Genomic DNA, 222493 nt, shown 5'->3' with positions numbered 1-222493 from the left:
AACGAGGCGCGCGACCAGATCTGGCAGGAACTGCTCACGATCCTGATGGACAAGCACGACGGCGACGTCTCGCCCGACCTGCTCCGCAAGGCGCTGCTGCGGGACAGGGAGCTGCTCACGGTCTTCAACAAGGCATGGCCGCTGATCGAGGCGGCCGACCTCGTCGGAGACCTGTGGTCCGTACCCGCCTACCTCCGGATGTGCGCTCCCTGGCTCAGCCCTGACGAGGTTCGGGCGCTGCAGCGCGCGGACGCCCAGGCGTGGACGGTGTCCGACCTGCCGCTCCTGGACGCGGCCCGGCAGCGGCTCGGCGACCCGGAGGCGGCGCGCCGTAAGCGTCGGCATGACGCCTCTCTCGCCGCCCAACGTGAGCAGATGGACAAGGTCGTCGACAACCTGCTCGCCGCCGATGACGACGGTGAAGGGCTGGTGACGATGCTGCGCGGGCAGGACGCGAAGGTCTCTCTGGTCGACGAGACCGTGCTGCCCAGCATCGAACCGGACCTGCTCGCCGGCCCGTTCGCGCACATCGTCGTGGACGAGGCTCAGGAACTGACCGACGCGGAGTGGCAGATGCTGCTGCTCCGATGCCCGTCCCGCAGCTTCACCATCGTCGGGGATCGCGCCCAGGCCAGGCACGGCTTCACGGAGTCGTGGCAGGAACGGCTCGAGCGGATCGGGCTCGACCGGATCAATCTGGCCTCCCTGAGCGTCAACTACCGGACGCCGGAAGAGATCATGACGGAGGCCGAGCCGGAGATCCGGGCCGTGCTCCCGGACGCCAACGTGCCGACCTCCATCCGCCGCGGCGACGCCCCCGTCGTGCACGGGTCCGTCTCGGAGCTGAGCTCCATCCTCGACAGCTGGCTCGCCGAACACGCCGAAGGGATCGCGTGCGTCATCGGCGATCCCACATTCCGTACGACGTCCCGCGTCCGGTCGCTGACCCCGGAGCTGTCGAAGGGACTCGAGTTCGACCTGGTCGTCCTCGTCGACCCGGAGGCGTTCGGCGAGGGCATCGAAGGAGCGGTCGACCGCTATGTCGCGATGACCCGGGCGACCCGGCAACTCGTCATCCTCACGAGCTCCTGAGGTCGTGGCTGATGACGATCTTGCCGAAGCCGCCACCCGCCTCGCAGTAGCGGTACGCCTCGTGGACGTCCTCGAACGGGAACACCCGGTCGAGGACGGGACGCAGCCGGTGCGTGGCGACCGCGCGGTTGACCTGGAGGAAGTGGGCGCGGCTGCCGGTCGCCACCCCGCGCAGCACCGCGCCCGCCCCGAACAGCAGCGCCGGGTCGACCGGCCGGGCGCCCTCGGCACCGGACAGCCGGTAACCGACGAACGCCACCTCGCCGCCGAAGGCCACCGACTTCAGCGACTGCTCCAGCGGCCCCGCCGGGTCGATGACGCGATCGGCGCCGACGCCGTCGGTGAGTGCGCGGACCTCCGCCGACCACGACGGGTTCGCCCGGTAGTCGATCACCTCGTCGGCGCCGAGCTTCCGCAGCCGCTCCGCCTTGTCCGGGCCGGACGTCGTCATGATCACCCGGGCGCCGCACAGCTTGGCGAACATCAGCGTGAACAGCGACACCCCACCCGAGCCGAGCGTCAGCACGGTCTGGCCGGGCCGTGGGACGCCGCCGGAGGTCAGCGCGTTCCACGCGGTCACGGCCGCCAGCGGCAGCGCCGCCGCCTCCTCGTACGACAGGTGCTCGGGGATGGGCACCACGCCGTCCTCGCTCAGCACCGCGTACTCGGCCAGCACACCGTCGGTCATGGTGCCGAGCTGGGCGGCGTTCTCCAGCAGGAAGGGCCCGTCCTGCCAGCGCGGGAACACGGTGGCCGCCACCCGCTCGCCCGGCCTGACCCGGGTCACGTCCTCGCCGACGGCCACGACCTCGCCCACGCCCTCGCAGCCGGGCACGACGCCGGGCCTGATCGGCAGCGGATAGTCGTTGGCCAGCACCATCAGGTCGCGATAGCCCAGCCCGTTCGCACGGATCCTGACCACGACCTGCCCGCGCCCCGGCGCGGGCTCGTCCCGGTCCTCGACGGTCAGCCCGGCGAGCCCGCGTCCCGGTTGCAGGTGATAGCTCTTCATCGCACGTCCTTCCCCCACGCTTCGGGTACGTGAGGATCCTCCGGGCGAGCCATGACATTGGACAATTCCCCTCAGGGAATCGCTCACGATTGCCAGGCTTTGCGGAAGCTCAGCCGGGCCCGCGCCAGCCGGGACTTGACCGTGCCCACCGGCACCGCCAGCAGCCTGGCCGCGGTGGCCTCGTCGAGCCCTTCGACATCGCGCAGCACCAGCACGGCGCGGTGCTCGGGCGTGAGCCGTTCCAGCACGTCGCGGATGTCCACCGCGCCCTCCACGTCCTGCCGCGACGGCAGGTCGCCCGGCTCCGCGGGACCGACGCGGTTGTCGCGCCTGGCGATCCTGACGGCCTCTCTCACGGCGATCGCGCGCGCCCAGCCGTACAGCGCGTCGGGCTCGCGCAGCGCGGGCAGGTTGCGGAAGACGGCGATCAACGCCTCCTGGACCGCGTCCTGTCCGCTGTCGAGCGCGATGGGCCCGCAGATCCGGCCGAGGTACGGCGTCAGCTCGCGGAGCAGGTCGTTCATCGCCATCGTGTCGCCGCGCTGAGCGGCCACAACGAGCGCCGCCGCGCTCATCGGGCCCGCTCGGCGACCCGCGCCGCCAGCCGGGCCAGGGCCTTCTCCCCGGCCGTCCTGACTCCCAGGGGCACCAGCGCGCTACGTCCGGGCACGCGGATGCCGCCGGTCTGCGCCACCAGCGTGCCTTCCGGAACGGCGGTCGCGGCCAGGCCGACGAGCAGGAACCTGCTCTGCATCCAGCACCAGCCGGGCCGCAGGTCGACGTCGAAGCGGGCGCGCATGCCGTACTTGCTGCGGGCCTCGGCCACCAGCCGCCCGCCTCCGTCGTCCGCGACGATCCGCAGGCGCCGCATGTCGGGCTCGAAGGTGCCGAACTCCCGCTCCAGGTCGCCTGCCACCTCCCAGACCAGCTCGAAGGGGTCGGGAAGAATCCGCTCGGCGACCCGCGCACCGGGCACGCCGGCGGCGAGCACGCGCAGCCGGCGCACCGGGTCCAGGTCGGCAACAGGCCAGTCCATGTCTTTCCAGAGGCGGCTCGGGGGCAGAAGGTTCCATGGAACCATCGGCGAGTTCGCCGCCTCTTGGAGGGCATGAACATCTCACGCCCCGGCGCGTTCGCGGCCGCCGTCCTGCTTCTCGACGCACTCGTCCATCTGTTCTGGGTGGTCCGGCCCATCGCCGACCCCCGGGCGCTCTCGCTGGCCGTCCTCAACGCCGAGGTGCCCTTCACCCCACGGGTCCTGCTGCCGCTCATCCTCGTGCTGAGCGTGGGGGCCCTGTCGGTGGCGGCGGCCTCCGGAGGGCGGGGCGGATGGCCGGCCAGGGCGGTCACCATGGCCGTGGGCGCCGGTGTGCTGGTGCGCGGGCTTGTCGGCCTGGTCTGGGCCTTCGGCTTCGGTACAGACACCGCAAGCCCGTTCTACTGGCTGAACCTGTTCCTCTACACCCCTGTCTGCCTGGCCATGACGCTCGCGGTCGGCATCGTCCTGGTGCGCGCTCGGCGGCCGGTGAGCATCAGCTCATAGCAGGCGTCTCTGTACGACGTCGGCGATGACGGCGTTCACCACCTTGCCGACCTCCTCCGGCTCCAGCGCGACGCCGTCCCGGCCGGCGAACAGCAGGTGCCCGGCCCCGATCAGGGAGAGCGCCAGCGCCTCCACGTCGGCGTCGGCCGCGATGCGGCCCAGCTCGCACTCCTCGTTCAGGTACGCGGCGATCATGGCCACGGCATCCGTCAGGACCGGGATGCCGAAAGCCGGCCGGGCCCGCGACAGCCGGGCCCGCAACTCATCCCGGAAGATGACGAGACCGACTATCGCCACGGCGACCGAGTCGAACAGGTCCGTCAGCGCCCCGGTCAGGTTGCCGGCGACGTCGCCGGTCCCGGCGGAGGCGCGAAGGGCGGCGGCCTGGCCCTCCAGCCGGGCGATGCGGTCCTGAACGAGCTCGGCGAGGAAGGCGTCGAAGTCCTCGAAGTGCCGGTGCAGGACACCCTTGGCGACGCCCGCCTCCGCCGTGACCGCCCGGCTGGTCAGGCCGGGCGCCCCGTCCCGGAGCAGGACGCGCTCGGCGGCCTCGAACAACTGTTGCCGCACATCCCGGAGGGCCACTCCAGTCGGCATCGCCCGTCCTCCTTCACAAGCCTTCACCCACCCTCGCTCACCCCTCACCCGCCCTTCGCCAGCCCTTCGCTCACCGCGAACGGCTGCCCGGTTGTCGAGTGGGCGCCTGCCCACTATGGTGGGCGCATGCCCACTTTATCGCAGGAGCACCCAGAGCCGTCGCGGAACGAGCCCCATAAGGCCAGGCAGATGGCGGAGTCGTTCGGCGTCGACGCCGAACGCTACGACCGGGCCCGGCCCGAATATCCCGACGCTCTGGTACGGCAGATCATCGCCGCCAGCCCCGGTCTCGACATCGTCGACGTCGGCTGCGGCACCGGCATAGAAGCCCGCCAGTTCCTGGCGGCCGGGTGCAACGTGCTGGGTGTCGAGCCGGACATCCGGATGGCCGAGTTCGCCCGCCGTACCGGGATCGAGGTCGAGGTGGTGACGTTCGAGGAATGGGACGCCGCCGGCCGTACCTTCGACGCGGTCGTCGCCGGGCAGTCCTGGCACTGGGTGGACCCCGTCGCGGGCGCCGCCAAGGCGGCGCGGGTGCTGCGTCCCGGCGGCCTGCTGGCGGTGTTCGCGCACGCGTACGACCCGCCGCCCTTCGTCGCGGAGGCGTTCGCCACCGTCTTCCGGAAGGTGGCGCCCGACTCGCCGCTCAGCGCCGGACCGCCGAGGCCGGCCCAGGACGTCTACCAGGCGATGTTCGCCCTGTTCGCCGACGGCATCCGGAAGGCGGCCGCGTTCGGCGAGCCGGAACAGTGGCGGTTCGACTGGGAGCGGCACTACAGCCGCGACGACTGGCTCGACCTCTTGCCCACCACCGGCGCGCTCACCCAGCTCCCACCGGACCAGCTGGCCGAGGTGCTGGCGGGCGTCGGTGCCGCCATCGACGCGATCGGCGGCGGCTTCACCATGGCCTACACCACAATGGCGATCACCGCGTCGCTGAACCCCCGCTAGGGTGCACCTCCGCACACACCTCGAACAAGCCCGGATACGCCTTGACGCCGGGTACGCGCTGCCCGGCTGGGGTGAAGTTCCGGAAGACGGCACGGTAGGACTCGACGTCTTCCCACAGTGCCACGTTCACGTACTGGAAAGTGCTGTCGTTCATGCCGGTGACCAATACCTCACCGAGCGCCTCGGCACCCTGGCGCTGATCGGCGAGATCCAGACCGCGCCCGTGATCCGGGTCATCAAACGGGCCGGCCTCCGGCCCTGACCACCCAGGCTCGGGACTCGCGCATGATTCCCCTGCCGTCCCGGTAAGGGGCGGCTATGGTGCGCCTTACCCGATTTGATCTAGGTCGCAGGAGCGCGCGGACGACGCGCGGATCGGCGAGGTGTACGGCACGGCCGCCCGTATCGCGAACCCGGACAAGCGCCTGTCGTACGGGTACGGCAATGGCGGCGGGCTGCTGGAGGCGTCCTACACGCTGCGGGGGCGGAGTAGCGCTCATCGGGCGACATATTCAATAGGGCACCACAGCAGAAACGCCGTACAAGGCGGCCTGCACGATGACGATCCTGGTGGCGATGCGAAGCACAATCAGTTTCCAGTAGAGCGCCTGAACCGCCCGGTCCAACTGTGCCGACTTGGACGCGGCGCGCTGCTCACTGGGGCTGGAGAGGTCCAGCAGAGATTTACCGGTGCTGGGCCGGCGCCAGATCCCTAACAGACAAATGATGGCGGCCACGGGGGCGCACGCTTGCGACACCAGGCCCGTCCCCGCCGATAGGAAGCCGGAAAAAGCCGTCTGGTTGCTTAGCCGAAAAACAGCACCTGTTCCTAAGATGACGAGCGCACTCACCGTATCCGCATAGAAAATGGTCCGCCGAATGCGGGCGATATCTGAAGACGGCGGGAGGATCGGCCGGACCATGAGCCGACGGTAACACGCGGGTAGCAAATGGGGCCGAACCATTTTTACCGCGGTCTAGGCGGTCGAGACGGCGACAATACCGCCTCGACCGCTTTCGGAGCGCGATGGTTGCCGAAGCGGTCCTGGGTCGGCGGTTCGAGCGTGAGAGGGTGGCCGATCACTCGCCTTTCCAGCGAGCCGTCCCGCTGCCGGTAGAAGCTCTCGCCACCCGAGGTGGTGCCCACGTTCGAGCACCGGGTCCGGCTCTGGCCGGCCGCCCGGCCCCGGCGTGCCGATCCACGGCCAGGCCGGCAGGTGCATTCCGGCGCTCTCCTTGACCGGCTCCACCGTGCCGCAACCGGGGGGAGCGGTGGAGACTCCGCCCGAGCGCAGGGAAAAAACGATCTTGTCGTTGACCAAAACTGTCGCACGCGGAAGCCATGGCCCGCGCCGAGTCTTGCATGACCATGCGAACCAATGCATACTCTTGTCTCATGTCCAAGGTTCTCACCTCCCTGCCCACCGGCGAGCGGGTCGGCATCGCCTTCTCGGGTGGTCTCGACACCTCGGTCGCCGTCGCGTGGATGCGCGACAAGGGCGCCGTCCCGTGCACCTACACCGCCGACATCGGCCAGTACGACGAGCCCGACATCGCCTCGGTGCCCGGTCGCGCGACGACGTACGGAGCTGAGATCGCGCGCCTGGTCGACTGCCGCGCGGCGCTGGTCGAGGAGGGCTTGGCCGCGCTGACCTGCGGCGCGTTCCACATCCGATCGGGCGGGCGGGCCTACTTCAACACCACCCCGCTCGGCCGGGCGGTCACCGGGACCCTGCTGGTCCGGGCGATGCTCGAGGACGACGTGCAGATCTGGGGCGACGGCTCGACGTTCAAGGGCAACGACATCGAGCGGTTCTACCGCTACGGCCTGCTCGCGAACCCCCACCTGCGCATCTACAAGCCCTGGCTCGACGCGGACTTCGTGTCCGAGCTGGGCGGGCGCAAGGAGATGTCGGAGTGGCTGCTCGCCCACGGCCTGCCCTATCGCGACAGCACCGAGAAGGCCTACTCGACCGACGCCAACATCTGGGGCGCCACCCACGAGGCCAAGACCCTGGAGCACCTCGACAACGGCATCGAGACGGTGGACCCGATCATGGGCGTGCGGTTCTGGGACCCCACGGTCGAGATCCCCACCGAGGACGTGACCATCGGCTTCGACCAGGGCCGCCCGGTGACGATCAACGGCAAGGAGTTCGCCAGCCCGGTCGACCTGGTGATGGAGGCCAACGCGATCGGTGGCCGGCACGGCATGGGCATGTCGGACCAGATCGAGAACCGGGTGATCGAGGCCAAGAGCCGCGGCATCTACGAGGCGCCCGGGATGGCGCTGCTGCACGCCGCGTACGAACGGCTGGTCAACGCGATCCACAACGAGGACACGCTGGCGAGCTACCACAGCGAGGGACGGCGGCTCGGCCGGCTGATGTACGAGGGCCGCTGGCTCGACCCGCAGGCGCTCATGGTCCGGGAGTCGCTGCAGCGCTGGGTCGGCACGGCGGTCATCGGCGAGGTGACGCTGCGGTTGCGGCGCGGTGAGGACTACTCGATCCTCGACACGTCCGGCCCGGCGTTCAGCTACCACCCGGACAAGCTGTCGATGGAGCGTACGGAGGACTCGGCGTTCGGGCCGGTGGACCGGATCGGCCAGCTCACCATGCGCAACCTCGACATCGCCGACTCGCGCGCCAAGCTGGAGCAGTACGCGAGCCTCGGCATGCTCGGCCCCACCCATCCCGCGCTCATCGACGCCTCCCAGACGCCCTCAACCCCGCTGATCGGCGACATGCCGCAGGGCGGCGCCGAGGCCATCGCCTCACGCGGCGAGGTCTCCGAGGACGAGGAGATGCTCGACCGCGCCGCGATGGAGCTCGGCAACGACTGACCGGCTCGCCGAGATCGCGTTTCGGACCATGCCCTAACATGATCTTCGCGTAACCCCGGTATGAAGGAGACACATGTCGCGTCTACGTGCCGCACTTCTCACGACAGCCATCGCGGTCATGGGCGTCAGCGTGCTCAGCACCCCCGCACAGGCGGCCGGCTGGGTGTACATCGGCGTCTACACCACCAAGTCCAAGTGCATCGACATGGGCCAGCAGTATGTCCGGGAGGGCTTCAGCCAGTACGACTGCACGGGTAGCCCCGGCTACTACCCCCTTTGGGTTCGGTAGCACTCGCACGGTCATGGTCGCCGTCTCCCGCAAGGGAGGCGGCGTTCCGTTCAGGTGCGGTAAGAGGCGGTCAGATCCGCTCGGCCAGTTGCCGGGCGAGGGTCAGTCCGGTGAGGACCGGATTGACCGATCCGACCGTCGGGAACAACGACTGGTCGCAGGCATAGGCGTTCCGCAGGTGATGGAAGCGGCCCACCGGGTCGGTCACCGAGGTGGCGGGATCGTCGCCCATCCACAGCGTGCCGGATTCGTGGTAGGTCGTCCCGAGCCCCCGATGCCATTCCGGGAACGGCCGGTCCAGGGGGAACGGCTGCGCCTGCCACACGTTGTCGTACAGGTACTGGATCTGGTCCGGCGAGCCGGAGACCGCCTGGGCGATGGCGAGCGCCGCGCCGTCCATGGCCTCCCAGACCTGCTCATCCCGCGGATCGAGCGTGAGGTGCAGGTAGGCGCGCGCTATGCCGTACTCGTCGACCTCGTGCGGGCTGAGATTGATCCAGCTCTTGTCCGGGTCCGGTATCTCGCTCGTCCGGTCCCCGTGCATCTCGCCGACGCAGCGCAGCGTGACGGTGATCCAGTCGGGATCGGTGTTGGCCAGCTGCCGTTCGAGCAGGTCCATGTCCGGGAGCATGCGGAACAGGAGCTCGTCGGATCCGCCCTGGCTCGTCGACGCGGTGATCTGGATGTGGAAACGGCCGGCGGGCACCAGGCCGCGTAGGAGCAGCGCGCCGGTCTGCACGTGTTCGGGCAGCGGGGGCAGCGCCGTACGGCGGATCCGGACGGTGAAGTCGCTGCGTACGTGCGCCATCAGATTGCGGCCCATGAGCGGGGTGGGGAACGAGCCCAGGGCGAGCCGGGTGGTCTCCACCGCGCTCGCGGCGAGGATCACCGCACAGTCGGGGGAGATCTGCAGGGACTCCGGCCGTCCGGCGGCGTCGACGTCGATCCCGGTCACCACACCGTCGACAGCGTGCGCCCGGAGGACGTGTGTCAGGGGCACCACGAAGAGCCGCCGGTCCGCGTCGCGTCCCCCGGAGGCGGCCACATCCTCGCGGACCGCGTCCATGAGCATCGGCAGGCCGCTGTACTTGTCGAAGCTGAACAGGCCGGACACCGGTGAGTCCCCCTGCACCGCGAGCGGTGCGACCTCGGCGCCGCGATCGCCGATGCCGGTCTCGAACCCCGGTGTCACGGCGGTGGCACTCGCGAACGCCTCGAACAGCGTCGTATAGAGGTCTCCCGCGATGAAATCGGTCGCGGGCACGACGCCGATCTCGCTCTCCACCTCCAGGTAGGCGCTCTCCAGGTACGCGGCCGTCGACGCCGGCCAATGCCGGAGATCGTCCGCCGTCAGCCGGGGGCACCAGCCTCCCCAGTAGAGGGACTTGCCGCCGGTGCAGTACGCGAGCCCGGGAAAGTCGACGTTGCCCCGCCACGGCAGCCCCCACACCAGCTCCCGGGGCACCCGCGGATCGGCGCCGGGGGCGATGGGCGCGGGGACGTTGAGCCCGATACGGCCGAGGTTCTGCACGTGCTCGGGCACCAGGTAGGGGCCGGCGTCCAGCAGCAGCACCCGCTTGCCCGGGTGCCGCCGGTAGATCTTGGTCGCGCAGTACGCCCCGTACATCCCGCCGCCGACCACCACCGCCGAGAACGGCGGCCCGCCGCTGCCCGTCGCCTCCTGCCAGGTGCTGCAGAAGAAGCGCCCGAGAACATCGAGCGAGAAACTGGTCTTCTGGACGTCCACCGGCTGCCCGGAGGGGACGAGTTCGGGGAGTGCCATGGACGAAGTAGACCCCGCGAAAGTCCTTCCCGCAATCCTCCGCGCCGCCGTTTCACCGCGCCGCCTCAGGTGCGGGCTGCCTGATCGAAAAGCTACCTGAGCGCGTCCACCGGCTCCATTCTGGCCGCCCGCAGCGCCGGGTACAGGCCGGCGAGCAGCCCGACCACGGCTCCGGCGATGGGCGCCCCGATCGCCAGCCGTACGTCCAGGAGCGGCGTCCACTGCTTGGCGGCCGAGACGGCGACGACGGCGACCACGCCGACGCTCGCGCCGATCACGCCGCCCGCGAGCCCGATCAGCGTCGACTCCAGCAGGAACTGCGCGGCGATGTGGCGGCGAGCCGCGCCCAGCGAGCGGCGCAGGCCGATCTCGGCGACGCGCTCCATCACCGTGACGAGCGTGACGTTGGCGATGCCGACCGCGCCCACCGCGAGCGAGACCAGGCCGAGGATCAGGAAGAGCGCGTTGACGTCGTCCTGCGCCTGGTCGCGCGCCCGGGTGGGGCTGGGCGGGGCGATGACCTGCAGCTGGTCGCCGTTGCCGGGGGAGAGCGCGTCCGGCGCCTGCCCGGCGATCAGGTCGGCGGCGCCCAGGCTGGTGTTGACCAGCACTCTGGTCACGTCACGCAGCCCGAACTGCTTGCCCACCGTGGGCGGCACGATGACGGCGCTGCTCAGGTTCCGTTCGCGGCGCAGGTCGCCGAGGATGCCGATGACCGTGTACGCGTGCTTGCCGATGAAGATCGCCGGAGCCCGGTCGAGATCGGTGACGCCGAGCATCTTGGCCGCTTGGTCGCCGAGCACGGCCACCCGGTCCGCCCGCTTGACGTGGCCGACGTCGTAGAACCTGCCCTGCACGATCCGGCCCCTGGCGGCCTCGGGCAGGCCGGTCGTGGCGGCCAGTACGGTCAGGGTCTGCGTGGTCACCCTGGCCGGGTCGACGAGGTCGTTAGAACGGACGGAGAGGTTGGAGCTGTCCTTGGTCTCGGCCACCGCCGCGGCGGAGACCACCCCGCGCAGCCGGGTCACCCGGTCGAGCGAGTCCCAGGCGACCAGCGGCCCGTTCGTGCTCTCGGGCACCTCCACCGTGATGGCCGTGGCGACCAGCTCGTCGAAGCGCCCGACGATCTGGTTGCCCGCGGTGGCGGCCACGCCGAGCGTGATGACCAGCGTGGTGATGCCCAGCACGGTGCCGAGCGTGGTGAGCGCGGAGCGCACCGGCCTGGCGAGCATGCCCGCGACGGCCTCGCCGACGAGATCCCGTACGTGCATCACGCCTCTTCCACCAGCACGCCGTCGGTGATCCGCACCCGGCGACCGGCGCGCGTGCTGACCTCCCGCTCGTGCGTGATGACCACGATCGTCAGCCCCTGCTCGCGCAGCTCGTCGAACAGGTCGAGCACCGCCTCGGTGTTGCGGCTGTCGAGGTTGCCGGTGGGCTCGTCGCACAGCAGCAGGGACGGCTCGCCCATCAGGGCCCTGGCCATGGCCGCGCGCTGGCGTTCGCCGCCGGACAGGCGGTCGGGCAGGAAGTTCACCCGGTGGCCGAGCCCGACCCGCTCCAGCGCGCCCAGTGCCCGCTCCCGCCTGCCCTTACGCGGGTGGCCGCCGTAGATCTCCGCGAGCATCACGTTCTCCACGACGCTGCGGTGGGCGAGCAGGTGGAAGGACTGGAAGACGAAGCCGATGCGGTCGCCGCGCAGTTCGGTCCGCTCGCCGTCGCGCAGGGTAGTGGTCTCGGTGCCGTCCAGGCGGTAGCTGCCCGAGCTGGGCCGGTCCAGCAGGCCCAGGACGTTGAGCAGCGTGGACTTGCCCGAGCCCGACGGGCCGACGATCGCCAGGTAGTCGCCGCGCGCCACCCGGAACGAGACGTCGTCGAGCGCGCGGACGGGCGGCTGCGCGGGGTAGTCCCTGCACACGGCGGTCAGCTCGATGACCGGCTCGGGCACCGCTGAGCTGGTTGATGCGACGCCAGGCTCAGGCACCGCTGACCACCACCCGGTCGCCGGCGTTGAGCGCGCCGGTGACCTCGACGTTCCCGTCGGCGGTCAGGCCGGTGCGGACCTCGACCTCCTTGGTCTTGTCCGTGGCGTACTCCACTTGCACGCGCGCCTTGCCGTCGGCCCCTGTGACGATGGCGGCCACCGGGACCACCAGCACCGGCTCCTCGGTCGCCCCCACCGTCACCCTGGCCGTGACCGTGGCGCCCGACTGGCCCTTGAGCCCCTTCGCCGAGCTCGGCGTGAGCAGGACCGGCTGCGTGCCCTCGGCGCCCTTCTCCTGGCCGGGCACCGTGGCCTTCTCGCCGACCGCGGTGAGCGCCGCCGGGTACGTCTTGCCCGACTCGAGCTCGATGACCGCGCTCATGCCCGTGCGCAGCAGGTCGGCCTCCGCGTTCTCGACCGATCCCGTCACCATGAACGTCGAGCTGGTCACTGTGGCGATCTCCTTCTCGACGGCTTCGCCCGCCTTCACCGCGGCCTTCTGCACCCGCGCGGGCAGCTTCGGCAGGAACACGATCTCGCCCGGCGGAATCGCCGTGCCGTAGGTCCGTTCGAACTCCGCCAGCAGCGACCTGGCCGCGCTCACGTCCTTGGCCGCGTCGGCCACCTTGAGCTTGGTGGGGGAGAGCCGCCGGGCCTGGCGCAGCGCCTGCTCGGCCGTGACCAGCCCGTCCTTGGCCGTGCGCTCGGTCTTGCGCAGCTCTTCCAGCAGCTTCTCGCGGGCCTGCCGCGACTCCTCCTTGATCCGGCCGTACGCCTCCTGGGCCTGGTCCAGATCGGCCCTGGCGTTGCGTACCTTCAGCTCCAGCAGGCTCGTGTCCTGGGTCGGCTGAGGCGCGGCGGTGGCGGTGGGCAGGGCGGTCGAGGTGGCGGTCGGGGCGGCGGTCGGCTGCGCCCTGGCGGCGCTGAGGGCCTGCTCGGCTTCGAGCAGCTTCTCCTCGGCCGCGCGTACGGTCGCGTCGGCCGCCGCCAGCTTGGCGTCGTCCTCCGGAGTGAGCCGCTGCCGCTCGGCCTCCTTCAGCGCGGCGCGCGCCGACTTCAGGTCCGCCTTGGCGTTGGTCAGCTTGACCTTGAGCGGGAGTACGTCACGCCCCTGGTCGAGCGTGTTCTGCTCGGTCGCCAGGGTTTCCCGCGCCATCTGTACGGCCTTGCGCAACTGGTCGTGGGCCTGCCGGTCGGCCAGCGTGGGCTGCTGGGCCTCGTACCCCTTCTTCTTGTACATCCTGGTGACGGCGGCGATCGTGGCCCGGTCGAACACCCCCGAGGTAGGACCGCCGTACCCGAGCCTGCGCAGCGCCTTCTGCAGCTGCTTGACGTCCTTGCCCTCGGTGCCCGGCCCGATCGTGCGGTGCATCGGCACCGAGCCGCGCAGCGCGAACACCGGGCGGCCGTTCACCTCCATGAACGCCGCGCCCTCCGTCAGCCTGCCCTGGCGCGGCGCCCGGGTGACCCGCTGCAGCTCCGAGGTGCCACCGACCACCCCCGCGAGGGTGATCGGCAGCGGCGAACCGTACTCGAGCGTGCCGCTGACCACGACCGTGCTGACCAGCTTGCGACGCTCGACGGCGGCGGTGACGAGCGACGCCTTCGGCGCGGTGCGGCGGGCGGCCTCGTCGGCGGGGGAGCGCAGGCGGGTGCTGACGACCCAGCCGGCCGCGGCGATGGCCACGACGCCCGCGATGACGAAGGCGAGCAGCCTCCGGGGGGACTTCATCGGGCCGTCTGGGACGGCTGTGGCGCGTTCTCGGCGGTGCCCCCGCAGCCGCCGAGTGCGACCAGCGCGGCCGGCGCCACGACAGGAGCAAGAGGGGATCTCTTGGGCATGGCAGAGGACCATATTACGTTTAACAGAGCATGGTCAATCCAGCGCGTGCCGCCGCTGCCGGTAGGGCGCGAACGCCGTCGCCAGGGTCAGCACGACGAGCACGCCCCAGTAGGCGAGGTGCTGCCTGGTCAGCTGGTCGCCGTGCAGGCCCAGGTCGCCCGACGTGACCACCAGGTAGATGCCCGAGGCCAGTGCCCAGCGCGGGTCGCGGGCCAGGTACGCGCCCGCCACGGCCAGCCCCAGCGCCACCACTTCGACCGCCATCTTGCTCAGGCTGATCGGGAACGGCGTGTCCTCCGGCAGCCACGACGGGCCCGCCCACGCGGCCGCCAGCGCCGCCACCAACCACCACCACGACCGGACCCGTGGCCGCTGCCGCCGCCAGGCCAGCACCGCCAGGCCGGACAGTGCGACCCCGTAGCCCACGGCCACCGCGAGCGGGCTACTGGTCTCGAACAGGGGATGGTCTGCGAGTGGTGACGGGTAGACCGGCAGGAGGGTGAGGTCCAAGGGCTGCCAGCCGCCGGCGATGGAGACCGCCTTGACGCCGGTGGCGAGAGTGAGCAGGAACGCCGTCCGCGTCCACCCGCGCATGATCGCCAGCAGCGCGAGCGCAGACAGCAGCGTCCACAGCGGCAGCGAGCCCGTGAACGGCAGCAGCGCGGCCAGGTTCACCGCCGACACCGCCGTGACCCCGAGATGCAGGCCGTCCGCCCACGCGGTGCCCGTCGCCTGATGGGTGATGCGGGTGCGCACGCCGCCCAGGAGCAGTCCCCACACTTCCCTGAGTACGGGGGCGGACTGTCCTGGAGCGGCCGATTCGAGCAGGACGTCGAGTAACTCGTCGCCGTGCGCCATGCGGTACTGCCTCGGGTAGGCCAGCAGCAGCCTGCGGTAGCGCCGTTCGAGCGCGGTCATGCGGTCAGGCGGCGGACGAGGGAGGCGAACGTGGTCGGCCGCAGGACGAGGGACGCGGCCTCCTGCATGCGTCTCGCCTCGGCTTCGACCAGCGCCTGGCCCTCGTCGGTGATCCGGAAGTAACGCCGGTTGCGGCCGTTGACCGTCTCCTCGCGGTCCACGGCGATCACGCCTCGCTCGTTGAGCCGCTCAAGGATGCCGTAGAGGGTGCCGACAGAGGGCTGGACCCGGCCGCCGGACAACTCCTTGATCGACTTGCTGATCGCGTGTCCGTGCAGCGGTCCGCCGCGCAGCGCGGTGAGCACGAAGTACATCGGCTCGCTGACTTCTGAGGTTCCCCTGGGCATGGGACGAGATTATTCCGTTAAACGAAGCGTGTGCAACGGCTAGAGCGTCCGGTACGCGGTCAGCCAGCTCTGCCCGGCGCACAACCGTTCCACCTCCTCGGCCGGGAGCCAGTCGGCCCGCGTACTCTCCGACCCCAGAGGGGGCCGTACGGCGGGCCCCGGCGAGTCGAGCCGCGCCTGGAACATCACCAGATTCGTCAGCGCCCCATAGCGGTACCCATCAGGCACCGGCCCCGCCAGCTCGATCCGCAGCCACGCGAAAACAGACAGCTCATCGGCCGCCAGCACCAGCCCGGTCTCCTCGGCCAGCTCGCGGACGACGGCGTCCACGGGGGACTCGCCGGGTTCGAGGTGGCCGCCGGGGATGTCCCAGCCGCGTCCCGCCCGGTCGACGCAGGTCAGCAGCATCCTGTCGGCGTCGTCCCGTACGACGGCGAAGGCCGTGGTGATCTGGCCGGTCGGCGGCAGCCGGGAGGACAGGACGACCTCCAGCCGGTGCGCCACCGGGATCCATGGCACGGTCTCCGTCGCGATCACTTGATCCATGGTCTATTTCACCCCAAAACGGATGACAAGGCATGATCGGTGGTAACTCCGGAAGATTTGGCAACGCTCTGTATATGCTTCGTTACCTAACGAAACAATGGACGATCGCGGTCCCGTTGCTGGCGCTCCTCGCTCTGGCCCTGTCATGGGGTCGCGTTCTCCCGCCCGTCCTGGTGATCATCGTGGCCGTGCTGCTCGCCGGCGCCGTCCTGGCCGCCGTGCACCACGCCGAGGTCATCGCGCACCGGGTGGGCGAGCCGTTCGGATCGCTGGTGCTGGCCGTGGCCGTGACGGTGATCGAGGTGGCGCTGATCGTCAGTCTGATGATCTCAGGTGGCGAGCATTCGGCGTCACTGGCCCGCGACACGGTGTTCGCCGCGGTCATGATCACCTGTAACGGCATCGTCGGGCTCTCCCTGCTCAGGGGAGCGCTCCGGCGAAAGGTGGTGGTCTTCAACGCCGAGGGCACGGGAGGCGCGCTGGCGACGGTGGCGACGCTCAGCACGCTCAGCCTCGCGCTGCCGACCTTCACGACGAGCGCCAAGGGGCCCGCCTTCTCCGCCGCGCAACTCGGGTTCGCGGCGGTGGTGTCGCTCCTGTTGTACGGGCTGTTCGTGCTGACCCAGACCGTACGGCACCGCGACTACTTCCTCCCGGTCACCACCGAGGCGGCCGCGGGTGCGCCCGCCACCGCCGAGGAGCACGCGCCGCGGCCGTCGGCGCGGGACACCATGATCAGCCTCGGGCTGCTGCTCGTGGCCCTGGTGACGGTCGTCGGCCTGGCCAAGGTCGAGTCGCCGGTGATCGAGCTGGCGGTCTCCTCGGCCGGGCTGCCCCAGGCGGTGGTCGGCGTGGTGATCGCGCTGCTGGTGCTGCTGCCGGAGACCATCGCCGCCGTCCGCGCGGCCAAGCGCGACCAGATCCAGATCAGCCTCAACCTGGCCCTGGGCTCGGCGATGGCCAGCATCGGGCTGACGATACCGGTCATCGCCGTTGCCTCGATCTGGCTGACGGGGCCGCTCGTGCTCGGCCTCGGCGCCACGCATCTGGTGCTGCTGGGGCTGACCTTCGTCGTCACGACGCTCACCGTGGTGCCGGGGCGGGCGACGTTGCTGCAGAGCGGCGTGCACCTGGTGCTGTTCGCCGCGTTCCTGTTTTTGGCGATCAGCCCCTGAACATCACACTCCCCGGCGCATCGCCCGGTTGCCCAGCCAGAGGCCGAGCGCGGCGATGAGGCAGGCGGCCGCGGTGCCGTACAGGATGGACAGGTTGGTGAGGTCGCCCGCGAAGAGGGCGCGTTGGGCCTCGACGATGTACGAGATCGGGTTGAGCTGTCCGACGGCCCGCAGCCACGCGGGCCCGGTCTCCACCGGGAGCAGCACCCCTGACAGCAGCAGGACCGGGAAGAGCACCACCTGGGTGACCACGTAGAACAGGTTCCCGCTGGGGGCCGACTTGATCGCGAGGACGAACGAGAGCGCCCCCAGGCCGACGCCCAGCACGATCAACATCGCGAGCCCGGCCAGCACGCCCGCCGGATACAGCCGGAAGCCCAGCGGGAGCGCCAGCAGGATGATCAGCACGGCCTGGCAGAGCAGGACCGCCATCTCCTTCATCGTCCGGCCGACCAGCATCGCCGTACGGTTCAACGGGGTGACCATCAGCCGCTCCATCGAGCCGCCCAGCAACTCGACCAGCATCAGATAGCCCGACGACATGGGCGCCGTCAGGGACATCATGACGAGAATGCCCGGCACGAACCACTGCCACGACGAGCCCACCGCCCCGTCGAGCAGCGAGCCGAACAGGAACAGGAACAGCAGCGGCTGCCCCATCGAGAACAGCAGCCCTGCGGGCTCGCGCAGCGCGGGGGTGATTTCGCGGGTGAAGACCGTCGCGGTGTCACGTAGGAATGTCGTCATCGGTGAGGCTTCTCCCGGTAAGAGTGAGGAACACGTCGTCGAGGGTCGGGCGGGCGGTCTCGGCGGTGGCGACCTTGACGCCGATCGCCTCCAGGGTGCGCAGATATTCGGGCAGGGCCGTGGCCGCGTTGGCGACGCGCAGCCGCACAGTCGTGCCTTCGACCTCGACCGCCGCCTCGCCGGTCATCCCGGCGGCTGTGGCCGCTTCCTGCTCCGTCGCGGTGGTGATCGTGATGCGGTCGCCGGCCAGGTCGTTCTTGAGTCCTTCTGCCGTGCCGTCCGCGATGATCCCGCCGTTGTCGATGATCACCACGCGTTCGGCCATGCTGTCGGCCTCTTCGAGGTAGTGGGTGGTCAGGAAGAGCGTCGTGCCGTACGCCTCACGCAGCCGCAGGATGTGCGACCAGACCTCGGCGCGGCTCTTGGGGTCGAGGCCGGTGGACGGCTCGTCGAGGAAGAGCAGTTCCGGGCGGTGGACGAGGCCGAGCGCGATGTCGAGGCGGCGGCGCTGGCCGCCCGACAGCGTGCCGGGCTTGCGGTGGGCCAGCGGCCGCAGGTCGAGCAGGTCGAGCAGCTCGTCGGCGCGCCTGCTCGCCTCCGCGGGGGCCAGGCCGTAGCAGCGGCCGTGGGTGACGAGTTCGTCGCGGACGCGGAAGTTCTCGCCGGCGCCGTTCTTCTGGCCGACGTACCCGATGCGGGCGCGTACGCCGGCGGGGTCGTGGGCGATGTCCCGGCCCGCCACCGTGGCGGTGCCGGAGGTGGGTGGCAGCAGGGTGGTCAGCATGCGGAGGGTGGTGGATTTTCCGGCGCCGTTCGGGCCGAGGAAGGCGACCAGCTGGCCGGCCTCCACATCGAGATCGATGCCGCGTACGGCCTCGACGGCCTCTTTCTTCAGCTTGAACACTCGGGTCAGTCCCCGGGCGTGGATCATGGTCGTTCTCCTCCGGGCATGGCGAAGAAACCCCAGGTCGGGGGCTCGATTGAGGATCGGGACCAGCTTGAGCCAGATAAAGCCGGTTTGGCAAACGTGAAAGTGACGTTCATAAACGGTCCTGACCTGCGAAAACGCCATCTCGTACACACCCTGTGGATGACCAATTTCCGGCCGCTGAAATGCGGTTTTATACCGATATAAGAAATTTCTTGCGAGGCCGCTCGGCGCTCCGCGATGATCTCCCGCGTGAAACGTCTGTTGTTGTTGGCGGCGGTCGCCACGGCCGGGATGACCGGCACCGCGTGGGCCGCCGACGGGGTCGCCGGGGTGGACGTCAGTAACTGGACCGGCGAGGTCGACTGGCCGGCCGTGGCGTCCGGCGGCGGGAAGTTCGCGTTCGTCCACGCGACCGAGGGGACCGACTACCGCAATCCCTCCTTCGACGTGCAGTACGACGGCGCGGCGGAGGCCGGGTTGCTGCGCGGGGCGTACCACTTCGCACAGCCGCACGAGTCCGACGGCGCCGCCCAGGCCGAGTTCTTCCTGCAGAACGGCGGGGACTGGAAGATCGACGGGCGGACGTTGCCCGGAGTGCTCGACCTGGAGGAGAACCCGTACAAGGACAAGAACGGCAAGGACGGCTGCTACGGCCTGTCGCAGAAGGACATGGTCGGCTGGATCAAGTCGTTCACCGCGAAGTATCGTGAGCAGACCGGCCGCCGGGCGATCATCTACACGACCCGGGCCTGGTGGCAGACGTGCACCGGAGACTCCGGCAAGTTCGGCGCCCACCCGCTGTGGCTGGCCCGCTGGGGCGGCGATCCCGGTGAGCTGCCCAAGGGCTGGGAGCGGCACACGTTCTGGCAGTCCGCCGAGAAGGGCACGCTGGCCGGCGGCCAGAACTCCTTCAACGGCTCGGAGGACGAGCTGGGGGAGCTGGCCAACCCGCCCGCCGAGGTGACGGTCTCCGGCCTGGCCAGGAACAGGAAGACGTACACGGTCACCGTGTCCAACACGGGACCGGTCACGGTCACGCACGTCAAGGTGTCCGGACGCGCGTTCGGCGGCCAGCGGGTGGTGCGGGCGCCGGGCTGCGACTTCAGCGGTACGGCGGTGCGCTGCGACGTCGCCGAGCTCCGGCGCGGCCAGAAGACGACGCTGACTTTCACCACGAACGCGAAGACCAAGGGGAAGGGCAAGGTCGGCATACGTGTCGCGGTCGGCTCGGTGAACCTCACTCTGACGGCCCGATAAACCGGCCCGCCCGCCGGGCGAGCAGTCGGGTCACCCCTCGGGCCGCCCGCCGAGACCCATCGGTCTGCTCGCCGGGCCGCCCGATAAAGCAGAATAAATCCCGATGCCTAGGCTGCGAGGGTTAGCGGCGGGATCGGGATGGCGTTGGGTGGCGATCGCCCTCGTCCTGCTGACCGCCACCGCGTCGGTGCCGCTCCTGCGGTTCCCCGCCCCTTCGGCGATCGTCAGAATCGCGTACGAGATCCAGCGGCGGGGCGTCGTCTACTCCTGGGGAGGCGGCCACGGTACGGATCCGGGACCGTCGAAGGGCACCTGCCTGGGCTACCGGGGAAAGACGCGGCCCTGCCCGGCGGCGAGGACACGGGGGCTCGACTGCTCGGGTTTCACCAGGTGGGTGTACGCCCGAGCCTTCGGCGCCGACGTACTCGGCCCCGGCACCACCGACGCCCACGTACGCAGGCTGCGCCGGGTCGGCTCGGCCGAACCAGGCGACCTCGTCTTCTTCGGAAAGATCACGAAAAACACCATCAAGACCCACCACGTAGGCGTCTACCTGGGCCACGGCAAGATGATGAACGCCCCCGAGACGGGAGCCTCGGTACGCGTCGACGACATCCGCCGGATCAAGGACCTCGCGGGCTTCTACCGCTACTGACCTCACCCGGCCATTCGCCAGGCATCCGTGCTGCCTCAGTACTCCCGAAGGGGGTATCGCCGCGCGGGGGCTTCGGCGGCGACGGACCGTCTTCCTCCGCTCTCCCGAGGGCGGTATCGCCCCGCAGGGAGCCCGGCCCCGACGGGCCTTCCTTTCTCTCCCCCGAAGGGGATTCCCTCCTCTAAAAGGCCCCCAGCCACCTACGGACCGTCGCAGGGATCGAGCAGGTCGGGTGACGAAACACCCGAGCGGAGCCGGCGTGGGCACCGCGGTAGCAACTCGGTATGGCGTGTAACGCATGTCGCGTAGCGAAAATTGAGAGACCCAGGAGCTACTGTGTGCCGCTATGGACAGGCGATGGGTCGGGATAGACGGCTACGAGGTCGTTCTCGCCGAGCGTGACGGGCGAGAGGTGCTCCGGGTGCGCAGGGACGGGGTTCCCGTGGCCGACTGCGTGTCGGTCGCGGAGGTGGCCCGGCATGTCGATCTGGCCGATCTCTGCGAGGTGGTGGAGCTGCCGTTCCAGCGGGGTTACGAGGCGGTCAGCTAGTGGGGGCGACGAGTTCGCGTCATCGTTGAGGGCCGTGTATGGTTACACCTGTCCGCAGCGCCGGACAGGCCCCTATAGCTCAGTCGGCAGAGCGTCTCCATGGTAAGGAGAAGGTCAACGGTTCGATTCCGTTTGGGGGCTCGCACGCTGACAAGGCAAAACGCCCACTCCAAGATTACTTGGAGTCGGGCGTTTCTCGTTGTGCGCGATCCTTGCGCGGTGATCTTTGGTGTCAGCCGCGCCGCGTCCGCAGTTCGACCACCGGGGCGGCTGACGCGAACGGCTGGATGGGCTCCCCGCAGCCGTCACGAAACGGGGCCGGGATTTCCGCCAGCATCGCCATCGGCTGCGGAGGCCAGGTGTTCCTCATTCACGTCAGCCGCCCGAACTTCGCCGCGGTCCGCAGGCAATACATCCTGTTTCTTGTTCTCATCGGTGTCCTTCTCCCCAACGTGGTCGGCCGATTATCAGGCGCCTGGCACTGGAGTACCGACCTCCGTCGCCATCAGCGCCTCCGCCCGCTCTGGCAAGCCCTCTACCAGGCCGCACCCGAGATCGCGCTGGTTTCCCCCCGCACCGGCCCTCCTCGACGCCATCGATCCGCGCAACGTGCCCTTCCGGCTTTACCGGCGGGTCATCGAGATCCGCGACGGCCAACTCGCTGTACGCCCCTACGCCCACCCGGCCGCCTACGAACTCGCCACTCGTCTCAGCCGCCAAGCCGGACTCGTGGACGACGCCCTAGACGCGACTGTCGAGGCCGCCGTGCTGTCCACCGCGATCATCGCCAAGGCCGCCGATCGGCAGTGCCCTCCCAGCTGCGATCTCCCCCCGATCCCCACCCGGGATCACCCGCACCTCGTCGGCGAAATCTCCTGGCTGACCAAGGTCGCTCACGCCCTGCACGGCTCGCCCATCGGGGCCACAACAATCGCCCAACTCCAGCCGGTCTTGCCGCGCGGATAATCGCGCTGACCCCGGCGGACTGTAGGGTTTGCTGTCAGCTGACTGCCTCCGCCGTCGCTCGTACGTGCGTCTCATCATGTGCGATTTTGTGCGCTGCACCCCGGCTGCTAGGCTTACTGGCTGGCCAGCCCGGGCGAGCTGGCCGATTACGTATGTGCTCCCCAGGTCAGGTATCCTCTACGGGCCGGGGTCGTTCGTCCGGCTCAAAGGCGGAGTAGCTCAGTCAGGCAGAGCAAACGGCTCATAATCGTTGTGTCGCCGGTTCAAGTCCGGCCTCCGCTACTGCCCCTCCCCAGGTCGCCGACCTGGGCTTGGGCATGTCCCAGTCCCAAACGTAGAAAGGCACTCCCACGTGGCTGCCACCGACGTTAGGCCGAAGATCACGCTGGCCTGCCAGGAGTGCAAGCACCGCAACTACATCACGCGGAAGAACCGGCGCAACGACCCGGATCGGCTTGAGCTGAAGAAATACTGCCCCAACTGCCGCTGCCACCGCGCGCACCGCGAGACCCGCTAGCTCTTTTCCGAGCGCGGTCTCGTCGGGGGCATTCTCCTGGCCATACCCAACGCACAACCGGCGTCCTGCTACGGGGCGCCGGTTTGTCGTGTCTATTCGCCGTCACGGTGACGCAATCTGCCAGCCGTCGTGGCAGCAGTGGTCCACCGGCCGTCCCGGCGGGCAATCTGCCAGCTGTCCGGTGGGAGCATCCTCCGGTCGTTCTGGTGGCGGGAGTCGCCAGCTGTCATGGCGGCAGCATCCACCGGTGGCTCCGGCGGGAGTGTCCACTGGTTGTTCTGGCGGGTAATTCGTCGGTCCTCATGGCCGCAGCATTCACTGGCCGCCTGGCGGTGGAATTCACCGGTCGTCCCTGCGGCAAAGTCGTGGTCATCCCGGCGACAGCCGAACCTTGTTCTGTTAGCGTCTGCGTAACGGACATGCGAGGGAGCACAGATGGCCTTGAACCGCGACTTCGTGGGCCGGACGTACGCGTCCAAGTCCTCGTACGAGGTCAGCCGGGTGAAGATCAGGGAGTTCGCCGCCGCGATCGGCGACGGCAATCCGATCTACCGAGACCGGGACGCCGCCCAGGCCGCCGGGCATCCCGATGTGGTCGCGCCGCCGACCTTTCCCATCGTGTTCAGCCTGCAGAGCGGTGGTGAGGCGCTGGCCGACCCTGACCTCGGCCTGAACCTGGCCATGGTGGTCCACGGCGAGCAGCGTTTTGAGTACGTACGCCCCATCTACGCCGGCGACGAGCTCGTCACCAGCTCCACGATCACCGACATCCGCAGCGCCGGGCGCAACGAGCTGCTGACGGTGCGAAGCGACATCGCCACGGTCGCAGGTGAGCCGGTCTGCACCACGTACAACACGATCGTCGAGCGCGGAGGGGCGGCCTGAGATGACTGCCACGGTGAAGTACGACGAGATCGAGGTCGGGTACGAGATCCCGGCCATCGGCTACGACGTCCGCAGGCTCAACCTGGTGATGTACGCGGGGGCGTCGGGCGACTTCAACCAGATCCACTGGAACGAGCGGTTCGCCAAGGCGGTGGGGTTGCCCGACGTCATCGCGCACGGCATGTACACGATGGCGCAGGGCGGCCGGTTCGTCACCGACTGGGTCGGCGATCCCGGCGCGGTGGTCGACTTCGGGGTGCGGTTCTCCTCGATGGTGGTCGTGCCCGACGACGACGAGGGTGCGACGATCACCATCAGCGGTGTCGTGGAGCAGAAGCTGCCGGACAAGCGCGTGGTCGTCGCGCTGACGGCCAGGGCGGGCGACACCCGGGTGCTGTCCAAGGCCCGCGCGGTGGTCCAGCTCGCGTAGCGCGGTGTTCAGCTCGCGAGGGCGATGAGCCCAGCGGGATGAGCTCGGCGCGATGATAGGCGGGGCGGCTCTCGGGTACGCGGGACCCTATGAATACAGCTCCGCACCAAGGCAGGATCTGGCCCACGGTCGAATCGATCCCGGTCTCCGCGGTGACCGACAAGCCGCCCGGCCACCTGGGTCCCGTCAGGACCGAGGACGTGGCGGGCGCCGTAGGCACGGGCCGCGACACGACCGGCGGCGCGGGCGCGGCGACGGGTGTCGGCACCGCGGGGGCGAGAGGCGCGGGTGCTCGCGCCAATCCCGCCGCCGAGCTGGGCTTCTCTGGTGACCCCGAGCAGCGGGGCGACCCGGACGACGACATGCTGCACGCCCAGCGCGTCTGGGACGGGAGCCTGGCCGCCAACCGGCTCGACGAGGCGGGCGTCGCCGCCGAGCGGCAGCGGGTGGCGACCGCCGACGTCACGGCCTCCGTGAGCCTCATCGTCGACGGCCGGCCGGAGGACGTACGGGCGTCCATAGAGTCGGTGCTCGAGCACACCGGCGCCCACGTCCTGGCCCTCGACCTGGGCGACGTGGACGGCTCCGGTGAGGTGCTGCACGAGCTGGCCCTGCGCCATCCGGACCGGATCACCGAGTGGCGGGTGGCCGAGACCCCGCACTGGCGGGGCGGCTCGGCCACGTGGGGTGCCTGCCGGGCCAAGCTGCTGCACCTCGACACGTCCGAGGTGCACGTGCTGATGGACACCTCGATCGTGCTGTCGGGCGACGCGCTCACGCCGCTCGTCGCGGCGGTCGCGGACGGCGCGGTGGCGGCGGGCTGGCACGGCCTGGAGCGACCGGCGGACGGGCTGGAGCGACCGCCGATCGGCACGGGGTGGCACGAAGCGGGACCGGGGCGCGTGCGCGCGTTGCGTGGCGACCTGATGGCGGTACGCAGGTCTGCCGCGATCGGCGCGCTGCCCGAGGACGCCCGAGACGGTGAGAACGCCGACCTGGAGTTCTCGCTGGCCCTCAAGGGCGAGCTGGTCGTGCCCTCCGACCGCCTTCCGGTACGCCGCCTGCGCGACCATGAGGCGCCCCAAGGGTGAATCCCGGCGAAAGTCCGACAAGGTGCTGGGCATGCCGAGGGCCTCATAAGCTTGTGCCCCATGGAGAACCTCGCGCCGTACACCACCCTGGGGCTGGGCGGCCCTGCCCGCGAATTCGTCGAGGCCAGTACGGCGGAGCACCTCGTCTCCCTCGTGGCCGAGGCCGACCGGCAGGCCCAGCCCACCCTGGTGCTGGGCGGCGGGAGCAACCTGGTGGTCGCCGACGAGGGGTTCGACGGGCTGGTCATCCGGGTCGTCACCCAGGGCGTGTCCGTCTCCCGTGAGGGCGACGAGGTGCTGGTCACGGTCGAGGCGGGCGAGGACTGGGACGGACTGGTCACTCGCGCGGTGGCCGAGGGCTGGTCCGGCATCGAGTGCATGTCCGGCATTCCGGGGCTCGTGGGCTCGACCCCGATCCAGAACGTCGGCGCCTACGGCCAGGAGGTGGCCCAGACCATCAGGTGCGTACGCGCCTACGACCGCAGGACGCGGCAGGTGGTCGACCTGGAGGCGCGGCAGTGCGGCTTCTCCTACCGTGACAGCGCGTTCAAGCGGGATCTGGCGCGGCATGTGGTGCTCGGCGTGACGTACACGCTCGACGTCTCGGAGCTGTCGGGTCCCGTGGCCTACCAGGAGCTGGCCACCCGGCTCGGCGTCGAGCCGGGCGCCCGCGTGCCGCTCGACCAGGCGCGTCGAGCGGTGCTGGAGCTGCGGCGCGGCAAGGGCATGGTGCTCGATCCGGCCGATCCCGACACCCGCAGCGCCGGGTCGTTCTTCACCAACCCGGTCCTGTCGGCCGCCGAGGCCGAGAAGCTGGCGGCGCGGGCCCCCGGTCATCCGCGCTGGGACATGCCGGACGGCGCGGTCAAGGTGTCCGCCGCCTGGCTGATCGAGCAGGCCGGCTACCGCAAGGGTTACGAACGCGGGCCGGTCCGCATCTCCACCAAGCACACGCTGGCCCTGACCAACCCCACCGGCGCGGGCACCACGGCCGACCTGCTGCTGCTGGCGGGGGAGGTGCGTGACGGGGTGCTGGAGAAGTTCGGCGTCACGCTCGTCAACGAGCCGGTGCTGGTCGGCTGCTCGCTGGAATAGGTCCCTGAGGGCCGCTGTTATGGTTGTTCGGAATTACCGAAGGGGAGTAGTCCCAATCGCGTGATCGACATGCTGGCGCGCTTGCGCGCCCGGTCACGCGGGCCTGTACGGGCGGACGAGACCTTCGGCCTGGTAGCTATGGATCAAGACGCTACCGGGCCGAAGTCGTGCCCGAAAACTCCCTGGGTGCCTGCTTCCGGCTCGGTCGCGCGGAAGAGGACAGTTGGAAGCGTTCTGGATCAGCCTCGCGGTCATTTTCGTGGCCGAGATGGGGGACAAGAGCCAGCTCATGGCGATGACGTTCGCCACCCGTTTCAAGCCTGGGCCGGTGCTGGCCGGCATCACGATCGCGACGACCGCCGTGCACCTCGTCAGCGTCGCGGTGGGCGGGCTGATCGGCGACGCGTTGCCCACCACCGCCATCTCCGTCGTGGCCGGCCTCGCCTTCCTGGGTTTCGCCCTGTGGACGCTGCGCGGTGACGAGCTGACGGAAGAGGAGTCGCGCAAGGCCCGGCGCACCACCAGGAACGCCGTGGTCGCGGTGACGGTGGCGTTCTTCCTGAGCGAGCTGGGTGACAAGACCATGCTGGCCACCATCACGCTGGCGACGCAGCACGGCTGGCTGGGCACCTGGATCGGGTCCACCGTGGGCATGGTCGCCGCCGATGCCCTCGCGATCGTGGTGGGGCGCCTGCTGGGCAAGCACCTGCCGGAGAAGGCGATCAGGTATGGGGCCGCCGCGGTGTTCGCGATCTTCGGGGTCGCGCTGCTGGTCGACGCGGTCGTCTAGGGCGGTGACCGCACGGGGTCCCCGGAGGTTCGTGACACGACCGTTTCGGCCCCTGTGGCGGTCTGTGGTGGCTGCGGTCCCTTGGGATACCCCCTCCGGGGGAGCGGGAAGAAGCGGGCCCCTCGGAGGATGCCCCTGCGGCGGAGCGGAAGAACGGGTAGCGGGCGAGGGCGCCTCTAGCGGCGTTCGATGAGGACCTGGAGGCCGTCCAGGACGCGCTCAAGGCCGAACTCGTAGGCGTGGTCGGCGCTGTAGGCGGCCTGGTGGGCGGCTCCGGCGGCCGCGCCGACCCGGCTGGCCGTCGGGTAGGCGGCCTCGTCGGAGAGGCGGGCGAGCAGCGGAGAGCTGACGGCCCACCACTGCTCGTCCGTCATCGCGTCGTTCTGGGCGGCCCGCTGGTCGGCGGCTGAGCGGGCGGAGGCGTGGACGAAGCCGAGCAGGTAGGTCAGGGCGGCGTCCATCTCCACGTCGCCCAGGCCGAGCCCTTCGAAGGCCCGCAGCTCGTGCTCGTACTTGGCCAGGACCCCCGGGCCGAGCGGCGGGCGTGTGGTGGACACGGCGAGCATCCACGGGTGTCGTTCGTACAGCGTGAGGTTGGCCCGCGCCACCGCCTCCAGCCGCGCCCGCCACGGCAGGTCCGCGAGGTCGGGGCGCGGCATCTGGCCGAGGACCGTGTCGAGCATGAGGTCGAGCAGCTCGGCCTTGCCCGGCACGTACGTGTAGAGCGACATCGTGCCGATCCCCAGCGCCTGGGCGACCCGCCGCATCGTCGTGGCGTCGAGGCCCTCCTCGTCGGCGACGGCGATCGCGGCGGCGACTACCTCGTCGACCGTGTGGCCCTGACGTGGCCCGCGCTGCGCCGGCCGCGCTCCCGGCCGCCTCCAGAGCAGCTCTATGGTGCGGGCGGGGTCTCCGGCGCTGGTCCGGGCGATCGTGAGCGGCACATCATCCATCTTCTCACTCAGCATAACTCCGTACATAGTACGATGTACTGCGTACGGAGTTACTCGAGATCGAGGAGTGGCGTTGCAGGCGTCCCGTATCCAGATCATCGGCGCGCGCGAGAACAATCTCCGCGACATCTCCCTGAGCATCCCGAAGGGGCAGATCACCGTCTTCACCGGCGTATCCGGGTCCGGGAAGTCGTCCATTGTGTTCGACACCCTGGCCGCCGAGGCGCAGCGGCAGCTCAACGAGACCTTCACCAGCTTCGCCCGCAACAGGCTGCCGAAGTACGGGCAGCCGGACGTCGACGTGATCGAGAACCTCTCCGCCGCGATCGTGGTCGACCAGAAGCGGCTCGGGGGCGGCTCGCGTTCGACCGTCGGCACGATCAGCGACATCTACTCGCTGCTGAGACTGCTGTTCTCGCGGGTCGGCAAGCCGTTCGTCGGCTACTCCAACGCCTTCTCGTTCAACGATCCTCAGGGCATGTGCCCCGAATGCGAGGGTCTGGGCAGGACGGTCGCGCTCGACCTCGACGTCTTCCTGGACAGGTCCCGGTCGCTGAACGAAGGTGCCCTCCTGCACCCGCACTTCGCGGTCGGCACCTGGTACTGGAAGATCTACGCCAACTCCGGCCTGTTCGACAACGACAAGAGGCTGGCCGACTACGACGAGCGGGAATGGGCGACGCTGCTGCACGGCGCCCAGGCCAAGGTGCCGCTGGAGTGGCAGGGCGGCACGATCAACTCCAGCTACGAGGGCGTGGTGGAGCGGTTCACCCGCCTGTACATCAAGAAGGACGTCGCCGAGATGTCCGAGGCCAACCGCCGGCTCTTCCAGGAGTACGTCACGACGGCCACCTGCGCGCTGTGCGCGGGCACCCGGCTCAATCAGGAGGTGCTCGGCTGCGAGATCGACGGCTTCAACATCGCCCGGCTCGCCGCGATGGAGGCCACCGAGCTCGTTGAGGTGCTGGCCGGGTTCACCGACCCGGTGGGCGCTCCCGTGGTGGCGAGCCTGATCGAGCGGGTGCGCGACCTCGTCACGATCGGCCTCGGCTACCTCAGCCTCGACCGCGAGACCGCCACGCTCTCGGGCGGCGAGTCACAGCGCGTCAAGATGGTGCGGCACCTCAGCAGCAGCCTCACGGACATGATGTACGTCTTCGACGAGCCGAGCGTCGGGCTGCACGCGCGCGACGTCGAACGGCTCAACACGCTGCTGCGCAAGCTGCGGGACAAGGGCAACACGGTCATCGTCGTCGAGCACGACCCCGAGGTGATCAGGATCGCCGACCACGTCGTGGACATCGGCCCCGGCGCCGGGACACGCGGCGGGCAGGTGGTGTACGAGGGCACCGCGGCGGCGCTGCCCGAGGCGGACACCATGACCGGCCGGTACATGAAGCAGCGACTACCCCTGAAGACCGGCTACCGGCGCCCCACGGGCGCGATGACGATCGCCGGCGCGAACACGCACAACCTGAAGGACGTCACCGTCGACATCCCCGCCGGCGTGCTGACCGTCGTGACGGGCGTCGCGGGATCCGGCAAGAGCACGCTGGTCAACGACGTGTTCCTGAGCCGCCACCCCGATGCGGTGGTCATCGACCAGTCGGCCGTCAGCGTCTCGCGCCGCTCCAACCCCGCCACCTACACCGGGATGCTGGACGAGATCCGGCGGCTGTTCGCACGGGCCGGCTCGGTGAGCGCCTCGCTGTTCAGCCCCAACTCCAAGGGCGCCTGCCCCGCCTGCCAGGGTCTCGGCGTCATCTACACCGACCTGGCGTTCATGGACGGGCTGAAGTCGACCTGCGAGGTCTGCCAGGGGCGGCGCTTCCGGCCGGAGGTGCTGGAGCACAAGCTCGACGGGAAGTCGATCAGCGACGTGCTGGAGATGACGGCGGCCGAGGCGTTCGCGTTCTTCCCGCAGCCGAAGCTCAGGCGGGTGCTGCGCGCGGTCAACGACGTCGGGCTCGACTACCTCACGCTCGGGCAGCCGCTCAGCACGCTGTCGGGCGGCGAGTGCCAGCGCATCAAGCTGGCCACTGAACTGCACAAGAGCGGCACCGTGTACGTCCTGGACGAGCCGACCACCGGCCTGCACATGTCGGACGTGAAGCGGCTGCTCGACATCATGGACCGGCTCGTCGACGCCGGGAACTCGGTGGTCGTCATCGAGCACAACCTGGACGTGGTCAAGAACGCCGACTGGGTCATCGACCTCGGGCCCGAGGGTGGCGGGCAGGGCGGCCGGGTGCTCTTCGAGGGCACGCCGCGCGACCTGCTGGCGGCTGACGGCTCCCACACCGCCGAGTTCCTTCGCCGGGACCTGGCTGCCTGGGGGAGTGGGTCCGTTACGCCACCGTCTCGACTCCTGTGACGTCCGTCGTGGCTGGGGTCCTTCGGGGGAGGAGAAGAAGACGGTCCGTCGTGGTGGGGGGTCCTACCGAGTCAGTAGGGAGAGGCGGTGTGCGGCCGCCGCTGCCTCGCCGCGGGTGGTCACGCCCAGTTTGGCCAGGATGTTGGACACGTGCACGCTGACGGTCTTGGCCGAGATGAACAGCTCGCCGGCGATGTCCCGGTTCGTACGGCCCAGCGCCACCAGCCGGAGCACCTCCGTCTCGCGCGGCGTGAGCAGCTCGGGGACGGTCGCCTGCTGCTGGACGACGCCGACGCGCCGGGAGAGCGCCTCGATCTCGTCGATCAGCGGCGTCGCCCGCAGCGCGGCGGCCAGCGGCGCGGCCACGGCGAGGCGGGTCGCCGCGCCCTCCCTGTCGCCCGACCGCGCCACTGCGGTGGCCGCTCTGACGAGGGCCTTGGCCTGGTTGTGCGGGCGCTTGAGGCGTTCCCAGGCGGCCGCGGCCGCGTCGAAGTCGCGCGAGTACGTCAGTTTGTACGCCTCCGCCACCGGCCCGCTGACCTTGAGGTTCGCGGCCACCCTGGCGGCCTGCTCGCGCACCGCGCGGACCCGGTCGGGCTCGGCGTCCTCGGCCGTGTCGCAGACCAGGGTGACCAGGGCCAGCCGCCGCCAGCCCAGCATGGCTTTGGGGGACTGCGACGACGGGGACTGCGACGACAACGACAGGATGCGCTCGGTCACGGCCAGCGCGGCCAGCGACTCGCCCTTGAACAGGTGCCAGCCGATGCGCAGCCGGGTGCTGTTGGTGATGTCCTGGAGGAACTCCTCGGGCCGCTCCTTGAGCACGCCCAGCTCCGCCAGGATGCCTTCGACGACCGCGAGCTCGCCCCTGGCCAGCGCGATGTCGGCGCGTACGCGGAGCAGGTGGTTGTAGGTGCGCAGCACGGGACCGAAGCTGAGCGCCTGAGCGAGGGTCTCGAGGGCCTCGTCCCAGCGGCCGATGGCCTCCAGCGCCTCGGCCCTGTTGAGGAGGATGAACAGCCCGTTGAGCCGCATCCGGCCGTACTGCTTGGCCAGCTGCCAGCCCTCGTCGGCCAGCGCGAGCGCTTCTTCGGAGCGCCCGAGGTCGCTCAGCGCGTCGATGTTGTTGCCGATCGCCCGCGCGATGAGCCGTCCCGAGTTCTCCTGACGGCCCATTTCCAGCGCCCGCAGGTTGGTGGCCAGCGTCGCCTCTGTGTCACCGTCGATCGAGTGGCCGAGCGCCAGGTTCAGCAGGAGGTCCCCTTCGAGGCACTTGTCGCCGAGGTCCCGGCACAGGCGCAGCCCCTCTTCGATGAGCCGGGTGCCCTCCTTGACGTCGCCACGGAGCATCAGGTGCTGGCTCATCGGCATGATGACGCTCGCGCGGGCCAGGTTCGGCTCGGGCACCAGACGCAGCGCGTGCTGGAAGTCGTCGAGGACGCCGGTCTTGCCCTTGTAGATCTTGAGGTTGGCCCAGCGCACGATCAGCGTGGCGACCCGGGCCGGCTCCCGGGTCTCGTCGAGCTGCGACAGGGCCGCCTTGACGAACTTGATGCCCCGGTCGAGCTCGCCGCCCGCGAGGGCGGCCTCACTCGCGCGTTCGAGCACCGCCGTGTGGTCGGCGCCGATGCGCTCGGCCGCGTCCGGCACCCGGTCCCACAGCATGAGTACGCGTTCGAGCAGCGGGATCGCCTCGGTGTAGGCGAAGGCCACGAACGACTTCTGCGCCGCCTCCCAGGCCGAGATCAGCGCCCAGAGGTCGTTGCGCGCGCCGTACCAGTGGTGGGCCAGCTCCACGGCGGCCCGGCCCGGCGGCACCAGCTTGCGGTCGCGCGAGATCTCCTCGGCGTAGCGCGAGTGCAGCCGTTGATGCTCACCGGGCAGCAGCTCGTCGTGTACGGCCTCGCGGATGAGGGAGTGCCGGAAGACGTAGGCGCGGTTGTCGGCGATCTGCAGCACGTTCCCGGCGATGGCCGACCGCAGCGCGGCCTCCAGCTCCAGGTCGGACAGGCCGCTGACCGCGGCGAGCAGGGCGTGGCCGACCCTGATGCCGCCCGCGGCGGCGATGCGCAGCACGCGCTGGGTCTCCTCGGGCAGCCGCTCGACCGAGCCGAGTATCAGGTCCTGCATCGACTCGGGGAACGCGCAGTCCTCGCCGCAGTCGAGCAGGGCCTCGACGAACAGCGGGATGCCCTCGCTGCGCTCGTAGACCTTCTGCACCTTGGGGTAATCGGGGTCGCTGCCGAGGATCCCGGCCATCTGCAGGGCGACCTCGTCCCTGGACAGGCGGGGCAGGTCGAGCCTGAGTACGCCGCTGACCCGGCCCAGCTCGGCCAGGACCGGCCGGAGCGGATGCTGCCGGTGCAGGTCGTCGGAGCGGTAGGTCATGACGATCAATATCTGCGCGGTGCCGAGGTTGCGGCTGAGGAAGGCGATCAGATCGCGGCTGGACCGGTCGGCCCAGTGGATGTCCTCGATGAGCAGGATCGTCGGCCGGTTGCCGGCCAGCCGTTGGAGGAGCGTCAGGAACTGCTCGAACAGACGTGCCCGGCCCGTGTCGGTCTCGCCGTCGCCGCTGGGCTCGCCGAACTCGGGGAGCAGCCGGGCCAGGTCGCGTTCGGCGCCGCCCGGCAGCAGCGCGGCGATCTGGGTGGTGCCCTGCTCCCTGACCAGCTGCCTCAGGGCAGCCGTGAACGGCGCGTAGGCCAAGCCCTCCGTGGAGAGCTCGACGCACCCGCCGTACAGCACATGAGCCCCGCTCCGCGCCGCCTGCTCGGCGAAGCGCTGTACCAGCCGGGTCTTGCCGACTCCCGCCTCGCCGCCGACCAGCACGGCTGTCGCGGCGCCCTTCCGGGCCTCGTCGAAGGCTTGAGAGAGGGTCGTGAGCTCCTCTTCCCGCCCCACGAAGACGGGACTTACCGAACGTCCCAGCATGTCGTCCAGCATGTCATGCCTCACCAGTCGCTTTCGACGCATTTAGGGCAGGTTGACGGGCGGCTTGGCCCGCTGGGGCGCTGGCCGCGACGGGTCCCCTGGGGTTCGTCACGAGACCGTCTCGATTCGGATACCGCCTTCGAAATGGGGAGGAAGGCGGTCCTAGGGAGGGACGGTGGCCCGGCCGCGAGGGAGGTTGCGGCCGGGCGCTTGTGGGGCGGTCATGAGGAGCGGCGCTTACCGAACACCGAGCGGCGCTCGGACTTGTTGCCCTCCTGGGCCTCGCGTACCTGACGGTGTCGCGCGGCCGCCTGCTGCAGCTCGTTGACGTGGCTCTTCATGATCTGGTATTCGATCTCGGGACTCATGATGGTGTGTCTCCTTCTTGTTTCTTGCTGACACTCTTAAGGTTCGGGCTAAGGCCCCTACCGCCACATCGGGCGGATGCCCTATCTCCCGGGAAACTCCAGGCCAGGGAGTACTTAGGAGGCGCGCCTATGCCGCCTTATAGATCCGGTTTGGACGTAGCCCACCTGGTCGGCGATCCTGTGGAGGTGTCAACTGTGACTACCTCGCTCGCCGACGTCGGCTCGTCCGGCGCGACGCTGCGAGCATTCCTGCACGGCCTGCCCGGTGTCGACCGGGTCGGCGCGGACCAGCGAGCGGCGATGCTCGGCACCCGCTCCATCAAGACCAGCGCCAAGGCCATGGCGATCGACCTGGCCATCTCGATGGTCGACCTCACCACGCTCGAGGGCGCGGACACGCACGGCAAGGTCCGTGCGATGTGCACCAAGGCGACGCACCCCGGCGAGGGAGCGCCCCGGGTGGCCGCCGTCTGCGTCTATCCCGACCTGGTGGCCGTGGCCGCCGGCGCGCTGCGCGGCTCGGGGGTGAAGGTCGCCTCCGTGGCGACCGCCTTCCCGAGCGGACGCTCCTCGCTGGAGGTCAAGGTGAGCGACACCGCGCTCGCCGTCGCCGCGGGCGCCGACGAGATCGACATGGTGATCGACCGCGGCGCGTTCCTGTCCGGCGACTATCTCAAGGTGTACGAGGAGATCGTCGCGGTGAAGGCCGCCTGCGGCTCCGCCCACCTGAAGGTGATCCTCGAGACCGGCGAGCTGTCGACCTACGACAACGTACGGCGGGCGTCCTGGCTGGCGATGCTGGCCGGAGCCGACTTCATCAAGACCTCCACCGGGAAGGTGGCCCCGGCCGCCACGCCGCCGGTGACGATGATCATGCTGGAGGCGGTGCGCGACTTCCGTGACGAGACGGGCCGGCAGGTCGGCGTGAAGCCGGCCGGCGGCATCCGCACCACCAAGGACGCCATCAAGAACCTCGTGCTGGTCAACGAGACCGCGGGCGAGGACTGGCTGTCGCCCGACTGGTTCAGGCTGGGCGCGTCGTCGCTGCTGAACGACCTGCTGATGCAGCGCCAGAAGCTCACGACCGGCCGTTACGCGGGCCCCGACTACTTCACCTTGGACTGATGATGGCGAGCTTCGCATACGCACCGGCGCCCGAGTCGCGCGACATCGTCGATCTGAAGCCGTCGTACGGGCTGTTCATCAACGGCGAGTTCGCGGACGGTTCGGGCTCTCCCTTCAAGACGATCAACCCGGCGACGGAGGAGAAGCTGGCGGAGGTCGCCACGGCCTCCGCCGACGACGTCGACCGGGCCGTACAGGCCGCGCGCAAGGCCTTTGGGGTCTGGAGCGCGATGCCGGGGGCCGAGCGGGCCAAATACTTGTTCAGGATCGCCCGCATCATCCAGGAACGCGCCCGCGAGCTGGCCGTGCTGGAGTCGCTCGACAACGGCAAGCCCATCCGCGAGTCGCGCGACGTGGACCTGCCGCTCGTCGCCGCGCACTTCTTCTACTACGCCGGCTGGGCCGACAAGCTGGAGTACGCCGGGTTCGGCGCGGACCCCCGGCCGCTCGGCGTCGCCGGGCAGGTCATCCCGTGGAACTTCCCCCTGCTCATGCTGGCCTGGAAGATCGCCCCGGCGCTGGCCTGCGGCAACACGGTGGTGCTGAAGCCGGCCGAGACCACGCCGCTGACGGCGCTGCTGTTCGCGGAGATCTGCCAGCAGGCCGACCTGCCGCCCGGTGTCGTCAACATCGTCACGGGAGCGGGTGAGACCGGCGCCGCCGTGGTCGCCCACCCCGACGTGAACAAGGTGGCCTTCACCGGCTCCACCGAGGTCGGCCGGATCATCGCCCGGACCGTCGCGGGCACCGGCAAGAAGCTCACGCTGGAGCTGGGCGGCAAGGCCGCGAACATCGTCTTCGACGACGCCGCGCTCGACCAGGCCGTCGAGGGCGTGGTCAACGGCATCTTCTTCAACCAGGGGCACGTGTGCTGCGCGGGCTCCCGGCTGCTGGTGCAGGAGTCGATCCAGGACGAGCTGCTGACGGGGCTCAAGCGGCGCCTCGGCACGCTGCGGCTGGGCGACCCGCTCGACAAGAACACCGACATCGGCGCGATCAACTCGGCCGAGCAACTGGCGAAGATCCGCTCGCTCAGCGACCTCGGCGAGCAGGAGGGGGCCGAACGCTGGTCGCCCGCCTGCGACCTGCCCGACAAGGGCTTCTGGTTCCCGCCGACCGTCTTCACCGGCGTGGCCCAGTCGCACCGCATCGCCCGGGAGGAGGTCTTCGGCCCGGTGCTGTCGGTGCTGACGTTCCGCACCCCGGCCGAGGCCGTGGAGAAGGCCAACAACACGCCGTACGGGCTGTCGGCCGGGATCTGGACGGAGAAGGGCTCGCGCATCCTGTGGATGGCCGACAAGCTCAGGGCCGGAGTGGTCTGGGCCAACACGTTCAACCGGTTCGACCCGGCCGCGCCGTTCGGCGGCTACAAGGAGTCCGGATACGGCCGCGAGGGCGGGCTGCTCGGGTTGGAGGCCTACCTTGATGTGTGAGCACCGTCGTTCCCGCCGGGGCATTCGGCGGGCGCAGGCCACGCGCGGCCACGCCTTCGCCCGCGCCGGAAGGCCCGTACGCACCGGCTGGTACGCCCACCGCTGCGGGGTGAGCCGGTGCGGCCAGGTCTTCGTGCCGGTCGAGATGTCGGAGGAGACCATGCGGAGGGGGCGCGGCGATGAGTAGGTTGGCCGTTCGCAAGACGTACAAGCTGTACATCGGCGGGGCGTTCCCGCGCTCCGAGAGCGGGAGGTCCTACGCCGTGACCTCGCCCAAGGGCGACTTCCTCGCCAACGCGTCGCGGGCCTCCCGCAAGGACGTGCGTGACGCCGTGGTGGCAGCGCGCAAGGCGTTCCCCGGCTGGTCGGGCGCCACGGCCTACAACCGGGGCCAGATCCTCTACCGGATCGCCGAGATGCTGGAGGGCCGCCGCGCGCAGTTCGCCGAGGAGCTGGGCGGCGGCAAGAAGGCGGCGCTGGAGGCCGTGGACGCCACGGTCGACCGGCTGGTCTGGTACGCGGGCTGGTCGGACAAGATCGCCTCCGTGCACGGCACGGCCAATCCGGTCGCCGGCCCGTACTTCAACCTCTCCTCACCGGAGCCCACGGGCGTCGTCGGCGTCGTCGCGCCCGAGGACCCGCTGGTGGGGCTGATCTCGGTGATCGCGCCGGCGATCGTGACGGGCAACACGTGCGTCGTGATCGCCTCCGAGCGGACGCCGCTGCCGTCCATCACCCTGGCGGAGGTGCTGGCCACCTCGGACCTGCCGGGCGGCGTCGTCAACGTCCTCACGGGCCATCAGCAGGAGCTCGCGCCCTGGCTGGCGGCCCACATGGACGTCAACGGGCTGGACCTGACCGGTGTGTCCGACGCCGACCTGGCGCTGACCTGCGAGCAGGCGGCGGCGGAGAACCTCAAGCGGGTCCTGCGCCCGTCGCCGGACGAGGACTGGCGGGCGGCCCCGGCCCTGACCCGTATGACGCGTTTCCTGGAGACGAAGACGGTCTGGCACCCGATGGGGGTCTGACCGTCAGGCCGGTGGGATGTCGGCGTTGAGCCGGAACAGGTTGCCGGCATCCCACACGGCACGCACCTGGTCGACGGCATGGCGCATCCAGAAGCCAAAGAGATGGATTGCCTGGCTGCTAGCATGATTTGTTATGGAGCTGCGCCAGCTTGAGTACTTCGTGGCCGTCACCGAGGAGGCCGGCTTCACCCGCGCCGCGGCCCGGCTCCACGTGGCCCAGCCCGGGGTGAGCGCGCAGATCCGGCAGCTGGAGCGGGAGCTGGGCCAGCCGCTGTTCGACCGCTCGGCGCGACAGGTGCGCCTCACCGAGGTCGGGAAGGCCGTGCTGCCGTACGCGCGGGCCGCGCTCGCGGCGGTAGCCAGCGCCCGGCTGGTCGTCGACGAGATGACCGGGCTGCTGCGCGGGCACGTCGTGATGGGTGCCGTCTCCGCGCCCTCCGTGCTCGACCTGCCCGGACTGCTGGCCGACTTCCACGAACGGCATCCGGCCGTGGAGATCTCGCTTCAGGAGTCCGATCCGGAGAGCCTGATCGAGGCGGTGCGGGCGGGGCGGATGGACCTCGGGCTCATCGGCATCGGATCGAGCGTGCCGCCGGGGCTCGACGCGCAGGTGGTGGTCGACCAGGCATTGGTGGCAGCCGTCGGGCTCACTCACGATCTGGCGGTGAAGCCCGCCGTCACCCTTCCGGAGCTGGCGGATCGGGCGCTGATCTGCCTGCCGCGTGGCACCGGCCTGCGGGCCGCTCTCGACGAGGCGTGCGCCGCCGCCGGGTTCACGCCGCATGTCGCCTTCGAGGCCAGCGAGCCGTACGTGCTGGGGCAGCTCGCCGCCAAGGGGCTCGGCCTGGCCGTGCTGCCCGAGTCGGCGGTCGCCGCCGCGAAGGACGACCTGCACGTACTGGAGATCACCGAGCCGCGGCTGCGCGGCCGGATGGCGCTCGTCTGGCGGGCCACGGGACCATCGGGGCCTGCCGCGCGAGCGTTCATCGACCACGCCCGCCGCCGACTGCCCGACTTCAGCTGATCGGACTGTCAGTTCGAGAAGCCGCGCGGCCGGACCGGTGGGTGCGCGGCCGACAGCTGGGCGGCCAGGCCGAGGAGTTGCGGTTCGCCGCCGGGTGGGGCGATGAGCTGGACGCCGATCGGCAGGCCGCTGGAGTGGGTGGCGATGGGGACGGTGAGCGCGGGCCAGCCGCACATGTTCCAGGCGCCGGTGGCGGGCGCGTACCTGACGTTGGCCAGCACGTTGCGTGCGAACCCGCGCTTGCCCCAGCGGTCGGCCTTCGGCGGAATCGTGGCCAGCGTCGGCGTGATCAGCACGTCGGCGTCACCGAACCACTGGTCGGCGCCGTAACCGTGCCAGCGGGCGCGGCCCCGCTCGCCGTCCAGCCGGAGCGCGTGGAGCACCCGGCCCGCGCGGGCCAGCGCGCGGGTGCGTGGTTCCAGGCGTCTGCGGTCGAGGCCGGTGGCCGCTCCGGCGGCGCGGGTCAGCCAGGTGGCGAGCGTAGCGGGGCCGAGCGCGGCCGGCAGGCGCCGGCCGTGCTCGACGACCGTGTGCCCGGCGATCCTGAGGGTCTCGGCCGCCGCGCGTACCGCCGCCTGGAACTCCCGGTCCATCGGCAGGCCCGCCGGGAGCGGCTGCGGGGCGTAGGCGACGCGCAGGTCGAAGGGCTCCGGGGTCTCGTGCGGTGGCCGGGGCGCCCATACTTCGTCGTCGTCGTCCGCCCAGACCGAGCGGAGCATGCGCGGCCGGGGCTCGATCCGCTCGCCGCCGCGCCAGGACTCGGCCAGGCCCTCGTCGGCGGCCAGGACAGAGAGCATCAGCGCCAGGTCGGCCACGTTCCTGGCCAGCGGGCCGTTCTCGGTGAGGCCGCCCCAGTTCTCCGTCGGCGGTGGTACGAGGCCCGTGCCCGGCTTGATGGCGAACACCCCGCAGCACGCCCCGGGAATGCGCAGCGAGCCCATCCCGTCGTTGCCCAGCGCCACCGGCACCATCCCGGCCGCCACCGCCGCGGCGCTGCCCGCCGAGGAGCCGCCGGCCGTACGGGCCGGGTTCCAGGGGTTGCGCACGGTGCCGTAGGCGCTGTCGCCGAAGGCGACCAGCCCCAGCTCGGGCAGGTTCGTCAGGCCGACGACCACCGCACCGGCCGCGCGCAGCCGGGCGACGGTCTCATGGTCCTCGCGCGCGGGCGTGTCCGCCGTCGCGGCGGACCCGCCGCGGGTGGCCTCGCCCGCGACCTCCAGATTGTCCTTCACCGCGACGGGTACGCCCGCCAGCGGCAGGTCAGCCAGGTCGCGGCGCTTCTGCACGGCCCGCGCCTCGTCCAGGGCCCGCTCCCTGACCAGCCGGAACGCCCCGACTCCTGGATCGCGCTCGGCGATCGCGTGAAGGTGCTCCTCGACGACGGCCGCGGCCGTGACCTCACCCTGACGTACGGCCGTCGCGATCTCGATGGCGGACCTGCCTGTCCACAACATGCTTAAAGTGTGCGGGTTTTCACCCTTCGTTGCGAGGCTCCCGGCCGGCCTGCTTCAGCGCGAGCCGCAACGCGAACTCGATCTGCGCGTTGACGCTGCGGAGATCGTCGGCCGCCCACTTGGCGAGGGCGTCGTAGACGGCCGGATCGAGGCGCAGCAGGAGCTTCTTGCGCTCAGGCATACAGGCTGCCGGTATTCACCACCGGCTGGATCGCCCGGTCGCCGCAGAGGACGACCAAGAGGTTGGAGACCATCTGCGCCTTACGCTCCTCATCCAGCTCCACCACCTGCTCGGCGGCCAGCCTATCGAGCGCGAGCTGGACCATGCCCACAGCGCCCTCGACGATTCGGGTGCGCGCCGCCACGACCTGCCCGGCCTGCTGGCGGACCAGCATGGCCTGGGCGATCTCAGGCGCGTACGCGAGGTGCGTGATGCGCGCCTCCAGCACCTCGATCCCGGCCAGCTCGGTGCGCTCGCGCAGCTCGGCGGTGAGCTCGGTGGCCACCTCGGCGCCGTCGCGCAGGCTGGTGCGCTCGGGCTCGTGCGAGTCGTAGGGGTGGGTGGTGGCCAGGTGGCGCACCGCCGCCTCCGACTGGATCGCGATGTAGTTCTCATAGTCGTCCACCGCGAACTTGGCCTTGGCCGCGTCGGTCACCTTGTAGACGACCACCGCGGCGATCTCGACCGGGTTGCCGTCGGCGTCGTTGACCTTGAGCTTGGCCGTCTCGAAGTTGCGGACCCTGAGCGTGATCGTGGTCTTGTTGGTGAACGGCAGCACCCACTGGAAGCCCGCGTCCTCGACCGTGCCGATGTAGCGGCCGAAGAACTGCACCACCTTCGCCTCGTTCGGGTTGACCACGGTGAACCCGCCGGCCACCAGTACGAAAAGGACAATCCACCCGAGACCCAGAACCTCCAGCGAGACCACGGCCGCCACGGCGGCGAGCGCCAGCAGGACGAGCAGGACCAGAAAACCGTTCAGGCGGAAAGCACGTCGTTCCATCCCGACTCCTTGCTATCGAAGTGATATCACGATGATAGCGCGTCTAGGCTTGGGCCGCGTGAACGGACCATCTCTGGCCACCGGCCAGCGCTCCCTGGGCGATCCCTCGATCACGTATCCGCTGTGGCCGCCGCTGACCCGCGGCTGCCCCACGACGAGCACCGCGTCGTTGGCCTATCCGGTCGAGGTCGACTACGACTACGCCCGGGTCAGCGCGACCCTGTTCGAACAGGAGCCGGGCCCCGACCTCGCGCGCTGGTCACCGCTGCTGCCGCCGCTGCACGCGCCCACGCTGGGCGAGGGCGGCACGCCGCTGATCCCGCTGGAAGGCGTGTACGTCAAGGACGAGTCGCGCAATCCCACCTGGTCGCACAAGGACCGGCTCAACCGGGTCGCCGTCAGCGCGGCCGTGGGCGCGGGGGCGCCCGGTGTGGTGGTGGCCTCGTCGGGCAACCACGGCGCCTCGGCCGCCGCGTACGCCGCCCGCGCCGGGCTGCCCGCCATCGTGCTGGCCTCGGCCGACGCGCCGCCCGCCGTCCATTCGCTGGTCCGCGCGTACGGGGCCAAGGTGCTCGCCGTGCCGGTCGAGGCGCGCTGGCCGCTGATGCGCGAGATCGTGGACCGGCTCGGCTACCACCCGGTCAGCAACCTGACCGTCACCCACACCGGGCACCCGTTCGGGGCCGAGGGCTACAAGACGATCGCGTACGAGCTGTTCCTGCAGCTCGGCGGGGTGCCGGCGGCGGTGTTCGCGCCGACGGGCTACGCGGAGCTGCTCTACGGGGTCTGGAAGGGGTTCACCGAGCTGCGCCGGCTCGGGCTGGCGGGCACGACGCCGCGCATGTTCTCCTGCGAGGCCGCCGCGGGCGGTCCCCACGCGCGGGCCGTCGCCACGGGGGCGCCGGCCGCGATCGTCTCGCTCGGGCACACCGACGCGTACGGCATCGGCGGCTCGGTGGGCGGCCACCGAGGCGTACGGGCGGTGCGCGACAGCGGCGGCGAGGCCCTGGTGGTCACGGACGAGGAGATGCGGGCGGCCCAGCGGGCGCTGGCCCGTCAGGGGCTGTGGCAGGAGCTGTCGGGCGCCGCCGGGCTGGCCGCCTACCGCAGGCTGGGGCGTGACTTCGACGGGCCGGTGGTCTGCGTCGCCACGTCCAGCGGGTTCAAGGATCTGGGAGTGGGGTCGGAGACGGTCGAGGTGCTGACGAACCCGACCCTGGACGACGTGCTGTGAGGTCGTCTGTGGGGTGGCGCGCCGGGGTTGGTCCAGCTCAGTGCGCTGAACGTGCCGGCGGATCCGTGCGAGCGGCACACCGTGTCGCACCACTCGGCGTTGTTGCGCGCCGCCTCAAGCAACCGCTCGTCGGTCATCTCGGCTCCCGTCGGCCGCGGGGGTCATCTCGGGTTCGCGCGGCGGGTGGGGGCCGCGGTCAGCGGGTCCTCCGGCCAGGGGTGGCGGGGGTAGCGGCCGCGTAGCTCCGCGCGGACCGCACGGTAGCCCTCGCGCCAGAACGACGCAAGGTCCGCGGTCACCGCCACCGGGCGTCCGGCGGGAGAGAGCAGGTGTACGAGGAGCGGCACGCCCGCGATCTTCGGCGTCTCCGTCCAGCCGAACAACTCCTGCAGCTTGACCGCCAGCACCGGTTGCCCGCCCGAATAGTCCACCCGGACGCGGGAGCCGCTGGGCACCGCGACGCGCTCGGGCGCCACCTCGTCCAGCCGTCGGCTCCACGGGATCAGCCGCTTCAGGGCGGTGGCCACGTCGATGCGCTCCAGGTCGGCGCGGCGGCGGGCGCGGGACAGCTCGGGCTCCAGCCAGCGTTCGGCGATCTCCGCCAGGTCGTCCATCGGGAGCCATGGGTCGCCGAGCTCGCGATGGCAGAACGCCAGACGGTCCCTGAGTGCGATGGCCTCCTTGGTCCAGGTCAGCACGTCCTCGGTGCGCAGGCCGTACAGGATGGCCTCGCGTACGTCGGCGTTCTTGAGCGGGGTGGCGGAGAGCTCGATCGCGCCGAGTCGCTCGACGACGCGGGCGGACACGTCGCCGCGGCGCTCGCCCGGCGGTGTCCGCCACATGATCTCCTCCTCGGTGGTCACCGGGAACGCCAGCCCGGCCGTCTCCTCGTCGATCACCACGGCCTGCCGGATCCGGGCCGACGCCGAGCCGGTGGGACGGTCGGCCACCGCCACGGCCAGCCACTTCGCCTCACCGAGCCGCGACCCGTCGGCCAACTGCGCCTGGGTGCCGGAGGCCATCAGGTACCCGCCGCCCCGCCGTCGCGCCACCCGCTCAGGAAACGCCAACGCCACCGCCAGCCCGGCCACCGCGTCGTCGGTCAACTCCCGCCCGCCCGGTGGTACGGCCTGCCGGTTCGGGGGCGGGGTGCTTCTGGTGAGGCGGCGGACCTCCTGGCGCCAGCGGGCGGTGAAGCCGTCGCGGCCGTGGCGGGCCGAGCGCCAGATCTCCACGAGGTCGTCACCCGCCTCGCGGGGGAGCTGGTCGGACAGGAGCGCCACCACCTCGGCGGCGCGCGGTCCGAGATCGAGGAGCGCTCTGGCCAGGCGCGGGTGCACGCCGACCAGTGCCATCCGCCGCCCCCGCGCGGTCACCCGCCACATCACCCGTCCGGTGCCGTCGTCGGCCTCTCGGCCTGCGCCCCCACCGGACTCCCGGTCTGCGCCGTCGCCGCTCGCCTGGTCGGTTTCGGAGTCCGGCGTGTACGAGGGCGTGGTGGTGCCGGGGGCCGGTTCCAGGGCGCCCAGGGTGTGGAGGGTGCGGGCGGCCGCGGTCATCGCGGCGGGCGGTGGCGGATCGAGCAGGGCGAGGCCCGAGGCGTCCGGGTCGCCCCAGCAGGCGGCCTGCAGCGCGAATCCCGTGAGGTCGGCCAGGGCGATCTCCGGCCGTGCGTGGTCGGCCAGCCGCTCGTGCTCCGCCGCCGTCCAGCACCGGTACACCGTGCCGGGAGCCTCTCGCCCGGCCCGCCCGGCGCGCTGGTCGGCCGACGCCTTCGAGACCCGTACGGTGGTGAGCGAGCCGAGCCCCCGGGCGTGGTCGGTGCGCGGCTCCCTGGCCAGGCCCGAGTCCACCACCACCCGCACCCCGGGCACGGTCAGGCTCGACTCCGCCACCGACGTGGCCAGCACCACCCTGCGCGCCGACCCGGGCGACAGCACCGCGTCCTGGACCCGCGCCGGCGCCTGCCCGTGCACCTGAAGCACCTCGACGCCGCCGGAGAGCCCACTGCCGAGCTGGGCGGCCACCCTGGCGATCTCGCCCGTGCCGGGCAGGAAGCACAGGATGTCGCCCTCCCGTTCGGCCAGCGCCTGCCGTACGACCTGGGCCACGTGCGAGAGCAGCGCGGGGTCGACCCGGAGGCCGTGCGGCGGGGCGACCGGGCGTACCGGTGGCGTCCACACGATCTCGACGGGGTGCGTCGCGCCCGACGCGTGCACGATCGGCGCGTCACCGAGCAGGCGGGACCAGGGGACGGCGTCCGCGGTGGCCGAGGCGGCGAGGAGGCGCAGGTCGGGGCGGAGCGTGTCCCGTACGTCGAGCAGGAAAGCGAGCGCCGTGTCGGCGTCGAGGTGGCGTTCGTGGCATTCGTCGAGCATCACCACGTCCACGCCGGCCAGCTCCTGGTCGCGCTGGAGCCGCTGCAGGAGCACCCCGGTGGTGACGACCTCCACCAGGGGGTTGGCGCCGGTGTGCCGCTCGCCGCGGATCGTGTAGCTGACGCCCATCCGCTTGGCGGCGGCGCGTACGGCCAGCCGTCGCGGCTCCGCCACCAGCACCCGCAGCCCGGTCGCCGCCAGGGCGAGCGGGACGACGGTGGTCTTGCCCGTGCCGGGCGGCGAGGTCAGGACGGCCGAGCCGGCGCGGTCGAGCACGTCGAGCAGCTCGGGCAGGACCTGCCGGATGGGCAGCCCGTCAGCCTGGGGCAGCGGGGGGCCGTCGAACGCGGGCCGCCTCTCAGACCGGGACATGAGCCGCCGCGAGGATCGCGTCGAGCAGGCCGGGGAAGCGGGCGTCGAGGCCGTCGCGCCGCAGGCTGATGTACTTCAGCCGCCCCTCCTGCCGCGACATGATCACCCCGGACTCGCGCAGCGTCCGGTAGTGGTGCGAGGCCGTCGACTTGTGGACGCCGAGGTCGTCGCCCGCCGCGGTGCACGTTATCTCGCCGCGGCTGGCCAGACGGATGACGATCTCCATGCGTATGGGATCGGACAGCGCCCGCAACACCTCCGTGAGCTGGATGTCGTCAGTGGCCGGATGGGGAAGCAGGCGCATGCTCCGACCTTACCTCCGTCGCATTGTTTGACAACAATCCAACTATGGGCCAGTTTGATGAGCATCAAACTGAAGGAGACTCAGTGAGCAGTCGGCTCTATCCCCTCGCGCTCGGGAACTTCGCCGTCGGCACCGGCATGTTCGTCACCGCCGGACTGCTGACCCCCATTTCACATGATCTGGATATCTCGTTATCGGCGGCCGGCCAGCTGATGACCGTGTTCGCGTTGGCCTACGCATTGCTGTCGCCGGTGCTGGCCGCCCTGACCGCGCGGCTGTCGCGCCGTCGGGTGCTGCTGATCGCGCTGGCCGTGTTCGTGCTGGGCAACGCGTTGACCGCGCTGGCGCCCACGTACCCGCTGGTGATGGTCACCCGCGTCATCGCCGCGGCGGGTGCGGCGATGTTCACGCCGACCGCCTCCGGCGTCGCCAACGCGCTGAGCTCGCCCGAGCGCCGCGGTCGCGCGCTCGCGCTGGTGATGGGCGGCCTGAGCGTCTCGTCGGCGATCGGGGTGCCGCTGGGCACCTGGCTCGGGTCCGTGTCGAGCTGGCGGGCCACGATCTGGCTCGTGGTCGGGCTCGGTGTGCTCGGCTTCGTCGGGGTGGCCGCCGTGGTGCCCGACGTCATGATCGAGGCCACCGGACGGCTGGCCGACCGGTTCGCCCCGCTGGCCGACCGGCGGGTGGTGGCGGTGCTGACGACGCAGCTGCTGATGTTCGCCGCCGGGTTCGCCGCCTACACCTATATCGGCTCGCTGTTCGACCTGCCGCTGCCCGCCGTCCTGTGGGCGTGGGGGATCGGCGGGGTCGTGGGCAACCAGGTCGGCGGGCGGTTCACCGACCTGTACGGGCCGCGGCGGATGGTGCTGATCGGCATCACCGCCTCGACGGTGTTCCTGGCGCTCATCCCGGTCGCGAACCTCGCCCTGCCCGTCGCCCTGGTGTGGGCGTTCTGCTGGGGCGCGCTCGGGTGGCTGGTCGCGCCGGCGCAGCAGTACAGGACCGTCGCCGCCGTGCCGCACAACGTGCCGATCGGTCTGGGGCTGCTGTCTTCCGCCCAGTACGTCGGGTTGTTCGTGGCGGGCATCACCGGTGGCCTGGCACTCGACGGGTACGGCAGGGCGGGCGTGATCGTGCTGGCCACCGGGCTCGCACTGCTGGCGCTGGTCTTCACGCTGGTGACCTACCGGCCGGAGCCGGCCCGCTCGTCCGCCGAGAACGTGTCGGCCTGAGGGTCAGCCCTGGGCGGGGATCCAGCCGATGGTGACCGCGAGGATGACGAACAGCCCGAGCAGGATGCGGTAGATGACGAATCCGGTGAAGCGGTGGTGGCTGATGTACTTCAGGAACCAGGCCACCGCCGCGTAGCCGACGATGAACGAGATGACCGTCGCCACGATGGTCGGCCCCCAGGCGGGTGCCTGGCCCCCGCCGATCTGGGCGACCTCCAGCAGGCCCGACGACAGGACCGCGGGGATGGCCAGCAGGAAGGAGTATTTGGCGGCGTCCTCGCGGCGGTAGTCGAGCAGCAGGCCCGCGGTGATCGTGCCACCGGAGCGCGAGACGCCGGGGATCAGCGCCAGCGCCTGCGCGAAGCCGTAGACGACGGCGTGCGTGAAGCTCAGATGCTTCTCCAGCGTGAGCCTGTTGCGGGCGGTGTGGTCGGCGAACCAGAGGATGATGCCGAAGACGATCAGCGTGGTGCCCACCAGGCGCAGGTCGCGGAAGACCGTCTCGATCTGGTCCTTGAACACCAGGCCCAGGATGCCGATGGGCAGGGATCCGACGATCACGTACCAGCCCATGCGGGCGGCGTAGTGGCTGCGCAACTCGGGCGTCCACAGGGCGCGGGTCCAGGTGGAGATGATCTCCCAGATCTCCTTCCTGAAATAGATCAGGACGGCCGCCTCGGTGCCGAGCTGGATCACCGCCGTGAACGCGGCGCCCGGATCCGGCCAGCCGAAGAAGGCGGAGACCACGCGGATATGCGCACTGGAAGAGATCGGCAGGAACTCCGTGAGGCCCTGAATCAGCCCCAGCACCACCGCTTCGAACCAGCCGATCACGGCTACACCCTTCCCACACCCGCGTAAGTGACGAGGCGAGGCTAGCGGATACGGGGGCCCAGCAGTTGCTCGCGTAGCGCGGTCAGCTGGTGGGAGTGCTCGACGGAACGGCTCTCGTCGAGCGAGTCGAGCGCCAGCAGCAGCGCGTCGGCCACGATGATGCCGGTCAGCGGCTCGGCGCTGATGCCGGTGGGCGTGTGGGGGGCGGCCAGTACGGCGTCGACGCGGTCGGAGAAAGTGCCGCCCAGTTCGTCCGAGACGAGGATCACGCCGGCGCCCACCGCGTGCGCCCGGTCGATCAGGACCGTGAGCTCCCTGAGCTTGCGGCCGGGCTGGAAGATGACGACGGCCTCGCCGTGCTGGAGCGAGAGCAGGTCGTCGGCCAGCGCGAAGCCGGTGGCCGAGACCGCGCGGGCGCGGTGCCCATGGCGGCCCAGCTTGAGCGCGAAGTAACGGGCCGACGGCTCGGAGGCGCCCGCGCCGTAGACGAGCACCGAGCTCGCGTGGGCCATCACCTCGATCGCGCGCTGGAACGCCTCCGCGTCATAGAGCCGGCGGCCGTGGTCGAGGCGCTCGCGGGCCTCGTCGAAGACCCGGTCCCAGATCGCCGACAGGTCGTGGCCGACATGGCTGATGCGCTGCCGCATGCGTACGTCGGGCGCGACGGCCGAGGTGAACTCACCGGCGAGCGCCCGCTTGAGCCCCGGCAGGCCGCCGAAGCCGAGCCGCTGCATGGTGCGGATCACGGTGGCGTTGCTCGTGCCGGAGGCCGTGCCCAGCTCCTGCGCGCTGGAGAAGAGGATCTGCTCGGGCGGAGCGGAGACCAGGAACTGGCACACGGCTCGCTCGGCGGGAGACAGCTCGTCCCAGAGCTGCTTCACCGTGCTCCTGAGCTGCTCGATCGGACTGTGTGAATTTTCCATTACGAACCTTGACTCCTGTGTAGCGCTCATTACTCTTTCCTGGAAACGACCGCTACGGACTCGTTGCCTCACTGAAATGAACGTTACAGGCATCGGCCGGTCCAAGGAGCACCATTGAGCCTCACTTCCCTGCCCGTCGTCGAGATCGCCGGAGGTCCGCGAGAACGCGGGCGCCAGTATGGCGAGCAGGCCCGCGAACGGATCCACCGCGCGCTGGCCTACTACGCCGAGGCGTTCGCCCACTCCAGCGGCCTGGCCTGGCCCCAGGTGACGCAGCGGGCGGCGCGCTGGGTGGAGCCGAGCAAGGCGTTCGCCCCCGACCTGGTCGAGGAGATGGAGGGCGTCGCGGAGGGCGCCGGCGTCGAGTTCCTCGACATCGTCGCGCTGAACGCGCGCGGGGAGATCATCTACGACACCACGTTCAACTCCATGGAGCCGGACGGGTGCACCTCCTTCGCTCTGATGGAGCAGGCGTCCGGCGACGGTCACATCTACGCGGGCCAGAACTGGGACTGGCGCGCCGGCGTGGCCGACACGGTCATGGTGCTCAGGGTGGTCCAGCCGGGCAAGCCCACCGTGATCATGCACGTCGAGGCGGGCCAGGTCGGGCGGCAGGGGGCCAACTCGGCGGGCATCGCGCTCAACGCCAACGGGCTCGGCGGGCGCTTCGACGACGCCATCGGCGTGCCGCAGACGCTGATCAGGCGCCGGGTCCTCGACAGCGCCGACCTCAACTCGGCGCTGGAGGCGCTGACCAAGTCGCGGGCCCACATCGCCAGCAACGCGCTGGTCACCCACCGCGCGGGCTTCGCGATCGACCTGGAGACCACGCCCGGCGCCGTCGGCTGGATGTATCCCACCGACGGACTGCTCGTGCACGGCAACCACTACCAGGCGTTCATGCCGCCCCAGCTCGCCGCCAGCTACCGCCCCGGCTCGGCCGACTCGCTGTTCCGGGTGCCGCGTGCGGAGGGCGGGCTGCGCGCCGTACGCCACGCGTCCGGCAGCGACGAGGCGCGCAAGCTGATCAGGCACGCCATGTCCGACCACCTCGGCTACCCCGAGTCGCTCTGCACCCACCCGGACGAGAGCCAGCCCCCTGTCAAGCAGTGGGCCACCCTGCTGTCGAGCTGCGTCGACCTCACCACGGGCGACTACTTGATCGCCGCCGGCACGCCCTGCGACCACGAGTACGAGCGCGTGCCCTGGAACCTCTACGACGGACCGCACGGAGAAGAGACGTTGTGAAGAAGACACTCGCTGTGGCCGGGCTGATCGGTCTCACCGCCGCGTGCGGTGGCCCGGCCGCCACCACCAAGGCGCCCGACCCGGCCAAGCTCACGCTGGTGAACCAGACGGCCAAGGCGACCGGCGCGCTCGACTCGGCCACCTGGCTGCTCGACGAGGAGCCGGGCACGCTGGACATGGACATCGACGGCAACACCGACAACCGCACGGTCATGGCCAACGTCTGCGAGCGGCTCATGCAGACGCAGCTCGACATGACGGTCAAGCCATGGCTGGCCGAGAAGGTCGACCAGCCCGACCCCAAGACCATGGTGCTGACCCTGCGCAAGGACGCCACCTTCCACGACGGCTCGCCGGTCACCGCCGACGACGTCGTGTGGAGCCTGAAGCGGCATTCGGGCGAGGGCATGGACGAGTCCGACGAGTTCGAGGACGTCGAGTCGATCAGCAAGTCCGGCGAGGGCCAGGTCACGATCGCGTTCAAGAAGCCGAACGCGCTGTTCGTCCAGGCCATGGCGGGCGGCGCGGGCATCGTGCTGAACCAGAAGGTCGTGGACAAGCTGGGCAAGGAGTACGGCACGCCGGGCCACGAGGACGCCTGCAGCGGGCCCTACCAGGTGAAGGACTGGAAGTCGGGCACTGAGCTGTCCATCGAGCGGTATGCGGCGTACTGGAACAAGGACGTCAAGCCGCTCACCAAGACGGTGACCTTCAAATGGGCGGGCGACACCGCGCTGGTCAACAGTCTGACGACGGGCGCGGCCGACGGCGCGTACCTCTCCAGCACCGGCCCGGCGGTCGCGCTGCAGGGCAACCAGGCGGTCAATGTCGCCTACGGGCCCACCACGCGGGTGTTCGTGCTGCTGCCCACCGACCGCGGCGTGCTGAAGGACCCGAAGATCCGCCGGGCGCTGTCGCTGGCGGTCGACCGGGCGGGCATCGCCAAGTCCGGGTTCGCCGGGCTGGCCAGGCCGTGGAAGGTGCCGGTGGGCGCGGGCGCCTGGTCGTACGAGAAGCAGGCGTTCCAGACGGCCTACGACCAGCTGTCCGGCGCGCCCGAGACGCCGTCGCTCGACGAGGCCAAGAAGCTCGTCCAGGAGGCCGGCACGCCCAAGGAGCCGATCGTGGTGGCCACCAACGGGGACGAGACCCGTACGGTGATCGCCAACGCGGTGGTCGACGCGGCCAAGAAGATCGGGCTCACCGCGCAGATCAAGACGGTGCCGCCGTCCGAGTTCGGTAGCTTCTACACCGACAAGTCGCTGCGCGCCCAGGTCGACCTGGTGCCCGACGACTGGTACATCACCAAGTCCGACCCGATCGGCTTCTACGACAACGGCCTGACGGGCTCGGCCAACAACTGGGTCGGCTTCAGCTCGCCCGAATACGACGCTCTTGTCGCGAAGGCGCTGGCGAGCACCGACGACGCCCAGCGCGCCAAGGACGTCATCGAGCTGCAGCAGCGGTTCACCGCCGACATGGTGTGGATCTCGCTCGTCGAGGTGCCGTCCGCGGTCGTGCTCGGCGGCAAGGTGACCGGGCCGCCCGCCTCCCAGGTCTACATGGGCTACCCGTGGGCCGCCGACCTCGGGGCCAAGGGCTGAGCATGGTCCGCAAGCTGACCGGGGTTCTGGCGACACTGCTGGTCACCTCGTTCGTCATCTTCGGGGCGTCGTACGCGGCGCCCGGCGACCCGGTGACGTTCCTGGCGGGCGGCAAGGAGAACCTGACGCCCGAATACCTGGCGGCCGTCCGCGCGCAGTACCACCTGGACGACCCGTTCCTCGTCCAGTTCGGGCGCTGGCTCGGCGACGCCGTGACCGGCGACCTGGGCCGGTCCACGCAGTACAACGACCAGGTGGGCGACCTGCTGGCGGCGCGGTTGCCGAGCACGCTCGGGCTGGTCGCCTACGCGGCCGTGCTGTTCGTGGTGTTCGGCATCGCGCTGGGCGTGCTGGCGGCGGTACGCGGCGGGCGGACCGACGCGGCGGTGGTGGCGGGCACGACGTTCGCCACCTCCGTGCCGCCGTTCGTGGTGGCCACCGTGCTGATCTCGCTGTTCGGCGTCCGGCTCGGCTGGTTCCCCGTCATGGGCGGCGGCTCGCTCTGGCATCTGACTCTGCCGGCCGTGACGCTGGCGCTCGGCGCGCTGGCGATCATCAGCCGGGTCACCAGGCAGGCCATGGTCGAGCAGCGCGAACTCGACCACGTGACCGTCGCCCGCGCCTCCGGGCTGTCCGAGCGGCTGATCGTGGTCAGGCACGTCTTCCGCGGCGCGCTCGGCCCGATCGTGACCATGTGCGGGCTGGTGACCGCCGGGATGCTCGCCGGGACGGTGACCGTGGAGACCGCGTTCGGCCTCAGCGGCATCGGCTCGCTGCTGGTCAACGCGATCAACACGCACGACTTCCCCGTGACGCAGGCGGTGCTGCTGCTCATGGTCACCGCCTACATCGTGGTGACCACGCTGGTGGAGCTGGTCCAGCCGCTGATCGACCCCCGAGCAAGGAGGCGGACATGAGCGAGCTTGTCGAGGTCATCAATAAGCACAGCGCCTTGGTCATGAGGCCGACGAAGGAGGACTCATGACCGCTGTTGCCACGCTTTCGCCGCGTCCGGTCCGGCCGCTCGGCTACCTGCTCGCCGCCGCCTTCCTCGCCCTGGTCGTGGTCGGCGCGGTGTGCGCGCCGCTGGTCACGCCGTTCGAGCCGGACGCGGTCGACTTCGGCGCCTCGCTCGCGCCGGTCTCGCCCGAGCACCTGCTCGGCGCCGATCAGTCCGGCCGCGACCTGCTCACCCGCATCCTGTACGGCGCCCGCACCTCGCTGGTCGGCCCGCTGTTGCTGCTGGCCATCGCCTCGGCTCTCGGCGTCGCCCTGGGCACGCTGGCCGCCTGGCACCGGGGCTGGGTCGACGCGGTGGTCTCCAGGGTGACCGACGTGATGTACGCCTTCCCCGGGCTGCTGTTCGTGGTGCTGATCCTGGCCGTCTTCGGCAACGGCATGACCACGGCGGTCATCGCGCTGGGCCTGGCCTACGCGCCGACGATCGCCAAGTACACCAGGAGCGTCGCGCTGGCCGAGTGCGGCAAGCCGTACATCGACGCCTATCGGGTGCAGGGCATGGGCGGGCTGGCGATCTGCGTGCGCCACCTGGTGCCGAACATGGGGCGCTCGATCGTCGGCTACCTCGTGGTGCTGTTCGGCGAGGGGCTGATGAGCCTGGCCACGCTGAGCTTCCTGGGGTTCGGCGCGCAGCCGCCGTCGTCCGACTGGGGCCTCATGGTCAAGGAGGGGCAGCCGGCGATCGTGCAGGGCGCGTTCCTGCCCGTGCTGGTGCCCGGTGCGGCCATCGCCCTGGTGGTCGTGTCGTTCAACGTGATCGGCGTACGGCTCGCCGACCGCATGGGCGTGAGGGGAATCTGATGCTGCTCTCCGTGGAGGACCTCACGATCGAGGCGGGCGGCCGGCGGCCGATCCTGCGCGAGGTGTCGCTGAGCGTCGGCAAGGGCGAGGTCGTCGGCCTGGTCGGCGAGTCCGGCTCGGGCAAGTCCACGATCGCCCGCGCGGTGCTGCGCCTCCTGCCGCAGGGGGCGGGGGTGTCGGGCCGGGTGCTGGTTTCCGGCGACGACGTGCTCTCGATGAGCCCCGCGGCGCTCAGGGACCTGCGGGCCGCCCAGGTGTCGATGATCTACCAGGATCCGCGCTCGTCGCTCAACCCGGTACGCCGGATCGGCGACTTCCTCACCGAACGCATGGTGCTCACCCTGGGCCGGTCCAAGGCCGAGGCCCGTACGCGGGCGCTGGAGCTGCTGGCCGCCGTCGGCCTGCGTGACCCCGAGCGGTGCGTGCGGCAGTACCCGCACGAGCTGTCCGGCGGCATGCTCCAGCGCGTGGTCATCGCCGCCGCGCTGGCCGCCGACCCGGCCCTGCTCCTGGCCGACGAGGCGACCAGCGCGCTCGACGTCACCACCCAGGCCGAGACCCTCGCGCTGCTGCGCCGGATCCAGGCCGAACGGGAGCTCGGCATGCTGTTCATCACGCACGACCTGCACCTGGCCGCCGCCTACTGTGACCGGGTGCACGTGCTGTACGCCGGTGCGGTGGTGGAGTCGCGGCCGGCCAAGGAGCTGTTCGCCGACCCGCGGCACCCGTACACGGCCGGGCTGCTCGCCTGCACGCCCGAGCTCGGCGACCCGCGCCCGATCCGCCCCATCCCCGGCCGGCCGCCGTCACTCGACGACGCGTTCGCCGGCTGCCCGTTCGCGCCGCGCTGCCCGCACGCCACCGGCGACTGCGACGCCTGGCAGCCGCGGCCCCTGACCGTCGCGGGCGGCTCAACCGCCTGCCGCCTCGTGGAGGCCTGATGCTGGCCGTACAGAAGCTCAGCAAGTCCTTCCAGGGCACCGTGGCCGCCGACGAGGTCTCCTTCGAGCTGGCGCCGGGTGGCTCGCTCGGGCTGGTCGGCGAGTCCGGCTCCGGCAAGACCACGATCGCCCGCATGCTGGTCGGCCTGGTCACCCCCGACTCCGGCACGATCACCGTGGCCGGCCGCGCCCGCGGCCCGAAGGAGCGCGGCAAGGCGGCCAGGCTGCGCCGGGCCCGCGAGATCCAGATGGTCTTCCAGGACCCGTACCTCTCGCTGGACCCCCGGCTGACCGCGACCGAATGCCTGCACACCTCGCTCCGCCTGCACGGCAAGCCGCCCGCCCGCGCCGCCGAACTGCTCGACCAGGTGGGCCTCGGCAGCCGCGAGGCCGGCGCGCGTCCGCATCAGCTGAGCGGCGGCCAGCGGCAGCGCCTCGCGATCGCCAGGGCGCTCGCGGTCGAGCCGTCGGTGCTGGTGCTCGACGAGGCCGTGGCCGCGCTCGACGTCTCCATCCAGGCCCAGATCCTGGAGCTGCTGGCCCAGGTACGTCGCGACGCGGGCGTGGCCCTGCTGTTCGTCAGCCACGACCTAGCCGTGGTCCGGCACCTGTGCGAGGAGACGCTGGTGCTGCATCGGGGGGTGGTCGTGGAGCGGGGTCCGGTCGAGCGGGTGCTGGCCGAGCCCGAGCACCCTTACACGCGCCTGCTGCTGGCCTCGGTGCCCGGCCCCGGCTGGGATCCGGCCAAAGTGGTGCGCTGAGCGCACGGTCCAGGTGGTGCGCTGAGCGCACGGTCCAAGTGGTGCGTCAGCGCACGGTCCAGGCTGACTTGTTCGCGGTGGCGTAGTCGGAGAAGTCCCGGGCGGGCCGGCCGAGCGCTTGCCGGACACCGTCGGCGAGGTGCGCGTTGCGGCCGTCCAGAACCTCGGCGAACAGCCCGTTCAGCCCCTCGATCTCGTTCTCGGGCACGCCCTGCTCGCGGGCTCCGGCCGCGAACTGCTCGGCCGTCACCGGCACGTAGACGATGTCCCGGCCCGTCGCCTTGGACAGCTCGGCGGCGACATCCGTGAAGGTGAGCAGCCTCGGCCCGGTCAGTTCGTACAGCTTGCCGCTGTGGCCCTCCTGGGTCAGCGCCGCCACCACGACGTCCGCGATGTCGTCCACGTCCACGAACGGCTCGGGCACGTCCGCGATCGGCAGCGCGATGACCCCTTCGAGCACCGGGTCCAGCAGGTAGCCCTCGCTGAAGTTCTGCATGAACCAGCCGCACCGCACGATCGTCCAGTCGGCCCCTGACGACTGGACGACCTGCTCGGCCGCCTCGGCCATCGGCTCGCCCCGGCCGGAGAGCAGGACCAGCCGGCCGACGCCGCCGGCCACGGCGAGCGAGGTGAAGGCCTGGACGTCTTCCAGGGCGCCGGGGAAGGCGAGGTCGGGATAGTAGGTCACGTACACGGAGTCGACGCCGTCCAGAGCGGGCGCCCAGGTGGATCGGTCGGTCCAGTCGAAGGGCGGTCGCGCGGAGCGGGAGCCGATCCGCCACGGGTGGTCGAGAACGGTGAGCCTGTTCGCCACGCGGCGGCCGGTCTTGCCCGTGCCGCCCAGCACCAAAGTTGTCATGGCTCAAGTAAGCCGCCGAAGCCTGAGACTCTCCATGGTTGAGAAGCGCAATCCCATATGCGATCGTCTAGCCCATGGACCAGCTTGCCGCTCTCCTCGACGGTCCGCGGGCAAGGGGCGCCTTCATGCTCCGCTGTATGCTCGATCCGCCCTGGTCGCTGCGCATCCAGGACGAGGCCCCGCTCACGGTGGTGGTGATGGTGCGCGGGGAGGCGTGGGTGGTGCCCGATGAGGGGGACGTCGTCCGGATGTGTCCAGGGGAGGTGGCGATCATCCGCGGGCCCGGGCCGTACACCGTGGCCGACAACCCCGCCACGCCGCCGCAGATCGTCATCCACCCCGACCAGCACTGCACCACGGTCGACGGGGAGTCGCTCGCCCAGGCCATGGACCTCGGCGTACGCACCTGGGGCAACGCCGCGGACGGCGAGACCGTGATGATCACCTGCGCCTACCACATGGAGGGCGAGGTGAGCAGGCGCCTGCTGGAGGCGCTGCCCACGCTGCTGGTCCAGCGGGGCGACCCGCTCGTCCCGCTGCTGGGCGCCGAGATCGTCAAGGACCAGCCGGGGCAGGAGGCGGTCCTCGACCGGCTGCTCGACCTGCTGCTCATCTCCGTGCTGCGGTCGTGGTTCGCCACCCACGAGGCGCCGGCCTGGTATCGGGCGCAGAGCGATCCGGTGGTGGGCAGGGCCATGCGGATGCTGCACAACAACCCGGCCCACCCGTGGACGGTCGCCACGCTGGCCGCGCAGGTGGGCGTCTCGCGGGCCTCGCTGGCCCGGCGCTTCACCGAGCTGGTCGGCGAGCCGCCCATGGCGTTCCTGACCGACTGGCGGCTGGCTCTGGCCGCCGACCTGCTGCGCGAGCCCGACGCGACGGTCGGCTCGGTGGCCAGGCAGGTCGGTTACGGCAGTCCGTTCGCGCTCAGCGCGGCCTTCAAGCGGGTGCGCGGCGTCAGCCCGCAGGAGCATCGGGCCGTCCGGTGAGACCGCTGCTGCTGATCGACGTCGACGGGGTGCTCAACCCGTTCAGCCGGCCCACCCCCGACTTCCGCCGCTACCACTGCACGGTCGGCGACCAGGTCTACACCGTGCAGCTCAACGCCAGGCACGGCACCCGGCTGCTGGAGCTGGCCCTGGTCACCGGGGCCGAGCTGGTCTGGGCGACGACCTGGGAGGAGCACGCCAACGAGTGGATCGGGCCCCGGCTCGGCCTGCCCCCGCTGCCCGTCATCCCCATGGGACCGGGATCGGACCAGGGCGGTTTGTACGGGGAAATGTTTAAAACCCCGCACGTAGCCGCCTATGTCGGCCGTAGACCGTTCGTGTGGTTCGACGACCAGGTGTGGCTGGAGGACGAGGAATACCTCAGGGGCACTCAGGGTCTCGATGATTTCCTGCTCATTCATGTTGATCCAAGAACGGGCCTGACCAGCCAGCACCTCGCCCAGGCGCACGAGTGGCTGACCCTCTCAGGGTTTTCTCAGGGTGGCTAGTGGGATATCTCTTGCCTGGACATCCGTTTTCCAGACAGGTGCAACCACACGGAGGAAACGATGTACCGCTCACGAGAGCACAGAATTCTGGCCGGCGTCTGCGGCGGTCTCGCCGACAAGATGGGCCTGCCCCCCACCCTCGTCCGGATCCTCTGGCTGCTGCTGTCGCTCATTCCAGGACCGCTCTGGGTGGTCTACGTGGCCATGTGGATCCTCGTCCCCGAGGAGCCGAAGCGCTACTAGGGCGTCCTATCCTGGAACGCATGAGGGCTAGGCCGCTGACACTCCTCCAGGATGAGCTCGTCGACTACGACAAGGCGATGGAGCGCATGACCGACCTCGTCGGTGAGCGCCAACGAGACGAGCGGCCGGACACGCTCTGGCTGCTCAGCCACCCGTCGGTCTACACGGTCGGGCGCCGCACACCGGTGACCCACCTGCCCGACCCGTCGCGCGGCATCCCCGTGGTCGAGACCGGCCGCGGGGGCCAGCTCACCTACCACGGCCCCGGCCAGCTCGTCGGCTACCTGATCGTCAAGCTGGGCGAGGACGAGGGCATCGTCGACTACGTGCGGGAGGTGGAGCTCCGGCTGGTCGAGGCGCTGGGCGCGCTGGGGCTGCCCGCGGAGCGCCGCGACACCCCGCCCGGCTCCGAGCTGCTGACCGGCGTCTGGACGTCCGAGACCGGGCGCAAGGTCGTGTCCATCGGGATGCGGCAGAGCCGTGGCGTGACCAGCCACGGCTTCGCGCTCAACGTCGACGGCGACCTGGAGCCGTGGCACTGGGCGGTCGCCTGCGGCATGCCCGACGTGGACATGACCTCGCTCAAGAGAGAGCTGGAGGCCACGTCCATGGACACCGTCCGCGCGGCCGTGGCCACGGCTTTCGAAGCCTCTTAGGGCATCGGCAGTTCGTCGATGGTCCGGCGGGGCCCGGTGAACCAGTGCTTGGCCGACAGCTTCCACCACAGGGCGATGCCGAGCAGCACGACCCCGACCAGGACCGGCGCGTAGTTCACGTCCGTCCAGGTGAAGTTCTCGTTGCCGGGGATCGCCGAGGGCTTGATCGGCATGATGAAGTAAATCGAGATGATCACGATCTCAATGCAGGCGATCCAGCACATGGCCCGATATTTCCGGCCAAGGGTCCACGGGCCGGGCTGGAAGTTGTCGCCCATGCGCAGCCGCAGCCAGATCGGGATGAGGAACGCCAGGTAGAGCCCGATGACCGCGATCGACACGACGGCGAGGAAGGCCACCGGAGTGGTCGAGCCCGCCGGCGCCCAGAGCGCGGGCAGCGTGATCAGGGCGGCCACCACGCAGCCCGCGAGGATCGCGTTGACCGGCGTCCGGTTGCGGTCGATCTTCGACCACAGCCGCCAGCCCGGCACGGCGCCGTCTCGTGAGAACGCGTAGGTCATCCGCGACATCGAGGTCACGCAGCTCATCCCGCAGAAGAACTGGCCGATCGTGGAGATCGCGAAGATCGCGGTGGCCAGCGGCGAGGAGAGCGCGGTCTCGAAGATGGCGCCCACGAAGCCGCCCTGCTTGTTGATCTCGTCCACGTTCGTCGCGGCGAACAGGAACGCCAGCAGCAGGATCCAGCCGCCGATCGCCGAGTAGAAGATCGACTGCCAGAGCCCGCGGGCGGCCGCCGTGGAGGCGCCCTGCGTCTCCTCCGACACGTGCGCGCAGGCGTCGAAGCCGGTGATCGTGTACTGGGTGAGCAGGAAGCCCAGCGGCAGCACGTAGAACCAGAACGGGATGCCGCCGTCGCCGTTACCGAAGCCGGAGTTGTTGATGGTGTCGGTGAAGACGAAGCCGACCGTCTGGTGGTGGCTCGGAGCGAAGATCAGGATCGCCACCACGATCGCGGCACCCGCCACGTGCCACCAGACCGAGATGTTCTGCAGCAGCGAGATGAGCCGGTGGCTGTAGATGTTGATCAGCGCGTGCAGCACCAGAATGATCACGAACAGCAGGAACGCGTTCCCGAGTGAGGCGTCCCAGCCGCCCCCGGTGAGCCGGTTGATGGTGATGTTCAGGAACGTCGCGCAGCCGTAGTCGACCGACGCGGTGACCGCGATGAGGCCGATCAGGTTGAGCCAGCCGGTGAACCAGCCGTGGATCGGCTTGCCCATGGTGGCGGCCCACCAGTAGATGCCGCCCGCCGTCGGGTACGCGGAGACCAGCTCCGACATGCAGAGACCGATGATCAGGATGAAGACGGAGATCAGCGGCCAGCCCCAGGAGATGGCGATGGGACCGCCGTTGTTCCAGGCCTGGCCGAAGGTGGTGAAGCAGCCGGCGAGGATCGAGATGATGGAGAAGGAGATGGCGAAGTTGGAGAAACCGCTCCAGGTCCTTGACAGCTCTTGCTTGTAACCGAGCTCGGCGAGGCGCCTGGAATCCTCTTCTGTGGTCATTGAGGTCTCCTTGGGGGATGCGCGGCGGAGGACTCTCTGGATTTGGTCTATCTCTAGACCATTTCCATGTCACAGGCAAGGCGTTACAGCGGAGTTTCGAGCTGGTAAGGACCGTTCTTTACCTAAATGCGGACCTCGTCGCTAAATACGCAGCGAACCCCATATGCGCTGCACAGGCCGCCGCGCCCCCCACGGCGTACCAGAACAGGTCGGGCGGGTTGAACGTGCTGCCCAGCAGCGGCCGCAGCAGCGGCGGGATCTCCCAGAGCTGGGCGAACTCGATCGCCCAGCTCAGCGCGGTCGCCCCCAGCGCGGCCCACACCGGCCGCACGCGCGGCAGGACGAGCACGATGAGCAGGTAGATCAGGACCGTGTAGAGCGCGTCGCCCGCGTACTTGGCGAACGGTCCGTCCCACAGCAGCCGCACCCCCAGACCGGCCACGACGGTGACGACGGCGGCGGCGAGCACGGGCCAGCGAGACATTTGGCTCACGTTAGTAGCATCGGCCTACATGAGCGCGACGATGGTGGTCAAGGACCTTGCGGCGGGGCACGGCGAGCGGGTCCTGTTCTCGAACCTGGATCTGGTGGTGGCCCCCGGCGACGTCATCGGGCTGGTCGGGGCCAACGGCGCCGGGAAGTCCACGCTGCTGCGCCTGCTGGCCGGGCTCGACCGGCCAGAGCGGGGCTCCATCCGCCTCAGCCCGGCCACGGCCACGGTCGGTCACCTGCCGCAGGAGCCGGAGCGCCGCCCTGGTGAGACGGTCGGGCGGTTCCTGGCCAGGCGCACCGGCGTCGAGCAGGCGCAGCGGGAGCTCGACGACGCCACCCAGGGCCTGGTCGAGGGGCGGCCGGGCGCCGACGACGCCTACAGCGTCGCGCTGGAGCGCTGGCTCGCGCTCGGCGGCGCAGACCTGGAGGAGCGGGCGGCGGAGATCGGGCTGCCGGTGGGCATGGACCAGCCCATGACCTCACTGTCGGGCGGCCAGGCGGCCCGCGCGGGGCTGGCCTCGCTGCTGCTCAGCCGCTACGACCTGTTCCTGCTCGACGAGCCGACCAACGACCTCGACCTCGACGGGCTCGACCGGCTGGAAGGCTTCGTCCAGGGCCTGCGGGCCGGCACGGTGGTGGTCAGCCACGACCGGGAGTTCCTGTCCAGGACCGTCACCAAGGTGCTGGAGCTGGACCTGGCCCAGCAGCAGATCCGGTTGTACGGCGGCGGCTACCAGGCGTACCTGGACGAGCGCGAGGTGGCCAGGAGGCATGCTCGCGAGCGCTTCGAGGAGTATGCCGACACCCGCGCCCAGCTGGAGTCCCGCGCCAGGACGCAGCGGGCCTGGATGGAGAAGGGCGTCAGGAACGCCCGGCGCAAGGCGACCGACAACGACAAGATCGGCCGCAACACGCGCATCGAGACGACCGAGAAGCAGGCCGCCAAGGCCCGCCAGTCGGAGAAGCTCATCGAACGCCTAGAGGTGGTCGAGGAGCCGCGCAAGGAGTGGGAGCTGCGGATGGAGATCGCCGCCGCGCCGCGGTCCGGCGCGGTGGTGGCCACGCTGCGCGGCGCGGTGGTCAGGCGGGGCGCGTTCACGCTCGGCCCGGTCGACCTGGAGATCGGCTGGGCCGAGCGGGTGGCGATCACCGGGTCCAACGGCGCGGGCAAGACGACGCTGCTGGCCGCGCTGCTCGGCCGCGCCCCGCTCGACGAGGGGCACGCCACGCTCGGGCCCGGTGTGGTGGTCGGCGAGGTGGACCAGGTCAGAGGGCTGTTCGAGGGCGGGGAGCCGCTGCTCGACGCGTTCGGCGCGCAGACGCCGGAGCTGCCGCCCGCCGAGGTGCGGACGCTGCTGGCGAAGTTCGGGCTGCGGGCCGCGCACGTGCTGCGGCCCGCCGGCACGCTGTCGCCCGGTGAGCGAACCCGCGCGGCTCTGGCGTTGCTGCAGGCTAGAGGCGTTAATCTACTCGTGCTGGACGAGCCGACGAACCATCTCGATCTCCCCGCGATCGAGCAGTTGGAGTCGGCCCTGTCGAGCTATCCAGGCACGCTGCTGCTCGTCACCCACGACCGGCGGATGCTCGACGCCGTACACGTCGATCGTCGCCTGAGGGTGAGCGACGGGACGGTTCTTGAGTCGGTCTGAAAATTTACACCGCTCAAGGAAACGAAGGTGAAACAATTTTCCGGCACTCGTTGACACGCAGTGTTCGTATGGTGTGCCTTTCTCTACACAGGACACCCCCGCCTGAAGGTGAGGCACAATGAGGAAATGGTTCGCACGCCTGGCTCTGCTGGGCGTAGCGGTATTAGTCGCAGGTCAGGGCCAGGCGGCCCAAGCCGCGGAACCGGCAGCGGGGAAGAAGATCGTCCGCATCGGCGCCACGCAGTCGATGGACTCGATGAACCCCTTCCTGGCGGTCAGGCTGGTCTCGTCGGCGATCCAGCGCGAGATGTACAGCTTCCTGACCACGCCCGACCCCAAGACGCTGAAGCCCAGCCCGGACCTGGCCGAGTCGTGGACGACCTCGCCCGACGGGCTCACGTGGACGTTCAAGATCCGCAGCACCAAGTGGTCCGACGGTCAGCCGGTCACCGCCGAGGACGCGGCCTGGACCTTCAACAAGGTCATGACGGACGACGCGGCCAAGACCGCCAACGGCCCGGCCGTCGAGAACTTCGAGAGTGTCACCGCCAACGGCCAGGACCTGGTCATCAAGACCAAGGCGCCGCAGGCGTCCATGCTGGAGAACCCGATCCCGATCATGCCCAAGCATGTCTGGGAGAAGGTCACCGACATCGCCAAGTACGAGGCCGACGTCTACCCGGCCGTGGGCAGCGGGCCGTACATCGCGGTCGAGCAGAAGAAGGACCAGTACGTCAAGCTCAAGGCCAACCCCGACTACTGGCGGGGCAGGCCCAAGGTCGACGAACTGCAGTTCATCTTCTACGACAACCCGCAGGCCGCCATCGCCGGCTTGAAGAAGGGTGACATCGACCTGATCGGCCGCATGACGCCGCCGGACTTCGAGTCGATCAAGGGCGACCCCAACATCGAGCAGTGGAACACCCAGGGCCGCCGCGCGGCGTACCTGGAGGTCAACCCGGGCGCCACCACCACGGACAACAAGCCCGTCGGCGACGGTCACCCCGCGCTGAAGGACCCGAAGGTGCGCACGGCGCTGCACTACGCGATCGACAAGCAGAAGCTGGCCGACGAGGTGCAGAGCGGCCTGGCCAAGCCCGCCGACGGCTCGATCATCCCGCCGCTGTACAAGGAGTTCTTCTGGGAGGCCACGGGCGACCAGAAGGTCACCTACGACGTCGCCAAGGCCAACAAGATCCTCGACGACGCCGGTTACAAGAAGGGCGCCGACGGCGTCCGTACGATGCCCGACGGCAAGAGGAAGCTGGAGTTCCGCTTCAGCATCCACACCGACACCCCGATCGAGGACAAGCTCGCCGAATACCTGACGGGCTTCTTCAAGGAGATCGGCGTCACGCTGACCACGGTGAAGCTCGACTCCAGCAAATTCAGCGAGCAGACGGGCGTCACGGGGCTCTACGACATCGCGATCAGCGGCTGGTCGGTCAACCCCGACCCCGAAGAGGTCCTGGCCACGCACCTGTGCAGCCGCCGGCCCACCCCGTCGGGCGAGGGTGGCGGCACCGAGTCGTTCTACTGCGACCCGACCTTCGAGAAGCTCTACCAGGAGCAGCTCAAGGAGCTCGACCGGGCCAAGCGCGTCGAGATCATCAAGAAGATGCAGGAGCGCCTCTACACCGACGCTCCGGTGATCGCGATCTACTACCCGAACGACCTTGAGGGCTACCGCAAGGACCGGATCACCAGCATCACCCCGGTCCCCGAGGACAAGGGCCTGATCTACGGCGGCAGCAGCGGCTACCCGTTCTACGCCATGGACGTCAAGGCCACCGGCGGCACCAGTGCGGCCGGCAGCGACGGCGGCTCCAACACCGGCCTCATCGCCGGCGTGGTCGGCGGCGTGGTGGTCATCGGGCTCGTGGCCTTCCTCTTGACCCGGCGTCGCAAGAGCGTCGCCGACGAGCGCGAATGACAACACCGCTCGAAGCAGCAGAGCCCGCCGTCCAGGCGGCGGGCTCTGGTGATGACCGCCCCGCCTACCGCGGCACGCTGAAGTACGCGCTGTCGAAGGTCGGCGGGGCGTTGTTCAGCATCGCGATGGTGATCGTCGGCACGTTCTTCGTGTTCCGGCTGCTGCCCGGCGACCCCGTGCGCAACCTGGCGCAGGGCCGCAACATGACCCCGACGCAGCTCGCCCTGGAACGGCACCGGCTCGGCCTGGACAAGTCGCTGATCGACCAGTTCTTCGACTTCGTCGGCAAGACGCTCCACTTCGACCTGGGCACCTCCTACGAGTACAACCGGCCGGTCCTCAGCCTCATCGGCGAGCGGTTCCCCGCGACGCTGCTGCTCGCGGGCGGGGGCCTGGTCATCGCGGTCGGCCTCGGGATCTGGCAGGGCCAGCGGGCCGGATGGCAGCGCGGCAGCCGCTTCGACCAGGTCTCCACGGGCGTCTCGCTGGTGTTGTGGTCCATGCCGACGTTCTGGCTGGGGCTGCTCCTGCTCATGGTGTTCGGCGTCGGGATCGGGCCGATCCCCGGCATCTTCCCGACCCGGGGCATCGAGAGCGTGGACGCGCCCGACGGCTTCGCCTACGTGCTCGACGTGGGCATGCACATGGTGCTGCCGTGCCTGACCCTCGTGGCCGTGGTCTATGCCCAATACCTGCTGGTCATGCGCTCGTCGCTGCTGGAGGAGGTCAGCCAGGACTACGTGAACGTGGCCCGCGCCAAGGGCCTGCGCGACGACCAGGTGCGCCGCCGCCACGCGGTCCCCAACGCGCTGCTGCCGACGGTGACGCTGGTCTTCATGCGCATCGGCTTCGTGGTCGGCGGCGCGGTCACCGTCGAGACGATCTACAGCTGGCCGGGGCTCGGGCAGCTGTTCTACGAGGCGGTCAGGGTGCCTGACTTCACGCTCATGCAGGGCACGTTCATGCTGATCACGGTGGCCGTGATCCTCATGAACACGCTGGCCGACGTGGTCTATCACATCATCGACCCGAGGGTGAGGTCGGCATGACCGCCGTGGCCACGTCTCGCAGGCGCCTGGCGCTCGGCCGCTTCTGGCGGAGTTTCCGTCAGGAGCGGGCCGGAATGGCCGGGCTGGTGGTGCTCGTCGCCGCGGTCCTTCTGGCGCTGGTCGCGCCCCTGTTCATCAGCGACGGCGTGACCAGCGTGGTGAGCGGCACGGGTACCAAGTGGGCGGCGCCCAGCCTCGCGGAGCCCTTCGGCACCGACGAGTCCGGCCGGTCCGTCCTGCTGATGGTCTGGTGGGGCTCGCGTACGTCGCTGTTCATCGGCTTCCTCGCCGCCCTGCTGAGCATCGTGATCGGCATGGTCGTCGGCATCGCCGCCGGGCACTTCCGCGGCTGGATCGGGGCCGTGCTCATGCGGGTCACCGACTGGTTCCTGGTGCTGCCCTCGCTGATCACGGCGCTGGTGCTGGCGGCCATCCTGGGCGGCAGCACGGCCACGATCATCGTGGCCATCGGCATCACCACCTGGCCGTCCACCGCCCGGCTGATCAGATCGCAGACGCTGTCCGTCGAGGCCAGGCCGTACATCGAGCGGTCCAAGGCGCTCGGCGGCGGGCACTGGCACATCACCACCCGGCACGTGCTGCCGAACGTGGCGCCGCTGCTGCTGGCCAGTACCACGCTGGAGGTCGCCAGCGCGATCGTCACCGAGTCCACGCTGGCCTTCCTCGGCGTCAGCTCGAACAAGACCTCCTGGGGCACGATGCTGCGCGCGTCCTACGACTTCGGCGCCGCCACCCAGGGCGCGTGGTGGTACATCCTCATCCCCGGCCTCTGCATCCTGGCCGTCGTCATGGCGTTCACACTGGTGGGACGCGCGCTGGAGGCCGTGCTCAACCCGCGGCTCAGGAAGGCGGGCGCATGACCCTCCTCGAACTCGACGACCTCTCGGTGACCTACCGGATCGCCTCCGGCGAGGTGCCCGCCGTACGGGGTGTGTCGCTGAAGCTGGAGTCGGGCGCGGCGCTCGGGGTAGCGGGCGAGTCGGGATCCGGCAAGTCGACGCTGGCCATGGCGCTGCTGCGGCTGCTGCCGCGCGACGCGCGCGTCGGCGGCCGGATCCTGCTCGACGGCGAGGACATCCTCACCATGAAGTGGGGCCGGATGCGCGCGGTCCGCTGGGCCGAGGCGTCGATCGTCTTCCAGGGCGCCCAGCACGGTCTCAACCCGGTCCAGAAGATCGGCGACCAGATCGCCGAGCCGCTGCTGGTGCACAACCTGGCCAAGCCCGACCAGGCCGGCAAACGGGTGGCCGAGCTGCTCGAACAGGTCGGCCTGCCCGCCTGGCGGGCCCGCAGCTACCCGCACGAGCTGTCCGGCGGCCAGCGGCAGCGCGTGATGATCGCGATGGCCCTGGCCTGCTCGCCCCGGCTGATCATCGCCGACGAGCCGACGACCGCGCTCGACGTGATGGTCCAGGCCCAGGTCCTGACGCTGATCAAGGAGCTGATCGCCGAGCGGAACATCTCGCTGATCATGATCTCGCACGACCTGTCGGTGCTCGCCGACGTCTGCGGGCAGCTCGCGGTCATGTACGCGGGCCGCGTCGTGGAGCACGGCCCGTCGCGCGAGGTGTTCCACGAGGCCAAGCACCCCTACACGCGGGCTTTGGCGGCGGCGTTCCCCACGGTCGGCGACCCGGTGTCGCGGCTGGCGCCCAAGGGCCTCGGCGGCGATCCGCCGGACCCGATGGACCTGCCCACCGGCTGCACGTTCCATCCGCGCTGCCCGGTGGCGCTGGAGGAGTGCGCGACCCTCGATGTCGGGCTCTGGCCCGCGGGCGACAGCCGTACCGCTGCCTGCGTGCACGTACGGGCCAAGGAGGAGGCCTCATGACCGAGACGGAGACGTCCTCGGAGACCGTCGCCACGGGGCACACCACCCTGCTGGAGGCCCGTGACCTGCACGTGGAGTTCCCGTCGCGCGGGCGGCGGGCCCGCGCGGTCGACGGGGTGAACCTGGCGATCGGGGCGGGCGAGATCGTGGCCCTCGTCGGTGAGTCCGGCTGCGGCAAGACCACGCTGGCGCGCACGCTGATGGGCCTGGAACGTCCCACGTCGGGGTCGGTCGTCTATGACGGTAAGGAGCTGGACTACCACTCCAAGGCGCTCAAGGCGTACCGGAAGGTCGTGCAGCTCGTCCTGCAGGACCCGATGGGCTCGCTGAACCCGCGGCACACCGTCTACGAGGCGGTCGCCGAGGGGCCGCGCATCCACGGCCTGTCCGGCGAGCGGGAGATCGTGGCCGAGGCGCTGTCCAGGGCCGGGCTGCGGCCTCCTGAGCGGTTCTTCCTGCGCTACCCGCACGAGCTGTCGGGCGGTCAGCGCCAGCGCGTGGTCATCGCCGGCGCGCTGGCCCTCAACCCGAAGGTGCTGGTCGCCGACGAGCCGGTGGCCTCGCTGGACGCCTCGGTGCGGGGCGAGATCCTCGCGCTGCTGCTCCGGCTCCGCGCCGACCTGGGTCTGTCGGCGCTGGTCGTCACCCATGACCTCGGGCTGGCGTGGAACATCGCCGACCGGGTCGCGGTCATGTACCTCGGCCGGATCGTCGAGGCGGGGCCGGTCGAGCAGGTACTGACCGCTCCCCGCCATCCGTACACGCAGGCCCTGCTGTCGGTGCTGCCGGAGTCGCCCGAGCGGATCGTGCTCACTGGTGAGCCGCCGGACCCGACGCGGATCCCCGGCGGCTGCCGCTTCCACGCCCGCTGCCAGGTGCTCGCCTCCGGGAGGGCGGCCGAGGCGGGGGTGGACGCCAAGTGCAGGTCGCAGCTGCTCGACATCCTGCCCGCCACCGCGGCCGCGCGGGCGGCCTGCCATTACGCGGAGCTCAGCGCTTGAACGCCGCGGCGTGCTCGGCGGCCCACTGAGCGAAGGAGCGCGGCGCCCGGCCGGTGACCTGCTCGACGGTCGGGACCACTGTGTAGCCGATCTCGGGGGTGTTGCCGAGCGCGCCGATGAGGAACTCGATCGTCTCCGCGCCCATGCCGTCGGCGCGCCACTTCGCGCGCGCCTCGGCCTCGGAGAGCTCGACGAAGCGGATCTCCTGGCCGACGGCCTCGCTGAGGATGCGCACCTTCTCCGTGGTGGTGACGGCCTGCGGGCCGGTCAGCGTGTACGTCCTGCCCCCGTGGCCGTCGCTGGTCAGCACGGTGGCGGCCACGGCGGCGATGTCGCGCTCGTGCACCATGGCGCTGAGCCGGCCGCCGAACGGCTCCCTGATGACGCCCTCCGCCTTGATCGTCTGGGCCCACCACTGCAGCGTGTTGGACATGAACTCGACCGGGGTCAGTAGCGTCCACTCCAGGTCGCTCGCGGCCAGCGCCTGCTCCAGCGGGCCGTCGGCACGCCCGCCCAGGACGGTGACCTTGCGCACGCCCGACTTGGCGGCCAGCTCCACGATCTGCTCGCCGCACGTCAGCGGCCCGTAGTCGTCGCCGGCGAAGTTGATGAGGTGAACAGCCTGGACGCCCTCGAAGGCGGTCGTGAGGCTGCCCGGGTCGGCCAGATCCCCGGCGACGACCTCCACGCCCTCGGGCAGGTCGGCCTTGGCCGGGTTGCGGGTCAGGGCCCGAACCTGGTGGCCGTTGCGGGTGAGCTCGTCGACGATGAGGCGGCCGACGGTTCCGGTGGCACCGGTGACGAGGATCGTCATGAGAGGCTCCTTCTGGATTTTTTCGGAACGGAATGTTCGGTTCCTACCTTACCAGAACGGAATGCTTTATTCCACGTAATTCTTGAGCGTGATGGCCGTCGCGGCGCGGGCCATGGGCCCGGCGATGCGGTCGATCATCCGGTCGCGGCCGGGCAGGTGGGGGAGCAGCCTGATCATCCTGGTCTGGAACCAGATGACCGCGCGTGAGGGCAGCACCATGCCCTTGACGTTGGCCGGGCCCAGCTTCTGGTTGGCGTCCACGTACGCGCGCATCTCCCGCTCGTAGCCGTCGACGCCGCCGCCGGAGGCCAGCTCGCCGGCCAGCACGTACGCCCCCACCAGGGCGAGGCTGGTGCCCTGACCCGAGGCCGGCGAGGCGCAGTAGGCGGCGTCGCCGACCAGCACGACCCGGCCCTTGGACCAGCGGTCCATGTGGATCTGGCTGACGGAGTCGAAGTAGAAGTCCGTCGACCCGCGCACGGCCTCCAGCAGCGCGGGCACCTCCCACTCGACCCCGGCCATGGCCTGGGCCAGCAACTCCTTCTGCTGGGCCAGGTCGCGGCGGTCGTAGGCGAGCGGCTGCGACGACCACATGAACAGCGCCTTGGCATTGCTGTCCTGCTTGGTGCTGTAGACGTTCGCGGTCCGGCCCGGGGCGGCGTGGACCGCCTCCTCGCGGTCGAGGCCCAGACGGTTGGGGACCGTACAGATCGAGATGTAGTAGCCGAGGTCGCGGACGAACGCCGACTCCGCGCCGAAGACCAGCCCGCGCGTGTTGGAGTGCACCCCGTCGGCCCCGACGACCAGGTCGAACCGGCGCGGCGCCGACCGCTCGAAGGTCACCGTGCCGTCCTCGGCGATGCCGGTGATCGAGTCGTCGAAGAGGTACTCCACGTCGTCGCGGGTCAGGTCGTAGAGGAGCTCGTTGAGGTCGCCGCGCATGATCTCGGCGTCGGCGCCCTCGCGCCCGCCGAACAGGTCGGCGTCCATCTCCGCGATCCGCCGGCCCTTGCCGTCGTAGTGCGTCGCGATCCGCATGTCGGTGCTCCTGGCGCGGACCGCGTCGAGCAGGCCCATCCGCTCGACCACGTCGAGTGCCACGCCGCGGATGTCGACCTTGTAGCCGCCCTCGCGGATCGAGGGCGCCCGCTCCACCACGGTGGGGGTGAAGCCGTGCTGCCGCAGCCAGTAAGCCGTCGCGGTGCCGGCGATGCTCGCGCCGGAGATCAGGATGTTCGTCATGCCCTGAAAGGTACACACGTCTCAGACGCTTGTCTAGTACGATTTTCTGAGACGTTCGTGTTAGACTCTGGGCATGGGAAATCGTGAAGATCTGCTGGCCGGGGCCAAGCGCTGCCTGATCGAGAAGGGCTACTCGCGCACGACGGCGCGCGACATCGCCACGGCCTCCGGAGTGAGCCTGGCGGGCATCGGCTACCACTTCAGGTCGAAGGACGCGCTGATGAACGAGGTGCTGTTCGAGGTGATGCGGGAGTGGGGCGACGACCTGGCGGCGACGCTGGCCGCCGACGTCAAGCCCGACGCGGAGCCGCTCGAACGCTTCGCGGCGGCATGGGACCGGGTGATCGAGTCATTCGACCGGCTGCGGCCGCTCTGGGTCACCCAGTTCGAGCTGCTGGGCCAGATCGACCACCTGCCGGACATCCGGGAGCAGCTCGTGACCGGCATCCAGGAGGGGCGTCAGGGGCTCGCGGAGTTGTTCGAGGGCATCGACCCGGCGGCGGAGCCGGAGCGGGCGCGGCTGGTCGGCACGTTCTACCAGGCCATGCTGACGGGGTTCCTGTCGCAGTGGCTGATCGATCCCGACAGCGCGCTGTCGGGCCGCGAGGTGGTCGCGGCCCTGCGCATGGTGCAGAGATAGCTTCTCGTGGCGCGGGTCAGAAGGCGCTGATCGTGGCGGGCGCCCGCTCGGCCCTGCTCAGCGTGCGGATCACCGCCGTCGCGCCATGACGGTGTACGGCGAGCCGCGCCAGCAGCTCGACGACCGGCTCGACGACCGAGGGTGGCAGCTCGGGAGTCTCCACCCCCACGCTGGCGGCCAGGTCGTCGGAGTGCACGACCAGCTCCATCAGGCGGGTGAGCAGGAGGTCGTCGAACCGGAGCGACCAGCCCGACCACGGCAGGTACACCACCTTGTCGCCGGGCTGCGCGGGCAGGGCGACCCGCTGCCGGTCGAACAGCTCGCCCGCCTTGGCGGCCAGCGCCGCCGGGCCGTCGGCGGCGGCCAGCTCACCGGCCCGCCGGATGCCCACGTTGCTCTCGTGGTCGAGGCCCGCCTGCACCCACGGCGACCTGGTGAAGTGCTCGATCAGCGGGATCGGCTCACCGATCGGTCCGCCGTCGTCCAGCAGGCTGTCGACCCGGACGATCTGGTGGGCCAGGTGCGCGGCCAGGCCGGCCACGCTGAACTCGGTCAACGCGCTCGGCTTCTCCCACGCGGCGGCCACGGCCGGCTCACGCAGCAGTGCCACCGCGGACGACGCGGCGACCAGATAGAACTCCCTGATCTCCCCCATGTTCCGCCTTTCCCCGTTTTCTGGTGGTGACCCGGCAAAGACTATCCGGGGTGGTGTCCTGATCGTCAGGCCAGGGCACGCTTGATCGCCGCCCTGATGAAGACCCTGGCCAGGGTCGCGCGCCTGAACCGGCTCAGGAACGGCCGCGGCAGGCCGTACCTGCGGGCTCGGATGTCCTCCACCACGTTCATCGGCGCGCCGAGCTCGGCCAGCACGTTTAGGGCCGCCCGCTTGGTGATCAGCCGCCCGTCCCGCAACGTGACCGTCGCCCGCGCCACGGTGATCATCCCGAGATCCACCCAGATGTCCCGCAGCCACAGCTTGCGCGTGCGCGTCTTGACCAGCCAGAAATCCCGGAGATCGGCCCGGATGAACCCGCTCAGCTCCTCGTCCGACACCGGCGGCAGCAGGCCCGCGGGCGGTGCGCCGTACAGCTCCAGAGCGCCCGCGTGCAGCTCACGACGGGTCACCGGGGTGACCGGCCGCTCGTACAGCTCCTGATGCGCCCAGGTCACATGGTCGGTCGCGAAGTCGCCCAGCCGGTGCCTGGGCATGTAGGAGCAGTGAAGATGCTCGGCGAGCGGCAGAACCAGCTCCTCGTGCAGCTTGGCCAGCCGTCGCCGCTGCTCCTCGGTCACGTCCGTCTCGACCACCGCGATGAGATCGAGATCGCTCTTGCCCGGCTGGTAGTCGCCCGCGGCGAGCGACCCGTGCGCCCACAGGGCGACCAGAGGTACGGCCGGCCTGATGTCGTGGAGGAAACGCGTCAGCAGAAGATCGGTGGGCCCGTGCATGATGGCCACTATGGTCGACACGAGACGCGACGGAAAAGTGGCCCTGGTCACCGGCGTGGGCCGCACCGTAGGCATCGGCGCCGGGATCGCCCGCCGGTTGGCGGCCTCGGGCTGGGACATCGCCTACACCTACTGGAGCCCGTACGGCGAGCGCAGTCAACGCGCGGGCCACCTGGCTGCTGGTCCGCGAGTACGGCCGCCGCTTCTCGGGCGCCCACGGGACCGGCCGGATCATCGGCCTCACCAGCGACCACACCGTGGGCAACCTCCCGTACGGCGCGAGCAAGGGCGCCCTGGACCGTATCGTCCTGGCCGCCGCCCGTGAGCTGGCCCACCTCGGCGTCAGCGCCAACGTCATCAACCCCGGACCGGTGGACACCGGCTGGATGACGGACGAGGGACGGGAGAGCATCGTCCGCCAGACCCCGCTCAACCGCCTCGGCACGCCCCAGGAGACCGCCCACCTGGTCGACTTCCTCTGCTCACCCCAGGGCCAGTGGATCAACGGCCAACTGCTGATGAGCAACGGCGGCTTCGCCTAGAGCGGTGTCCACGACGGAGCGTCTTCCTCAGAGCGCGTGGCCGCCCGCCACCTGCAGGATCTGACCGGTGATCCACCGAGCCTGGTGCGAGGCGAGGAACACGACGGCGTCGGCGATGTCGGCGGGCTCACCCACACGCCTCAGCGGCACGATCTCGCCGACCCGCGCGCACATCTCGGCGTCCATCCAGCCGGTCTGCACCGGTCCGGGAGCCACCGCGTTGACCCGGATGCCGGCCGCGCCGAGGTCGAGCGCGGCCGCCCGCGTAAGGGCCTCCAACGCCGCCTTGGACGTCCCGTACCCGATCTGACCGGGAAAGGCGCGGGCGGCGTCCGTGGAGACGTTCACCACGCACGGCTCGCGGCCGGACCGCTGCCGCCTCGCCAGTTCGGAGACGAGCAGCGCGGGGGCGATCGCGTTGACCTCGTAGTGGCGGCGCAGGCCATCGGCGGTGAGGGCGCCGAAGGCGTCCGGGGTCTCGCAGTGCGCGGCGTTGTTCACCAGCACGTCGACCGGCCCCAGCCGCCGCTCGACCTCGTCGAACAGCTGCCGCGCCGCGTCCGGCTCGCGTAGGTCGGCGGGTACGGCCACCGCGTCCCCGAGCTCGGCGGCCAGCTCCTCGGCGACGTCCACTTCGAGGGCGACCGGAGCCGCCTGTCGTCACGGCGCGCTGAACAGCGCGCTCACCGACTCGCCGTCGTGGATCCGCCGCATCGCGTCCGCCAGCGCCGGCGCGATCGACAGGACCGTGAGCTTGTCCGTGGGCTTGGGCACGGGCACGGTGTTGGTGCAGACGATCTCCTCGACCTCGGGCAGCGTGCTCAGCCGCTGAATCGACTCGGCCGCGAACAGCCCGTGCGTGCACGCGACGCGTACGGACTTGACGCCACGCTCGCGCAGCCGGTCGAGCAGCTCGATGACGGTCGTGCCCCTGGCGATCTCGTCGTCCAGGATGATCACGTCCTTGCCCTCGACCTCGCCGATCACCGAGCTGATCACCACCCGGTCGTCGCTGAAGCGCTGCTTGGCCCCCATCGCCACGTCGGTGCCGAGCAGCCGGGCGAAGTGCGCGGCCTCCTTGGCGTTGCCCAGGTCGGGGGAGACGACGACGGTGTTGGACAGGTCGTAGCGGCGGAAATGGGCGGCCAGCTCGCGCAGCGCGTGCAGGTGGTCGACGGGCACGCTGAAGAAGCCGTGCACCTGCGGCGAGTGCAGCGTCATCGTCAGCACCCGCCCGGCGCCCGCCGCCACCATCAGGTCCGCCACCAGGCGCGCCCCCATGGAGATGCGCGGCGCGTCCTTCTTGTCGCTCCGGGCATACGCGTAATGCGGAAGGACCACGGTCGTCCTGGCGGCGGAGGCCCCACGGGCCGCGTCGAGCATCAGCAGCAGCTCGACCAGGTTCTCCTGTACGGGCGGGACCAGCGGCTGGATGATGAAGACGTCGCGTTCCCTGCAGTTGGCCTGGAGCTGGACCTCCAGCACGTCGTTGGCGAAGCGGTTGACCTTGACCGGGTGGAGCGGGGTGCCCAGGTGGGAGCAGATCTCCTCAGCCAGATCGGGGTGAGCGCTGCCGCTGAATACCGTGATGTCTCGCACGATTCCGAAAGGATAGCTTCACGGGCTCAGGTAATGGTGCACCAGGGCGGGTTGGCCGGCCGCGTTGTGCCATCGGGCCCGGGAGGTGGCGACGCGCTGCCAGCCGTACCTCTCGTAGGCGGCGATGGCCGCCCGGCCCTCGTCGGAGACCTCCAGCGTGAGACGTCCGTCCTCGGCGGCGAGGGCGGTGTCCAGCAGACGGGCGGCGAGCCCGCCGCGCCGGGCGGGCGGCGTGACGAACAGGCGGGTCACGGACGCGCGTACGGGAGTGCCGACCAGCTCGGCGACCTGCGACTCGACCCGAGCAAGCCCGACATGACCGACTATGGCGCCCTGCTCGTCCAGGGCGACCCAGGCTTGGAGCAGGTCGCCGGGCGTGAGCCAGCTGTACGGATCGTCGGGCCAGTCCACGGGGTAGCGGTCGGCGGCCTGAACCTCGGCCAGCGCCCGCACACACGCGTCGAGATCGGCGGGAGTTCTGAGTCGGATCATCGCTGGAGCGCCGCCATCGTGAGTCGGGTCATCGTACGGGAGTTACTGAGTCGGATCATCGTTCGAGCGCCACGACCGTGAGGGAGTCGAGGTCGGGGACGACCTTCCAGGCGAGCGCCAGCGCGTCGGAGGCGGGCGGGTAACGGGGATGGGGCACGGCGATCACCCGCATCCCGGCCGCGTGCGCCGAGCGCAGGCCGTTACTCGAATCCTCCACCGCCACGCACTCGCGCGGATCTACCCCCAGCTTGCCGGTCGCCTCCAGGTAGCCGTCGGGGGCGGGCTTGCCGCGCGGCACCTCCTCGGTGGAGACGGTGACGGCGAAGCAGTCACGGAACCCGGCCGCGTCCAGGACCACCTCGATCAGCGCGCGCGGTGAGGAGCTGGCCAGGCCGAGCGTGAGGTCCGCCGCCAGGCGCCGCACCGCCTCGGGCGCCCCCTTCATCAGCGGTACGCCGTGCCGGTAGCGCTCGGCCATGTGGTCCACCACGCCGCGCGCGATCTCGTCCGGAGGCAGCGCCACGCCGAGTTCGTGCAGGTAGGCGGCCCATTCCTGGGTGCTCATCCCCATGAGCCTGGACTGGGTGTCCTCCTGCCAGGTGCCGCCGTGTTCGGCGACGAACGCCCGCCGTACCTCCTCCCACACCGGCTCGGAGTCGACGAGTACACCGTCGAGGTCGAACACGCACGCTTCCACGGAACCCCCTAGCGGGCTTTGTCGGGATTGCCCATTAACGAGGATATGCGTTGACCGGTTCTCGGGAATGGGGCTGGACATGGCCGACCTTCCACTCCACGAGTCCAACGACTTCGAGTCCAGCGACTTCGAGGCGGCGGCGGACCGCGGCTTCATCGCGAAGTTCAGCCCGGCGGTGGTGAGCGCCGCCGACAGCAAGGTCATCTGGGACGGCGAGTCGGCCGCCTTCCTGGAGCAGGAGTGCCCCGGCAGCGCGCATCCCAGCCTGTGGCGGCAGGCGCGGCTCTCCGCCAGGCAGGGGCTGTACGAGGTGACGGACGGCGTCTACCAGGTGCGCGGGTTCGACCTGTCGAACATGTCGATCGTCGAGGGCGACTCCGGCGTGATCATCATCGACCCGCTCATCTCCACCGAGTGCGCGGCCGCGGCGCTGCGCCTCTACCGAACCCATCGCGGCGCCCGGCCCGTGACCGGGGTGATCTACACGCATCCGCACGTCGACCACTTCGGCGGCGTACGCGGCGTGACCGGCGGCGGCGTCCCGATCCTGGCGCCCGCGGGCTTCCTGCGGAACGTGGCCCGCGAGCACCTGCACGCCTGGTCCGCCACGGCTCGCCGCTCCGTCTACCTGTACGGCCAGGCGCTCGAACGATCACCCGATGGCCAGATCGGTCCGGGCCTGGGCAAGGCCCGTTCGACCTCGCTCATCGCTCCCACGGCCGAGGTCGAACGTACGGGACAGGAGAAGACGGTCGACGGGGTACGCATCGTCTTCCAGCTCGCCCAGGCGCCACCGGAGCTGACCCTGTACCTGCCCGGCCACCGGGCCCTGTGCCTGGGCGAGAACGCCACCCGCAACCCGCACAACCTCCTGCCCCTGCGGGACGCCAAGGCCCTGGCCCGGCAGCTGGACGAGACGGTCGCGCTGTTCGCAGCCGAGCTCGACGTCGCCTTCGCCTCGCACCACTGGCCCACCTGGGGCGGGCCGGAGATCGCCCGGTTCCTGTCGCGGCAGCGTGACCTGCACTCCTACCTGCACGACCAGACCCTGCGGCTGATGAACAAGGGCCTGACCGGAGCGGAGATCGCCGAGGCCATGCGGGTGCCGCCGGAACTGGAGCAGGTCTGGCACGCGCACGGGTACCACGGGCCGGTGGGCCACAGCGTCAAGGCCATCTACCAGCACTACCTGGGCTGGTTCGACGGCAACCCCGCGCACCTGTGGGAGCATCCGCCGAGGGAGAGCGCGATCCGCTACGTGGAGTGCCTCGGCGGCGGTGCGGCCGTCGTCGCCTTCGCCCGGCGCTACCTCAAGGAGAACGACCTGCGCTTCGCCGCACAGCTGCTCAACCACGCGGTCTTCGCCGACGAGGGCAACAAGGAGGCGCGCGACCTGCTCGCCGAGGTGTACACCCGGCTCGGGCACGGCGCGGAGAACGCCACCTGGCGCAACCTCTACCTGACGGGTGCGCTGGAGCTGAGTGACGGCGTCGTGCCGGCCGCCACGGAGCGGGCCGCGCCCGGCCTGGTCGCCGCGCTCGGCGTCGACCAGATCCTCGACTCGATCGCCATCCGGATCGACGGGCCGCGGGCCTGGAACGAGAGCCTGTCCATCGACTGGCACCTGACCGATCTGGGCGAGAGGTACCGGACCACACTGTCGAACGGCGCTCTCATCCAGCACGCCGACCCACCCGAGGGGCCGGTCGACCTGACCTTGCGACTGACCAAGGCGCAGCTACTCGGCCTGCTGGCCGGCCGCGGGGTCGAGCGGGTCGAACGAGAAGGCGACATCGGCGTACTGCGGCGCCTGGTGGCCGTACTCGACCACCCGATACCCGACTTCGCCATCGTGACCGCCTAGCGCGGCATCCACGTTCTTCCGCTCCGGCGCCAGCCACGACGGACCGGTTTCTTCCCCTCCCCCGGAGGGGGTATCCCTCCAAGGGACGCCAGCCCCGACGGACCGTCACACCGGTTGAGACGGTCGCGTGACGAACCCCGACGGGGGTCAGCCGCTGCGGCGGGGCGCCAGGCTCGAGATCGCGAAGTACAGGACCCCGGCCAGCACCAGCGCGACCACCACGCCGATGTTGGCCGCCCCGAACGTGCCCGCCCTCATCTGGTCGCTCATCAGGAAGCCGACGACGCGGGCGATGTTCGGGTCGCTGGAGGTGATGAGCCCGATGCCCACGATCGACGCCGCGACCAGCGAGATCACCCCGGACCAGTTCAGGGCGGGCGCCCCGGGACGAAGCAGCCGCTCGTCGTACGACCGCCCGCCCGCCCGCCGGAGCCACATGTCGACCAGGAAGACGGCCACCCAGGCGGCCATCACCACCCCGATGATCGCCAGGAACGCCTGGAAGGTCGCCAGGAAGCTGGCCGAGACGAACAGCAGGTAGTAGCCGCCGAGCACCATCAGCGCGCCGTCGACGAGCACCGCGTAGTGCCGCTTGATCGGCACCCCGAGCGCCAGCATGGACAGCCCCGACGAGTAGATGTCCATGATCGCCCCGGCCAGGAAGCCGCCGATGGCGGTCAGCAGGTACGGCAGCAGGAACCAGGTCGGCAGGGCCGCCGCCAGCGCCCCGACCGGGTCCGCGCCCGCTGCCTGGGCCAGCTTGGGGTCGCCGCCGGCGAGCAGCACGCCGAAGACGAGCAGCACCATGGGCGGCGCCGCCCCGCCCACCGTCGTCCACAGCGCCACCGACGAGGGCTTGGACGCGGCGGGCAGGTAGCGCGAGTAGTCGGCGCCGCAGTTGACCCAGCCCAGGCCGAGCAGCGTCATCGCGAAGATGACCGCGCCCACCCAGCCGCCGGGGCCCGCGGTGGTGTCCAGCGAGGTGCCGAGCCTCGGGGCCATGAGGATCATGTACACGACGGTCAGCACGATGAACGCGTACGTCAGGTACCGCTGCACCGCCATGATCAACGCGTGGCCGTACACCCCGATCACGATCGTGAGCAAGGCGGCGACCGCGAAGCAGACCGCCGTGGCGGTCGTGCCGGGAATGCCGGGCGCGACCCGTTTCAGGATCGCCGCGCCGCCCTGCGCCGACAGCGTCACGAGCACGATCTCCCAGCCGACGTTCGAAACGTAGGAGAGTACGGCCGGCAGCTTGTTGCCCTGGTAGCCGAAGGGGGCGCGGCCGAGCGTCATCGTCGGCACCCCCGACCGGGAACCCGCGATCGCGACCAGCCCGACCAGCCCGAACGAGAGCGCGTAACCGATCGCTCCTGTGATGATCGCCGGGAAGACGCCCAGGCCGAGCCCGACGATGTAGACACCGAAGGCGACCCCGAAGAGGGAGAGGTTGGCACCGGCCCAGGGCCAGAACAGGTCCCGAGGCGTGCCCCGCCGCTCGGCTTCCGGAACGGCGTTGATGCCGTTCTGCTCAACGGTCATCATGTCCATGATCGGACGGTACACCCGGTAACCGCGCCGCCCCAGAGCAGGTGGGGATCAGCCGTCGAGTCCCAGCAGGGCGGCCTCCACCTTCGGGTCCAGGCCGACCGGCGGCCGGTCAGGACGCATGGGCGCCCGCCCGCCGATGCTCCGCAGCCAGGCCCACGTGTCGGCCACCGTCTCCGCCACCGGCCGGAACCGCAGCCCGGCCGCCACGGCCTTCGACACGTCACCTCGGTGCATGCTGTCGTGATCCTCGCCCAGCAGCCAGATCGGCAGATTGGTCCACGGCTCCACGCCGGCCGCCAGGATCGGCTCCGGCTCCACCCACCGCAGCTCGGCCGCGGACCCGGTCACGTCTATGCAGGTCCGCAGCAACTCCTCCATGGTGACGAACCCCGACGGGCTCACCACGTTGTAGGCCCCACCCAGCCCGTCCTTGGCCGCCTCAAGGCACCACTGGGCCATGTCGCGCGCGTCCACGTACTGCAGGGGCAGCTCGGCGGGCCCCGGCGCGAGCACCGGCCCGCCACGCGCGATCCTGTTGAGCCACCACGGCAACCGCCCGATGTTCTCGTGCGGCCCCAGGATCAACCCCGCCCGTGCCAGCAGCGCCCGCTCCCCGAAGGCCGCCACCGCCGCCAGCTCCCCACCGGCCTTGAACCGCGCGTAGCCCACGTCATCGCCGTCATCGGCCGAGGCCGCCACCAGCGGAGCGTCCTCCCCGGCACCGGCCGCCATCGGGTAGATGTGAACGGACCGGCTGGAGACGTAGACGTAGTGTCCCGCCCGCCCGGCCAGCAGCCTCGCCGCGTCGCGTACGGCGGACGGCGCCCACGACCAGGTGTCGACCACGACGTCCCACTCACCACGCTCAAGTGCCGCCAGCCCGCCCGGCTTCGCTCGCTCGCCCCACAGCGCCGTCACCGTGGGCGGCGGGGCGTGCGTGCCCCGGTTGAACAGGGTGACGTCCCAGCCGGCTGCGAGGGCCTCGTCGACGAAGGCCCGCCCCACGAACTCTGTCCCGCCCAGCACCAGAAGCCTCATGGCCACCACCGTGCCGGTCCCGGCCATCGCCCGGTAGCCGTGCACGCCGACAGCGGAATCGCCAGCAGCGAAAACCCACTGACGGCGGAAGCGCCGGCAGCGAAACCCCGCTGACAGCGGAATCGCCGACGGTGGAGCCTCTCACTCTCCGCGACAATTTAACGCTGCAAAGGTAGATATATCAGCAGGTCAGTGTCAATGCTGTTCCTCGCGGCATAATAGAGAAGTGTCACAGATAGTGATGCTAGGGGCCATGGGATGGTGAAGCGGATCTACCCCTACTCGATCCGGGCGCGCCTGACCATGATCGCGACTCTCATCGCGGCCATGGTCTTCGTCGCCACGGTCGGCCTTACCCTCAGCACGTTGCCCGGCAACCTCCGCGGCGCCGTGCAGAACCGGGTGGAGCTGGCCGTACGACAAGTGGCCAACGACGCCCGGACGAAAGAGCTGCGCAGCCTGCTCCCGACGCCGGCTCGCGTACCCCTCCTGCAGGTCGTCTCCTCCGAGGGCATCGTCCTCGCCTCAAGCCACAACCTGAGGGGTCAGCCCCCCATCGCGAACCTGCGGCTGCCCCAGCCGGAGACGATCTACGCCACCGAGACCGAGCTCACCGGCGACAGCGAGGCTGTGGAGCCCGGAGCCAAGTACCTGGTCATGGCCATGCAGTCGCGGACGTCGTACGGCCTGATAACGGTGTACGGCGCGGCGTCGCTGAGCGACGTCAACCTGGCGCTCGGGTGGCTCTATGCCCTGATCTTCCTCGGCACCCCACTGATGCTGCTCGGTGTCGCGGGCATCACCTGGGCCGTGGTCGGCCACACCCTGCGCCCCGTCGAGCGCATCCGGGCCGAGCTGGCCGAGATCACCGGGCACGACCTGAGTCGCCGGGTCCCCGTGCCCGGTTCCGGGGACGAGATCTCCAACCTCGCCGTGACCACCAACGACACCCTTGACCGGCTGGAACGCTCCGCCGAGACGCAACGCCGCTTCGTGGCCGACGCCTCGCACGAGCTCCGCAGCCCCATCACCGCGCTGCGTACCCAGCTGGAGGTGGCCAGCGCCTACCCGGACGACACGGACTGGGCGTCGACGGGCGCCCGGGCCCTGAAGTCGGCCGATCGCCTGACGGACATCATCGAGGAGCTCCTGATGCTGGCCAGGCTCGACGCGGGCGCGGTCATCGACTGGCACGTCGTCGACGCCTGCCAGCTGGCGGAGGAGCAGGGGCGGCGCCGTGCGGGAGGCGACATCAGCGTCGTCACCCACGTGATGGGCAAGGCCCCCGTCATGGGCTCCCGCATCCAGCTGGACCGGCTGCTGACCAACCTGCTCGACAACGCCACCCGGCACGCCAGCACCATGATCGACCTCCAGGTGGCGGTCAACCAACGGGACCGGACCGTCGACATCACGGTCACCGACGACGGGGCGGGCATCGCGGTGGAGGAGCGCGAGCACGTCTTCGAGCGATTCACCCGCCTGCCCGAGGGCCGGGCCAGGGACAAGGACGGCAGCGGACTCGGCCTGGCTCTGTCGAGGGAGATCGCCCAGGCGCACCGGGGGACCCTGACGATCACCGACCACTATCCCGGCGCCCAGTTCGTCACCCGTCTGCCGCTGTACCTGGACGGAGATTCACTGGTGTGAGCGGCTCGCGCCCGTCCAGCACGGCCGCGACGTTCGACACCGACAGGTGGCACATCCGCTCGCGGGTCGCCGTGCCCGCGCTGCCGATGTGCGGGGTCAGCACGGTGTTGCCGAGCTCGGTCAGCGCCGGGTTCACCGCCGGCTCGCCCTCGAACACGTCGAGGGCCGCCCCCGCGATCGTCCCCGCCCGCAGCGCCTTGACCAGCGCGTCCTCGTCGACGATGCCGCCACGAGCGGTGTTGACCAGGATCGCGGTGCGCTTCATACGGCCCAGGGCGTCGGCATCGATGAGGTGGCGGGTGGCCGGGGTGAGCGGGCAGTGCAGGCTGACCACGTCGGCCCGCTCCAGCAGCTCGGGCAGCTCGACGAACTCGACGCCCCGCCGATCGTCCTCCGACAGCGGCGAGGAGGTGGGCGTGGCCAGGATCTCCATGTCGAACGCGCGGGCGCGGCGGGCGACGGCCCGCCCGATGCGGCCGTAGCCGACCACGCCCAGCGACGCTCCGGCGCTGAGGTCGAGCCCGAGCAGCATACGCGGCCCCCAGATCCACGGCGTACGCTCCCGCAGCAGCCGATCGCCGTCCAGCACGCGGCGCGCGGCGGCCAGGATCAGCGCCATCGTCAGGTCGGCGGTGGCGCCGTCGAGCACCCCAGGGGTGTTGGTGACCTGGATCCCGCGCTCGGTGGCCGCGGCCACGTCGATGTTGTCGTAGCCGACCGCGGTGTTGGCGACGACCCGCAGCGACGGGCCCGCCGCGTCGAGGAACTCGGCGTCGATGCGCTCCGTGAGCGTGCACACGACCCCCTCCGCGCCCGCGGCCAGGCGCAGCAGCGTGGCGCGGTCGGGCGGGTCCTCCTCGCCGCACACCACGGGCCGGCCGAGCGAGCGCACGAGCGCCATGGCGGCGTCGGTCAAGGTGCGGGTCACGTAGATCATCGACTCTCCTCGCTCGTCGGGGGTGCCGTGGGGGCGGGAGACCCTGCCCCAGGTCTCGCCGTACGACTCCCGCCCACCATAACGACGTGATCGGAGTCCCCAGCATCCGGCTTCACATGAGGAAGGGCCCGCTTCTCGTTTCCGAAGCGGGCCCTTCACCTGAATGATGGCTAGGGAGTCACGGTGATGCGGGTCGTGGCGGGCGGAGCGATCGGGTTGTCGCGGCCCAGCTGGTCGACGAAGGCGTCGATGTCCAGCGGCCCGCTCCAGAGGTCCGTACCGTCCTTGAAGCCGAGGAAGGCGTCACCGCCCCCGACCAGGAAGTTGTTCGCCGCGACCCGGATCGTCTGGGTGTCCGTCACCGCGACGCCGTCGATCTTCATGTTCGACACCTTGGATCCCCACGCCGCGCCGCTGCTGTAGGTGTAGGTGAAGTTCGCCGACGGCTGGAGGATCTTGGTGAACGGCTGGGCGTTCGGCCCGCCGGTGAACTGCTGCTCCAGGATCGTCTTGAGCTGCGCACCGGTCAGCGTCACGACCTGCATCAGGTTGTTGAACGGCTGCACGGTGAACGCCTCGCCATAGGTCACCACGCCGTCGCCCTCGCCCGCCGCGGAGCCGGCGAAAGTGAGCGAGGCCCGAACGCCACCCGGGTTCATCAGGGCGATCTGCGCGTTTCCGCCCGTCTTGGTGGCGGCCAGCTGACCGTCGGCGATGAGGTCGCCGAGCGGGGACTCACCGCTGGGGGCGGCGGCGTTGGTGATGTCCGCGGTGATCCGGCCGACGGGCTTGTTGGCGACCGGGGCGACGCGGTCCTTCCACGTCTGCACGAAAGCAGAAATTTCGGGATCCGGGGTGACCGTACGGGTCACGACTTGGTTGTCCGCGACCACCGAGGCGCGGTCGATGTCCCGCGTCTTGACGTTCACGTTGAGATCGACCTTCGTGATGACGCGGCCGAACGAGCCGCCCTGCGAGTACAGGCGGTCCTGGCCGGCGGGGTCCTTGACCTTGCACAGGTACGCCTGGTGCGAGTGGCCGCTGAGAATCACGTCGATCTCGGGGTCGACCTGCGTGGCGATGCGGTTGCCCGCGCCCGGGACGGCGCTGCAGGCGTCCGGCGACTGGCCCGCGGTCACTTGGTCGCCCTCGTGCACGAGCACGACCTGGGCCCTGACGCCCACCAGCTTGAGCAGCTTGGACGCCAGGTTCGCGGCCTTGACCTCGTCCACGAACTTGAGGTCCTTGATGCCCTCGGCGGTGACGATGTTCGGGGTGGTCTGGGTGACCAGGCCGATGAAGCCGATCGGCACGCCGTTCATCCACTTGATGCTGACCGGCGGCAGGGCGGGCACGCCCCAGTCGCTCATCAGCTTCTTGACCTGGCTCTGCTGCGCGCCCAGCGCCGCGAGGGCGTCGGTCTTCTCGTTCGGGTTCTTGAACAGCACGTTGGCGCCGACGTAGTCGTACTGGGCGCCCTTCCACGTGCCGGCCGGAGAGCACCCGTCCACCGGGTGGCAGCCGCCCTTCATGATCCGGCGCAGCTCCGTGTATCCCTCGTCGAACTCGTGGTTGCCGACCGCGGCCACCTTGAGCCCGATCTTGCCCATGAATTCGACGGACGGCTCGTCGTGGTAGGCCGCCGAGATCAGCGGGCTGGCGCCGATCAGGTCGCCCTGGGCCACCGCGATCGTGTTCTTGTCGCTGAGGGCCTTCATGTGCGTGGCGACGTACGCGGCGCCGCCCGCCTCGACGGTGGCGCCGTTCTCGTCGACCATCCGGCCGGAGGATCCGGTCGGGGGTTCGAGGTTGCCGTGGAAGTCGTTGAGCGCGAGCAGCCGTACCGGAACGGTCTTGGGTGCCTTGCTCGCGTCCGCGGGGGCGGTCGCCGCGGCGAACCCGCCCGCGGCGACGGCTCCGGCCAGCACTAGCCGGAGGAGGGAACGTGGGGTCATGGCCTTAGACGTTACGGCCGGAACCTATGCAGCCAATGTCGCAAAGGTAACGATTCATCGGCCCGCCACATGGCGTTATTTGCCAGCAGTACCCCTAGAGTTCGGACTGTGACAGCGCACGTGGAGATCAGACAACGACTTGATGACCGCGAAATCGCTCAGGTGCTCGGCGTGGTGGACGCGGCGACGGAGGCCGACGGTGTCCGCCCGCTCAACGAGCATGTCATGCTCCACCTGCGCTATGGCGGCGATCCGCAGGCCCGTTCCCTGCTCTTGTACGACGATGAGGCGCTGGTGGGCTATGCCCACATAGATCCCACCGACGAGGTCGAGGGTCCCAGCGGCGAACTGGCCATCCACCCCGCCCGGCGCCGGCAGGGGCACGGCACGCGGCTGCTGCGCGCCGTACTCGAGGTTTCGGGTGGCAGCCTGCGCCTGTGGGCGCACGGCGATCATGAGGGCGCGGGCGTCCTGGCGGCGTCGGCGGGGTTCGAGCGGGTGCGCTCCCTCTGGCAGATGCGCCGGTCCCTGTCCACGCCGCTGCCCGCTTTCGAGATGCCTGACGGAGTACGGCTGCGCACCTTCGTACCAGGTCAGGACGAGGAGGCGTGGCTCAAGGTCAACGCCGCGGCCTTCGCCCACCACCCCGAACAGGGCGCCTGGACGGCGAGCGACCTGCGCCAGCGTGAGCAGGAGCCCTGGTTCGACCCGGAGGGCTTCTTCCTGGCCTTCCGCGGCGAGCGGCTGGCCGGCTTCCACTGGACCAAGATCCACGGCTCGTCCGAGCACGGCCACGAGCCGATCGGCGAGGTGTACGTCGTCGGCGTCGACCCCTCCCAGCAGGGCACAGGCCTGGGCAAGGCGCTCACGCTGGCGGGTCTGGACCATCTACGCGCGCGTGGCCTCGCCCAGGCGATGCTCTACGTAGACGAGGCCAACACGGCGGCGATCCGCCTGTACGAGTCCCTGGGCTTCGACCGCTGGGACGTCGACGTGATGTATGCCGTTATTCCACCACCCAATGCAGGGCGAAGTAGGACACCGCAGCCACCAGTGCCGCAGCCGGAATCGTAAGGATCCACCCGGTCACGATGTTGCCCGCGACGCCCCAGCGCACGGCCGAGAGCCGCTTGGTGGCGCCGACACCCATGATCGCCGAGGTGATCGTGTGCGTCGTGGAGATGGGCGCCCCGAACCCGATCGCCGCCGTGTACAGGACCACTGCCGCCGCGGACTCGGCGGCGAAGCCCTGCGGCGGGTCGAGCGCGATGATCCGGCGGCCCAGCGTACGCATGATGCGCCAGCCTCCCGAGTACGTACCGAGCGAAATCGCCCCCGCTGACGCGAGGATGACCCACTGCGGGATTTCCGACCCCGGATTGATGTACCCGCCGACGACGAGGGACAGGAAGATGACGCCCATCGTCTTCTGCGCGTCCTGCAGACCGTGGCCGAGCGCCATCGCCGCGGCCGAGACGGTCTGCGCGTAGCGGAAGCCGCGGTTGGTCTTGCCGGGCTGGCTGTTGCGGAAGATCCAATATATTGCGATCATGATCGCGCCGGCCAGCGTGAACCCGAGCAGCGGTGAGAGCACCATCGGGACCACCACCTTTTCCAGCACGCCGTCCCAGTGCACGGCGCTGGTCGACGCGAGCGCCGCGCCGACCAGACCGCCGATGAGGGCGTGGCTGGAAGAAGAGGGCAGGCCGAAATACCAGGTGATCAGGTTCCAGCAGATGGCGCCGATGAGCGCCGAGGCCACGATGACCAGGCCATGCGAGCCGTCCGGCGCGTCGATGATGCCCTTGCCGACGGTCGCGGCGACCTGGGTGCCCAGGTGGGCGCCGATGAAGTTCATCGCGGCGGCCATGAACAACGCGGCCCTGGGCGTGAGCGCGCGGGTCGAGACCGAGGTCGCGATGGCGTTCGCCGCGTCGTGGAACCCGTTGGTGTAGTCGAAGGCCAGTGCGATGACGACCACGCCGATGACGAGGGCGAGCGAAAGGTCCACAGGGGTTAGCTTTCCTTGACCGCGATCGACTCGACCGTGTTGGCGACGTGCTCGAAGGCGTCGGCCGCCTCTTCGAGCGCGTCGACGACCTCCTTCATCTTCATGACCGTCAACGCGTCGTACTCACCGCTGAACAGCTTGGCCAGCAGCCTTCTGTAGACCTGGTCGCCCTGGTTCTCCAGCCGGTTGACCTCGATCCAGTACTCGTTGAGGTTCTTCATCGACCGCAGGCGCGGCATGGCCTCGGCGGTCAGCTCGGCGGCCCGCTCCAGCACCTCCACCTGGCGGACGACGTCCTTGGGGAGGTGGTCGATCTGGTAGAGCACGATGAGATCGGATGCCGCCTCCATGGCGTCCATCACGTCATCGAGGTTCGAGGCGAGACGGTAGATGTCCTCACGGTCGAACGGAGTGATGAAGCTCTCATTGAGGCGGTTCATGATCGCATGGGTGCGTTCGTCCCCGGCGTGCTCGCAGGCGCGCATCTTTTCGGCCAGGGTTTCCCTGTCCGATCCCTCGCTAATGATCTCGACCAATAGGCGGGATGCAGTGACCAGGTTGTTCGCGGAGTCGGCGAACAGGTCGTAGTAGCTGTCCTCACGTGGCGTGAGACGCAGGCGCACGTCGTTCTCCAGATGTGCGGGGATGGTCCGTGGTAGAGAGTACGGGTTACCAGGAGAAATGCGAACTTCATGTCCCCTTCTCCTACTGGCTACCCTTCGTATGGTGTGCGACACCGGGCCGGTTGGTAGTTTGGTTGCCCTTTTTCCACGGCGGGGTGGGGGAGACTTGGCCGCGGGTTTCGGTCGCCGCTTGTCCAGTCCATCTTGGTGACATTTCCGGACCACCGCTAGTCCGGTGGTGGGTTGGTCGGGCGTGTCGTGTCTTCGGGCGTCTTCGGACGTCTTGGGGCTGGGTGGTGTGGGGCGGTCCGCGGGCAGAGTGGGGCGGGCGGTGGTGCGGTGCGAGGCGGTCCGCGGTCAGAGCGGCTTCTGACGGGTCTGGAGCCGCTACTGGGAGCAGGCGCCGCCTGGCCGCCTGCTCATAGGTCGGACGCTGGAGGCTCGCTGCTCTCCGCCAGTTTTCCGGGGACGCCCGCCCACTGCCCGAGGCATGCCCGCAGTTTGCCGAGGGAAGCCCGCCTGGGAGGCCCATCCGATGGGCGCCCGTCCTTGGGGGCCGGGAGGTCCGTCGGGGAGACCCCGCCAGGTACCCGAGATGCCCGCAAGCCCCCGAGGCACCCGCCAGGTATCTGGGGCCCTAGCCAGCTACCAGAGGGGTGCCCGCCAGCTTCCCGCAAGCCGCCCGCCAGTACTCCGGGGGATGCCGGGGGAGACCCGCACGCCAGGCGAGCCCCAATCAGTCCGCCCTCAAACACCCCAGAGCATCAGACCTTCGTCAGAGACCTTCGTCGGAGGCCTTTATCGGATCCTCGTCAGATCTTCGTCCGATGGAAGTTCCGGAACGACCGGGACGGCGTCGGCCCGCGCTGCCCCTGGTACCGCGACCCGTACTTCGACGACCCGTACGGATGCTCAGCCGGCGAACTCAACCGAAACACACACAGCTGCCCGATCTTCATCCCCGGCCACAGCTTGATCGGCAACGTGGCCACATTGGACAGCTCCAACGTGACATGCCCACTGAACCCCGGATCGATGAACCCTGCAGTCGAGTGAGTCAACAACCCGAGCCGCCCCAGCGAACTCTTCCCCTCCAGCCGCGACGCCAGGTGATCAGGCAGGCTGATCACCTCGTACGACGAAGCCAGCACGAACTCCCCGGGATGCAGAATGAACGGATCATCCCCGTCAGGCTCCACCATCCGCGTCAGATCCGGCTGCTCGACGGACGGATCGATATGCGGATACCGATGATTCTCAAACACCCGGAAGAACCGATCGAGCCGGACGTCGATACTGGACGGTTGAATCATGTCCCGATCGAACGGATCGAGAGCCAGCCGTCCCGAGTCGATCTCGGCCAGGATGTCGCGGTCAGATAGCAGCACGCAGAGCAACCTACCGCGTGCCGGTGGGAAACTTGGGGGCACGGCTGGCTGATGTGGGCCGAGTTTCCGCTAGAGTGGTGGTCGCGGCTACGGCCGATGCGGGTGTAGTTCAATGGCAGAACATCAGCTTCCCAAGCTGACAGCGCGGGTTCGATTCCCGTCACCCGCTCTCACCAGGAAAAGCCAGGTCGGGGATGAATTCCCAACCTGGCTTTGATCGTTTCTTAGGCGGTTTTCGATCTTCCGTGCCCGTTACGTGCCCCATCCGTCTTGATCTTGGTCCTTCAGGGCTTCCTCGGCGAGCTTGCCGAGAGCGTCGGCGATGGCCCGATCACGCTCCATCGCGGTGTGCTGGTAGATCAACGCGGCTCGGGTGGACGAGTGGCCCATGCGGGTCATGAGGTCCCGGAGAGTCGCGCCGGACTGGGCGGCGAGGGTGTTTCCGGTGTGACGGAGATCATGGAAGTGGAATCCGCTGAGCATCGCCTTCTTGAGCGCCGCCGCCCAGACACGGGTGAAGTTCGAGCGCCGGAGCTTGGCGCCCTTGGGGCCGACGAAGACGTGTCCGTGCTCGCCCTTCTCGGCGTACGTCTCCATGTGCGCTCGCAGATCGGGCAGCAGCGTCGCCGGGATGCTGACGAGACGCTTGCCCGCTTCCGACTTGGGCGGCCCGATGGTCACCGAGCCGTCCTTGAGCTCGGTTGTGGTCCCGACGATGCGGATCGTCCCCGCCTCCAGGTCGAGGTTCTTCCGCTGGAGTGCGGCCAGTTCACCCCACCGCAGGCTGGCAAAGGTCGCCAGAAGGATCAGCATGCGGAACCGCGGTTCGATGGCGTCGGCCAGGACGAAGACCTGCTTCATGGTCAGTACGGGCCGCTCGGGCGAGTCTTCCTTTCCTGCCTTCTTGATCGTGCAGGGGTTGGCCTTGATCAGCCCATCCTCCACAGCCGTGTTGAAGATGGCCTTCAGGAGCCGGTACGCCTTGGCCACGGTGATCGGTCCAACCCCGCCGTCCAGGAGCTGCTTGCGCCACTTCCGGATGCGAGCGACCTTGACCTCGCTCATGGCGCAGTTGCCGAAAGTCGGGACGAGGTGAATGCGGAGAAGTCCCTCGTAGAGCTGGACCGTCTTGGGACGCAGGCCCGGACGCTCGTCCATCCACGCCGCGCCGTACTCCTTGAAGCTGACCTTGCCGAGGTCCGGATTCAGCCAGTCGCCGGCCAGAAGTTCGGCCTCCTTCTTGGTCAGCCAGATCTCGGCTTCCTTCTTGGTCGCGAAGGTGTGCGATGCGGTGCGGTCGACGCCGTCAGGCCCCGGATACCTGGCCTGGAATCGTCCCGAGGGGAGTTTCCGAACGCGCCCGAATCGACGCTTACTCATGCCGCGCTCCATGTATGGATGGTGATCGGGTGGACGAGTCCCGCCGCGATGAAGTCGTTGAGCGCGGATTCGGGGAAGCGAACCTTGCGCCCTAGGCGGACGAAGGTGATCCGGCGTTCTTCGATGAGCCGCCGGGGGAACCGCTCGCTGGTGCCGAGCCGTTCGGCGACCTGGGCCACCGACAGGAGGCGGTCAGCCACGCGCTTGGATGAGTTGGTCATGCTGCTCTCCCTTCGGTCGCCGAAAGATCTTGTCCGTCTGCTTGGGCTTGGAGTTGGTCCATGTGGGCTCGCCAGCGTTGGCGTTCGTGGACGGATCGGAGGAGGCGTACGGCCAGCGGTGGCACGTTGGCGTCGCCGGTCGGGATGGGTTGCCAGACGTAGCGGTGTGGGTCGGTGGGTTCGTCTGCGACGCCGAGAGCTTCCAGGACCCAGGTGCGGCGGTCCTGCTTGTGTTCGGCCAGGGTCTTGTTCGACCACTTGCGGGAGACCAGGACGCGGCGTCCGGCGTAGCCGAGGTGTTCGGGCTTGTGGGCCTCGCCCTTGCAGCGTCCGGGCGTCATGCCGGGCTTGGCGTTCTTGGGCTGGATGCCGTAGCGGAGCCAGTTGGGGCAGGTCGGTGAGCAGGGCTCGAAGCGCAGGGCCTCGACCATCCGGGCGGCGTGGTCGAGGCGGGCCTGGTCGTCGGTGTCGAGGGTGTCGCCGAGTGACTTGGTGAGGTACTTGGACAGGTAGCGGATGCACTGGTCGGCGTCGGGAGTGCCTGCGAGGACGCCTTGGACGTCGATCTGGGTGCCGAAGCGGATGACGTGCTGTGGTTCGGCATCCTCGTCGACGGCGTCAAGGGGCGGCGGCGCTGCACGCCGTCGCCCGGCCCTGCGCCTGCGGCGCACGCCGGACATGCGGCCTGGGGGCCGGTCCCGACGTGCGGCAGGGCTCCGGGCCGTCGCCGCACGTGCGCCGCGCCGTTCCTACGTCCCCGCCGGCCGTTGGTCGCACCGCCGCCCAGATGCAGCCCGACGATCGCCTCATCGTGGCTGAGGTCTGCCGTGGTCGGGGGCGATCGAAGATCCAGGGTTGTTCCTCACCCTGGCTCACCGAGGAACGAGGTTGAGCGCCGTGACATCGAGAAGCAGGAGCTTCCGGCGAAGGTAGTCCGAACCGCCTGCGGCTCAGATAATGGGATCATGGAATCCGCTGAGGAGTGGGATCGGTGCTTGGGGTGGACGTTCGAGTTGATCTCGGAGGATCCTGTTCGGCGTGAGCGGGCGCGCGGCCGACTGAGGGTTACTCAAGATCGCCGTAGTAAGGCGTTGTATGCCTTCAATGAGGTCTGGCGAGATGAGGAGTTGTCGGCCGCTGATCAGGCAGGAGGCCAATACATCGCAGAGCGACGAAGAACGCTGCCAGATGCTTTGTGGGAGTTCATTCCCGCTGAGTCCTACGCCGATTGGGGCGGACTGAAATATGTCCTGCTCTATCTGGAGTGGGAGGCCCGATACCCGGACGAGTGGATAGCCTCTGCCAAGAGCTAGGGGACAAAACACGGTCAATTACATGATCTGGCCAGGGCCGTGCCATATCTGGCGACTGAGCTGATCGATCAGCTGGTTGACTTGATTTGCCTTGCCGTACGGCGTGAGCACCGTTGTGAAGATGAGGGGTATGCCGTACTGGCCAGGGCGGTTGGCGGATTGCGGTTACGTCGTCTCCTGCTTGAGATCGCCGATGATCCTGATGAGGGTTTCCGCTTACGGGCCCAGTACCTCCTGTGGTTGTTAGACCACCCTGAGGCGCCCAAGCCCAAAGTAAGCCAATGGAAGGCGTGGTTGAGAAGTCGGGAAGCCGATCCGGTGTCCGAAAGAGCCGAACCTGTCGCCTGAGCACGACGAGGAAGGAGAGGCTCCCTGTCCCCCACGTGCCCGTTGCGTGCCCGTCAGGAGGGTGGCTAAGGGGGACTCGCGGGGAATCACGGTCACTCGACCGGCATATGCCCAGGTCAGCGTTTCCCCTGCTCAGAGTCCGTGATCTTGAAAGACTTCCCAAGCTGACAGCGCGGGTTCGATTCCCGTCACCCGCTCCACAAGGAAGGCCCAGGTCAGGGCTGGCATGGTCAAAGCTCTGACTTACTTGGCTGTGGATCGGCGCGCCTATCTCAGGCGACTTTCCAGGTTCGGTCGCCGAGCGTAGCTACGAGATCCAAGTGACCCCCGAGCGCAGCGATGTACTCTCGTACGACGTCGATGCCGGATACTTCGCCGTGTTCGATCTTGGAGATGCGAGCTTGGCTGACTCCCAAGGTGTGGGCGAGTTCAGCCTGAGTGACACCGGCGGCCTGACGGATCTCGGCGAGCTGGAATCCGCGGACGTACGCTTCGCGGCGTTCACGCGCGGCGGCCTCTCCAGCAGCGCGTTCCGTCTCGTCTCGCGGGTCGAGCGCTGCCGCTTTGGCCTTGACGTCCGACCACTTGCTGTACCGAGCTCTCATCGCTCCTCCTGCTCTTCTTCTTTGAGCGTGATCAGGTGCTGGGCAAATCGTTCATCAGCCAGTGGTATCGCTTCCCGATACCAGCGGTTCCAGTTGCCGGCTTTATCGCCGGCTACCAGAAAGATCGCTTCCCTTGCCGGATCGAAGCAGAACAGCATCCGAATCTCACTCGTCCCCGATGAGGGCGGGCGTAGTTCCTTCATGTTGTGGTACCGACTGCCCTGTACCCGGTCGACCAGAGGACGACGCGCCGTCGGGCCTTCCTCCGCGAGCTGATCGATCGCGTCCTTGACTAGGTCTGCAGTCTCCGGATGGGTTACGCACATGGTCAGGTACCACGCCTCGACCTCCGGATGAAGACTGACCTCCCAGCTCATGTAAGCGATTATAACCATCTAGTCATATTCTTCACATCCACATCCGATGCATGTCGCCTCTCGCCGAAGGTTGCGCCTGGCGAGCCTCGTGTCGAGCCGATTGGTGGATGCGTAGGTTCGCGGATCCAGGCACTGCCCCGCGCGGGGGCCCGTTGCGTGTCCAATCAAGGATGCCCCCGTGGCCCTGGCCGCTTTCTCCCCGCACGGGTCGACTGCAGGCAAAGTGATCAGGCGGGCAGGGGGTACGCGTCGCGCGAGGAACAGCAGGTCGCAGGCTGATCGTCGTGCCATTAGCGTGCCATTAAGGGCGGTAACGAGGGGTCAACCACGGTCACTCACGTCCGGCCTCAGTCGCAGGTCAACGCCCCTACAAGCCGAGATCCCTGCAATTCCCAAGCTGACAGCGCGGGTTCGATTCCCGTCACCCGCTCCAACACCGAAGGCCCAGGTCAGGATATGAGTCCCGACTCGGGCCTTGATCGTTTCTAGAGCTTTGTCGATCTTCCATGCAATTAACGTGCAATTAGCCCACGGGAGCCGGCACGCCCGCTGATCCGTCGTCATCGTCTTCATCGCGGCCCTTGAGTTGCTTGTCGATGGCGTCAGCGATGGTCTTGTCCGCACCCCTGACCGCGTGCTGATAGATCATGGCCGCTCTGACGTTGTCATGACCCATGCGGCCATCAGGTCCTTGAGCCCCGCCCCCGACTCCGCCGCGAACATGTTCCCTGTGTGGCGAAGATCGTGGAAGTGCAGACGGGCAAGGCCCATGTCCTTCACGACATCAACCCAGCGTGTACGCGTGTTGAAGCCACTGCGCCGAAGTGGGCCGCCCTTCGCGCCGGGGAACATCAGCGCCCCGGGCTCGTCCTTGACATAGATGTCCAAGTGCTCTTTGAGTATCGCGACGATGCTCTCGGGGATGCCCACGGTGCGCCGACCTGCCCTGCACTTGGGAGGGCCGAGGACCAGGCCACCAGTTGAGCGCTCCACGAAGGCGACGCGTACACGAACCGTCCTGGCGACGAGATCGACGTCCATCCGTCGTAGAGCACTGATCTCTGCCCGCCGGAGGCTTGCGAACGTGGCGAGGAGGACCATCGCACGGATGGAGAGCGTCACGTAGGTGTACGGTTTGGCGCTCACGCCGCCACCCCCTTGCCGTGTGACGTATCGCGTTGGTGGCCAGCTCGCTCACGATGAGCTCCGCTTCCTCGACCACCGGCCAATCCTTCAGAAGGTAGGAGACGAATCGACGGGCCTCGGTGATGGAGGCTCGTGAGCCGAGGAAGTGACGAGACATACGCCATGGCATGGCAAGCTCAGATGTCTAGGGGGCTATACGTCCATGTCGCCAGCGTATGAGTGATTCTAAGGCGCGCTCAGTTCCACACGCATAAATGCGTCACGATGTGTAGCGGGGTTCCAGGCTCCGATAGTCGCCGGCGATGTCGGCGAGCAGGCCCCGCAGCGCCTCGCCGTACACAGCAACTGAGCCGAAAGCCACAAAGGTCTCCATATGCGTCCCGATCTCTTCGGGATCGGTCAGGGTGAGGTCACCCGTGAGAGTGTCCACGATGCTCGTGGAACCGTCGAAGATCGTGAAGCCATGCAGGGGGAAGCACGGTGCCTCCACCGCCCACGGCACCACACCGAGCCCGACATGAGCCAAGGTGGCCACCTGGGCGAGCCGGTCAAGCTGCGCCATCATCAACGCGGGGGAGCCGGGCCAGGTACGTACCGCTCCTTCTGTGAGGAGGAAGGAGAACTCGCGCCCAGAGTCGAACAGCACGGCTTGTGCTTCCAGCCGGACCGCCGCAGCCTTGGCCGCATCCGCCTCATCGACATCCCGGCCGATAGCCAGAGGCAGCCGGCATACTCCGCCGTCTGCAACAGCGCGGGGATCATCGCCGACTGAAACGCCATCACCCGACGAGCTGAACGCAGACGAGCCGCGTTCGCTGCCTCACGCCCCACGAGTCCACCTTTGAGTCGGGAGACCTCATCGCGTAGCCGCACGAGAAGGGCATCCAACTCCGCATGCCCGGATTCGTCGAGCTCCAGCGCAGCAGAGAGCCGCTCTACCGTGTCAGGTGTCGGAAGGAGCTGACCCGTCTCTATCCGGGAGATCGTCGGCTGGGCAACTTGCGCACGCACGGCGAGTTCCTTGCCGGTCAGCCCGACATCCCTGCGAATGGCGCTCCGCGCCGCCGCACGGCCCGCACGCCCGCCCGCCGTCCGGGCGTGCGGGCTGGGGGCCGGTCCCGAACGGCGGCGGGAACACGGGCCGCCCGCCGCACCAAACCTCACCCGCCAACCAGGGATGCGCCGCCGCTCATCCAACTAACGCAGGTCGCACGGGTTGAGGCCTTGGGCTTCGAGGACGGCGAGGGCTGGGTGGTCGGCGGCTCACAAGTCCTGGAAGGGCTTGGCGTAGACAAACTCGCCGCGGATCTCGGGCATGTAGGTCGTGAGGGTACGGACCTGGAAGTGTGGTCCCCATGAAGCGTCCGGCGGGATGATTCCATACTCCTCGGCGGGGCGGAAACCGAAGCGCGGGTAGTAGTCGCGGTGTCCGAGGAGCACGACCAGCGGTTCGCCGAGGGCTTCGGCGGCTCCAAGGACGGCGTGCATGAGGGCATGGCCGACGCCGCGCCGTTGGAAGGCCGGGAGTACTCCGAGCGGCCCGAGGCCGAGCACCGGATACGAGCCGGCCGACGCCCTGCTGCAGACGACGTGCCCGGAGATCGTCCCGCTGGTATCCGTCGCCACCAGGGAGAGTTCAGGGATCCACCCCTCGCACGCGCGTAGCGCGTCGACCAGTCGGGCTTCCGCGTGTCCGGGCGAGTCCGCCCCGCGGGCGAAGGCGGCGGCGTGTAGGTCGCGGATGTATGGGATATCCGCTGGAGATTCACGACGTATCAACACTTCGCCAGATTTTCCGCCCGGGATCCGGCCTGTCAATCGGATTAAAAGCATGGCTCAGGCGGGGACCTCGGCTCCGGGATGATCGCCGTGCAGGGTGCTTCCCCTTCGGGCGGGTCGACGGCAGACGGGATGATCAGGCGGGCAGGGGTGCGCGGGGGCGCGAGAAACACCAGGTGGTGAGCTGATCGCTGTGCAATTAGCGTGCAATTGGGCAGGGTAACGAGGGGTCAATCACGGTCACTCATGACCGGACTCGCGCCCAGCTCAGAGCCCTCACATCCGATGATCATTGCAGTTCCCAAGCTGACAGCGCGGGTTCGATTCCCGTCACCCGCTCTCACTGTGAAAACCCAGGTAGAGCGATGGATTCGGGACCTGAGCTTTGATGGTTCCTGATGTTATTGATCTCTGCGTTCCACTAGGTTCATGATCACCCTGTCAGAGGCAGCAGGACGGGGCATCACTCAAACCTTGATGACAGTGACGCGTGCACCACACAGTGCGGCGAGGTCCTCGGGGTCGGAGGTGAGGACCGTGACGGGGCCTGGGGCGGCGAGGGCGGTGGCGCTGAGCATGGCATCGATGGCGTACTTGTGCCCATGCAGGCCGGCGTCGGACAAGAGTGTGGCCGCGTGGCGGGCGATTGGTTCGGTGACCGGCTCGATGACGAGGCGGGACAGCGTCCACTCCAGAGCCGGCCGGTTGACGCGAGGGTGGACCACCTCGACGAGGATGGCAGCAGAGGTGATGACGCGGAAGTCGTCAGCACGGGCGAGAGCAAGCCATGCGGTGACCGTACGGTCGCGCCGGACGGCCTTGGCCAGTCCTTCGCTGTCGAGGACAAGGGTGCCGCCGGGAGCAGCGGGAGAACGGGTCACGCGACCGCCCCACCACTGGCCTGTCCTCGCCGGGCCTGGTGGAGTTGGTCGCGCAGCGCCTGGACCTCGTCGTCGGTGATGGGGCCGTGCTCGGCCTCGGCGACTTGGATGAGTTCGCTGAGGTTGTCGCGCTCGATCTGACGGGCGACGGCGGCGGCGACGTAGGCGGACAGGCCGGAAGGGCCGCTCCGGGATCGGGCTGCCTCGGCGATGTCACGCGGCATGGTGATCGAATACTTGCCAGTAGGCTCGCTCATGCTCTCTATCCTACCTCTCATCCTCCCGAGATCGCTGGCGGTGGGTTGTGCGTTGAGCAAGAGCTGATCGATCTCCTGCGTCCCCTCGTAGCGTCCGCCAGACGTGCCCGCTGCGTGCCCGTTCGGACGGGGATCAACGGGTAGTGAGCAATGCTCATGACCTGTGGATCGGCCTCGGGTTGGACGCGAAGGGCGTACCTTCCCGAGTGATCGACTTCTGGTCATCGAGTAGGCCGACGTTGCACCGTCGGTTGGGAAGGCAGGCCCGTGCTGAGCGTAGTGAATGCCGATGGAACGACCGAGACCGGCTCTCTGATCGACGACATCGTCCGCGAGGGCGCGAGGCGGATGCTGGCCGCCGCTCTGGAGGCTGAAGTCAACTCCTATATCGCCGAGTTGGCCGACCAGCGAGACGAGAGTGGGCGCCGCCTGGTGGTCCGCAATGGCTATCACCAGCCCAGGAAGGTCGCGACCGCAGCCGGGGTGATCGAGGTGAAGGCCCCACGCATCAACGACAAGCGCATCAACGAGGCAACCGGCGAGCGCAAGCGGTTCTCCTCGGTGATCCTGCCGCCGTGGTGCCGCAAGTCCCCGAAGATCAGCGAGGTGCTGCCGCTCCTCTACCTCCACGGCCTGTCTAGCGGGGACTTCATGCCCGCGCTCGAGCAGTTCCTCGGCTCCTCGGCCGGCCTGTCGCCGGCTACCGTCACCCGGCTGACCGCCCAGTGGCAGGCCGACCACAAGGCGTTCAGCGAGCGCGACCTGTCCGCCACGGACTACGTCTATGTCTGGGCCGACGGTATCCACCTGCGCATACGGCTGGAGGAGGTGAAGGCTGCGGTCCTGGTCGTCATGGGCGTGCGCGCGGACGGAACCAAGGAGCTGATCGCGATGGCCGACGGCTACCGCGAGTCCTCGGAGTCCTGGGCGAGCCTGCTGCGGGACTGCCAGCGGCGCGGCATGCGCGCTCCCGCCTCGCCGTCGGCGACGGAGCCCTGGGCTTCTGGAAGGCGTTGAACGAGGTCTTCCCCGAAACCCGCCCCCAAAGGTGCTGGGTTCACAAGACCTTCAACTCTCGACAGCCTCCCGAAGTCAGCTCAGCCCGCGGCGAAGAGGGCCATCCAGGACATCTACAACGCCGAGGACAAGGAGCACGCGGCCGCCGCGGTCAAGGCGTTCGCCAAGCAGTACGGCGCGAAGTTCCCCAAGGCCGTCAAGAAGATCGTCGATGACGAGGATGAGCTGCTGGCGTTCTACGACTTCCCCGCCGAGCACTGGATCCACCTGCGGACAACCAACCCCATCGAGTCGATCTTCGCGACCGTCCGTCTGCGGACCAAGGTCACCAAGGGCGCCGGATCCCGGGCCGCCGCCCTGGCGATGGTCTTCAAGCTCGTCGAGTCCGCCCAGGCCCGCTGGCGAGCCGTGAATGCACCCCGCCTCGTTGCCCTCGTCCGCGCTGGGGCCCGCTTTGAACGCGGCCAGCTCGTTGAACGGTCGCAGACGACCACGGGGTGAATAGGGTGGCGGACCTGCCTCGAAGTTCGAGAACATCCGGTCATGTTGGATGGCACGGCAGGACAGGACCTTCCGGTCGGCCTCGGGTTCCGGCCGTATCGCGGCGACGAAGACCACGGCGCCATGGCCGCGGTGCGGCTGGGGTGTGTTGAACGGGACCGGGTCGATGTCCATTCGGTAGTGGAGGGGCTCCCGACAGCGGCCGAGATCGCCGAAGCTTCTGCCAAGTTGGAGGAGCCGTCCAAGAACCAGATCCTGGTGGTGCTCGACGGGAGCGTCGTCGGCTACTCGACGATCCGGTGGTGGCAAGAGCGGGACGATACGTGGCTGTACCTGCACCGCGGCTACCTCCTGCCCGGGCATCGCGGCCAGGGCATCGGCTCAGCCATGCTGAGCTGGGCCGAAGAGCGGATCCGCCAGCTCGTCAAACAGCATGGAACGGCGCGGACGGCAGTGATCGGCGCGAACGCCATGGCCTCCGAGCAGGACGCCACGGCACTTCTGCGCGCAGCCGGCTACCGACGTGTCTTCAGCCTGGTCGAGATGGAGCTGGGCGATCTGCGGCAGGTGCCCGAGCCAGGCAGCGAGCTGCCGGCCGGGATACGGACAGGGCCGATCGGGACAAGCCACTACCGTGCAGCCTGGAGGACGGTCGTCGATTCGTACGCGGACCGCGGTTCCACTCGGAGATGGCCTTTCCAGGACTTCGTCGACACCGCCGACCCGGCATGCTGGAGGGCTGCCTGGAACGGGCAGGACATGGTCGGCGTCGCCCTCTGCTCCATCCGCCGTCACGACCACACCGTGGGCGAGGTGGAAGAGCTGAGTGTCCGGACGGACCAGCGACGCCTCGGAATCGGCCGGGTCCTGCTGCTGGACGGGCTGCGGAGCCTTCGCGAGCAGGGTGCAACGACCGCTCGGCTGTTTACGGGCACGGCAAATCCGCACCGGTCCTACGACCTTTACGAGAGTGTGGGGTTCCAGCGGCGGAACGAGTACGTCCGTTACCGCAAGCCGCTTGCTTGATCGACCGGCCATTGGGCTGTCGGGTCAGTCCACAGGATTTGACAATGCCTCGGGCCATTAGCGGCCCCATTAAGAGGGGTAACGAGGGGTCAATCACGATTACTAACGACCAGTCTTCTGACCAGCTCAGCGCTTCCTCAGGCCGTGATCGATGCAGTTCCCAAGCTGACAGCGCGGGTTCGATTCCCGTCACCCGCTCCACTAGCAAGGCCTTCGCCAGAGGGCGCTTCGCGCTCAAGAGCTCAGCCTGTATCCAGTGGGGGCGCGGCCCCCGCCCAACTGCATCGCCTTCGCTCACGGGGGCGCTTCGCGCCGATCAAGCTCAGACGGTGTCTATTGGGGCTTCGCCCCAAACCCCGAAACGAGAGGCTGCCCCCTCAAGCTCCCCGATCGCTGGGCCCGCTGGGGGTAGTTCCTTTGTCGACCTGAGTTCGGCTCGCTGTCCCTCGCCGCCCCACCAGTAGGTCAAGACGATCGGCGCCGGCACCTGAGCCGCCGCAGCCAACCGGCGGCCCCACAACTGCTGAACACATCTGGTCCGCCAGCTCACAGCTATCCACAGTCGCACGAACCTCAACGCAGTCGGCCACCCCGCTCACACTGCCGAATTGTTCTCATAGGTATCAGCGGCGCACGCGCCGCCACACCCGGCCCTCTGCCCGCCCGCCGTCCGGGCGTGCGTCCTGGGGGCCGGTCCCGGACGGCGGCGGGACATCGGGCCGAGCGCCGCACACCTGCCGCGCCGAACCGACCGAACGCTCCCACCGGGATTGCCACGCCGCCACACAGACGTAGCCCTCACGATCGCCACGACGTGGCCGGCCTCCGTAAGTGCTTGGAGGCGATCGACGATCCAGGATTCGTTCCTCACCCTGGCTCACCGGGTAACGTGGCTGATCACCGTTGTCATATCTGGTCACCACCAGGTAGCCGACAGCGGTTGCGCCAGCCCTAGGCTGGTCGTCTGTGCAGACATCATCCGATGAAGTCCTCCAACTAAACGTTGTCGACCGCGAGGGCAGAACCACAGTGGCGACCCTCACGCTCTATGACTCCGTGCCTGCACGGCTCACACTCAGGTGCCGCAGCCTCCTATTGGATGTGGGGGGCGAGTACCTACTGGATTGCCTCATCGATCTCCGCCGTCGGTTAGAAGCCGAAGAGCTCAATCTCTGCTGCCAAGGAGCACGAGCGGATGTCTGGCCATCAGGCCAACTCCGACAGTTCACCAACGGCCGCTTCGGATACGTCTTGGCATCCAAACCTCCGGGGTGCGCACACGAGGAAGTCGACTTGTTCGCACCGGCTCAGCCCCACGAGATCGCTTCAATCGAGCAACAACGTGAAACTGTCTTCCGGTTTCACAGGCTGCATCAACGGCGAAACCTAGCTGAGCCGAAGGAGAAGTACAGCTCAGAGTCGTGATCGCCGGGCCATTAACAGGGGTGCCTAGGAGTTAATCACGGTTACTCAGGACCAGTTCACTGCCCAGATCAGCGGGCCCCAGTGGGCCGTGATCGATGCAGTTCCCAAGCTGACAGCGCGGGTTCAATACCCCGTCACCCGCTCCAAATAAGAAGGTCAGCTCAGGATCACGGGTCCAGACCCGAGCCTCTTGCCTGCAATCGACTCAGTCCAGATTCCGTCCGGGCGCGAGAGTACGATCAGCCAACTCCGCCGTGCTCACGTTGCCATCAGGCTCAACGCTGATGGGAGTGGCTCGGCCGTCACTATGGACAAGCCAAGCAAGTACCGCCTCGGTCACCGGCGTGCCGTCGTATCCCTCGTTCCAGTGAGTACGCCACCCACCCCCTGGGATGACACTCACAACACGCTCTCCCCGTTCCAGATGGGAGAAGTCCGGCCAGTCGGTGACGGGACGCAGCGCACCCCTTTGGGGATCCACTACAAGCGCCACCCCAGTAGTCGGATCCCATGCCTCCACCGGTCGCATGCGTCCGGTCTCAGTCTCCATCCCGGTGAAGATCGCGGTCCAGCCCGTCTCAGTGAAGTACCGCATAGATCAATTTTTGCACTACTGCTCCCTCAGCGGCCGAGAAAACGTCGGTGCGGATTTCTGACCAGTAGGTCGGGCAACCCGTGCCCGTTGCGTGCCCGTTCGGTTGGCGACCACGGGGAAGTCGCGGGAACTCACGGTCACTCGACCGGCATACGACCAGGCCAGTATTTCCCCGGGTCAGAGGCTATGATCTTGAAGGAGTTCCCAAGCTGGCAGCGCGGGTTCGATTCCCGTCACCCGCTCTCATAGGAAAGCCCAGGTAGGGGCTCGTGTTGGGGCTGTCGAAGCTCTGAACTACTTGGCCACAGATCGGCGCGCCCCCTCAGGCGACCTTCCAGGTTCGGTCGCCGAGTGTAGCTACGAGATCCAAGTGCCCCTCGATCGCGGCGATGTACTCTCGCACGACGTCGATGCCGGATACCTCGCCGTGTTCAATCTTGGAGACGCGAACTTGGCTGACTCCCAAGGTGTCGGCGAGTTCAGCCTGGGTGACACCGGCGGCCTGACGGATCTCGGCGAGCTGGAATCCACGGACGTACGCTTCGCGGCATTTTGTTGCCCGTTATGTCTTATGCCACCAGGACCGCTGCCCCGAGCGCGTGCCCGACAGCCGCCTCGTTGAACGCACGGATCGCCGCAGTCTCCGCCGCCTTCACCCAAGCCAGGCCGAGGATCGAGGGAGGCAACCCCGCGACGGGAACGAAGCTGACGTCCGGGCGCCTATGGTGATCCGCCGTCGGAGTGCAGAACAACATGCCGCCCCGGTTGAGCGCCACCTGGGTCAGGCCCTCCTGGCTGGTGGCCACCGTACCGGCCAGAGGAATGGGACGGCCGGAAGGGGTTACGGACGGGGTCACACGCTCGCGCCATGCGCGCGGAGCCGGGCCGTCCAGGGCGATCAGGGACAGGTCCGCCAGCTCCTCCGCGCTGATACTCGCACGGGCGGCCAACGGGTGGCGCGAGGAGAGGCCGAGCTGGTACGAGACCCGGTTCAGCCCTTCACTCGTAGCCAGATCGGGCTCGTCCACCGGGAGCAACGTGAACGCGATGTCCACCTGCCCGACCCGCAATTTGCCAAAAGGGTCGGAGAGCGGGATCTCCACCAGCTCCACCTCGCATCCCGGGTACTGGCGCTCGAAGGCGCGCACGCTGCCGATGACGACGTCCGTGGGGGTGGCGAAAAAGCCGAGCCTGATCACGCCGGTCACCTCGCGGGCGGCCGCCTTGGCCCGGCTGACCGCGTTCGCGAGGCCGTCGTAGGAGGGGCGCAGGTCAGCCAGGAAACGTTCGCCCAGGGGTGTGAGGCGCACGCGCCTGCTGGTCCGGTGGAAGAGCCGGCCGCCGATCCTGGTCTCCAGTGAGCGCATGAGCTGGCTCACCCGGCCAGGTGACAGGTAGAGGCGCTCGGCCGTACGCGCGAAGTGCAGCTCCTCACTGAGCACGACGAAGCACTCCAGCTCCCTGAATTCCATCCCCACCTCCATCTGATCGCTTAGCCCACCTAAACCAAGCCTTCGGCTTCCGCCATTGTTCCCGCTGGTGGCCGGCAGAAAGCTGGCATGCATGACCATGACCGATGTTTCCGCCGCCACCCGGGCGCGCTGGCTCGCCGTGTTTTCGGTCGCGGTGGGCACCTTCACCATCGTGACCAGCGAGATGCTGCCCGTTGGCCTGCTGACCTCGATCGCCGCCACCCTTGACGTCTCCGACGGGACGGCCGGGCTGATGATGTCGGCGCCCGGGATGGTCGCCGCCGTGTCCGCGCCCGTGCTGGCGATCACCACCCGACGGCTCGACCGGCGCGTCACGCTACTGGGGCTGATGGCACTGCTGGCGGTGGCCAACCTCGCGGGTGCGTTCGCGCCGAACTACCCCGTCATGCTGGCCGCCCGAGTGCTGACCGGGGTGAGCATCGGCGGGTTCTGGGCCTTCGCGGCCGGACTCGGCCTGCGACTGGTGCCCGAAGGGTCCGTCGGGCGGGCCACGTCGATCATCTTGGCCGGGGTGTCGGTGGCGTCGGTACTGGGGGTGCCTGTGGCGACGTTCATCTCGTCGTTCGCGGGGTGGCGAACCGCGTTCATCGCCATGGGGGTGCTGGCTCTGGCCCTACTCGCGCTGCTGGCTACCACCCTGCCGCCCCTACCCGGCGATCCCCGAGCCCGCGCGTCCGAGCCGTTGCCCCAGGAGGCCCCGGCTCGCGCGTCGGAGGGGCGGCTCGCGTGGCTCTCCGGCCCGCTCAAGATCGTCCTCGTCCTGACTGTCTTGATCGTGTCCGGCCACTTCGCGGCCTACACTTACGTCCGGCCGTTCCTGGAACAGGTCTCGCACGCCGGTCCCGCCCTCGTCAGCGCCGCCCTCCTCATGTACGGCGCCGCGGGCGTGGCCGGCAACTTCGTGGCCGGCGCATGGGCGGCCAGGAGCCCCAAGCCGGTTCTGGTCACGCTGGCCGTGCTCATGGCACTCTCCACGGCGGCGCTGCCCCTGATCGACCTGCCCCTGGTCGTGCTTGTGGTGTGGGGCCTTGGCTACGGCGGCGTAGGAGTGACCCTGCAGCTCTGGATCATGCGGTCGGGTGGTGGCGAAATGGGCACGGCGCTCTTCGTCGGCGCCTTCAACGTCTCCATCGCGCTCGGCTCATTCGTCGGCGGCCGGGTTGTGGACGGCGTGTCAATCTCCGCAGTGATGTGGGTGGGAGCGGCGCTCGCCGTGGTCAGCGCGGCCGTCGCCGGCATCTCGGGCAGGGGTGGGACGACCGCTTCATGAAAGGAACGCGCCTGATAGGGGTGCCTTGTGGGCCGCCATCGTGGCCCTGGGCGATTATGCGGTGGGGGAGAACGCCCCGGAGCGTAGCCGGCCCCGCTTCGCTCTGACCCACGAGCTGGCCGCGCGGGTTCAGCGCGTATGGATGTTCGGCTCAGCCGCGACCCGCTGGCACGTCATCGGAAGCACATCCCGCTTGTATACGATCACATCATGTTCGCCCCCCGAAGAACATGGATCTTTCTGGCGACGCTCGCGGCCTCGACCGGCGGAGCTTTCCTTGGCGTCCTTGGGGAGAAGGTCTTCATCCAGGGCATGCCCTTTTCAGCTGCCTCCAGCGCTGCTCTGAACTCCTGGGTGATATTCGCTGGCTTCTTTCTCGGGTTGATAGGCGTCTGCCGCATTCTGCAGAAGGCAACGAAGGAAACACATGCGCAGGAAGCAGCCTCCGGTGGGAGTGCTCGGCTCAGGGAGGATCGCTAAGGCGGGTGGGGCTGTGCCGGTCTGTCCGTGGCTGAGGTACACGGTGTATTTCAATTCTTGTCACCCGCTCTCATCGTGAAAGCCCCGTTACACCATTGCAGCGAGTTGTTGATCTCTGCGAGGCATCAGGCGCCCAACGGGTGCGAGTATGGCCGCGTGGTTGATGTGACCTTGGACGACTCCGGTGATTCCGGGGCCGTGGTGAAACTCCAGACCGAAGCCTGGGAGCTCAACATCCGGGCGCCCCTGGCGGATTTGATGCGCCTTCGCGGGATCAAGGAGGCAGATTGGGATGCACGCCGCTCACTTCCAGTCGGGACCTGCGCTGACGCGCGCGTGTTCTGGGCGGCAAACGAGGAGCAAGCGACGATTCTCATCGGCCAGGACGACGAGACATGGGACATCGCGGTCACGGTGCCGCTCGGAACCGTCGACCAGATCGCACGCCTCGCCCAGGAGCACAGGTGATGCATTGGTGATCACCTGACAGGAGCGGGCGAGCCGGGCAGATGCTCCTCGCCTTCGCGTAGAGGGCCGCCGCCGAACGGCTCGCTGAGTTCGGTGACCGGATGCCGTACGGTCATGCTCGCGACTTGGGTGACGGGTGGTGGGAATTGATCTCGGCTTCCGCAACCGGGCTGGTTCTGAAGGTTCGGGAAGCGCGGCGCCTACGTCAGGAGAGGCGCTGGATGGTCCACATGTTCTGGGAGATCCGGGACGGGTGGCCACAACTCGTCGGATCCCACTGGGTGTTAATGGTGACCCAGCCGGCGGGCAACTGGTTGGAGCAGACGGTCATGATCGCGCCGACGGGCTGGTCGTAGTAGGACGCGATGTTCCACACGTTGTAGGTGATCCTCGACGGATTTCCGCAGCGCGTCGGATCCCAGAAGTCGTTCGTCTTGACCCAGCCAGTCGGGAGGCTTCCGGCGCAGACTGTGTTGACGGCCGCGCCGGCCGGGCTGACAGGTAGGAACACGAGCGCGATCAGTGCGCTCAAGACCACGCTGAGGAACTTGAGGCTTTTCACGGTCTTACCCCCTTCGACTCGGCCTCCGCCGGTACGGCGGCTGGCTTGATCACCATTCGCCTCGAGCGACGCGCTGGATGAGATCTGCCGTGAGTCGGTATGACGTTTCAGGTCGCGGCGGACGCGAGCGGTGCCCACTCATCGAGTTGGGCGAGCATCTGCGACTCGGCGCCGAACGGCCAGCGCCGCACGGAACTGTCCCGGGCGGTGACGAGGAGTCCGTCGAGCCCGGAATAGCGGTAGTTCGCAATGCGTGTCCCGCCTCCGTGATGCCGGTGTGTTGACCGGACCAACAAGTTGCTCTCTTGTTGCTTGATCACACTTGTAGGGCCGCATTCGTCTGCGTGCTCCACCTGGCGTTCCTGCGAGGCCGGATCATGATCAACGACCAGTCCTTGAGGCTTGGCTCGGAGAAATGGCTTGAAGACCGCAGGGTCAGGTGATGGCGGAGCCGCGTCGATCGATGGGGGTGTCCAGCAGGGCGGTTGCCGCGCTGTGGATCTTCGTCAGTGCGCTGAGCAGATGTTCGCGCTCGGCCTCGGTGAGGTCGGCGGTGATCTGCTCTTCGAGCAGCCGGCGTTCTCTCTCGATGGGAGTTTGCAGGGCACGGCCGGCGTCGGTGAGCCACAGTCGGACCAGCCGGTTGTCCTGGTCGTCGCGGCGCCGGGTGAGCAGGCCGGCCGCGGCCATCCGGGTGGCCCCCTTGACCACGTTGGGCGTGGTGACGTTCAGTGCGGCGGCGACCTCGCCCGGAGTACGGCCGTCCTGCCGCCACAGCACGGCAAGCAGGTGATCTTGCCCCAGGTGCAGCCCGTGGCGCCGCACGGCCGCCTCGGCCGCCGCTCGCAGCGCCTTCGACGCCTTGCTGTGCAGGTCCAGGAACTCGGGCACGTCCAGGCCTCCGATGATGTCGCGGTGCGATTGACAGCCAGATCGTGTACCGGTTAACGTTCTGCCGAATCATTAACCGGTACACGATCTAGGAGTCCTCATGTTACTGGTCACCGGCGCCACCGGGAACGTCGGCCGCGAGCTCGTCCGCGAGCTGGACGAGAGTGCCATACCGTTCCGCATCATGGTCCGCGACCCCGCCCGCGCGGCCACGTTGCCCGAGCGGGCCGAACGGGTCGTCGCGGACCTGAGCGAGCCGGCAACGCTGCCGCCCGCCTTTGCCGGAGTCGACCGTCTGTTCCTGCTCACCCCCGGCATCGGCCTCGACCACACCAGGCACGCCGTCGCCGCCGCCCAGTCCGCCGGGGTGCGCCACATCGTGCACCTGTCCTCGTTCAACGTGCTCGGCGACCCCATGCCCGCCATGGGCCGCTGGCACCACGAACGCGAGCAGGCCATCCGGGCCTCCGGCATCCCGGCCACGTTCCTGCGGCCCGGCGGCTTCATGACCAACGCTTTCGACTGGCTGCCCACCATCCGCGAGGCGGGCTATGTCCTCGATCCGGTCGGCCCCGGCCGATACGCGCCGATCGACCCCGCCGACATCGCCGCCGTAGCCGCCCTGGCCCTGACCGGTGACGGTCACCAAGGGCAGGAGTATGTCCTCACCGGCGAGGAACTGTTCACCATCGCCGAACAGGTCAAGATCCTGGCCGCGGCGGCCGGCCGGGACATCGCGATCCGGCCGGTGACCACCGCAGAGGAGGCCGTAGCCTCCCGGTTTCCCAACGGGGCACCGCCGGCGCTGGCCGAGGCCATCATCGAGGGGTTCCACCTCATGCGCGCCGACACCGCCGGATTCCGCACCAACACGGTGGAGCACCTGCTCGGGCGCAAGCCCCGCACCTTCGCCGCCTGGTGTGCCCGCAATGCCGATGTCTTTCGGACCACCTGATCCGCATGAAGCCGCGGTAGTCCGGAGAAGTGCAGGAGCAGCACGCCGGGCGTGTCGGGCTGCTGTTCCCCAGCCACCCCAGCGCCCATCGGGACGCCGGCCAGGACTGTCCTCGCGGGCATCCTCCGCAAGTGATCGCAGAGCAGGATTCCAATGCCAGAGGCCTTGTCCGAGAACTGATCAGAGCTCAGAACCAGGGTTGGATGCTCATGGAATAAGCCGGCCCGGAATCAGCTGGGGTTGTCCGGCGCATCAGGGAGATGTCTCCCCAGGCGGGCGAGAGGGGACAGGGCCATGAACACCGGAGACAGGGCCAGAGCGACAGCCGTGAGCAGCAGACCCGTTCGCAGCCCCAGCGCGCCGGCCAGATAGCCGCCGAGAAGTGACCCGAGCGGGGTCAGGCCCATGCCGACGAAGTTGAGTGTCGCGACGACGCGGCCCTGGATCGGGATGGGGGTGATGGCCTGGCGCACTGTCACAACGGTGACGTCGACCACCTGGCTGAAGACGCCGAACAGGAAGTTGACCGCCATCAGCGCGGTGATCGTGACCGCGGAGGAGCCGTGCAGCGCGGGGACGCACAGCATCACGCCGTCGGCGAGCACCGCGGCCGACACCAGTACGACGCCGTAGCCGTACCGCCTCGGCAACCTGGCCGACAGCAGGGAACCCACCAGCGCGCCCGGGCCCATCGCCGCCAGTACGAGCCCGACGGCGGCGCCCGGCAGGTGCAGCGTACGCGGCAAGAAGAGCAGATAGACGGTCATCAGGGCGGCGAAGGAGAACTGGAAGAGGGCCGAGGCGATCCCCACCGCCCGCAAGGAGGGGTCGTTGACGACGAGGCGCAGACCCTCGTGGATCTGCCGCCACACGCGCGCCCGCCCTGCGGCGGGCCTGGGCATCGGCTCGGGACGGCGGATCCGCCGGATCGACAGGACGGACAAGGTGAAGAAGAAGGCACTCGCCAGGATGGCGATCGGCGCGGTGACGAGCGACAACAGCGCGCCGCCGAGCGCGGGGCCGGCGATCTGCGCGGCGGACCTGCTGGCTTCGAGCGCGCTGGTGCCCTGGGCGAGCTGGTCGCGTTTCACCAGTCGTACGAGGGAGGTCTGGTAGGCCACGTCGAAGTACACGGTGAGAGCGCCGACGAGGAAGGCGACCAGGACGAGCAGCGGGATGTCGAGCATGCCGAGGAGGTAGAGGGCGGGGACGACGGCCAGCGCCACGGTACGGCCGGCGTCGGCCAGCACCATCACGTCGGGGGAGCGTCGGCGGTCCACGCCTGCGCCGGCGAAGAGCGAGAGCAGCAGGATCGGTGCCTGCTGGACGGCGCGGAGGACGCCGACCTGCTCGGTGTCGGCGCTGAGCGCGACGACGGCGATGAGCGGCAGGATGACCTGGGCGGCCTGAGTTCCCAGTTGGGAGGTGGTCTGGCCGATCCAGAGGCTGCGGAAGTCGCCGTCTCGCCACACACTGGGCGGAGTCGGCTCAGGCCCCGTCATCTGCGGCCTCGCAGAGGCGGGCGCACGAGCACGGCAGGGTGCACGAGCACGGCAGGGTGCACGAGCACGGCAGGGGAAACGTACGGCACAGGGGTCCTTGAGTCGCTGAGAATGGTGCCCGTCCCGCAGGATTCGGGCATGAAGGTGCGCTGTGCCGCAGTTCGAGTGCAGCACGCGGTGACAGGTCGGGAAGTGACCTAGAACGTCAGCGCGTGCTCGGTTGACCGGGCATCTCAGCTCCTCGAAGGATCATTCGCTGCTCGAGACTAACCGGCGGGCCAGGCGGCGGACAAGGCAATTGATGACCGCGGCCAGGAGCCACTGGACCTTAGCCGTGCTCGGCGCGGACCCATAGGCGGGTGGTGCCGGGTGCTGGGGCGATATCCGCCTTGACCATCCCGTTCCTCGTACTGACCGCTTCCTGAGGGAAGAACTTCGGTCACATAGTGCTCGTACGGTCGCGGGCCGCGATGGCCAAGGCGATGAACTCGCGGAAACGCGCGAACTCCTCCTGGCTCATCTTCAATTTCACCCCGCCGTTGACCTCGTCGTCGCCATGCCTGGTGCCGAGATGGACCTTGAAGCCGTCGCCGTGCGGCCGGGCGTCGACGCCGAGAAACGCCACGTGGTAGCGCATGCTCTCGGACAGGCCCCGGTGAAAGATCTCCAGGGTCCTGCCGTCCTGCACCAGGATGTAATCGCCGAGCTCGAACTCTGCCGCCATAGCTCCCGCTTCGAAACCGTGTGGATGCCGGATCTTAGAGAAGGCCCACCGTACGCTGTGCCAGCATGCGGGAGACCATTCTCTCGGCGGGCCTGCCGAGCACCTGTTCCAGGTCGGGAGTCTGCTTCTCCAGAGCGCCGGCTCTTACCTGCGCATTGAGCCAGCTCATGGGTCCAGGGGCGGTGTCCGGCACTTCGCGATAGGTCACGCCCAGCGCCTCGGCCACCTCCGGGTGACTCCACAGAGGGCCGGTGAAATCATAGGCCCGGCCCAGATGTCCCTCGCCGGTCAGCACGTTGGCCGCCGCCTCGGCCAGATCGGAGCGGAAAGCGGTGTTCAGTCCTCGGCCTCCGGTGCTGCCGGGAAGCTCTCCGCCGGAGATCCGCGGGATGAACGCCTCGCTGTAGAAGGGGTGACGCAGGATCGTGTACGGGAGTCCGCTGCGGAGTATGGCCTGCTCCGTGGCGTGATGGGCCTCCGTCATTCCGGTGGCGACAGTGTCGGCCCCCATGAAGCTGGTGTAGGCGATGGCGCCGACGCCCACCTTCACGGCGGCGGCGATCGCGGCCAGGTGGTGACCGATCCTGCGCGCGGGGTCGAGCTCTGGAGAGGAGATCAGGAGCAGGCGGGTGGCACCGTCGAAGGCCTCGAGCAGGCTCGCCGGGTCGTCGTAGTCGCCCCGCCTGACCGCGACGCCTTCGGGGGCCCGTCCGGGGTCACGTACCGCGGCCACCACGTCCGCCCGGGTCCGCAGCTGGTCAATGACGAGGCGGCCGAGCGCACCCGACGCGGCCGAGATAACGATCATGAGACTCCTCTGAAAGACAGCTCAAAGTGAAGCGCCGATGGGTGGCTGGAGGCCACTCGTTTTCCCATGGCCGGCCGCGGGGAGAGGGCTGAACCGGCCCCCCGTTGCGACGTTGTCGATCAGCTAGCCTGTGGGCTGTGATTCAGAACGAAGGCGCCGAGCAGAGCATCCTGACCGGCTTCGGGGGAGATGCCTCCCGCGTGACCGTGCGCAGGATGACCGCCGACGACCAGGACGAGTTCATCGAGCTGGTCCGTGCCAGCGCCGACCTGCACCACCCGTATATGTCCCTGCCCACCACACCGCAGGACTTCCACGCCTTTCTCGGAAAATTCGCCGACCCTCTGCTGGCCGAATGCCTGGCGGTCTGTGTGCGCGACACCGGTGCCATGGCGGGCAACATCAACATCAACAGCATCATCCGCGGGCGCGCCCAGACCGCCTCTCTCGGCTATGCGGCCTTCGCACCCACCGCGGGCCAGGGATACATATCCGAAGGGCTTCGCCTGGTGCTGCGTTACGCGTTCGAGGAGCTGCGTCTCCACCGGCTGGAAGCCCAGATCCAGCCCGGCAACCACGCCTCCTTGAAGCTGGTCCAACGCCACGGGTTCCGCAGCGAGGGTTGCTCACCGGAGCTGCTCTTCATCGACGGCGCCTGGCGGGATCACGAACGGTGGGTCATCACCAACGCCATGGCCGGCATGGTTCCCAGCGAGCCGCATCCCACCCAGCCTGCGCGTTGAGCTATGACCGGTTCGTCGAGCAGGCCGTGCAGGCATCCCGCCGCGGGTGGGATTTCGGCTGGCTGCGCGGGCGGACGAGCGGTGGAGAACCGTCGTGGGTGTACGCCGAGCGGGCCTCATCGCTCCTTCCAGCGGCGCGGCGACTGCTCGACCTGGACACCGGCGGAGGCGAGTTACTGGCTTCGCTAGCCCCGCTTCCTCGTCACACGGTCGCCATGGAAGGATGGCCGCCCAACATCTCCATCGCCGACAGGCGGCTGAGAGCGTTGCGGGTAGCGGTATTGGGCGCTGCCGCCGATCAGATTCCCGTCCGCGGGGCCGCCTTCGACCTCGTGCTCAACAGGCACGGCGCGCTGAACGCGGCCGAGATCGCGCGCGTCCTCGTCCCACATGGCCGGCTGCTCACCCAGCAAGTAGGCAGCCGTAATGGGTTGGAGCTGAACGCCGCCCTGGGCGCACCGCCCGCTACCGATCCAGCGAGCTGGACTCTGGACGTCGCGGTCGATCAGCTCCGCGACGCCGGGCTGCGCGTGCTGGACGCCCGCGAGGAGATGGTCGAGTACGTCTTTCACGACATCGGCGCCGTCGTCTTCCAGTTGCGCGCGGTCCCCTGGCAAGTCCGAGACTTCGACCTCAACCGTTATGACCGGCGGCTACGTGCGCTCCATGAGCGCCTCTGTTCCCAGGGCGCTTTCACCACCCGCGATCACCGCTTTCTCATCGAAGCCGAGCTCCCCTGATCAGCCGTGCTCGCCGATGAGCTTCGAGTACAGGTACATGTCGCGACGCTCACCGCCCACCTCCTGCCAGCTGCGCAAGAGCCCCTCCCGGAGGAATCCCGCTCCCTCGGCGGCCTTCCAGGACGGCGTGTTCCACGGTTCCACATGCAGCTGCAGCCGTGGAATCTTCAGCCGCTCCAAGCCCCACGACGTGATGGCCCGCAGGGCGGTGCCGGCGACGCCTTGGCCTCGGGCCGACTTCGCCACCCAGTAACCCACCGAAGCCCGCCCGTGAAGACCCGGCCACAACCCGATCTGGCCCACGGCTCGGTCGTCGCCGGTCATCGCGATCGCGAAGGAGTAGCCGATCCCGTCGGCGGCTTTGCTCCACTGACGTTGGATGAAGGCGATGCCCTCGGCGGCCGAGTAGTGCGGTGGCACGCCGGTGACCAGGGGGATGTAGGCGTCTTCTGAAGCCTCCCGCACCGCCGCGACGTCATCCAGCCGCCACGGGCGAAGCAACAGCCGGTCGCCCGCCGGGAGTTCGGGAACTACCACCATTCCCGCATCATGCCACCCGAGCTGAGCAAAACCTGTCAGCCCTTGAGGCCGGTCGTGGAGATGCCCTCGGTGATGCGGCGTTGGAAGATGAGGAAGAAGCCCAGGATCGGCACGAGCGACAGCACGGCCATGGCCAGCATGGGCCCCCACGTGGAGCCGCTGCTGGAGTCGAGGAAGGCCCGCAGCGCCAGCGGCACCGTGTACGTCGACACGTCGCTGAGGTAGACGAGCTGGCTGAAGAAGTCGTCCCAGGTCCAGATGAAGGTGAAGATCGCGGTGGTGATCAGCGCGGGACTCGACAGGGGGAGGATGATCCGCCAGTACACCTGGATCGGCCCGCAGCCGTCGATCCTGGCCGCGTCGTCGAGCTCCCGGGGCAGCGACCGGATGAACTGCACCATCAGGAAGATGAAGAACCCGTCCACGGCCAGGAACTTCGGCACGATCAGCGGCAGGAACGTGTCGACCCATCCCAGCGCCTTGAACAGCGTGTACTGCGGCACGATCAGCACGTGGATCGGCAGCATGATCGACCCCAGCATGACGCCGAACCAGACGCCCTTGAACCGGAACGACAGCCTGGCGAACGCGTAGGCCGCCATCGAGCACGACAGGACGTTGCCGACGACGGCCGCCGTCGCCACGATGAACGAATTGGCGAAGAAGCCGGTGAAGGGCACGCCGAGCGCGTTCCAGCCATCGGTGTAGTTGTCCGTGACGACGGTCTGGGGCACCAGCCCGGGATCGGCGAAGATCTCGTCGTTGGGCTTGAACGACGAGCTGATCATCCAGAACAACGGGTAGAGCATGACCAGCGCGCCCACGACGATCAGTACGTGAACGGCCCAGCGTGACCTAGTCGGCATAGTGCACCCAGTACCTCGAAGAACGGAAGGCCAGCGCGGTGAAGGCCGCGGTCATCAGGAGCAGGATCCAGGCCAGGGCCGAGGCGTAGCCCATCCGGAAGTTCCCGAACCCCTCCTGGTAGAGGTAGAGCGTGTAGAAGAGCGTGGAGTCCGCCGGGCCGCCCGTCCCGCCGCTGAGGATGAACGCCGGGGTGAACGCCTTGAACGCGTTGACCGTCTGCAGCACCAGGTTGAAGAAGATGATCGGGCTGAGCATGGGCAGCGTGATCTGGAAGAAGGCCCGCACCTTGCCGGCCCCGTCGACCGCCGCGGCGTCGTACAGCTCGGCCGGGATCTGCTTGAGGCCGGCCAGGAAGATCAGCATGGGCGAGCCGAACTGCCAGATGTGCAGCGCCACCAGGGTGTAGATGGCGTACTCGGGCGTGGAGATCCAGCTCGGCCCGACGATCCCGAAGGCCGACAGCAAGTCGTTGACCAGCCCGTCCGGCCCGAAGATCTGCCGCCACAGGATGGCGACCGCCACGCTGCCGCCCAGCAGCGACGGCAGGTAGTAGGCCGCGCGATACACGCCCACGCCGCGCATGGGCCGGTTCAGCAGCACCGCCACGAGCAGCGCGAAACCGCCCGAAAGCGGCACCGAGGCGACCACGTAGATCATCGTGACCCGCACCGCGTTGCCGAAGTGCGGATCGTCCATGACCCGCGCGTAGTTGTCCAGGCCCACCCACGACGGCGTGGTGAGCAGGTCGAAGTCGGTGAACGAGAGGAACAGCGAGGCCAGGATCGGCCCGCCGGTCAGCAGGAGCAGCCCCGCGAACCACGGCAACAGGAAGAGGTACGCCGACCGCCCTTCTCTCCTCTCGACCGTTATTTCAGTACGCGGCGCGCTTCGTCGAAGAATCGGGACACCCCCTCGGCAATGGACAACTTCCCGAAGCCCACCTGCTGGTTGACGTTCATGAGCACCTTGTTGTGCAGCTCGCCCGCGCCGAGCGGCTGAGGAGGCGGCAAGGGGCCGACCTTGTCGGAGAGCGACTCGATGTAGGCGTAGACGAGCTTCTCCGACGGCGACGCCTTCGGCTCCAGCGCTGCCCGGATCGCCGAAGAGGGCGGTACGCCGCGTTCCGAGCCGAGCGGCGTGGCCACGTCGGCGTCACTGACCAGCGCGTTGACCAGTGCGACGGCGTCCTGCGGCCGTTTGGTGGCCGCGCTGACCGTCAGCAGCATCGACGGCTTGTAGTACTGGCCGGGCTTCTCCCCCGTGGGGAAGGCGTGGACTGCTATGTCGTCCTTGGTGACGCTCATGTAGGCGGTGAGCTGGTTGGACCAGGCGAAGTCCATCACCGCCTTGCGGGTGGCGACCAGGCTGTTCTGCACATCGCCCGCGGCCGTGGCCTGCACGTCGGGCGGGGCCGCCGCGCCCGCCTTGCGCAGCCCGTCCCAGAACGTGAACCACTCGGTGAGGTCCTTCTCGTCATACGCGAGCTTGCCGTCGGCGGTGAAGAACATCTTGCCCCGCTCCAGCAGCCAGTTCTCGAACGCGCCGCCGTCCTGGGCGCCGTCCTCGCTGGCGTAGACGCCCTTCGGCGCCTTGTCGGCGATCTTCTTGGACAGCTCGCCGAACTCCGGCCAGGTGAAGGTCTCGGGCACCTCGACGCCGATCTCCTTGGCCAGCGTCCTGTTCCAGATGAGGGCCATGGAGTTGATGCCGAAGTTGACGCCGTACTGCTTGCCGTCGATCTTCCCGGCGTCGACGACGTCCTTCGCGAAGCCGGACAGGTCCAAGCCCTTGCCGAGGTACGGGCCCAGGTCGAGCAGGCTGCCACGCCGGGCGTACTCCCCGATGTAGGAGTAGTCCATCTGGATCACGTCGGGGGCGTTGCCGCCGGCGGTCTGCGTGGCCAGCTTCTCCCAGTAGCCGTCCCAGCCGGAGAACTGCGTCCTGACCTGGACACCGGGCCGCTTCTTGCGGAAGGCCGCGAGGGCCTGCTGGGTGGCGTTGTGCCTGGCGGTGCTTCCCCACCAGGCGAACTGCAGGCTGGCCGCCCCGCCCGATCCGCCGCCACCCGCGCAGCCTGCCAGGGCTAACGCCCCGGCGGCCACACCGACCTGCAGGAAACCACGTCTGCTCAGATCGCTCATGGCCACGTCCGTTCGTTACGCCCAGGCAATATTTAATTTAGGACGGTAATGAAAGGGCTACGGGACGTCAATCGTTTGCAGCGGGTGTTTCCCCCGCAAAACCAGCCCCACCCGGGTAGAGCGGGAAGTTGACCTCACGCCCGTACCTCGGCATCGTGAACCGGGTGACCAGCGATGAGACGCGGGACGGAGTGTCGCTGACCAATCTCGACCAGCCGCTGTTCGACGGATCGAACGCGACGAAACGGGATCTGGTCGACTACCTGGACGCGGTGCGCGACCGCATCATCCCGGTCCTGCGGGACCGCGCGCTGTCGGTGATCCGCGTACGGCCAGGCCAGGCGGCGTTCATGCAGAAGAACGTGCCCAAATACGCCCCCGACTGGATCCGTACGGTCTCCGTCTGGGCCGAGGCGTCGCACCGGCAGGTGTCCTACGCCCTGTGCGACGACCGCAGGACCCTGCTCTGGTTCGCCAACCAGCGGGCGGTCGAATACCACCCGGCGCTGTTCCGCGGCGAGCATCCCACCCACCTCGTGCTCGACCTCGACCCGCCGGAAGGGGACGCGTTCCCGCAGGTCGTCCAGGCCGCCCGGCTGGTACGCCAGGCACTCGACGACACGGGGCTGGCCGGGGCGGTGAAGACCAGCGGGGCGAAGGGGCTGCACGTGTTCGTGCCCGTGGTGGCGGGGACCGCGATGGACGACCTGGCCGCGGCCACCCGAGCGCTGGCCGCGCGCGCCGAACGCGTCGACCCGGCGCTCGCCACCACGGCGTTCATCCGTGAGGACCGCGAGGGCAAGGTGTTCCTCGACTCCACCCGGGCGGGTGGGGCGACGGTGGCGGCCGCCTACAGCCCGCGCATTCGTCCGGGTACGCCGGTCTCCTTCCCGGTGGCGTGGGAGGACCTCGACCGGGTCGCGCCGTCCGACTTCACCGTCCACACCGCGGCGCGGCTGCTCGCCGACGGGGATCCCTGGGCGGAGCTCATGCCCGAGCCGCAGCGACTGCCCGCGGACCTGGTCGAGGAGGGGCACACCATCCCGATTGCCCGCGTCCAGGCCATGCACGAGGGCAAGCGCCGGGCCAAGGCCAGGAGAGAGGGCTGATCACAGGGTGTACGCGAACGCGGCTTCCGCGATCACCAGCAATCACAGGGTGTACGCCAACGCCGCTTCCGCGATCACCAGCAGCGGCACGAGCGGCACGGCGTACAGGGCCGCCTGGCGAGCGCCCGTGTGCCGCTCGGGGATGGCCGTGAGCAGGGCGAGCAGCACCGCGCAGCCGATCGGGGCGAGCAGCCAGGTCGAGAGGGTGACCGTGCCCCACGTGCTGGCCGCATCGCACTCCGCAGTCTGGTCATAGGTCAGCGCGCCGAGTTCGCACGCCTTCTCCCCGAGGAGCGACACGGCCATCCAGGCGACGAAGCCCGCCAGCCAGATGACGACGGCGAGGACGGAGACCAACGCGACGGACGTGCCGCTCGGCGAATTCGTGCGGCTGAAGGACGGGGAGGGGGCGATCACGCCAGGACTCTAATGCTGATCAACGTCGGCGGGGCCGACTTTGATCAACCTGACGGTCGCCGGATGGCCCTCAGCGCACCACCGCCACCCCGCCCGCGGAAACCTCGCCCGTGAAGGCGTCGCCGGTCAGCAGGTCCGTGCCGGTCAGGCCGGGCAGTGTGACGGGCGCGTCGCCGTGGTTGATGAGGAAGACGCAGGCGCCGCGCCGTACCAGCTCCAGGGTGTCGGGCAGGTCGCGCGGCCGGGAGACGCCCGCGCGGTCGAGCACCTCGCCCAGCAGGGCGCGCAGGTCGTCGCCGCCGAGCGCGGCGGCCAGGTAGCTCGCCGTGCCGCCGCCGAACGCGTTGGCGGTCATGGCGGGATGTCCGGCGTCGGGGCCGTCGGTGAAGTGCCGCAGGGCCACCGCGCGGTCGAGGCGGACCCGCTCGGACCAGATCCGGCCGGTGGCCCCGCCGGTGAGCGTCACGGTCTCCAGCTCGCGCAGCGGGTGGAACTCCTCGACCGACAGCCCGAGCACCTCGCGCAGCGCGCCGGGGTAGGCGCCCGCGTGGACGGTGTCGTTCTCGTCGACGATGCCGGAGAAGTACGACACGAGCAGGTGACCGCCCGCCTCGACGTAGCGCTGCAGGTTCTTGGCGGAGCCTTCGGTGAGCAGGTACGAGCTCGGCACGACAACCACCCTGTATCCCGAAATATCGGCGGAAGGGTGGACGAAGTCCACGGTGACGTGCTCTCGCCAGAGCGCCTCATAGAAGGCGTCGACCCGCTCGCGGAAGCGCAGGTCCCCCGAGGGCCGCCACTCCAGCTCCAGCGCCCAGTACGACTCCCAGTCCCAGACCATCGCCACCTCGCTCGTGACGCGCTCGCCCTTGACCGGGGCCAGGCGGCGCACGTCGGCGCCGAGCGAGACGACGTCGCGCCAGATCTGCGAGTCGGTCCCCGCGTGCGGGATCATCGCCGAGTGCCACTTCTCGGCGCCGTACCGCGAGGCCCGCCACTGGAAGAACAGCACCGAGTCGGAGCCCCTGGCGACGTGGGCGAGGCTGTTGCGGCGCATCTCGCCGGGCCGCTTGGCGATGCCGCGCGGCTGCCAGCTGATCGCGCTCGTCGAGTGCTCCATGAGCAGCCACGACCCGCCGCCGGCCAGGGAGCGGCTCAGGTCGGCCGACATCGCGAGCTGGATGTGGTTGTCGGGCTGCTCACCGTTCAGGTAATGGTCGTTGGCGATGACGTCCAGCTCGGGGGCCCAGCGCCACAGGTCCATCGACTTGCAGTTGACCGTGCCCGCGAAGTTCGTGGTGACCGGTTTGCCGCTGCGGCGCAGGATGTCGCGCTGCAGCCGGTAGTGCGACAGATGCTCCTCGTTGGCGAATCGGGCGTAGTCGAGGCGCTGCGCCGGGTTGACCACGGTATGACTCCACCGGGGCGCGTCGATCTCGTCCCATTCGCCGTACTGCTGGCCCCAGAAGGCGGTGCCCCAGGAGGTGTTGAGCGCGTCCAGGCTCTCGTAGCGGCGCCGGAGCCATTCGCGCCACGCGGTCACGCTCGACTCGCAGTAACACTCGCCGAGCGGCGCCCCGTACTCGTTATGCACATGCCACATCACCACGGCCGGATGCTCGCCGTAGCGGGCCACCAGCCGCTCGGCCAGCCGCGCGCTGGCCGCGCGGAACGCCGGGTGGCTGGAGCAGGCGGTCTGGCGGGCGCCCGCGCCGACGCGCACGCCCTCGCGGGTCATGGGGGAGGCGTCGGGATACTTTCGGGAGAACCAAGCGGGCGGCACCGTGGTCGGGGTGCCCAGGTTCACCGAGATGTCCGCTCTATGCAGGCGGTCGATGATGGTGTCGAGCCAGTCGAACTCGTACACGCCCTCGGCCGGCTCCATCAGCACCCACGCGAAGATGCCCAGGCTGACCAGGTTCACCCCGGCCTGCCGCATCAGCCGTACGTCCTCCTCCTGCACCTCCAGCGGCCACTGCTCCGGGTTGTAGTCCCCGCCGAACGCGATGCCCTCGATCATGTAAGTCCCCCCGTTTTCATGCCTTGACGGCGCCGCTGCTGAGGTCGGTGCGCCAGAACCGCTGCATCGTGAGAAAGAGCGCGATCAGCGGAATGAGCGCCAGAAACGTCCCGATGAGGATGAGGTTGTACAGACTCGGATGGTTGGCCCCGGCGGCCAGCATCGTGTAGAGCCCGACCGTCAGCGGGAACTTGCCGTCGTCGCCGAGCATGATGAACGGCAGCAGGAAGTTATTCCAGATGGCCACGAACTGGAACAGGAAGATGGTCACCATCCCCGGCCCCATCAGCGGCAACGCCACCCGGGTCAGCAGCGTCCAGTGCGAGGCCCCGTCGATGCGCCCGGCCTCGAGCAGCGAGTCGGGGATGGCCGCGCCGGCGTACACGCGGGCCAGATAGATGCTGTACGGATGCAGGATCTGCGGCAGCAGGACCGACCAGTACGTGTCCGCCAGCCCGACCTTGGCGAACAGCAGATACTGCGGGATCGCCAGCACCACCGCCGGCACCAGGATGCCGCCGATGAGGATGTTAAAGATCAGGTTCCGGCCGGCGAAGCGGTACTTGGCCAGCGTGTAGCCCGACACCGCGGACACGGCGGTCGACAGCAGCGCCCCGCCGCCCGCGTACAGGAGGGTGTTGAGCATCCACAGCCAGAACACCCCTTCCCGATAGGCGGCGAGATCGGCCAGGTTCTGGAAGAATCCGGTGCCGGGCGTGAACGTCGAGGTCGAGAACAGCTCGCCGGAGGTCTTCGTGGCGGCGATCACCACCCAGCTCACCGGGAACAGGCAGTACACCGCGCCGACCAGCAGCACCCCGGTCGGCACCAGCCCGAGCGGCCCGTACGTGTACGCGGAGCGGGCCCGCACGCCTCTTCGAGACACGGACATCACGTCTCCCCGAACGCGCGGTTCTTCACCACGCGCAGGAATCCGAACGACAGCACCAGCGAGATCCCGGCGATCACCGCGGCCGTCGCCGCCGCCGAATACAGGTCGCCGGTCACGAAGGCGTCCCGGTAGATCTTCATCAAGGGGCTCCAGGTCGAGCTGATCGTGTTCGTGAGCGGCCGGAGTGCGGTGGGCTCGGTGAACACCTGGATCGTGGCGATGATCGAGAAGACGGTGACCAGGATGATCGCCGGAGCCAGGATCGGGATCTTGACCCGCAGCGCGATCTGCAGTTCCGAAGCGCCGTCGATGCGGGCCGCCTGATAGAGGTCCTGGGGCACGGCCCCCAGGTTCGTGTAGAGCACCAGCATGTTGAAGCCCGTGCCGCCCCAGACCGCCACATTGGCCATCGAGTACACGACCGCGCTCTGGCTCAGCGGCGCGACCCCGAACAGCTCGCTGATCGGGCTGACGCTCGGCAGGTAGAGGAAACCCCACATCAGGCTGGCCGCCACGCCCGGCACCGCGAAGGGCAGGAAGATCGCGATCCGGGAGAAGCGCGCCAGCCGCACCCTGGCGGCGTCCAGCATCAGCGCGAACACCAGCGCGAGCCCCAGCATCACGACCAGGACCAGCACGCCGTACCCGAGCACCCGCAGCCACCCGGTCCACAGATCGCCGTCGCCGATGGCGGCGGCGTAGTTGTCGAGCCCCACGAAGATCTCCCGCTTCGACCCCTTGCCGAGCCCGAGCCCCGACACCTTGGTCCGGCGCAGGCTGAGGTACACGGTGTAGCCGATCGGCAGGGCCAGGAACAGGGCGAACAGGGTGACGGCCGGCGTCAGGAACAGGTACGGAGCCCAGCTTTTCCGTGTCGTCATTGGGCGAGCTTGAAGCCGGACTTGGTCATGTCCGCGACCGTGGCGTCCTGGACGCTCTGGAGGGCGCCGCTGAAGGAGGTCTTGTTCAGCGCGGCCTTGTCGAAGGCGTCCTTGAAGGCGTTGTAGGCCACGTTGACGTTCGGGCCGAAGGTGAAGCCGCGCGCTCCCGCCCCGAACCCGGCCGCCTGCTTCCAGAAGTCGGGGATGTTCGAGAAGTACGCGGGCGGCTCGGAGAGCAGGTCGGCGCCCTTGGTCGCGGCGGGATAGACGGAGCCCTCCTTGACCAGCAGGGCGAGCGCTTCAGGGTCGCTGTTGAGCCACGTGGCGAACTTCGCCGCGGCCTCCTTGTTCTTGGAGCCCGCCGAGACGGAGACGGCCGAACCGCCCCAGAAGCCGCTGAAGTTCTCGCCGGCGTTCCACTGCGGCAGCTGCGCGATCGCCCACTTGCCCTTGGCCTTGGGCGCGTTGGTCGACAGGGGGCCGGGCGCCCAGATGGCCGACGGCCAGGTCAGCAGCTTGCCGTCGTTCAGGGCCTTGTTCCACTCGGGGGTGAAGTAGGGCATGTTGTCGATGACGCCCTCTTTGACCAGACCGCCCCAGTAGTCGGCGAGCTTCTTGCTGGGCTCGTCGTTGATGGCGACCTTCCACGCCTCGCCGCTGATCGACCACCACTGCCCGCCCGCCTGCTGGGCCAGGCCCGCGAAGGAGCCCGGGTCCTTGCTGGAGAACGTGCCGAGGTACACCTTCGAGTCCTTCGCGTGCACGGCCCTGGCCGCGTCGGCGTACTCCTGCCAGGTCTTCGGTACGGCTATGCCGTACTTCTTGAACAGGTCCTCGCGGTAGTAGAGCAGCATCGGGCCGCTGTCCTGCGGGATGCCGTAGACCGCGTCGGTGCCCAGCGTGACCAGCCCCCAGATGCCCTCGCTGAACTGCGCCTTGACCGGATCGGCTGCCGTCTTGATGTCCGCCACCGCCTCGGCCGCCACGAACGACGGCAGGGCCTGGTACTCCGCCTGGACGAGATCCGGCGGGTTGCCGGCCTTGGCGGCGGTGAGGAACTTGGTGGCCGAGTCGTCCCCGCCCGCCTGGGTGCTGGAGGTGACCTGGATGTCGGGATGTGCCGTGTTCCAGACCGCGACGACCTTGTCCATGCCGGGCACCCAGTTCCAGTAGGTCAGGGCGACCTTCTGCGCGTTCTGCGCGTTCTGCGCGGCGGAGCTCGACGGCGCGGCGCTCTGCTGAGCGCCACCACTGGAGCAGCCGGCCACGAGGGTGACGGCCGCGGCGACGGCGGCAAGCCTGTTCATGTGCATGGGTACCTCGACCTGGGGGAGTCTGCGGCTTGATAAGTCTGTGAACGTTCACAGCGTGTGTCCGGGCATCTGCGCTGTCAACCCTTCGTTACGGGGTCGTTAAACGGCCGAAAAGGTGTGTGCACGTTCACAGTGTTTCGGCGTTGGACCGTGAGATGCTGAACCCGTGAAAAGGCCGACCATCCATGACGTGGCCGCGGCGGCCGGGATCTCACGCGGCACCGTCTCGCGGGTCCTGAACGGCGACCGTTATGTGAGCCCCGCGGCCCGGATCGCCATCGAACGCGCCATCGCCGAGACCGGCTACGTCGTCAACCGCAACGCCCGCAACCTGGTCAGACAGCGCGCGGGTTCGGTCGTCATGGTCCTGTCCGAGCCCCCCTTCGAGGACCCCAACTACACCACCACCATCCGCACCGCGATCCGCCGCCTCGGCGAACGCGACCTCTCGCTGGTCATGATGATCGCCGGCGACGACAGGGAGCGCGAACAGGTCCTCCGCTACGTACGGGGCGGGCACGCGGACGGCGTCTTCCTCCTGTCCACCCACGCCGGCGACCCCCTGGTCGACACGCTCCACGGCGCCGGAATCCCGGTGGTCTCCTGCGGCGCCGTCATCGGCAGGGAGACGGTGATCCCGTACGCGGCCTGCGACGAGCGGGGCGGCGCCCGCCAGATGGCCGAATACCTGGTCTCACGGGGCCGGAGAAAGATCGCGATGATCACCGGCCCGATGGACACGCCGGGCGGCATCCAGCGCCTCGAAGGCTTCGCCGACGTCCTCGGCCGCAAGGCGTCCAAGAAGCTGATCGAACACGGCGACTGGACCCACGCCAGCGGCGAGACCGCCATGGCCCGGCTCCTGGAACGCGTACCAGATCTGGACGCGGTCTTCGCGGCCTCGGACGTGATGGCCTCGGGCGCCCTGCACACGCTGCGGGCGGCGGGCCGGCGGGTGCCGGAGGACGTGGCGGTGGGCGGCTTCGACGACTCATCGGTGGCGATCTCCACACACCCGCCGCTGACCACGGTGCGGCAACCGCTGAGGGACGTGGCTCAGGAGACGGTACGCCTGCTGCTGGCCCTGATCGACGGCGCCGACCGAGTCGACTCGATCGCCCTCCCCACCAGCTTGATCGTCCGAGACTCGGCCTAGCCTCCAAAGACACCTTCGCTTCGCTCCGGGCTTTCTTTCTCCCCGCCCGTTACCCGATTCGGTGGTCGGCCGTTTGATGCCCACCCGACCACAAAGGCCCTCCGCTACGCTCCGGACGTCCTCCCAGGCGGGCTGACGCCCGCCCCCTGGAGGGCCTCGCTCCGCTCGGACCGCCTTCCCAGCACGCTTCGCCGGGTCGGCTGGGTAGAGCGGGACCAAATGGACGGTGGAAGTGAGGCCCCCGGTTGGAAAGTGCGTCCAACCGGGGGCGACCTCATCCGCGAACACCAGGGACGGACGTCCGCGGATGAGGGGATGCCCTGGTTGGGAGGTTGGGGGCAGTTCTCAACCAAACCAAGGCGAGACTGAGAGAGCTTGTTGCGGCCTTCGTCGCTACCGGATGCACGACGAAGGCCGCCCCCAAGGCCCGCTTCAAGAGACAACTTGGCGGCCTGTCTCATTTTCCGCTGCTCAGCGGTGGGGCCGGGGGAGAGTGACCAAGCCGTGGCGGTGGCACTCGGCTGGTCACGAGCTTCAAGGTTGGCGCGACCGCGAAGACAACCCGCTCGAACACAGTCGAGAATGCGCCGCTTGCGGGGAGATGGTGGTGAACCCGGCAAGATGTAACCGTCGTGCGGCCTGAAGGCTGCCCTCAGCCGTCACCTCGAAAGACGTCCGGTGACCGGTCGCCGTGTGTGGCACATCGACGAGCCCGTCCGGTGGATGGCTCACAGTGCCGGCGACCGCCGCCTCCAGTGCCGGGCGCACGACGACGACGGCGCCATCATCGGTCGTGTCAGCGGTCATGTGGAAATCTTGGTAAGCGGACACATCATGCCTGGTAGATGGCCAGGTGCCTCCCGGTGGGCGGACGTAGGCAGTCCAGGTAGGCGGACAGCGATCGGGCACGATGGCGGCCGAGCGCGAGTCGGACTGCGCCAAATTTGCGTTGACAGCACGCAGCCGACATCAGCAGTATCTCGACGAACAGTCGTATGCGATCCAGTGAGAGGGACGGGACGAATCATGCGCGGACTCGTGTGCCCAGAAGCCACCGCCGACCTGCACACGAGGAGCCATGAGCCGTTCGAACCCACCGACGCCCGCAGGACCTGACGCCTCTTACGAGCACCCGCACCCCGGACCCCGCGTCCTCGCCCGCCGCTTCCTGGTCTGGAACTTCCTGCGGGCAGTGCTACACAACGGCTGGTGGCTCGTCACCAGCCTCTATATGGCTATCGATGCGGGCCTGTCCCCTGCGCAGCTGCTGCTCATCGCCGCCGCGCAGGGGGTGGCGAGCATCCTCTTCGAGGTCCCGGCCGGGGTTGTGGCCGACACCCTCGGTCGCAAGAAGGCGATCGTCGCGTCGCACGTCCTGATGGCCACCGCCATGGCGGTCACCGGCCTGTTCCCCAGCTTCGTCCCGCTGATGCTGGCCCAGATGCTGTGGGGCATCTCCTGGACCTTCACCAGCGGATCGGACATTGCCTGGGCGACCGACGAGATTGACCGGCCCGACCGCATACACCTCCTGATCGCCGCTCAGGCCCGTTGGCAGATGATCGGCGCAGGGGCCGGGATCGTCGCGTTCGGCGTCTTCGCGGCCATCGTGGACCGCCCGACAGCCATCGTCTGCGCGGGCGTTCTGATGCTCCTGCTGGGGACGTGGTTCACCGCGGCCTTCCCCGAGAAGAACTTCGTCCGCGTCCGCAAGGACCACCTCAAGGCCGCCCTCGGTATCGCCCGCCGAGGCGCACGCCTGGCGGTCACCGATCGCACCATCCTCATGCTGGTCGTCGTCACCGTCCTGGTGAACGGCGCGGCCGACACGTTCGGCCGGATCTACCCGGTACACCTCGCCGACCTCGGCCTCCCCCCAGGCACCTCCGGCATGGCCTGGTTCACCGCGATCAACCTGGCCGTCTACGCCACTGCGGCCCTCGCCCTCGCCGCCGCCCAGCGCCGACTCGACTCCGATGGCGGCGCCCGCACCTCCCTGGCCCTTTCCTGTCTTACCGGGCTGGTCAGCCTCGTCCTCCTCGGCTCGGCGTCGAGCCTCCCCCTCGCGGTCGCCGCCGTGATCACCACGAACGGCATCGCCATGCCCCTGGTGCGGACCGTCACCACCATCTGGGTCAACCGTCGCACCACCAGCGACATCCGGGCCACCACCCATTCCTTCCTGGCGCAGGCCGAGTACACCGGCGAAATCCTCTGCGCCGCCGCCCTCGCCGCCCTCGCCGGGACCTTCGGAACCGGTGGCACCATGCTCCTCGCCGCAACACTCTTCGCGGCCGGCGCAGGGGCCGTCGCCCTCAACTGGTCTCGAACGAAAGCCCGAGCGAGGGAGTGTCGGCTTGAAGGCTGATCTTGGCGGCTGGGCGGCGGTAACCGGCAACACCGATGCCGGAGACGTGACGAGGAGGAGCTTGCGGCCCTGATCGCCGTGGCTCGTACGGCGAGTGCCGAGGTCAGCGATCGTGACGGCCTCAGCTTGAAGCCCTTCGAAGGCCACGAGGAGCTCATTCGATGGCCGTCCGCCGGGACGCGTGGTGTCCGTCTGCCGGGAGGTCGCGTGGCCATGGATCTGGATCGTCATGGCCGTCTACCTGGGGGAACTCGTGTCCGTTCACAGGTCGCGTACTTGCCATCGGTGATGATCTGGGCATTGACGGCCTGCGATCCCACGCAATCCTCTGCTCACGCGTCCGCATGGTAGGCCGTGACCATCTCATCGGGCGAACAGTATTCGCTCGGCTATGAACTCGGTGTCAGCCGAAGGATGTAGGCCGATCTCCTCAACAGGCAGGAAGCCGCACTGGCCGGGCCTGTCTAGGGTCACTTGAAGATTCGGTGCGCCTGTCCTCTCGGTCGGAAGGATCGCTCATGGCCTCTGCCCGCAAGACCCTCCTCACTGGTTCGATCACCTTCGTGGCGGGGCTGGCGCTATGGCTGTTCGGCCTGGATGAGGAGATCTTCATCTTCACGCCGTCCAAGGTCGGCGTGGTCTTGATGGTCATTGGGGGGTTGGAGACCTTGTACGGGGTCTACAAGAGCGTAAGTACCGACGACGCGGCGCGCCGCCAGTCCTAGCAGACCCATGTCTCGTGGCGCAGGAGGGCGCGCCAGCCGTCGGGGGTCCGCCGACAGGCCGAGCTGGCGGGATCAGCCACGATCGCGATGACGGCGATCCTGCCGTCGGCGACCAGGAACGAGATGATGGAGAGCGGGGTTGCGTCCTCGCGCCACGAGACGTACCCGGGAAGGCCGTTGACGAGCACCGCTTGACGCTGTGCGACAGTGCCGCAGAACATCTGCGCACCCAAAGGTAACGAATACGCGCTGCAGTCCGCGGCACCGATCCGCTCCAGGCCGCGGCCGGGTCCCGACCCGCCATCCCTTTACGGGCTCGTCGTCAGCGTCGGGTTCCTTTCGACAACACCGTCGAGCACCTGATCGATGCGCGCCAGAAGGTCGGCGGCGAGCCGGACCCCGGCCGCTTTGACGTTCTCCTCCACCTGCTCGGGCCGCGATGCCCCGATGATCGCCGAAGCCACATTGGGGCGCTGCAACACCCAGGCCAGCGCGAGCTGCCCCAGGGACAGCTCGGCCTCATCGGCCAGGGGACGCAGCCGCTGCACCCGTACCAGCACGTCCTCACGCAGGAAGGGCTGGATGAAACTGCCCGCACCGCTCATGTCAGCGCCGCGCGACCCGGCGGGCGAGGGCTGCCCCGGCCGGTACTTGCCCGTCAGGGCGCCCTGCGCGAGAGGGGACCAGGCGAGCTGGCTGAGCCCTTCTCGTTCGCACGCCGGCACGACCTCGGCCTCGATCACCCGCCACAACGCGCTGTATTGGGCCTCGTTGGAGACCAACGGCACGTGCAGCTCCCGGGCGAGCGCGGCGCCCCTGCTGATCTGCTCGGCCGTCCATTCGGAGACGCCGACATAGAGCACATGGCCCTGCCGGACCAGGTCGGCGAACGCCAGCATGGTCTCCTCCAGCGGCACCGTGCGGTCGAATCGATGCGCCTGGTACACATCGAGATAGTCGGTGCCCAGCCGCCGCAGCGACGCGCGTGCAGACTCCATGACGTGCTTGCGGCCAAGACCTTTGTCATTGGGGCCTCCCGGCCCAGTAGGCCAGAACACCTTCGTGGATATCTCCAAGCTTTCCCGGCGCTGTCCTTTCAGAGCGCGGCCGAGCACCGACTCGGCGGCGGTGTTCGCGTACGCGTCCGCGGTGATGAACGTGGTGATGCCCGCGTCCAGCGCCGCCGTGACGCACGCCCGCGCACGTTCTTGCTGGTCCGGGGCGTCGTACGCGAGCCAGTGCCCATAGGAGATAGCGCTGACAGAGAGGCCGCTACGGCCGAGACGACGAAATTCCATGCATTTAAGGTAGCCCTTCATTTCGAGTGCCAAAGCCTTTATGGAGCCGATTTGACAAATAAAATAAAGGCGCTCTGAAGGCAAATGGAGAGAACATATGGCGGCGAATTTGTCAAACTTCGCGCGGGGGATTCATGGATTGGTCCGAGGGTGGCACGGCGCCCCTCGGATTCCGCGAACGCTTCGCAGGATCGGTTGGTCGGGGCGGGGCGAGATGTGCCTGGAGGCACCATCGTCGATCTTGCGTCCGGCGATGGTGAAGATCTCGGCGACCACATCCAGCGTCGTCGGCTCTGTTGACTTTGTCGCAAGCTATGACGCAACATGTTGATACAAACCTTGCGACAAAGGAGACGGTATGGCGAACAGTTCCATGCCGAGCGCCAGCCCGCAGCCGGCGGAGGTCCGATGCACCGGGACCTGGCTGCAACGGCACGGCCTCGGCGACGGCCCACCGACGCCGTTGCTGACCACGCGACTGGCGGTGCGGCGGCGGGCGCGGCTCCTAGGCAGTGTCCTGCTGGCCGCGCTGTACATCGCGGCCGCGCTGGCACAGGCCACTGACCTGATGGCCACTGCCGCATCCGGCGGACTCTGGCCGCGGCGGCCGACGCTGGTGCTGATCCTGAGCGTGTTGATCATCGGGCTGGTGCTGGCCCGGATGCTGCTTGACGCCTGGGTACGGCGTGTCGACCGGCAGGCCGGGGCGGCGCTGGCGCGGCGAGCGGCCCATCCGGTGCAGCTCGGCTGGCGGACCCTCCTCGGATGGAGGTACGCCGTCCTGGTGGCCGGCACCTTCGCCGGCGCCTCCGCGCTGGGGGTGAGCGCCCTGACCGTCGACGAGGGCAACGTGCGGTACACGGCTGTCGTGCTGCTCGTCGCCGTGGCCGGGGTCGGCCTCGGCGTGGCTCTGCAGCTGCGCGAGCTGCTGGCCCGGCCGGTCGTGGCCGAGGACGAGGTGTCGCTGACGGCCGACGTCATCATGCGCATCGAGGACGCGCGCGATGGCAACGCGCCGAGCGTGCTGTTGGGGTTGCCGGTGGTGTTGCTGCTCGGGTCCGCGCCCGGCTGGTGGAACGTCGCATCCCTCGGCTTCATGCTGCTGGGTCTGGCCGCCGTCATCGCCGTCCAGGCCAGGACGCCGTCGTGCGCGGACACAGCGCGGCACGTGGTCGGCCTCTGATGATCGTCATCGACGCGGGCTCACCGGTGCCGCCGTTCGAGCAGCTGCGGGCCCAGCTCGCCCGGCAGATCCACGACCGTACGCTGGCCGTGGGCTCCCGGCTGCCGACCATCCGCCGGCTCGCGGCCGACCTCGGTCTGGCCATCAACACGGTCGGCCGGGCCTACCGGGAGCTCGAGGAGGCCGGGCTGATCGAGACCCGGGGGCGGGCGGGGTCGTTCGTGTCGGCGGCCGGCGAGGAGGCTCGCGAACGAGCGCGCCAGGCAGCCGCCGACTACGCGGCCGTCGTGGCGAGCGTCGGCATCGACGAGAGTGAAGCGCTCTGCATTGTCGAGGCCGCCCTGAGATCCGGTGACGCAGCCGCTTCCGCCTCGTTCTGACTCGGCGCTCGGGCCGGTGAGGGCCGAGCGCCGAGTGCTTGGGACTGTGCGGCCCGACCACCGAGTGCGAGGACGACACCGCTGATCGTCATAGCCCCTCGGGCGCGGTCGGGAATTATTTTCGGGAGTGGTGTCGAATGGCGTCGAGCCCGTTCGTAGCCAAGGTGAGAGACCGGCAACGGCCGGTCGCCACTCACCGGAGGCCCACGATGTCCAGCATCACCACCACAGCCATCACCACCGCTCCCGCGTAGCCACTGATCGCCGGCGGCCTGACCGCCACGGCGGGTGAGTTCGCCGGGATCAGCCTCGTTGTCGGCGAGGCGCCGACCCCGGAAGTCCAACAGCAATGTTTCCAGTCTGTATCCACACACCTGATCCACCGCACTAAGGGAGAGCATCATGACCGCTACCTATACCTTCGACATCTTTTGCAGCCTTGACGGCTACGGCTCCTACAACAGCAGCGGCGACTGGGGCGGTTACTGGGGCAAGCAAGGCCCCGAGTTTCTCGACCGCCGCCTCGCCTTGTACAGCGAGGAGCAGCGTATGGTCCTCGGGGCCAACACCTTTCGGCAATTCCTGCAGGCGCTGGGCCCGAGCACCGAGGAGTCCGAGGTGAGTGACCCGGTGAACACCCGGATGAGGAACCTGCCGACAACGGTGGTCTCGACGACGCTCCAAGGGCCCCTCAACTGGCCGGACGCGACCCTCGTGAACGGCGACGCCGTCGACGTCGTCGCCCGCCTCAAGGAGGAGTCCGAGGTGCCGTTGCGCTCACACGGCAGCCTGTCGCTGAACCGGGCGCTGATGGCCGCCGGCCTGGTCGACCGCGTCCAGGTGACGCTCTTCCCGGTGATCACCGGTCAGACCGGAGCGGACCCGATCTTCCAGGGTGCGGCCGACTTCGACCTAGAGCTGATCGAGAGCCGGACGCTCGACGGCCACATCCAAGAGCTCATCTACCGGCCCACCCTGCACGTCTGAGTCCGTCCATGCAGCGCCCGTCCAGCAGCGGAACCTGCTGGTCGACGGAGCCGGGGTCAGTCGCAGATCTGAGTGCTGACGGGCTTGGTGGCGGTCGCGGCCTCGCGGGCGTCGGCGGCCACTTCGCCGGCGGTCAGCACGTAACCGATGTCCTCCTGGCTGGTGACAGCGGCGAAGGCCACGCCCAGCACCCGCCCGTCAGTGGCCAGTAGGGGACCACCCGAGTCGCCGTGCTGGACCTTGCCCCGAATGAGGTACACATCCCGCGTCACCTGGGATCCTCGGTAAATGTCGGGGATGGCGGCGCTCTGTCGCGCCGCGACCCGTGCCGGCTCCGGAGTGAACCCGCGGCCTTGGGGGTACCCCGCGATGATGGCGTCATCGCCCTTGTTCGCTTCGCCGGCGAAGGTCAGGTGCGGCAGTCCGAGGCCCGGTACGTGCAGCACCGCCACGTCCCGCCGCGGGTCGTACAGAACCACCACCGCTGGGCGCGGACGCTGCTCGTGATCGACGATCACCAACTCCTGGTCCACCCCCGCGACCACGTGCGCGTTGGTCATGATGTGATCGGGCGCGTACACGAATCCGGTGCCGGTGATGCGCTTACGGCACGAGCTCGCCGTCCCCTGCACCTGCACGATCCCGGGCCGTGCCTGCTGTAACGCAGGGCTCCTCAGCACCGCCGAGCTCGGTGGCTGAACGTCGATGAGCGGCTGGCCGGCGATCACGTCCAGCACCGGCGGGAAGCCGGACCGGTCGATGAACTGCTTGAACGGTTTCTGCCAGTCGCGCGCCGCGTTCGGAACCGCCTGATCAACCGTGGCCAATAACAGCGAGCCACGAATCTGTTCCACGACCGGCACCAGCGAGGTGGATATCAGCAGGCTGCCGACCAGCCAGGCGATGACCAGCACCGAAAAGGCGGCGACCAGCATCCCGCCCACCGCATCGAGCATCCGGGCAGGTTCGTCCCGCATGTGGGAACGCAACACCGCCCCCACGGTGGACGTGGCGAACTGGCCGATCATCGCGGCCAGGAGCACGATGACGAGGGCCAGCAACAACTGCGGGACGTCTCCGTCCACAACCGCGCCGGCGATGGGCGGCGCGAGGTTGATCCCGAACACACATCCGCCGATGAAACCGATGAAGCTCGCCGCCCCGACGACGAACCCTTGGCGATATCCGGAGAAACCGAAGGCGATCACCAGGGCGACCAACACGATGTCGAGCAGATCACCGTTCACCAGGTAAAGATAAGCCCGATCTTTACCTCCGTGCTCGCGCGGAATTGGTGGCCGGTGATGCCCGGTGCCGGGGCCATTACCTCTTCGGGCGGAAGTAGTGCCCGGCCATGTAGGCGGTGACCTGGCCGCCGATCTTCGCGCCCTGTACGTCGGCCGTGCGGGTGTGGATGCCACCCCAGACGCGGGCGTTGATGACCTCGGCGAGCGCCTGCGAAAAGCCGCGGAAATACCTGGTGGTACCCGAGGCGGCGCTGTACCCGCTGAAGGGGAGGTCGTCCCGGCCGAAGAAGTACGCCAGCGCCGACATGCTCGCCGCGGTGAAACAGGTATGTCCCGACGTGAAGTCGGGATGCGGCGGCGTAACGAGCAACGGCGTCCAGTCGGGGTCGGCCGCCGTTTCCGGGTTGCCGTCGGTGTCGGCCAGCTGGATCGCGGTGATCGGCCGCCAGAAACTCCATGCCGCCTTCTCGTTGAAGCAGGCGGTCGTGGCATCGGCTTCGGCCAGATCGACCATCGCGAACATCCGCGCCGCCTGGAGCGTGTTCAGCCCCTGCGTCGTCGCGAGCTGGCGCTTGATCTCCCATTCGGCCAGATGCCGGTCGTGCCACCAGATCGCGGCCTGCGTCTGGTCGGCCGTCCTGACGGTGCTGGTCGCCGAGCCGATCGTCTTGACCTCGTTGAAGTCCCGGGCGTACCGGCGGCTGGTCAGCGATGGCGGCCCGGACGTGCGGAACATGGACGCGCGGGGGATGAGGAACGGTTTGAGGTCACCGACCCATGCCCCGTCGGAGGCGAAAGCGGGCGGCGTCGGCCGCCACTGGCCAGGCTGGGTGCCGACGGTCCAGGTCTGGCCGCCGAACGCCCCGTCGTTCCGCCGCGCGGCGATCATCGCAGCGGCCGCCTGAGCGCCGACCGTGATCCCGCGCTGTTTCGCGGCACTGTCGGGAATCGCGGCCAGCGACTCGTCGTACTGCGTCTCCAACCTTGCCTGCTGTGCCGGGAACAGCGCGGTCAGCACACGGAAGGCCGCGGTCGCGACGGCCGCGTCCGTCGACTCGGTTCCCTTGGCGGCCGGTGCGATCAGGTACGGCTGATAAGGAGTGCCGGCGATCGCGTTCACCGCATCGTAAACGGCTCCGTGCACCATCGCGAAGCTACGTGCCTGGACTTGCGGCTGCTGCGCGGCGATATCCCAGATCGCCGTCTGGGCGTTGCCGTCCCACACAATGACGGCATTGGCGGGTGCGCGGGAATCCGAGGCGTACGCGAATGACGAGCCGAGTTCGACCGGCGACCCGGCAATGACGACTCCGGTGACGAGCGGCCAAACAGCCATGCGTCGTAAGAAGGCGACCCAGCCCGCATTGCGTGATCTAAGCACTGAAGCAAAGTACTATGCCGGTCCCGGCCGTTACAGCGGCCGAATGGGCGAAAAGCTGATAATGACATAGCCGGAAACGCGAAGCAGAAAGTGCCCGTCTCAACGAGCCGCGCTTTCTGGATTAACTCCGCCTGCCTCTCTGCCTCTCTGCCTCACAAACTCTTCGCCGGCCCGCCCTCCCGGGATAATCGGTGGGCCGGCCGGCGGAAACTCCTCACGATCGCCGGTGTCGGGGGCGATCGTGAGGTCCGGTCATGCGACCAGGCGCAGCCAGGCCGCCGCGAGTGCGGCGTGACCGGCCGGCGTCGGGTGCGCGCCGTCCGCGGCCCAGTACTCCGGCCCGGTCGTCGCTGAGAGCTCGGCGAACATGCCGTCGGCGGCGAGCAGGTGTGCCCCGTACTTGCGGGCGAGCTCGCGTACGACCTGGTTCTTCGGGTCGAGGTCGGCCCGCCATTCCTTCCGCTCCTTCTCGCCGATATACACGTCGCCGACCTCGACACTGCCGCTGATCGGCAGGAGGGACGTCTCGATGAGGATCAGGTCGGCGCCGGCCGCGGCGAGGGGCGCGAGCAGGCGGTCGTAACCCGCCGCGTACTCCTCCGCGGAGATCACGTAGCCGTCCGGGTCGTACGTGTGCCAGGCCACGTCGTTGCCGCCGACGAGGATCGACACCACGTCCGGGCGCGCGTCGAGCACGTCCGCCTGCCAGCGGGCTTCGAGGTCCATCACCTTGTTGCCGGCGATCGCGGTGTTCAGCCAGGTCACGGGCCGGTCCGGGTGCCGCAGGCCCCACTCGCCCGCGACGCGCAGGGGGTAGCCGAAGCCGAGGCCGTCTTCGCTGTCCAGCCGTTGGCAGTCGGTGACCGAATCGCCGGTGAACATCACGGTGCTGCCCGGTCGGAGGGTGATCGTCATGTGTGCTCCTGGAACTTGGTTGCCGGAGTGCCGAACCAGTGGCCGGCGGCCTGCTCGAACGCTTCACGGTCGGGGGTGCGATCGCCTGCCCAGGCGACTATGCCGTCGGGCCGGATGAGGACGGCGCCGAATCCGAGGTCGTTTCTCGCCGGGCCGGCCGCGTACCGTATCCGGCTCTCCCAGCCCGTCGCCGAATCGCGCAGGCGTCGGTCGGTGCTGAAGTCGAGCGCGACGCCTCGTCCGTCCCGCATCAGGTCGCCGAGGCGGGTGCCGTTCTCAAGGTGGAGGTCCGGGGCGTTGCGGCCGACCAGTGGCTGCTCGCTGCCGAGGTCGTAGCGGAGCGACGATCCCGAGATCTTCTCGAACACGTAGGTCGTCCCGTCACGGGTTCCGAGCAGGTCGCGGATCACCGCCTGGATCGCCTGGGCGTGCGGGTCCGGCCGCATGACCGCCGCCTGGGCGCGCGTCCAGTCGAGCACCCAGGCGCCGATCGGATGGCGCTCGCGGGTGTAGGTGTCGAGCAGTCCGTCCGGCGCGTCCCCGTGTACGGTCGCCGCGAGCTTCCACCCCAGGTTCATGGCGTCGCCGATGCCGAGGTTGAGGCCCTGCGCGCCAAGGGGAGAGTGGATGTGCGCGGCGTCGCCGGCGAGCAGGACGCGCCCCTGCCGGTACGTCGTCGCCTGCATCGCCCGATCGGTGAAGCTCGAGGCGAGATGGACGTCGCTCAGCGTCACGTCGGTGCCGGACACCCGGCGCAGGACCGCCTGGAGATGCTCGCGAGTGGGCTGCTGCGAGCGATCGAATGCGCCGCCGTCGAAGTCCAGCATGCCGATGTACCCTTCCGCGGGTGTGCGGAGGTACATGCCGGTCGGCGTCAGGTTGAACCCGGGGCGCAGCTTCTCGGGATCGGCGACGGTGGCGAGCACGACATAACCGGTGAACTGCGGCTCGGTGCCGACGAAGCCGAAGCCCGCCGGCCCGCGCACCGCGCTGCGTCCGCCATCGCAGCCGACCAGCCAAAGCGCCGCGTACTCGTGCTCGCCGGCTCGCGCGACCACGCTCTCATCGTCCTGCGTGATGGCTGAGACCGTGATGCCGCGCCTGACCTCCACGCCGAGCTTGGCCGCCCGCTCGGACAGCACCGCCTCGACGGCTTCTAGGTTCGTCATCACGCCGTCCATCGCCGGGCTGGGCAGCCGGAACGGCAGGGCGGCGACGTCGACCTTGGCCGGATCGAGCATCATGCCGGCGAAGTGGCCCACGCTGCGAGGAGGTGACGGCTCGTCGGCGTCGTGGTTCGCGCCGGGATCCTGGTGGACGCCCGACGCCGCCAGCAGCGGGTGCAGCATCCCGCGGCGGTAGAACGCCTCCACCGACGCGGCGGACAGGCCCCGCATCCCGAGCGGATCGGCCTTCCACGGGGAGCGAGACTCAGGCTCCCGTTCGAGCACCAGGACAGAGCAGCCCGCGAGGCCGAGCTCGCAGGCAAGGAACAGACCAACCGGGCCGGCGCCCACGATGACTACGTCATGCACGAGAGCCCCCTTCCGAAACTTGGTGGAACGTCATTCAAGAGCGCTTGCGCGCGCCTCACGAGATCGCTCATCCCGTTCTCCGAGGCACGCGCACAGCCTGACGCGGGCCGCTCACACGGGGCACACACGGCGCTCACATGGGGGCACAAGTCAGCCACTGTCCTGATTTGGAGACTCAAGGGGACGCGCGCGAAGATTCGGGAGATGGACGGGGATGCGCGGCTTCGCGTCACGCTGCTCGGCGCCTTTCAGGCGTCTCGCGGTGGCGCCGCCCTGTCCGTTCCCGGCGCGCGGTCGCAGGGGCTGATCGTCCGGCTGGCGCTCGCCGGCGGGCGCGCGGTCGAGCCGGGCGTCCTCATCGACGCGATCTGGGCCGAGGATCCGCCGGCCGACCCCGCCCACGCCTTGCAGGCCCTCGTCTCGCGGCTGCGCCGGAGCCTCGGCTCGGCCGGTGACGTCGCGCAGGTCGCGGGCGGCTACCGGCTGGACGTGGACGCGGCCGACGTGGACGCCCTGCGGTTCGAGCGGCTCGCCGCCGCCGGCCGTGAGCGTCTGCGGGCGGGCGACCCGAATGCCGCGGCGGCCGTGCTCGGCGAGGCCGTGGCGCTGTGGGGCGACCGTCCCGGAGCCGAGCCCACGGTGGTCGCCGCGGTCGCGCCCGCCGTCGCGACCTGGCTGGCCCACGCCTCGGTCGAGGCCGTCGCCGACCTCGCCGACGCCGAGCTGTCCCTGGGCCGTGCCGACGCGGCCGCCGCCCGCCTGACCGCCCTGCTCGCCGAGCACCCCGTCCACGAGCGGGCGGCCGCGCTGCTCATGGACGCGCTCGCCGCCCAGGGCCGCCAGGCCGAGGCATTGGCCCTGTACGAGCGGGTCCGCGAAACCCTGGCCGACGCCCTCGGCGCCGACCCGGGCGCCGCCCTGCACGAGCGCCACCTGCGCCTGCTGCGCGCCGGGCGGCCCGCCCCGGCCGCCGAGGCCGCGCAGAGCAGGCCGAGCAACCTGCCCGCTCCGCTGACCAGCTTCATCGGGCGCGACGACGACCTCGCCCGGATCGACACGCTGCTGGCCGCCGGGCGCCTGGTCACCGTGCTGGGCCCCGGTGGCGCCGGCAAGACGCGCCTCGCCGTCGAGGCCGCCCGCCGCCACCGCCACGACTACCGTGACGGCGCCTGGATGATCGACCTCGCCTCGGTCACCGAGCCGGCCAAGGTCGGCACGGCCGTGCTCGCCGGGATCGGGCTGCGCGGCGGCGCGATGTTCGAGGCTCGGGTGCGGAGCGAGGGTGACGAGCTGGACGTGCTCGCCGACCGGCTCGGCGGCCGGGAGAGCCTGCTGGTGGTCGACAACTGCGAGCACCTGATCGACGCCGTGGCCCATCTGGTCGCGGCGCTGCTGTCGCGCTGCCTGGAGCTGCGCGTGCTCGCCACCAGCCGCGAACCCCTCGCGGTCGACGGCGAGGCGCTGGTGCCGCTCGGCCCGCTCGCGCTGCCCGCCCCGGACAACGGCGTCGAGCAGGCCCGGCGGGCGGCGTCGGTACGCCTGTTCACCGAGCGGGCCGCGGCCGTCCGCCCCGGCTTTGAGGTGGACGACACGACGCTGCCCGACGTCCGGCGGGTGGTCCGCGGCCTGGACGGGATGCCGCTGGCGCTGGAGCTGGCCGCCGCCCGGCTGCGGACCCTGTCGCTGCCCGAGCTGGCCGACGGGCTGTCCGACCGGTTCCGCCTGCTCGCTATCGGCAGCCGTACCGCGCTGCCCCGGCACCGTACGCTGCGCGCGGTCATCGCCTGGAGCTGGCAACTGCTGAGCGAGCACGAGCGCACGGTCGCCGAACGCGTCTCGATCCTGCCCGGCGGCGTCACGCCGGCCTCGGCCACCGCGGTCTGCGCCGGCACCGCGGTGCCGGCCGCCGAGATCCCCGAGCTGCTCGCGGGCCTGGTAGACCGGTCGCTGCTGCAGCTCGCGCCCGACCCGGGCCGCTACCGCATGCTGGAGACGCTGCGCGAGTACGGCACCGAACGCCTGGCCGAGACGGACGACCTCGACACCGCCCGCGACCTGGCCGCCGACCACTTCGCCGAGCTGATGGCCCGGCACGACCCCCAGCTGCGCGGGCCCGGCCAGCTGGCGGCCCTACAGATCATCAGCGCCGAGTACGACAACACGCTGGCCGCCCTGCGCCGGCGGTGCGACACCGGCGACGCCCCCGGCGCGGTCGCGCTCGCCCTGAACCTGACCTGGTACTGGCAGATGTTCGGCCGGCAGCCCGACGCGGCCTACTGGCTGGGCGCGGCGCTGACGGTGCCCGGCGGCGGCGAGCCGACGCCCGGCCGCGACTGCGCGTACGCGATCTACCTGATCGGCGGGGCCGACATCCGGCCGGGGCAGAGCGCCGAGGAGGTCGCGTACGACCAGGCGCGGCTGCGCGAGCTGGCCGACCGGCTGCTCGCCTACCCGGAGCTGCCCGGCCCGTGCGGCGCGCTCACCGCGCTCACGCTCGCCTTCCTGCGGGAAGAGGAGACCGCGGTCGCGAAGATCGCCCGCATGGCCGACGGCGACGACGTATGGCTGTCCGGGCTGGCCCGCATGTTCCGCGTCCAGTTCGCCGAGAACGCGGGCGAGTTCGACAACGTACGCGCCGACGTGGAGGCGGCCCTGGCCTGCTTCCGACAGGCCGGCGACCGCTGGGGCCAGGCCACCGTGCTGCCCATGCGCGCCCAGCTGCGGCAGTACGACGACGAGCTCGACGGCGCGCTGGCCGACCTGCGCGAGGCGCAGTCGCTGGCCGGCGAGTTCGGCTCGCTCAGCCTCAGCGACGAGGTGTTTCTCCACCTGCGCTGGATCGACCTGCACCTGCGGCGCGGCGACACCGACTCGACGATCGCGATGCTCGGCTCGGCCCGGGAGCGGGCGCGACGCGCGCACTCGCCGGAGCTGTCGGCCCTGGTCGACGCGTGGGAGGCCACCTTCCGGGTGCGGCTCGGCGACCTGGACCGGGCGCGGGACCTGCTCGACGACGCCGAACGAGCTCTGCACGGCGACACCACGTTCCCCGGTCACCACGCGCGGGCGCTGGCCGGCAACGTACGGGCCGCGCTCTGCCTGGAGCTGGGTGACCTGGCCGGCGCGGAGAAGATGCTGGCGAAGGCGTACGCGGCGGCGTTGAAGACCCAGGACCTGCCGATCATGTCGCTGGGGGCGGTGACCGCGGCCGCGCTGGCCGAGGCGCACGGGCGGCACCACGAGTCGGCCGTCCTGCTCGGCGCCGCCTCCCGGCTGCGCGGCGCTCACGACCGTACCGATCAGCAGGTTCGCGAGCTCAGCCGCCGAGGGCGGGCCGCGCTGGGCGAGGAGGCCTTCGCCGCGGCGTACGGGAAGGGCTGGGAACTGGACGGGCAGACCGCCGTGACCGAAGTCGACCCGGCCCGGCTGCGCCGGGGCCACGGGGCGGCACACCCAGATCCCGAGTGATCCGGCCAGGCGGGTCGAAGCGCGCGCCGGCGGCGCTACTGGATGGGCACCGCGGTGCCGGAGACCTTGACGCGGGAGTCGCCGGGAATGGTGCTACAGGTCAGGAGGCTGGGCCGCCCCATGTCGACGCCCTGGTGAATGGTGAGAACGGCGCCATCTTCGAGGCGTCCCAGCGTACGCAGGTAGCCGGTGAAGGCGGCGGCCGCGGCGCCGGTGGCCGGGTCCTCGACGACGCCGCCCGGCGGGAACGGGTCGCGGGCATGGAAGACGGTGGGGGATTCGGGCCAGAAGAGGTGGACGGTGGTCCATCCCAAGTCAGCCATGATCTTGCCCAGGGCCTCGAAGTCGTAGTCGAGATCGGCCAGGCGACCCCGGCCGGCCGCGGCCAGGACGAGATGGTCGTTGCCGGCGTTGGCGACGTGCGCCGGGTAGGCGGGGTCCACGTCGTCGGCCGACCAGCCCAGTGCGGCGAGCACGGGCCGTACTTCCTCCTCTTCGGAGGCTCGGCGGGTGGAGGTCGGCGGACTGGTCAGGGTGGCGGTGATCGCACCGGCCGGATCTGCGGTGACCTCCACCGGGACCGGGCCGGCCTGGGTGGCGAGGTTCACGGTTCCGGGGCCGATCCGCTCGCCGAGCGCGACCGAGGCCGCGATCGTCGCGTGGCCGCAGAAGGCGACCTCGGCCAGAGGGCTGAAGTACTGGATGCGGTACTGGCGCTCGTCCGTGGGGTGCAGGAAGGCCGTCTCGGAGTAGCCGAGTTCGGCGGCGATGGCGAGCATCTCCGCGTCTGACAGCTTCCGGGCGTCCAAGACCACTCCGGCGGGGTTCCCGCCAGTGGGAGTCGTAGTGAAAGCGGCATACCTGAGGACTTCGCTCATGTGGTCATCATGGCGCTTGAGGTGGTTGCTCCGCACCTGGCGTGGCTTGGGCGTCTTCTTCCTCCACCTGCACATAACCCGCGGAATGAACGGCCACGCCCAAGACCGTGCCGACCAGGATCGCGATCCCGGCGATCGTCATGATGTGCCAGAAACCGGCGACCACCCCGACGTACCCGAGCCCGAGCGCGGCCTGCTGGGCCGCCAGCACGAAAACAGAACTCGTCGAGCGCCGACGGTAGGTTTCATGCCGGTTCAACACGATAAGAGCGGACAAGAGAGGGATGGCCAGGGAGAAAGCGGTCACGCAGATCTGGGCGGACAGATCAAGGGGAGCGGTTCCCGGGGTCAGGAACGGCTGCACCAAGACGACTCCGATAGCGATCAAGCCGCCGTACATCAGGTTGTTCTGCCGGAGGGTCTCCTCCTGATGGGTTGCCGCCCGTTTCCGCCACCATTCCCCTTGTGCGGCGGCTTGCCGCCTCCACCATGCTTCGTCCCGGATGTTCTCGTCCATGGCGACCATTGTGCAGACAGCGCGAGCCTGCCTCCACCGGCGTTCGCCGTCGGTCGTTTTCCGACTGGTGTGTCGATCCCGCCCGCCCTGCTCACCTCGGAGATGGCGGGAATGACGGTGTTACGGGCCCAGTCGGAGTCTTTACGTCACCAACTGCCACGTGACGGCGAGCCGTACCCCGACGAGGAGTAGTACCGTCGGCGATCGCGGCGAGATGTGCCAGAAGATCAACGGCTGGTCGGCGTGGAGTCGCCGCGATCCTGGACGCGCACTTCGCCAGGGCCGATGCACCACCCAGCGAGCTCGCCGATGCCTTCCACGACGTTGACGTCCCGATCCATCACAACGAACACATCACCGCCGCAGGGCTGCGGGCGGACGAACAGCAGGTTCAGCAGACCGGGCGATGGCTCGTACGCCACAGCGGCGATCGGCGCTCCGCCGTCGTGGGGCTGGACGCGGCTGCGTCTACGAGCGTTCACCGATCCCATCACTGAGAAATCATGAGTAAGGACGAACCGTCGTTGTAGGCAACCTCCACCTCATCAGCGGGGATGGTGCCGCCCGATCTCCTTCAGCGCCAAGGCCCAGGGATAAGCCTCCAGCTGCTCCCCTCCGATTCCCGAGGGAGGTGGCTCGAATTGGCCAGGGCCGAGGAGGACGGGGACGCCTTCGGCGCGCAGGCTTTCGACGCTTCGGAGAAAGGGGGCGCGGGAGGCTAAGGCGCTGTTGACGAAGGGCAGGACGACGACGGGAATGCCCAGGCCGGGCGCCTCGGCGAGGAGACCGAGAGCGTAGGTGTCGGCGATGCCCTGGGCGAACTTGTTGATGGTGTTGTAGGTCGCGGGAGCGACGATGATCGCATCGGCTCTCGGGGGTTTCGGCTCGTGTGGCTTGCGGTACCGGCTGCGAACGGGGCGCCCGGTCTGCTGTTCCAGTTCGGGAACGTCGATGAAGTCCAGGGCGGACGGGGTGGCGACTATCTGGACCGTCCAGCCCTCGTCCTGGGCATAGGCGACCAGTCGGCCGACGTCGGCGGCGGCTCCCGCGGCGCACACGACGATGTAGAGGATCTTGCCGGATTGGATCACGTGCGGACTCCCAGCGATGCGGCATACTCGCGGGCTTCACGGTAAACGCTTCATCGGCGGCCTGGGGCTACCAGCAGTATCGGTACGCCCGATACGTTCCTCAGGTACTCCCGCCTCTTGGAGAGGAACCACGCCCCTCGTGAACGTGGGCATCATCGGGCAAGCCGCCGGCCTGTTCGCCGTCACCAACATCGACGACATCGTGATCCTGGCGCTGTTCTTCGCCCAGGGCGCCGGACACCGCGGCGCCACCTCGCGGATCTTCCTGGGGCAGTACCTCGGGTTCGCCGCCATCCTCGTCGTCGCCATCGCAGCCGCTTTCGGCGCCACTTTCCTGCCCGAGCCCGTCATCCCCTACCTCGGCCTGCTACCGCTGGCCTTGGGCCTCAAGGCCGCCTGGCAGGCGTGGCGCGACCACGCCCACGGTGAGAACGCCGGCAACGAGCAGGCCGCGACGGGCGGACCCAAGGCGTTGGAGGTCGCCGCGGTCACCTTCGCCAACGGTGGCGACAACATCGGCGTCTACGTCCCTGTCTTCGCCACCGCCGGGCTCGGCGGCATGAGCGTCTACGCCGTCGTCTTCCTCGTCCTGATCGCCGTCTGGTGTCTGGCGGGCAAGTTCTTCGCCACCCGGCCCGTCATCGCCAAGGCCCTCAGCCGATGGGGGCACATCCTCCTGCCCATCGTCCTGATCGCGATCGGCCTGCTCATCCTCGTCCAAGGCGGCGCCTTCGGCCTCTGACCGGGCTGTCCCGTCCTCGACAGATTGCCCAGCGACCGGTCACCCGACCCATCGGTCCAACACCTGGTGCTATGGAGGGGTCCGACCATCGAGCTTCGCCGGCTGCGGTGTCTCGAAGCAGGCGAGCCAGGTGGTGAGCAGCGACTCCAGTTGGGCGGCCTGCTCGGGCGTCAGGCCATCGAGCAGGCGGCGCTCGTTCGCCACGTGCTCGGTGAACGCCTCGTCGAACAGTTGCCGCCCGGCTCGGGTGAGCGCGACGACCCGGCCGCGGCCGTCGCTCGCGCTGCGCTGGCGGGTGACCAGGCCGGCGCGTTCGAGCCGGTCGACGCGCTTGGTCATGGCGCCCGTGGTGACCATGGTGTGCGCGGCCAGCTCGCCGGGCGCGCGTTCGTAGGGCTCTCCGGCGCGCCGGAGAGCGGCGAGTACGTCGAAGTCTCCCTCGCCCAGCCCGTATTGGCGGTAGACCACGCACAGCCGCTCGGTCAGGTGACCGGCGAGGCGGTGCAGCCGTCCGATCACGCCCAGCGGACTCACGTCCAGGTCGGGCCGCTCGCGGGCCCACGCCTGCTGGATGCGGGCGACGTGGTCGAAATTGTTCGTCACGACACCAATATACCTTCCGCGGAAGCTATATTGCTTCCATGGAAGGTACTTTTCGGTGGGCGGCCGTGACCGCCCTCGCGCCGATCGCATGGGGCTCCACCTATCTGGTCACCCATCGGTTCCTGCCGCCCGATCATCCGCTGTACGGGGCGGTGATCCGGGCTCTGCCGGCCGGATTACTCCTCCTGCTTCTCGCTCGGAAGCTCCCCCGGGGAGCGTGGTGGTGGCGTTCGCTGGTGCTCGGGACGCTCAACATGGGGGCGTTCTTCGCGCTGGTCTACCTGGCCGCCCAGAAGCTGCCGACGAGCATGGCATCGACGATCATGGCGACCTCCCCGGTGATGATGATGCTGTTCGCCTGGGCGGCGCTCGCCGAGCGCCCGAGGGTGGCGCACGTGACCGGGGCCGGGATCGGGATCGCGGGCGTCTGCCTGCTGCTGCTCGACGGTACGGCCGCAGTCGACGTGTCCGGCGTGCTGGCCTCAGTCCTGGCCATGGTCATGTCGTCGGCCGGGTATGTGCTGGCCAAACGGTGGAGCGCGCAGGTCGACGTCTTCTCGCTGACCGCCTGGCAGCTCATCGCCGGAGGGATCGCGCTGCTACCCGTCGCCGTCGCCGTGGAGGGCGCGCCGCCGTCCCTGGACGGCCCGGCGCTGCTCGGCTTCGGCTATGTCACGGTCGTCGCGACCGCGCTGGCGTTCGCCGCCTGGTTCGCCGGGCTGCGGCACCTGAGCGCCGCGACGGTGGGCCTGATCGGGCTGCTCAACCCGGTGACCGGCGTCCTGCTCGGCACCGCGCTCGCCGGCGAGACGCTCACCGGGCAACAGGTCTGCGGGCTGGTCCTGGTACTCTCCGGCATCCTGCTGGGCCAGCCGGCCGCCAAGCGCCTCGTCACGCTGATCACGACAACGCTGAGTCACACCATGGCCAGATAAGCGGCGAGCTCCTCCGCCGACGAGGTCGAGATCCCGACATATCCATCCGGCCGGACCAGCGTGTGGCGCTCGGCACCGTACGGCTCAGCCAGCTCGTACGCCCGCACCTCCGGCCCGCCAACCACACGAGGCGCCGGATCAGGCGACAGCAGCGTGAAGTGCGTCCCCCGCAACAGGTCGAACATCCGAGCCTGAGACCCGTCGGCCAGCCGCACCTGACCATCCGGCACGCGGTCCCCGCCCCGCCGGGCCAGCGAGCCGCCCCGATAGCTCACCATCAGCTGGTGGGTCTCCTCGTCGCGCTTGTAGGTCTTCTTGTCGAGCAGGTCGGTGCTGAGGCCGAGCACGCGGGCGGCGACGGGCCGCCGCTCCTCCTCGTACGTGTCGAGCAACGCCTCCGGCGCCCCGGCCAGCACCCGGGCGAGCTTCCAACCCAGGTTGTAGGCGTCCTGTACGCCGGTGTTGAGCCCCTGCCCACCGGCGGGCGAGTGCACGTGGGCGGCGTCCCCGGCGAGGAAGACCCGGCCGGTCCGGTAGCTGTCGGCCAGGCGGATGTTCACCCGGTACAGGGACGACCACAGCAGCTCGGTGATCCGGACCCCGCCCAGCATCGACCGTTCGGCGAAGATCCGCTGGTAGCCGGCGAGCGTCGGGTCCGGCACGACGCCCGGCTTCAGCGGGGCGAGCATCTGGAAGGTGTCGGTGCCGGCCATCGGGAAGAGCACCACCATCCCCTTGCCCGGCCGGAACCAGACATGGGTGTGCTCCCGGTCGAGCCCCTCGACCCGTACATCGCCTAGGGCCATCCGCTCCTCGTCGCGGGTCTCCCCGGCGAAACCGATGCCGAGCGCCTTACGTACGAAGCTCTTGCCGCCGTCCGCCGCGACCAGGTAGTCCGCCCGCAGGCTCGTCCCCGTGCCCAGCCTGGCCGTCACTCCGCGCGCGTCCTGCTCGAAGCCGGTCAAGCCGGTGCCCTGCTCCACCTTTCCGCCCAGCTCGGTCAGCCGCTCGCGCAGCACCGCCTCGGTGCGCCACTGCGGGTGCATCATCACCATGGGGTACGGCACCGCGTCCGTGGGGGTGACGAGCTTGTGCATGCGGCCCTGGTACACCGGCACCCTGCCGATCCTCACCCGGAACGGCGGATAGAGCGTCGTCGCCTCCATGACCCGGTCGATCACCCCCAGATCATCGAAGACCTCCTGCGTGCGGGGCTGCAGCCCCTTGCCCTTGGAGCCGCCGGAGGCCTCCGGCGCCTGCTCCACGATGCGGCAGCCGACTCCGCGCCTGGCCAGATCCACGGCGAGAGTGAGCCCGGTCGGGCCGCCGCCGACGATGAGTACGTTCGTCTTCTCGGTCATGGGGCGACCATGCCGGTCCGTACTGCCAGATCTCTGTCAGCATCCCGCCCGCCACTGTCGTCGTCGGACTCAGGGGGCCTTGAGATACTTCCCATATGTCCTCGGCGGTCTCCAGCGCGCTCTCCGTGATCGCGATCTCTTTTCTCATCCTCTATGCGGCGTGGATGATCATCGCGAACCTGCCCCGCCGCGATCGGGCGACGTCGCACGCGCTGGCGGATCGTACGGGCGTGGTCCTCTACTGGCGGCCGGGCTGCAAGTACTGCATGAGGCTGCGGACGCGTCTGCGCTTCACGCGGTTGCGGCACGCCGAGGTGAACATCTGGCGAGACCCTGAGGCGGCGGCGTTCGTCCGCTCGGTGGCGGACGGGAACGAGACCGTGCCGACCGTGACGGTGGCGGGAAAGGCAATAGTGAACCCGTCGAAGCAGCAGCTTCTGGAGGCGGTCAAGATCGAGGTCCCGCACCTGCTGCCCGGGCCCGGCGACCGCGGCTGACGGCCGGACCCGGGCACTGGGCGCACGGCGCGGACTCCCTGCACGTCACGCTGCGCTCCCTGGAGTGGGTGCCGGCGCGCGCCCCCGAACCGCACCGACGCCCACTCCCCACCCCAAGGCCCCGGCGGTTACCTCACCAGCAGTGCGGTGACGAACTGCAGCAGGTGCCACGCCACATAAGCGCTGAGCGAGCAGAACGCCCACTCCTTGGCCCGCGTGATGTGCGACACCCACCGCAGCACCTCGGCCGGCTCCCGACGCGGCCGGGCTGTGATGGCGAGGAAGCCCGCCGCCACCAGCCAGGCCGCCCCCGACGCGGTCACCAGGCCCAGGGAGATGGCCAGCAGGGGGCCCGGGCCGGGCATCGGGTCGGTGGGGGAGAGTTGGCGGATCCAGGCGGCGAGCACTCCGGTGAGCACGGAGAGCGTGATCCGCCGGTCCTTGCGTCCCTGTCGCTTGAGCCAGTGCAGGTCCCGACTGAGCCAGCGCAGGTCACGACGCGGCTGGTTTCTGAGCATCCGGTTCACCTCCGTTGGAGTAGCTGGTAGCACCAGCTAACGGCAGGTGGCCGGTCAAGATCTGCGACCTCGGGTGGCGAAATTTACGATATTTGGCGGAGTTCTGCGGTGGCCTTCTTGAGTTCGAAGACGTCGCCCACCTCTTCCAGGATGCGTACCGCCTCCCTCAGGTTGGCCACGGCTTCCGTACGGTCCCCGACCCGGTGGGCGATCAGGCCGATGGCCCGCAGCGCGCAGCCCAGGTCGCGCCGGGTGCCGGAGGTGAGATGCACGTCCCTGGCCTGTGACGCGAACGTCAGCGCCTCCGCGGGCCGGTCCAGGTCCAGCAGGATCATGGCCAGCGTGGTGAGCGCCGCCGCCCAGCGGTCCCGGGTGCCGCTCTCGTTCTGCAGCTCGACCGTCTCCCTGGCGTACCCGAGCGCGGCGGCCGTCTTGCCCGCGACGTGCATGGCCTGCGCGATCGACAGCAGCGAGCTGGCCTTGTTGTCGCGCAGCTCCTCCCTGATCGCCAGCGACGCCTTGGCGGCGCGCAGCGCGTCCTGGTGCCGGTCGAGCGACAGGTACGTGTAGGCCAGCGTCTCCTGGACGTCCGCCTCGGCCCGGCGGTTGCCCATGCCCTGGACGAGGTCCAGCGCCTCCAGCGCGTGGACGAACGCCACCTGCGGCAACCCCTGGCGGCGCCGTACCCGCGCCAGCCGGTTGAGCATCCGGGCCTCGACGGGCAGGTCGTGGATCTCCCGGCTGATCGCGAGCGCCTGGTTGAGGTAGTCGTCGGCGCGCAGGTAGTCGGCCAGCCGCCAGTGCACCAGCCCGATGTCGCCGAGCGTCTCCGCCCGCCCCTGCTCGTGATGGAGCTCGCGCTGTACGGCCAGCGCCTGCTCGTAGTGTTCGAGGGCCTCGTCGTAACGGGAGCCGTTGCGCGCGATGCGCCCCAGCGTGCACAGGGCCCGGCCGCAGCCGTGCTGGTCGCCGGTGGCCGTGTACCCGGCCAGGGCCCGCTCGGCGTCGCGCTGCGCGTCGTGCGGCAGCCGGAGCGAGTCGTAGATGTCGGCCAGGCAGAGCAGCGTCTCGGCCTCGCTGTGCTCGTCTCCCAGGTCGTGGCAGATCGCCAGCGCCTCCAGCCCCTCCGACAGGGCCGCGTTCGGCTCGCCCAGGTGGTGCTGTACGCGGGCCAGGATGATCAGGCTCTGCGCGGTGCCGTGCAGGTCGCCGAGCTGCTCGCGTACCTCCAGCGCCTGCCCGGCGTGGTGCAGGGCGAGCTCGTGCCGTTCCTGGGACAGGTGCAGCCGCGACAGCGAGTGCAGGCAGTCGGCGACCCCGGCCAGGTCGCCGATCTCCTGGTAGAGCTCCAGAGCTTCGCCCGCGCACTTGAGCGCGCCGTCGCTGTTGCCGGCGATGCCGTGTACCTCGGCCAGGTCGTTCAGGGCGCGGGCCCGGCCCTCGCGGTCGCCGAGCGAGGTGAAGTCGGACAGCGCCTCGCCGATGTAGCGGGCGGCCTGCGTGGAGGGGCCGATGTCGCGGTAGATCGAGCCGAGATGGCTGCGCATCAGCGCGATCGCCCGCCGGTCGCCGATCCGGGCCGCCGAGTCGAGCCCGATCTGCTGGATCTCCAGGTCGTTCTGGTAGTAGCGCAGCCGCCTGAACGGCTCGAACACCGCATCGGCCAGCCGCCAGGCGGCGTGGTGCGCGCCGGTTTCCTCCGCCAGCCGTACGACCGAGACCAGCGAACGCCGCTCGGCCTCGAACCACGCGCGCGGCGTGGCCGGATCGGTGGCCATGCCCAGGTAGTGGTCGAGCAGCCGGACCCTGGCCTCGCGCACGCCTGCCTCCGCGTGCCTGCCCAGCTCCCTGGCCAGCCGCTTGACCAGGTCGTGCACGCGATAGCGCGTCTCGGCCATCGGCTCGACCAGGTACGCCCGGTGCAGCCCCTCGACCGCGATCACCGCCTCGCTGACGGAGCCGCCCAGCGCGGCGGCCAGCACCTCGGGCGTGAAGTCCCGGCCGGGCAGCAGCCCGACGTGCCGGAACGCGCGCCGCTGCGGCGGGGACAGCGACTCGTAGGCCAGGTCGAGCGCGGACCGGAAGGCGTCCTCCGGATCGCCGGACAGCGGCTGCCGCTGGTCGGGCCCGCGCAGCTCGTGTACGCGCGACTCGACGCTCAGCCCGGGGTCCTCGGCGAGCTTGGCCGCCGAGATGCGCAGCGCGAACGGGTGGTAGGAGCAGACCCTGGCCAGCTCCGCCAGCGCGTCGCGGTCGGCGGCCCGTGGCGACTCCTCGCCGAGCACCGCGACCAGCAGCGCGACGGCGTTGCCCGGGTCGAGGACGGACAGGTCCATCAGATCGGCGTGCCCGGTCGCGCGCAGCGGCGCCATCCTGGTCCTGCTGGTCACCAGCACCACGCAGTCCTTGCTGCCGGGCAGCAGCGCCCGCACCTGGGCCGGGTCGGCGGCGTTGTCCAGGATGAGCAGCAGCTTCCGCCCCGCGAGCCGGCTGCGATAGAGCAGCATGAGCTCGGCCTCGTCGACGGCGGGCATGTGCTCGCCGACGCCGAGCGAGCGCAGGATCTGGCCGAGCGCCTCGGCCGGGTTCATGGGGGGCTGGCTGGGGGACTGCCCGCGCAGGTCGATCACGATCTGCCCGTCGGGGAACCGGGCCGCCTGCTGGTGCGCCCAGCGTGTCACGAGCGCGGTCTTGCCCACGCCGGGAAGCCCCTGCACGACCATGGTGTTCGGGCGGCGCGGCCGGTCCAGCCACGAGGTGAGCAGATCGAGGCTCTGCTGCCGCCCGGTGAAGTCGGACACGTCGGCGGGCAGCTGAGCGGGCCTGGGCACCTCCCCGGCGGGCAACGGCTCGGCCGGCGCACCCGGCCGGGTCAGGAACGGCGTGACCCGCCCCTCCCAGGGAGTGGACAAGTGCTCCCAGGCCCCGGCGACGCCCCGCAACGCCGCCGCGTCGGCGATCCGCAGCCGCCGATAACCGGGACGGACCAGCCATCCCTGCCGAACCCACCGGGTGAGCTGCCGCTGCACCACGTCGTGCGCGCTGCCCACCAGATCGGCCAGCGTCTCCATGGACAGGGGCGGCGCCGACTCGCCGGCCAGCCCGTAGCGCTCGTCCAGGTGCAGCAGCCACACGGCCAGCCGCGCCGCGACGGGCGCCCGGGCCAGCGCCTCATGCCGGCGAGCGGCGACGTCCCTGGCGAACAACTCTTGCACCAGCGCCATGGCCACAGCCGTATTGGCCGCCGCGTGCTCCCGCAATGTCCGTACGTCGATGGACCAGGCGCGCACCTCGGTCAGCGCGTCGATCCGGACCCGTTCGCCCGGACTCCAGAACGCCAATTCCCCGACCAGATCGCCGCCGGCCCGCAGATCGTGAATGCCGTCGCGCTCGCCGCCCGCTAAATACTCCCGCGCATAGCCATAATCGATCACAAATACCCGGTTGCTCGGCCGAAATGCCGAACAAATACTCTCGTTACGCCGAAAAATTCGGGGCCGCGCACCTTCTTCGACCAGCGACCGGAAGATCCCCACCCCGACACCACCCCTCTCGGGACGGCGGTGTCCACGACCGAAAAAGCCCACACGGCATGACAGCGACACGACGGCGGAGAGCCGTCCTGTCACATCAGTGGAACCCTGAGGGCGTCACATGTCAACTTCACATGTCAACGGTGCGGGATCAGACGTGGGCCGGCTCGGTGCGGTCGGGGACGAAGCGGTAGCCCACGTTGCGGACCGTGCCGATCAGTGACTCGTACTCGGTGCCCAGCTTCGCGCGCAGCCGCCGGACGTGCACGTCGACGGTCCGGGTGCCCCCGAAGTAGTCGTAGCCCCACACCTCCTGCAGCAGCTGGGCGCGGGTGAACACGCGGCCCGGATGCTGGGCGAGGTATTTCAGCAGCTCGAACTCCTTGAACGTCAGATCGAGCACCCGCCCCCGCAGCCGCGCCGTATATGTCGCCTCATCGATGGACAGATCGCCACTACGGATCTCGTCCGGAACATCCTCAGCCTGAGTCGTACGGCCGACGGCCATCCGCAGCCGCGCCTCCACCTCGGCCGGCCCCGCGCTCTCGAGCAGCACGTCGTCGACCCCCCACTCGGCGGTCATGGCCGCCAGCCCGCCCTCGGTGACGATCACCAGCAGCGGGCAGTCGATGCCCGTCGTGCGGATCAGCCGGCACAGGCTTTTGGCCTGCACCAACTCCTTTCGGGCGTCGACCAGAACGGCGTCGGCGGGCGGCGTGTCGATCAGCGCGGACGCCTCGGCGGGCGAGACGCGGACCGAGTGGAGCAGCAATCCCAGGGCCGGTAGCACCTCGGCCGATGGCTCAAGAGCGTTGGTCAGCAGGAGCAGGTTGCTCATATCGGCCTCCTCAAACACACAAGGACCCGGGGGCTTCATCGCCCAGGTCCTGTAGGCGAGGATATCTCACGCGAACGTCGCGTCCATTGCGCGTCCACCAGATGAACAGCGCAAACCCTGGAACACCGACGTTAACACGGTCGCACAATGGAGCCGGGAAGAATGTGAGGTGGCCATGGCCACGGGAAAGGTACGTTATTGGGCCGCTGCGAAAGAGGCGGCCGGAGTCGCCGAGGAGTCGTTCGAAGCGGCCACACTTGACGAACTCATGACAAAAATCACACAAAATCGTGCCGAACTGGCCCGCGTGGTCAGCCGTTCCTCCTTCCTGGTCGACGGCTCGCCGGTGGGCAAGCGGGCCCACGAGGAGGTGATCCTCGGCGACGGGGCGACGGTCGAGGTGCTGCCGCCCTTCGCCGGGGGGTGATCGAGCGCGCGGCCAGGGAATGAGGCATTCCAGTCGATAAGCTCAAGATCCCCCGTGAGACAGGATGTCCGATGCGCAAACTGATCGTTTTCCTGATCGTGCTGGTCGTTCTCCTTGCTGTCGTCGACCGGGTGGCGGTCACCGGAGTGCAGCGTGATCTCGCCAACAGGATCGCCGCCGCGGCCGACCTCGACAGCCAGCCGACGGTGACCATTGAGGGCATCCCATTTCTCACACAGGCAGTCTCCGGCCGGTATCCGGAGGTACGGTTCAATCTCGGCACTCTCACCTACGGGGGAGTTCCGGTGAAGGACCTGCAGGGCGTCGCCTACGACGTGACCGCCCCGCTGGCCGACGTGCTCCAGAACAGAGCCAACGTCCGGGCCGGGCGCCTGACCGTCCGCGGCACTCTGACCAGGGCGACGATCGACAAGTACGCACCGCAGGGCGTCAAGATCTCCGGGAACGGCCAGCGGCTCGTCGCGTCGGGTGAGGTGACGGTAGGGGTGAACAAGGTGAAGTTCAACGCGGAGATGCGCGTCCAGGTGGCCGACGGCGGCATCAAGCTCCAGGCGGAGAAGATCCAAGGTGTGCCCGACGCGCTCGCGAAGTTCGTGACCTACACGATCCCGTTCAAGGGGAAGCTCCCGTTCGATGTGAAGGTGACCGGAGTGAGGAGCGTGGCCGACGGATTGGAGTTCGCGGCCGAAGCGTCTGACGTGCCGCTTCGTGGATGACATCGAACCGGTCAGCCCCGCCGTACGTGATGAGGGTGTGACTGCAGCCGACACCGCCGACGAGGAACTGGTCAGGACCCTCTTCGACGAGCACGCTGGGCCACTCTACGGATACGTACTGCGACTCACGGGCGATTCGGGACGAGCGGAGGACATCGTGCAGGAAACGCTGCTGCGGGCTTGGCGGCATCCTGACGCCCTCACCGGCCGCCCGATACGTGCCTGGCTGTTCACCGTCGCCCGTAATCTCGTCGTGGACCAGCACCGCGCCCGCAAGGCGCGCCCGCCGGAGACCGGCGACGAGGCGCTCGCCGTGCTGCCCGCGGACGACGAGCTGGAGCGGGCGGTCGAGTCATGGGCCGTGGCCGAGGCGCTGGCCGCGCTGCGGCCCGAGCACCGTGAGGTGCTGATGGAGGTCTACTACCGGGGGAGATCGGTGAAGGAGGCGTCGGCCACGCTGGGCATCCCGCCGGGCACGGTCAAGTCACGCACCTACTACGCGCTGCGCGCGCTCCGGCTCGCGCTCGAGGAGCGAGGGCTGGCGCCGTGATGACGTGTGAGGAGGTACGGCTGGCACTGGGTGCGCACGCGCTCGGGGCGCTGGAGCCCGACGAGGCGATGGAGATCGACACCCACCTGGCGACCTGCGAGGTGTGCGGTGCCGAGCTGCTCGACCTGGAGGGCGTCGCGTCCTTCCTCGGCAAGGTGTCGGAGCGCGACGTCGAGCTGGTGTCCAGCCCCCCGCGCCAGGTGCTCGACCGGCTGCTGAACGCCCGTGCCCGGCGCCACCGGAGAGGGCGCGCGCTGCTGGCCGTGGCCGCCTCCGTCGCGGTGATGGCGGTCGGCGTCACGGTGTGGATGGGCGCCCAGCAGCCGGCCTCCATGCAGTCCGCCGCCAAGCCCGCCGCCACCTCCGGGGAGGTCGAGTCCAAGGCGGTCGCGCCGTACGCCGCGCAGGACAGCGCGCCGGATGACGCGCGGCTCAAGAAGTCCGATGGGCGGCCGACTCCGCGGCCCTCGGCGAGTCAGACGGCGCCCGGCCGCGAGTTCCCCGGCGAGAACGCGGCCAAGGGCTATCACGCGAGCGTGACGGCCTTCCCGGGCGGCGACGTGACGAAACTGTCGGTGCGGGTCAGTGGCCTGCCGCTCGGTACGACGTGCCGGCTGGTGGTGTTCGCCAAGAACGGCGCGTTCGACTCCACCGCGAGCTGGAAGGTCAGCCGGGAGACCTACGAGAACAAGGCCGTCTTCCCGCGCCAGACCCGGATCCAGATGAACGACATCGCCAGGTTCGAGGTCGTCGACTCGGGCGGCAAGGTGCTCGTCAAGATTCCGGTCCCGAAGGGGAAGTAATGCGTCCCGTCCGAGGTTGGACCGGGGGATGACAGGACTGTGGGTGGCGCTGGCGACGCTGGCGCTCGGCTCGGTGATCGGGGTGGTACGACTGCGCCGCGACGGCAAGGTTCGCGACACGGCTCGGGCGGACGACCGCCTGGCCACCGCCGACCTGGGTGCCGACCTGGGGGAGCGGGCGACGCTCGTGCAGTTCTCGACCGCCTTCTGCCAGCCGTGCCGGGCGACCCGGCGGGTGCTGGCCGACGTCAGCGGGCTCGTGCCCGGTGTGGCGCATGTCGAGATCGACGCCGAGTCGCGTCTTGATCTCGTCCGGCGGCTCGACATCATGCGGACGCCGACGGTCCTGATCCTCGACAGCGCCGGAAATATCGTGAAAAAGGCGGCTGGCCAGCCGCGCAAAGCGGACGTACTCGCCGCCTTGGCGGGGGCAGTGTCCCACATTTCATCTCAGAACGCGGACGAGATGTGACAGATGCCGAGACGGCGAGTAGTGTCCTTGCCATGAACCCATCGACAGAGCTGCTGACGAAGCGGCGCGCGGTTGATTTCTGCCGCGTAGCCACCGCGCTCTGTCGCGCTGCCTGAGGACGGTCTCGCGCGGACTTCCGATCCGCCCCAATCCGACCCCCTTCAGGAGCATCCTTCGATGCGTGCCGACCCTAGAGCGTTGCGTTTCAGCGCGGCCATCACGACTGCGATCCTCGCCCTCGTCCTGGTGACGGGGAGCGCCTGGCCGACGGCTGCCCAAGTGCTGCTGGCCGCCCAGGCGCTGGTGTTCGCACTCGGCGCGGCAGGTCGCTCGCCTTACGCGGTGCTCTTCAAGGCGCTCGTCAAGAGCGCTCCGAGGGAGACGGAGGACGCCCGCCCACCCCGCTTCGCGCAGGGAGTCGGGCTCGGCTTCGCGGTCGTGGGTCTGGTCGGATATCTCGCCGGGATCACGCCGCTCGCCCTCGTGGCCACGGCCGCGGCACTCCTCGCCGCCTTCCTCAACGCAGCCTTCGGATTCTGCCTCGGCTGCGAAACGTACCTGCTGATTCGCCGACTACTGCCCGCCGCCAAATTGGAGGTTCCCCAATGAGCCGCTCCGCCGTCCTGGTGGATGCCGAATGGGTCGAGGCCAACCTCGACACCCCCGGCGTCGTTCTCGTCGAGGTTGACGAAGACGCCAGCGCCTATGACAAGGGCCACATCCGTGGCGCCGTGAAGGTCGATTGGCAGAAGGACCTTCAGGACCCGGTCCGCCGTGACTTCGTGGACAAGACCGGCTTCGAGACACTGCTGTCCGAGCGCGGCATCTCCAACGACGACACCATCGTGCTCTATGGCGGAAACAACAACTGGTTCGCCGCCTACGCCTACTGGTACTTCAAGCTCTACGGCCACGACAACGTCAAGCTGCTCGACGGCGGGCGTAAGAAGTGGGAGCTCGACTCGCGCGAGCTGGTCAAGGACGTGCCGCAGCGCGCCAAGACCTCCTACGTGGCCCAGGAGCAGGACACGTCCATCCGCGCCTTCCGCGACGACGTGGTCGCCGCGATCGGCAAGCTCAACCTGGTCGACGTCCGCTCTCCCGACGAGTTCACCGGCAAGCTGCTCGCCCCGGCCCACCTGCCGCAGGAGCAGGCGCAGCGCGCGGGCCACGTGCCCACCGCTCGCAGCATCCCGTGGTCCAAGGCGGCCAACGACGACGGCACGTTCAAGACCGACGAAGACCTGCGCACGCTCTACAGCGAGGCGGGGGTCAACTTCGACAAGGACACGATCGCCTACTGCCGCATCGGCGAGCGTTCCGCGCACACCTGGTTCGTGCTGCACGAGCTGCTCGACCAGGCGAACGTGAAGAACTACGACGGTTCGTGGACCGAATACGGCTCGCTCGTGGGCGTGCCGATCGAGTTGGGGGAGGCCCGCTGATGACCACTCAGACTGCTCAGAACGTACAGACCGCACCGGGGTGCGGAGCTCCGGAGCAGACGATCGCGCTGCCCGCGGGGATCGACCTGTCCACCCAGTCCGTGATCCAGGGCGTCGTGACGGGCGCCGGCACCGCCTACGCGCGGCTGCTCGACCACTCCGGCGAGTTCACCGGCGAGGTCGTCGTGTCCGACGAGGGCGTGTTCCGCTTCTTCGCCGCACCTGGCGACTGGACGGTGCGCATCATCGCCGGCGGCGGCGTCACGCGTGACGTCAAGGTCCAGGCGAAGCTGGGCGAAGTGGCTCAGCTGGCCGTCGCCGTCTGACCCACGAAATATCTGGAAGAAGGCCTGCGTCTGATCTCGGACGTGGGCCTTTTTCTGTTACGGCAAGCCCGGCAGGCCGCCACCCGCCGCACGGGGCGGGGGGCCTCCAGGAATACGGCCGCTGACCCCGCACGGGGCCGGGCGCCGTGACGAGACGGTGAGACCATGGCCGGTCAAGGGTGCAACGGAATCAGGTCCGGTGGTGTTGTACCTGGTGTGAGTGACATCGACTGTCTCGACCCGGTGCGAAAGGCGCTGCTCGACGACCTCGACGGAGGGTTCGCCGAGCTGTTCGGCGCCTATCGCGGCGTGGTCTTCTCGACCGCGCTGCGGCTGAGCGGGCGATGGGCCGATGCCGAGGACCTCACCGCTGAGACGTTCCTGCGCGCCTACCGTGCCGTCGCCGGCTACGAGCGGGAACGGATCGCCGCCCTGCAGCCTCGGGCCTGGCTCCTGACGATCCTGCTGAACATCTGGCGCAACTGCGCCCGTACCAAGTCCCGGAAGCCGCCCCCCGATCTGCACGAGGAGCCGGTCGATACCGTTGATCCACGGGAGAGCGTCGAGGACGCTGCGGTGCGGCACGAGACCGGTGACAAACTCGCCGAAATGCTCAGCATGCTGCCGGAGGATCAGCGGGTGGCCGTGGTGCTCAGGCATGTCGTCGATCTGCCGGTCCATGAGATCGCCACGGTCCTCAGGATTCCGCAGGGCACAGTCAAGTCGCATGTGTCGCGGGGCCTGCGGCGACTGCGCACACTTGGAGGTGTCCAATGACCCAGGACCCGCTGCTCGCCGGGCTCGCGGCACTCGCCACGGACGCGCCCGACGGGCTGCTCGAGCGGATCGCCGCGCGCTGGTTGACGGCGCCGAGCCCGCTCGGGGAGCTGTCCGTCGCGTTCACCGGCCAGGGCATCGCCTACGTTCATCGGGGCGAGGGCTTCGCCGCCGCCTTCAGGGCGCGTGCCGGACGTCCGCTGCTGCCCGCCGACCGGCCGCCCGCCGGGCTGCTGCCCGCGCTGCGTACCGGACGTTCCTCGGGGGTCGCGCTCGACCTGCGGGGGCTGAGCGACTTCCAGCGCGACGTCCTGCTGGCCGCCCGGACGATCCCCAGAGGGGAGGTACGGCCCTACGCCTGGATCGCGGCTCAGGTCGGCCGGCCCAAGGCGGTACGCGCGGTGGGCGCGGCGCTGGGCGCGAACCCGGTGCCGCTGCTCGTCCCGTGCCACCGGGTGACCAGGTCCGACGGGGTGGCGGGCGACTACGTGTTCGGGGCGGCGGCCAAGGAGCGGCTGCTGGTGGCCGAGGGCGTGGATCTGGACGCGGTGCGGCGGCTGGCGCGGGCGCGGGTGTTCTACCTGGCCAGCGACACCACCGGTGTGGTGTGCTTCCCGACCTGTCACAACGCCCGGCGCATCACCGCAGCGCACCGGCACGGCTTCCGCAGCCTGGCGCAGGCCCAGGAGGCCGGTTACCGGCCCTGCCGCACCTGCAGGCCCGCCCTGGCCGCCTGAGCGGCCCTGTCCTGAGCGCCCTCTGTCCTGAGGGCCCGTTCTGAGGGCCTGCCCTGGGCGCCTGTCCTGGGCGTCCGTCAGGTACGGGTGTTCGTCGGGTAGCGCATCACCAGCGAGGCTCTGACCTCGTCCGGCGGGACCGCGCGGTAGCCGTGCGGGACGTCCGAGCGCCACCAGATGTGGTGACCGGGGCCGGCCGTCAGCGGCGCGTCCATCGGCCCCGCGATCAGCGTGCCGGCGTAGACCGTGAGGTGCTCGGTCACCCCGTCGAGATGCGCGACGGAGGTCTGGGTGATACCGGGCGGGATGCGCAGCCGATAGAGCTCATAGGTCACCCGCTCGTCCTCGAACACCTCCAGCAGCGCGGCCTCGATCGCCGTGCCGCGCACGAGCTGCGGTGATGGCGGTGTGTCGAGTATCGCGCCGATCGGCACGCCGAGCTGAGCGGTGATGGCCCAGAGCATCTCCGCCGTCGGCTTGAGCAGGCCGGCCTCCACCTCGGACAGCGTGGCCTGGTCGATGCCGGCGCGCCTGGCCAGCTCGGACAGCGACACGCCCACCGCCTGGCGTAGCAGCCGCACTCGTTGCCCGACGATGACCGGATCTGTGTCCAGCGCGGGCCGTGCCTCCATGTCGCCATGTTCCCCCACATCTTGCCGGATTGCGCCGGGCGCCCTGGTCTGTTGTGGGTATCTCGCAATGATCCTTTCTGGATCGCCCTGAATGCGTGGCGATCATCTTGCCTGGTAGTCGCATGTCTCGACATATCGGTAGGATCCGGTGGGTGTCCGCGATGTCAGGAGTGATGGCCCCGTCCCGGCCCGTGTCCGCACCGGGACCGATGCCGTCGCCGTTCTCACTGCCCTTGCACGCGCTGCGCATCGCCGGGAAGTGCGCGCTACCGCTGATCGCCTGGTTCTCGGCCGGTCAGGCGGTGCGCTTCGGGCTGCTCTACCTCGGCACGGAGATCTCTCATGGAGACGCCCGGCAGCTCCGCCTGGTCGCCACCATCGCGGTGCTGACGCTCATCGTCATGGCGTCGATGACGATCACCGCGGGCATGCTGTGGTCGGTACGCGGCGCGCTCTGGGAGATCCGCGCCCGGCGGGCGACGGGCGAGGAGGACGAGCGCTACTGGGTCTCCATGAACCGCGTCGCCCCCGCCTTCGCGGTCATCTACCTGACCTGGGGGTTCCATGTCGAGGACGCCCGGGACTTCGTACAGACGGACTTCCTGCACAACATCGACGACTTCTTCAGCGACAGCTTCCTCGGCAGGAGCAGCACGGTCGGGCGGGGGCTCATCGACCTCGACTGGCGGATCTCGTTCGGCCTGATGGCCGTGGCGTTCCTGCTGCGCGCGCTGTTCAGCAAGATGGTGGAGCGGGGCGACGGGAAGATCTCGGGTCTGGGCACCGCCCTGTCCGAGTTCGCCTTCGTGTTCTTCGGCCTGAACGCCACCTTCGTGCTGGCCAACGCGCGCTCCGACTGGGTCTCGCACCGCCTGGCCGTGTCCGCCTCGGGCGAGCTGGTGACCCAGGCCGAGCAGAGCATCCCCGGCTGGGAGGCGTTCTGGGGAGCGGTCGGTGAAATCTGGCCGTACATCGTGGACGGTGTCTTCATCCCGCTCACCTGGCTGACGGTGGCGGTGCTCGTCTTCGGCACGTACGCGGACGACGCCCGCACGATGCTCCGCGACACGCGCTTCGAGAAGGGGATCGACAAGCTCTACTCGACCCACTCGATCACGCAGAAGTCGGTCGAGAGGATCACCGGCGGCTTCCAGGAGCGCTGGGTCCCCCTGGCCAACTCCTTCAGGCAGACGCTGACGGGCGGCGTGGCGCTGTTCGGGATGATGTGCCTGTGCTACGTGTCGCTGCACGTCGGCGCGGAGTACGCGATGCGCGGCGTGCGGACGCTGATCGGGTCGAAGGTGGAGTGGCTCTGGATGCTCGTGGGCGCCCCGGTCGACTTCGTCAAGAACCTGCTCGTCACGGTCCTGACCATGGCCCTGCTGGCCGCCGCGTTCGACATCGCGGCCACGCGGGGGCGCCGGATGGCACCGGCCCCCGAAGCGCCTGAATCGCCCGCCGTACGAGGTGGCCGGATGGGCGTCAACGCCTGACGCGCCGGCACCCAGCCGGTTGGAGGAGCGTCAGCGCTTGAAGCGCAGTACGTCCAGGTCCGGTTCCGTCTTCGCGGTCATGAGCTGGGCCGTGGGGATGTCCGAGCGGTAGTTGCTCGGCGTGAGCAGCAGCTCGACCTCGGCCGCCTGCGCGGCCGGCACCCGGGCGTAGGCCGTCAGCCGGTACGGCTCGCCGATCTCCATCTTCTCGGCCGGTGTCGTGTCGTCGCCGACCAGGGCCACCCAGGTACGGCCCTGCCGATCCGTCACGAACAGCTCCTTGGGCTTGGCCGTCTTGACCGCTCCGTCCGCGTCCACGGCCGACCGGGTGATGTCGATCTTGACGTAGGCCGACCCCGGCTGGGGCTTGTTGCCGGGGACCTGCGGCACGGTCTCCATCGTGGACTTCCAGCTGACGTGCTTGACCGTGACGGATTGCCCCGCCGGTACGACCTGCTCCTGCTTCGGCGGGATTTGCCCAGATCTGACCAGATAGACGTGATAGCGGTCGTACGTCGTCGCCCCGACCGCCACGACCAGCGCGACCACGGCGCCGAGCGCCGTCAGCACGGGCCGGCGTCGGCGCGGCGGTGGAGTCACAGCGACCGGTCCCTCGGCGGCGACCGGAACCCCCGGCCCCCCAGGAGGGGCCGGTTCCACGGGAGAGGGCTGTTCCACGGGCCGGACGGCGGGGAGGGGCGGGACGGATGGCCGGGGAAGCGGGCCGGCGCTGGGGATGGCCGGGATCGGCTGGGTGGAGCTCTCCACCGAGGGTTCCGCCCGCTTGGGCGGCCACACCTGCCGGTCCGGCGGGATCACCCGCGGCGTCGCGGTCGGACGTCGCCGCCGCGGCCGTGGCCTCCCCTGAGGGCGAGGTTGTGGCTGGGACGGAGGCTGGGGCTGGGGCTGGTCCGCGTTCTGGCCGGCCGGAGGGGAGAACCAGCCGCGGTCGTCTGTGCTCATCAGCTCTTCTTCAGGATGTAGACGTCGCTGGGCGCGGACTTGAGCCGGGCCGCCGCCGGGCCGTCGATGCCCAGATCGACCTCGGCCTCCGGCTCGAACGGCTCGACCAGTGCCGACCCGGGCAGCTTGAACACGACCCGCGCGCCTTCGAGCGCCGAATCGGGGATCTCGAAGACGAAGTTGCCGCTGACCCAGAAGCCCGGCTGTATCCAGGGGTTGGCCAGCGTCTCGGCCGGCTCGATCTTGTCCGTGGCGTCGTAGGTGACGCCGTCCGGGGTCAGCAGCGCGGGGGTGCCCAGGTGCATGGGCTTGGTGGCGGAGGTCGCGGACGCCTGGACGATCAGGAAGAGCTGCTCGGTCTCCACCTTCCCGCTCGCGCCCTGCACGGCCCGCGCCACGGTGACCGAGTTGACGCGGACCGCGAACCTGCCCGCGTTCACCTCCTGGCCCTTCACACCGACGGTGGTGATGGGCGCGTCCATCTCGTTCGGAGTCAGGTTGCGGGTCTGCAGGCCGACGGCGCCGCCCAGCAGCACCAGGCCGACGAGGGCGCCGAGTACGCGCGAGCCACCCTGTCGGCGGGCGCGGGAGCGGCGGCCGGGCGGGCGGCGGGACGCGGTGGCGGTCATGCCGCCTCCGCGCCGTGCACGGGGAGCGTCACCTGGGCCTGGACGACGGGACTCCGTCCGTTGCCGGGCACTTTTGAGCCGGGCCCTTCTGGGTCGGTCTCTTCGGAGATCAGGTTCCAGTGGAAGGACGGGTCGTTGAAGCCCGGCTCGTAGGCGAAGCCCGCCACGTCCAGCGTCACCTTCTGCGGCGGCTTGGCCGCGCCGTCCAGGTCGTAGCGGAGGATGACCGTGGTCGGGACGCCCGGCTGAAGCTGGCCGCTCTGCGCGTTCTTCGACAGGCTGTAGACCGACGGCACGCCCTTCGTCTGGATCTGCGGGGTCACCTTGACCAGCGACCCGGCGAAGCTCGTCAACGAGATCGCGCGCTCCGGCTTGTCCGGCGGAAGGCCGACCATGGCCGTGGCCTTGCCCTGGTTCGTCACCTTGAAGGTCAGCTCCACGAAGCGCTTGTCGGTTTCCCAGTCGGCCTTGGCCTTCTGCGTGGCCACCTTGGCCGTCACGAACTGCGTACTGAACTGCCCCTGATCGAGCACCGCCCCCTCCCCGTATTGAGGGGGCGCCGGATCGGGAACCTCGGCGAAACCGCCGAGCAGGGCGGTGATGCCGAGGGCGGTGACTGTCACCAGGGCCGCGGCGGGCACCACTACCGGGCGTTTGGGCTTGTTGCTGCCGCCGGAGGGTTCCGTCATGGGTAAGGATGGTAATAGGTCACGCCTGCCCCATCTGCCGCTAGCCTCCCATCTGGCTGGTCTAATTGCCGAGAACCCTGCCGCAGCAGGGGGTCTAGCTCATACGCTGTCACGGAGCGGAGGGTCAGCCCCCACTAACGACATATCGCGGCCGGAGGGTCACGTGGCGGACGTGCATCCCGAGCATGCGCAGCTCCAGGCGGACCGCATCTACCTGGGCTGGCAGTACATCCTGCTGCACCCCGATCCGGGACCGCCGCCCAAGCGCCCCTCACCCGGTGAGGACGAGGCCGCCTCGGCGGAGGCCGACCAGGAGCTGCTGCGCCGCGAACGCTTCCAGCAAGACCTGCTCAACCGGCCCGTACGGGTGTTCAGGGTGTTCATGGTCATCCTCACCGTGCTGATACTCGGGCTGGCCGTCGCCGGTTATCTGCAGTGGTCGTTCGCGCTGCTCGGCCTGGTCGCGGCCGGGGGCGTGGCGATCATCTGCAGCTACGCGCTCGTACAGGGTGACCGGGCGGTCCGCTATCGGGTGAGCGAGCAGCAGGCCCGCGACGACCGGCAGCGACGGGAACGTGACAAAGAGCTGTTCCGCGCGCAGGAGGAGCACGCCCAGCGCTACCGCGAGTGGCAGGAGGTCAAGGAACGCCACGACCGCCAGCTCACCTGGTACGCGGTGGCCGTCCCCGACGAGATCGACCGCATCGACGTGGCGGGCGGCACGCTGCCCGGCTGGTCGGCGCTGATTACCCTGCTCGGCGCCACCCGCCTCTACAGCGGCGGCCATCTCACCGTGCTCGACCTGTCCGAGGGCGCGATCGCCAAGGACCTGATCGAGCTGGCCCGCCGGGGCGGCGACGACCCGCTGGTCTGGGTGCTGCCGACGGACCTGCCCCGGCTGGACCTGGGCGCGACGCTGAAGCCCGAGGCGTTCGCCGACGTGCTCGCCCACGTGGTCAGCGTGAGCGAGGAGCACCGCACCACGCGCGACCTCAGCTTCGACAACGCGATCCTGGAGCGGGTGCTGGAGGTGCTCGGCGAGAACGCCACGATCAACCAGGTCACCGCCGCGCTGCGGGCACTCGCCCAGGTCGGCGACCCGCGCGACGACCTGAGGTTCGGACTGATCACGGCGACGCAGCTCGAACGGATCGGCACGCTGTTCGGGCGGGGTGTCAGCGACCGCGTGGTGATCGAGCGGGCCTGGGCACTGGAGTCCCAGCTGCGCAAGCTGGAGACGCTCGGCACGGAGGCCGTACGGCTGCCGCCGGCCAGGTTGCGGGTGGTGAGCATGGACCGGCAGGCCGGCGTGTTCGGCAACCGGGTGCTCGGCACCTACGTGGCCACCGCGCTCACGCACATCCTGCGCCAGTCGCCCGCCGCCGACCGGCCCTGGTATCACACGATCATCGTGGCGGGGGCCGACAAGCTCCGCGGGGACGTGCTGGACCGGCTCATGGACGCCTGTGAGACGTCCAGGACCGGCCTGGTGCTGACGTACCGGAGCCTGACCCCGACCGTGCGGGAGCGGCTCGGCAGGGGGCACGCGGCGGTGGCGTTCATGCGCCTCGGCAACGCCGAGGACGCCAGGGTGGCCAGCGAGCACGTCGGCACCGAGCACCGGCTGGAGCTGGCCCAGCTCACCGAGACGATCAGCGACTCGATCCCCCGCCTCGACGGCGGCTACACCTCCACGATCTCCCAGGTCGAGGACGCCACGGAGGAGCGTGACGACAACCGTACGGACCTCGCGGAGGACCTCGTCGAGTCGACGGAGTGGGGCAGGACGGCCGACAAGATCGCTGAGAAGGAGCGGGTGCTGCAGCGCTCGCGCGAGTTCCTCGTCGAGCCGCACCAGCTCCAGCAGCTGCCCACCACGTCCGTGATCGTCACCGACGCGACCCCGCAGGGCCGCCGGGTCCGCCTGGCCGACGCGAACCCGGCCATCCTCACATTTCCCAAGACCACGCTCGGCGAGCTGGACGACGTCCGCGAGGCCGTACTCGCGATCGACGGCAAGGGCGGGGACGGCGACGGAGAGCCGCCGCCGAACCTCGGCCCGCCGCCGCCACGCCTGGACTGGCGCAAGGACAGGCAATGACATGGTCAATGTCAACGTGGCGCGCTGACGGTAGGCGGATTTTACTAGCAACCGTCTGTGGGGGAATGAAATGCAGTCGAGTGTCTCGCTGAGCGGGCCCTGGTACCGAATCCAGTCGATCGCGGCACCCTCGCGAAGCTCGTCGGCGGAGTGGGACTTCGTCACCGTGCTGCCCGCCGTGCTGTCCGCCGCCCAACGTGACCGGCCGTTCGTCATCGGGTGGCTCTCCCGCGGCTCCGGGGCGCCGCTCGAGCTCATCACCAACGCCGGGCCGCTGTCGCCGCCGCGCCAGCCGCGCCGGGCCACCGACGCGCCGGGGGCGCCGGCCGGGCCGCAGCCGCTGCTGTTCCCCGGCGGGGCGCGCGGGGTGCAGCTCGACGAGGAGTACCTGGCCGACCTCGCCGACCTGGTGTGGACGCCGTGCCCGGGACGGCAGGCGCCGCCGCTGGGCGGCCGGCGCGAGTTCGGCGGGCTCGAACCCGACGAGCTGAAGCGGCCGACGCTGTTCGAGGCGACGCTGGTCACGCTCATGTCGAGGCCGTTCGCGTGGCTGGTGGTGGCCGAGCCGACCGACCTGCTCGACGCCGAGGTCGCGCACCTGCGTACGCAGCTCAACGTGCTCAGGCAGTACGGCGACGCCTCCGAGCGCAGCAGGTTCGACGCCGAGCGGGCCGAACGCCGCATGCAGGAGCTCGACGCCTTCCGCGAGGCCGGGCTCTGGAACGTCCGCGTGCTCGCCGGCGGCGCCACGGCCGAGGAGCTCCGGCAGATCGCGCCGGTCCTGGTCGGCTCCGTCGAGATGAGCCACCACCCCTACCGGCTGCGCAGCGCCCAGGGCGCCGTCTACGGCCTGTCGGAGGCGCTCGCCCTGACGATGCAGGACCCCGCCGACGGCGCTGCCGCGCCCTTCGCCGCGACCGCCGGGGCCCTCGCGGCGCTGGCCGGGCTGCCCAGGCGCGAGGTGCCGGGCGTACGGGTGCTCGACTCCGGGTTCTTCGACGTGACCTCCGAGGCCGAGGAGGGCGAGCTGGACCTGGGGGAGATCCTCGACGGACAGGACCGGTGCGTCGGCTCGTTCCGGGTGCCGCTGAGCACGCTCAACAGGCACGCCTTCGTCACCGGGGCCACCGGCTCGGGCAAGTCGCAGACGGTCAGGCACCTGCTGGAGCAGCTCAGCCGGGCCGGCATCCCGTGGCTGGCGATCGAACCCGCCAAGTCCGAGTACGCCGCCATGGCCGGCCGCATCGAGCCCGGCACCGTCACCGTGATCAACCCGTCGGCCCCCGCGGGCGTGCCGTTCAGCATCAACCCGCTGGAACCCGAGCCCGGCTACCCCGTCCAGGCCCACATCGACATGGTCAGGGCGCTGTTCATGGCGGCCTTCGACGCCGAGGAGCCGTTCCCGCAGATCATGTCGCTGGCCCTGCAGCGCGTCTACGAGGCCACCGGCTGGGACGTGGTCACCGGCGGCGCCGTACCGGGCTCCAAGGTGCCGCCCAGCGTGCCGACCCTCGAACTGCTCCAGCAGCACGCCATGGACGTGATCAGGGAGATCGGCTACGGCCGCGAGGTCCAGGCCGACGTGGAGGGCTTCATCTCGCTGCGGCTGCGCTCGCTCCGCGTCGGCTCGGCCGGCCGCTTCTTCGAGGGCGGCCACCCGGCCGACATCGGCGGCCTGCTGGAGCGCAACGTGGTGCTGGCGATCGAGGACGTGGCCAACGACGAGGACAAGGCGTTCCTGATGGGCACGCTGATCATCCGCATCGTCGAGCACCTGCGGATGCGGGCCCGGCAGGAGAAGTCCACCGGCCTGCGCCACGTCATCGTCATCGAGGAGGCCCACCGGCTGCTGCGCGACCGCGGCACCGGCCGCGCCTCCACCCACGCGGTCGAACTGCTGGCCGGCATGCTCGCCGAGATCCGGGCGTACGGCGAGGGCATCGTGGTGGCCGAGCAGATCCCCACCAAGCTCGTCACCGACGTGGTCAAGAACACCGCGCTGAAGGTCGTCCACCGGCTCCCCGCCGAGGACGACCGGCAACTCGTCGGCGGGGCCATGAACCTCAGCGAGGAACAGTCCCGCCACGTCGTCTCCCTGCAACCGGGATCCGCCGCGGTGTTCGCCGACGGGATGGACCGCCCGCTGCGCGTCCGGGTGCCGCTCGGCGAGTCCCGCGAGAAGCTGCTGGCCAGCCCCGCCCCGCCGATCCGGGGCCGAAGATCGGCGGCCTGCGGCAGCCAGTGCCGCACCGGCCAAGCGTGCACCCTGGTCGAACTCCGCGAGGCCGACGTCCTCGCCGACGCCCCCGACTGGGCCTGGCTGCGCATCTGGTGCGACACGGTCGTCCTGGCCTTCGTGAGCAACCGGCCCCTGCCCGGCGTACCTCGCGCACTGACGGCCGCCTGGTCCGAACTGCCGGCCAGGCGCCGCGAGTGCCTGCTGGCCACCCTGATCGAACGCTCGGTGCAGCGCCGGGCCTGGTCGCTGCGCAGCTGGTTCGACCCGGCCCTGCTCACCGAGAAGGCCGCCGAGACGGCCACCCGGCTCCTGGCCGCCGTGGACAGCGGCGGCGAGCGCCCCGGCGCCTCGTGGGTCATCCCGCAGGTGCGCTGGCTGCACGAGGTCGACAGACTCTTCCCGTACGGCCAGCCGGCCCCGAACCTCCGCAGCCCGGCGCCACCGATGGAGTACGCCCTGTTCCGCAACGCGCCCAACGGCAGCTCGGCCGAACTCCTGCAGTCGGAGCTGCTCGGCCACCGCGCCAAGGCACTGCGACACCACCCGCTGTCGATGGAGGTCGACCACAACAGGGCGCTGGCCTGGCGGGTCATCCTGGGCGACGACGAGAGCGAGGGCGTACAGCGCGACATCACCACGGTCGCGATCGGCGTCGACCCGTCATCGCGGTTGCGGCACGTGGGGCAGACGATGGGGGCCGGGTGGTTGGAGGGTGTCTTGTCTTGGCCGCGCCGGTTCGTGCTGCCGTTCGACCGGGACGGCGCCCCGGAGCTCTCCTTCGCCGAGCCGGGCTGAGCTTTACAAATGGCTTGCAGTCGGCGCTTCGCGCATTTGGCGGCTCGGCGTTCTTCCTTTGGTGCTCGTCGCGCACTGCAAGGGCTCGCCGATCAGGCGCTTCGCGCCGATGGGGCTCGGCGTGCTCCCCGGGGCCTTCGGCCCCTCCTATGCGAGGGCAGGCCCTCGCGCTCCCACGCTCCGCCACGGCCAGGCCATGGGTGCGTCTCACAGGGTGACCCCCTTTGGCCAAGGTGCGCTATGCCGAGTGCCGCACCGCGAAGTCGATGAAGGAGAAAGGCAAGTGATGATCCTCTGACGCGATTGGCGCAAGGCGGAAGCGCACCGGTTGTACCCCGAACTGGCCGAACCGCAGCGTCAGGCTGCTGCCGATGCGCAGTTGGATGCCTACGTCGCCGGTCACCACCTGAAGGAACTGCGCAAGTCTGCGGGCAAGACCGAGGCGATCATGACCATGCCCGTCGCACGCACATGCCGAGTTCAGGGTGTTTGCGGAGCGTGGACGCGATTTCGGTCGTGTCGATGAGTTTTGTGCGGATCCGTGGTCGATACTGCTGGACACCGACAGCGGTGGGCCTGTGCTGGGAACGTCCAGCGCGGGAGGAAGCACATGGAGGCAGTGATGAGCGTCGACGACTCCAAGCAGGAGCACACCATCCGGACTGGCGAGCAGGGGACGCGGGTGAGCGGTCCCAGGGTGTTGGTGGCGGGGGCGAGCATCGCGGGACCCGCGCTGGCCCACTGGCTGCGCCGGCGGGGGGCCGAGGTGACCGTGGTGGAGCGGGCTCCTGAGCTGCGTCCCGGCGGGCAGGCGGTGGACGCGCGCGGGGTCGCCAAGGAGGTCATCGGGCGCATGGGGCTGGACGCGGCGGTGCGCGCGGCGTGCACCGACACCGCCGGCGCGCACACCGTGGACGCGGACGGGCAAGTGCTGGAGACCTTCCGTGCCGACGACGACGGTGGCGACGGGTTCATCGCGGACATCGAGATCCTGCGCGGGGACCTGTCCCAGGTGCTCTACGACGACACCCGCGACGGCGTCGAGTACGTCTTCGGCGACCGGATCGCGGGGCTCGCCCAGGACGCGGACGGGGTCGACGTGGTCTTCGCGGGCGGCAACCGGCGGCGTTTCGACCTGGTGGTCGGGGCCGACGGGCTGCACTCGGAGCTGCGAGCGATGGTTTTCGGGCCGCATGAGCGGTTCCTCCGCCATCTCGGGCACGTGCTGGCCTTCTACAGTGTGCCCAACGAGTTCGGGCTGGACCGCTGGCTGCTCGAGTACCAGGACCAGGAGTCCGGGCGCTCCGCCCTCCTGCGGCCCATCCAGGACGCCACCCGGGCGATGGCCATGTTCTACCTCGCCTCGGCCGACTTCTACGTCGACTACCGTGACGTCGCGGCCCAGAAGGTCCTGCTGCGTGAGCGGATGGCGGGTCTGGGCTGGTTGACCCCGGACATTCTCGCGCACCTGGACGACACCCCGGACTTCTACCTCGACCAGGTCGCCCAGGTGGTGATGGACCGCTGGTCGAGTGGACGGGTGGGGCTGCTCGGGGACGCGGCGTTCAGCTCCTCGCCGATGTCGGGGCAGGGCACCGGGCTGGCGCTGGTCGGCGCCTACCTGCTGGCCGGAGAGCTGGCCGCCGCCGGATGGGATCCCGACGCCGGGTTCGCCAGCTACGAGGCGCGGATGCGCTCGTTCGTCGAGGCCAACCAGGAGATCGGCCGGTTGAACGCCCGCAGCCGCGCCGTCCCCGGGCCAGACGCCGAGCCGCTCCCCGATTTCGCCGGCGAATGGTTCACCGAGCTGGTCGGGCGCGCGATCAACGGCATCGAGCTGCCCGACTACGCGGGGGTGCCGGACTCCGCAGCCCCGGTCGGATCGCCGATCACCTCGTCGGCCAAGCCGTAGGTGTCACATGACGTGTCGAGAGGGACCACGCTTCGGTGGGACACCGCCGGACGGCCTCCGCTCATGCCGCGTAGTGCGCGTTGGAGCGCCCGTTCGGCGGCCACGCCACGCTCCGATGAGGCGGTGTCGACTCGGAAAACTGACAAGATCGATGAGATTCCACCGCGCGGGGTCTCAGCCCCAGACTGCGACGTGTCGTCGTGTGTACGATCTACGTGTCGGCCTCATGGACGTCCCGTGGCGAACTCGCGGGCCCGTTGTCGGCAGCTATGCAAGGACCATTCATGTGGCTGCCCGAATTCCGTGTTCCTGCCGTGCTCGCATTGGTGTCGGCGCTGGTGCTGGCCGCCTGCAGCGGCAACAGCGACACCCCCACCGCCACCCGCCCGGCAGATCCTGGCTCCTCTTCGGCAACGCCTGGTGTCGTGGATCGGTCGATCCAGGCGATCCTCGACAAGGCCTTGCCCCGCGGCGGGAGCAGCACGGTGATCGCCGCCCGTAACGGGAGGGTCGTACACTGCGCCGGCTACGGCATGGCCGATCGGGCCCACCACATCTCCGCGAACTGCGAGACGGTGTACGACATCATGTCGATGACGAAGTCGTTCACCGCCGTGGCGATCATGAAGCTGCAGATGGCAGGCAAGCTGCGGGTGAGCGACCCGATCAGCACATACGTCGGCCCTGTACCCGCGGACAAGCGCAAGATCACAATTCACCAGTTGCTCACCCACACATCCGGGCTGCCGGAGGGCCTTGGCGACGACTACGATCCGATCTCCCGCCAGGAGATGATCGCCGGAGCCGCCAAGTCCAAGCTGGTCGCTCCACCTGGCACGAAGTTCGCCTATTCCAACCTGGGCTACAGCCTGCTGGCCGCCATCATCGAGATAGCGGCCGGCACGGACTACGAGCACTTCCTGGCGAAGGAGATCCTTGCTCCCGCCGAAATGACCCACACCGGCTACATCTTGCCCCGCTGGGACACCGGCCGGATCGCGGTGGAATACAACGAAAAGGGACTCTCCCAGGGTCGGCCGCTAAACCACCGGTGGGCCGCAGACGGCCCGTACTGGAATCTGCGCGGCAACGGCGGCCTGCTTTCTACTGCCAACGACATGTACCGCTTCCACCGTGCGCTGGCTGGCGACACCCTTCTGGATCGCGACGCTAAGGCCAAGATGTTCAAGGCCTACGCCCCCATCGGACTGCCGGGGTATGACGGCTACGCCACTGGCTACGGGTGGGTCATCACGCCCGATGGCGCTCTCGCCACACACTCCGGCGGCAACGGCTGGTCCTATGGCGTGAACGTGCATGGTGTGCACAGCGATCTGATGGTGTTCTGGATCAGTAACCAGGCCGTCCAAGCCGGGAAATGGGATCTCCAAGATCTTGCGAAACCGCTCACCTTGACGCTGGTGGGCCGGCGGGGGATCGGAGATCCTGAATGAGGCGGAGCAGCAGGCGTCGTTGACAGCGGGGTCGCATGGCCGATCAACGGCCGCCTCGAACACCTACGCGGCTCCGCGCCTCGCCAACCACATCAGGCCGGCGGGTTCAGACCACAACCACACACCCAGATCGGATGAGCCCGAAAAGTTTTGAAAGAAATCCGGGAGAGGTGTCGGATCGGGGCGGTGGCGTTCGTAGCAGGGATGAGGCCGCCGCAAGGCGGGCGCGACCAACTTCCCGCAAGGAGACACCCATGACCGCCACGTACACCTTCGACATCTTCTCCACGCTCGACGGCTTCGCCAACCACAACGGCGACTGGGGCGGCTACTGGAGCAAGCAGGGGCCCGAATTCCTCGCCTACCGCGCCGCCGCCTACCGCGACCCGCTGCGGATGGTGCTCGGGGCCAAGACCTATTCCTCGAACGCGCCGTTCCTTGACGCGGGCTTCGACCGCAGCCTGTTCGACGGGTGGATCACGCGCATGTTCGACTCCCCGGTGACGGTGCTCTCCAGCCGGCTGACCGAGCCGCTGCAGTGGCCGGGCACGACCATCGAGTCCGCCGATCCTGTCGAGGTGGTCACGCGCCTCAAGGCCGAATCCGATGTGCCGCTGCGCTCCCACGGCAGCCTGACGCTCAACCGGGCACTGCTGAACGCCGGCCTGATCGACATCATCGAGGTGACGGTCTTCCCCGTGATCTCCGGGGCGACCGGCGTGGACCGGATCTTCGACGGTGCGGACGACTTCGACCTCGAACTACTCCAGGCCCAGACTTTCGACGGCCACACGCAGGTGCTGACCTATCGGCCGACCCGACACGGTTGATCGGCGACGGGGCGTCGTTGAGCCATGCCGGGATCGTCATTCTCGCCGCGTGCGCGGGGTATGGCGCTGTGCTCCTGATGTCGACCCGTCTACCGCCGGCGAAAAACTCCGCACACCTCAACTCGACTGGATGAGGACCGGGCGCTGGTGCCGGTCGCAGGGCGCGACCGCGCTGGGGTTCCGCCTGGGACACCTACGCGGCTCCGCCCTGGGCGTCCGCAACCTCACCGACTACGTCGCCCGGTCACTACTCGAGACCGTCAATGGTCACAGACGGGCTTGATCCGGAAGGCTTGGCGTGCTCGCATTATGCGGCGGCGATGCAGGCGGAATGGCCAGGCCCTACCTCAGCCGCCTACGGTCCTTCTCGGCCCGCCTTTGAACGGTCTTGCCCACGTCCGCGGCGGTGACGCCGGATTGGGAAGACGTCAGCGGCCGGGAGGGACGGCCACCAGCGGGGAGTTGGAGCAACGAGGGCCAGCGTTTGCCCTGTGAGGACTGCGTGATACGTTCGGCGTCGCTGTGCATCGCTGCGAACTGAGGAGGTGAGACCGATCAACGCTGTGACAGGTCGGGGCTCCCTCCTTCGCACGGTCTAGGGAGCGCCCGCAGAAGGCATCCCGAAAGGCTTGCAACGCTATGCGCTTCACCTCCCAGACGTCGTTGGACGGCGTCAGCGAACAGATCTTCACCTTCGGCGACATACCCGGTGTGCTGTGGACGCCGGAAGATGCCGTCGGGCCTCGCCCCCTGATCCTGATGGGGCACGGCGGCAGGCAGCACAAGAAGGCCCCGAGCATCCTGAACGGCGCGCGCCGCTTCGTCGCCAAGGGTGGTTTCGCGGTTGTCGCGATCGACGTGCCCAACCACGGTGACCGGCCGAAGGACGAGGAATTCGACCGGCTCGCGGGCGAGCTGCGGGCCGGTATGGCCGCCGGCCAGGATCCGTCCGTGCTGGTCGCCGCCATGCACACGCACCTGGCCGGGCAGGCCGTCGCGGAATGGCAGGCGGTCATCACCGCGGCCCAGGAACTCGATCACGTGGGTGTCGGCCCGGTCGGCTATTGGGGTATGTCGATGGGCTGCGGCCTCGGTGTGCCGCTGCTCGCCGTGGAACCCCGGATCCGCGCCGCGGTACTGGGTCTGCTCGGCCTGCACGGGCTGGGCGAGAGCGCCGCTGGAGTCACCGTCCCGGTGCAGTTCCTGCTCCAGTGGGACGACCACCTGGTGCCGCGGGCCCAGGGTCTGGCGCTGTTCGACGCTCTGGCCTCAGCTGACAAGACGCTGCACGCCAACCCGGGCAAGCACGGGGAGATCCCCGAGTTCGAGACGGACAACTCGCTGCGGTTCTTCACCCGGCACCTTGGGGACCTTGGTTAGGGCCGCTGCCGGGTAGTTCGCGACGCGCCGGTCGGGCTTGGCTCCCGGCTGGCGCGTCGCGTGTCGCGCTTGGCCCCCCGGCTGGCACGTCGCGTGCCGGGTCCCGGCTGGCGTGTTCGCGGCAGGATGCCGGCCCGGAAGCCGCGGTAACAAAGGCCGTTCAGCCGATGCGGCGGGCCCGAAAGGCCGATGGCGGTGTCCGGTGATCTGAGGACGATCTAGAGCATGAAATGGACTCCCCTCATCACGAGCCTGGTGCTGATCGCGGCAGTAGCTCCGGCGGTTCCCGCCGCCGCGGCCGGCGCAAGAGGAGCAGCCCGCGTGAGCGGTACAGGCACGATCGCCTGGCAGCCCTGCGGAACGGCGCCCGGGGCCGAGTGCGGCGCGGTTGCCGTGCCGATGGACTGGGCGCAGCCGGACGGGCCGGCGATCTCGCTGAATGTGACGCGGCGGAAGGCCACCGGCGAACGGATCGGGGTGCTGCTCTACAACCCGGGCGGCCCCGGGACGGGCGCGGCCGATCTGGTGCGGGACTGGGCGCCACAGTTCTTCTCGCCGGAGTTGCGCGAACGGTTCGACGTGGTCGGGATCGACCCGCGCGGGGTCGGGGGCAGCGGGCAACTCCGGTGCGGGAAGGCGGTGCATGATCCGGCGGTCACGCAGTTCCCGGCGACGCGTGAGGAGTACGACCGGCTCGTCGCGCACAACCGGGCCGTGGGCGAGAGCTGCGGGCCGATGATCCAGTACGTGGACACCGGGAGTGTGGCGCGGGACTTCGACGCGGTACGGGCCGCACTGGGCGAGGAGCGGGTCAGCTACCTGGGCCGGTCCTACGGGAGCATGCTGGGGACCGAGTACGCGCGGCGGTTCCCCGGCCGGGTGCGGGCCATGGCTCTGGACGGAGTCGTCGATCATGGGATGAGCTCGCGCGAGATGGTGCGGGATGCCGCGTCGGCGGTGGAGGAGGCGTTCGGGAGGTTCGCCGGGTGGTGCGAGCGGACGAAGGAATGTGAGCTGCACGGGCGGCCCGTGGCGCAGGTGTGGGACGCGTTGGTGCGCGAGGCGGAGAAGACGCCGATCCCGGTGGCCGGTGGGCGTCCTCTGACTGCGGAGGAGCTGCGTTACAGCGCGTACGCGATGCTCACGATAGCCCCCGAGTTCTATGGCGGCCTGGCCCGGGGCATTGCCGAGGCGGAGCGCGGCGACGCGGCCATCTTCGGGCAGATCCGGGCCGAGGCGCTGGATGACCCTGCGACGAACTCGGCCTACCGGTCGATCCTCTGCCAGGACATCAAGCCGGAGATCAGCGGCTTCCGGGAGCTCAGGGCGCGGGCCCGCGACATCGCGCGGAGGGCCCCGCACATGCGCGGGACGTCGGAGTTCTGGGACGTGACGACCGGATGCCTGGGATGGCCCGCCCGGCCGGCCAATCCGCAGCGGCCGGTGCGCATCACCAAGGCGCCGCCCGTGCTGCTGACCGGGACCACGCATGATCCCGCGACGCCGCTCGCCTGGGCCGAGAGCCTGGCCACGGGCATCAAGGGCTCGCGAGTGCTGACCTACGACGGCGACGGGCACACCTCGTATCTGCGCAACGCGTGCGCGACCGCGAGCATCGACCGCTACCTGGTCTACGGGACGCTCCCCGCCCCCGGCACGATCTGCCGCTGAACCGGCACGCGGAGGCTGGTGGCCGGGAAGTCGATCAGGTGATCTTGCAGGCGGGCGTGGCGGAACTGATAACTGCCGCCCACCTGCCGGAGCACGCCGTGACGGTGGGCATCGTCCAGGAAGTCCATCACCCGCCAGGGCAGCTTCTTCCTGAACACCAGCCAGGCGCGGATCAGCATCCACCGCCCCCACGCGGTGCTGCTCGCCGCGACCAGGGTGACCCCGATGCCCACCCCGGCGCCGGCCACCAGCGCGGCGCCCAGTCTGGCCGCGGGATGGGCGAGCATGGCCGCCGCGACGCCGACCATCAGCCCCGCGCCGAGGCCGCCGCCGAGCGCCTGCGTCAGCGCGGTGGCGCGGTCGAGGTCGAGGAGTGAGCGGGGGCTGATGTTCTCCTCGGGGCCGACCGGCGCGGTCAGGCCCGCGCCCAGCCCGACGCCGATCCCGCCGGTGACTCCGGCCACCACGCCGGCCATGAGGCCGATGCCCGAGCCGCCCGTCATGAACCAGAAGACCACCCCGAAAACCAGGCCGGAGAACACCCCGACGGCCACGCCCACGAGGACTCCCCGGAGGACCTGGCGGCGGCGGCCCTTGATCGGGAGCCGTACCCGGGAAGGCGACGGCCTCCTCCCGAACCCGGACACCAGCGCCGCCCCGACGCCGACACCGAGCCCGGTGCCGCATCCGGCGACGGTCAGGAACGATCGCCCGAACACGAGCCCCGCCACCAGCCCCATCACAGGTCCCGCCGTCAGCCCCGCGGCCAGCCCGGTCATGAGCTCGAAACCGCCTCGGGGGAGGGTCCGGTGCAGTTCCCACCAGCCGAGATCGCGGGTGCCGAGTGCTCGCAGATGCCGGGCGAGGTGCGCGAGCCAGGCCCGAGCCTGGTCGTGCTCGTACGTGCGGACGGGCGTCGCGGGGGATCCGGGACGGTCCGGCGGCGGCAGCGAACGTGCCGGATAGACCGTGGGAAGGAACGCGTCGAGCAGGTGGTGTTCGATCGCGGACCGGTCCGGGAACCTGCCGAGGTCGAGCAGGTCGGACGGGTTGGTGCCGGGCGGGGCGTACGCGGAGCGCGTGAGGGAGACCATCAGCGGAGACGACAGCGATCGTGCGAGCGCGCTGTCGGGGAAAGCGAGGAGATGATCGAACATCGGCCCCCAGCGATCGTCGCCGGTCGGAAGGGCGTCGCGCAGGTGGCCGACGGCGTCCTCGGGTTTGACCGGTTCGATCTCCACGACCGCCGCGTGGGCGAGCGGCTCGCCCTCCGCCGCGACCGCGCCGTCGTACTCACCGCCGCGGCAGGTGATCACCAGCGGGCGCTCGTCGATGACGGCTCGATTGATCGCTCTGATCGCCGTCGCGTGCAGCCTGCCCGGCATCTCGTCCAAACCATCGAGGACCAGCATCACCCGTGCGTGGTGGACCAGCCGCCACGCCACGTCGGTGCCGTGGACGTCCCGGTCCGCCAGAAACGGATGTTCCTCACGCAGCCGTCTGGCGAACCAGACGTCGAGCCGTTCCTGGGCCGGGTCCCACGAGGACGCGGTCAGCAGGACGGGCACCGGCTCGGCCGGCTCGCGGGTTCGGAGCATGCCGAGGGTGAACAGCAGCGCCAGTACGGTCTTGCCGGCCGCGTGCTCTCCCAGGACCATCAGCTGCTTGCGCGGAAGCATCCGGAACTTCGTCACCACGTCGCTCAGGTCGCCGTGCAGCCGCAGACGCGTGGGCCGCCCCGGTATCGCCCCCCTGCCCAGCACCGCGATCGGGGAGGCGCCGGGACGGCCCGAGGACGACCAGCGCAACTGCAGCGGATCCGGCCGGCCCAGCGTCCGCATCGCCGCCTCCTCGGTCCACTGGCCGCGTAGCCTGGCCGCCAGCCTGTCCACCCACGGATCCAGCGACCGGGCCTCGTCCGCCGCGGCGGCGGCAGCGCCTTCCGGCCGAGGCGTGGTGGCCCCCCATCCCAGAGCGGCCACCACGGACACCAGCAGCGAGAGTCCGCTGAACAACAGGCTGCCGACGCTGCCGAGCTTGTCGGCCTCCTCCAGCCGATCGGGCGGACCGAGGTGAAAGAACACGAGCACCGCGGCCACGGCGATCAGAAACGCCACGCAGCTCACCCAGAGCAGCACTACGCGTGGTGGTTTGATTACTCTCCGCACCTGAACATCATCGCCCACCGAGGTCCGGGTGGGTGCGGGAACGCCTTGGGTGGGGAGTGCGGCTCAGCTCAGCCGTGTCCGCGGCAACGCCTGCCTGGTCACGTGCTCATGTCCGCGGCGCTTGTCGCCAGGGCGGGTGCTCAGCGTCCGGCCGGGGTGATGGCGGCGATCCGCGTGGCGAGCGCCGCCAGGTGCGCGAGTGAGGAGTCGGCGGCGGCGTCGGGGACGGCGACGATGACGTGGTCGATGCCCAGGGCGGCCAGGTCGCCGCAGCGCTGGACGCTCTCTTCGACGCTCTCGCCGTCGGGGATGCGCATGTGGAGGGTCTTCTCGATGTCCTCGTAGGGCCGTCCCAGGCGTTCGCAATGGCCGCGTAGTACGCCGAGCTTGTGCCGTACATCGGCGCCGTGCAGGAAGTTGCAGGCGTCGGCGTACTCGGCGACGAGACGGAGGGTCTTCTTCTCCCCGCTGCCGCCGATCAGGATCGGCGGGCGGGCCTGGGGGGAGTTGAGCGTGCGCTCCAGTCTGTAGTGCTCGCCCTCGTACGGCTTGTCCTCATCGCTCCACATCTGTTTGGCGATCTGCAGCGTCTCCTCCAGACGTTCGAACCGCTCGGCAAGGGACGGGAAGCGGAGACCGAGACCTCGGGCCTCCTGCTCGTACCAGCCCGCGCCTATGCCGAGGACGGCGCGGCCGCCGGAGAGCGCGTCGAGCGTGCTGACCTGCTTCACCAGCAACCCCGGCTCGCGGTAGACGGCGCCGGTGACGAGGGTGCCGAGCGTGACCCGGCGGGTGAGGGCGGCGGCATAGGACAGCGCGCCGTACGCCTCCAGCATCGGATCCTCTACGGCGCCGAAGTTGGGGATCTGGAAGAAATGGTCCATCACCCACAGGCTGTGCAGCCCGGCTTCGTCGGCGCCGCGGGCGACGGCCGCGAACCTCCCGGCTATGGCGGTGTCGCCGCCGGGCCAGATGAAACGGGGACAGGTCAGACCGAGTTTCATGGAAATACTCCTTGATCGGGGAATGCCTGCCGCAGGATGACGCGTCACTGCGATTTCGGGCATGAAAAAACCCTCCCGCCTGGGTCGCTGGACCCGAGGCCGAGAGGGCTCCGTACGAACAATTATCTCATAGACCGAGCACGGGAAACCGAAGGCCCCCGGGCGCGTTTTGGTGCGCCCCACCAGAGCAGAGCCCAACGCCGACTAGGATCCTTTGCCATGACCCAGCTTCCACTGCGGGCTCAGCTCGCGAGCGCCCTGGGCCGCAGTGCCGCCACGCTGTCGAGGATGACCGGGCGCGGCGACGGCTCGGTGATCGGCGGTCGGGTCGGCCTGATGCTCGAGCCCGACCTGCTCCGGCAGCTCGCCCGCGACCGCAGGCTGGCCCTGGTCAGCGCGACCAACGGTAAGACGACCACGACCCGGCTGATCACCTCGGCGCTGCTGGAGCTGGGGGAGGTGGCCACCAACGCGTTCGGCGCCAACATGCCCGCGGGGCACGTCTCGGCGCTCTCCACGCACAAGGACGCCCCCTACGGCGTGCTGGAGGTCGACGAGAAATACCTGCCCGAGGTCCTCGACACCACCGGCGCCGGCGTCGTCTGCCTGATGAACCTCAGCCGCGACCAGATGGACCGCGCGGCCGAGATCTGGCTGCTCGCGCAGAAGTGGCGCAGGGCGCTGTCCGGCAAGCCGACGCACGTCATCGCCAACTGCGACGACCCGCTCGTCACCTGGGGCGCCTCGACCGCGGCCAAGGTGACCTGGGTCGCGGGCGGCCAGCGCTGGAAGGAAGACTCCTGGTGCTGCCCGGAGTGCGGCGGGCCGCTCGATCGCAAGGACGCCGACTGGGCGTGCCGCGAGTGCACCTTCCACCGGCCGGAGCCGCAGTGGGTGCTCGACGACGACGCGGTGGTCGATCCGCGCGGGCAGCGGTGGCTGCTCGACATCCAGCTGCCCGGCCTGGCCAACCGCTCCAACGCCGCGATGGCGCTGGCGGTGGCCGAGGCGTTCGGGCTGCCGGTCGAGCGGGCGCTGCCCCGGCTGCGCGAGGTCACCTCGGTCGCGGGCCGCTACACCACGGTCGAGCGCGACGGCCGCCACGCGCGGCTGCTGCTGGCCAAGAACCCGGCGGGCTGGCTGGAGGCGTTCGACGTCTCCGACCCCCAGCAGCCGATCATCCTCTCGGTCAACGCCCAGGGCCCCGACGGGCGTGACACCTCCTGGCTGTGGGACGTCGACTACCGGATCCTGCGCGGCCGCCCGGTGTTCGTCACCGGTGAGCGGCGGCTGGACCTGGCGCTCCGCCTCGACGTGGCCGACGTGCCGTTCTCGCTCTGCGGCACGTTCAGCGAAGCCCTGTCCATGCAGCCGCCGGGCCGGGTCGACGTGATCGCCAACTACACCGCCTTCCAGCAGATCCGATCGGAGTTCGGTCGTGCCGTCTGACAGCGCCCTGCGCATCGTCTGGATCTATCCTGACCTGCTGAGCACGTACGGTGACCAGGGCAATGTCCTCGTCCTGGAGCAGCGGGCCCAGCGCAGGGGGATCGAGACCGAGACCATCTATGTGCGCTCGGCCGACCCGGTGCCGGAGAGCGGCGACATCTACCTCATCGGCGGCGGCGAGGACCGCCCGCAGATCCTCGCGGCGGAGCGGCTGCGCAAGGACGGCGGCCTGCACCGCGCGATCGCGCGGGGCGCGGCGATGCTCGCGGTCTGCGCCGGTTACCAGATCATGGGCAGTACGTTCGGCGGCGAGGAGGGCCAGCCGGTCGACGGCATAGGCGTGCTCGACATCGCCAGCTCCCGCGGCCCCGCACGGGCGGTCGGCGAGCTGGTGGCCGAGGTGGACGCCGAGCTGGGCCTGCCGACGCTGACCGGCTTCGAGAACCACATGGGAGTCACCCGTCTGGGACCGGGCGTCAAGGCGCTGTCCCGGACGACCGTGGGAGTGGGCAACGGGGACGGCTTCGAGGGGTGTTACGCGGGGCACATCGTCGGGACCTACCTGCACGGGCCGGCACTGGCGCGCAACCCGGCGCTCGCCGACCTGCTGCTCTCCTGGCGCGCGGGCGACCTGGCCCCACTCGACGACACCCGCTACGAGCAGCTCCGGCGAGAGCGTCTGGCCGCCGTGCTCGGCAGCTGACCTTCCAGCGCACCGGCCTTGGCGTGCAGGTAGCGCTGTTGCTGGAGGCTGCTCGTTCGCTGTGCCGCCGCCTCGTACGACTCGCGGGCCGCCCGGTGGTCGCCGGACATCTCCAGCAGGTGAGCCCTGACCGCGTGCAGCCGGTGGTCTTCGGCTATCCGGGCGTCGTGCGCCAGCTTTTCGAGCAGGACCAGCCCCGCCTCCGGGCCGTCGACCATGGCGGCCGCGACGGTGTGGTTGAGCGTCACCACCGGGTTGTCGGACAGGCGCATCAACACCTCGTACAGGGCCTTGATCTGGGGCCAGTCGGTCGCCTCCGCGGTCGGTGCCTCGTCGTGCAGGGCGGCGATCGCCGCCTGGAGCTGGTAGGGGCCGGTCGGGCCGCGGGGGAGGGCGCCGGTGATGAGGGCTGTGCCTTCGGTGATGTAGGCGGTGTTCCAGAGGGTTCGGTCTTGTTCGGCCATGGGGATGAGGGAGCCGTCCGGGCCCGTACGCGCCGGTCTGCGGGCGTCGGTGAGGAGCATGAGGGCCAGCAGGCCCGCCACCTCGGAGTCGTCCGGCAGCAGGCGGTTGACCAGACGGGTCAGGCGGATCGCCTCGGTGGTCAGCTCGGTGCGGTGGAGGGCCGGGCCCGAGGTGCTGGCATAGCCCTCGTTGAAGATCAGGTAGAGGACGTGCAGGACAGCGGCGAGCCGTTCCGCGCGGTCCTGGCCGGGAGGCATGCCGAAGGGGAGGCCGCTCTCCTTGATGCGGTGTTTGGCCCTGGTTATGCGCCGGGTCATGGTCGCCTCCGGGACCAGGAACGCCCTGGCGATCTCCGCGGTCGTCAGGCCGCCGACGGCCCGCAGGGTGAGCGCGATCTGCGACGCGGGCGACAGCGAGGGGTGGCAGCACATGAACAGCAGGATGAGCGTGTCGTCGGACTCCGACGCCGGCCGGTCCGCGGCGGGGGCCAGCCACTGCTCGGGCAGTGTCCAACGCGAGACGGTGTCCTCGCGGTGCCGGCGGGCCTGCTCGCCGCGCAGCAGGTCGGTCAGCCGGCGTGAGGCGACGGTGATCAGCCAGCCGCGCGGGTTGTCCGGCAGGCCCTCCCCAGGCCACTGCAGGGCGGCGGCGAGCAGCGCCTCCTGCGTCGCGTCCTCGGCCGTCGCGAAGTGCCCGTAGCGACGCACCAGCGCGCCGAGAACCTGCGGCGCCAGCCCGCGCAGCAGGTTCTCGATCTCGCCGCCGGTCACAACAAGACCTCGCCGCCGGTCACAGCTCCTCGTAGCTCCCGGCGATCGGCCGTACGTCCACGTGCCAGTCGTGGCTCAGGGTCGCGTTCGCGGGGTGGGGAGTGTCGGCCAGTTGCGCGGCGATCTCGGTGGCCCGGTCGAAGCTCTCGCACTCGACGATCGTGTAACCGGCCAGGACCTCCTGCGTCTCGGAGTAGGGCCCGTCGGTCACGACCGGAACCCCGTCCTTCAGCTCGACCCTCCTGGCGAGCACGGGCGCGCTCAGGCCCTGGGCGTCGACGAACTCCCCGGACTCGACCAGGGCGTTGTTCCACGCCGCCATGAAGGCGTGCAGCGCCGCGACGTCCTCCCCGGACCAGACCGGGTTGTCGGGCTTCCCAGCCAAATTGTCGTAGTCGCGCTGCGTGCCGCTCATCATGATCATGTACTTCACGATCTCTCCTCTCGGCCGGCACCGCTCCCGGTGCCGTACACCAGAGACGTCGGAACCACCGCGCCACCCCGGACACGCGCGCCGGAGGTTTTTCCGCGGTCAGTACACGAGAGCCTGCGCGCCCTCCGCCACGGCCTCCTCGACGAAGGTGGAGGCGCCGGCGATGCGGATGCCGTCGATGAGATCGTCGACCGTGAGGTCTCGCCGGGCCGCGCACTGAGTGCACACCGTCACCCGGCCGCCCGCCAGGACGGCGTCCAGCAGGTCCGTGAGCGGAGCGGCGTGGGCCAGGTTGAACTCCTTGGCCCTGCCCGGCACCGCGAACCAGGAGGACTCGCCGGTCAGCCAGAGAGAGACCGGAACGCCGCTCGCCAGCGCGGCGGCCGCGACCGTGAACGCCTGATTGCAGCGCTCCGGGGCCTCGGCGCCGGCGGTCACCTTGATCACCAGTGATCGTGCCATGTCCGTCACCCTAAACCCGTTCCCGCCGGACGTCTTCACCGCGGGCGGCCAGTACAGTTTGGTGCCATGGAAGATGCTGAGGTCCAGGTGCCGGTGCATCCCGATCTGGAGCACATCGCGTTCCTGATCGGCCGCTGGGAGGGCGCCGGTGTCGGGGGATATCCGACGATCGAGAGCTTCAACTTCGGTCAGGAGATCGAGTTCGGCCACAACGGCAAACCGTTCCTGTCGTACGTGAGCCGCACCTGGCTGCTCGACGAGGACGGAAACCGGGTCCGGCCGCTCGCCACCGAGTCCGGCTACTGGCGGCCGCAGCCCGACCGGCAGCTCGAGGTGCTGCTGGCGCATCCGACCGGCATCGTGGAGATCTACATCGGCGAGGTCGTCTTCCACAAGATCGAGCTGCGCACCGACGTCGTGGCGCGCACCGCCTCGGCCAAGGAATACACCGCGGCCACCCGCCTGTACGGGCTGGTCAAGGGCAACCTCATGTGGGCCTACGACATGGCCGCGGTCGGGCACCCGCTCACGTCGCACATGTCGGCCGAGCTCAAGAAGGTGGCTTGATCCATATGAGCACCCCGTTCACCGCCGAGGCGGTCGAGGCGATCAAACGGCACATGAACGACGACCACTCCGGCGACGCGCTGATCATCGTGCGCGGGCTGGGCGGCCGGCCCGCCGCGACGACCGCGACCACCAGCGGGGTCGACGCCGAGGCGATCGAGTTCACGATCGACGGCGGCGAGCGGGTCAGGGTGCCATGGGGAGAGACGCTGACCGAACGCCCCCAGGTGCGCATGGCGGTCGTACACCTCTATCGCGACGCCTGCGACAAGCTGGGCATCCCGGCTCGCGGCGAGCACTGACCGCGCGCTGCGGGGAAGAGGGCATGAAAAAGGGCCCCGGGCGGCGTTCCGCTTGTGATTGGGCGGGCCGGATGGACCATGGACAGGACAACTATCCCGCCCTCCGGCTGCCAGGGGCCCCGGTGGTTGTCTCGAATTCGCTGAGCAGACGCGAGACAACAGTCCGCATCGTTAGCGGACAACCACCTCGCTAGTCCAACTATGAATCACCATTGTTTGGACCACCTCCTTTCCGCGTACTCCAGAAGCTATGCGCTCGGTCGCGGAGGGGGCAAGTGATTAAAGCTCGGTCGTAGACTCGGGGCATGACGGAGACGCAGTGGCACGAAGAACTCCGCGCCAAGGGCTACCGGGTGACCCCTCAGCGACAGCTCGTGCTGGAGGCGGTCAAGTCGCTCGAGCACGCCACGCCGGAAGAGATCTGCGTCAAGGTGCGCGAGACGGCCCGCGGCGTCAACATCTCGACCGTCTACCGCACGCTGGAGCTGCTCGAAGAGCTCGGCATGGTCACCCACACCCATCTGAGCCACGGCGCCCCCACCTACCACCTGGCGGCCGACGCCGACCATCTGCACCTGGTCTGCCGGGGTTGCGGCGAGGTCGGCGAGGTGCGCCCCGAGCTCGCGGACGGGCTGGTCAAGGGGCTGGACAGCGAGATGGGCTTCGTGGCCGACGTACGCCACCTGACCGTTTTCGGTCGCTGCCGCAACTGCCGATAACCTGGAAGGCATGCGCAGCCCTCTGCTCGACCTCCCCGGTGCCGTTCCCGCCGACGGCCCCGACTCCGACGTGGCCGCCCACTACGGTGACCTGTTCGCCGAACAACGGGCGCTCGTCAAGGGCGAGGCGGTGGTCGACCGCAGCAACCGCGAGGTGGTCCGCGTCTCCGGAGCCGACCGGCTGAAATGGCTCAACGACCTGACCTCGCAGAAGGTCGACACGCTGGCGCCCGGCGAATGGACGCAGACGCTCGACCTCGATCTCCAGGGCCGGGTCCTGCACCACCTGACGCTGGTCGACGACGGCGAGGCCGTGCTGGCGCACGTCGAGCCGGGCACCGCCGACAGCCTGGTCGCCTACCTCGACCGGATGCGGTTCATGCTCCGTGTCGAGGTCTCGCGGGCCGACGACCTGGCGGTGCTCTCGTCCGCGACCGAGGACTTCCTGGTGCCGCGCGCCGAGCTGCCCGATCATCTGGGCAAGCCGCTGGCCGGGCTCTGGGCGTACGAGGCGCTCCGCATCGAGGAGCACCGGCCCCGGCTCGGCTTCGACACCGACCACAAGACGATCCCGCACGAAGTGGGCTGGATCGGCACCGCCGTACACCTTACCAAGGGCTGCTACCGGGGGCAGGAGACGGTCGCCCGCGTCCACAATCTGGGGCATCCGCCGCGGCGGCTGGTGTTCCTGCACCTTGACGGCAGCGTCGACACGCTGCCGGCGCACGGCGCGCCGGTGATCTTCGAGAGCCAGGAGGTGGGTGTGGTCGGCTCCGCCGCCCGCCACCACGAGCTGGGCCCGATCGCGCTGGCCATGGTCAAACGGACGGTGCCGGTCGACGCGTCCCTGCTGGCGGGCGGCGTCGCCGCCGCCCAAGAGGTCATCGTCCCCCCGGACGCGGGCCGCAACGTCACCATCGACCCGGCGATGCGCCGCCGCCTCCGCTGAACCGCGCTCCTGTGGCAAACCGCCCGCCTCGGTAAGCCGGTGGTGGGGCGGCCCCGATCAGGCGGCGCGCATGTAGTGGGCCCAATAGCCCTGCCAGGAGCCATACCGTTCGGCCAGGCCACGGAGCTCGTCCTCCGACAGCGGCCCGCCGTAGACCTGGGCGGCGGAGCGTGTCAGCTCCCGATCCAGCGGCGCCTCGTCCATCCTGCCCAGGCCCCTGATGGCGATGAACGACGCTGACCAGGGGCCGATGCCGGGCAGGCCGCGCAGGAAGTCCTTGACCTGGTCGTAGGGGGCGGTTCTGAGGAAGTGCTCGTCCACCTCCGCCCATCCCCGGAGCGAGCGGTACAGGCGCTCGCCCTTGGTGGCGTTGCCGCTGATGGCCGTGAGGCGGTCGGTGGTGAGGGCGAGCAGCTGGTCCAGGTCGGGGAAGGCGAAGTGCTCCGCGCCGTCGAGGGTCAGCCGGTTGCCCACGTAGGCCGTGAGGGCGTCCTTGGCCTTGGTGGCGACCCCCATGGGCACCCGCTGGCAGAGGATGGCCCAGACCAGGTTCTCCACCGGTGAGGGGAACTTGACCTGGTGATAGCCGTACAGCCGGTCGATGACCGGGGCGAAGTGCGGGTCCTGCGTGCCGATCGCGTAGAAGGGCTCGAGGTCGTCGGTGAGGCCGAGGTAGAAGGACAGGCGGTCGGCGGCGGCCGTCACCGCCTGGTCGGAGATCGGCCCGTCGGCGTGGAGCTCGCAGCGCAGGCCCTGGTCCGCGGCGGTGAGCCGGGCGAGCACGGTCTGGCCGCCCGCGCGCAGGGCCTTCGTCAGCGAGTGCTCGGCCACCTGCTGCTCGCCCGCCGTCGCGGGGAAGCGCCGCAGGAAGCTCAGCGAGGCGGCGAAGTCGAACGGCGGCGTCGCGGGAAGCGTGATGGTCGTCATGACATCCTCGGGGGTGCGCTGGCCAGGCCGACGGGCGGACCACAGAGGTGTGCCGTCCGGTGAGTAATAGCCTACGCGAAGATTGTCTGCGCGGAGACTATATTCACACGTCCACCACGAGCGTGATCGGGCCGTCGTTGACCAGGGACACCTTCATGTCCGCGCCGAACCGGCCCGTCTCCACGTGGGCTCCCAGCGCCCGGAGCTCGTCCACCACGGCATCCACCAGCGGCTCGGCGACCGGTCCCGGCGCGGCGGCCTGCCAGGTGGGCCGCCGGCCCTTGCGGGCGTCGCCGTACAGGGTGAACTGGCTGATCACCAGGAGCGGCGCCGACACGTCGGAGCAGGACTTCTCGCCATGCAGGATGCGCAGCCCCCAGAGTTTGGCGGCGAGCTTGCGCGCCTCGGCGGGTGTGTCCGGGTGCGTGACGCCGACCAGCACGAGCAGGCCCGGCTCGTCGATCGCTCCGACGGTCTCCCCGTCGACCACCACGGACGCGGTGCTGACTCGTTGCACGACTGCTCGCATGAGACCTCATTCTGGCCCAGGTCAAAAAGGTTCGTAGACTCATGCCGAAAGGGGAGGCGAATGTCGCTGGTCGTGGAGGTTGTCCGGTCCGGGTTCGTGGAGTCGACCCATCACGTGCGCATGCTCACCGTGGACGCCGCAGGCGATCCGGTCGCGGTGCACGGCGCGGTGCACGTGCCGGCCTCGCCGCGCTCGGCCATGAAGCCGTTCCAGGCGGTCGGCATGCTCCGCGCCGGGCTCGCGCTCGACGGCGAACTCCTCGCGCTGGCCTGCGCCTCCCACTCCGGAGAGCCGTACCACGTCGACGGCGTGCGGAAGATCCTGGCGGAGGCCGGGCTGACGGAGTCGGCGCTGCTCTGCCCCGAGGACTACCCCTTCGACCGGGCGGCGACCGACCTGGGCCGCGTCTACATGAACTGCTCGGGCAAGCACGCCGCCATGCTCGCCACCTGCGTGCTGAAGGACTGGCCGCTCACTACCTACCTGGAGCCGGCGCACCCGCTGCAGCGGGCGATCCGCCGCACGGTGGAGGAGCTGACGGGTGAGCGGGTCGCGGCCTCGGGCGTGGACGGGTGCGGCGCACCGCTGTTCTTCGTCTCGATGGTGGGCGTGACGCGGGCCTTCCGCGCGCTGGCGCTGGGGGAGGAGGGCTCGTACGAGCGGCGGATCTTCGACGCGATGCGCGCGCATCCGGAGTGGACGTCCGGCACGATCAGGCCGGAGGCCGAGCTGATGCGGGCCCTGCCGGGGCTGATGGTCAAGGTGGGCGCGGAGGGGTTCGACGCGTTCGTGTTCGAGGACGGGCGGGCGGGCGCCGTCAAGGTCGAGGACGGCGCGCAGCGGGCCCGCACGCCCGTCACGGTGGCGGCGCTGCGCTCGCTCGGCCTGGACGCCCCGGAGCTGGACCTGATGGCCCGCCCGCCGCTGATGGGCGGCGGGCGCGCCGTGGGCGAGCTGCGCGTCCGCTGAGCGGCCCTAGAGGGTGCGGAACTGACGGCTGGCCGAGATGGCGCCCGAGGTCGTCGTGGTGAACGTGCGCATCGACCCGGCGAACTTGGACAGATCCCACTCGGCCGGGCCGTGATACCAGTACAGGTTGTCGGATTCGTGCCCATTTCCGGTGACCGAGGCGACGACCCGGGACCAGTGCTCCACGCCATCGAAGATCACCGCGTACGGGAGATAGCGGGAGAACAGCTCCACCCGGTGCTGTTCGGGCACCTCGCCAAGGTCGCCGGAGAACAGGTACTCGCGGAAACCCATCGTATGCGCCAGCGCGGCCGAGCCCTTGGCGGTCTTGGCGGGCATGTACTGGCCGCCGACCGCCAGGGCGCCGCCGGCGATGATCAGCGCCAGGCCCAGCAGGCCGTACGTGGTGAACCAGGCGAGCGCGACCGTGGCCAGCAGGCCCACGCCGATGAGCAGCACGCCGATGACCGTCCAGCGGGTCCGCTCGGTGTCGGGGCGGCGGGCGAACCAGCCCTGCGTCACCACGTCGGTGTAGAGGGCGTCGCGGACCTTGCCCAGATGGCTGGCGAACGAACCGGACAGCTGGGACAGCAGCACCATGTCACGCCCGTCGAAGATGGCGTCGTAGAGCGCCCGCTCGTACGGCAGCAGCGTGTTGACCGGCGCGTTCGGCAGCCTGACCAGCGTCCAGTCGGGCGCGTCGTAGGTCTGGCGCGGCTGCTCGTCGATCCGCAGGTAGCCGCGGACCGCGAGGTCCACGATCGTCGCGGTGACGTCGACCACGTCGGCCTGCTCGTCCACGAGCGTGCCGATCTGGCCGGGCCGGACGCCGTCGGGCGGGGAGAAGTGCCCGTTCTGTACGGGGGCGACCGAGTTGCGCTCGTGGCCGGCGGCCCTGGAGTCGCGTCCGCGCGTCCAGTAGAGCAGGCCGACGCCGCCGAGCAGGAGGACCAGCAGGGCGGCGAGCGCGCCGCCGGTGACACCGTTCAGCGTGAACGCGCCGGCCAGCGAGAAGCGCCGCTCCAGGATCGGCGCCCCACTGGTGGAGCCCTTGGCGTAGCCGACGACCACGGTCAGTGCCTGACCGGGGCCCACGTTCTGCTGCTCGAAGGCGGCCTCGGTGGCGCCGTGGTCCATGGAGGCGGACGTGCAGCCGATGGCCGAGGTCAGCTCACCGGCGAAGCACGACAGGTTCTGCACCTGGCCGGGGCCGCTCACCTTGACCGTCGCCTTGGTGACCGGCACGCTCCAGCCGTTCACCGCGAACCAGCGCAGCTCCTCGATGGCGCCCGCGGGCGTCACGGCCCCCTTGACGTCGTACTCGACGGTGCCCGGCCCCTTCATGGTCAGCACGTCGCCGGTGAGTGTGCCGCCCTTGACGTTCGAGATCTGGTACAGCCGGTCGTTGTCGTCGTCGAAGCGGGTCCTGGTGAGGAACGTCCGCTTGAGCTCCCCCGAGCCGCCGCTGATCTTCTCGACCACGTGCAGTGTGCCGTTCTTGGCGAGGCTCATGGTCACCTCGTCGGTGATCCCGGCCGCCGCCGCGGCGGGGACGGCGGTCAGCGACAGAGCGACGGCCCCCAGTATGGCCAGCGTGCGCCTGATACCCGTCATGGCGGCACATCGTAGCGGTTCGTACACCTTGCGCGGGAAGGCGGGATCAATCGAGCACGATGCCGTTGGCGGCCCGCTGGACGCTCTCCGGAGCCGCTCCCTGACCGGGGTTCTCCAGGGCGAGGGCCTGGTTGAGCTCGGCGAACGGCCGCATCCGCGCCTCGTAGCGATCGAACGCGCCCTGCGGGTCCCTGGACAGCTCCTGAGCCAGCACGTACGCGCCGACCATCGCCAGGCTGGTGCCCTGGCCCGACAGCGGTGAGGCGCAGTAGCCGGCGTCGCCGACCAGCGTCACCCGGCCCTCGGACCAGCGCTCCATCCGGATCTGCGCCATCGCGTCGAAGTAGAAGTCGTCGGCCGCCCACATCGCCTTCAGCAGCCGGGGCGTCTCCCAGCCCAGCCCGGAGCAGCGCTCCTCGATGAGCCGCTTCTGCTGCTCGACGTCGCGGTAGTCGTAGGCGACGTCCTCGCCGCCGAAGCCGATGTTGACCCGGATCGAGGCGTTGCCGGGCGCGGTGTAGAGGCCGAACCCCGCGTCGCCCTCGCGGTGCCACACCTGCCAGCGGTCCAGGCCGAGGAAGTTCTCGGCGCTGTAGATCGCCACGTACATGCCCAGGTGGTGAATGAACCGCGACTCCTCGCCGAACACCAGCCCGCGCACGTTCGAGTGCAGGCCGTCGGCGCCGACCACGTAGTCGAAGTGCCGCCGCACGCCGCTCTCGAAGGTCACCTGGACACCCTGGCCGTCGTCGTGGAGCGCCGCGATCGAGTCGCCATAGAGGTATTCGACGCCGCTGCCCGAGGCGGCGATGACGAGTGCGGTCAGGTCGTCGCGCATGATCTCGATGTCGGGGCTGTCCAGCCGGCCGCCGCTGACCGTCTCCTCGGTGGTGCGCATCAGCTCGTTGCCGTCGCCGTCGACCATCGACATGCCGCGCATGTCGGTCTTCTTGGCTCGTGCCTGCTCCAGGATGCCCATGCGCTCGGCCACCTCCAGCGCGGCTCCCCGGATGTCGATCGCCTGGCCGCCTCGGCGGGGGGCGGGGGCGCGTTCGACGACGGTCACGTCGAAGCCGTGCTCGCGCAGCCAGTAGGCCAGGACGGGGCCGCCGATGCTGGCGCCGGAGATGAGGACGTTCATTGGATCTCCCTTTTGTTGACGCTGTACGAGGTGAATGTACGGCGTACAGACAGGCTTTGCAACAGGGATTCTGCTAATCTCTGTACTAGTACAGAGGTGGAGGAGGCCGGGTGGTTGCGGAAGCGGTGCCGCCGTACGTGCGGATCGTCGACGACATCAAGCGCCGGATAGCGGACGGCGAGTTGCGGGTCGGGGAGCGGGTGCCCTCCACCAGGCAGGTGGCGAGGGACTGGGACGTGGCCCTGGCCACGGCCGCCAAGGCGCTGGCCCGGCTCGCGCAGGAAGGCGTGGTCGTGGCCGAGTCGCGCGTCGGCACGGTCGTCGCCGGACCGTCGATCCGGTCGCCACGGCGCCCGCACAGCGACCCCGACGACCCCGGCCGCGAGCCGACGCGAGCCCCGGCGGGTGATCCGGCCTTCCGTGACCCGGTCGGTGACCCGATCCGGGGCGCGGCCCGTGATCCGGCCCGTGATCTGACGCGGGAGCGTGTCGTGCGGGCCGCCGTCGAGATCGCCGACGCCGAGGGGCTGCCCGCGCTGTCCATGCGCGGCGTCGCGGGTCGGCTCGGCGTGGCCACGATGTCGCTCTACCGCCACGTGGGCAGCAAGGACGACCTGGTCGAGCTGATGATCGACCAGGTGTTCGGCGAGTTCCCGCTCCCCGCAGAGCCGCCGCCCGGCTGGCGGGCCCGGCTGGAGGTGGCGGCCCGCGTGCAGTGGGCGGCCTACCGGCGGCACTCGTGGCTCACCCGGATCACCTCGCTGAGCCGGCCGCTGCCGTCACCCAGCCTGCTCAAGCACGCCGAATGGGCGCTGGCGGCGGTCGACGGCCATGGCCTCGACCCGGAGAGCATGATGCACGTGCACATCCTGATGTACAGCTACGTCGAGGGGATCGCCGCCAACTTCGAGCTGGAGTCCCAGGCACAGGCCGAGACCGGCCTCACCGACGACGAATGGATGCGGGCCCAGGACGCGCGGCTGACGGCCGTCGTCACCTCGGGCGGCTATCCCACGTTCGTCGACGTCATCCGGCGGATGGGGGGCGACTTCGACTTCGACCTCGACCGGCTCTTCGAGTTCGGTCTGCGATCGCTGCTCGACGGCCTGGCCGGGATCATCGAGGCCGCAGGCCAGGCCAGGGGATGACCAGCCCGGGACCGCCACGCGGAGACACTGGCCCGGGACCGCGAGGCGGAGGCGTCAGTCCGAGATCGCGATGCGGAGGCGCCGGAAGCCGCGGCCCTTGCTCTCGATCTTGGCCACCTTGATGCGCCCGATCTGCTTCGTCGAGGCGACATGCGTGCCGCCGTCGGCCTGGGTGTCCAGCCCGACGATGTCGACGATCCTGACGTCCGCCACGTCCGCCGGCACCAGGTTGGTCGCCGTCCGGATGATGTCCGGGATGTCGAACGCCTCCTTGCGCGGCAGCACCCGTACGTCGATGCGCCGGTCCGCGACGATCTCGGCGTTGCACGCGTCCTCGACCGCCTCCTTGAAGCCCGGCGGCAGCTCCGGCAGGTTGAAGTCCATCCGCGCGCTCAGCTCGTCCATGTTGCCGCCCGTCACCAGCGAGCCGTAGTCGCGGAAGACGACGCCGCACAGGACGTGCAGCCCCGAGTGGGTACGCATCAGGGCCGAACGGCGGGCGTCGGCCACCGCCCCCTGCACCACCGTGCCGACCGGCGGGACCGGGTCGCCCTCTGCTGGAATCAGGTGCAGATCATCGCTTTTGCGCACCCCGACGATCCGAGTTTCCACCCCCTGCCAGAGCAGAACTCCGTGATCCGCCGGCTGGCCGCCTCCGCCTGGATAGAATGCCGACTTGCTCAGCACGATTCCGTCGGGTGTGGAGTCAAGGACGACGGCCTCGAAGTCGCGCAGCTCCTGATCCGACAATTCGAGCCGTTCTGTCCGCCCGTGGAGGTCATGAGTCATGTCGGCAGCTTAAGCCCCGAGGTGGTTATGCGCGGCCTGCTGGATCGAGCCCTGATCGCACCGGCTGTCGCGATATTGGGGATTTGTTGTGCAATAACGGGATGCAGTGGTGGGGCTGGTGAATCCTGGCCGAGCCCGGCGCAGCTTCACCCCGAGACGCACCTGCCGCAGAGCGGGCCGGCCGCCCCCGTCGTGATGTTCGTCGGCGACAGCTTCACGGTCGGCTCCGGCCCGGTCCCGCTCTGGCGGACCTACGCCACCGAATCGGCTCGCCTGCTCGGCTGGCAGCCGGTCATCGCGGGCGCGGGCGGCACCGGCTATCTCAACCAGGGCCGCGTCGGGCGTACGTTCCAGGAGTCGTTCGAGGCCGAGCTGGCCTGGCGCCCCGCGCCCGACACACTGATCATCTCAGGCGGCCACAACGACAGCCCGTGGTCCCCGGCGAGTGTGCGGCGAGCGGCGGCGAGCCTCATCTCCGAGGCGCGGACTCGCTGGCCGAGAACCCGGATCCTCATGATCGGCCCCATCTGGCTGCACGACACCCCGCGCAAGGCCTATCGGCTGCGTGACGCCCTGTCGAGCCTGGCCCAGCAGGAAGCCGTCCCCTTCCTGGACCCGCTCGCCGAGCAACAGATCACCGGCGCCCCGCCCGGCCGGCTGCTCCCCGACGGCATCCATCCGACCGCCGAGGGCCATCTCCACCTGGCTCAATGGCTGGCGGACGCCATCGGCCGCCTACCCGGGAAGGATCACCAAGGCCCGTAGGGGCCGTTGTTGCCGCCGCGCCCGCCCATGCCCTTGACGGCGGGCTTGACGTCCACGACGTAGACCGTCGCCGCGATGACGGCGAGGATCGAGAAGAACCCCAGCCCGATCCCGATGAACTCGACGCCCCCAAGAAGCATGAAGGCCTGGAAGTAGGACCACGCGCCCGCGGCGGAGAACAGCGTGGCCAGGACCAAAATGATCAGCCAGAGGTTTTTCTGCAGCTTGCCGGCCGACACGAACGCGTTGGCCGGCACCCGCGCCGCGTGCACCAGCGCGTAGACCGACATGCCGAAGATGCCGACCGCGAGCAGCAGGAAGAGAAGATTCAAGCCGCCGTTGACAATTTCCATGTGAGTCCCGCCCAACGCTCGCGATGAAACGGCCCCAGCCTAGTAGGCGCCCCCGACAAACGGGCACCCCGAAGCGGAAAGCCCGCCTCCGGGCGGAGACGGGCTTTCGGCGTGGTGTCAGGCCTTGGGCGTGGTGGCCTTGGTGGTGCGGGGCTTCTTGACGGGGGTGGCGACGGCCGGCTCGGCGGCCTCCGACACCTCCTCCAGCTCCAGCGCGGCCTCGCCGGTCGTCTTGCTGACGACCTTGCGCCCACGGGTGGCGAAGTCCTCGTAGACCTCGGTGGCCAGCACGGTCAGCTGGTCGGCGTAGGTGCGCGCCTTCTCGGGGAACTCCCTGGCGAAGCCCTCGGCCTTGTCGGCGTAGGTGCGGGCCTTCTCGGGGAGGTCCTTGGCGATCTCGGCGCGCCGGGACTGCAGCTTCAGCAGCTGCTCGGGCAGCTCCCGCAGCTTCTCCACGGCATAGTCGCCCGCCCCCGCCACGGCGTAGAAAGGCTTGGAGTCGGTGAGCTTCTTGACCTCAGTGGCCAGCGTCATGGGTTAACCTTCCTTGGTTTCCTGGTTGGCGGTGCCATTGCCGGTGGACGCCGCAAAAGGCTCAAGCGCGGCGAGATATTCCTCAGGCAGTGGCTCGTCGCCCGATTCGGAGTCGTGCCGGAGATGAGCGTTCTGGGAGGTCTGCTCGTCTTCGGCGCGCTTCTCTTTGCGGAACGACTCGTAGATATCAATGAGCACCTGACGTTGCCGCCCGCTCAGGTGCGTGTCGGCGCGGATCGCGGTGATGACATCACTCGGCGGCTCGCGATCCTCGATCAGGCCCGCCTGCACATAGAGCGCTTGCGATGAGATGTGCAGACCCTTGGCGATCTGGTTGAGAATCTCCGCGCTCGGCTTGCGCAGGCCGCGCTCGATCTGGCTGAGGTAAGGGTTGGACACCCCTGCGGCCGCCGCGAGCTGGCGCATGGAGATCTTCGCCTGCTGCCGCTGCTCGCGGATGTATTCGCCGATCGAGCCGACCTTCGGTAGTGCCATGCCTCCAGTGTGCCCCAGAGTGCTTGCAATTGCAAACGCAAAGCTAGCGCCAGCAAGCGCTAAAACTGGATGGTCCAGAGGAACGGCGTGGCGGTGACCAGCGTCACGGACAGGGCGAGGATGCTGAAGCGCATCGCGGCGGGCAGGGACGGACCCGGCTTGATCAGGCGGTCCACCCGGGCCATGACGTTCTGGGCGCGTACGCCGAGCATGCCCTGCGGGGTCGGCATGGCGCCGGCCGTGCCGAACCTGAGCAGGGCGGTGGCCAGCCTGCGCGGCGAGCAGTAGCGGCGCGCGCGGTCGTCGGCGGCCATCTCGATGAGCAGCTCGACCTGCGCCTGCGCCTCGCAGACCACCTTGGACCAGGGCAGGGCCCGGCGCAGGGCGGCGAACGGCAGCAGCACCAGGTCGTGCCGCTCCCGTACGTGCGCGGCCTCGTGCGCGAGCACGGCCGTGAGCTCGTCGTGCGACAGCAGCTTGAGCGCGCCCTCGCTGACCACCACCTGCGAGCGCAGTCCCGGTACGCAGTAGGCCGCCGCGCTCGGATGGTCGAGCACCCGCACGCCGGGCACGCCCGGGTCGTCGCGGGCGATCAGGGCGAGCAGCACGCGGTGCCGCCTGCGTGCCTGCAGCGCCTGCACGCCGGCGGTGATCAGCACCACGATGAGGACGGTCAGTGAGGCCAGCCCGGCGATCATCGCCGTCATGTGCAGCGGATCCCAGGTCCCGCGCGGGCGCTCGCCGCTCAGGAAGGCCGCCATGCCCGGCAGGATGCCCAGCCCCGAGGGCTGCACGGCGTACGCCAGCATGGCGCCCGTCGTGGCCAGGCCCCAGGCCACGCCCAGGGACTGCCAGAGGATGATGGCGATCCGAGGGGCGCGAGACGTCCAGCGGGCAGTCGTGAGACGCCAGGAGCCGAGCCCGCACGCCAGGGCGAGCGCTGCCAGCGTCGCTGCCGTGGTCACTCTTCCTCCAGCTCCAGCTCCGTGAGAGCCCTGCGCAGGATCTCCGCCTCCGAGCCGGACACGGCCTGGGCGAAGCGGGTGAGGGCGGCCGAGCGGTCGCCCGTCAGGTCCAGAGCTTCCAGCATAAGCTCAGCGATGTACGCGTCGCGGCTCGCCGCCTGCTCGTAGCGCCAGGCGCGGCCGTCGCGGGTCCGCTGGAGGAAGCCCTTGCGGGTCAGACGGTCGAGGACGGTCATGACGGTGGTCGGGGCCAGATCGCGGTCGGCTATGAGCCTGCCGACCTCACGGGCCGTCAGCGGGCTGCTCCCCGCCCAGATGATGTCCATGATGCTGCGTTCGAGCTCGCCAAGACCCTTCACACGCTTCAGCGTAGTACTACAAAGCGTCGAGCAGATATCCGGGATGCTGGTGAGATGGACGTCACGCTCGTACAGGGGGACATCACCGCGCAGACGGTTGACGCGATCGTCAACGCCGCCAACTCGTCGCTGATGGGCGGGGGCGGGGTCGACGGCGCGATCCACCGGCGGGGTGGGCCGGAGATTCTCGCCGCCTGCCGGGAGTTGCGGGCTTCCCACTACGGCAAGGGACTGCCGGCCGGGCAGGCCGTGGCCACGACCGCCGGACGGCTCGACGCCCGCTGGGTGATCCACACCGTCGGGCCGGTCTATTCGCGGACGGATGACCGCTCCAAAGTCCTGGCCTCCTGTTATCGCGAGTCGCTCCGGGTGGCCGACTCGCTGGGGGCCCGGTCGGTGGCCTTTCCTGCGATCTCGACGGGTATCTATGGGTGGCCGCTGGATGACGGCGCCCGCATCGCGCTGCGTACCGTGCGGGAGGTTTCCACAGCTGTGGACGAAGTGCGGTTCGTCCTGTTCGACGCGGTCGCTTACGCGGCCTTCTCCGCCGCCCTTTAGTCACAGGGGCGCTACGGAGTCCCAGGGGAGGGTCAGTTCGCCGAGGCGCCATCTGGCCGTGCCGCCGAGCGGCGGATGCCGGTGGATGGGCCAGGTGTTCGCCAGCAGGTCCGCGGCGGCCAGCCAGCGTTGCCGGCGGCCGTGGGCGCCGTACGGGGCGGTTCTCGCCCAGGCGTGGTCGAAGTCGCTCAGGAACGCATGGATGCGCTCACCGGGGACGTTGCGGTGGATGAGGGTCTTCGGCAGGCGGTCGGCCAGGTCAGAAGGGCGGTCGAAGGCGTCGAACCTGGCCGAGAGGGTGAGCGTGCGCGGGCCGTCCCGATCCAGACCGGCCCAGATCGCCCGGTGGCCGCTCTCCGAGCAGGTGCCCTCCACCAGGACACCCCCGGGAGCCAGCCGGCCGCGCAGCGCCTCCCAGTAGCGCCAGGCGTCCGCCTCGCCGTACTGCCTGAGGACGTTGAAGGCTCGGATCAGCAGCGGGGGACGCGAGACCGGCAGTTCGAAGCCGCCCAGGGCGAAGCTCAGACCGGCGCGCTCGTACGGCCTGGCCAGGGCGACCCGCGCGGGATCGATCTCGATGCCCACCACCTCGATGTCCGGGCTGATCCGCCGCAGGCGGGTGAACAGCTCCAGCGTGGTGGTGTGAGAGGCACCGTAGCCGAGGTCCACGGCCAGCGGCCGGGCGGCGCCGCGCAGCACGCGGCCGTGGGCGGCGGCGATCCACCGGTCGGCGCGCCGCAGCCGGTTGTGCCCGGTCGTGCCCCGGGTGATCGAACCGACCGGCCTAGCCACCGACGCGGTGCACCCTGTGCTGGGCGGCCTGGGCGCGCGGGCGCATGACCAGGCGGTCGATGTTGACGTGCGCGGGCCTGGTGACGCACCACACGATCGCCTCGGCCACGTCGTCGGAGCTCAGCGGATCGGGCACGCCCTGGTACACGCGGGCGGCCGCCGCCTCGTCGCCGCGGAAGCGGGTCACCGCGAAACCCTCGCTCTGGACCATGCCCGGCGCGATCTCCACGACGCGTACGGGCTGCCCGACCAGCTCCAGCCTGAGCGTCTCGGCCATCGACCGCTGCGCCTGCTTGGCGGCCACGTAGCCGCCCCCGCCCTCGTACGCCACCAGCGCCGCGGTCGAGGTGAGCATCACCAGCACCCCGTCGCCCGACTCGACGAGCATGGGCACCAGGGCCTGCGTCATCCGCAGCGATCCGAGGACGTTGGTGTCGTACATCCGCTGCCAGTCGTCGAGCCGCCCCTCGGCCACCGGCTCCATGCCGAGCGCGCCACCGGCGTTGTTGACCAGCACGTCGCAGCGGTCGAGCGAGGCCGCCAGCGCGTCCACCGACTCCTGAGAGGTCACGTCCAGGGACACGGGGCGGATCCCGGGCACCTCGGCGGCCAGCTTGTCCAGCCGGTCCTGCCGCCTCGCGCCCGCCACCACGTCGTAGCCCTCGGCGGCCAGCCGCCTCGCCGTCGCCTCGCCGATCCCGCTGCTCGCGCCCGTCACCACAGCCGTCTTCTTCATGGCACACATCTTGCCAGCCCTGCCCATGACACCCCGCTTGTCGGGAATGTCGGGATGCTCGGCATAGTTGTAATGCGTTTGGAGGTGGTGTCGGGTGAGGCGACGACGGGTCAACCGGGTCGCGACCATCAGCATGCACACGTCTCCCCTGGAACAGCCCGGCACGGGCGACGCCGGCGGGATGAACGTGTACATCGTCGAATCGGCCAAGCGGCTGGCCGAGTCCGGCGTCGAGGTGGAGATCTTCACCCGGGCCACCGGACGTGACCAGCCACCGGTGTCCGAACTCGCCCCCGGTGTCATGGTCCGCCACCTGACCGCGGGACCGTACGAGGAGCTGACCAGGGCCGACCTGCCCGGCCAGCTCTGCGCGTTCCTGTCCGGCGTGCTGCGGACCGAGGCGATGTACGACCCCGGCCGCTATGACGTCATCCACTCGCACTACTGGCTGTCCGGCCAGGTCGGCTGGCTGGCCAAGGAGCGCTGGGGCGTGCCTCTGGTGCACACCATGCACACCATGGCCAAGGTGAAGAACCTGCTGCTGGCCCAGAACGACCAGCCCGAGCCGCAGGCCCGCGTGGTGGGGGAGCAGCAGGTCGTGGAGATCGCCGACCGCCTCGTCGCCAACACCGCCGACGAGGGGAACGAGCTCATGGAGCTGTATGGGGCGCGGGAGGAACGTGTCGCGGTCGTGAACCCGGGTGTCAACCTCACGGTCTTCCAGCCCGCTTCGCAGGGAGCCTCCCGCCGCCGCCTCGGGCTGCCGCAGAACGCGCACGTCCTGCTGTTCGTGGGCCGGATTCAGCCGCTGAAGGCGCCCGACGTGCTGTTGCGCGCCGCCTCGCGGATGCTCATCGACGACCCCTCGCTGCGCGACCGCCTGGTCGTCGCGTGCGTGGGCGGCCCCTCGGGCAACGGCCTGGCCAGGCCGTCCCTCCTCGCCGAGCTCGCCACCGAGCTGGGCATCTCCGACGTCGTCCGGCTCGTGCCGCCCGCGCCGCAGTACGAGCTGGCCGACTGGTACCGCGCGGCCGATGTGACCGTCGTGCCGTCCTACAGCGAGTCGTTCGGCCTCGTCGCCCTGGAGTCACAGGCGTGCGGCACCCCCGTCGCCGCAGCTGCCGTGGGCGGGCTGCGCACGGCCGTACAGGATGGAGTGTCCGGCGTGCTCGTGGACGGCCACGACTCGCACGAGTGGGCACGCGTGCTGCGCCGCTTCGTCACCGCGCCGGCCTGGCGCGACGGCCTGTCGGCCGGCGCCCGCCGGCACGCGACGGCGTTCGGCTGGCAGGCCACCTCGTCCCGGCTGATGGAGGTCTACGCCGACGCAGTCGCCGACCTGCACAGGCTGCCGGTCGCCGTCATCTCATAGGGCGCTCGTTCCGTAGGCGGGCCGATCGTTCCGTAGGCTGTACGGCATGCGCGAAGTCGTAGAAACCGCGCTCAAGGCCGCGGATGTCTCCTTTGACGAGCCGCGGCCGGGGGCGTTCCTGGTGAAGCTGCCCGGGCAGCACAAACTCGCCACGATGACGTGGTTGATCATCGGCGATCAGGCGCTGCACGTCGAGGCGTTCTTCTGCCGCCAGCCCGACGAGAACCACACCGAGTTCTACAAGTGGCTGCTCGCCAAGAACGGCGGCATGTACGGCGTCCACTTCTCCGTCGACAGCGTCGGCGACGTCTACCTCGTCGGCCGGGTGCCGCTCACGGCGATCACGGAAGAGGAGATCGACCGGCTGCTCGGCTGCGTGCTGACCTATTCCGACGACTGGTTCGACAGGGCCCTGGAGCTCGGCTTCGCCTCGTCGATCAGGCGCGAGTGGGCCTGGCGCGCCAAACGCGGCGAGTCGCTGGCCAACCTCCAGGCGTTCGCCCGCTTCGCGGATCCGGCGCGAACCGACAGCTGAGGCCCGCCTAGGATTGCCCGCATGGCGACTTTGGTGCTGCTACGGCACGGCGAGAGTGACTGGAACGCGAAAGGCCTGTTCACCGGGTGGGTGGACGTGAGCCTCTCGGCCAAGGGCGAGGACGAGGCCCGCCGGGGCGGCAAGCTCCTGGTGGAGGCCGGGGTCCGGCCCGATGTGGTGCACACCAGCCTGCTGACCAGGGCCATCCAGACGGCCCAGCTCTCCCTCGGCGAGGCCGACCTGCTCTGGCTGCCCGTCAAGCGCTCGTGGCGGCTCAACGAGCGCCACTACGGCGCCCTCCAGGGCAAGAACAAGGCGCAGACCCGCGAGGAGTTCGGCGACGAGCAGTTCATGCTCTGGCGGCGCTCCTTCGACGTCCCGCCGCCCCCGATCGCCGACGGCGACGAATACTCCCAGGCGGGCGACCCGCGCTACGCCCTGCTGCCGCCCGAGCTCATGCCGCGCACCGAATGCCTCAAGGACGTCGTCGACCGCATGCTGCCCTACTGGTACGACGAGATCGTCCCGGATCTCGCGGCCGGGCGCACCGTGCTGGTGGCGGCGCACGGCAACTCGCTGCGCGCGCTGGTCAAGCACCTCGACGGCATCCCCGACGAGGAGATCGCCGGGCTCAACATCCCCACGGGCATCCCGCTGCGCTACGAGCTGGACGACGAGTTCCGGCCGCTCCAGCGCGGCGGCGAATACCTCGACCCGGAGGCGGCGAAGGCGGCGATCGAGGCGGTCGCCAACCAGGGCCGTTGAACACCGACGGCGGGGCGCATCGCGCGCCCCGCCGTCATCGGCCCATCAGCTCGGGTTGGCCGTCGGACGGGAGCCCGTCACCAGGTAGACGACGTCACCGGCCACGTTGACCGCGTGGTCGGCGTAACGCTCGTAGTAGCGGCCGATCAGCGTGATGTCGATCGCCGGCTCCACGCCGTGGGGCCAGTCCTTGGCCAGGATGTTCCTGAACAGCCGCCGGTGCAGCTTGTCCATGGCGTCGTCGTCGGCCTCCAGCTCCAGCGCCGACTCCACGTCGTGCGAGGCGATGCAGCCGCCCGCCTTCGTGACCAGGGTCTCGGCGATCTGGCCCATCTGCACGATCGTGGGCCGTACCTCCGCCGGGATGGCCGAGTCGGGGTGGCGCAGCCGCGCGACCTTGGCCACGTGCACCGCCAGGTCGCCCATGCGCTCCAGGTCCGTGCCCATCCGCAAGGCCGTGATGACCATCCGCAGGTCCACGGCCACCGGCTGCTGCCGGGCCATCAGCTCGAAGATGGACGCCTCGAGCTGCTCGAACGTCGCGTTCACCTCCGTATCCCTGGAGATCACGCTCTCCGCGAGCTGGAGGTCGGAGTCGAGCAGGGCCGTGGTGGCTCTGGAGATGGCCGAGCGGACCAGCCTGGTCATCTCGACCAGCTTGTCCGTCAGGGAATCGAGTTCTTCATGGTACGCGTCGCGCATGCCGTCACCGTACGTTGCTCTTGATGAACGAACTCCTACAGTGAGATGAACTTTCCTGGAAAGGGCTGTTCATCCGCAGGTGGAAGGGCTGTCACTTGATGAAGGCCACCTACCATCGAAGGCATGAGTGAGATGGCCATGAGCTTGACGGCCCTGGCGGGGTTCGTCGTGGGAGCGCTGGCGGTCCTGTTCTACCGCAACCAGATCGAGGCCTCGAGCAGAGCCGCGACGGCCGGCGACCAGGAGACCAGCGCCCTTCCGCAGGGCGTGGCGTCGGTGCTGGCCGTACTTCCCTCGTCCGCCGTCGTGCTCGACGCGCACGATCGCGTGCTGCGGGCCAGCTCGGCCGCCCGCGCGTTCGGGCTGGTCAAGGGCGACCGGCTGATGGCCGCCGAGCTCCTGGCACTGGCCAGGCAGGTACGCCGGGACGGCGAGATCCGCGAGAGCGAGATCGACGTCGCCGGGCACAAGTTCGGCCAGGAGATCACGAACTTCGCGGTCCGGGTGGCCCCCCTCGGCTCGCACGGCCAAGTGCTCGTGCTCGCCGAGGACCAGACCGAGCGGCGCAGGGTCGAGGCGGTCCGCCGCGACTTCGTGGCGAACGTCAGCCACGAGCTCAAGACCCCCGTCGGCGCGCTGAGCCTGCTCGCCGAGACCATCCAGGACGCCGCCGACGACCCCGAGGCCGTCACCAGGTTCGCCGGGCGCATGCAGCACGAGGCCGCCCGGCTCAACTATCTCGTGCAGGACCTGATCACGCTGAGCCGGATCCAGGGCGCCGAGCCCATCCCCACCCCCGGCCAGGTCTCGATCGACGAATCCATCCACGACGCCATCGACCACTGCAACACCAGGGCGATCGCCAAGGACATCACGCTCGTCACCGGCGGCACGGAGGGCCTGCGCATCTGGGGGGACGACGAACTGCTCGTCACCGCCCTGCGCAACCTCATCGACAACGCCGTCGCCTACAGCCCCGAACACACCCGGGTCGTCGTCAGCGTCAGACCGGCCGGCGACTCCGTCGAGATCAGCGTCAGCGACCAGGGCATCGGCATCCCGGAAGAGGCGCTCGAACGCATCTTCGAACGCTTCTTCCGCGTCGACGCGGCCAGGTCCCGGGCGACCGGCGGCACCGGCCTCGGCCTCGCGATCGTCAAGCACGTCGCCGCGGCGCACGCCGGCGAGGTCTCCGTCTGGAGCAAGGAAGGCTCCGGCTCCACATTCACGCTGCGGCTGCCCGCTTTCGGCGGCACCGCGGTGGTCGTACCACCCCCGAACACCCTGGAGGCCGCAAAATGACCCGAGTTCTCGTGGTCGAGGACGAAGAGTCGTTCTCCGACGCCTTGTCGTACATGCTCCGCAAAGAAGGCTTCGAGGTCTCCGTCGCGGCGACCGGGCCGGAGGCGCTCGACACGTTCGACCGGAGCGGCGCCGACCTGGTGCTGCTCGACCTGATGCTGCCCGGGCTGCCGGGCACCGAGGTATGCCGCTCGCTGCGGCAGCGCTCCAAGGTGCCGGTCATCATGCTGACCGCCAAGGACAGCGAGATCGACAAGGTCGTGGGGCTGGAGCTGGGCGCCGACGACTACGTCACCAAGCCGTTCTCCTCGCGCGAGCTCGTCGCCCGCATCCGCGCCGTGCTGCGCCGCCAGGGCGACGCGGTGGAGGAGCTGGAGTCGGCGGTGCTGGCGGTGGGTCCGGTGCGCATGGACGTCGACAGGCATGTGGTGGCCGTACGCGGTGACCAGGTGCAGCTGCCGCTGAAGGAGTTCGAGCTCCTGGAGGTGCTGCTGCGCAACGCCGGGCGGGTGCTCACCCGGGGGCAGCTCATCGACCGGGTGTGGGGCGCCGACTACGTGGGAGACACCAAGACGCTCGACGTTCACGTCAAGCGGCTGCGCGCCAAGATCGAATCGGATCCGTCCAACCCGCGCTGCATCCTGACGGTGCGCGGGCTGGGCTACAAGTTCGACGCGCTGGAGAGCTGACAGGGTCGGCCGGTCGGCCCCGGTTCGGCGCGTGCGGGCTTCCTCTCGTGCCGGACCGGGGCTTTCTCTTGGGCTCAGTGGGCCACTTCGACCTCTTGGGTCAGTGGGCCGCTTCGGCCTCGGCCGCGGCGGAGGCCGAGGGCGTGGGCGTCGGCGCGGGGGTCGCGTTGGGCGCCGGCGGGTAGTCCTTGAACTCGCGGCTGCGCGTGACCACAGGGACGTTCATGGACACGACCCCGGCGTTGGCGAACTGGAGGTCCAGGCGGATGCTCTCGCCGCCCCTGAGGCCCTTGGAGATGCCTTCCAGCATGATCTGCGGGCTCGGCTTGCCGGTGTTGACGAGCTGGTTGCTCGGCAGCTGGATCGGCGCGGTCACCTTCGCGGTGGCCATGTTGCCGGCGTTGACCGCCGTGAGCGTGTCGGGGGCGCCGTTGGTGTTGAGGATGTTCAGATAGACCGGGGCGGAGCCGCCGTAGACGAGCTGTGCTCCGGAGTCGGGGCCGAGGATGAACGCCTGGGGGATATGGATGCCACGCGTGCCGTAGTTGCTGGTCTGATCGAAGAGGACTCCGGCCTCATTGGGGGCATACGGCTTGTTGGTGGCGGCGTCGAATCCAGCCGAACAGCCGGCGAGCACGGGGGCAGCCAGGAAGACGGCGGCGGCGACAATCCAGCGACGGCGGGTCACGAGCGGGTTCTCCTAGGGTCTTGCGCATGCATGTTGGGCAGCGCCCACCATATCCACCCGAATCCATGGTCATATCCGCACCCCTGCAGGTCATTAGCTATGCCCGCATATGCGATTCATAGAGTTGACGGCTTGTCAACCCCCAATATGCCGCTTTGACCTGCAGTTATGATGATTTCACTGTTCCGGGAGCCTGTGGATGCGTGGTACTCTGGAGTACAGCGGAAGGGGTACTTGTCACATGACTTTCCAGGTCGGCGACACTGTCGTCTACCCCCACCATGGGGCTGCTCGGATCGAAGCAATCACGAAGCGATCCATCAAGGGTGAGGAAAAGACCTACCTGGTGCTCAAGGTCGACAAGGGCGACCTTACCGTCCAGGTGCCAGCAGAAAACGCAGAACTCGTCGGCGTGCGCGATGTTGTCGGCCAAGAAGGCCTAGAGCGGGTTTTCGATGTTCTTCGGATGCCGCACACCGAGGAACCGACCAACTGGTCTCGGCGCTATAAGGCCAATCTGGAGAAGCTCGCGTCCGGCGATGTCAACAAGGTCGCCGAGGTGGTCCGGGACCTGTGGCGGAGGGACCGCGAGCGCGGCCTGTCCGCCGGTGAGAAGCGCATGCTCGCCAAGGCCCGTCAGATCTTGGTGAGTGAGCTGGCCCTCGCCGAGAAGACCAATGAGGACAAGGCGGAGGCCTTGCTCGACGAGGTTCTCAACTCCTGAACACGAAGCTTCCACGGGTGGGCGTCGGAGTCGACGTCCACCCGTTCGTTTCAGGGCGCGACCTGCATCTCGCCGGCCTGCACTGGCCGGGTGAAGTCGGGCTCGCGGGCCACTCCGACGGCGACGCCGCCGCGCACGCGGCCTGTGACGCACTGCTGTCCGCCGCCGGGCTCGGCGATCTCGGTGGCCTGTTCGGCACCGCCGACCCGCGCTGGGCGGGCGCCTCGGGTGTCACGCTGCTGGAGGAGACCGCGCGCCAGGTGCGTTCGGCGGGCTTCGAGATCGGCAACGTCGCCGTCCAGATCATCGGTAACCGGCCCAAACTCGCGCCTCGCCGTACGGAGGCCGAGAAGGCGCTCAGCGCCGCTCTGGGGGCTTCTGTGAGCCTCAGCGCGACCACCACGGACGGGTTGGGGCTGACCGGGCGCGGCGAAGGGGTCGCGGCCATCGCGACCGCACTCGTTGTCGCTTAGTTCCGTTCGTCGTTAATGCTGTCCGTCGTCGGGCGCGGCGTTCGTCAACCTTTACCGGCAGTGCGGCGTCTTCTTACGGGATCCGTTGAGGGTATCCCGGCGGGCGCTGCCTCCGGCCCGCCGAGCGAGCGGAGGCGGCGGTCCGTTACTGGCGCGGTACGGATCGCCGCCTTCCCGAGGGTACGTTCCTGATATGTCGGGTAAGTCCTCTTCAAGACATGTGGAACGTCTTCGGGGGGAGCAACACATGATCGGCGCGATTGTTTCCGCAGTCATCATCGGCGCCATTGTCGGAGCACTGGCCCGGTTGATAGTGCCCGGTAAGCAGAACATGTCCATCGGCCTGACGCTGATCGTCGGCATCGTGGCGGCTCTGCTCGGCACGCTCATCGCTCAGGCGTTCGGCTGGGCCGACACCAGGGGCATCGACTGGCTGGAGCACATCATCCAGCTCGTCCTGGCCGTCATCGGGGTCCTCATCGTAGCCAGGATGAGCACCGGGAGAACGGGCCGAACCGGAGGAACACCGATCTGACCTGGCGTTTCCCAGCACTTACGCATATTCGCGCGTGGCCGGGTACTGATCTCCCTCGAGAGTGAACGGCTCACCCTCACTGGGAGGTTTGGTCATGACAATCCAGTCCATCCTTGGCGCCATCGTGATCGGCGCCGTGATCGGCGCCCTCGGTCGTCTGCTGCTTCCCGGCAGGCAGGCCATCGGGTGGATCCTCACCATCGTCGTCGGTATCGTCGCCGCCCTGGTGGGCACGCTCATCGCGCAGGTGCTCGGCGTCGCCACCACCAATGGCATCGACTGGATCGAACTCGTCATGCAGGTCGTTCTGGCCATTGTGGGTGTCGGGCTCGTGGCTGGGCTGCGGCGGGGCAGTGGTAGGAGCGTTTAGACGATGGCTTAGGCAGTTCCGCGACTGTGCCGAACCCTCTTCGGCGCGGAACGGTACGCGAAGACCCGCCCGGTATTTACACCGGGCGGGTCTTCTGCTGCGTCGGGTCATGGGTGGGGCCGTCTGCTGTGTCGGCTCACCGGACGGGGCTTCTTCCGCTGCGTCGGATCAGTCCTCGGGCGGGAGGGGGGTGCTGCGGAGCCGGCCTGAGGGGGCGTCGTCTTCGACGACCGGGTGAGGGGCGGTGTCCTCCAGGGCGCGGTCCTGCAGTGTGCGGGTCTGGGCGGTGGTGGACTCGGCGGGATCGGCGGCCTCCGGGCCGTGGTCGGGGTCGGGGTTGTGACCCGCTTCGGCCTGTTCGGCGGCTCCAGCTTTTGCAGGTCTGGTGCGGGGAGGTGCGGTTGGGATGTCGCTGAAGACCCGGACCGGTTGGGTGTCGGTGTCCCGGTCGCTGACCACGGGGGTGCGGGGGTGGACGAGGACGTCGGTCGGCTTGATCCGATCGCCCCAGCGCACCGGCCGCTTCTGCTCGTTGCTCGCCTCCGGGGCCGACTGCGGCTCGGCACTCGGCTCAGAGGTCGGCCCGGGCTCAGACGTTGGCCCAGCCTCAGAGGTCGGCACGGACTCAGGAATTGGCTCAAGTTCCGGGGATGGCTCGGGTTCTGGGGATGGCTCGGGTTCTGGGGCGGACGGGGCCGGTGCCGCGCCTCGTGACTCTTCATCGGCGGGCTCCTGAGCACGCTTGCGCAGGCCACGGCGGAGCTTCGGCGCCCGCGCGGGAGTGTCGGCGGCTTGCGGCTCTAGCCGATCGCCCGGCTCAGTGCGTCCGCCAGGCTCAGTGCGTCCGCCGGGTGCGGTGCGTTCAGCGGGCTCGGTGTGTTCGCCGGGTGCGGCGTATTCAGCGGGCTCGGTGTGTTCGCCGGGTGCGGCGTATTCAGCGGGCTCAGTGTGTTCACCGTGCTCAGTGCGTCCGCCCGGCTCAGCGCGTGTACCTGATTCGGTGCGTCCGCTGGGCTGGGCGCGTGCACCTGGCTCGGTGTGTCCGCCGGGCTCACTGTCCGGCGTCGCCACCCCGCGTCCGCCTGACTCCGTCCCTCCGTCCGAGTGGGTACGGTGGCCCGGTTCCGGCTCCAACTCCGGTTCCGGCTCTGGCTGCGGCTCTTGGAGCCTCTCCGGCTGGCGGGGCCACTCGGCAGTCGGTTCCGGGCTGCGTAGCGGCAGTTGTGCCGGTTCGGCGGCCGGATCCTGTCCGGGGGCGGCGGGCCAGTGGGCCACGCGGGCGGAGATGGGCGGGGTTTCCGGGGCGGGCGTGGGGCCGACGACCGGGGTGGTCTCCAGCACAGGGTGGTGCAGCGGCTTGGTCAGCGGTGGCGGGGTCTCGGCGGGGCGGTTCCGGTGGAAGGGCACGATGTCCTGCTCCGCCGTACCGTCGTCATCGTCGTCTGTGGACGTCCTGCGGGCCTGGACGTGCTTGATGAGCAGCAACCACAGCCAGAGGGCGATCGCCAGCATGACCCACGGGGCGATCGCCACCCCCACCGCGAGAGGCCGTACGTCGAGCTGGACCTGGAGCGCCGTCGCGGCGTTCGACGCGGCGGCGGCCACGATGAGCAGGACCAGCACGAGCGCCGCCTGGGCGCGTACCAGCAGGCGGGCCGAGCGCAGCAGAAGGACGCCGATCAGCGCGACGACCAGGAGCGCGTCGAAGCCGGCCGGATAGAGGAAGGCGAGGTCGGGTCGGGACTCGCCGCGGATGGCCAGCGCCCGCAGGTCGTCGAAGGAGAGCACGCAGGCGACTGCCGTCAGGCCGGCCACCGCGAGACCGGCGAGGGCGATGCCCAGGCGTCGGAGCGTAGAAGGGGGAGTCACGTCCATGGCGGTTCGAGCCTACAGAAGAATGGGGGTCAGGACCGATCAAGGGAGATACATGACCGAGCTCTCAGGGGACGTGCGCGAGCTGTTCGACGCGCCCAATTACGCGACGGTGACCAGCATCAATCCCGACGGCGGGCCTCAGTCGACGGTCGTGTGGGTGCGTACGGACGGTGACGACGTCCTCTTCTCCACCGCCAAGGGGCGGCGCAAGCCACGCAACTTCGAGCGCGACCCCCGCGCCAGCCTGCTCGTCATCGACCCGGCGAACCCCTACCGCTACGCCGAGGTCCGTGGTCGCGTGACCATGGAGGAGGACCCCGCGGGCGACCTCATCCAGGAGCTCTCGCTGAAGTACACCGGTAAGCCCTGGGAGGACAAGCCAGGAGTCGAGCGGCTGATTGTCCGCATAAGTCCAGAGAAGGTCATCATGCGTGCGTGATTAAAGGACCTGTGATGTTGCCTTAGGCGTTAGCCTTTCATTCGTGAGCCTGCACATCTACGACACCAGCGCACGCGCCATCCGCGAATTCGTTCCGGTCGAAGCCGGCCGGGCGTCGATCTACCTGTGTGGGGCGACCGTGCAGGCTCCCCCGCATGTCGGGCACATCCGCTCGGGCGTCAACTTCGACGTGCTGCGCCGCTGGCTGCTGCGTTCCGGATATGACGTGACGTTCTGCCGCAACGTCACGGACATCGACGACAAGATCATCCGGGTGGCCGCGGAGGAGTCCGTCCCCTGGTTCACGGTCGCCGAGCGCAACCAGCGCGCCTTCACTTGGGCGTACGACACTCTCGGCTGCCTGCCCCCGACCGTCGAGCCTCGCGCGACCGGGCACGTGCCCGAGATGATCGTCCTGATGCAGCGGCTCATCGACCGCGGCCACGCCTACGCGTCGGGCGGCGACGTCTACTTCGACGTCGTCTCCTACGAGGACCGCTACGGCACGCTGTCCAACCAGAAGCTGGCCAACATGCGCGCGGCGGCCGACACCGACGACGAGTCGTGCAAGCGCGACCCGCGCGACTTCGCCCTGTGGAAGGGCGCCAAGCCCGGCGAGCCGACCTGGCCGACCCCCTGGGGCCTCGGCCGCCCCGGCTGGCACCTGGAGTGCTCGGCGATGGCAACCAAATACCTCGGGCCGACGTTCGACATCCACGGCGGCGGCCTCGACCTGATCTTCCCGCACCACGAAAACGAGCTCGCCCAGTCCCAGGCGGCCGGAGACGGCTTCTCCCGCTACTGGATGCACAACGGCCTGGTCAAGATCGGCGCCGAGAAGATGAGCAAGTCGCTCGGCAACTCGCTGCTGATCCCGGAGATGGTGCAGAAAGTACGCCCGGTGGAGCTGCGCTACTACCTCGCGGCACCGCACTACCGCTCGTCGATCGACTACTCGGAGGAGGCGCTGCGGGAGGCCGCGGCCGCTTACCAGCGCATCGAGGGCTTCGTGACCCGAGCCGCCGAAGTCATCCACGACGTCGACGCCGACGCCCCACTGCCGCAGGCATTCAGCGACGCGCTCGACGACGACCTGGGCACCCCGCAGGCGCTCGCGGTCGTGCACGAAGTGGTCCGCGAGGGCAACGTGGCCCTGGCGAGGGGCGACAAGGAAGCGGTGGCGCGACTGCTGGCCGAGACCCAGAACATGCTCGACGTACTGGGCCTCGATCCGCGCTCGGCCCAGTGGCGCTCGGCGAAGTCCGACCTCAAGCCGGTGGTCGACGCCCTGGTGGCCGTGGCGCTGGAGCAGCGTAAGGCTGCTCGGGCGCGTAGGGACTATGAGGCGGCTGACGCGATCAGGGACCAGCTGACGGCGGCGGGGATCACAGTAGAGGACACGCCGCACGGGGCTCGCTGGGAGCTGTCCCATTAGCCCTGCTCCGTAGCCGACCGGCAGACGGTGGTGACTGGACGCCGGTTGCCGACGGCGGTGACCGGATGGCGGTCACCACCGGCTGTGGTGACCGGTCGGCGATGACCCACAGGTTGCGGTGACCACCGCCTGTGGTGGCTCCTCAGCCCGGTGTTGAGCTGGCCGTCTGGCTGGCCGTTATTGAGCGGGCCAACCCGGTCGGTCCGGCATCGAGCCTCGCAGCCCCGCGTTGAGCTTGCTGGTCGGCCAGCCGGACGGTGAGCTCGCTGCCGCGACCCTGACATTGAGCTTGCTGCCCGGCGACCCTGACGTTGAGCTCACTGCCTGGTGACCCTGGCTTCAGTTCGCACGGCCACGTTGGACTCGTGGCGTGTATTCACCTCAGAGCGCGGAGCCATTCACTGACAGAGCGACGTCGATGTTGCCGCGCGTGGCGTTGGAGTACGGGCACACCTGGTGTGCGGTTTGCACCAGGCCGGCGGCCTGCGCCGGGTCCTTGATTGAGGGCAGCGTAACGTCCAACTCGACCCCGAGCTTGAACGTGCCGTTGGCGTTCGGGATCAGCATGACCTTGGAGTCCACCGCCGCGTCTCCAGCCTTCAATCCCTCTCGTTGCCCAAGCATCGTCAGGACAGCTGAGAAGCAGGCGGCATAGCCGACCGCGAAGAGCTGCTCCGGGTTTGTCCCATCGCCATCGCCACCCAGTTCTTTCGGCTGGCGCAGGTTCACATCCAGCATCCCGTCGCTGGAACGCCCGTGTCCGTGTGCTCGGCCACCGGTCACCTGTGCCTGCGCGGTATAGAGCGGTTTCGTCATGTCGGAGTCCTTGTCGCCGTCTTCTTGAAAGTGAATCTTAGACTTCAAAAACTGGAAGTCAATGCTCTAGGATCCGATTGTGATCACTTCACTGGAGGGACTATGACGAGGCCCCAGGTCGGCTATCTGCTGCCGACGCGTGACTGGGTCGTTCTGGGCGATCGGGAGCCGTTCGCGCTGATCGAGCAGGCGCGACTGGCCGAGGATCTCGGGTTCGACTCCGTATGGGCCGGCGACAGCCCGGTGACCCGTCACCGCGCGGATGCGCTGATGCTCCTGTCCGCGGTGGCCGCCGTGACAGAACGGGTGACGCTCGGCACGGCCGTGCTCCTGCCTGCCTTGCGTCATCCGATCCTGCTGGCTCACCAACTCGCCACACTGGACCGGATCGCCGACGGGCGTCTCATCGCCGGGATGGGCGCCGGATTCCCACATCCGAACACCGAGGCACAGTTCGATGCGCTCGGCATCGCGTTCAAGCGCCGAGTCAGCCGTACCGAAGAGTCGATCGACGTGATGCGGCAACTGTGGGCTGGCGGGGCGGTGTCGTACCAGGGTGCGCATTTCGACTTCCGAGACGTGATGCTGGAACCGGAACCCGCGCAGGTCGGGGGACCGCCGATCTGGCTGGCGGGTAGCGGCGCGTCAGCGCTGCGACGCGTGGGACGACTGGCCGATGGGTGGCTGCCGTATCCGCCGACGAGTGAGACGTACGCCCAGGAATGGGGTGTGGTCCAGGAGACCGCACGCCTGCGCGGTCCTGCGTCCGGCGAGGCGTCGTATGTGGGGGGCCGTGGGTCTGGGGAGGCGGCACGTCTGGGTGGTGGTGGGTCTGGGGAGGCGGCACGTCTGGGTGGTCATGGATCTGGCGAGGCGGTACGCCTGGGCGGTCCTGCGCCTGTGTCTGGCGGGGCGGTAGCTCTCGGCGCTCGCGCGGCGGGGGACGCGTCGCTCCTGAGCAGCTCTGTTCCCGGTGAGGTGGGATCCATGGTGGAGCCTGCCGTTGGCGAGGGGGAAGTTTCGGCGGGGCCTGCTGCGGGTGAGATGGACTCTCTGGTGGGGACTGCCGTGGGTGAGGCGGACTCCCTAGTGGGGCCTGCCATGGGTGAGGCGGGCTCCCTCGTGGGGCCTGCTGCGGGCGAGGGAGTGCGCGTGATTACGCCGGCGCTGTACGCGACGGTCTGTCTCGACGATGACCCCGAGCGGGCGCGAGACCGTCTGCGGACCAGTATTGAGCGCTACTACAACGCGCCGCTCGAGTTCATCGAGACCATTCAGGCAACCTTCGCCGGATCCGCGGCCGATGCGGTCGATTGGTTGAACGCGTACACCTCGGCTGGGATGCGGCACGTGGTGATCCGGTTCGCCGTCGATGACCATCGCGCGGCGTTGGAGGAGTTCGCCGACCGGGTGTTGCCGCGGCTTCGCGCGGAGGTTCGTCCATGACCACCTTTGTTCTGGTTTCCGGTGCTTGGCATGGTCCCTGGGCGTGGGATGGCGTCGTTCCCTTGGTCGAACGTGCAGGAGCGCGGACCGTCGTTCCTGACCTCGCGTATGGCCGGGACGTGGGTCTGCACGACCATGTGGCACAGGTCGTCGCCGCACTCGACGCTGACGAAGCCGTGGCCGGGACTCAAGCTGAGGCCGGCGCCGAGACTGAGGCTGGTTCCGGGGGTGGTGCGGAGACCGGCGCAGGTGCCGACGCCGAGGGGCGTCGCGTGGTCGATGTCGGCTCCGGCGGCGGTGTTGTGCTGGTGGGGCACAGTTATGGGGGCTTGGTGATACGGCAGGTAGCCGACCTCCGTCCCGAGCGCGTTGACCATGTGATCACGGTGGAGGGCTGGGTCGGAGGGGATGGGGACAGCATGTTCAGCCTCGCTCCCGAAGGGTTCGTGGAGTTCGTTCGGGCTTCGGCGGATGGCTGGCAGGTGCCCGCTCCCGCGCCGGCGCTCTTCGGCATCACCGATCCGGCCGACGCCGCGTGGCTTCAGGAGCGGTTGCGTCCGCAGCCGCTGCGTACCTTCACCGAAGGCGCTCGCCTGACCGGCGCCGTCGATCAGGTCCCTGGGACAGGGGTCTACTGTCGGCCGCAGACTTTTGCCTTCGACAGGTTCGCCGAGGCGGTCGGGTATCGAACCGTCGCGCTGGACGGGCCGCATGATGTGCTGCTCACCGATCCGGGTGCTGTGGCTGCCGTACTTCTGAGGGCTGGTGCCGGTGATTTCGTAGTGTGAGTGGTCGCCCTGATCCACGACGTACTCGACCGCGCCGCCCGCCCTTGAGCACCGTCATATGCCGTAGGGCATTTGAGCCACCCCACCCGCACGGTGGCGCGGGCCGAGGCCGATGTGACAGGCCGGTCCTTCGACCCCGTCAAGACGTGCTTCGAGAGCTGATCAGCCGACGACCACGTCCAGGAAGATCGGCTTCTTGGACGACAGCAGTTGAGTCCCGGTCTCGTCGGTCATCTTCCAGTAGATCTTGCATCTGCCGGGGGAGCCCGATGCGCGGACGCGTACCGCGATGTCGACGGGCTCGCCCGGCTGGACCACGCGGATCTCGACCCGTTTGGGGGCGCGGCACGGGGTGTCGTTCAGCCGGGTGAGATAGCGTCCCCGCCACGGGATGGTGCCGGTGTTCCTGATCCGCCAGATCTTCGTGAACTCCGTCCCCGTCTTCACCACCGTGCCGTCCGGATGGGTGACGTCCTGCTCGAAGGCGGAATCGTCGTAGGGGGAGGCGGCCCGAGCCGGGGTGGCCGACGCGGTGGGCGCGTCCTTTCCGGAGAGCGGGGCGAGCCAGGCGAAGAGGGCGGCACCGGCGGTCGCGATCACGGCGATCACGGCCGGTCTCCTGGCAAGGAGAGGCCGGGCTCGGCGTTCGAGGTGCTCCGCTGTACGGACCTCTGTACCGATGTGCCCGGCATAGGTCTGGTCGTGACCCGTACGGTCCTCGGTGGTCTCGCTACGTGCGGCGCTCGCGGCGCGCTCCCAGTGGGCTCGCCACTCGCGCCTGGCCTCCGCGGCGTCCTGCTTCAGCCGGTCGACGGCGAGCACCCGGACGAACTCCCACGTAGTCTCCCAGGTCGGGAGCACCTGCCCCCGGGCGGCGGCCGCCAGCGAGGACTTCGAGGCCGCCGCGCCCATACGGGTCGACATCTCCGCGTAGGACGGGTCGCCCGCCTCTGCCTTGAGCTCCCACAGCCGATACGCGAGGGCCGCCACCGGGCCCGCGGCCGGGTCCAGCCGGACCGGTTTTCGCCCAGGTCGCGCTCCCATGCCCGTCCGCAGCGGGCCAGGCTCGTCCCCCTGCGAGCCTGATGTCCCCGGTAATTCCGGCATCTTCACCTGCCCTGTCCGGCGCCGTCGTCCGGCCGTGCCGACGATTCCGACATGTCCTGTGACACCTGAGAGCAAATGAGATTACCTGAATTGTCCAAATAAGTCCGGAATTCTGCGGTCTACTCGGGCGCCGTGGTCACTCACCCGCGCATGCCCGGAAGCCGTACTCCGCCGCGAAGGATCGCAGCGCCTTCTCGTTCTCGTCCGGTTCCAAGGACTGGTTCACCGCCTTCTTCGCTTCGCCCTCCCTGCCCGCGCGCATCGCCGTCTCCGCGGTTCCGCTGAGTTCGCGCAGGCTCGCGGCCAGTGCCCTGGCGGGCACGAAGAACCCCTCCCGCACCCGCGGGACGTCGTCACCGGGCGGCGCGATCGCTTCTATAGCCGCGATGGTGCCGGTCATCGACTCCGACGCGCGGCGCAGTTCGTCCACCTCCTCGCGCAGGTTCGCAGGTGGCTCCTCGTGGAGATCCGACTGTTGGGACGCTTGCTCACACACCGCGTCTACGGCGGCGATGTATTGGCTCTTGACGTCGTCGTACGGTGCCTCCTCCGCCACCGAGACCGTCGACCACAGCACGAAGGCCAAGGCCGGTACGACCCCGACGACGATCATGTGCCACGCACGGACATGCCTTCTCTCACGCGATCTCATCCGCCGCTCACTCCTTCGGAAGAAACGCCCTTGACGCTCTCGCGAGCGCCAAGGGCCGAAGTCCGGCCGAGCTACGTCCCCGTCCCAGCCCGGGATCAACACCGGATCCGACGTTCCTGCGACCGCTTGTACAGGGTGGCCACTTCGCTGCCACGCAGGAGGGAGTAGAGATGCACCTTCGTCTGGTTCCGGTAGAGCTGGCTACCGCCCGAACACTTCCACGAAGGTGTCGTCGTCACGGTGAACGCCGCCCTTCCCTTCTTCACCTCCGAGGTGGCCTTCGTCCGCCAGAAACCGAGCCCCCGATACTGCTGGAGGCTCGTCTTGACCACGGCCCGGCGGCCCCACTCGCCCTTCTCGCAGTGGACCTGCCTGCTGGTCGTGATGTAAGCGCCGGTCTTGTACGGGGTCTTTATCCGCTGCCAGCCTTTGCATCGGTCGTGGTAGCTGATCCCCAGGTAGGACTTGGCCGACCAGCCAGGCGCCAGGACGGCCGAGCTGTTCGAGACAGCGGTGACCCCCTGCCCCGCCTGCGCCGACGCTGACGACCCCGCCATAAGCCCGGCCGTCAGCCCGATGACGAGAGCCGCTCCTGTAATCCCTTTTCGTCCGATCATCGGATCTCCTTTCAAAGAAATCCTCTGCACTTTCCGACTCGGGAGTCTCCGATCAACCGCGCACAGCGATTCAGCGGAATATCAGCACGCCTGTCAATGGCGCCGATAACGAATCCCGGCACTGGGAACGGCACCACTCTGACCGCCGCTGCCCGGCTCCGGCAAGCGATCTGCCCTGTAAAGTCGTCCGAACATTGTCCAGAGCCATCAGGACAATCAAATTAGCAGGTCAGGAACCTATGTCAGGGATTCAACGCACCAGTGTAATCCTTCCCGGCTTCGCACGATCGGCCCTCACGTCGCGCCTGCTTTGAGCGTTGCAGCAATTGCGGCATTCAGCAATTCGGGGTCGACGTAATGCTCGGGAAAGAATCGGGCGGATATGGACATGGCCAGGTGTTTCGCTAATCCGAACGGAGCGGGTCGACGGGGGGTGGGGGCCGTCTCCCGACCGCCGCCGCCAAGGCCGAGGCCGCCCGGCTCCGCGAGCAGATCACCGAGCTGTGGGAACAGCTGAGGATGCGTTGTCCCGGTTGCACATCACCCGCGAGACGGATCTGGAGATGGCCGGCGATCTGGCCGGGGCTACCTCTGAGTACGCAGTTCAGAAACAGGAAGCCCGAAGCTTAGAATGTTGAAGTGGATCAGCGATCGTACAACCAGTTCTGTGCCACTGCCCGCACCTTGGACATCGTGGGCGAGCGGTGGACGCTGCTGCTCGTGCGCGAGCTGCTGACCGGGCCGAAGCGGTTCGGGGATCTGCAGCACAGCCTTCGCGGGCTGGGCACCGGGCTGCTGGCGGCTCGGATGAAGCATCTCGAGCGTGAAGGGCTCGTACGCAAGATCGTGCTGCCTGCGCCGGCGCGTACCCCTGCTTATGCCCTGACCGAAGCCGGTGAGGAGCTGGGGCCCGCGGTGCTGGCTCTGGCGCGGTGGGGCATGAAGTGGGCGATGGGGGAGCGCAAGGAAGGGGAGGCGTTCCAGGCTGGGTGGGCGGTGCTGGCGTTGCGGGTCGGCTTCGAGCCGGAGGCGGCGGTGGGGTTGCGGGCGGTGTACGAGTTCCGGGTTTCCGATGAGGTCTTTCACGCTCGGGTCGACGACGGGACGATCGAAACGATGCATGGGCCGGCTCAGCGGCCGGATGTCGTTATTGAGATGGATGACGATGTTCTGGTGGATATGGGGGCTGGGCGGGGGACGCTTGGTGATGCGATCAAGAGGGGGGCTGCCAGGGCTTTTGGGGATCTAGAGGCTTTGGGGAGGTTGCACGGGTTGTTCCGGTTCCCTCGGCCGGAGGCTCGGATGGGTGGGCAGGGGGCGTCGTAGCTCGTCGCTCTTCAGAGCCGATCCACTCCGACGACGGCTCGTCGCTCTTCAGAGCCGGTCCACTTCGACGACGGCTTCGGCGAACGGCTGCGGGGCCTCCTGCGGCACGTTGTGGCCGATTCCCCGCAGGGTCCGGTGTACGTACTTGCCGGTGAAGTGCTTGCGGTAGGAGGCGCCTTCACCTGCGGGGGTGAAGGGGTCGCGTTCGCCGTCGAGGGTGACCGTGGGCAGGGAGATGGCGGGAGCCGCGGCCAGCCGCTTCTCGATGCCGTCGTACCTCGGGTCGCCCGCGGCCAGGCTCAGCCGCCAGCGGTAGTTGTGGATCACGATGGGCACCCAGTCCGGGTTCGTGAAGGACGCCGCCGTGCGCTCGAACGTGGCATCGTCGAACTTCCAGGTCGGGGAGACGTTCTCCCAGATGAGCCTGGCGAAATCGTGCCGGTATCGCTCCAGGCCGAGTCGGCCCCTCTCGGTGGCGAAGTAGTACTGGTACCACCAGGCCAGTTCGGCCCGCGGCGGCAGGGGATCCTTTTGTGCCTCGCGGTTGGTGATCAGGTAGCCGCTCACGGAGACCAGGGCCTTGCAGCGCTCGGGCCAGAGGGCGGCGATGATGTCGGCCGTACGCGATCCCCAGTCGAACCCGGCCAGGATCGCCTTCTTGATCTTGAGGGCGTCCATCAGGGCGATGATGTCGAGGGCGATCACCGACTGCTGAGCGTTACGGAATGTCCGGTCTGAGAGGAAGCGGGTCGTGCCGTGGCCCCGGAGGTAAGGGACGATCACTCGATAGCCCTCCTTTGCCAGCAGGGGTGTCACCTCGACAAAGCTCTGGATGTCGTACGGGAACCCGTGCAGCAGGATGACCGCGGGACCGGCGGCGGGACCGGCCTCGGCGTACCCGATGTTCAGGACGCCGGCCTTGATCTGCTTCAGCGGGCCGAAGGGCGTCTTCCATCTGTCGGGCACGACCGCCGAGGCCGAGGCGGCGGGGAGGTTGGGCAGGGAAGCCGCGGCCGTTCCCGCGAGGAGCAGCTTGGAGAACGTTCGCCTATCCATATATTTCGCCTTTCGGGAAACAATATGAACATGTGTATGTACATAGAGTAACTGGACGGGCTGGAAGGGGGCGCATCGGTATCGCCGTCCTCCATCGCCGTCCTCTATCGGCGTCGCGAGAGAACCACCTGCTCCTCTCGATCCGAGGGCGGGCAGGCCGTACTCGTAGCAGAGTGTGATCTTGAGTGAGGCGTGAGGTGGGTGGTGGCCCGAGTACGCTTAATGCCATGGCAGCTGGCGGTAGGGCATCGGGCAGGCCCGCGAAGAAGAAGGGCCCGTCCAAGGGCACCGGTGGGCAGGGACGCCGCGGGCTCGAGGGCAGGGGCTCCACCCCGCCTGCCGAGATGCGTCACTGGTACAAGGACAAGGCCCGTTCCGAGCGGATCGCCCGCGAGGAGCAAGGCGGACGCCGGCCCGGCCCGGCCCGGCAGCGACGTTCCGACGACGCGCCCGAATACATCGGCGGGCGAAACCCGGTGCTCGAGGCCCTGGTCGCCGGGGTGCCGGCCACCGCGCTGTATGTCGCGCAGCGCATCGAGAGCGACGACCGCGTACGCGACTCGATCAAGGCCGCGACGGAGCGGGGCATCGCGCTGCTCGAATCGACACGCGACAAGCTTGACCGGCTCACCGAAGGCGCCGTTCACCAGGGAATCGTGCTGCAGATCCCGGCCTATGACTATGCGCACCCCTCTGAGCTGGTCGAATTGGCGCAGGATGCCGCGGAAGTTCCGTTGGTCGTGGCCCTCGACAGTGTCACCGATCCCCGCAACCTGGGCGCCATCGCGCGTTCGGCGACCGCTTTCGGCGCGCACGGGCTGCTGATCCCGTCGCGGCGTTCCGCCGGAGTGACGGGCGGGGCGTGGAAGACCTCCGCGGGCACGCTGGCCAACCTCCGCGTGGCACGGGCGTCCAACCTCACGGCGGCGCTGCGTGAATATCGGGACGCCGGCCTGTTCGTGATCGGACTCGATGGCGAGGGCAGCGCGGACATCGGCGACGTCGACCTGCTGAGCGAGCCACTGGTGGTCGTGGTGGGCTCCGAGGGCAAGGGGCTGTCGCGGTTGGTGCGGGAGCAGTGCGATGTTGTGGCACGGATTCCTATGCGAGCGGCTGCGGAGTCGTTGAACGCTGGGGTTGCGGCTGGGGTGGCGTTGTACGAGGTGGCTCGTCATCGGGGTCGCTGACCGTCTACACTGATAGGCCGCGCCGACGTAGCTCAATCGGCAGAGCATCTGTCTTGTAAACAGAAGGTCAGGGGTTCGATTCCCCTCGTCGGCTCTGCAATCGAAAGGCCCCTGAACAGGCATTACGCCGTCAGGGGCCTTCTGCTTTCCGATCTTCAACCGGTGTCTTCGGTGTCGTTGGGAGCCACCTTGGGAGCCACCGGGGTCTGTTTCCCCAGGAGAGCGCTGGAAATGGCTTCGGTCGCGGCGCGGCGGTCGCCCTCCAGCAGGTGTCCGTAGATGTCCTTGGTGATCGCGATGCTGGCGTGGCCGAGGACTTCGGAGACGACGTGGAGCGGGGTTCCCTGCGCCAGCATGAGCGACGCGCCGGAGTGGCGGAGCTCGTGCGGGTGCCAGTGGCCGAAACCTGCTTTCTGGGCCAGCCGGGAGAACAAGTGCGAGAAGGTGTCCGGGTCGGACGGGTTGCCGAAAGCCGTCGGGAAGATCAGGCCGTGCTCCGTCCAGTTCTCTCGAAGACCACTTCGTCGGCCTGCGGCCACCAGACCTGGTGGTAGGTGGCGGCGGCTATCTGCTTGATCTCGGCGCGGGGCAGGGTGCCGCGGATGGCCATGTGCAGGTGCGGCGCGAGCCGCTTCTGAGGCTCCACAGAGGCGAAGTACTGCACGTCATAGCCTGCGACCCGGCGTAGGTTCTGGACGAAGCGATCAACCAGCTTGGAGAAGTGCAGCGCGTCCCGAGCGGCCCGCCGATAGTCGTAGGTTTCCGGATCGATCGGTACGCCGTCGCGGACCTTGCCGTAGCTGGGCAGGGTGAGTGTGACGAACAGGGACGGCCGGTAGATCCTGCCGTCCGCGCCCTGGAAGGTGCGTCCAAGGGTGGTGTTGGTCATCGTGCGCTTGGGCAGGTCCGGTGCGTCCTGCCGCCGCCTGGTCGAGCGGGAACGCTTGCCGGTTGTCCGGCCAAGTACGTTGCCCCGCATCCCGGCCGCGTTGATCTCCTCGTCGAGGCCGGTGATGATCGCGTCCAAGTCGGTGGTGTCGTCGCCGGCCTTTTCGGCGGCGTCGTGTTGGGCTTGTATGTCGGCGCGGAACTCGATGAGCCAGCGCTGTTCCTCGTTGGCCTCGTCGGGCGTGATGGCGGGTTCGGTGTCGAGGTGCCAGCCCTCGCGGCACTGGGCCATGCGCAGTTGCCGGTTGCGCTTGGCGCACGGCGGGCACTTGCTGTCGAGAGTGGAGCCGTCCCGAACAACGTCCTGTGCCACCAGGTGAACGTCGCCCTGCGTTTCGGCGACGCGGGCACCGCCATCGACTACGCCCGCCAGGTCGCGCTCGACAAGCTGCCGATCAACGAACGCAAGGCCACGCTCCTGCTCGACACCTCTCGCGCGTTCCTGATGTGCAGCCAGCACGACAAGGCGTTGCACATCCTGCGCGCCGCAGGCGAGTTGGCCCCCGGGGAAATCTCCGGCCGCCCCGCGGCCCTCCGGTTGGTACGTGACATCCTGGCTACCGCCCCGATCAGCGTCCGCCGTGAAGCCCGCGAGTACACGGCATCCCTGGCAGTCAGCGCGTGACCCAACCCGGCAAGGTCCTCTACATCATCGTGTGCGCCGCCGGCCCCGCCCCTGACGTCGGCCGCCTGGTCGCCCTGGCCCAAGGCGAAGACTGGACCGTTCAGATCATCGCCACCCCGCCCGCGCTCGACTTCATCGACGCCCCCGAGTTGGAGAAGCAGACCGGCCGTCCCGTTCTCAGCCAGTACCGAAAGCCGAACGAACCCAGATCTCCCCGCGCTGACGCGATCATCGTCGCCCCGGCGACGTACAACACGATCAACAAATTCGCCTCAGGCATCGCCGACACCTACGCGCTCGGCCTGCTCTCCGAGGCTCCCGGACCCGGCATTCCCGTCGTCATCCTGCCGTTCGTCAACACCGCCCTAGCCTCACGGGAACCCTTCCAACGCAGTGTTGACCGGCTCAGAGCTGAAGGAGTCCGAGTCCTACTCGGCCCAGCTCAGTTCGAGCCACACCCGCCCAGCTCCGGTGGCGAACGCATCGCCAGCTACCCCTGGGCTTTGGCGCTGGAAAACTTGCCGAATTGATCTCATAGGTATCAAGCGGCGGCGCGGCGCGCCGCCGTACCCCCCGGCCCTCCGCCCGCCCGCCGTCCGGGTGTGCGGCCTGGGGGCCGGTCCCGGACGGCGGCGGGACACCGGGCCGGGCACCGCACGTCTGCCGCGCCGTACTGACCGAACGCTCTGGCCGGGGTTGCCGCGCCGCCGCACAGATGCAGCCCTACGATCGCCACTGCATGGCTGGACGCCGTACATGCCTGGGGGCGATCGATGATCCGGGACTTCGTTCCTCAGCCCCGGCTCACGGAGCATCGTGGTAACCGTGATCAGTAAGCCCGACCAAAGATGACACGCTTGCCATATGCGGATGCTTCACCGCAATGCACGCACCATCCGGTCTCCGGAGTACCGTCGAGCGGAATACAGCGCGGAGTTGCTGCGACCTTGGCCTTGATGTCGTCCTCACAGGCGGGTCTGCCGCAGTGCAAGACCAACGCCCATCCCGATGCCACCGCCTTCGTGAAGGCGTCCCAGGTGTCCACTCTCATGGTGTGACTGTCGCGGTATTCGGTAGCCCGCTGAAGAAGGAAGGCTTGGAACTCCTCCAGTACGCCAGGAATGAGCTCCGGTGCAGAAGACAGCGAGATGCTTTGTTTGCCTTCGTCGCCCAGCCTCTTGGCCATCACTACAGTGCCAGCCTCAAGATCACGCGGACCGAGTTCCAGCCGGATAGGAGCACCGCGCAGCTCCCAGTCATTGAACCGGAAACCAGGTGAAAGCTGTGCGCGATCATCGACATGGGTACGTATACCGGCCGCCTTAAGTCGCCCTGCAAGCTCCAGCGCCGCGGCCGAGGTCTGCGCGCCCTGATCGCCACGTCCAATCGGCACGATGACAACTTGATAGGGGGCAAGTCTGGGTGGGAGGACCAGGCCCTTGTCGTCGCCGTGGGTCATGATGACGCCGCCGATCATTCTCGTCGACATGCCCCATGAGGTGGTGTGACACAGTTCGAGACGACCGGCTTCGGAGGTGTACTGGATGTCGAAGGCTTTGGCGAAATTCGTGCCCATGTAGTGGGAGGTTCCAGCTTGGAGCGCCTTACCGTCCCTCATCATGCCCTCGATGGTGAAGGTACGGACTGCGCCGGCGAACCGCTCCCCAGGTGTCTTCTCGCCAGGCACTACCGGGATCGCCGCGATGTCTCGCGCAACCTCCGTGTAGAGATCGAGCGCCAGCATCGTCTCGCGCATGGCGTCCGCCTCGTCGGCGTGTGCTGTGTGACCCTCTTGCCAGAGGAATTCCGTCGTGCGCAGGAACATGCGGGGCCGCAATTCCCAGCGCACGACGTTGGCCCACTGATTCAGTAGGAGCGGAAGGTCTCGATGGGATGAGACCCACTTGGCCATCATCTCGCCGATGATTGTCTCTGAGGTGGGCCGAACGACCAGCGGCTCTTCGAGCTCCTTACCGCCGGCGTGAGTGACAACGGCGAGCTCAGGCGAGAATCCCTCGACGTGATCGGCCTCTCGCCGAAGGTAGCTCTCTGGGATCAGTAGAGGGAAGTAAGCATTCTCATGACCGGTGTCCTTGATCCGGCGATCAAGTTCCTCTTGGATGAGCTCCCACAGGCGGTAGCCGTACGGTCGGATGACCATGGTGCCCTTGGCGGGTCCCCTGTCAACGAGCTGCGCCTTGGCAACCAGCTCGTTGTACCAGGCCGAGAAGTCCTCATTCTGAGGAGTCACACCACGTTCATCACGTCCCATGCACGGAGAATATCGCTCATGGCATGTCCTCGTGGCCCGTCGAGGACGGCCTCGCGACAGTGCACTACGGGGACGAGAGCAGATGGCAGTCATAGGTTCTGTGACGCCCAATACATCAACCTGGCCTCATGCCTGCTCATGAGTGCACACGGGCGATCTCGGCCGGGACGGCGGCCCCGGTTTAGGAGCCACGTGGGGAGCCACCCGAACGGACGATCATGAACTGAGCCGTACGAGCCTGAACGGCGAGGCGACCTCCTACTGGCCCAGCGAACGGACCTGGACGACCCTGAAGATCGTTTGGGGACCTTGTAAACAGAAGGTCAGGGGTTCGATTCTCCTCGTCGGCTCTACAAGAGGAAGCCCCTGAACAGGCGATACGCCGTCAGGGGCTTTCTGTTTGTCAGGACATGTCGAGATCTTGCTAACACCCTTGCTAACACGGTGGCTCCCGGGTGGCTCCCAATCAGCCGTTGACGGCGTTGGCGAAGACGTCGGCAGTCGTCGCTGCCTGTTCGTGGATGACGTGGGCGTAGACGCGGAGGGTGATGGCCGGGTCGGCGTGGCCGAGGCGGGCTTCGACGACGTGGACGGGGACGCCCGCCAGGAGCAGCGTGGTGGCGTGGATGTGTCGAAGATCGTGAAGGCGGGCGTGGGGGCGAGGCGTTCAGAAAGCGCTGCAGGTCGTCAGACGTGGCGCTTTCCCGGATCACGCGCATGTACATCAGTCGCGTGTCAGTAAGTAACCACCAGTCTGCTACCGGGCCTCCTGACGGTTGCTCGGACCGACTCCCACCCGGCAAGTGAGGACGAGCTTACGAACCACAAGACTCACCGTTACGTCACGGCTTCACTCCTGTTCTGCTGGGCGCACGGAAGATCGAGCCTAGAGAATGCGCTTCCAGTAAGTGGAGAGGAATTTCCGGGCGATCTCCCGGTCCAACTTCAGGCTCGCGTGCTGGTCATGCCAGAGGCCCGTGAAGCCTCGTTGAAGGTCGTACGCGAATGTCCCCTGCTTGAGATTGAGCTCGACGGTCTTGTTGGGGAAGGCGCCGAGCCACCCAGGCTTTCCGGCCAGATCCGCTTCGTTCCAGCGTGGCCCCAGGACGGGCCCGAGCGCCGCTACTGTTCTCTGTCTGTCGGGGGTCAATAGCGGTCGGTCGTTTACGACCGACATGTTTCCCTTGATGATGACGTTGTAGAGCATTTGGACGGTCTCGTCGAGAGTGGTTCGCGACCACCCATTACCGACGCTCGTACGTCCGCCGCTACCGCCTTTCATGCCGTCGGTTATCTTCATCGTACGGCCCTTGGCCATGTCGAACTCGCGGCCGAACTGGCCAACCCGTTTCTGGAAGAAGAAGGGATTCCTTCCGTCCTCGGCGAACTTTGCGAGTGCGAAGATGGCGTTCGCAGGAGTGGTGATCATAACAATCCCGGTGGCCCATTTGACGTCATGCCACCGCTTGGCCGGGCTCTGCTTCCATTCTCTGCCCCTCAGGCTCGCATAGGGTGGGGCAGGCCAGGACCGAGCGGCGATACCCGCGCCGGTGCTGAGTGCGGCCATGCCGAAGCCCATCTCAGCGGCGTGCTTCCAATCCCAGCCGGCGCCGCTCGCCCATCCCGTGGTTGCCAGCACTGTTGAGCCCACTGCACCGCCGACCATGATCCGGGAGAATGCCCGCTCCCATGTGGCCGACTCCATGGCCTCGGCCAGGCCCGTGAGCGCGGGTCCGCCTCGGCGTAGCCATGCGGGCAGCGCGCCGTGCGCACCGGCCATCAACCCGCCGGCGAGCGCTCCGTGCAACATATCCCGAACCAGCTTCCCGACATTGATGGTGCCGGTGGCGAACAGCTGGTCGATCGCGCTCAGTCCGCCGGAGTACATCGCGCCCAATGCTGCCTGACGGATGATCAGCAAAGTGATCCGCAGTACTTGGCCCTCGGTTCGGAGCAGCTTTTTCACCACGACGTCGAGGAGGGGGCCGAGCCGGGGGGCCAGTAGCTTTGCAATGAGCATCAGTGCCACCACGAACGCCGCAGATGCCAGGAATCGCCGTCTGGCCTCCATGATCGCGTCGTAGCCGATCTGGCCGCTGTCGGCGAGATGCGCGCACCGCCGATGCAGGTCAGCCAGCTGCCCATTCTCGCCGTGCACCACCCTCGTGGTACGTCCGAACACAGCCGTGGCCAGCCCGGACCCGGCCCCGGTCACCCGCCCGGCCTGCCCGGCGACCTGCTCATGGACGTCAGCGACCACACGTCCCACCGTCGTCGCGGCATCCCGCAGCCGCGCCACACCGTCGAGATCACCATCCGGCCACGCGGACCCGACTCCTACAGATTCGAGGAACCAGATCGCCTGGCTCACGAGGTCAGGCGCTGGTGTGGTCGTCGGCAGACCGCTCGGGCTCAGCTCGGGTTTGTAGATATCCGGATCCGTCAGCCATCCCGGGTACTCCTGCGCGTACGGGATCTCGGTGGTCGCCTCCCCGGCCTCGGCGTACCCGCCCCCGGCAATCATCCTGGCGTTCAAGTCCTCGGTTGCGGCATACCTGCACCCGGCGACGACCATCCCGGCCGCCATCGCGCGTAGCAGGTTCACCGCTCCGACCAGGTCTTTCAGCAGGTCGTCACGTAGTCGGGCGAACCCCGGCATGCCTGCCTCGGGATCGCCCTCGAACAGCGCCCGGCCTAGATCGTCCTGGCCGAAGGGGCGCTCATCCACCGCCCGGCAG

The 222493-nt window shown here is 69.2% G+C and carries 228 protein-coding genes, 4 tRNA genes and 6 pseudogenes (2 of these 238 cut by a window edge); 116 read left to right on the top strand and 122 right to left on the bottom strand.

All coding sequences use genetic code 11. From position 1 onward, the window contains the following. Positions 1 to 1092, top strand: the 3' portion of a protein-coding gene (gene helR / locus LDL49_RS26975) for an RNA polymerase recycling motor ATPase HelR (RefSeq protein WP_225294607.1). 1056 nt of this gene lie to the left of the window's left edge; 1092 of the gene's 2148 nt are visible here — the last part of the coding sequence; its start codon lies beyond the left edge, outside the window; its stop codon occupies positions 1090 to 1092. Here helR and LDL49_RS26970 read toward each other — a convergent pair. The 3 genes from LDL49_RS26970 to LDL49_RS26960 form a co-directional block, all read right to left on the bottom strand. Continuing rightward, positions 1079 to 2104, bottom strand: coding sequence for a zinc-dependent alcohol dehydrogenase family protein (locus LDL49_RS26970; RefSeq protein ID WP_225294605.1), 1026 nt, complete (start codon positions 2102 to 2104; stop codon positions 1079 to 1081). The genes helR and LDL49_RS26970 overlap by 14 nt on opposite strands. A gap of 83 nt (positions 2105 to 2187) precedes the next feature. Next, complete coding sequence (locus LDL49_RS26965; RefSeq protein WP_225294603.1) at positions 2188 to 2679, bottom strand: RNA polymerase sigma factor; 492 nt, start codon at positions 2677 to 2679, stop codon at positions 2188 to 2190. Continuing rightward, positions 2676 to 3140: a hypothetical protein gene (locus LDL49_RS26960; protein WP_225294601.1), complete on the bottom strand. Its 465-nt coding sequence runs from the start codon at positions 3138 to 3140 to the stop codon at positions 2676 to 2678. The genes LDL49_RS26965 and LDL49_RS26960 overlap by 4 nt, the downstream gene beginning before the upstream one ends. 72 nt (positions 3141 to 3212) lie before the next feature. Here LDL49_RS26960 and LDL49_RS26955 point away from each other — a divergent pair, with 72 nt between their 5' ends. Then, positions 3213 to 3647 (top strand): hypothetical protein, encoded by a 435-nt coding sequence (locus LDL49_RS26955; protein WP_225294599.1) that lies wholly within the window; start codon positions 3213 to 3215, stop codon positions 3645 to 3647. Here LDL49_RS26955 and LDL49_RS26950 read toward each other — a convergent pair. Continuing rightward, positions 3642 to 4244: a TetR/AcrR family transcriptional regulator gene (locus tag LDL49_RS26950; protein WP_225294597.1), complete on the bottom strand. Its 603-nt coding sequence runs from the start codon at positions 4242 to 4244 to the stop codon at positions 3642 to 3644. The genes LDL49_RS26955 and LDL49_RS26950 overlap by 6 nt on opposite strands. A gap of 126 nt (positions 4245 to 4370) precedes the next feature. Here LDL49_RS26950 and LDL49_RS26945 point away from each other — a divergent pair, with 126 nt between their 5' ends. Both LDL49_RS26945 and LDL49_RS26940 read left to right on the top strand, forming a co-directional pair. Then, positions 4371 to 5195 (top strand): class I SAM-dependent methyltransferase, encoded by an 825-nt coding sequence (locus LDL49_RS26945; protein ID WP_225294596.1) that lies wholly within the window; start codon positions 4371 to 4373, stop codon positions 5193 to 5195. Between the two features lies 1 nt (position 5196). Then, positions 5197 to 5457, top strand: coding sequence for a hypothetical protein (locus LDL49_RS26940; protein ID WP_225294593.1), 261 nt, complete (start codon positions 5197 to 5199; stop codon positions 5455 to 5457). 250 nt (positions 5458 to 5707) lie between these two features. Here the strand turns inward: LDL49_RS26940 and LDL49_RS26935 are convergent, their stop codons facing one another. Beyond that, positions 5708 to 6118, bottom strand: coding sequence for a hypothetical protein (locus LDL49_RS26935; RefSeq protein WP_225294591.1), 411 nt, complete (start codon positions 6116 to 6118; stop codon positions 5708 to 5710). Between the two features lie 473 nt (positions 6119 to 6591). On the opposite strand from LDL49_RS26935, the gene argG reads away from it, so the two are divergent. Both argG and LDL49_RS26925 read left to right on the top strand, forming a co-directional pair. Beyond that, positions 6592 to 8040, top strand: a complete 1449-nt coding sequence (argG, locus tag LDL49_RS26930) for an argininosuccinate synthase (RefSeq protein ID WP_225294589.1) — start codon at positions 6592 to 6594, stop codon at positions 8038 to 8040. A 73-nt stretch (positions 8041 to 8113) separates the two neighbouring features. Continuing rightward, positions 8114 to 8329, top strand: a complete 216-nt coding sequence (locus LDL49_RS26925; protein WP_225294587.1) for a hypothetical protein — start codon at positions 8114 to 8116, stop codon at positions 8327 to 8329. A 70-nt stretch (positions 8330 to 8399) separates the two neighbouring features. On the opposite strand, the gene LDL49_RS26920 is transcribed toward LDL49_RS26925, so the two are convergent. The 7 genes from LDL49_RS26920 to LDL49_RS26890 form a co-directional block, all read right to left on the bottom strand. Next, positions 8400 to 10112 (bottom strand): GMC oxidoreductase, encoded by a 1713-nt coding sequence (locus LDL49_RS26920; protein WP_225294585.1) that lies wholly within the window; start codon positions 10110 to 10112, stop codon positions 8400 to 8402. 92 nt (positions 10113 to 10204) lie between these two features. After that, positions 10205 to 11383: an ABC transporter permease gene (locus LDL49_RS26915; RefSeq protein WP_225294582.1), complete on the bottom strand. Its 1179-nt coding sequence runs from the start codon at positions 11381 to 11383 to the stop codon at positions 10205 to 10207. After that, on the bottom strand, positions 11383 to 12060 hold the full coding sequence (locus LDL49_RS26910) for an ABC transporter ATP-binding protein (RefSeq protein ID WP_225294580.1): 678 nt from the start codon (positions 12058 to 12060) through the stop codon (positions 11383 to 11385). The genes LDL49_RS26915 and LDL49_RS26910 overlap by 1 nt, the downstream gene beginning before the upstream one ends. Positions 12061 to 12088: 28 nt before the next feature. Then, the gene (locus tag LDL49_RS26905; protein ID WP_225294578.1) at positions 12089 to 13828 is read right to left on the bottom strand and encodes a permuted SH3 domain-containing protein; all 1740 of its coding nucleotides are present in this window, start codon (positions 13826 to 13828) and stop codon (positions 12089 to 12091) included. Positions 13829 to 13972: 144 nt separating this feature from the next. After that, positions 13973 to 14857 (bottom strand): hypothetical protein, encoded by an 885-nt coding sequence (locus LDL49_RS26900; protein WP_225294576.1) that lies wholly within the window; start codon positions 14855 to 14857, stop codon positions 13973 to 13975. Beyond that, on the bottom strand, positions 14854 to 15204 hold the full coding sequence (locus LDL49_RS26895; protein WP_225294574.1) for a PadR family transcriptional regulator: 351 nt from the start codon (positions 15202 to 15204) through the stop codon (positions 14854 to 14856). The genes LDL49_RS26900 and LDL49_RS26895 overlap by 4 nt, the downstream gene beginning before the upstream one ends. A gap of 39 nt (positions 15205 to 15243) precedes the next feature. Next, positions 15244 to 15750, bottom strand: a complete 507-nt coding sequence (locus tag LDL49_RS26890; protein ID WP_225294572.1) for an NUDIX hydrolase — start codon at positions 15748 to 15750, stop codon at positions 15244 to 15246. A gap of 74 nt (positions 15751 to 15824) precedes the next feature. Here LDL49_RS26890 and LDL49_RS26885 point away from each other — a divergent pair, with 74 nt between their 5' ends. Further along, positions 15825 to 16925, top strand: a complete 1101-nt coding sequence (locus tag LDL49_RS26885; RefSeq protein ID WP_225294570.1) for a calcium:cation antiporter — start codon at positions 15825 to 15827, stop codon at positions 16923 to 16925. Positions 16926 to 16928: 3 nt separating this feature from the next. Here LDL49_RS26885 and LDL49_RS26880 read toward each other — a convergent pair whose 3' ends face one another. After that, entirely contained in the window at positions 16929 to 17672 is a 744-nt protein-coding gene (locus tag LDL49_RS26880) for an ABC transporter permease (protein WP_225294568.1), read from the bottom strand. Further along, the gene (locus LDL49_RS26875; RefSeq protein ID WP_225294566.1) at positions 17653 to 18603 is read right to left on the bottom strand and encodes an ATP-binding cassette domain-containing protein; all 951 of its coding nucleotides are present in this window, start codon (positions 18601 to 18603) and stop codon (positions 17653 to 17655) included. Before LDL49_RS26875 ends, LDL49_RS26880 begins: the two co-directional genes overlap by 20 nt. A gap of 249 nt (positions 18604 to 18852) precedes the next feature. Between LDL49_RS26875 and LDL49_RS26870 the strand changes: the two genes are divergently transcribed. From LDL49_RS26870 to LDL49_RS26815, 12 genes and pseudogenes are all read left to right on the top strand, one after another. Next, complete coding sequence (locus LDL49_RS26870; RefSeq protein WP_225294564.1) at positions 18853 to 19860, top strand: GH25 family lysozyme; 1008 nt, start codon at positions 18853 to 18855, stop codon at positions 19858 to 19860. Positions 19861 to 20008: 148 nt separating this feature from the next. After that, positions 20009 to 20515, top strand: coding sequence for a C40 family peptidase (locus LDL49_RS26865; RefSeq protein WP_225294562.1), 507 nt, complete (start codon positions 20009 to 20011; stop codon positions 20513 to 20515). 346 nt (positions 20516 to 20861) lie between these two features. Next, positions 20862 to 21065, top strand: coding sequence for a transposase (locus tag LDL49_RS26860; protein ID WP_225294560.1), 204 nt, complete (start codon positions 20862 to 20864; stop codon positions 21063 to 21065). Positions 21066 to 21133: 68 nt separating this feature from the next. Next, positions 21134 to 21206, top strand: a tRNA-Thr gene (locus LDL49_RS26855). Positions 21207 to 21352: 146 nt separating this feature from the next. Continuing rightward, positions 21353 to 22031, top strand: a pseudogene (locus LDL49_RS58485) (MAB_1171c family putative transporter). A 208-nt stretch (positions 22032 to 22239) separates the two neighbouring features. Beyond that, positions 22240 to 22313: transfer RNA gene (locus LDL49_RS26845), tRNA-Met, on the top strand. 70 nt (positions 22314 to 22383) lie between these two features. Continuing rightward, a complete protein-coding gene (gene rpmG / locus LDL49_RS26840; RefSeq protein ID WP_019632658.1) occupies positions 22384 to 22548 on the top strand; it encodes a 50S ribosomal protein L33 in 165 nt (54 codons plus the stop codon). 435 nt (positions 22549 to 22983) lie between these two features. Further along, on the top strand, positions 22984 to 23433 hold the full coding sequence (locus tag LDL49_RS26835) for a MaoC family dehydratase N-terminal domain-containing protein (RefSeq protein WP_225294557.1): 450 nt from the start codon (positions 22984 to 22986) through the stop codon (positions 23431 to 23433). A gap of 1 nt (position 23434) precedes the next feature. Next, on the top strand, positions 23435 to 23863 hold the full coding sequence (locus tag LDL49_RS26830; RefSeq protein ID WP_225294555.1) for a MaoC family dehydratase: 429 nt from the start codon (positions 23435 to 23437) through the stop codon (positions 23861 to 23863). 89 nt (positions 23864 to 23952) lie between these two features. After that, entirely contained in the window at positions 23953 to 24954 is a 1002-nt protein-coding gene (locus LDL49_RS26825; protein WP_225294553.1) for a hypothetical protein, read from the top strand. A gap of 60 nt (positions 24955 to 25014) precedes the next feature. After that, a complete protein-coding gene (locus LDL49_RS26820) occupies positions 25015 to 26049 on the top strand; it encodes a UDP-N-acetylmuramate dehydrogenase (RefSeq protein WP_225294551.1) in 1035 nt (344 codons plus the stop codon). Between the two features lie 223 nt (positions 26050 to 26272). Continuing rightward, complete coding sequence (locus LDL49_RS26815) at positions 26273 to 26839, top strand: TMEM165/GDT1 family protein (protein WP_225294549.1); 567 nt, start codon at positions 26273 to 26275, stop codon at positions 26837 to 26839. Positions 26840 to 27015: 176 nt separating this feature from the next. Here the strand turns inward: LDL49_RS26815 and LDL49_RS26810 are convergent, their stop codons facing one another. After that, positions 27016 to 27792 carry a TetR/AcrR family transcriptional regulator gene (locus tag LDL49_RS26810; protein ID WP_225294547.1) on the bottom strand — a complete coding sequence of 259 codons (777 nt, stop codon included), beginning with the start codon at positions 27790 to 27792 and terminating at the stop codon, positions 27016 to 27018. Positions 27793 to 27865: 73 nt separating this feature from the next. On the opposite strand from LDL49_RS26810, the gene LDL49_RS26805 reads away from it, so the two are divergent. After that, a complete protein-coding gene (locus LDL49_RS26805; RefSeq protein ID WP_225294545.1) occupies positions 27866 to 30166 on the top strand; it encodes an ATP-binding cassette domain-containing protein in 2301 nt (766 codons plus the stop codon). Positions 30167 to 30229: 63 nt separating this feature from the next. On the opposite strand, the gene LDL49_RS58480 is transcribed toward LDL49_RS26805, so the two are convergent. Together LDL49_RS58480 and LDL49_RS26790 are read right to left on the bottom strand one after the other, a co-directional pair. Then, entirely contained in the window at positions 30230 to 33142 is a 2913-nt protein-coding gene (locus tag LDL49_RS58480; RefSeq protein ID WP_308016191.1) for an ATP-binding protein, read from the bottom strand. Between the two features lie 179 nt (positions 33143 to 33321). Continuing rightward, on the bottom strand, positions 33322 to 33468 hold the full coding sequence (locus LDL49_RS26790) for a hypothetical protein (protein ID WP_225294543.1): 147 nt from the start codon (positions 33466 to 33468) through the stop codon (positions 33322 to 33324). 195 nt (positions 33469 to 33663) lie between these two features. Between LDL49_RS26790 and deoC the strand changes: the two genes are divergently transcribed. The 5 genes from deoC (at position 33664) to LDL49_RS26765 (ending at position 38078) form a co-directional block, all read left to right on the top strand. Then, entirely contained in the window at positions 33664 to 34593 is a 930-nt protein-coding gene (deoC, locus tag LDL49_RS26785) for a deoxyribose-phosphate aldolase (RefSeq protein ID WP_225294640.1), read from the top strand. Next, positions 34593 to 36026, top strand: coding sequence for an aldehyde dehydrogenase family protein (locus LDL49_RS26780; protein ID WP_443689887.1), 1434 nt, complete (start codon positions 34593 to 34595; stop codon positions 36024 to 36026). Before deoC ends, LDL49_RS26780 begins: the two co-directional genes overlap by 1 nt. Next, positions 36019 to 36213, top strand: coding sequence for a hypothetical protein (locus LDL49_RS26775; protein ID WP_225294542.1), 195 nt, complete (start codon positions 36019 to 36021; stop codon positions 36211 to 36213). The genes LDL49_RS26780 and LDL49_RS26775 overlap by 8 nt, the downstream gene beginning before the upstream one ends. Then, entirely contained in the window at positions 36206 to 37054 is an 849-nt protein-coding gene (locus LDL49_RS26770; RefSeq protein WP_225294539.1) for an aldehyde dehydrogenase family protein, read from the top strand. Before LDL49_RS26775 ends, LDL49_RS26770 begins: the two co-directional genes overlap by 8 nt. Positions 37055 to 37187: 133 nt before the next feature. Next, the gene (locus LDL49_RS26765; protein ID WP_225294537.1) at positions 37188 to 38078 is read left to right on the top strand and encodes a LysR family transcriptional regulator; all 891 of its coding nucleotides are present in this window, start codon (positions 37188 to 37190) and stop codon (positions 38076 to 38078) included. 8 nt (positions 38079 to 38086) lie between these two features. Here the strand turns inward: LDL49_RS26765 and LDL49_RS26760 are convergent, their stop codons facing one another. The 3 genes and pseudogenes from LDL49_RS26760 to LDL49_RS26750 form a co-directional block, all read right to left on the bottom strand. Next, positions 38087 to 39532 carry an amidase gene (locus LDL49_RS26760; RefSeq protein WP_225294535.1) on the bottom strand — a complete coding sequence of 482 codons (1446 nt, stop codon included), beginning with the start codon at positions 39530 to 39532 and terminating at the stop codon, positions 38087 to 38089. 22 nt (positions 39533 to 39554) lie between these two features. Further along, positions 39555 to 39713, bottom strand: a pseudogene (locus LDL49_RS26755) (type II toxin-antitoxin system antitoxin); the annotation flags it as partial. Then, entirely contained in the window at positions 39706 to 40536 is an 831-nt protein-coding gene (locus LDL49_RS26750) for an SPFH domain-containing protein (protein ID WP_225294531.1), read from the bottom strand. The gene LDL49_RS26750 and the pseudogene LDL49_RS26755, both read right to left, overlap by 8 nt. A 58-nt stretch (positions 40537 to 40594) precedes the next feature. Between LDL49_RS26750 and LDL49_RS26745 the strand changes: the two genes are divergently transcribed. Continuing rightward, positions 40595 to 41770, top strand: a complete 1176-nt coding sequence (locus LDL49_RS26745) for a threonine synthase (protein ID WP_225294529.1) — start codon at positions 40595 to 40597, stop codon at positions 41768 to 41770. A gap of 161 nt (positions 41771 to 41931) precedes the next feature. Here LDL49_RS26745 and LDL49_RS26740 read toward each other — a convergent pair whose 3' ends face one another. Then, positions 41932 to 44520, bottom strand: coding sequence for an ATP-dependent RNA helicase (locus LDL49_RS26740; protein ID WP_225294527.1), 2589 nt, complete (start codon positions 44518 to 44520; stop codon positions 41932 to 41934). Next, positions 44507 to 44824, bottom strand: a complete 318-nt coding sequence (locus LDL49_RS26735) for an ArsR/SmtB family transcription factor (RefSeq protein ID WP_225294525.1) — start codon at positions 44822 to 44824, stop codon at positions 44507 to 44509. Before LDL49_RS26735 ends, LDL49_RS26740 begins: the two co-directional genes overlap by 14 nt. A gap of 83 nt (positions 44825 to 44907) precedes the next feature. On the opposite strand from LDL49_RS26735, the gene LDL49_RS26730 reads away from it, so the two are divergent. Then, positions 44908 to 46056 carry an MFS transporter gene (locus LDL49_RS26730; RefSeq protein WP_225294522.1) on the top strand — a complete coding sequence of 383 codons (1149 nt, stop codon included), beginning with the start codon at positions 44908 to 44910 and terminating at the stop codon, positions 46054 to 46056. Positions 46057 to 46059: 3 nt separating this feature from the next. Here LDL49_RS26730 and LDL49_RS26725 read toward each other — a convergent pair whose 3' ends face one another. Beyond that, complete coding sequence (locus LDL49_RS26725; RefSeq protein ID WP_225294521.1) at positions 46060 to 46890, bottom strand: undecaprenyl-diphosphate phosphatase; 831 nt, start codon at positions 46888 to 46890, stop codon at positions 46060 to 46062. 41 nt (positions 46891 to 46931) lie between these two features. Further along, positions 46932 to 47813, bottom strand: a complete 882-nt coding sequence (locus LDL49_RS26720; protein WP_225294519.1) for a MurR/RpiR family transcriptional regulator — start codon at positions 47811 to 47813, stop codon at positions 46932 to 46934. Positions 47814 to 47927: 114 nt separating this feature from the next. On the opposite strand from LDL49_RS26720, the gene LDL49_RS26715 reads away from it, so the two are divergent. The 6 genes from LDL49_RS26715 (at position 47928) to LDL49_RS26690 (ending at position 54188) form a co-directional block, all read left to right on the top strand. Then, entirely contained in the window at positions 47928 to 49061 is a 1134-nt protein-coding gene (locus LDL49_RS26715; protein ID WP_225294517.1) for a C45 family autoproteolytic acyltransferase/hydrolase, read from the top strand. Then, positions 49058 to 50665 carry an ABC transporter substrate-binding protein gene (locus tag LDL49_RS26710; protein WP_225294515.1) on the top strand — a complete coding sequence of 536 codons (1608 nt, stop codon included), beginning with the start codon at positions 49058 to 49060 and terminating at the stop codon, positions 50663 to 50665. The genes LDL49_RS26715 and LDL49_RS26710 overlap by 4 nt, the downstream gene beginning before the upstream one ends. A gap of 2 nt (positions 50666 to 50667) precedes the next feature. Continuing rightward, a complete protein-coding gene (locus tag LDL49_RS26705) occupies positions 50668 to 51582 on the top strand; it encodes an ABC transporter permease (RefSeq protein ID WP_225294514.1) in 915 nt (304 codons plus the stop codon). A 64-nt stretch (positions 51583 to 51646) separates the two neighbouring features. After that, on the top strand, positions 51647 to 52486 hold the full coding sequence (locus LDL49_RS26700; RefSeq protein ID WP_225294512.1) for an ABC transporter permease: 840 nt from the start codon (positions 51647 to 51649) through the stop codon (positions 52484 to 52486). Next, the gene (locus LDL49_RS26695) at positions 52486 to 53427 is read left to right on the top strand and encodes an ABC transporter ATP-binding protein (RefSeq protein ID WP_225294510.1); all 942 of its coding nucleotides are present in this window, start codon (positions 52486 to 52488) and stop codon (positions 53425 to 53427) included. Before LDL49_RS26700 ends, LDL49_RS26695 begins: the two co-directional genes overlap by 1 nt. Beyond that, complete coding sequence (locus LDL49_RS26690) at positions 53427 to 54188, top strand: ABC transporter ATP-binding protein (RefSeq protein WP_225294508.1); 762 nt, start codon at positions 53427 to 53429, stop codon at positions 54186 to 54188. Before LDL49_RS26695 ends, LDL49_RS26690 begins: the two co-directional genes overlap by 1 nt. Before the next feature lie 46 nt (positions 54189 to 54234). On the opposite strand, the gene LDL49_RS26685 is transcribed toward LDL49_RS26690, so the two are convergent. Continuing rightward, the gene (locus tag LDL49_RS26685; protein WP_225294506.1) at positions 54235 to 55047 is read right to left on the bottom strand and encodes an NAD(P)H-binding protein; all 813 of its coding nucleotides are present in this window, start codon (positions 55045 to 55047) and stop codon (positions 54235 to 54237) included. Between the two features lie 74 nt (positions 55048 to 55121). On the opposite strand from LDL49_RS26685, the gene LDL49_RS26680 reads away from it, so the two are divergent. From LDL49_RS26680 to lipB, 4 genes are read left to right on the top strand one after another with little or no spacing between them, the layout of a single operon-like run. Then, on the top strand, positions 55122 to 56036 hold the full coding sequence (locus tag LDL49_RS26680; protein ID WP_225294504.1) for an AraC family transcriptional regulator: 915 nt from the start codon (positions 55122 to 55124) through the stop codon (positions 56034 to 56036). Further along, complete coding sequence (locus LDL49_RS26675; protein ID WP_225294502.1) at positions 56033 to 56545, top strand: HAD domain-containing protein; 513 nt, start codon at positions 56033 to 56035, stop codon at positions 56543 to 56545. Before LDL49_RS26680 ends, LDL49_RS26675 begins: the two co-directional genes overlap by 4 nt. Positions 56546 to 56605: 60 nt before the next feature. Then, positions 56606 to 56788, top strand: coding sequence for a PspC domain-containing protein (locus LDL49_RS26670; protein ID WP_219529398.1), 183 nt, complete (start codon positions 56606 to 56608; stop codon positions 56786 to 56788). 20 nt (positions 56789 to 56808) lie between these two features. Next, on the top strand, positions 56809 to 57444 hold the full coding sequence (gene lipB / locus LDL49_RS26665; protein ID WP_225294500.1) for a lipoyl(octanoyl) transferase LipB: 636 nt from the start codon (positions 56809 to 56811) through the stop codon (positions 57442 to 57444). Here the strand turns inward: lipB and LDL49_RS26660 are convergent. After that, the gene (locus LDL49_RS26660; protein WP_225294498.1) at positions 57441 to 58970 is read right to left on the bottom strand and encodes an amino acid permease; all 1530 of its coding nucleotides are present in this window, start codon (positions 58968 to 58970) and stop codon (positions 57441 to 57443) included. The genes lipB and LDL49_RS26660 overlap by 4 nt on opposite strands. Positions 58971 to 59088: 118 nt before the next feature. After that, complete coding sequence (locus tag LDL49_RS26655; protein ID WP_225294496.1) at positions 59089 to 59454, bottom strand: DUF2809 domain-containing protein; 366 nt, start codon at positions 59452 to 59454, stop codon at positions 59089 to 59091. A gap of 28 nt (positions 59455 to 59482) precedes the next feature. Between LDL49_RS26655 and LDL49_RS26650 the strand changes: the two genes are divergently transcribed. The 6 genes from LDL49_RS26650 (at position 59483) to LDL49_RS26625 (ending at position 66946) form a co-directional block, all read left to right on the top strand. After that, positions 59483 to 61111 carry an ABC-F family ATP-binding cassette domain-containing protein gene (locus LDL49_RS26650; RefSeq protein ID WP_225294494.1) on the top strand — a complete coding sequence of 543 codons (1629 nt, stop codon included), beginning with the start codon at positions 59483 to 59485 and terminating at the stop codon, positions 61109 to 61111. 118 nt (positions 61112 to 61229) lie between these two features. Beyond that, positions 61230 to 63044 carry an ABC transporter substrate-binding protein gene (locus LDL49_RS26645; protein ID WP_225294493.1) on the top strand — a complete coding sequence of 605 codons (1815 nt, stop codon included), beginning with the start codon at positions 61230 to 61232 and terminating at the stop codon, positions 63042 to 63044. Beyond that, positions 63041 to 64093: an ABC transporter permease gene (locus LDL49_RS26640; protein WP_225294490.1), complete on the top strand. Its 1053-nt coding sequence runs from the start codon at positions 63041 to 63043 to the stop codon at positions 64091 to 64093. The genes LDL49_RS26645 and LDL49_RS26640 overlap by 4 nt, the downstream gene beginning before the upstream one ends. Then, on the top strand, positions 64090 to 64974 hold the full coding sequence (locus LDL49_RS26635; protein WP_225294488.1) for an ABC transporter permease: 885 nt from the start codon (positions 64090 to 64092) through the stop codon (positions 64972 to 64974). Before LDL49_RS26640 ends, LDL49_RS26635 begins: the two co-directional genes overlap by 4 nt. Beyond that, positions 64971 to 65945 (top strand): ABC transporter ATP-binding protein, encoded by a 975-nt coding sequence (locus LDL49_RS26630; RefSeq protein ID WP_225294486.1) that lies wholly within the window; start codon positions 64971 to 64973, stop codon positions 65943 to 65945. Before LDL49_RS26635 ends, LDL49_RS26630 begins: the two co-directional genes overlap by 4 nt. Beyond that, positions 65942 to 66946, top strand: coding sequence for an ABC transporter ATP-binding protein (locus tag LDL49_RS26625; protein ID WP_225294485.1), 1005 nt, complete (start codon positions 65942 to 65944; stop codon positions 66944 to 66946). Before LDL49_RS26630 ends, LDL49_RS26625 begins: the two co-directional genes overlap by 4 nt. Here LDL49_RS26625 and LDL49_RS26620 read toward each other — a convergent pair. Beyond that, positions 66936 to 67760 (bottom strand): NAD(P)H-binding protein, encoded by an 825-nt coding sequence (locus LDL49_RS26620; RefSeq protein ID WP_225294483.1) that lies wholly within the window; start codon positions 67758 to 67760, stop codon positions 66936 to 66938. The genes LDL49_RS26625 and LDL49_RS26620 overlap by 11 nt on opposite strands. Before the next feature lie 66 nt (positions 67761 to 67826). After that, positions 67827 to 69002, bottom strand: a complete 1176-nt coding sequence (locus LDL49_RS26615) for an FAD-dependent monooxygenase (RefSeq protein ID WP_225294481.1) — start codon at positions 69000 to 69002, stop codon at positions 67827 to 67829. 73 nt (positions 69003 to 69075) lie between these two features. On the opposite strand from LDL49_RS26615, the gene LDL49_RS26610 reads away from it, so the two are divergent. Next, positions 69076 to 69642 (top strand): TetR/AcrR family transcriptional regulator, encoded by a 567-nt coding sequence (locus LDL49_RS26610; RefSeq protein WP_225294479.1) that lies wholly within the window; start codon positions 69076 to 69078, stop codon positions 69640 to 69642. A gap of 16 nt (positions 69643 to 69658) precedes the next feature. Here the strand turns inward: LDL49_RS26610 and LDL49_RS26605 are convergent, their stop codons facing one another. After that, on the bottom strand, positions 69659 to 70297 hold the full coding sequence (locus LDL49_RS26605) for a maleylpyruvate isomerase N-terminal domain-containing protein (protein ID WP_225294476.1): 639 nt from the start codon (positions 70295 to 70297) through the stop codon (positions 69659 to 69661). A 65-nt stretch (positions 70298 to 70362) separates the two neighbouring features. Beyond that, a complete protein-coding gene (locus tag LDL49_RS26600; RefSeq protein ID WP_225294474.1) occupies positions 70363 to 71211 on the bottom strand; it encodes a nucleotidyltransferase domain-containing protein in 849 nt (282 codons plus the stop codon). Positions 71212 to 71267: 56 nt separating this feature from the next. Here LDL49_RS26600 and LDL49_RS26595 point away from each other — a divergent pair, with 56 nt between their 5' ends. Beyond that, entirely contained in the window at positions 71268 to 71633 is a 366-nt protein-coding gene (locus tag LDL49_RS26595) for an SDR family oxidoreductase (protein ID WP_372470437.1), read from the top strand. Between the two features lie 27 nt (positions 71634 to 71660). Here LDL49_RS26595 and LDL49_RS26590 read toward each other — a convergent pair whose 3' ends face one another. Genes LDL49_RS26590 through LDL49_RS26575 form a run of 4 tightly spaced genes read right to left on the bottom strand, consistent with a single transcriptional unit; the run spans position 71661 to position 74421 of the window. Continuing rightward, complete coding sequence (locus tag LDL49_RS26590) at positions 71661 to 72266, bottom strand: SDR family NAD(P)-dependent oxidoreductase (RefSeq protein ID WP_225294472.1); 606 nt, start codon at positions 72264 to 72266, stop codon at positions 71661 to 71663. Positions 72267 to 72293: 27 nt separating this feature from the next. After that, positions 72294 to 73232, bottom strand: coding sequence for a ribose-phosphate diphosphokinase (locus tag LDL49_RS26585; RefSeq protein ID WP_225294470.1), 939 nt, complete (start codon positions 73230 to 73232; stop codon positions 72294 to 72296). Between the two features lie 18 nt (positions 73233 to 73250). After that, positions 73251 to 73724, bottom strand: a complete 474-nt coding sequence (locus tag LDL49_RS26580; RefSeq protein ID WP_225294468.1) for a GNAT family N-acetyltransferase — start codon at positions 73722 to 73724, stop codon at positions 73251 to 73253. A 55-nt stretch (positions 73725 to 73779) separates the two neighbouring features. Continuing rightward, on the bottom strand, positions 73780 to 74421 hold the full coding sequence (locus tag LDL49_RS26575; protein ID WP_225294467.1) for an HAD family hydrolase: 642 nt from the start codon (positions 74419 to 74421) through the stop codon (positions 73780 to 73782). A gap of 79 nt (positions 74422 to 74500) precedes the next feature. Between LDL49_RS26575 and LDL49_RS26570 the strand changes: the two genes are divergently transcribed. Continuing rightward, positions 74501 to 76285: an alkyl/aryl-sulfatase gene (locus LDL49_RS26570; RefSeq protein ID WP_225294464.1), complete on the top strand. Its 1785-nt coding sequence runs from the start codon at positions 74501 to 74503 to the stop codon at positions 76283 to 76285. A 147-nt stretch (positions 76286 to 76432) separates the two neighbouring features. Here LDL49_RS26570 and LDL49_RS26565 read toward each other — a convergent pair whose 3' ends face one another. Further along, positions 76433 to 77839 carry a purine-cytosine permease family protein gene (locus tag LDL49_RS26565; protein ID WP_225294462.1) on the bottom strand — a complete coding sequence of 469 codons (1407 nt, stop codon included), beginning with the start codon at positions 77837 to 77839 and terminating at the stop codon, positions 76433 to 76435. A gap of 48 nt (positions 77840 to 77887) precedes the next feature. Then, positions 77888 to 78877, bottom strand: coding sequence for an NAD-dependent epimerase/dehydratase family protein (locus LDL49_RS26560; protein ID WP_225294636.1), 990 nt, complete (start codon positions 78875 to 78877; stop codon positions 77888 to 77890). A gap of 258 nt (positions 78878 to 79135) precedes the next feature. On the opposite strand from LDL49_RS26560, the gene LDL49_RS26555 reads away from it, so the two are divergent. Beyond that, positions 79136 to 80527: a sensor histidine kinase gene (locus LDL49_RS26555; RefSeq protein ID WP_225294460.1), complete on the top strand. Its 1392-nt coding sequence runs from the start codon at positions 79136 to 79138 to the stop codon at positions 80525 to 80527. Here LDL49_RS26555 and LDL49_RS26550 read toward each other — a convergent pair. Continuing rightward, positions 80484 to 81464 (bottom strand): 2-hydroxyacid dehydrogenase, encoded by a 981-nt coding sequence (locus tag LDL49_RS26550; protein ID WP_225294458.1) that lies wholly within the window; start codon positions 81462 to 81464, stop codon positions 80484 to 80486. The two genes, LDL49_RS26555 and LDL49_RS26550, sit on opposite strands and share 44 nt — an antisense overlap. Before the next feature lie 170 nt (positions 81465 to 81634). Further along, complete coding sequence (locus LDL49_RS26545; RefSeq protein ID WP_225294456.1) at positions 81635 to 83419, bottom strand: bifunctional metallophosphatase/5'-nucleotidase; 1785 nt, start codon at positions 83417 to 83419, stop codon at positions 81635 to 81637. Between the two features lie 108 nt (positions 83420 to 83527). On the opposite strand from LDL49_RS26545, the gene mshD reads away from it, so the two are divergent. After that, the gene (gene mshD, locus LDL49_RS26540) at positions 83528 to 84493 is read left to right on the top strand and encodes a mycothiol synthase (protein ID WP_225294454.1); all 966 of its coding nucleotides are present in this window, start codon (positions 83528 to 83530) and stop codon (positions 84491 to 84493) included. Here mshD and LDL49_RS26535 read toward each other — a convergent pair. The 3 genes from LDL49_RS26535 to dcd form a co-directional block, all read right to left on the bottom strand. After that, positions 84426 to 85430, bottom strand: coding sequence for an inorganic phosphate transporter (locus tag LDL49_RS26535; protein ID WP_225294452.1), 1005 nt, complete (start codon positions 85428 to 85430; stop codon positions 84426 to 84428). The two genes, mshD and LDL49_RS26535, sit on opposite strands and share 68 nt — an antisense overlap. 5 nt (positions 85431 to 85435) lie before the next feature. Next, positions 85436 to 86053, bottom strand: coding sequence for a DUF47 domain-containing protein (locus tag LDL49_RS26530; RefSeq protein ID WP_225294450.1), 618 nt, complete (start codon positions 86051 to 86053; stop codon positions 85436 to 85438). An 812-nt stretch (positions 86054 to 86865) separates the two neighbouring features. Continuing rightward, positions 86866 to 87441 carry a dCTP deaminase gene (gene dcd / locus LDL49_RS26525; RefSeq protein ID WP_225294448.1) on the bottom strand — a complete coding sequence of 192 codons (576 nt, stop codon included), beginning with the start codon at positions 87439 to 87441 and terminating at the stop codon, positions 86866 to 86868. Positions 87442 to 87539: 98 nt separating this feature from the next. On the opposite strand from dcd, the gene LDL49_RS26520 reads away from it, so the two are divergent. Continuing rightward, a tRNA-Gly gene (locus tag LDL49_RS26520) sits at positions 87540 to 87610 on the top strand. A gap of 83 nt (positions 87611 to 87693) precedes the next feature. On the opposite strand, the gene LDL49_RS26515 is transcribed toward LDL49_RS26520, so the two are convergent. From LDL49_RS26515 to LDL49_RS26505, 3 genes are read right to left on the bottom strand one after another with little or no spacing between them, the layout of a single operon-like run. After that, a complete protein-coding gene (locus LDL49_RS26515; protein ID WP_225294445.1) occupies positions 87694 to 88821 on the bottom strand; it encodes a tyrosine-type recombinase/integrase in 1128 nt (375 codons plus the stop codon). After that, positions 88818 to 89042: a helix-turn-helix domain-containing protein gene (locus LDL49_RS26510; RefSeq protein WP_225294443.1), complete on the bottom strand. Its 225-nt coding sequence runs from the start codon at positions 89040 to 89042 to the stop codon at positions 88818 to 88820. Before LDL49_RS26510 ends, LDL49_RS26515 begins: the two co-directional genes overlap by 4 nt. Next, a complete protein-coding gene (locus LDL49_RS26505) occupies positions 89039 to 89722 on the bottom strand; it encodes a replication initiator (RefSeq protein ID WP_225294441.1) in 684 nt (227 codons plus the stop codon). The genes LDL49_RS26510 and LDL49_RS26505 overlap by 4 nt, the downstream gene beginning before the upstream one ends. 285 nt (positions 89723 to 90007) lie before the next feature. Here LDL49_RS26505 and LDL49_RS26500 point away from each other — a divergent pair, with 285 nt between their 5' ends. Further along, complete coding sequence (locus tag LDL49_RS26500; protein WP_225294439.1) at positions 90008 to 90355, top strand: hypothetical protein; 348 nt, start codon at positions 90008 to 90010, stop codon at positions 90353 to 90355. Between the two features lie 620 nt (positions 90356 to 90975). Here LDL49_RS26500 and LDL49_RS26495 read toward each other — a convergent pair. The 9 genes and pseudogenes from LDL49_RS26495 to LDL49_RS26460 form a co-directional block, all read right to left on the bottom strand. Then, positions 90976 to 91308, bottom strand: coding sequence for a helix-turn-helix domain-containing protein (locus LDL49_RS26495; protein ID WP_225294437.1), 333 nt, complete (start codon positions 91306 to 91308; stop codon positions 90976 to 90978). Next, positions 91305 to 91685 (bottom strand): type II toxin-antitoxin system RelE/ParE family toxin, encoded by a 381-nt coding sequence (locus LDL49_RS26490; protein ID WP_225294434.1) that lies wholly within the window; start codon positions 91683 to 91685, stop codon positions 91305 to 91307. Before LDL49_RS26490 ends, LDL49_RS26495 begins: the two co-directional genes overlap by 4 nt. A gap of 523 nt (positions 91686 to 92208) precedes the next feature. Beyond that, positions 92209 to 92334 carry a hypothetical protein gene (locus LDL49_RS57140; RefSeq protein WP_263655513.1) on the bottom strand — a complete coding sequence of 42 codons (126 nt, stop codon included), beginning with the start codon at positions 92332 to 92334 and terminating at the stop codon, positions 92209 to 92211. After that, the gene (locus LDL49_RS26485; protein WP_225294432.1) at positions 92331 to 92831 is read right to left on the bottom strand and encodes a site-specific integrase; all 501 of its coding nucleotides are present in this window, start codon (positions 92829 to 92831) and stop codon (positions 92331 to 92333) included. The genes LDL49_RS57140 and LDL49_RS26485 overlap by 4 nt, the downstream gene beginning before the upstream one ends. A 259-nt stretch (positions 92832 to 93090) precedes the next feature. Then, positions 93091 to 93543 (bottom strand): Scr1 family TA system antitoxin-like transcriptional regulator, encoded by a 453-nt coding sequence (locus LDL49_RS26480; protein WP_308016192.1) that lies wholly within the window; start codon positions 93541 to 93543, stop codon positions 93091 to 93093. A gap of 185 nt (positions 93544 to 93728) precedes the next feature. Further along, positions 93729 to 93995 (bottom strand): annotated as a pseudogene (locus tag LDL49_RS59295) (helix-turn-helix domain-containing protein); the annotation flags it as partial. Between the two features lie 99 nt (positions 93996 to 94094). Further along, positions 94095 to 94664, bottom strand: a complete 570-nt coding sequence (locus LDL49_RS26470; protein WP_225294430.1) for a GNAT family N-acetyltransferase — start codon at positions 94662 to 94664, stop codon at positions 94095 to 94097. A gap of 413 nt (positions 94665 to 95077) precedes the next feature. Next, complete coding sequence (locus LDL49_RS26465) at positions 95078 to 95491, bottom strand: type II toxin-antitoxin system VapC family toxin (protein WP_225294428.1); 414 nt, start codon at positions 95489 to 95491, stop codon at positions 95078 to 95080. Beyond that, the gene (locus LDL49_RS26460) at positions 95488 to 95748 is read right to left on the bottom strand and encodes a CopG family transcriptional regulator (protein ID WP_225294426.1); all 261 of its coding nucleotides are present in this window, start codon (positions 95746 to 95748) and stop codon (positions 95488 to 95490) included. Before LDL49_RS26460 ends, LDL49_RS26465 begins: the two co-directional genes overlap by 4 nt. 348 nt (positions 95749 to 96096) lie before the next feature. On the opposite strand from LDL49_RS26460, the pseudogene LDL49_RS26455 reads away from it, so the two are divergent. Beyond that, positions 96097 to 97266 (top strand): annotated as a pseudogene (locus LDL49_RS26455) (transposase). Positions 97267 to 97308: 42 nt separating this feature from the next. Next, positions 97309 to 98292: a GNAT family N-acetyltransferase gene (locus LDL49_RS26450; RefSeq protein WP_225294424.1), complete on the top strand. Its 984-nt coding sequence runs from the start codon at positions 97309 to 97311 to the stop codon at positions 98290 to 98292. Between the two features lie 2342 nt (positions 98293 to 100634). On the opposite strand, the pseudogene LDL49_RS26445 reads toward LDL49_RS26450, so the two are convergent. Both LDL49_RS26445 and LDL49_RS26440 read right to left on the bottom strand, forming a co-directional pair. Next, positions 100635 to 100829: pseudogene (locus tag LDL49_RS26445) on the bottom strand (helix-turn-helix domain-containing protein); the annotation flags it as partial. Between the two features lie 52 nt (positions 100830 to 100881). Then, positions 100882 to 101784, bottom strand: a complete 903-nt coding sequence (locus tag LDL49_RS26440; RefSeq protein ID WP_225294422.1) for a LysR family transcriptional regulator — start codon at positions 101782 to 101784, stop codon at positions 100882 to 100884. A 97-nt stretch (positions 101785 to 101881) separates the two neighbouring features. Here LDL49_RS26440 and LDL49_RS26435 point away from each other — a divergent pair, with 97 nt between their 5' ends. The 3 genes from LDL49_RS26435 to LDL49_RS26425 all read left to right on the top strand — a co-directional run bounded on the left by LDL49_RS26435 (position 101882) and on the right by LDL49_RS26425 (position 104023). Beyond that, positions 101882 to 103075, top strand: coding sequence for an MFS transporter (locus LDL49_RS26435; protein WP_225294420.1), 1194 nt, complete (start codon positions 101882 to 101884; stop codon positions 103073 to 103075). A gap of 210 nt (positions 103076 to 103285) precedes the next feature. Beyond that, the gene (locus tag LDL49_RS26430; RefSeq protein ID WP_225294418.1) at positions 103286 to 103555 is read left to right on the top strand and encodes a hypothetical protein; all 270 of its coding nucleotides are present in this window, start codon (positions 103286 to 103288) and stop codon (positions 103553 to 103555) included. Positions 103556 to 103711: 156 nt separating this feature from the next. Continuing rightward, positions 103712 to 104023 carry a hypothetical protein gene (locus LDL49_RS26425; protein ID WP_225294416.1) on the top strand — a complete coding sequence of 104 codons (312 nt, stop codon included), beginning with the start codon at positions 103712 to 103714 and terminating at the stop codon, positions 104021 to 104023. A 205-nt stretch (positions 104024 to 104228) separates the two neighbouring features. Here LDL49_RS26425 and LDL49_RS26420 read toward each other — a convergent pair whose 3' ends face one another. The 3 genes from LDL49_RS26420 to LDL49_RS26410 form a co-directional block, all read right to left on the bottom strand. Further along, positions 104229 to 104585 carry a hypothetical protein gene (locus LDL49_RS26420; protein WP_225294414.1) on the bottom strand — a complete coding sequence of 119 codons (357 nt, stop codon included), beginning with the start codon at positions 104583 to 104585 and terminating at the stop codon, positions 104229 to 104231. 107 nt (positions 104586 to 104692) lie between these two features. Continuing rightward, complete coding sequence (locus tag LDL49_RS26415) at positions 104693 to 104905, bottom strand: hypothetical protein (RefSeq protein WP_225294412.1); 213 nt, start codon at positions 104903 to 104905, stop codon at positions 104693 to 104695. A gap of 115 nt (positions 104906 to 105020) precedes the next feature. Next, a complete protein-coding gene (locus LDL49_RS26410) occupies positions 105021 to 105476 on the bottom strand; it encodes a MarR family winged helix-turn-helix transcriptional regulator (RefSeq protein WP_225294410.1) in 456 nt (151 codons plus the stop codon). A 100-nt stretch (positions 105477 to 105576) separates the two neighbouring features. On the opposite strand from LDL49_RS26410, the gene LDL49_RS26405 reads away from it, so the two are divergent. Then, positions 105577 to 106431 (top strand): NAD(P)H-binding protein, encoded by an 855-nt coding sequence (locus LDL49_RS26405; protein ID WP_225294408.1) that lies wholly within the window; start codon positions 105577 to 105579, stop codon positions 106429 to 106431. 230 nt (positions 106432 to 106661) lie between these two features. On the opposite strand, the gene LDL49_RS26400 is transcribed toward LDL49_RS26405, so the two are convergent. From LDL49_RS26400 to LDL49_RS26390, 3 genes are all read right to left on the bottom strand, one after another. Beyond that, entirely contained in the window at positions 106662 to 107933 is a 1272-nt protein-coding gene (locus LDL49_RS26400; protein ID WP_225294406.1) for an MFS transporter, read from the bottom strand. Positions 107934 to 108372: 439 nt separating this feature from the next. Next, complete coding sequence (locus LDL49_RS26395) at positions 108373 to 108657, bottom strand: hypothetical protein (protein ID WP_225294404.1); 285 nt, start codon at positions 108655 to 108657, stop codon at positions 108373 to 108375. Positions 108658 to 108691: 34 nt separating this feature from the next. Then, positions 108692 to 109465 (bottom strand): NAD(P)H-binding protein, encoded by a 774-nt coding sequence (locus tag LDL49_RS26390; protein WP_225294402.1) that lies wholly within the window; start codon positions 109463 to 109465, stop codon positions 108692 to 108694. A 137-nt stretch (positions 109466 to 109602) separates the two neighbouring features. Here LDL49_RS26390 and LDL49_RS26385 point away from each other — a divergent pair, with 137 nt between their 5' ends. Together LDL49_RS26385 and LDL49_RS26380 are read left to right on the top strand one after the other, a co-directional pair. Beyond that, positions 109603 to 110208 (top strand): GNAT family N-acetyltransferase, encoded by a 606-nt coding sequence (locus LDL49_RS26385; RefSeq protein WP_225294399.1) that lies wholly within the window; start codon positions 109603 to 109605, stop codon positions 110206 to 110208. Between the two features lie 98 nt (positions 110209 to 110306). Then, on the top strand, positions 110307 to 110948 hold the full coding sequence (locus tag LDL49_RS26380) for a methyltransferase domain-containing protein (protein WP_225294398.1): 642 nt from the start codon (positions 110307 to 110309) through the stop codon (positions 110946 to 110948). On the opposite strand, the gene LDL49_RS26375 is transcribed toward LDL49_RS26380, so the two are convergent. The 4 genes from LDL49_RS26375 to LDL49_RS26360 are packed head-to-tail and all read right to left on the bottom strand — an operon-like array spanning position 110949 to position 114496. Then, on the bottom strand, positions 110949 to 111488 hold the full coding sequence (locus tag LDL49_RS26375) for a GNAT family N-acetyltransferase (protein ID WP_225294396.1): 540 nt from the start codon (positions 111486 to 111488) through the stop codon (positions 110949 to 110951). Positions 111489 to 111523: 35 nt separating this feature from the next. After that, positions 111524 to 112354: a carbohydrate ABC transporter permease gene (locus tag LDL49_RS26370; RefSeq protein ID WP_225294394.1), complete on the bottom strand. Its 831-nt coding sequence runs from the start codon at positions 112352 to 112354 to the stop codon at positions 111524 to 111526. Continuing rightward, complete coding sequence (locus LDL49_RS26365; protein ID WP_225294628.1) at positions 112344 to 113255, bottom strand: carbohydrate ABC transporter permease; 912 nt, start codon at positions 113253 to 113255, stop codon at positions 112344 to 112346. The genes LDL49_RS26370 and LDL49_RS26365 overlap by 11 nt, the downstream gene beginning before the upstream one ends. Beyond that, positions 113222 to 114496, bottom strand: coding sequence for an ABC transporter substrate-binding protein (locus tag LDL49_RS26360; protein ID WP_225294392.1), 1275 nt, complete (start codon positions 114494 to 114496; stop codon positions 113222 to 113224). Before LDL49_RS26360 ends, LDL49_RS26365 begins: the two co-directional genes overlap by 34 nt. A gap of 164 nt (positions 114497 to 114660) precedes the next feature. Here LDL49_RS26360 and LDL49_RS26355 point away from each other — a divergent pair, with 164 nt between their 5' ends. Then, complete coding sequence (locus LDL49_RS26355) at positions 114661 to 115605, top strand: DNA polymerase domain-containing protein (RefSeq protein ID WP_225294390.1); 945 nt, start codon at positions 114661 to 114663, stop codon at positions 115603 to 115605. A gap of 42 nt (positions 115606 to 115647) precedes the next feature. On the opposite strand, the gene LDL49_RS26350 is transcribed toward LDL49_RS26355, so the two are convergent. The 5 genes from LDL49_RS26350 to LDL49_RS26330 all read right to left on the bottom strand — a co-directional run bounded on the left by LDL49_RS26350 (position 115648) and on the right by LDL49_RS26330 (position 121122). Then, positions 115648 to 116022, bottom strand: a complete 375-nt coding sequence (locus LDL49_RS26350; protein WP_225294388.1) for a hypothetical protein — start codon at positions 116020 to 116022, stop codon at positions 115648 to 115650. Between the two features lie 70 nt (positions 116023 to 116092). Further along, positions 116093 to 118042, bottom strand: a complete 1950-nt coding sequence (locus tag LDL49_RS26345; protein ID WP_225294386.1) for a beta-galactosidase — start codon at positions 118040 to 118042, stop codon at positions 116093 to 116095. A gap of 16 nt (positions 118043 to 118058) precedes the next feature. Beyond that, positions 118059 to 118934, bottom strand: coding sequence for a carbohydrate ABC transporter permease (locus LDL49_RS26340; RefSeq protein ID WP_225294384.1), 876 nt, complete (start codon positions 118932 to 118934; stop codon positions 118059 to 118061). Further along, a complete protein-coding gene (locus LDL49_RS26335) occupies positions 118934 to 119815 on the bottom strand; it encodes a carbohydrate ABC transporter permease (protein WP_225294382.1) in 882 nt (293 codons plus the stop codon). The genes LDL49_RS26340 and LDL49_RS26335 overlap by 1 nt, the downstream gene beginning before the upstream one ends. Further along, positions 119812 to 121122, bottom strand: a complete 1311-nt coding sequence (locus LDL49_RS26330; RefSeq protein WP_225294380.1) for an ABC transporter substrate-binding protein — start codon at positions 121120 to 121122, stop codon at positions 119812 to 119814. Before LDL49_RS26330 ends, LDL49_RS26335 begins: the two co-directional genes overlap by 4 nt. A 172-nt stretch (positions 121123 to 121294) precedes the next feature. Here LDL49_RS26330 and LDL49_RS26325 point away from each other — a divergent pair, with 172 nt between their 5' ends. After that, positions 121295 to 122284: a LacI family DNA-binding transcriptional regulator gene (locus LDL49_RS26325; RefSeq protein WP_225294378.1), complete on the top strand. Its 990-nt coding sequence runs from the start codon at positions 121295 to 121297 to the stop codon at positions 122282 to 122284. 534 nt (positions 122285 to 122818) lie between these two features. Here LDL49_RS26325 and LDL49_RS26320 read toward each other — a convergent pair. Then, positions 122819 to 123091 carry a TIGR02452 family protein gene (locus LDL49_RS26320; protein ID WP_225294376.1) on the bottom strand — a complete coding sequence of 91 codons (273 nt, stop codon included), beginning with the start codon at positions 123089 to 123091 and terminating at the stop codon, positions 122819 to 122821. Between the two features lie 271 nt (positions 123092 to 123362). Between LDL49_RS26320 and LDL49_RS26315 the strand changes: the two genes are divergently transcribed. Continuing rightward, positions 123363 to 124652 (top strand): MFS transporter, encoded by a 1290-nt coding sequence (locus LDL49_RS26315; protein WP_225294374.1) that lies wholly within the window; start codon positions 123363 to 123365, stop codon positions 124650 to 124652. Positions 124653 to 125170: 518 nt separating this feature from the next. Then, a complete protein-coding gene (locus tag LDL49_RS26310) occupies positions 125171 to 125377 on the top strand; it encodes a DUF5708 family protein (RefSeq protein ID WP_225294372.1) in 207 nt (68 codons plus the stop codon). Here the strand turns inward: LDL49_RS26310 and LDL49_RS26305 are convergent. Together LDL49_RS26305 and LDL49_RS26300 are read right to left on the bottom strand one after the other, a co-directional pair. Further along, positions 125374 to 125598, bottom strand: coding sequence for a hypothetical protein (locus LDL49_RS26305; protein WP_225294370.1), 225 nt, complete (start codon positions 125596 to 125598; stop codon positions 125374 to 125376). The two genes, LDL49_RS26310 and LDL49_RS26305, sit on opposite strands and share 4 nt — an antisense overlap. A gap of 87 nt (positions 125599 to 125685) precedes the next feature. Further along, positions 125686 to 126675, bottom strand: coding sequence for an aldo/keto reductase family protein (locus LDL49_RS26300; RefSeq protein WP_225294625.1), 990 nt, complete (start codon positions 126673 to 126675; stop codon positions 125686 to 125688). A 358-nt stretch (positions 126676 to 127033) separates the two neighbouring features. Between LDL49_RS26300 and LDL49_RS26295 the strand changes: the two genes are divergently transcribed. From LDL49_RS26295 to LDL49_RS26285, 3 genes are all read left to right on the top strand, one after another. Beyond that, positions 127034 to 127858 carry a hypothetical protein gene (locus tag LDL49_RS26295; protein WP_225294368.1) on the top strand — a complete coding sequence of 275 codons (825 nt, stop codon included), beginning with the start codon at positions 127034 to 127036 and terminating at the stop codon, positions 127856 to 127858. Next, a complete protein-coding gene (locus tag LDL49_RS26290; protein WP_225294367.1) occupies positions 127858 to 128238 on the top strand; it encodes a GntR family transcriptional regulator in 381 nt (126 codons plus the stop codon). Before LDL49_RS26295 ends, LDL49_RS26290 begins: the two co-directional genes overlap by 1 nt. 402 nt (positions 128239 to 128640) lie before the next feature. After that, entirely contained in the window at positions 128641 to 129225 is a 585-nt protein-coding gene (locus LDL49_RS26285; protein WP_225294366.1) for a dihydrofolate reductase family protein, read from the top strand. A 56-nt stretch (positions 129226 to 129281) separates the two neighbouring features. Here LDL49_RS26285 and LDL49_RS26280 read toward each other — a convergent pair whose 3' ends face one another. The 4 genes from LDL49_RS26280 to LDL49_RS26265 form a co-directional block, all read right to left on the bottom strand. Beyond that, the gene (locus tag LDL49_RS26280; RefSeq protein ID WP_225294364.1) at positions 129282 to 130472 is read right to left on the bottom strand and encodes a MarP family serine protease; all 1191 of its coding nucleotides are present in this window, start codon (positions 130470 to 130472) and stop codon (positions 129282 to 129284) included. 76 nt (positions 130473 to 130548) lie between these two features. After that, on the bottom strand, positions 130549 to 131808 hold the full coding sequence (locus tag LDL49_RS26275; RefSeq protein WP_225294361.1) for a vanadium-dependent haloperoxidase: 1260 nt from the start codon (positions 131806 to 131808) through the stop codon (positions 130549 to 130551). Positions 131809 to 132105: 297 nt separating this feature from the next. After that, positions 132106 to 132768, bottom strand: a complete 663-nt coding sequence (locus LDL49_RS26270; RefSeq protein ID WP_225294360.1) for a GDSL-type esterase/lipase family protein — start codon at positions 132766 to 132768, stop codon at positions 132106 to 132108. Continuing rightward, the gene (locus tag LDL49_RS26265) at positions 132765 to 134303 is read right to left on the bottom strand and encodes an FAD-dependent monooxygenase (protein WP_225294357.1); all 1539 of its coding nucleotides are present in this window, start codon (positions 134301 to 134303) and stop codon (positions 132765 to 132767) included. Before LDL49_RS26265 ends, LDL49_RS26270 begins: the two co-directional genes overlap by 4 nt. A 204-nt stretch (positions 134304 to 134507) precedes the next feature. Here LDL49_RS26265 and LDL49_RS26260 point away from each other — a divergent pair, with 204 nt between their 5' ends. After that, positions 134508 to 137771 (top strand): AfsR/SARP family transcriptional regulator, encoded by a 3264-nt coding sequence (locus tag LDL49_RS26260; protein ID WP_225294356.1) that lies wholly within the window; start codon positions 134508 to 134510, stop codon positions 137769 to 137771. 35 nt (positions 137772 to 137806) lie between these two features. On the opposite strand, the gene LDL49_RS26255 is transcribed toward LDL49_RS26260, so the two are convergent. The 4 genes from LDL49_RS26255 to LDL49_RS26240 all read right to left on the bottom strand — a co-directional run bounded on the left by LDL49_RS26255 (position 137807) and on the right by LDL49_RS26240 (position 140257). Continuing rightward, a complete protein-coding gene (locus tag LDL49_RS26255) occupies positions 137807 to 138649 on the bottom strand; it encodes a PhzF family phenazine biosynthesis protein (protein ID WP_225294354.1) in 843 nt (280 codons plus the stop codon). 7 nt (positions 138650 to 138656) lie between these two features. Continuing rightward, entirely contained in the window at positions 138657 to 139166 is a 510-nt protein-coding gene (locus tag LDL49_RS26250; protein WP_225294352.1) for a hypothetical protein, read from the bottom strand. Positions 139167 to 139393: 227 nt separating this feature from the next. Then, a complete protein-coding gene (locus LDL49_RS26245) occupies positions 139394 to 139648 on the bottom strand; it encodes a hypothetical protein (RefSeq protein ID WP_225294351.1) in 255 nt (84 codons plus the stop codon). Positions 139649 to 139711: 63 nt separating this feature from the next. Then, a complete protein-coding gene (locus LDL49_RS26240) occupies positions 139712 to 140257 on the bottom strand; it encodes a flavoprotein (RefSeq protein WP_225294349.1) in 546 nt (181 codons plus the stop codon). A gap of 139 nt (positions 140258 to 140396) precedes the next feature. Here LDL49_RS26240 and LDL49_RS26235 point away from each other — a divergent pair, with 139 nt between their 5' ends. Beyond that, complete coding sequence (locus LDL49_RS26235) at positions 140397 to 140999, top strand: cadmium resistance transporter (protein WP_225294347.1); 603 nt, start codon at positions 140397 to 140399, stop codon at positions 140997 to 140999. Between the two features lie 69 nt (positions 141000 to 141068). Here the strand turns inward: LDL49_RS26235 and LDL49_RS26230 are convergent, their stop codons facing one another. Beyond that, the gene (locus LDL49_RS26230; protein WP_225294345.1) at positions 141069 to 141602 is read right to left on the bottom strand and encodes a MarR family winged helix-turn-helix transcriptional regulator; all 534 of its coding nucleotides are present in this window, start codon (positions 141600 to 141602) and stop codon (positions 141069 to 141071) included. A 38-nt stretch (positions 141603 to 141640) separates the two neighbouring features. Here LDL49_RS26230 and LDL49_RS26225 point away from each other — a divergent pair, with 38 nt between their 5' ends. Further along, positions 141641 to 142537, top strand: a complete 897-nt coding sequence (locus tag LDL49_RS26225) for an EamA family transporter (protein WP_225294344.1) — start codon at positions 141641 to 141643, stop codon at positions 142535 to 142537. On the opposite strand, the gene LDL49_RS26220 is transcribed toward LDL49_RS26225, so the two are convergent. Beyond that, complete coding sequence (locus LDL49_RS26220) at positions 142519 to 143898, bottom strand: FAD-dependent monooxygenase (protein WP_225294342.1); 1380 nt, start codon at positions 143896 to 143898, stop codon at positions 142519 to 142521. The two genes, LDL49_RS26225 and LDL49_RS26220, sit on opposite strands and share 19 nt — an antisense overlap. 95 nt (positions 143899 to 143993) lie before the next feature. On the opposite strand from LDL49_RS26220, the gene LDL49_RS26215 reads away from it, so the two are divergent. Further along, positions 143994 to 144395 (top strand): glutaredoxin domain-containing protein, encoded by a 402-nt coding sequence (locus LDL49_RS26215; protein ID WP_225294340.1) that lies wholly within the window; start codon positions 143994 to 143996, stop codon positions 144393 to 144395. A 128-nt stretch (positions 144396 to 144523) separates the two neighbouring features. On the opposite strand, the gene LDL49_RS26210 is transcribed toward LDL49_RS26215, so the two are convergent. The 3 genes from LDL49_RS26210 to LDL49_RS26200 form a co-directional block, all read right to left on the bottom strand. Continuing rightward, on the bottom strand, positions 144524 to 144913 hold the full coding sequence (locus tag LDL49_RS26210; RefSeq protein WP_225294338.1) for a hypothetical protein: 390 nt from the start codon (positions 144911 to 144913) through the stop codon (positions 144524 to 144526). An 83-nt stretch (positions 144914 to 144996) separates the two neighbouring features. Next, positions 144997 to 148347: a tetratricopeptide repeat protein gene (locus LDL49_RS26205; RefSeq protein ID WP_225294336.1), complete on the bottom strand. Its 3351-nt coding sequence runs from the start codon at positions 148345 to 148347 to the stop codon at positions 144997 to 144999. 250 nt (positions 148348 to 148597) lie between these two features. Beyond that, on the bottom strand, positions 148598 to 149284 hold the full coding sequence (locus LDL49_RS26200) for a response regulator transcription factor (protein WP_225294334.1): 687 nt from the start codon (positions 149282 to 149284) through the stop codon (positions 148598 to 148600). Positions 149285 to 149459: 175 nt separating this feature from the next. Between LDL49_RS26200 and LDL49_RS26195 the strand changes: the two genes are divergently transcribed. The 11 genes from LDL49_RS26195 (at position 149460) to LDL49_RS26150 (ending at position 155558) form a co-directional block, all read left to right on the top strand. After that, positions 149460 to 149711 (top strand): MoaD/ThiS family protein, encoded by a 252-nt coding sequence (locus LDL49_RS26195; RefSeq protein ID WP_225294624.1) that lies wholly within the window; start codon positions 149460 to 149462, stop codon positions 149709 to 149711. A gap of 71 nt (positions 149712 to 149782) precedes the next feature. Further along, positions 149783 to 150448 carry an LmeA family phospholipid-binding protein gene (locus LDL49_RS26190; protein ID WP_225294332.1) on the top strand — a complete coding sequence of 222 codons (666 nt, stop codon included), beginning with the start codon at positions 149783 to 149785 and terminating at the stop codon, positions 150446 to 150448. Continuing rightward, on the top strand, positions 150441 to 150998 hold the full coding sequence (locus LDL49_RS26185; RefSeq protein WP_443689885.1) for a sigma-70 family RNA polymerase sigma factor: 558 nt from the start codon (positions 150441 to 150443) through the stop codon (positions 150996 to 150998). Before LDL49_RS26190 ends, LDL49_RS26185 begins: the two co-directional genes overlap by 8 nt. Continuing rightward, positions 150998 to 151801, top strand: a complete 804-nt coding sequence (locus LDL49_RS26180) for an anti-sigma factor family protein (RefSeq protein WP_225294620.1) — start codon at positions 150998 to 151000, stop codon at positions 151799 to 151801. The genes LDL49_RS26185 and LDL49_RS26180 overlap by 1 nt, the downstream gene beginning before the upstream one ends. A 28-nt stretch (positions 151802 to 151829) precedes the next feature. Next, positions 151830 to 152273 (top strand): TlpA family protein disulfide reductase, encoded by a 444-nt coding sequence (locus tag LDL49_RS26175; RefSeq protein ID WP_225294330.1) that lies wholly within the window; start codon positions 151830 to 151832, stop codon positions 152271 to 152273. A 32-nt stretch (positions 152274 to 152305) separates the two neighbouring features. Then, the gene (locus LDL49_RS59290; protein WP_350668905.1) at positions 152306 to 152389 is read left to right on the top strand and encodes a putative leader peptide; all 84 of its coding nucleotides are present in this window, start codon (positions 152306 to 152308) and stop codon (positions 152387 to 152389) included. A gap of 61 nt (positions 152390 to 152450) precedes the next feature. After that, a complete protein-coding gene (locus LDL49_RS26170; RefSeq protein WP_225294328.1) occupies positions 152451 to 152882 on the top strand; it encodes a DUF4395 domain-containing protein in 432 nt (143 codons plus the stop codon). Beyond that, on the top strand, positions 152879 to 153718 hold the full coding sequence (locus LDL49_RS26165) for a sulfurtransferase (RefSeq protein WP_225294326.1): 840 nt from the start codon (positions 152879 to 152881) through the stop codon (positions 153716 to 153718). The genes LDL49_RS26170 and LDL49_RS26165 overlap by 4 nt, the downstream gene beginning before the upstream one ends. Next, positions 153718 to 154044 (top strand): DUF1416 domain-containing protein, encoded by a 327-nt coding sequence (locus tag LDL49_RS26160; RefSeq protein WP_225294325.1) that lies wholly within the window; start codon positions 153718 to 153720, stop codon positions 154042 to 154044. Before LDL49_RS26165 ends, LDL49_RS26160 begins: the two co-directional genes overlap by 1 nt. 216 nt (positions 154045 to 154260) lie before the next feature. After that, positions 154261 to 154821 (top strand): RNA polymerase sigma factor, encoded by a 561-nt coding sequence (locus tag LDL49_RS26155; protein ID WP_225294323.1) that lies wholly within the window; start codon positions 154261 to 154263, stop codon positions 154819 to 154821. Continuing rightward, a complete protein-coding gene (locus tag LDL49_RS26150; protein WP_225294320.1) occupies positions 154818 to 155558 on the top strand; it encodes a methylated-DNA--[protein]-cysteine S-methyltransferase in 741 nt (246 codons plus the stop codon). The genes LDL49_RS26155 and LDL49_RS26150 overlap by 4 nt, the downstream gene beginning before the upstream one ends. A 77-nt stretch (positions 155559 to 155635) precedes the next feature. On the opposite strand, the gene LDL49_RS26145 is transcribed toward LDL49_RS26150, so the two are convergent. Further along, on the bottom strand, positions 155636 to 156190 hold the full coding sequence (locus tag LDL49_RS26145) for an XRE family transcriptional regulator (RefSeq protein WP_225294318.1): 555 nt from the start codon (positions 156188 to 156190) through the stop codon (positions 155636 to 155638). Positions 156191 to 156342: 152 nt separating this feature from the next. On the opposite strand from LDL49_RS26145, the gene LDL49_RS26140 reads away from it, so the two are divergent. Beyond that, the gene (locus LDL49_RS26140) at positions 156343 to 157683 is read left to right on the top strand and encodes a hypothetical protein (protein WP_225294316.1); all 1341 of its coding nucleotides are present in this window, start codon (positions 156343 to 156345) and stop codon (positions 157681 to 157683) included. A gap of 30 nt (positions 157684 to 157713) precedes the next feature. On the opposite strand, the gene LDL49_RS26135 is transcribed toward LDL49_RS26140, so the two are convergent. From LDL49_RS26135 to LDL49_RS26125, 3 genes are all read right to left on the bottom strand, one after another. Beyond that, positions 157714 to 158283: a hypothetical protein gene (locus tag LDL49_RS26135; RefSeq protein WP_225294314.1), complete on the bottom strand. Its 570-nt coding sequence runs from the start codon at positions 158281 to 158283 to the stop codon at positions 157714 to 157716. Between the two features lie 362 nt (positions 158284 to 158645). Continuing rightward, positions 158646 to 159275 (bottom strand): hypothetical protein, encoded by a 630-nt coding sequence (locus LDL49_RS26130; protein ID WP_225294312.1) that lies wholly within the window; start codon positions 159273 to 159275, stop codon positions 158646 to 158648. After that, entirely contained in the window at positions 159272 to 159964 is a 693-nt protein-coding gene (locus LDL49_RS26125; RefSeq protein WP_225294309.1) for a hypothetical protein, read from the bottom strand. The genes LDL49_RS26130 and LDL49_RS26125 overlap by 4 nt, the downstream gene beginning before the upstream one ends. Positions 159965 to 160127: 163 nt before the next feature. Here LDL49_RS26125 and LDL49_RS26120 point away from each other — a divergent pair, with 163 nt between their 5' ends. After that, complete coding sequence (locus tag LDL49_RS26120) at positions 160128 to 162065, top strand: hypothetical protein (RefSeq protein WP_225294307.1); 1938 nt, start codon at positions 160128 to 160130, stop codon at positions 162063 to 162065. Positions 162066 to 162135: 70 nt separating this feature from the next. Beyond that, positions 162136 to 165099: an ATP-binding protein gene (locus LDL49_RS26115; protein WP_225294305.1), complete on the top strand. Its 2964-nt coding sequence runs from the start codon at positions 162136 to 162138 to the stop codon at positions 165097 to 165099. 238 nt (positions 165100 to 165337) lie between these two features. Here the strand turns inward: LDL49_RS26115 and LDL49_RS26110 are convergent, their stop codons facing one another. Next, the gene (locus tag LDL49_RS26110; protein WP_225294304.1) at positions 165338 to 165502 is read right to left on the bottom strand and encodes a hypothetical protein; all 165 of its coding nucleotides are present in this window, start codon (positions 165500 to 165502) and stop codon (positions 165338 to 165340) included. A 219-nt stretch (positions 165503 to 165721) separates the two neighbouring features. Between LDL49_RS26110 and LDL49_RS26105 the strand changes: the two genes are divergently transcribed. From LDL49_RS26105 to LDL49_RS26085, 5 genes are all read left to right on the top strand, one after another. After that, a complete protein-coding gene (locus tag LDL49_RS26105) occupies positions 165722 to 167011 on the top strand; it encodes an FAD-dependent monooxygenase (protein ID WP_225294302.1) in 1290 nt (429 codons plus the stop codon). Between the two features lie 284 nt (positions 167012 to 167295). Beyond that, complete coding sequence (locus LDL49_RS26100) at positions 167296 to 168465, top strand: serine hydrolase domain-containing protein (protein ID WP_225294300.1); 1170 nt, start codon at positions 167296 to 167298, stop codon at positions 168463 to 168465. Between the two features lie 254 nt (positions 168466 to 168719). Further along, positions 168720 to 169295 carry a dihydrofolate reductase family protein gene (locus tag LDL49_RS26095; protein WP_225294298.1) on the top strand — a complete coding sequence of 192 codons (576 nt, stop codon included), beginning with the start codon at positions 168720 to 168722 and terminating at the stop codon, positions 169293 to 169295. Positions 169296 to 169934: 639 nt separating this feature from the next. Continuing rightward, positions 169935 to 170675 carry a dienelactone hydrolase family protein gene (locus LDL49_RS26090; RefSeq protein ID WP_225294296.1) on the top strand — a complete coding sequence of 247 codons (741 nt, stop codon included), beginning with the start codon at positions 169935 to 169937 and terminating at the stop codon, positions 170673 to 170675. A gap of 321 nt (positions 170676 to 170996) precedes the next feature. Next, positions 170997 to 172346, top strand: a complete 1350-nt coding sequence (locus LDL49_RS26085; RefSeq protein ID WP_225294294.1) for an alpha/beta hydrolase — start codon at positions 170997 to 170999, stop codon at positions 172344 to 172346. On the opposite strand, the gene LDL49_RS26080 is transcribed toward LDL49_RS26085, so the two are convergent. Together LDL49_RS26080 and LDL49_RS26075 are read right to left on the bottom strand one after the other, a co-directional pair. Next, positions 172307 to 174463, bottom strand: coding sequence for an NACHT domain-containing protein (locus LDL49_RS26080; RefSeq protein ID WP_225294291.1), 2157 nt, complete (start codon positions 174461 to 174463; stop codon positions 172307 to 172309). The genes LDL49_RS26085 and LDL49_RS26080 overlap by 40 nt on opposite strands. A 191-nt stretch (positions 174464 to 174654) precedes the next feature. Beyond that, positions 174655 to 175518 (bottom strand): LLM class F420-dependent oxidoreductase, encoded by an 864-nt coding sequence (locus LDL49_RS26075; RefSeq protein WP_225294289.1) that lies wholly within the window; start codon positions 175516 to 175518, stop codon positions 174655 to 174657. Positions 175519 to 175737: 219 nt separating this feature from the next. Between LDL49_RS26075 and LDL49_RS26070 the strand changes: the two genes are divergently transcribed. Both LDL49_RS26070 and LDL49_RS26065 read left to right on the top strand, forming a co-directional pair. Next, on the top strand, positions 175738 to 176967 hold the full coding sequence (locus tag LDL49_RS26070; RefSeq protein WP_225294287.1) for a MurT ligase domain-containing protein: 1230 nt from the start codon (positions 175738 to 175740) through the stop codon (positions 176965 to 176967). Further along, complete coding sequence (locus LDL49_RS26065) at positions 176957 to 177670, top strand: type 1 glutamine amidotransferase (RefSeq protein WP_225294286.1); 714 nt, start codon at positions 176957 to 176959, stop codon at positions 177668 to 177670. Before LDL49_RS26070 ends, LDL49_RS26065 begins: the two co-directional genes overlap by 11 nt. Here LDL49_RS26065 and LDL49_RS26060 read toward each other — a convergent pair. From LDL49_RS26060 to LDL49_RS26050, 3 genes are all read right to left on the bottom strand, one after another. Beyond that, a complete protein-coding gene (locus LDL49_RS26060; RefSeq protein ID WP_225294284.1) occupies positions 177622 to 178905 on the bottom strand; it encodes an RNA polymerase sigma factor in 1284 nt (427 codons plus the stop codon). The two genes, LDL49_RS26065 and LDL49_RS26060, sit on opposite strands and share 49 nt — an antisense overlap. A gap of 19 nt (positions 178906 to 178924) precedes the next feature. Next, positions 178925 to 179329, bottom strand: coding sequence for a YciI family protein (locus tag LDL49_RS26055; RefSeq protein ID WP_225294618.1), 405 nt, complete (start codon positions 179327 to 179329; stop codon positions 178925 to 178927). A gap of 108 nt (positions 179330 to 179437) precedes the next feature. Next, positions 179438 to 179800, bottom strand: a complete 363-nt coding sequence (locus LDL49_RS26050) for a DsrE family protein (RefSeq protein WP_225294281.1) — start codon at positions 179798 to 179800, stop codon at positions 179438 to 179440. 66 nt (positions 179801 to 179866) lie between these two features. Here LDL49_RS26050 and LDL49_RS26045 point away from each other — a divergent pair, with 66 nt between their 5' ends. From LDL49_RS26045 to ygfZ, 4 genes are all read left to right on the top strand, one after another. Continuing rightward, the gene (locus LDL49_RS26045) at positions 179867 to 180367 is read left to right on the top strand and encodes a heme-binding beta-barrel domain-containing protein (RefSeq protein ID WP_225294279.1); all 501 of its coding nucleotides are present in this window, start codon (positions 179867 to 179869) and stop codon (positions 180365 to 180367) included. 5 nt (positions 180368 to 180372) lie between these two features. Further along, a complete protein-coding gene (locus LDL49_RS26040; protein ID WP_225294278.1) occupies positions 180373 to 180669 on the top strand; it encodes a DUF2470 domain-containing protein in 297 nt (98 codons plus the stop codon). A 305-nt stretch (positions 180670 to 180974) separates the two neighbouring features. After that, positions 180975 to 181388, top strand: a complete 414-nt coding sequence (locus tag LDL49_RS26035; RefSeq protein WP_225294276.1) for a Fur family transcriptional regulator — start codon at positions 180975 to 180977, stop codon at positions 181386 to 181388. A gap of 10 nt (positions 181389 to 181398) precedes the next feature. After that, a complete protein-coding gene (gene ygfZ / locus LDL49_RS26030; RefSeq protein WP_225294274.1) occupies positions 181399 to 182337 on the top strand; it encodes a CAF17-like 4Fe-4S cluster assembly/insertion protein YgfZ in 939 nt (312 codons plus the stop codon). Between the two features lie 57 nt (positions 182338 to 182394). Here the strand turns inward: ygfZ and LDL49_RS26025 are convergent, their stop codons facing one another. Together LDL49_RS26025 and dtd are read right to left on the bottom strand one after the other, a co-directional pair. After that, complete coding sequence (locus tag LDL49_RS26025) at positions 182395 to 183264, bottom strand: DNA-3-methyladenine glycosylase family protein (protein ID WP_225294272.1); 870 nt, start codon at positions 183262 to 183264, stop codon at positions 182395 to 182397. 103 nt (positions 183265 to 183367) lie between these two features. Then, on the bottom strand, positions 183368 to 183793 hold the full coding sequence (gene dtd, locus LDL49_RS26020; RefSeq protein WP_225294269.1) for a D-aminoacyl-tRNA deacylase: 426 nt from the start codon (positions 183791 to 183793) through the stop codon (positions 183368 to 183370). Positions 183794 to 183853: 60 nt separating this feature from the next. Here dtd and LDL49_RS26015 point away from each other — a divergent pair, with 60 nt between their 5' ends. Further along, a complete protein-coding gene (locus LDL49_RS26015) occupies positions 183854 to 184762 on the top strand; it encodes an asparaginase (RefSeq protein ID WP_225294267.1) in 909 nt (302 codons plus the stop codon). Between the two features lie 6 nt (positions 184763 to 184768). Here the strand turns inward: LDL49_RS26015 and LDL49_RS26010 are convergent, their stop codons facing one another. Both LDL49_RS26010 and LDL49_RS26005 read right to left on the bottom strand, forming a co-directional pair. Next, positions 184769 to 186376 (bottom strand): DUF2207 domain-containing protein, encoded by a 1608-nt coding sequence (locus tag LDL49_RS26010; RefSeq protein WP_225294265.1) that lies wholly within the window; start codon positions 186374 to 186376, stop codon positions 184769 to 184771. 46 nt (positions 186377 to 186422) lie between these two features. Continuing rightward, on the bottom strand, positions 186423 to 187517 hold the full coding sequence (locus tag LDL49_RS26005) for an FAD-dependent monooxygenase (RefSeq protein WP_225294264.1): 1095 nt from the start codon (positions 187515 to 187517) through the stop codon (positions 186423 to 186425). Between the two features lie 110 nt (positions 187518 to 187627). Between LDL49_RS26005 and LDL49_RS58475 the strand changes: the two genes are divergently transcribed. Then, the gene (locus LDL49_RS58475) at positions 187628 to 188665 is read left to right on the top strand and encodes a TetR/AcrR family transcriptional regulator C-terminal domain-containing protein (protein WP_225294262.1); all 1038 of its coding nucleotides are present in this window, start codon (positions 187628 to 187630) and stop codon (positions 188663 to 188665) included. Between the two features lie 54 nt (positions 188666 to 188719). On the opposite strand, the gene LDL49_RS25995 is transcribed toward LDL49_RS58475, so the two are convergent. Beyond that, the gene (locus LDL49_RS25995) at positions 188720 to 189454 is read right to left on the bottom strand and encodes an alanyl-tRNA editing protein (protein WP_225294260.1); all 735 of its coding nucleotides are present in this window, start codon (positions 189452 to 189454) and stop codon (positions 188720 to 188722) included. A 195-nt stretch (positions 189455 to 189649) separates the two neighbouring features. Here LDL49_RS25995 and LDL49_RS25990 point away from each other — a divergent pair, with 195 nt between their 5' ends. After that, the gene (locus tag LDL49_RS25990) at positions 189650 to 190219 is read left to right on the top strand and encodes an SGNH/GDSL hydrolase family protein (protein WP_263655509.1); all 570 of its coding nucleotides are present in this window, start codon (positions 189650 to 189652) and stop codon (positions 190217 to 190219) included. Here LDL49_RS25990 and LDL49_RS25985 read toward each other — a convergent pair. From LDL49_RS25985 to LDL49_RS25965, 5 genes are all read right to left on the bottom strand, one after another. After that, on the bottom strand, positions 190204 to 190572 hold the full coding sequence (locus LDL49_RS25985) for a DUF2516 family protein (protein ID WP_225294257.1): 369 nt from the start codon (positions 190570 to 190572) through the stop codon (positions 190204 to 190206). The genes LDL49_RS25990 and LDL49_RS25985 overlap by 16 nt on opposite strands. A gap of 117 nt (positions 190573 to 190689) precedes the next feature. Continuing rightward, entirely contained in the window at positions 190690 to 191106 is a 417-nt protein-coding gene (locus LDL49_RS25980) for a hypothetical protein (protein WP_225294255.1), read from the bottom strand. 3 nt (positions 191107 to 191109) lie between these two features. Next, positions 191110 to 191601, bottom strand: coding sequence for a helix-turn-helix domain-containing protein (locus tag LDL49_RS25975; protein WP_225294253.1), 492 nt, complete (start codon positions 191599 to 191601; stop codon positions 191110 to 191112). Positions 191602 to 191660: 59 nt separating this feature from the next. After that, positions 191661 to 192566, bottom strand: a complete 906-nt coding sequence (locus tag LDL49_RS25970) for a M56 family metallopeptidase (protein WP_225294251.1) — start codon at positions 192564 to 192566, stop codon at positions 191661 to 191663. Next, complete coding sequence (locus LDL49_RS25965) at positions 192563 to 192925, bottom strand: BlaI/MecI/CopY family transcriptional regulator (protein ID WP_225294249.1); 363 nt, start codon at positions 192923 to 192925, stop codon at positions 192563 to 192565. Before LDL49_RS25965 ends, LDL49_RS25970 begins: the two co-directional genes overlap by 4 nt. A gap of 54 nt (positions 192926 to 192979) precedes the next feature. Between LDL49_RS25965 and LDL49_RS25960 the strand changes: the two genes are divergently transcribed. Beyond that, on the top strand, positions 192980 to 193483 hold the full coding sequence (locus LDL49_RS25960) for an O-acetyl-ADP-ribose deacetylase (RefSeq protein ID WP_225294248.1): 504 nt from the start codon (positions 192980 to 192982) through the stop codon (positions 193481 to 193483). Here LDL49_RS25960 and LDL49_RS25955 read toward each other — a convergent pair whose 3' ends face one another. Further along, on the bottom strand, positions 193484 to 194275 hold the full coding sequence (locus tag LDL49_RS25955; protein WP_225294246.1) for a class I SAM-dependent methyltransferase: 792 nt from the start codon (positions 194273 to 194275) through the stop codon (positions 193484 to 193486). Further along, positions 194268 to 195011, bottom strand: a complete 744-nt coding sequence (locus LDL49_RS25950; protein WP_225294244.1) for an SDR family NAD(P)-dependent oxidoreductase — start codon at positions 195009 to 195011, stop codon at positions 194268 to 194270. The genes LDL49_RS25955 and LDL49_RS25950 overlap by 8 nt, the downstream gene beginning before the upstream one ends. A gap of 94 nt (positions 195012 to 195105) precedes the next feature. Here LDL49_RS25950 and mshA point away from each other — a divergent pair, with 94 nt between their 5' ends. Genes mshA through LDL49_RS25935 form a run of 3 tightly spaced genes read left to right on the top strand, consistent with a single transcriptional unit; the run spans position 195106 to position 197683 of the window. Continuing rightward, a complete protein-coding gene (gene mshA, locus LDL49_RS25945) occupies positions 195106 to 196383 on the top strand; it encodes a D-inositol-3-phosphate glycosyltransferase (RefSeq protein ID WP_225294242.1) in 1278 nt (425 codons plus the stop codon). A 46-nt stretch (positions 196384 to 196429) separates the two neighbouring features. After that, positions 196430 to 196918, top strand: coding sequence for a type III secretion system chaperone family protein (locus tag LDL49_RS25940; protein WP_225294241.1), 489 nt, complete (start codon positions 196430 to 196432; stop codon positions 196916 to 196918). A 21-nt stretch (positions 196919 to 196939) separates the two neighbouring features. Next, on the top strand, positions 196940 to 197683 hold the full coding sequence (locus LDL49_RS25935) for a phosphoglyceromutase (RefSeq protein ID WP_225294239.1): 744 nt from the start codon (positions 196940 to 196942) through the stop codon (positions 197681 to 197683). Positions 197684 to 197728: 45 nt separating this feature from the next. Here LDL49_RS25935 and phoU read toward each other — a convergent pair whose 3' ends face one another. Beyond that, positions 197729 to 198385 (bottom strand): phosphate signaling complex protein PhoU, encoded by a 657-nt coding sequence (gene phoU, locus LDL49_RS25930; RefSeq protein WP_225294237.1) that lies wholly within the window; start codon positions 198383 to 198385, stop codon positions 197729 to 197731. Between the two features lie 123 nt (positions 198386 to 198508). Here phoU and LDL49_RS25925 point away from each other — a divergent pair, with 123 nt between their 5' ends. Together LDL49_RS25925 and LDL49_RS25920 are read left to right on the top strand one after the other, a co-directional pair. After that, positions 198509 to 199687 carry a sensor histidine kinase gene (locus tag LDL49_RS25925; protein ID WP_225294235.1) on the top strand — a complete coding sequence of 393 codons (1179 nt, stop codon included), beginning with the start codon at positions 198509 to 198511 and terminating at the stop codon, positions 199685 to 199687. Further along, on the top strand, positions 199684 to 200376 hold the full coding sequence (locus LDL49_RS25920; RefSeq protein WP_225294233.1) for a response regulator: 693 nt from the start codon (positions 199684 to 199686) through the stop codon (positions 200374 to 200376). The genes LDL49_RS25925 and LDL49_RS25920 overlap by 4 nt, the downstream gene beginning before the upstream one ends. Before the next feature lie 100 nt (positions 200377 to 200476). Here LDL49_RS25920 and LDL49_RS25915 read toward each other — a convergent pair whose 3' ends face one another. Further along, a complete protein-coding gene (locus LDL49_RS25915; protein WP_225294231.1) occupies positions 200477 to 201064 on the bottom strand; it encodes a copper chaperone PCu(A)C in 588 nt (195 codons plus the stop codon). Positions 201065 to 201305: 241 nt separating this feature from the next. On the opposite strand from LDL49_RS25915, the gene LDL49_RS25910 reads away from it, so the two are divergent. The 4 genes from LDL49_RS25910 to LDL49_RS25895 all read left to right on the top strand — a co-directional run bounded on the left by LDL49_RS25910 (position 201306) and on the right by LDL49_RS25895 (position 203166). Then, the gene (locus LDL49_RS25910; protein WP_043624891.1) at positions 201306 to 201788 is read left to right on the top strand and encodes a CarD family transcriptional regulator; all 483 of its coding nucleotides are present in this window, start codon (positions 201306 to 201308) and stop codon (positions 201786 to 201788) included. Positions 201789 to 201805: 17 nt separating this feature from the next. Then, the gene (ispF, locus tag LDL49_RS25905) at positions 201806 to 202261 is read left to right on the top strand and encodes a 2-C-methyl-D-erythritol 2,4-cyclodiphosphate synthase (RefSeq protein WP_225294229.1); all 456 of its coding nucleotides are present in this window, start codon (positions 201806 to 201808) and stop codon (positions 202259 to 202261) included. Positions 202262 to 202508: 247 nt separating this feature from the next. Beyond that, on the top strand, positions 202509 to 202796 hold the full coding sequence (locus LDL49_RS25900) for a GlsB/YeaQ/YmgE family stress response membrane protein (protein WP_225294227.1): 288 nt from the start codon (positions 202509 to 202511) through the stop codon (positions 202794 to 202796). A 94-nt stretch (positions 202797 to 202890) separates the two neighbouring features. Next, positions 202891 to 203166 carry a GlsB/YeaQ/YmgE family stress response membrane protein gene (locus tag LDL49_RS25895; RefSeq protein WP_225294225.1) on the top strand — a complete coding sequence of 92 codons (276 nt, stop codon included), beginning with the start codon at positions 202891 to 202893 and terminating at the stop codon, positions 203164 to 203166. Positions 203167 to 203334: 168 nt separating this feature from the next. On the opposite strand, the gene LDL49_RS25890 is transcribed toward LDL49_RS25895, so the two are convergent. Further along, the gene (locus LDL49_RS25890) at positions 203335 to 205041 is read right to left on the bottom strand and encodes a DUF2637 domain-containing protein (RefSeq protein WP_225294223.1); all 1707 of its coding nucleotides are present in this window, start codon (positions 205039 to 205041) and stop codon (positions 203335 to 203337) included. A gap of 52 nt (positions 205042 to 205093) precedes the next feature. Between LDL49_RS25890 and LDL49_RS25885 the strand changes: the two genes are divergently transcribed. Both LDL49_RS25885 and cysS read left to right on the top strand, forming a co-directional pair. Next, the gene (locus LDL49_RS25885; protein ID WP_225294221.1) at positions 205094 to 205480 is read left to right on the top strand and encodes a PPOX class F420-dependent oxidoreductase; all 387 of its coding nucleotides are present in this window, start codon (positions 205094 to 205096) and stop codon (positions 205478 to 205480) included. Positions 205481 to 205523: 43 nt separating this feature from the next. Then, the gene (cysS, locus tag LDL49_RS25880) at positions 205524 to 206915 is read left to right on the top strand and encodes a cysteine--tRNA ligase (protein WP_225294219.1); all 1392 of its coding nucleotides are present in this window, start codon (positions 205524 to 205526) and stop codon (positions 206913 to 206915) included. A gap of 381 nt (positions 206916 to 207296) precedes the next feature. On the opposite strand, the gene LDL49_RS25875 is transcribed toward cysS, so the two are convergent. Beyond that, a complete protein-coding gene (locus tag LDL49_RS25875) occupies positions 207297 to 207731 on the bottom strand; it encodes an organic hydroperoxide resistance protein (RefSeq protein ID WP_225294217.1) in 435 nt (144 codons plus the stop codon). Between the two features lie 102 nt (positions 207732 to 207833). Here LDL49_RS25875 and LDL49_RS25870 point away from each other — a divergent pair, with 102 nt between their 5' ends. Next, positions 207834 to 209177, top strand: a complete 1344-nt coding sequence (locus LDL49_RS25870; protein ID WP_225294215.1) for an LLM class flavin-dependent oxidoreductase — start codon at positions 207834 to 207836, stop codon at positions 209175 to 209177. Beyond that, positions 209174 to 209965, top strand: a complete 792-nt coding sequence (locus LDL49_RS25865; RefSeq protein WP_225294212.1) for an alpha/beta fold hydrolase — start codon at positions 209174 to 209176, stop codon at positions 209963 to 209965. The genes LDL49_RS25870 and LDL49_RS25865 overlap by 4 nt, the downstream gene beginning before the upstream one ends. A gap of 162 nt (positions 209966 to 210127) precedes the next feature. Here LDL49_RS25865 and LDL49_RS25860 read toward each other — a convergent pair whose 3' ends face one another. The 3 genes from LDL49_RS25860 to LDL49_RS25850 form a co-directional block, all read right to left on the bottom strand. Continuing rightward, positions 210128 to 211009 (bottom strand): NBR1-Ig-like domain-containing protein, encoded by an 882-nt coding sequence (locus LDL49_RS25860; RefSeq protein ID WP_225294211.1) that lies wholly within the window; start codon positions 211007 to 211009, stop codon positions 210128 to 210130. A 199-nt stretch (positions 211010 to 211208) separates the two neighbouring features. Next, positions 211209 to 211724, bottom strand: coding sequence for a hypothetical protein (locus tag LDL49_RS25855; RefSeq protein ID WP_225294209.1), 516 nt, complete (start codon positions 211722 to 211724; stop codon positions 211209 to 211211). 95 nt (positions 211725 to 211819) lie between these two features. Continuing rightward, the gene (locus LDL49_RS25850; protein ID WP_225294207.1) at positions 211820 to 212341 is read right to left on the bottom strand and encodes a hypothetical protein; all 522 of its coding nucleotides are present in this window, start codon (positions 212339 to 212341) and stop codon (positions 211820 to 211822) included. A 639-nt stretch (positions 212342 to 212980) separates the two neighbouring features. Here LDL49_RS25850 and LDL49_RS25845 point away from each other — a divergent pair. Further along, positions 212981 to 213667 carry a winged helix-turn-helix transcriptional regulator gene (locus LDL49_RS25845; protein ID WP_225294205.1) on the top strand — a complete coding sequence of 229 codons (687 nt, stop codon included), beginning with the start codon at positions 212981 to 212983 and terminating at the stop codon, positions 213665 to 213667. Between the two features lie 48 nt (positions 213668 to 213715). On the opposite strand, the gene LDL49_RS25840 is transcribed toward LDL49_RS25845, so the two are convergent. Beyond that, positions 213716 to 214723, bottom strand: a complete 1008-nt coding sequence (locus tag LDL49_RS25840; RefSeq protein ID WP_225294204.1) for an alpha/beta fold hydrolase — start codon at positions 214721 to 214723, stop codon at positions 213716 to 213718. Positions 214724 to 214950: 227 nt separating this feature from the next. On the opposite strand from LDL49_RS25840, the gene rlmB reads away from it, so the two are divergent. Then, on the top strand, positions 214951 to 215910 hold the full coding sequence (gene rlmB, locus LDL49_RS25835; protein WP_225294202.1) for a 23S rRNA (guanosine(2251)-2'-O)-methyltransferase RlmB: 960 nt from the start codon (positions 214951 to 214953) through the stop codon (positions 215908 to 215910). A 21-nt stretch (positions 215911 to 215931) separates the two neighbouring features. Further along, positions 215932 to 216004, top strand: a tRNA-Thr gene (locus tag LDL49_RS25830). 61 nt (positions 216005 to 216065) lie between these two features. Here LDL49_RS25830 and LDL49_RS25825 read toward each other — a convergent pair. Continuing rightward, complete coding sequence (locus LDL49_RS25825) at positions 216066 to 216449, bottom strand: tyrosine-type recombinase/integrase (RefSeq protein ID WP_225294200.1); 384 nt, start codon at positions 216447 to 216449, stop codon at positions 216066 to 216068. After that, a complete protein-coding gene (locus tag LDL49_RS25820; protein ID WP_372470428.1) occupies positions 216395 to 217171 on the bottom strand; it encodes a replication initiator in 777 nt (258 codons plus the stop codon). The genes LDL49_RS25825 and LDL49_RS25820 overlap by 55 nt, the downstream gene beginning before the upstream one ends. A gap of 3 nt (positions 217172 to 217174) precedes the next feature. Here LDL49_RS25820 and LDL49_RS25815 point away from each other — a divergent pair, with 3 nt between their 5' ends. Then, positions 217175 to 217483 carry a hypothetical protein gene (locus tag LDL49_RS25815; protein ID WP_225294644.1) on the top strand — a complete coding sequence of 103 codons (309 nt, stop codon included), beginning with the start codon at positions 217175 to 217177 and terminating at the stop codon, positions 217481 to 217483. After that, positions 217480 to 218013 (top strand): flavoprotein, encoded by a 534-nt coding sequence (locus LDL49_RS25810; protein ID WP_225294198.1) that lies wholly within the window; start codon positions 217480 to 217482, stop codon positions 218011 to 218013. The genes LDL49_RS25815 and LDL49_RS25810 overlap by 4 nt, the downstream gene beginning before the upstream one ends. A 299-nt stretch (positions 218014 to 218312) precedes the next feature. On the opposite strand, the gene proS is transcribed toward LDL49_RS25810, so the two are convergent. From proS to LDL49_RS25795, 3 genes and pseudogenes are all read right to left on the bottom strand, one after another. Further along, on the bottom strand, positions 218313 to 219755 hold the full coding sequence (gene proS, locus LDL49_RS25805) for a proline--tRNA ligase (protein ID WP_225294196.1): 1443 nt from the start codon (positions 219753 to 219755) through the stop codon (positions 218313 to 218315). Between the two features lie 466 nt (positions 219756 to 220221). Then, positions 220222 to 220398 (bottom strand): annotated as a pseudogene (locus LDL49_RS25800) (tyrosine-type recombinase/integrase); the annotation flags it as partial. Positions 220399 to 220641: 243 nt separating this feature from the next. Beyond that, on the bottom strand, positions 220642 to 222493 hold the 3' portion of the coding sequence (locus LDL49_RS25795; RefSeq protein ID WP_225294194.1) for a sugar transferase. It continues 128 nt past the right edge of the window; the window shows 1852 of its 1980 coding nt (coding positions 129-1980); its start codon lies beyond the right edge, outside the window; it ends in the stop codon at positions 220642 to 220644.

Source organism: Nonomuraea aurantiaca, from assembly GCF_020215705.1.
GTDB classification, from domain to species: Bacteria; Actinomycetota; Actinomycetes; order Streptosporangiales; family Streptosporangiaceae; genus Nonomuraea; species Nonomuraea aurantiaca.
This window is presented reverse-complemented; position numbering and strand designations above follow the sequence as displayed.

Bases quoted from the DNA above. Each gene is read 5' to 3' on its own strand.
- LDL49_RS26970 (WP_225294605.1), bottom strand. From the start codon at position 2,104: ATGAAGAGCTATCACCTGCAACCGGGACGCGGGCTCGCCGGGCTGACC.
- LDL49_RS26965 (WP_225294603.1), bottom strand. From the start codon at position 2,679: ATGAGCGCGGCGGCGCTCGTTGTGGCCGCTCAGCGCGGCGACACGATG.
- LDL49_RS26960 (WP_225294601.1), bottom strand. From the start codon at position 3,140: ATGGACTGGCCTGTTGCCGACCTGGACCCGGTGCGCCGGCTGCGCGTG.
- LDL49_RS26955 (WP_225294599.1), top strand. From the start codon at position 3,213: ATGAACATCTCACGCCCCGGCGCGTTCGCGGCCGCCGTCCTGCTTCTC.
- LDL49_RS26950 (WP_225294597.1), bottom strand. From the start codon at position 4,244: ATGCCGACTGGAGTGGCCCTCCGGGATGTGCGGCAACAGTTGTTCGAG.
- LDL49_RS26945 (WP_225294596.1), top strand. From the start codon at position 4,371: ATGCCCACTTTATCGCAGGAGCACCCAGAGCCGTCGCGGAACGAGCCC.
- LDL49_RS26935 (WP_225294591.1), bottom strand. From the start codon at position 6,118: ATGGTCCGGCCGATCCTCCCGCCGTCTTCAGATATCGCCCGCATTCGG.
- argG (WP_225294589.1), top strand. From the start codon at position 6,592: ATGTCCAAGGTTCTCACCTCCCTGCCCACCGGCGAGCGGGTCGGCATC.
- LDL49_RS26925 (WP_225294587.1), top strand. From the start codon at position 8,114: ATGTCGCGTCTACGTGCCGCACTTCTCACGACAGCCATCGCGGTCATG.
- LDL49_RS26920 (WP_225294585.1), bottom strand. From the start codon at position 10,112: ATGGCACTCCCCGAACTCGTCCCCTCCGGGCAGCCGGTGGACGTCCAG.
- LDL49_RS26915 (WP_225294582.1), bottom strand. From the start codon at position 11,383: ATGCACGTACGGGATCTCGTCGGCGAGGCCGTCGCGGGCATGCTCGCC.
- LDL49_RS26905 (WP_225294578.1), bottom strand. From the start codon at position 13,828: ATGAAGTCCCCCCGGAGGCTGCTCGCCTTCGTCATCGCGGGCGTCGTG.
- LDL49_RS26900 (WP_225294576.1), bottom strand. From the start codon at position 14,857: ATGACCGCGCTCGAACGGCGCTACCGCAGGCTGCTGCTGGCCTACCCG.
- LDL49_RS26895 (WP_225294574.1), bottom strand. From the start codon at position 15,204: ATGCCCAGGGGAACCTCAGAAGTCAGCGAGCCGATGTACTTCGTGCTC.
- LDL49_RS26890 (WP_225294572.1), bottom strand. From the start codon at position 15,750: ATGGATCAAGTGATCGCGACGGAGACCGTGCCATGGATCCCGGTGGCG.
- LDL49_RS26885 (WP_225294570.1), top strand. From the start codon at position 15,825: ATGCTTCGTTACCTAACGAAACAATGGACGATCGCGGTCCCGTTGCTG.
- LDL49_RS26880 (WP_225294568.1), bottom strand. From the start codon at position 17,672: ATGACGACATTCCTACGTGACACCGCGACGGTCTTCACCCGCGAAATC.
- LDL49_RS26875 (WP_225294566.1), bottom strand. From the start codon at position 18,603: ATGATCCACGCCCGGGGACTGACCCGAGTGTTCAAGCTGAAGAAAGAG.
- LDL49_RS26860 (WP_225294560.1), top strand. From the start codon at position 20,862: ATGGACAGGCGATGGGTCGGGATAGACGGCTACGAGGTCGTTCTCGCC.
- LDL49_RS26835 (WP_225294557.1), top strand. From the start codon at position 22,984: ATGGCCTTGAACCGCGACTTCGTGGGCCGGACGTACGCGTCCAAGTCC.
- LDL49_RS26830 (WP_225294555.1), top strand. From the start codon at position 23,435: ATGACTGCCACGGTGAAGTACGACGAGATCGAGGTCGGGTACGAGATC.
- LDL49_RS26825 (WP_225294553.1), top strand. From the start codon at position 23,953: ATGAATACAGCTCCGCACCAAGGCAGGATCTGGCCCACGGTCGAATCG.
- LDL49_RS26820 (WP_225294551.1), top strand. From the start codon at position 25,015: ATGGAGAACCTCGCGCCGTACACCACCCTGGGGCTGGGCGGCCCTGCC.
- LDL49_RS26810 (WP_225294547.1), bottom strand. From the start codon at position 27,792: ATGGATGATGTGCCGCTCACGATCGCCCGGACCAGCGCCGGAGACCCC.
- LDL49_RS58480 (WP_308016191.1), bottom strand. From the start codon at position 33,142: ATGCGTCGAAAGCGACTGGTGAGGCATGACATGCTGGACGACATGCTG.
- LDL49_RS26790 (WP_225294543.1), bottom strand. From the start codon at position 33,468: ATGAGTCCCGAGATCGAATACCAGATCATGAAGAGCCACGTCAACGAG.
- LDL49_RS26780 (WP_443689887.1), top strand. From the start codon at position 34,593: ATGATGGCGAGCTTCGCATACGCACCGGCGCCCGAGTCGCGCGACATC.
- LDL49_RS26775 (WP_225294542.1), top strand. From the start codon at position 36,019: ATGTGTGAGCACCGTCGTTCCCGCCGGGGCATTCGGCGGGCGCAGGCC.
- LDL49_RS26770 (WP_225294539.1), top strand. From the start codon at position 36,206: ATGAGTAGGTTGGCCGTTCGCAAGACGTACAAGCTGTACATCGGCGGG.
- LDL49_RS26765 (WP_225294537.1), top strand. From the start codon at position 37,188: ATGGAGCTGCGCCAGCTTGAGTACTTCGTGGCCGTCACCGAGGAGGCC.
- LDL49_RS26760 (WP_225294535.1), bottom strand. From the start codon at position 39,532: ATGTTGTGGACAGGCAGGTCCGCCATCGAGATCGCGACGGCCGTACGT.
- LDL49_RS26750 (WP_225294531.1), bottom strand. From the start codon at position 40,536: ATGGAACGACGTGCTTTCCGCCTGAACGGTTTTCTGGTCCTGCTCGTC.
- LDL49_RS26740 (WP_225294527.1), bottom strand. From the start codon at position 44,520: ATGTCCCGGTCTGAGAGGCGGCCCGCGTTCGACGGCCCCCCGCTGCCC.
- LDL49_RS26735 (WP_225294525.1), bottom strand. From the start codon at position 44,824: ATGCGCCTGCTTCCCCATCCGGCCACTGACGACATCCAGCTCACGGAG.
- LDL49_RS26720 (WP_225294519.1), bottom strand. From the start codon at position 47,813: ATGGAAAATTCACACAGTCCGATCGAGCAGCTCAGGAGCACGGTGAAG.
- LDL49_RS26705 (WP_225294514.1), top strand. From the start codon at position 50,668: ATGGTCCGCAAGCTGACCGGGGTTCTGGCGACACTGCTGGTCACCTCG.
- LDL49_RS26700 (WP_225294512.1), top strand. From the start codon at position 51,647: ATGACCGCTGTTGCCACGCTTTCGCCGCGTCCGGTCCGGCCGCTCGGC.
- LDL49_RS26695 (WP_225294510.1), top strand. From the start codon at position 52,486: ATGCTGCTCTCCGTGGAGGACCTCACGATCGAGGCGGGCGGCCGGCGG.
- LDL49_RS26690 (WP_225294508.1), top strand. From the start codon at position 53,427: ATGCTGGCCGTACAGAAGCTCAGCAAGTCCTTCCAGGGCACCGTGGCC.
- LDL49_RS26685 (WP_225294506.1), bottom strand. From the start codon at position 55,047: ATGACAACTTTGGTGCTGGGCGGCACGGGCAAGACCGGCCGCCGCGTG.
- LDL49_RS26680 (WP_225294504.1), top strand. From the start codon at position 55,122: ATGGACCAGCTTGCCGCTCTCCTCGACGGTCCGCGGGCAAGGGGCGCC.
- LDL49_RS26670 (WP_219529398.1), top strand. From the start codon at position 56,606: ATGTACCGCTCACGAGAGCACAGAATTCTGGCCGGCGTCTGCGGCGGT.
- lipB (WP_225294500.1), top strand. From the start codon at position 56,809: ATGAGGGCTAGGCCGCTGACACTCCTCCAGGATGAGCTCGTCGACTAC.
- LDL49_RS26660 (WP_225294498.1), bottom strand. From the start codon at position 58,970: ATGACCACAGAAGAGGATTCCAGGCGCCTCGCCGAGCTCGGTTACAAG.
- LDL49_RS26655 (WP_225294496.1), bottom strand. From the start codon at position 59,454: ATGTCTCGCTGGCCCGTGCTCGCCGCCGCCGTCGTCACCGTCGTGGCC.
- LDL49_RS26650 (WP_225294494.1), top strand. From the start codon at position 59,483: ATGAGCGCGACGATGGTGGTCAAGGACCTTGCGGCGGGGCACGGCGAG.
- LDL49_RS26645 (WP_225294493.1), top strand. From the start codon at position 61,230: ATGAGGAAATGGTTCGCACGCCTGGCTCTGCTGGGCGTAGCGGTATTA.
- LDL49_RS26640 (WP_225294490.1), top strand. From the start codon at position 63,041: ATGACAACACCGCTCGAAGCAGCAGAGCCCGCCGTCCAGGCGGCGGGC.
- LDL49_RS26635 (WP_225294488.1), top strand. From the start codon at position 64,090: ATGACCGCCGTGGCCACGTCTCGCAGGCGCCTGGCGCTCGGCCGCTTC.
- LDL49_RS26630 (WP_225294486.1), top strand. From the start codon at position 64,971: ATGACCCTCCTCGAACTCGACGACCTCTCGGTGACCTACCGGATCGCC.
- LDL49_RS26625 (WP_225294485.1), top strand. From the start codon at position 65,942: ATGACCGAGACGGAGACGTCCTCGGAGACCGTCGCCACGGGGCACACC.
- LDL49_RS26620 (WP_225294483.1), bottom strand. From the start codon at position 67,760: ATGACGATCCTCGTCACCGGTGCCACCGGAACCGTCGGCCGCCTCATC.
- LDL49_RS26615 (WP_225294481.1), bottom strand. From the start codon at position 69,002: ATGACGAACATCCTGATCTCCGGCGCGAGCATCGCCGGCACCGCGACG.
- LDL49_RS26610 (WP_225294479.1), top strand. From the start codon at position 69,076: ATGGGAAATCGTGAAGATCTGCTGGCCGGGGCCAAGCGCTGCCTGATC.
- LDL49_RS26605 (WP_225294476.1), bottom strand. From the start codon at position 70,297: ATGGGGGAGATCAGGGAGTTCTATCTGGTCGCCGCGTCGTCCGCGGTG.
- LDL49_RS26600 (WP_225294474.1), bottom strand. From the start codon at position 71,211: ATGTCCCAGCCCGAGGCCGCCAACCGGCGGGCGATCCCGGCGCCGATG.
- LDL49_RS26580 (WP_225294468.1), bottom strand. From the start codon at position 73,724: ATGATCCGACTCAGAACTCCCGCCGATCTCGACGCGTGTGTGCGGGCG.
- LDL49_RS26570 (WP_225294464.1), top strand. From the start codon at position 74,501: ATGGCCGACCTTCCACTCCACGAGTCCAACGACTTCGAGTCCAGCGAC.
- LDL49_RS26565 (WP_225294462.1), bottom strand. From the start codon at position 77,839: ATGGACATGATGACCGTTGAGCAGAACGGCATCAACGCCGTTCCGGAA.
- LDL49_RS26560 (WP_225294636.1), bottom strand. From the start codon at position 78,877: ATGAGGCTTCTGGTGCTGGGCGGGACAGAGTTCGTGGGGCGGGCCTTC.
- LDL49_RS26555 (WP_225294460.1), top strand. From the start codon at position 79,136: ATGGTGAAGCGGATCTACCCCTACTCGATCCGGGCGCGCCTGACCATG.
- LDL49_RS26550 (WP_225294458.1), bottom strand. From the start codon at position 81,464: ATGATCTACGTGACCCGCACCTTGACCGACGCCGCCATGGCGCTCGTG.
- LDL49_RS26545 (WP_225294456.1), bottom strand. From the start codon at position 83,419: ATGACCCCACGTTCCCTCCTCCGGCTAGTGCTGGCCGGAGCCGTCGCC.
- LDL49_RS26515 (WP_225294445.1), bottom strand. From the start codon at position 88,821: ATGAGTAAGCGTCGATTCGGGCGCGTTCGGAAACTCCCCTCGGGACGA.
- LDL49_RS26510 (WP_225294443.1), bottom strand. From the start codon at position 89,042: ATGACCAACTCATCCAAGCGCGTGGCTGACCGCCTCCTGTCGGTGGCC.
- LDL49_RS26505 (WP_225294441.1), bottom strand. From the start codon at position 89,722: ATGTCCGGCGTGCGCCGCAGGCGCAGGGCCGGGCGACGGCGTGCAGCG.
- LDL49_RS26500 (WP_225294439.1), top strand. From the start codon at position 90,008: ATGGAATCCGCTGAGGAGTGGGATCGGTGCTTGGGGTGGACGTTCGAG.
- LDL49_RS26495 (WP_225294437.1), bottom strand. From the start codon at position 91,308: ATGAGAGCTCGGTACAGCAAGTGGTCGGACGTCAAGGCCAAAGCGGCA.
- LDL49_RS26490 (WP_225294434.1), bottom strand. From the start codon at position 91,685: ATGAGCTGGGAGGTCAGTCTTCATCCGGAGGTCGAGGCGTGGTACCTG.
- LDL49_RS57140 (WP_263655513.1), bottom strand. From the start codon at position 92,334: ATGATCTATCAGCACGCGGTCAGGGGTGCGGACAAGACCATCGCTGAC.
- LDL49_RS26470 (WP_225294430.1), bottom strand. From the start codon at position 94,664: ATGCTTTTAATCCGATTGACAGGCCGGATCCCGGGCGGAAAATCTGGC.
- LDL49_RS26460 (WP_225294426.1), bottom strand. From the start codon at position 95,748: ATGAGCGAGCCTACTGGCAAGTATTCGATCACCATGCCGCGTGACATC.
- LDL49_RS26450 (WP_225294424.1), top strand. From the start codon at position 97,309: ATGTTGGATGGCACGGCAGGACAGGACCTTCCGGTCGGCCTCGGGTTC.
- LDL49_RS26440 (WP_225294422.1), bottom strand. From the start codon at position 101,784: ATGGAATTCAGGGAGCTGGAGTGCTTCGTCGTGCTCAGTGAGGAGCTG.
- LDL49_RS26435 (WP_225294420.1), top strand. From the start codon at position 101,882: ATGACCGATGTTTCCGCCGCCACCCGGGCGCGCTGGCTCGCCGTGTTT.
- LDL49_RS26430 (WP_225294418.1), top strand. From the start codon at position 103,286: ATGTTCGCCCCCCGAAGAACATGGATCTTTCTGGCGACGCTCGCGGCC.
- LDL49_RS26405 (WP_225294408.1), top strand. From the start codon at position 105,577: ATGTTACTGGTCACCGGCGCCACCGGGAACGTCGGCCGCGAGCTCGTC.
- LDL49_RS26400 (WP_225294406.1), bottom strand. From the start codon at position 107,933: ATGACGGGGCCTGAGCCGACTCCGCCCAGTGTGTGGCGAGACGGCGAC.
- LDL49_RS26395 (WP_225294404.1), bottom strand. From the start codon at position 108,657: ATGGCGGCAGAGTTCGAGCTCGGCGATTACATCCTGGTGCAGGACGGC.
- LDL49_RS26390 (WP_225294402.1), bottom strand. From the start codon at position 109,465: ATGATCGTTATCTCGGCCGCGTCGGGTGCGCTCGGCCGCCTCGTCATT.
- LDL49_RS26375 (WP_225294396.1), bottom strand. From the start codon at position 111,488: ATGGTGGTAGTTCCCGAACTCCCGGCGGGCGACCGGCTGTTGCTTCGC.
- LDL49_RS26370 (WP_225294394.1), bottom strand. From the start codon at position 112,354: ATGCCGACTAGGTCACGCTGGGCCGTTCACGTACTGATCGTCGTGGGC.
- LDL49_RS26360 (WP_225294392.1), bottom strand. From the start codon at position 114,496: ATGAGCGATCTGAGCAGACGTGGTTTCCTGCAGGTCGGTGTGGCCGCC.
- LDL49_RS26345 (WP_225294386.1), bottom strand. From the start codon at position 118,042: ATGATCGAGGGCATCGCGTTCGGCGGGGACTACAACCCGGAGCAGTGG.
- LDL49_RS26340 (WP_225294384.1), bottom strand. From the start codon at position 118,934: ATGTCCGTGTCTCGAAGAGGCGTGCGGGCCCGCTCCGCGTACACGTAC.
- LDL49_RS26335 (WP_225294382.1), bottom strand. From the start codon at position 119,815: ATGACGACACGGAAAAGCTGGGCTCCGTACCTGTTCCTGACGCCGGCC.
- LDL49_RS26330 (WP_225294380.1), bottom strand. From the start codon at position 121,122: ATGAACAGGCTTGCCGCCGTCGCCGCGGCCGTCACCCTCGTGGCCGGC.
- LDL49_RS26320 (WP_225294376.1), bottom strand. From the start codon at position 123,091: ATGACCGCTGACACGACCGATGATGGCGCCGTCGTCGTCGTGCGCCCG.
- LDL49_RS26315 (WP_225294374.1), top strand. From the start codon at position 123,363: ATGAGCCGTTCGAACCCACCGACGCCCGCAGGACCTGACGCCTCTTAC.
- LDL49_RS26310 (WP_225294372.1), top strand. From the start codon at position 125,171: ATGGCCTCTGCCCGCAAGACCCTCCTCACTGGTTCGATCACCTTCGTG.
- LDL49_RS26305 (WP_225294370.1), bottom strand. From the start codon at position 125,598: ATGTTCTGCGGCACTGTCGCACAGCGTCAAGCGGTGCTCGTCAACGGC.
- LDL49_RS26300 (WP_225294625.1), bottom strand. From the start codon at position 126,675: ATGGAATTTCGTCGTCTCGGCCGTAGCGGCCTCTCTGTCAGCGCTATC.
- LDL49_RS26295 (WP_225294368.1), top strand. From the start codon at position 127,034: ATGGCGAACAGTTCCATGCCGAGCGCCAGCCCGCAGCCGGCGGAGGTC.
- LDL49_RS26290 (WP_225294367.1), top strand. From the start codon at position 127,858: ATGATCGTCATCGACGCGGGCTCACCGGTGCCGCCGTTCGAGCAGCTG.
- LDL49_RS26285 (WP_225294366.1), top strand. From the start codon at position 128,641: ATGACCGCTACCTATACCTTCGACATCTTTTGCAGCCTTGACGGCTAC.
- LDL49_RS26275 (WP_225294361.1), bottom strand. From the start codon at position 131,808: ATGGCTGTTTGGCCGCTCGTCACCGGAGTCGTCATTGCCGGGTCGCCG.
- LDL49_RS26270 (WP_225294360.1), bottom strand. From the start codon at position 132,768: ATGACGATCACCCTCCGACCGGGCAGCACCGTGATGTTCACCGGCGAT.
- LDL49_RS26260 (WP_225294356.1), top strand. From the start codon at position 134,508: ATGGACGGGGATGCGCGGCTTCGCGTCACGCTGCTCGGCGCCTTTCAG.
- LDL49_RS26255 (WP_225294354.1), bottom strand. From the start codon at position 138,649: ATGAGCGAAGTCCTCAGGTATGCCGCTTTCACTACGACTCCCACTGGC.
- LDL49_RS26250 (WP_225294352.1), bottom strand. From the start codon at position 139,166: ATGGACGAGAACATCCGGGACGAAGCATGGTGGAGGCGGCAAGCCGCC.
- LDL49_RS26225 (WP_225294344.1), top strand. From the start codon at position 141,641: ATGGAAGGTACTTTTCGGTGGGCGGCCGTGACCGCCCTCGCGCCGATC.
- LDL49_RS26220 (WP_225294342.1), bottom strand. From the start codon at position 143,898: ATGACCGAGAAGACGAACGTACTCATCGTCGGCGGCGGCCCGACCGGG.
- LDL49_RS26215 (WP_225294340.1), top strand. From the start codon at position 143,994: ATGTCCTCGGCGGTCTCCAGCGCGCTCTCCGTGATCGCGATCTCTTTT.
- LDL49_RS26210 (WP_225294338.1), bottom strand. From the start codon at position 144,913: ATGCTCAGAAACCAGCCGCGTCGTGACCTGCGCTGGCTCAGTCGGGAC.
- LDL49_RS26200 (WP_225294334.1), bottom strand. From the start codon at position 149,284: ATGAGCAACCTGCTCCTGCTGACCAACGCTCTTGAGCCATCGGCCGAG.
- LDL49_RS26195 (WP_225294624.1), top strand. From the start codon at position 149,460: ATGGCCACGGGAAAGGTACGTTATTGGGCCGCTGCGAAAGAGGCGGCC.
- LDL49_RS26190 (WP_225294332.1), top strand. From the start codon at position 149,783: ATGCGCAAACTGATCGTTTTCCTGATCGTGCTGGTCGTTCTCCTTGCT.
- LDL49_RS26180 (WP_225294620.1), top strand. From the start codon at position 150,998: ATGACGTGTGAGGAGGTACGGCTGGCACTGGGTGCGCACGCGCTCGGG.
- LDL49_RS26175 (WP_225294330.1), top strand. From the start codon at position 151,830: ATGACAGGACTGTGGGTGGCGCTGGCGACGCTGGCGCTCGGCTCGGTG.
- LDL49_RS59290 (WP_350668905.1), top strand. From the start codon at position 152,306: ATGAACCCATCGACAGAGCTGCTGACGAAGCGGCGCGCGGTTGATTTC.
- LDL49_RS26170 (WP_225294328.1), top strand. From the start codon at position 152,451: ATGCGTGCCGACCCTAGAGCGTTGCGTTTCAGCGCGGCCATCACGACT.
- LDL49_RS26165 (WP_225294326.1), top strand. From the start codon at position 152,879: ATGAGCCGCTCCGCCGTCCTGGTGGATGCCGAATGGGTCGAGGCCAAC.
- LDL49_RS26160 (WP_225294325.1), top strand. From the start codon at position 153,718: ATGACCACTCAGACTGCTCAGAACGTACAGACCGCACCGGGGTGCGGA.
- LDL49_RS26150 (WP_225294320.1), top strand. From the start codon at position 154,818: ATGACCCAGGACCCGCTGCTCGCCGGGCTCGCGGCACTCGCCACGGAC.
- LDL49_RS26145 (WP_225294318.1), bottom strand. From the start codon at position 156,190: ATGGAGGCACGGCCCGCGCTGGACACAGATCCGGTCATCGTCGGGCAA.
- LDL49_RS26130 (WP_225294312.1), bottom strand. From the start codon at position 159,275: ATGACCGCCACCGCGTCCCGCCGCCCGCCCGGCCGCCGCTCCCGCGCC.
- LDL49_RS26125 (WP_225294309.1), bottom strand. From the start codon at position 159,964: ATGACGGAACCCTCCGGCGGCAGCAACAAGCCCAAACGCCCGGTAGTG.
- LDL49_RS26115 (WP_225294305.1), top strand. From the start codon at position 162,136: ATGCAGTCGAGTGTCTCGCTGAGCGGGCCCTGGTACCGAATCCAGTCG.
- LDL49_RS26105 (WP_225294302.1), top strand. From the start codon at position 165,722: ATGAGCGTCGACGACTCCAAGCAGGAGCACACCATCCGGACTGGCGAG.
- LDL49_RS26100 (WP_225294300.1), top strand. From the start codon at position 167,296: ATGTGGCTGCCCGAATTCCGTGTTCCTGCCGTGCTCGCATTGGTGTCG.
- LDL49_RS26095 (WP_225294298.1), top strand. From the start codon at position 168,720: ATGACCGCCACGTACACCTTCGACATCTTCTCCACGCTCGACGGCTTC.
- LDL49_RS26090 (WP_225294296.1), top strand. From the start codon at position 169,935: ATGCGCTTCACCTCCCAGACGTCGTTGGACGGCGTCAGCGAACAGATC.
- LDL49_RS26075 (WP_225294289.1), bottom strand. From the start codon at position 175,518: ATGAAACTCGGTCTGACCTGTCCCCGTTTCATCTGGCCCGGCGGCGAC.
- LDL49_RS26070 (WP_225294287.1), top strand. From the start codon at position 175,738: ATGACCCAGCTTCCACTGCGGGCTCAGCTCGCGAGCGCCCTGGGCCGC.
- LDL49_RS26055 (WP_225294618.1), bottom strand. From the start codon at position 179,329: ATGATCATGATGAGCGGCACGCAGCGCGACTACGACAATTTGGCTGGG.
- LDL49_RS26050 (WP_225294281.1), bottom strand. From the start codon at position 179,800: ATGGCACGATCACTGGTGATCAAGGTGACCGCCGGCGCCGAGGCCCCG.
- LDL49_RS26045 (WP_225294279.1), top strand. From the start codon at position 179,867: ATGGAAGATGCTGAGGTCCAGGTGCCGGTGCATCCCGATCTGGAGCAC.
- LDL49_RS26040 (WP_225294278.1), top strand. From the start codon at position 180,373: ATGAGCACCCCGTTCACCGCCGAGGCGGTCGAGGCGATCAAACGGCAC.
- LDL49_RS26035 (WP_225294276.1), top strand. From the start codon at position 180,975: ATGACGGAGACGCAGTGGCACGAAGAACTCCGCGCCAAGGGCTACCGG.
- ygfZ (WP_225294274.1), top strand. From the start codon at position 181,399: ATGCGCAGCCCTCTGCTCGACCTCCCCGGTGCCGTTCCCGCCGACGGC.
- LDL49_RS26025 (WP_225294272.1), bottom strand. From the start codon at position 183,264: ATGACGACCATCACGCTTCCCGCGACGCCGCCGTTCGACTTCGCCGCC.
- dtd (WP_225294269.1), bottom strand. From the start codon at position 183,793: ATGCGAGCAGTCGTGCAACGAGTCAGCACCGCGTCCGTGGTGGTCGAC.
- LDL49_RS26015 (WP_225294267.1), top strand. From the start codon at position 183,854: ATGTCGCTGGTCGTGGAGGTTGTCCGGTCCGGGTTCGTGGAGTCGACC.
- LDL49_RS26010 (WP_225294265.1), bottom strand. From the start codon at position 186,376: ATGACGGGTATCAGGCGCACGCTGGCCATACTGGGGGCCGTCGCTCTG.
- LDL49_RS26005 (WP_225294264.1), bottom strand. From the start codon at position 187,517: ATGAACGTCCTCATCTCCGGCGCCAGCATCGGCGGCCCCGTCCTGGCC.
- LDL49_RS25995 (WP_225294260.1), bottom strand. From the start codon at position 189,454: ATGACTCATGACCTCCACGGGCGGACAGAACGGCTCGAATTGTCGGAT.
- LDL49_RS25990 (WP_263655509.1), top strand. From the start codon at position 189,650: ATGTTCGTCGGCGACAGCTTCACGGTCGGCTCCGGCCCGGTCCCGCTC.
- LDL49_RS25985 (WP_225294257.1), bottom strand. From the start codon at position 190,572: ATGGAAATTGTCAACGGCGGCTTGAATCTTCTCTTCCTGCTGCTCGCG.
- LDL49_RS25980 (WP_225294255.1), bottom strand. From the start codon at position 191,106: ATGACGCTGGCCACTGAGGTCAAGAAGCTCACCGACTCCAAGCCTTTC.
- LDL49_RS25975 (WP_225294253.1), bottom strand. From the start codon at position 191,601: ATGGCACTACCGAAGGTCGGCTCGATCGGCGAATACATCCGCGAGCAG.
- LDL49_RS25960 (WP_225294248.1), top strand. From the start codon at position 192,980: ATGGACGTCACGCTCGTACAGGGGGACATCACCGCGCAGACGGTTGAC.
- LDL49_RS25950 (WP_225294244.1), bottom strand. From the start codon at position 195,011: ATGAAGAAGACGGCTGTGGTGACGGGCGCGAGCAGCGGGATCGGCGAG.
- LDL49_RS25940 (WP_225294241.1), top strand. From the start codon at position 196,430: ATGCGCGAAGTCGTAGAAACCGCGCTCAAGGCCGCGGATGTCTCCTTT.
- LDL49_RS25935 (WP_225294239.1), top strand. From the start codon at position 196,940: ATGGCGACTTTGGTGCTGCTACGGCACGGCGAGAGTGACTGGAACGCG.
- phoU (WP_225294237.1), bottom strand. From the start codon at position 198,385: ATGCGCGACGCGTACCATGAAGAACTCGATTCCCTGACGGACAAGCTG.
- LDL49_RS25925 (WP_225294235.1), top strand. From the start codon at position 198,509: ATGAGTGAGATGGCCATGAGCTTGACGGCCCTGGCGGGGTTCGTCGTG.
- LDL49_RS25920 (WP_225294233.1), top strand. From the start codon at position 199,684: ATGACCCGAGTTCTCGTGGTCGAGGACGAAGAGTCGTTCTCCGACGCC.
- LDL49_RS25910 (WP_043624891.1), top strand. From the start codon at position 201,306: ATGACTTTCCAGGTCGGCGACACTGTCGTCTACCCCCACCATGGGGCT.
- LDL49_RS25900 (WP_225294227.1), top strand. From the start codon at position 202,509: ATGATCGGCGCGATTGTTTCCGCAGTCATCATCGGCGCCATTGTCGGA.
- LDL49_RS25895 (WP_225294225.1), top strand. From the start codon at position 202,891: ATGACAATCCAGTCCATCCTTGGCGCCATCGTGATCGGCGCCGTGATC.
- LDL49_RS25890 (WP_225294223.1), bottom strand. From the start codon at position 205,041: ATGGACGTGACTCCCCCTTCTACGCTCCGACGCCTGGGCATCGCCCTC.
- LDL49_RS25885 (WP_225294221.1), top strand. From the start codon at position 205,094: ATGACCGAGCTCTCAGGGGACGTGCGCGAGCTGTTCGACGCGCCCAAT.
- LDL49_RS25875 (WP_225294217.1), bottom strand. From the start codon at position 207,731: ATGACGAAACCGCTCTATACCGCGCAGGCACAGGTGACCGGTGGCCGA.
- LDL49_RS25870 (WP_225294215.1), top strand. From the start codon at position 207,834: ATGACGAGGCCCCAGGTCGGCTATCTGCTGCCGACGCGTGACTGGGTC.
- LDL49_RS25865 (WP_225294212.1), top strand. From the start codon at position 209,174: ATGACCACCTTTGTTCTGGTTTCCGGTGCTTGGCATGGTCCCTGGGCG.
- LDL49_RS25860 (WP_225294211.1), bottom strand. From the start codon at position 211,009: ATGGGAGCGCGACCTGGGCGAAAACCGGTCCGGCTGGACCCGGCCGCG.
- LDL49_RS25855 (WP_225294209.1), bottom strand. From the start codon at position 211,724: ATGAGATCGCGTGAGAGAAGGCATGTCCGTGCGTGGCACATGATCGTC.
- LDL49_RS25850 (WP_225294207.1), bottom strand. From the start codon at position 212,341: ATGATCGGACGAAAAGGGATTACAGGAGCGGCTCTCGTCATCGGGCTG.
- LDL49_RS25840 (WP_225294204.1), bottom strand. From the start codon at position 214,723: ATGGATAGGCGAACGTTCTCCAAGCTGCTCCTCGCGGGAACGGCCGCG.
- rlmB (WP_225294202.1), top strand. From the start codon at position 214,951: ATGGCAGCTGGCGGTAGGGCATCGGGCAGGCCCGCGAAGAAGAAGGGC.
- proS (WP_225294196.1), bottom strand. From the start codon at position 219,755: ATGGGACGTGATGAACGTGGTGTGACTCCTCAGAATGAGGACTTCTCG.